This is a genomic window from Sphingobacterium sp. SGR-19 (assembly GCF_011043555.1).
GTDB lineage: Bacteria > Bacteroidota > Bacteroidia > Sphingobacteriales > Sphingobacteriaceae > Sphingobacterium.
In genome coordinates, this window is sequence record NZ_JAAKGS010000007.1 from 57,672 (window position 1) to 280,282 (window position 222,611).

At 42.0% G+C, this 222,611-nt stretch carries 175 protein-coding genes and 5 tRNA genes (1 of these 180 only partly in view); 91 read left to right on the forward strand and 89 right to left on the reverse strand.

Features of this window, described 5'->3' with window-relative positions:
- From G5B43_RS13615 to G5B43_RS13625, 3 genes are all read right to left on the reverse strand, one after another.
- Positions 1–1,332 carry the 5' portion of a glutamate synthase subunit beta gene (locus tag G5B43_RS13615; protein ID WP_165295351.1) on the reverse strand. Its footprint begins 135 nt before the window's first position, so 1,332 of the gene's 1,467 nt are visible here — the first part of the coding sequence; it begins with the start codon at positions 1,330–1,332; the stop codon falls past the left edge of the window.
- 20 nt (positions 1,333–1,352) lie between these two features.
- Positions 1,353–5,867: a glutamate synthase large subunit gene (gene gltB / locus G5B43_RS13620; protein ID WP_165295352.1), complete on the reverse strand. Its 4,515-nt coding sequence runs from the start codon at positions 5,865–5,867 to the stop codon at positions 1,353–1,355.
- Between the two features lie 110 nt (positions 5,868–5,977).
- Positions 5,978–6,301 carry a hypothetical protein gene (locus G5B43_RS13625; RefSeq protein WP_165295353.1) on the reverse strand — a complete coding sequence of 108 codons (324 nt, stop codon included), beginning with the start codon at positions 6,299–6,301 and terminating at the stop codon, positions 5,978–5,980.
- 207 nt (positions 6,302–6,508) lie between these two features.
- Between G5B43_RS13625 and G5B43_RS13630 the strand changes: the two genes are divergently transcribed.
- The 7 genes from G5B43_RS13630 to G5B43_RS13660 all read left to right on the forward strand — a co-directional run bounded on the left by G5B43_RS13630 (position 6,509) and on the right by G5B43_RS13660 (position 18,147).
- The gene (locus G5B43_RS13630; protein WP_165295354.1) at positions 6,509–7,720 is read left to right on the forward strand and encodes an FN3 domain-containing metallophosphoesterase family protein; all 1,212 of its coding nucleotides are present in this window, start codon (positions 6,509–6,511) and stop codon (positions 7,718–7,720) included.
- 33 nt (positions 7,721–7,753) lie between these two features.
- A complete protein-coding gene (locus G5B43_RS13635; protein ID WP_165295355.1) occupies positions 7,754–8,356 on the forward strand; it encodes an RNA polymerase sigma factor in 603 nt (200 codons plus the stop codon).
- Positions 8,357–8,434: 78 nt separating this feature from the next.
- Positions 8,435–9,607: a FecR family protein gene (locus G5B43_RS13640; RefSeq protein ID WP_165295356.1), complete on the forward strand. Its 1,173-nt coding sequence runs from the start codon at positions 8,435–8,437 to the stop codon at positions 9,605–9,607.
- 124 nt (positions 9,608–9,731) lie between these two features.
- Positions 9,732–13,226, forward strand: a complete 3,495-nt coding sequence (locus G5B43_RS13645; RefSeq protein ID WP_165295357.1) for a TonB-dependent receptor — start codon at positions 9,732–9,734, stop codon at positions 13,224–13,226.
- Positions 13,227–13,236: 10 nt separating this feature from the next.
- On the forward strand, positions 13,237–14,943 hold the full coding sequence (locus G5B43_RS13650; protein WP_165295358.1) for a RagB/SusD family nutrient uptake outer membrane protein: 1,707 nt from the start codon (positions 13,237–13,239) through the stop codon (positions 14,941–14,943).
- The gene (locus G5B43_RS13655; RefSeq protein ID WP_165295359.1) at positions 14,934–16,850 is read left to right on the forward strand and encodes a heparinase II/III family protein; all 1,917 of its coding nucleotides are present in this window, start codon (positions 14,934–14,936) and stop codon (positions 16,848–16,850) included. The genes G5B43_RS13650 and G5B43_RS13655 overlap by 10 nt, the downstream gene beginning before the upstream one ends.
- A 22-nt stretch (positions 16,851–16,872) precedes the next feature.
- A complete protein-coding gene (locus tag G5B43_RS13660; protein ID WP_165295360.1) occupies positions 16,873–18,147 on the forward strand; it encodes a glycoside hydrolase family 88 protein in 1,275 nt (424 codons plus the stop codon).
- Between the two features lie 7 nt (positions 18,148–18,154).
- On the opposite strand, the gene G5B43_RS13665 is transcribed toward G5B43_RS13660, so the two are convergent.
- A complete protein-coding gene (locus G5B43_RS13665) occupies positions 18,155–18,757 on the reverse strand; it encodes a DNA-binding response regulator (protein WP_165295361.1) in 603 nt (200 codons plus the stop codon).
- 8 nt (positions 18,758–18,765) lie between these two features.
- Entirely contained in the window at positions 18,766–21,780 is a 3,015-nt protein-coding gene (locus G5B43_RS13670) for a two-component regulator propeller domain-containing protein (RefSeq protein WP_165295362.1), read from the reverse strand.
- 137 nt (positions 21,781–21,917) lie between these two features.
- Here G5B43_RS13670 and G5B43_RS13675 point away from each other — a divergent pair, with 137 nt between their 5' ends.
- Complete coding sequence (locus tag G5B43_RS13675; RefSeq protein ID WP_165295363.1) at positions 21,918–23,933, forward strand: hypothetical protein; 2,016 nt, start codon at positions 21,918–21,920, stop codon at positions 23,931–23,933.
- A 29-nt stretch (positions 23,934–23,962) separates the two neighbouring features.
- On the opposite strand, the gene G5B43_RS13680 is transcribed toward G5B43_RS13675, so the two are convergent.
- The gene (locus G5B43_RS13680) at positions 23,963–24,469 is read right to left on the reverse strand and encodes a phosphoheptose isomerase (RefSeq protein ID WP_165295364.1); all 507 of its coding nucleotides are present in this window, start codon (positions 24,467–24,469) and stop codon (positions 23,963–23,965) included.
- Positions 24,470–24,647: 178 nt separating this feature from the next.
- Between G5B43_RS13680 and G5B43_RS13685 the strand changes: the two genes are divergently transcribed.
- The 12 genes from G5B43_RS13685 (at position 24,648) to G5B43_RS13740 (ending at position 36,568) form a co-directional block, all read left to right on the forward strand.
- Positions 24,648–26,876 carry a helix-turn-helix domain-containing protein gene (locus G5B43_RS13685; protein WP_165295365.1) on the forward strand — a complete coding sequence of 743 codons (2,229 nt, stop codon included), beginning with the start codon at positions 24,648–24,650 and terminating at the stop codon, positions 26,874–26,876.
- Positions 26,877–26,915: 39 nt separating this feature from the next.
- A complete protein-coding gene (locus G5B43_RS13690) occupies positions 26,916–27,110 on the forward strand; it encodes an AtpZ/AtpI family protein (protein WP_165295366.1) in 195 nt (64 codons plus the stop codon).
- 12 nt (positions 27,111–27,122) lie between these two features.
- Positions 27,123–27,521: a hypothetical protein gene (locus tag G5B43_RS13695; protein ID WP_165295367.1), complete on the forward strand. Its 399-nt coding sequence runs from the start codon at positions 27,123–27,125 to the stop codon at positions 27,519–27,521.
- A 17-nt stretch (positions 27,522–27,538) separates the two neighbouring features.
- Positions 27,539–28,702, forward strand: coding sequence for a F0F1 ATP synthase subunit A (gene atpB, locus G5B43_RS13700; RefSeq protein ID WP_165295368.1), 1,164 nt, complete (start codon positions 27,539–27,541; stop codon positions 28,700–28,702).
- A gap of 47 nt (positions 28,703–28,749) precedes the next feature.
- Positions 28,750–28,953: an ATP synthase F0 subunit C gene (gene atpE, locus G5B43_RS13705; protein WP_105727133.1), complete on the forward strand. Its 204-nt coding sequence runs from the start codon at positions 28,750–28,752 to the stop codon at positions 28,951–28,953.
- A gap of 126 nt (positions 28,954–29,079) precedes the next feature.
- Positions 29,080–29,574, forward strand: coding sequence for a F0F1 ATP synthase subunit B (locus G5B43_RS13710; protein WP_165295369.1), 495 nt, complete (start codon positions 29,080–29,082; stop codon positions 29,572–29,574).
- Between the two features lie 28 nt (positions 29,575–29,602).
- Positions 29,603–30,148 (forward strand): F0F1 ATP synthase subunit delta, encoded by a 546-nt coding sequence (locus G5B43_RS13715; protein WP_165295370.1) that lies wholly within the window; start codon positions 29,603–29,605, stop codon positions 30,146–30,148.
- Between the two features lie 51 nt (positions 30,149–30,199).
- The gene (gene atpA / locus G5B43_RS13720; RefSeq protein WP_165295371.1) at positions 30,200–31,774 is read left to right on the forward strand and encodes a F0F1 ATP synthase subunit alpha; all 1,575 of its coding nucleotides are present in this window, start codon (positions 30,200–30,202) and stop codon (positions 31,772–31,774) included.
- Between the two features lie 22 nt (positions 31,775–31,796).
- A complete protein-coding gene (atpG, locus tag G5B43_RS13725; protein ID WP_165295372.1) occupies positions 31,797–32,681 on the forward strand; it encodes an ATP synthase F1 subunit gamma in 885 nt (294 codons plus the stop codon).
- 199 nt (positions 32,682–32,880) lie between these two features.
- A complete protein-coding gene (gene der / locus G5B43_RS13730; protein ID WP_165295373.1) occupies positions 32,881–34,185 on the forward strand; it encodes a ribosome biogenesis GTPase Der in 1,305 nt (434 codons plus the stop codon).
- A gap of 16 nt (positions 34,186–34,201) precedes the next feature.
- Positions 34,202–35,674 (forward strand): cysteine--tRNA ligase, encoded by a 1,473-nt coding sequence (gene cysS, locus G5B43_RS13735; RefSeq protein ID WP_165295374.1) that lies wholly within the window; start codon positions 34,202–34,204, stop codon positions 35,672–35,674.
- 24 nt (positions 35,675–35,698) lie between these two features.
- Positions 35,699–36,568, forward strand: a complete 870-nt coding sequence (locus G5B43_RS13740) for a DUF4440 domain-containing protein (protein WP_165295375.1) — start codon at positions 35,699–35,701, stop codon at positions 36,566–36,568.
- Between the two features lie 18 nt (positions 36,569–36,586).
- Here the strand turns inward: G5B43_RS13740 and G5B43_RS13745 are convergent, their stop codons facing one another.
- The gene (locus G5B43_RS13745; RefSeq protein WP_317167527.1) at positions 36,587–37,960 is read right to left on the reverse strand and encodes a peptidylprolyl isomerase; all 1,374 of its coding nucleotides are present in this window, start codon (positions 37,958–37,960) and stop codon (positions 36,587–36,589) included.
- Between the two features lie 159 nt (positions 37,961–38,119).
- Here G5B43_RS13745 and G5B43_RS13750 point away from each other — a divergent pair, with 159 nt between their 5' ends.
- Positions 38,120–39,211 (forward strand): lactonase family protein, encoded by a 1,092-nt coding sequence (locus G5B43_RS13750; protein WP_165295376.1) that lies wholly within the window; start codon positions 38,120–38,122, stop codon positions 39,209–39,211.
- Positions 39,212–39,235: 24 nt separating this feature from the next.
- Here the strand turns inward: G5B43_RS13750 and mnhG are convergent, their stop codons facing one another.
- The 7 genes from mnhG to G5B43_RS13785 are packed head-to-tail and all read right to left on the reverse strand — an operon-like array spanning position 39,236 to position 45,002.
- Positions 39,236–39,658 (reverse strand): monovalent cation/H(+) antiporter subunit G, encoded by a 423-nt coding sequence (mnhG, locus tag G5B43_RS13755; protein WP_165295377.1) that lies wholly within the window; start codon positions 39,656–39,658, stop codon positions 39,236–39,238.
- Positions 39,651–39,926 carry a monovalent cation/H+ antiporter complex subunit F gene (locus G5B43_RS13760; RefSeq protein ID WP_165295378.1) on the reverse strand — a complete coding sequence of 92 codons (276 nt, stop codon included), beginning with the start codon at positions 39,924–39,926 and terminating at the stop codon, positions 39,651–39,653. The genes mnhG and G5B43_RS13760 overlap by 8 nt, the downstream gene beginning before the upstream one ends.
- Complete coding sequence (locus tag G5B43_RS13765) at positions 39,923–40,399, reverse strand: Na+/H+ antiporter subunit E (RefSeq protein ID WP_165295379.1); 477 nt, start codon at positions 40,397–40,399, stop codon at positions 39,923–39,925. Before G5B43_RS13765 ends, G5B43_RS13760 begins: the two co-directional genes overlap by 4 nt.
- Before the next feature lie 3 nt (positions 40,400–40,402).
- Positions 40,403–41,914 (reverse strand): proton-conducting transporter membrane subunit, encoded by a 1,512-nt coding sequence (locus tag G5B43_RS13770; RefSeq protein WP_165295380.1) that lies wholly within the window; start codon positions 41,912–41,914, stop codon positions 40,403–40,405.
- Complete coding sequence (locus tag G5B43_RS13775) at positions 41,911–42,267, reverse strand: Na+/H+ antiporter subunit C (protein ID WP_165295381.1); 357 nt, start codon at positions 42,265–42,267, stop codon at positions 41,911–41,913. Before G5B43_RS13775 ends, G5B43_RS13770 begins: the two co-directional genes overlap by 4 nt.
- Position 42,268: 1 nt before the next feature.
- Complete coding sequence (locus G5B43_RS13780; protein WP_165295382.1) at positions 42,269–42,679, reverse strand: Na+/H+ antiporter subunit B; 411 nt, start codon at positions 42,677–42,679, stop codon at positions 42,269–42,271.
- 13 nt (positions 42,680–42,692) lie between these two features.
- Complete coding sequence (locus G5B43_RS13785) at positions 42,693–45,002, reverse strand: putative monovalent cation/H+ antiporter subunit A (RefSeq protein WP_165295383.1); 2,310 nt, start codon at positions 45,000–45,002, stop codon at positions 42,693–42,695.
- Between the two features lie 97 nt (positions 45,003–45,099).
- Between G5B43_RS13785 and G5B43_RS13790 the strand changes: the two genes are divergently transcribed.
- A complete protein-coding gene (locus G5B43_RS13790; protein ID WP_165295384.1) occupies positions 45,100–46,167 on the forward strand; it encodes a metallophosphoesterase in 1,068 nt (355 codons plus the stop codon).
- A 102-nt stretch (positions 46,168–46,269) separates the two neighbouring features.
- On the opposite strand, the gene acs is transcribed toward G5B43_RS13790, so the two are convergent.
- A complete protein-coding gene (acs, locus tag G5B43_RS13795; RefSeq protein ID WP_165295385.1) occupies positions 46,270–48,189 on the reverse strand; it encodes an acetate--CoA ligase in 1,920 nt (639 codons plus the stop codon).
- A 155-nt stretch (positions 48,190–48,344) separates the two neighbouring features.
- Here acs and G5B43_RS13800 point away from each other — a divergent pair, with 155 nt between their 5' ends.
- The gene (locus G5B43_RS13800) at positions 48,345–49,205 is read left to right on the forward strand and encodes a hypothetical protein (RefSeq protein ID WP_165295386.1); all 861 of its coding nucleotides are present in this window, start codon (positions 48,345–48,347) and stop codon (positions 49,203–49,205) included.
- Here the strand turns inward: G5B43_RS13800 and G5B43_RS13805 are convergent.
- The 3 genes from G5B43_RS13805 to rsmA are packed head-to-tail and all read right to left on the reverse strand — an operon-like array spanning position 49,190 to position 52,064.
- Positions 49,190–50,119, reverse strand: coding sequence for an NAD(P)-dependent oxidoreductase (locus tag G5B43_RS13805; RefSeq protein ID WP_165295387.1), 930 nt, complete (start codon positions 50,117–50,119; stop codon positions 49,190–49,192). The genes G5B43_RS13800 and G5B43_RS13805 overlap by 16 nt on opposite strands.
- 6 nt (positions 50,120–50,125) lie before the next feature.
- Positions 50,126–51,295 (reverse strand): FAD-dependent monooxygenase, encoded by a 1,170-nt coding sequence (locus tag G5B43_RS13810; RefSeq protein ID WP_165295388.1) that lies wholly within the window; start codon positions 51,293–51,295, stop codon positions 50,126–50,128.
- On the reverse strand, positions 51,270–52,064 hold the full coding sequence (gene rsmA, locus G5B43_RS13815) for a 16S rRNA (adenine(1518)-N(6)/adenine(1519)-N(6))-dimethyltransferase RsmA (protein ID WP_165295389.1): 795 nt from the start codon (positions 52,062–52,064) through the stop codon (positions 51,270–51,272). The genes G5B43_RS13810 and rsmA overlap by 26 nt, the downstream gene beginning before the upstream one ends.
- 162 nt (positions 52,065–52,226) lie before the next feature.
- Here rsmA and pdxA point away from each other — a divergent pair, with 162 nt between their 5' ends.
- The 4 genes from pdxA (at position 52,227) to miaA (ending at position 56,339) form a co-directional block, all read left to right on the forward strand.
- The gene (gene pdxA, locus G5B43_RS13820) at positions 52,227–53,282 is read left to right on the forward strand and encodes a 4-hydroxythreonine-4-phosphate dehydrogenase PdxA (RefSeq protein ID WP_165295390.1); all 1,056 of its coding nucleotides are present in this window, start codon (positions 52,227–52,229) and stop codon (positions 53,280–53,282) included.
- A gap of 69 nt (positions 53,283–53,351) precedes the next feature.
- On the forward strand, positions 53,352–54,770 hold the full coding sequence (locus tag G5B43_RS13825) for a CCA tRNA nucleotidyltransferase (RefSeq protein ID WP_165295391.1): 1,419 nt from the start codon (positions 53,352–53,354) through the stop codon (positions 54,768–54,770).
- A 64-nt stretch (positions 54,771–54,834) separates the two neighbouring features.
- Positions 54,835–55,419 (forward strand): plasmid pRiA4b ORF-3 family protein, encoded by a 585-nt coding sequence (locus G5B43_RS13830; protein WP_165295392.1) that lies wholly within the window; start codon positions 54,835–54,837, stop codon positions 55,417–55,419.
- Positions 55,419–56,339: a tRNA (adenosine(37)-N6)-dimethylallyltransferase MiaA gene (gene miaA, locus G5B43_RS13835; RefSeq protein WP_165295393.1), complete on the forward strand. Its 921-nt coding sequence runs from the start codon at positions 55,419–55,421 to the stop codon at positions 56,337–56,339. Before G5B43_RS13830 ends, miaA begins: the two co-directional genes overlap by 1 nt.
- A 9-nt stretch (positions 56,340–56,348) precedes the next feature.
- On the opposite strand, the gene G5B43_RS13840 is transcribed toward miaA, so the two are convergent.
- The 4 genes from G5B43_RS13840 to recJ are packed head-to-tail and all read right to left on the reverse strand — an operon-like array spanning position 56,349 to position 61,469.
- The gene (locus G5B43_RS13840; RefSeq protein WP_165295394.1) at positions 56,349–57,416 is read right to left on the reverse strand and encodes a branched-chain amino acid aminotransferase; all 1,068 of its coding nucleotides are present in this window, start codon (positions 57,414–57,416) and stop codon (positions 56,349–56,351) included.
- 49 nt (positions 57,417–57,465) lie between these two features.
- The gene (locus G5B43_RS13845) at positions 57,466–58,980 is read right to left on the reverse strand and encodes a GH3 auxin-responsive promoter family protein (RefSeq protein WP_165295395.1); all 1,515 of its coding nucleotides are present in this window, start codon (positions 58,978–58,980) and stop codon (positions 57,466–57,468) included.
- 26 nt (positions 58,981–59,006) lie between these two features.
- Positions 59,007–59,741 carry an LPS export ABC transporter ATP-binding protein gene (gene lptB, locus G5B43_RS13850; RefSeq protein WP_165295396.1) on the reverse strand — a complete coding sequence of 245 codons (735 nt, stop codon included), beginning with the start codon at positions 59,739–59,741 and terminating at the stop codon, positions 59,007–59,009.
- Between the two features lie 33 nt (positions 59,742–59,774).
- The gene (gene recJ, locus G5B43_RS13855) at positions 59,775–61,469 is read right to left on the reverse strand and encodes a single-stranded-DNA-specific exonuclease RecJ (RefSeq protein ID WP_165295397.1); all 1,695 of its coding nucleotides are present in this window, start codon (positions 61,467–61,469) and stop codon (positions 59,775–59,777) included.
- 192 nt (positions 61,470–61,661) lie between these two features.
- On the opposite strand from recJ, the gene G5B43_RS13860 reads away from it, so the two are divergent.
- The gene (locus G5B43_RS13860; RefSeq protein ID WP_165295398.1) at positions 61,662–62,141 is read left to right on the forward strand and encodes a cation:proton antiporter regulatory subunit; all 480 of its coding nucleotides are present in this window, start codon (positions 61,662–61,664) and stop codon (positions 62,139–62,141) included.
- Between the two features lie 4 nt (positions 62,142–62,145).
- Positions 62,146–63,396, forward strand: a complete 1,251-nt coding sequence (locus G5B43_RS13865; RefSeq protein ID WP_165295399.1) for a cation:proton antiporter — start codon at positions 62,146–62,148, stop codon at positions 63,394–63,396.
- 42 nt (positions 63,397–63,438) lie between these two features.
- On the opposite strand, the gene G5B43_RS13870 is transcribed toward G5B43_RS13865, so the two are convergent.
- The 4 genes from G5B43_RS13870 to G5B43_RS13885 are packed head-to-tail and all read right to left on the reverse strand — an operon-like array spanning position 63,439 to position 68,208.
- Positions 63,439–64,506, reverse strand: coding sequence for a dihydrodipicolinate synthase family protein (locus tag G5B43_RS13870; protein WP_165295400.1), 1,068 nt, complete (start codon positions 64,504–64,506; stop codon positions 63,439–63,441).
- Positions 64,506–65,528, reverse strand: a complete 1,023-nt coding sequence (locus tag G5B43_RS13875) for an NAD-dependent epimerase/dehydratase family protein (RefSeq protein WP_165295401.1) — start codon at positions 65,526–65,528, stop codon at positions 64,506–64,508. The genes G5B43_RS13870 and G5B43_RS13875 overlap by 1 nt, the downstream gene beginning before the upstream one ends.
- Positions 65,529–65,538: 10 nt before the next feature.
- Positions 65,539–66,771, reverse strand: coding sequence for an Nramp family divalent metal transporter (locus tag G5B43_RS13880; protein WP_165295402.1), 1,233 nt, complete (start codon positions 66,769–66,771; stop codon positions 65,539–65,541).
- Between the two features lie 6 nt (positions 66,772–66,777).
- Positions 66,778–68,208, reverse strand: coding sequence for a PQQ-dependent sugar dehydrogenase (locus tag G5B43_RS13885; RefSeq protein ID WP_240904869.1), 1,431 nt, complete (start codon positions 68,206–68,208; stop codon positions 66,778–66,780).
- A 500-nt stretch (positions 68,209–68,708) separates the two neighbouring features.
- Here G5B43_RS13885 and G5B43_RS13890 point away from each other — a divergent pair, with 500 nt between their 5' ends.
- From G5B43_RS13890 to G5B43_RS13905, 4 genes are read left to right on the forward strand one after another with little or no spacing between them, the layout of a single operon-like run.
- On the forward strand, positions 68,709–71,828 hold the full coding sequence (locus G5B43_RS13890; protein ID WP_165295404.1) for a SusC/RagA family TonB-linked outer membrane protein: 3,120 nt from the start codon (positions 68,709–68,711) through the stop codon (positions 71,826–71,828).
- A gap of 10 nt (positions 71,829–71,838) precedes the next feature.
- The gene (locus G5B43_RS13895) at positions 71,839–73,461 is read left to right on the forward strand and encodes a RagB/SusD family nutrient uptake outer membrane protein (RefSeq protein ID WP_165295405.1); all 1,623 of its coding nucleotides are present in this window, start codon (positions 71,839–71,841) and stop codon (positions 73,459–73,461) included.
- A gap of 48 nt (positions 73,462–73,509) precedes the next feature.
- The gene (locus G5B43_RS13900; RefSeq protein WP_165295406.1) at positions 73,510–76,233 is read left to right on the forward strand and encodes a hypothetical protein; all 2,724 of its coding nucleotides are present in this window, start codon (positions 73,510–73,512) and stop codon (positions 76,231–76,233) included.
- A gap of 23 nt (positions 76,234–76,256) precedes the next feature.
- Positions 76,257–76,895 carry a GntR family transcriptional regulator gene (locus G5B43_RS13905; RefSeq protein ID WP_148919352.1) on the forward strand — a complete coding sequence of 213 codons (639 nt, stop codon included), beginning with the start codon at positions 76,257–76,259 and terminating at the stop codon, positions 76,893–76,895.
- Positions 76,896–76,931: 36 nt separating this feature from the next.
- On the opposite strand, the gene G5B43_RS13910 is transcribed toward G5B43_RS13905, so the two are convergent.
- A complete protein-coding gene (locus tag G5B43_RS13910; RefSeq protein WP_165295407.1) occupies positions 76,932–77,732 on the reverse strand; it encodes an SMP-30/gluconolactonase/LRE family protein in 801 nt (266 codons plus the stop codon).
- A 153-nt stretch (positions 77,733–77,885) separates the two neighbouring features.
- Here G5B43_RS13910 and G5B43_RS13915 point away from each other — a divergent pair, with 153 nt between their 5' ends.
- Genes G5B43_RS13915 through G5B43_RS13935 form a run of 5 tightly spaced genes read left to right on the forward strand, consistent with a single transcriptional unit; the run spans position 77,886 to position 84,118 of the window.
- A complete protein-coding gene (locus tag G5B43_RS13915; protein ID WP_240904870.1) occupies positions 77,886–79,214 on the forward strand; it encodes an aspartate aminotransferase family protein in 1,329 nt (442 codons plus the stop codon).
- 6 nt (positions 79,215–79,220) lie between these two features.
- On the forward strand, positions 79,221–80,399 hold the full coding sequence (gene dgoD, locus G5B43_RS13920) for a galactonate dehydratase (protein WP_165295408.1): 1,179 nt from the start codon (positions 79,221–79,223) through the stop codon (positions 80,397–80,399).
- Positions 80,400–80,408: 9 nt separating this feature from the next.
- The gene (locus G5B43_RS13925) at positions 80,409–81,176 is read left to right on the forward strand and encodes an SDR family NAD(P)-dependent oxidoreductase (RefSeq protein ID WP_165295409.1); all 768 of its coding nucleotides are present in this window, start codon (positions 80,409–80,411) and stop codon (positions 81,174–81,176) included.
- Between the two features lies 1 nt (position 81,177).
- On the forward strand, positions 81,178–82,572 hold the full coding sequence (locus G5B43_RS13930; protein ID WP_165295410.1) for a neutral/alkaline non-lysosomal ceramidase N-terminal domain-containing protein: 1,395 nt from the start codon (positions 81,178–81,180) through the stop codon (positions 82,570–82,572).
- Positions 82,553–84,118: an SLC5 family protein gene (locus G5B43_RS13935; protein WP_165295411.1), complete on the forward strand. Its 1,566-nt coding sequence runs from the start codon at positions 82,553–82,555 to the stop codon at positions 84,116–84,118. The genes G5B43_RS13930 and G5B43_RS13935 overlap by 20 nt, the downstream gene beginning before the upstream one ends.
- A gap of 2 nt (positions 84,119–84,120) precedes the next feature.
- Here the strand turns inward: G5B43_RS13935 and G5B43_RS13940 are convergent, their stop codons facing one another.
- From G5B43_RS13940 to G5B43_RS13980, 9 genes are all read right to left on the reverse strand, one after another.
- A complete protein-coding gene (locus tag G5B43_RS13940; RefSeq protein ID WP_165295412.1) occupies positions 84,121–86,106 on the reverse strand; it encodes a hypothetical protein in 1,986 nt (661 codons plus the stop codon).
- Positions 86,107–86,108: 2 nt separating this feature from the next.
- A complete protein-coding gene (locus G5B43_RS13945) occupies positions 86,109–87,587 on the reverse strand; it encodes a BNR-4 repeat-containing protein (protein WP_206367362.1) in 1,479 nt (492 codons plus the stop codon).
- Positions 87,580–89,043 (reverse strand): RagB/SusD family nutrient uptake outer membrane protein, encoded by a 1,464-nt coding sequence (locus tag G5B43_RS13950; RefSeq protein WP_165295413.1) that lies wholly within the window; start codon positions 89,041–89,043, stop codon positions 87,580–87,582. The genes G5B43_RS13945 and G5B43_RS13950 overlap by 8 nt, the downstream gene beginning before the upstream one ends.
- Positions 89,044–89,056: 13 nt before the next feature.
- Positions 89,057–92,527 carry a TonB-dependent receptor gene (locus G5B43_RS13955; RefSeq protein ID WP_165295414.1) on the reverse strand — a complete coding sequence of 1,157 codons (3,471 nt, stop codon included), beginning with the start codon at positions 92,525–92,527 and terminating at the stop codon, positions 89,057–89,059.
- A 202-nt stretch (positions 92,528–92,729) separates the two neighbouring features.
- Complete coding sequence (locus G5B43_RS13960) at positions 92,730–93,917, reverse strand: FecR family protein (protein WP_165295415.1); 1,188 nt, start codon at positions 93,915–93,917, stop codon at positions 92,730–92,732.
- A gap of 83 nt (positions 93,918–94,000) precedes the next feature.
- Positions 94,001–94,576, reverse strand: a complete 576-nt coding sequence (locus G5B43_RS13965; protein WP_165295416.1) for an RNA polymerase sigma factor — start codon at positions 94,574–94,576, stop codon at positions 94,001–94,003.
- Between the two features lie 35 nt (positions 94,577–94,611).
- Complete coding sequence (locus G5B43_RS13970) at positions 94,612–95,865, reverse strand: glycoside hydrolase family 88 protein (protein WP_206367363.1); 1,254 nt, start codon at positions 95,863–95,865, stop codon at positions 94,612–94,614.
- A gap of 156 nt (positions 95,866–96,021) precedes the next feature.
- Positions 96,022–96,336, reverse strand: a complete 315-nt coding sequence (locus G5B43_RS13975; RefSeq protein ID WP_165295521.1) for an iron-sulfur cluster assembly protein — start codon at positions 96,334–96,336, stop codon at positions 96,022–96,024.
- A 14-nt stretch (positions 96,337–96,350) separates the two neighbouring features.
- The gene (locus tag G5B43_RS13980; protein ID WP_165295418.1) at positions 96,351–97,577 is read right to left on the reverse strand and encodes a glycosyltransferase; all 1,227 of its coding nucleotides are present in this window, start codon (positions 97,575–97,577) and stop codon (positions 96,351–96,353) included.
- Positions 97,578–97,586: 9 nt separating this feature from the next.
- Here G5B43_RS13980 and G5B43_RS13985 point away from each other — a divergent pair, with 9 nt between their 5' ends.
- Both G5B43_RS13985 and G5B43_RS13990 read left to right on the forward strand, forming a co-directional pair.
- Positions 97,587–98,564 carry a polyprenyl synthetase family protein gene (locus G5B43_RS13985; protein WP_165295419.1) on the forward strand — a complete coding sequence of 326 codons (978 nt, stop codon included), beginning with the start codon at positions 97,587–97,589 and terminating at the stop codon, positions 98,562–98,564.
- A gap of 98 nt (positions 98,565–98,662) precedes the next feature.
- Entirely contained in the window at positions 98,663–99,445 is a 783-nt protein-coding gene (locus G5B43_RS13990; RefSeq protein ID WP_165295522.1) for an amidohydrolase, read from the forward strand.
- On the opposite strand, the gene G5B43_RS13995 is transcribed toward G5B43_RS13990, so the two are convergent.
- On the reverse strand, positions 99,439–99,834 hold the full coding sequence (locus G5B43_RS13995) for a hypothetical protein (RefSeq protein WP_165295420.1): 396 nt from the start codon (positions 99,832–99,834) through the stop codon (positions 99,439–99,441). The genes G5B43_RS13990 and G5B43_RS13995 overlap by 7 nt on opposite strands.
- A gap of 119 nt (positions 99,835–99,953) precedes the next feature.
- Here G5B43_RS13995 and G5B43_RS14000 point away from each other — a divergent pair, with 119 nt between their 5' ends.
- Positions 99,954–100,394: a MarR family winged helix-turn-helix transcriptional regulator gene (locus G5B43_RS14000; protein WP_165295421.1), complete on the forward strand. Its 441-nt coding sequence runs from the start codon at positions 99,954–99,956 to the stop codon at positions 100,392–100,394.
- A 20-nt stretch (positions 100,395–100,414) separates the two neighbouring features.
- Here the strand turns inward: G5B43_RS14000 and G5B43_RS14005 are convergent, their stop codons facing one another.
- The 4 genes from G5B43_RS14005 to G5B43_RS14020 form a co-directional block, all read right to left on the reverse strand.
- A complete protein-coding gene (locus G5B43_RS14005) occupies positions 100,415–101,965 on the reverse strand; it encodes an FMN-binding glutamate synthase family protein (RefSeq protein ID WP_165295422.1) in 1,551 nt (516 codons plus the stop codon).
- Between the two features lie 175 nt (positions 101,966–102,140).
- Positions 102,141–102,911 carry a Rossmann-like and DUF2520 domain-containing protein gene (locus tag G5B43_RS14010; RefSeq protein WP_165295423.1) on the reverse strand — a complete coding sequence of 257 codons (771 nt, stop codon included), beginning with the start codon at positions 102,909–102,911 and terminating at the stop codon, positions 102,141–102,143.
- Positions 102,911–105,388, reverse strand: coding sequence for a cytochrome c biogenesis protein CcsA (ccsA, locus tag G5B43_RS14015; RefSeq protein WP_165295424.1), 2,478 nt, complete (start codon positions 105,386–105,388; stop codon positions 102,911–102,913). Before ccsA ends, G5B43_RS14010 begins: the two co-directional genes overlap by 1 nt.
- A gap of 76 nt (positions 105,389–105,464) precedes the next feature.
- A complete protein-coding gene (locus tag G5B43_RS14020) occupies positions 105,465–105,899 on the reverse strand; it encodes a cytochrome c maturation protein CcmE (RefSeq protein WP_165295425.1) in 435 nt (144 codons plus the stop codon).
- A gap of 227 nt (positions 105,900–106,126) precedes the next feature.
- Here G5B43_RS14020 and mnmD point away from each other — a divergent pair, with 227 nt between their 5' ends.
- Positions 106,127–106,801, forward strand: coding sequence for a tRNA (5-methylaminomethyl-2-thiouridine)(34)-methyltransferase MnmD (gene mnmD / locus G5B43_RS14025; RefSeq protein WP_165295426.1), 675 nt, complete (start codon positions 106,127–106,129; stop codon positions 106,799–106,801).
- A gap of 56 nt (positions 106,802–106,857) precedes the next feature.
- Here the strand turns inward: mnmD and G5B43_RS14030 are convergent, their stop codons facing one another.
- The 6 genes from G5B43_RS14030 to bshA all read right to left on the reverse strand — a co-directional run bounded on the left by G5B43_RS14030 (position 106,858) and on the right by bshA (position 111,759).
- A complete protein-coding gene (locus G5B43_RS14030; protein WP_165295427.1) occupies positions 106,858–107,358 on the reverse strand; it encodes a peptidylprolyl isomerase in 501 nt (166 codons plus the stop codon).
- A gap of 272 nt (positions 107,359–107,630) precedes the next feature.
- On the reverse strand, positions 107,631–108,134 hold the full coding sequence (locus G5B43_RS14035) for a SixA phosphatase family protein (RefSeq protein WP_165295428.1): 504 nt from the start codon (positions 108,132–108,134) through the stop codon (positions 107,631–107,633).
- An 11-nt stretch (positions 108,135–108,145) separates the two neighbouring features.
- Positions 108,146–109,120, reverse strand: coding sequence for a sugar phosphate isomerase/epimerase family protein (locus tag G5B43_RS14040; RefSeq protein WP_165295429.1), 975 nt, complete (start codon positions 109,118–109,120; stop codon positions 108,146–108,148).
- Between the two features lie 111 nt (positions 109,121–109,231).
- Complete coding sequence (gene frr, locus G5B43_RS14045) at positions 109,232–109,795, reverse strand: ribosome recycling factor (protein ID WP_165295430.1); 564 nt, start codon at positions 109,793–109,795, stop codon at positions 109,232–109,234.
- A 27-nt stretch (positions 109,796–109,822) separates the two neighbouring features.
- A complete protein-coding gene (gene pyrH / locus G5B43_RS14050) occupies positions 109,823–110,527 on the reverse strand; it encodes a UMP kinase (RefSeq protein ID WP_165295431.1) in 705 nt (234 codons plus the stop codon).
- A 98-nt stretch (positions 110,528–110,625) separates the two neighbouring features.
- On the reverse strand, positions 110,626–111,759 hold the full coding sequence (gene bshA / locus G5B43_RS14055) for an N-acetyl-alpha-D-glucosaminyl L-malate synthase BshA (RefSeq protein ID WP_165295432.1): 1,134 nt from the start codon (positions 111,757–111,759) through the stop codon (positions 110,626–110,628).
- Positions 111,760–111,846: 87 nt separating this feature from the next.
- Here bshA and arfB point away from each other — a divergent pair, with 87 nt between their 5' ends.
- Positions 111,847–112,254 carry an alternative ribosome rescue aminoacyl-tRNA hydrolase ArfB gene (gene arfB, locus G5B43_RS14060; protein ID WP_165295433.1) on the forward strand — a complete coding sequence of 136 codons (408 nt, stop codon included), beginning with the start codon at positions 111,847–111,849 and terminating at the stop codon, positions 112,252–112,254.
- Between the two features lie 9 nt (positions 112,255–112,263).
- Here the strand turns inward: arfB and G5B43_RS14065 are convergent, their stop codons facing one another.
- The 3 genes from G5B43_RS14065 to G5B43_RS14075 all read right to left on the reverse strand — a co-directional run bounded on the left by G5B43_RS14065 (position 112,264) and on the right by G5B43_RS14075 (position 114,478).
- Positions 112,264–112,539 (reverse strand): hypothetical protein, encoded by a 276-nt coding sequence (locus tag G5B43_RS14065; protein WP_165295434.1) that lies wholly within the window; start codon positions 112,537–112,539, stop codon positions 112,264–112,266.
- 141 nt (positions 112,540–112,680) lie between these two features.
- A complete protein-coding gene (locus G5B43_RS14070) occupies positions 112,681–113,436 on the reverse strand; it encodes a LytR/AlgR family response regulator transcription factor (RefSeq protein WP_165295435.1) in 756 nt (251 codons plus the stop codon).
- Positions 113,417–114,478 carry a sensor histidine kinase gene (locus G5B43_RS14075; RefSeq protein WP_165295436.1) on the reverse strand — a complete coding sequence of 354 codons (1,062 nt, stop codon included), beginning with the start codon at positions 114,476–114,478 and terminating at the stop codon, positions 113,417–113,419. The genes G5B43_RS14070 and G5B43_RS14075 overlap by 20 nt, the downstream gene beginning before the upstream one ends.
- A gap of 200 nt (positions 114,479–114,678) precedes the next feature.
- Between G5B43_RS14075 and G5B43_RS14080 the strand changes: the two genes are divergently transcribed.
- The gene (locus tag G5B43_RS14080; RefSeq protein ID WP_165295437.1) at positions 114,679–115,050 is read left to right on the forward strand and encodes a BlaI/MecI/CopY family transcriptional regulator; all 372 of its coding nucleotides are present in this window, start codon (positions 114,679–114,681) and stop codon (positions 115,048–115,050) included.
- 11 nt (positions 115,051–115,061) lie between these two features.
- Complete coding sequence (locus G5B43_RS14085; protein WP_165295438.1) at positions 115,062–116,417, forward strand: TonB family protein; 1,356 nt, start codon at positions 115,062–115,064, stop codon at positions 116,415–116,417.
- A gap of 99 nt (positions 116,418–116,516) precedes the next feature.
- On the opposite strand, the gene G5B43_RS14090 is transcribed toward G5B43_RS14085, so the two are convergent.
- From G5B43_RS14090 to G5B43_RS14160, 15 genes are all read right to left on the reverse strand, one after another.
- Positions 116,517–117,200: a phosphoribosylaminoimidazolesuccinocarboxamide synthase gene (locus G5B43_RS14090; RefSeq protein ID WP_165295439.1), complete on the reverse strand. Its 684-nt coding sequence runs from the start codon at positions 117,198–117,200 to the stop codon at positions 116,517–116,519.
- Positions 117,201–117,253: 53 nt separating this feature from the next.
- On the reverse strand, positions 117,254–117,535 hold the full coding sequence (locus G5B43_RS14095; RefSeq protein ID WP_165295440.1) for a chaperone modulator CbpM: 282 nt from the start codon (positions 117,533–117,535) through the stop codon (positions 117,254–117,256).
- Between the two features lie 3 nt (positions 117,536–117,538).
- Positions 117,539–118,456, reverse strand: coding sequence for a DnaJ C-terminal domain-containing protein (locus G5B43_RS14100; protein WP_165295441.1), 918 nt, complete (start codon positions 118,454–118,456; stop codon positions 117,539–117,541).
- 53 nt (positions 118,457–118,509) lie between these two features.
- On the reverse strand, positions 118,510–118,728 hold the full coding sequence (locus G5B43_RS14105) for a hypothetical protein (RefSeq protein WP_165295442.1): 219 nt from the start codon (positions 118,726–118,728) through the stop codon (positions 118,510–118,512).
- Between the two features lie 135 nt (positions 118,729–118,863).
- A complete protein-coding gene (locus G5B43_RS14110) occupies positions 118,864–119,853 on the reverse strand; it encodes an aldo/keto reductase (RefSeq protein ID WP_165295443.1) in 990 nt (329 codons plus the stop codon).
- Between the two features lie 18 nt (positions 119,854–119,871).
- A complete protein-coding gene (locus G5B43_RS14115) occupies positions 119,872–121,440 on the reverse strand; it encodes a M28 family peptidase (RefSeq protein ID WP_240904872.1) in 1,569 nt (522 codons plus the stop codon).
- A gap of 80 nt (positions 121,441–121,520) precedes the next feature.
- Positions 121,521–121,958 (reverse strand): ribose 5-phosphate isomerase B, encoded by a 438-nt coding sequence (gene rpiB / locus G5B43_RS14120; RefSeq protein WP_165295444.1) that lies wholly within the window; start codon positions 121,956–121,958, stop codon positions 121,521–121,523.
- A gap of 10 nt (positions 121,959–121,968) precedes the next feature.
- A complete protein-coding gene (tatC, locus tag G5B43_RS14125) occupies positions 121,969–122,841 on the reverse strand; it encodes a twin-arginine translocase subunit TatC (protein ID WP_165295445.1) in 873 nt (290 codons plus the stop codon).
- A gap of 80 nt (positions 122,842–122,921) precedes the next feature.
- The gene (gene accC, locus G5B43_RS14130; protein ID WP_165295446.1) at positions 122,922–124,283 is read right to left on the reverse strand and encodes an acetyl-CoA carboxylase biotin carboxylase subunit; all 1,362 of its coding nucleotides are present in this window, start codon (positions 124,281–124,283) and stop codon (positions 122,922–122,924) included.
- A gap of 21 nt (positions 124,284–124,304) precedes the next feature.
- On the reverse strand, positions 124,305–124,802 hold the full coding sequence (accB, locus tag G5B43_RS14135; protein WP_165295524.1) for an acetyl-CoA carboxylase biotin carboxyl carrier protein: 498 nt from the start codon (positions 124,800–124,802) through the stop codon (positions 124,305–124,307).
- A 140-nt stretch (positions 124,803–124,942) separates the two neighbouring features.
- The gene (locus G5B43_RS14140; protein WP_165295447.1) at positions 124,943–125,941 is read right to left on the reverse strand and encodes a beta-ketoacyl-ACP synthase III; all 999 of its coding nucleotides are present in this window, start codon (positions 125,939–125,941) and stop codon (positions 124,943–124,945) included.
- Between the two features lie 6 nt (positions 125,942–125,947).
- Entirely contained in the window at positions 125,948–126,886 is a 939-nt protein-coding gene (gene plsX / locus G5B43_RS14145; RefSeq protein WP_165295448.1) for a phosphate acyltransferase PlsX, read from the reverse strand.
- A 105-nt stretch (positions 126,887–126,991) separates the two neighbouring features.
- Positions 126,992–127,183 (reverse strand): 50S ribosomal protein L32, encoded by a 192-nt coding sequence (rpmF, locus tag G5B43_RS14150; protein ID WP_071790457.1) that lies wholly within the window; start codon positions 127,181–127,183, stop codon positions 126,992–126,994.
- A 14-nt stretch (positions 127,184–127,197) separates the two neighbouring features.
- Positions 127,198–127,746 carry a YceD family protein gene (locus tag G5B43_RS14155; RefSeq protein WP_206367364.1) on the reverse strand — a complete coding sequence of 183 codons (549 nt, stop codon included), beginning with the start codon at positions 127,744–127,746 and terminating at the stop codon, positions 127,198–127,200.
- Between the two features lie 53 nt (positions 127,747–127,799).
- Positions 127,800–128,462, reverse strand: coding sequence for an epoxyqueuosine reductase QueH (locus G5B43_RS14160; RefSeq protein ID WP_165295449.1), 663 nt, complete (start codon positions 128,460–128,462; stop codon positions 127,800–127,802).
- A 137-nt stretch (positions 128,463–128,599) separates the two neighbouring features.
- Between G5B43_RS14160 and G5B43_RS14165 the strand changes: the two genes are divergently transcribed.
- Both G5B43_RS14165 and G5B43_RS14170 read left to right on the forward strand, forming a co-directional pair.
- A complete protein-coding gene (locus tag G5B43_RS14165; protein WP_165295450.1) occupies positions 128,600–129,697 on the forward strand; it encodes a hypothetical protein in 1,098 nt (365 codons plus the stop codon).
- Positions 129,698–129,739: 42 nt separating this feature from the next.
- Entirely contained in the window at positions 129,740–130,861 is a 1,122-nt protein-coding gene (locus G5B43_RS14170; RefSeq protein WP_165295451.1) for a hypothetical protein, read from the forward strand.
- Here G5B43_RS14170 and G5B43_RS14175 read toward each other — a convergent pair.
- From G5B43_RS14175 to G5B43_RS14205, 7 genes are all read right to left on the reverse strand, one after another.
- The gene (locus tag G5B43_RS14175; RefSeq protein ID WP_165295452.1) at positions 130,839–131,693 is read right to left on the reverse strand and encodes a transglutaminase-like domain-containing protein; all 855 of its coding nucleotides are present in this window, start codon (positions 131,691–131,693) and stop codon (positions 130,839–130,841) included. The genes G5B43_RS14170 and G5B43_RS14175 overlap by 23 nt on opposite strands.
- 379 nt (positions 131,694–132,072) lie before the next feature.
- Complete coding sequence (locus tag G5B43_RS14180) at positions 132,073–132,732, reverse strand: ABC transporter ATP-binding protein (RefSeq protein ID WP_165295453.1); 660 nt, start codon at positions 132,730–132,732, stop codon at positions 132,073–132,075.
- Positions 132,733–132,754: 22 nt separating this feature from the next.
- Positions 132,755–135,193, reverse strand: a complete 2,439-nt coding sequence (locus G5B43_RS14185; protein ID WP_165295454.1) for an ABC transporter permease — start codon at positions 135,191–135,193, stop codon at positions 132,755–132,757.
- A 141-nt stretch (positions 135,194–135,334) separates the two neighbouring features.
- Positions 135,335–136,498: a MalY/PatB family protein gene (locus tag G5B43_RS14190; RefSeq protein ID WP_165295455.1), complete on the reverse strand. Its 1,164-nt coding sequence runs from the start codon at positions 136,496–136,498 to the stop codon at positions 135,335–135,337.
- Positions 136,499–136,650: 152 nt separating this feature from the next.
- Positions 136,651–137,745, reverse strand: a complete 1,095-nt coding sequence (locus tag G5B43_RS14195; RefSeq protein WP_165295456.1) for a hypothetical protein — start codon at positions 137,743–137,745, stop codon at positions 136,651–136,653.
- A gap of 12 nt (positions 137,746–137,757) precedes the next feature.
- The gene (locus G5B43_RS14200; protein WP_165295457.1) at positions 137,758–138,573 is read right to left on the reverse strand and encodes an RNA polymerase sigma factor; all 816 of its coding nucleotides are present in this window, start codon (positions 138,571–138,573) and stop codon (positions 137,758–137,760) included.
- A gap of 183 nt (positions 138,574–138,756) precedes the next feature.
- Positions 138,757–138,933, reverse strand: coding sequence for a hypothetical protein (locus G5B43_RS14205; RefSeq protein WP_165295458.1), 177 nt, complete (start codon positions 138,931–138,933; stop codon positions 138,757–138,759).
- A 1,898-nt stretch (positions 138,934–140,831) separates the two neighbouring features.
- Between G5B43_RS14205 and G5B43_RS14210 the strand changes: the two genes are divergently transcribed.
- Positions 140,832–141,023, forward strand: a complete 192-nt coding sequence (locus G5B43_RS14210) for a hypothetical protein (protein WP_165295459.1) — start codon at positions 140,832–140,834, stop codon at positions 141,021–141,023.
- A gap of 97 nt (positions 141,024–141,120) precedes the next feature.
- Here the strand turns inward: G5B43_RS14210 and G5B43_RS14215 are convergent, their stop codons facing one another.
- The 3 genes from G5B43_RS14215 to G5B43_RS14225 form a co-directional block, all read right to left on the reverse strand.
- Entirely contained in the window at positions 141,121–143,529 is a 2,409-nt protein-coding gene (locus G5B43_RS14215) for an ABC transporter permease (protein WP_165295460.1), read from the reverse strand.
- Between the two features lie 34 nt (positions 143,530–143,563).
- Complete coding sequence (locus G5B43_RS14220) at positions 143,564–145,921, reverse strand: ABC transporter permease (protein ID WP_165295461.1); 2,358 nt, start codon at positions 145,919–145,921, stop codon at positions 143,564–143,566.
- A gap of 175 nt (positions 145,922–146,096) precedes the next feature.
- A complete protein-coding gene (locus G5B43_RS14225; RefSeq protein WP_165295462.1) occupies positions 146,097–147,293 on the reverse strand; it encodes an ATP-binding protein in 1,197 nt (398 codons plus the stop codon).
- A gap of 263 nt (positions 147,294–147,556) precedes the next feature.
- Here G5B43_RS14225 and G5B43_RS14230 point away from each other — a divergent pair, with 263 nt between their 5' ends.
- A complete protein-coding gene (locus G5B43_RS14230) occupies positions 147,557–148,216 on the forward strand; it encodes a hypothetical protein (protein WP_165295463.1) in 660 nt (219 codons plus the stop codon).
- A gap of 30 nt (positions 148,217–148,246) precedes the next feature.
- On the opposite strand, the gene G5B43_RS14235 is transcribed toward G5B43_RS14230, so the two are convergent.
- The 5 genes from G5B43_RS14235 to G5B43_RS14255 are packed head-to-tail and all read right to left on the reverse strand — an operon-like array spanning position 148,247 to position 157,437.
- Positions 148,247–150,652 carry an ABC transporter permease gene (locus G5B43_RS14235; protein ID WP_165295464.1) on the reverse strand — a complete coding sequence of 802 codons (2,406 nt, stop codon included), beginning with the start codon at positions 150,650–150,652 and terminating at the stop codon, positions 148,247–148,249.
- 11 nt (positions 150,653–150,663) lie between these two features.
- Positions 150,664–153,063, reverse strand: a complete 2,400-nt coding sequence (locus G5B43_RS14240) for an ABC transporter permease (RefSeq protein WP_165295465.1) — start codon at positions 153,061–153,063, stop codon at positions 150,664–150,666.
- Between the two features lie 28 nt (positions 153,064–153,091).
- Positions 153,092–155,473 (reverse strand): FtsX-like permease family protein, encoded by a 2,382-nt coding sequence (locus tag G5B43_RS14245; RefSeq protein ID WP_165295466.1) that lies wholly within the window; start codon positions 155,471–155,473, stop codon positions 153,092–153,094.
- Between the two features lie 17 nt (positions 155,474–155,490).
- Positions 155,491–156,168 carry an ABC transporter ATP-binding protein gene (locus G5B43_RS14250; RefSeq protein WP_165295467.1) on the reverse strand — a complete coding sequence of 226 codons (678 nt, stop codon included), beginning with the start codon at positions 156,166–156,168 and terminating at the stop codon, positions 155,491–155,493.
- A 12-nt stretch (positions 156,169–156,180) separates the two neighbouring features.
- Positions 156,181–157,437 carry an efflux RND transporter periplasmic adaptor subunit gene (locus G5B43_RS14255; protein ID WP_165295468.1) on the reverse strand — a complete coding sequence of 419 codons (1,257 nt, stop codon included), beginning with the start codon at positions 157,435–157,437 and terminating at the stop codon, positions 156,181–156,183.
- Between the two features lie 892 nt (positions 157,438–158,329).
- Here G5B43_RS14255 and G5B43_RS14260 point away from each other — a divergent pair.
- The 4 genes from G5B43_RS14260 to G5B43_RS14275 are packed head-to-tail and all read left to right on the forward strand — an operon-like array spanning position 158,330 to position 162,900.
- Positions 158,330–159,655, forward strand: a complete 1,326-nt coding sequence (locus G5B43_RS14260) for a TolC family protein (protein ID WP_165295469.1) — start codon at positions 158,330–158,332, stop codon at positions 159,653–159,655.
- A gap of 28 nt (positions 159,656–159,683) precedes the next feature.
- A complete protein-coding gene (locus tag G5B43_RS14265; RefSeq protein ID WP_165295470.1) occupies positions 159,684–161,051 on the forward strand; it encodes a sigma-54-dependent transcriptional regulator in 1,368 nt (455 codons plus the stop codon).
- Between the two features lie 4 nt (positions 161,052–161,055).
- Positions 161,056–162,381: a sensor histidine kinase gene (locus tag G5B43_RS14270; protein WP_165295471.1), complete on the forward strand. Its 1,326-nt coding sequence runs from the start codon at positions 161,056–161,058 to the stop codon at positions 162,379–162,381.
- 27 nt (positions 162,382–162,408) lie between these two features.
- Positions 162,409–162,900 (forward strand): hypothetical protein, encoded by a 492-nt coding sequence (locus tag G5B43_RS14275; RefSeq protein ID WP_165295472.1) that lies wholly within the window; start codon positions 162,409–162,411, stop codon positions 162,898–162,900.
- A 204-nt stretch (positions 162,901–163,104) separates the two neighbouring features.
- Here G5B43_RS14275 and G5B43_RS14280 read toward each other — a convergent pair whose 3' ends face one another.
- Positions 163,105–164,271 (reverse strand): BamA/TamA family outer membrane protein, encoded by a 1,167-nt coding sequence (locus tag G5B43_RS14280; protein ID WP_240904873.1) that lies wholly within the window; start codon positions 164,269–164,271, stop codon positions 163,105–163,107.
- A gap of 296 nt (positions 164,272–164,567) precedes the next feature.
- Here G5B43_RS14280 and G5B43_RS14285 point away from each other — a divergent pair.
- From G5B43_RS14285 to nusG, 8 genes are all read left to right on the forward strand, one after another.
- Positions 164,568–164,640 (forward strand) — tRNA-Thr (locus G5B43_RS14285).
- A 26-nt stretch (positions 164,641–164,666) separates the two neighbouring features.
- Positions 164,667–164,750: transfer RNA gene (locus G5B43_RS14290), tRNA-Tyr, on the forward strand.
- A gap of 66 nt (positions 164,751–164,816) precedes the next feature.
- A tRNA-Gly gene (locus G5B43_RS14295) sits at positions 164,817–164,889 on the forward strand.
- Between the two features lie 89 nt (positions 164,890–164,978).
- Positions 164,979–165,050, forward strand: a tRNA-Thr gene (locus tag G5B43_RS14300).
- 76 nt (positions 165,051–165,126) lie between these two features.
- Entirely contained in the window at positions 165,127–166,314 is a 1,188-nt protein-coding gene (gene tuf, locus G5B43_RS14305; protein ID WP_165295473.1) for an elongation factor Tu, read from the forward strand.
- A 160-nt stretch (positions 166,315–166,474) separates the two neighbouring features.
- Positions 166,475–166,546: transfer RNA gene (locus G5B43_RS14310), tRNA-Trp, on the forward strand.
- A gap of 25 nt (positions 166,547–166,571) precedes the next feature.
- Positions 166,572–166,766: a preprotein translocase subunit SecE gene (secE, locus tag G5B43_RS14315; protein WP_165295474.1), complete on the forward strand. Its 195-nt coding sequence runs from the start codon at positions 166,572–166,574 to the stop codon at positions 166,764–166,766.
- A gap of 20 nt (positions 166,767–166,786) precedes the next feature.
- Complete coding sequence (gene nusG, locus G5B43_RS14320) at positions 166,787–167,332, forward strand: transcription termination/antitermination protein NusG (RefSeq protein ID WP_130143186.1); 546 nt, start codon at positions 166,787–166,789, stop codon at positions 167,330–167,332.
- Positions 167,333–167,390: 58 nt separating this feature from the next.
- Here the strand turns inward: nusG and katG are convergent, their stop codons facing one another.
- Complete coding sequence (katG, locus tag G5B43_RS14325; protein WP_165295475.1) at positions 167,391–169,688, reverse strand: catalase/peroxidase HPI; 2,298 nt, start codon at positions 169,686–169,688, stop codon at positions 167,391–167,393.
- 275 nt (positions 169,689–169,963) lie between these two features.
- Between katG and rplK the strand changes: the two genes are divergently transcribed.
- From rplK to rpoC, 6 genes are all read left to right on the forward strand, one after another.
- A complete protein-coding gene (gene rplK / locus G5B43_RS14330; RefSeq protein WP_165295476.1) occupies positions 169,964–170,407 on the forward strand; it encodes a 50S ribosomal protein L11 in 444 nt (147 codons plus the stop codon).
- Between the two features lie 22 nt (positions 170,408–170,429).
- Positions 170,430–171,128 (forward strand): 50S ribosomal protein L1, encoded by a 699-nt coding sequence (gene rplA, locus G5B43_RS14335; RefSeq protein ID WP_165295477.1) that lies wholly within the window; start codon positions 170,430–170,432, stop codon positions 171,126–171,128.
- Positions 171,129–171,130: 2 nt separating this feature from the next.
- On the forward strand, positions 171,131–171,649 hold the full coding sequence (gene rplJ, locus G5B43_RS14340; protein ID WP_165295478.1) for a 50S ribosomal protein L10: 519 nt from the start codon (positions 171,131–171,133) through the stop codon (positions 171,647–171,649).
- Positions 171,650–171,725: 76 nt separating this feature from the next.
- Positions 171,726–172,103 (forward strand): 50S ribosomal protein L7/L12, encoded by a 378-nt coding sequence (gene rplL / locus G5B43_RS14345; RefSeq protein WP_148919277.1) that lies wholly within the window; start codon positions 171,726–171,728, stop codon positions 172,101–172,103.
- Positions 172,104–172,266: 163 nt separating this feature from the next.
- Complete coding sequence (rpoB, locus tag G5B43_RS14350) at positions 172,267–176,076, forward strand: DNA-directed RNA polymerase subunit beta (RefSeq protein WP_165295479.1); 3,810 nt, start codon at positions 172,267–172,269, stop codon at positions 176,074–176,076.
- Between the two features lie 66 nt (positions 176,077–176,142).
- The gene (gene rpoC, locus G5B43_RS14355; protein WP_165295480.1) at positions 176,143–180,420 is read left to right on the forward strand and encodes a DNA-directed RNA polymerase subunit beta'; all 4,278 of its coding nucleotides are present in this window, start codon (positions 176,143–176,145) and stop codon (positions 180,418–180,420) included.
- Between the two features lie 47 nt (positions 180,421–180,467).
- Here rpoC and G5B43_RS14360 read toward each other — a convergent pair whose 3' ends face one another.
- Positions 180,468–181,463 (reverse strand): sugar kinase, encoded by a 996-nt coding sequence (locus G5B43_RS14360; RefSeq protein WP_165295481.1) that lies wholly within the window; start codon positions 181,461–181,463, stop codon positions 180,468–180,470.
- Between the two features lie 216 nt (positions 181,464–181,679).
- Between G5B43_RS14360 and G5B43_RS14365 the strand changes: the two genes are divergently transcribed.
- The 8 genes from G5B43_RS14365 (at position 181,680) to uxuA (ending at position 192,948) form a co-directional block, all read left to right on the forward strand.
- Entirely contained in the window at positions 181,680–182,285 is a 606-nt protein-coding gene (locus G5B43_RS14365) for an RNA polymerase sigma factor (protein ID WP_165295482.1), read from the forward strand.
- A gap of 132 nt (positions 182,286–182,417) precedes the next feature.
- Complete coding sequence (locus G5B43_RS14370; protein ID WP_165295483.1) at positions 182,418–183,494, forward strand: FecR family protein; 1,077 nt, start codon at positions 182,418–182,420, stop codon at positions 183,492–183,494.
- A gap of 122 nt (positions 183,495–183,616) precedes the next feature.
- Entirely contained in the window at positions 183,617–186,682 is a 3,066-nt protein-coding gene (locus tag G5B43_RS14375; RefSeq protein ID WP_206367365.1) for a SusC/RagA family TonB-linked outer membrane protein, read from the forward strand.
- Positions 186,683–186,693: 11 nt separating this feature from the next.
- Complete coding sequence (locus tag G5B43_RS14380; protein WP_165295485.1) at positions 186,694–187,959, forward strand: RagB/SusD family nutrient uptake outer membrane protein; 1,266 nt, start codon at positions 186,694–186,696, stop codon at positions 187,957–187,959.
- A gap of 41 nt (positions 187,960–188,000) precedes the next feature.
- Complete coding sequence (locus G5B43_RS14385) at positions 188,001–188,939, forward strand: phosphodiester glycosidase family protein (protein ID WP_165295486.1); 939 nt, start codon at positions 188,001–188,003, stop codon at positions 188,937–188,939.
- Positions 188,940–188,960: 21 nt separating this feature from the next.
- The gene (locus tag G5B43_RS14390; protein WP_165295487.1) at positions 188,961–190,736 is read left to right on the forward strand and encodes a BACON domain-containing protein; all 1,776 of its coding nucleotides are present in this window, start codon (positions 188,961–188,963) and stop codon (positions 190,734–190,736) included.
- Between the two features lie 207 nt (positions 190,737–190,943).
- Positions 190,944–191,765 (forward strand): SDR family oxidoreductase, encoded by an 822-nt coding sequence (locus G5B43_RS14395; RefSeq protein ID WP_165295488.1) that lies wholly within the window; start codon positions 190,944–190,946, stop codon positions 191,763–191,765.
- A 10-nt stretch (positions 191,766–191,775) separates the two neighbouring features.
- Positions 191,776–192,948: a mannonate dehydratase gene (gene uxuA / locus G5B43_RS14400; RefSeq protein WP_165295489.1), complete on the forward strand. Its 1,173-nt coding sequence runs from the start codon at positions 191,776–191,778 to the stop codon at positions 192,946–192,948.
- 4 nt (positions 192,949–192,952) lie between these two features.
- On the opposite strand, the gene G5B43_RS14405 is transcribed toward uxuA, so the two are convergent.
- From G5B43_RS14405 to tyrS, 4 genes are all read right to left on the reverse strand, one after another.
- Entirely contained in the window at positions 192,953–193,978 is a 1,026-nt protein-coding gene (locus G5B43_RS14405) for a LacI family DNA-binding transcriptional regulator (protein ID WP_165295490.1), read from the reverse strand.
- Positions 193,979–193,984: 6 nt separating this feature from the next.
- Positions 193,985–194,629, reverse strand: a complete 645-nt coding sequence (locus tag G5B43_RS14410; protein WP_165295491.1) for a LolA family protein — start codon at positions 194,627–194,629, stop codon at positions 193,985–193,987.
- A 1-nt stretch (position 194,630) separates the two neighbouring features.
- Positions 194,631–197,225, reverse strand: coding sequence for an FtsK/SpoIIIE family DNA translocase (locus G5B43_RS14415; protein ID WP_165295492.1), 2,595 nt, complete (start codon positions 197,223–197,225; stop codon positions 194,631–194,633).
- Positions 197,226–197,287: 62 nt separating this feature from the next.
- Positions 197,288–198,571 (reverse strand): tyrosine--tRNA ligase, encoded by a 1,284-nt coding sequence (tyrS, locus tag G5B43_RS14420; RefSeq protein WP_165295493.1) that lies wholly within the window; start codon positions 198,569–198,571, stop codon positions 197,288–197,290.
- Between the two features lie 88 nt (positions 198,572–198,659).
- Here tyrS and G5B43_RS14425 point away from each other — a divergent pair, with 88 nt between their 5' ends.
- From G5B43_RS14425 to G5B43_RS14460, 8 genes are all read left to right on the forward strand, one after another.
- Positions 198,660–199,334, forward strand: a complete 675-nt coding sequence (locus G5B43_RS14425) for a hypothetical protein (protein WP_165295494.1) — start codon at positions 198,660–198,662, stop codon at positions 199,332–199,334.
- A gap of 72 nt (positions 199,335–199,406) precedes the next feature.
- Positions 199,407–201,089 carry an amino acid permease gene (locus tag G5B43_RS14430; protein ID WP_165295495.1) on the forward strand — a complete coding sequence of 561 codons (1,683 nt, stop codon included), beginning with the start codon at positions 199,407–199,409 and terminating at the stop codon, positions 201,087–201,089.
- A gap of 275 nt (positions 201,090–201,364) precedes the next feature.
- Positions 201,365–203,206 (forward strand): glutamine--fructose-6-phosphate transaminase (isomerizing), encoded by a 1,842-nt coding sequence (glmS, locus tag G5B43_RS14435; RefSeq protein ID WP_165295496.1) that lies wholly within the window; start codon positions 201,365–201,367, stop codon positions 203,204–203,206.
- A gap of 6 nt (positions 203,207–203,212) precedes the next feature.
- Positions 203,213–205,399, forward strand: a complete 2,187-nt coding sequence (locus tag G5B43_RS14440; protein WP_165295497.1) for a DUF4954 family protein — start codon at positions 203,213–203,215, stop codon at positions 205,397–205,399.
- 227 nt (positions 205,400–205,626) lie between these two features.
- A complete protein-coding gene (locus G5B43_RS14445; protein WP_165295498.1) occupies positions 205,627–206,985 on the forward strand; it encodes an IPT/TIG domain-containing protein in 1,359 nt (452 codons plus the stop codon).
- Between the two features lie 21 nt (positions 206,986–207,006).
- Positions 207,007–210,174, forward strand: a complete 3,168-nt coding sequence (locus G5B43_RS14450; RefSeq protein WP_165295499.1) for a SusC/RagA family TonB-linked outer membrane protein — start codon at positions 207,007–207,009, stop codon at positions 210,172–210,174.
- A gap of 18 nt (positions 210,175–210,192) precedes the next feature.
- Positions 210,193–212,229, forward strand: a complete 2,037-nt coding sequence (locus G5B43_RS14455) for a RagB/SusD family nutrient uptake outer membrane protein (protein WP_165295500.1) — start codon at positions 210,193–210,195, stop codon at positions 212,227–212,229.
- A gap of 23 nt (positions 212,230–212,252) precedes the next feature.
- On the forward strand, positions 212,253–213,149 hold the full coding sequence (locus tag G5B43_RS14460; protein ID WP_165295501.1) for a BT_3044 domain-containing protein: 897 nt from the start codon (positions 212,253–212,255) through the stop codon (positions 213,147–213,149).
- 74 nt (positions 213,150–213,223) lie between these two features.
- Here G5B43_RS14460 and G5B43_RS14465 read toward each other — a convergent pair whose 3' ends face one another.
- Positions 213,224–214,075, reverse strand: coding sequence for a DUF4886 domain-containing protein (locus tag G5B43_RS14465; protein WP_165295502.1), 852 nt, complete (start codon positions 214,073–214,075; stop codon positions 213,224–213,226).
- Positions 214,076–214,233: 158 nt separating this feature from the next.
- Between G5B43_RS14465 and G5B43_RS14470 the strand changes: the two genes are divergently transcribed.
- The 3 genes from G5B43_RS14470 to G5B43_RS14480 are packed head-to-tail and all read left to right on the forward strand — an operon-like array spanning position 214,234 to position 217,136.
- A complete protein-coding gene (locus G5B43_RS14470; protein WP_165295503.1) occupies positions 214,234–214,890 on the forward strand; it encodes a protein-L-isoaspartate(D-aspartate) O-methyltransferase in 657 nt (218 codons plus the stop codon).
- Between the two features lie 20 nt (positions 214,891–214,910).
- Positions 214,911–216,716: a MutS-related protein gene (locus tag G5B43_RS14475; protein WP_165295504.1), complete on the forward strand. Its 1,806-nt coding sequence runs from the start codon at positions 214,911–214,913 to the stop codon at positions 216,714–216,716.
- Positions 216,717–216,734: 18 nt separating this feature from the next.
- Positions 216,735–217,136: an acyl-CoA thioesterase gene (locus tag G5B43_RS14480; RefSeq protein WP_165295505.1), complete on the forward strand. Its 402-nt coding sequence runs from the start codon at positions 216,735–216,737 to the stop codon at positions 217,134–217,136.
- A 201-nt stretch (positions 217,137–217,337) separates the two neighbouring features.
- Here the strand turns inward: G5B43_RS14480 and smpB are convergent, their stop codons facing one another.
- A complete protein-coding gene (gene smpB, locus G5B43_RS14485) occupies positions 217,338–217,793 on the reverse strand; it encodes an SsrA-binding protein SmpB (protein WP_165295506.1) in 456 nt (151 codons plus the stop codon).
- Positions 217,794–218,149: 356 nt separating this feature from the next.
- On the opposite strand from smpB, the gene spt reads away from it, so the two are divergent.
- Genes spt through G5B43_RS14510 form a run of 5 tightly spaced genes read left to right on the forward strand, consistent with a single transcriptional unit; the run spans position 218,150 to position 222,579 of the window.
- Positions 218,150–219,358, forward strand: coding sequence for a serine palmitoyltransferase (spt, locus tag G5B43_RS14490; RefSeq protein ID WP_165295507.1), 1,209 nt, complete (start codon positions 218,150–218,152; stop codon positions 219,356–219,358).
- Between the two features lie 4 nt (positions 219,359–219,362).
- Positions 219,363–220,484, forward strand: a complete 1,122-nt coding sequence (locus tag G5B43_RS14495; protein ID WP_165295508.1) for a hypothetical protein — start codon at positions 219,363–219,365, stop codon at positions 220,482–220,484.
- Entirely contained in the window at positions 220,481–221,476 is a 996-nt protein-coding gene (locus G5B43_RS14500; protein WP_165295509.1) for an NAD-dependent epimerase/dehydratase family protein, read from the forward strand. Before G5B43_RS14495 ends, G5B43_RS14500 begins: the two co-directional genes overlap by 4 nt.
- 7 nt (positions 221,477–221,483) lie before the next feature.
- The gene (locus G5B43_RS14505; RefSeq protein WP_165295510.1) at positions 221,484–222,185 is read left to right on the forward strand and encodes a CDP-alcohol phosphatidyltransferase family protein; all 702 of its coding nucleotides are present in this window, start codon (positions 221,484–221,486) and stop codon (positions 222,183–222,185) included.
- A complete protein-coding gene (locus tag G5B43_RS14510; RefSeq protein WP_165295511.1) occupies positions 222,169–222,579 on the forward strand; it encodes a GtrA family protein in 411 nt (136 codons plus the stop codon). The genes G5B43_RS14505 and G5B43_RS14510 overlap by 17 nt, the downstream gene beginning before the upstream one ends.
- Positions 222,580–222,611 lie beyond the last annotated feature (32 nt).

Here is a 222,611-nt window from a genome sequence, read left to right on the forward strand (position 1 = left end):
CGCTACAAACACCTTGTCAGCAGAAGCTTTATACTCGCCTTCTCGTGCCTCGACGTTGCCTCGTCCGTCAAGTTTTACACCAAGTTGCTGTAATAAGCCTTCGTGTTGCGGATGGAGGAATCCCATTGCCAATGTAACCAATTCACAAGAGATTTCGCGCTCCGAACCTTCAACTTCCTTGAATTTGGTAGGTCTACCGAAAGCATCTGTTTCCCATTCTAAATCGACAACCAGCGCTGCGCGGACATGACCTTTGTCATCTCCCAAAAACGCTTTTGTACTTACGCTCCAATAGCGTTGACAGCCTTCCTCGTGCGATGTCGTTGTTTTCAACAACATCGGGTAAGTAGGCCAAGGCATCGCAGACGTACGCTCTTGCGGTGGTTGTGGCATCAATTCAAATTGTGTAACGCTTTTTGCACCGTGACGATTAGATGTTCCCACACAGTCGGAACCGGTATCACCGCCACCGATAACCAATACATTTTTATCGGTTGCTAAAATTTCTTCAACCTCAATAGGGGAGTTGCCCACCCGTTTGTTTTGTTGTTTTAAAAATTCCATGGCGTAATGGACGCCTTTCAGCTCACGTCCCGGGATCGGCAGATTACGTGGGATTGTTGAACCACCTGCCAATATAATCGCATCATAATCCTGCAATTCGCTAGCAGGGACATTGATACCAACTTCCGCATTTGTCTTGAATACGATACCCGACTGTTCCATAACTTCCACTCGACGGTCGATGACCGACTTATCCAATTTGAAATCGGGGATACCGTAACGAAGGAGACCACCTACTTTATCATCACGCTCGTATACGACGACATCATGACCCGCTTTGTTCAACTGCGCAGCGGCGGCAAGACCGGCAGGACCAGAGCCCACTACAGCCACGCGCTTGCCGGTCTTGATATAGCTTTTATTCGGTTGTACGTAATTTTTCTTGAAAGCAATTTCAATGATGTGCTTCTCGATCTCTTCAATAGCGACCGGTGGTTTGTTGATGCCTAGCACGCAGGCCGCTTCGCAAGGTGCCGGACAAATTCTTCCCGTAAATTCGGGAAAGTTATTGGTCGATACCAAAATATTATATGCTTCCTCCCAACGGGCGTCATATACGGCGTCGTTGAATTCTGGAATCACATTTCCTAGCGGACATCCCGAATGGCAAAAAGGAATGCCGCAATTCATACACCGTGCCGCCTGTTGATTCAGTTGGTCGTCGGTGTAGCTATGTACAAATTCTTGATAATTTTGTTTTCTGCTCTCTACAGATTCTTTCTGAGGAAGCGTTCTTTCAAATTCTAAAAATCCTGTTGGTTTTCCCATGACTACTATTCCTCCGCTAATTAAGCTTCCACTAATTTTTTACGTAACACATTTTTGTATTCACGCGGGAATACTTTGATAAATTTACTTTTTTCGCCTGCCCAGTTTTGCAAGATGAAATTGGCCCGCTCGCTGTTGGTGAGATGTATATGGCGCTTTAACAAAGCGATGATCTCGTTTTCGTCTTCTGTATCTAGCGGATCAAGGTCTACCATCTCTTGGTTACAGTTGTCGCGGAAGTTGCCTGCTATGTCGTAAATCCAAGCGATACCGCCACTCATACCAGCGGCAAAGTTACGTCCTGTTTCGCCCAGAATTAAAGCCCGTCCCCCTGTCATATACTCACAACCGTGGTCACCTATACCTTCGACAACCGCTGTAGCTCCGGAGTTTCTTACCGCAAAACGTTCTCCTGCCATACCATTGATAAAGAGATGGCCTGATGTCGCGCCATACAAGGCAACGTTACCAATGATAATGTTCTCATGTGCTACCAGTGGGCTGTCATCTGTCGGGTAGATAGCAAGCTGTGCTCCCGAAAGTCCTTTACCTACATAATCGTTGGCTTCACCTTCCAATTCAAAAGAAAGCCCTTTCACGCCGAATGCACCAAACGATTGACCGGCTGAACCTTCAAACTTGAAGTTTACGGTGTTATCCGGTAATCCATCTGCCCCGTGTACTTTTGATACTTCGTTGGACAATAGCGTGCCGATCGTACGATCGGTGTTTTTCACTTTGAATGTGCCGAATACAGGCGTCTTTGTGTCAATAGCAGGTTTAGCTTGGTTCAGTAATCCCCAGTCTAAAATCATACTCATGCCGTGATCCTGCTCCTGTGTATTGTATAAGCTTTCAGAAGGCTCATTCCGAGCAACATGCAATATTTGTGAGAAATCTATCTTCGCTGCTTTCCAGTGGTCGATATTTTCTCGTTTCTTCAAGAACTGCGCACGGCCTACCATTTCGTTTATGGTCCGGAAACCAAGCTGTGCCATTGTCTCCCGGATTTCTTCCGCAAGGAAGCGGAATAAGTTGACGATGTCTTCAGGTTTTCCGGAGAACAACTTCCGTAATTCGGGGTCTTGCGTAGCCACGCCGACAGGACAAGTGTTCAGATGGCATTTGCGCATCATAATACAACCACCTGCAATCAAGGCTGCTGTAGCGACACCCCACTCTTCTGCGCCCAATAACGTAGCGATAACGATGTCTCGTCCGGTTTTCATTTGTCCGTCAGCCTGTAAGACCACACGGCTACGCAATTTGTTCTGTACAAGCGTTTGATGTGCTTCCGCCAGTCCTAATTCCCACGGTAAGCCAGCGTGTTTAACAGAACTCAATGGCGATGCACCCGTGCCACCGTCAAATCCGGCAATCAGAATCACGTCAGCATGTGCTTTTGCCACTCCCGCAGCTATCGTGCCTACACCAGCCTTCGAAACCAATTTAACGTTGATTCTAGCGTGGCGATTCGCATTTTTCAAATCGAAGATTAATTGAGCAAGATCCTCGATAGAATAAATATCGTGATGCGGTGGAGGAGAAATCAATCCCACACCTGGGGTTGCATGGCGTAAGCGTGCGATGAATTCATCCACTTTATGTCCCGGCAACTGGCCACCTTCACCCGGTTTTGCACCTTGTGCCATCTTGATCTGGATCTCGTCTGCTTCTGTCAAGTAATGCGATGTCACACCAAAACGTGCTGATGCTACCTGTTTAATAGCAGAGCGCATCGAATCACCGTTAGGCAATTGTTTAAAGCGGACTGCATCTTCACCACCCTCACCTGTGTTGCTTTTCGCACCGATACGGTTCATCGCGATAGCAAGGGTGCTGTGTGCTTCTGTGGAAATCGAACCCATAGACATCGCTCCTGTAGCAAAACGTTTCATGATGCTTTCTGCAGGTTCCACCTCTTCCAGCGGAACAGGTGTTCTATGCTTCGCAAAATCCAACAGCCCACGCAATGTATACATGCGTTCCTTTTGGTTGTTGATCAGCGCTGCGTATTGCTTGTAGGATTCAAAATCACCTGTGCGACATGCTTTTTGTAAAAGATGCACCGTTTCGGGATTCCACAAGTGGCGTTCTCCACGACGCTTCCATTGATAAATACCACCTTCTGGCAATAGTTTCTGTTCTACACGTGTTTGCCCGAAAGCTCTCCAGTGTTTAGATAGGGCTTCTGTTGCAATATCGTCTAAACTCAATCCGCCGATCCGGGAAACCGAACCACAGAAATACTTATCTACGACAGATTTTTCAATACCTAACACTTCAAATATCTGCGCTCCATGATAAGATTGTAGCGTGGAGATACCCATTTTCGAGAATATTTTCAACAGGCCTGCACAGATGGCTTTTACATAATTTTTTCGCAGTTCTTCCCAAGTCAGTTCTGTTTCGATCTGTCCCAGTTCTTTCATGGTACGGATTGACGCCAATGCCATATAAGGGTTGATTGCTGTTGCTCCGAAAGCTAACAAACAAGCGAAATGGTGTACTTCCCAAACATCACCGGCTTCTACGACCAAACCTACTGCACCTCTATTTCCTGTCTTAATAAGGTGGTGGTGCACAGCAGATATTGCCAGGATAGATGGAATAGCGCAATGTTGCGAATCGATGGCGCGATCGGAAAGAATGATAACTTCAAAACCATCCCGGACAGCATCATCCGCATAGCGACATAGTCTTTCCAGCCCAGCTTCCAACGAACCTGGTTTACCGTCTGCTTTAAAATAAAGTTGTAAAGTTTTCGCTTGGAATATTCCAGTGTCGATAGAACGTAATTTTTCTAATTCGCTCGACGTCAGTATCGGGTGTTCTAATGTTACGCAATGGCAGAATTTTTTATCTTCTACCAGAATATTGCCTGCATTACCGATAAATGTCGCCAAACTCATCACCATACGTTCCCGAATCGGATCGATTGGCGGATTGGTAACCTGAGCAAAGAACTGCTTGAAATAACTGGACAGGTGTTGTGGTTGGTCTGATAGAATCGCCAACGGAACATCCGTTCCCATAGAACCGATTGGTTCATAACCCGTCACCGCCATCGGCGTGATGATGTTTTCTAAGTCTTCGCGAGAATAACCGAAGGCTTGCTGGTATTTGAATACAGATTCTTTTTTAAGGTAGGTATAGGTAACGCGTGGTTTTTCCAGCTCCTCCATCCGGATTTTGTAATTATCCAGCCATTCCGCGTAAGGTTGCTGGCGGATGAGTTCGCCTTTGACTTCTTCGTCGGAACGAATGCAGCCTTTTTCCATATCCACGACGAAAATTTTTCCGGGCTGCTGGCGGCCTTTTTTTATAATGAGGCTCTCCGGCACGGGGAGTGCACCAGCTTCTGAAGCCACGACGACGCGGTCATCAGATGTAACGGCAAAACGCAGTGGTCTTAGCCCGTTTCGGTCTAATGTGGCACCAATGGTATTACCGTCGGTGAAACATAATGCGGCAGGACCATCCCATGGTTCCATTAATGTCGCGTGGTATTCATAGAATGCTCTTTTCAGCGGATCCATTTGGGTGTTGCCATCCCAAGCCTCCGGTACGAGCATCAACATGACATGCGGCAAACTTCTTCCGCTATGTAAAAGTAATTCTACGACGTTATCTAAACAAGCAGAGTCGGATTGTCCGCGATCTACTACCGGAAGCAGTATTTGCATCTCTTCTTCTGTAAAATAAGGTGAAGAAAGTGCTCTAGCACCGGCGTAAAACCAGTTTAAGTTTCCGGTCAAGGTGTTGATCTCCCCATTGTGCGCAATATTGCGGAACGGTTGTGCCAACGACCAAGAAGGAAAAGTATTTGTCGAAAAACGTGAGTGTACCAAGCCAAATGCCGATACAACACGTGGATCTTTCAGATCTTCGAAGTATGTGCCAACCTGATAGGTTGTTAATTGTCCTTTATAGACGATCGTCTTACAAGATAGTGATGCAATATATAAAGGTAGAGGATATGTTTGATGTTGTTTTATTTTCTGAATAATGAGGCGTCTGAGAACGAAAAGCTTCCGTTCGAAATCCGTTGTGCTGGATACGCCATCAGGACGGGAGACAAAAAACTGAACAATCTCGGGTTCTGCACCTAATGCCGTTGGGCCGATGCCCTCACGATTGACAGGAACATCGCGGAAGCCTAAAAACTTCATGCCACGTTCTTCTGTTGCTTCTATAATAGCGTTACGGCAAATTAGGTTTAACTCTTCTTCCTTGGGAAGAAAGACCATACCCGTGCCGTAATACCCTGGCTCTTCTAACTGGATGCCGAGGTTTATACACTCTTCCCATAAAAATTCATGTGGTAATTGAATCATAATCCCAGCTCCGTCACCACTTTCTGGGTCGCAACCACATGCTCCCCGGTGTTCCATGTTTTCTAACATGGTCAACGCATCTCTGACTTGCTGATGCGACTTCTTTCCTTTGATGTGTGCAACAAAGCCTACACCACACGCATCATGCTCAAAGTCAGGATTATACAGCCCTTGTTCCGGTAATCTTTCGTTTGTCATTTCTCTCCTCAAAATATTTGGTTGCTAATATATGAATAAAAAATGTTTTTTATTGTAATTTTTATAAAAAAAATATCTTAGCGTTGATGTATTTTTAATTAAATATGTTTTTATTGCGGAAATTGTATTTGCTTATTTGGATTCAGTCTAGGGTTTATCAGCGGGCGGCAACGGATAATCCTGTTTATCAAACCAATCTTCGTTTTCATAAATATAGTCTGCCAATCGTTGCACCACTGTAGTTCCTCCACAACCAACCGGTGTAACGCGCGAAGATCTTCGTTATGGCTGTATACCGCCGTGTGGAAATCGGCGATATCAATCGAGAACCGTTCTCCCATATCAGGAAGTTCCACGTTTTCCTCTAGCTTAAAGGCCGCTTCCAGAAAAACGAGCTGCTGTTTAATCTTTTTGCGCGACTCAAAACGGTACATGCGAGCACCTTTCCATGGATTGACTTTGACTTTGATACGGGATGATCCGGTTCGGCACGTAAGTTGGTAGCCTTCGGTACTGGTCCATTGGCTGACTTGTGCGACTATTTAAGCAATCGATTGCTTTTAACTTCCTGTTGCGCCCGTCGTTTTTATTATGTAATATTGATTACATATCGTTACGAAAAACCTTGACGAACCATTGACATGAACAACAGAAGAAATTTTCTAAAACAGATGTCCTTACTTTCTGTAGGGGCTTTTACGACTAATGTAGCTGCGCCGGTTTTTGCCATTGCAAATCGTAGGCAGGAATCTTTTATGGAGGATAACCTTACCGTTCCGCCTTATTTGCAAAACCTCACGGCAACGTCTGTATATGTCATGTTTATCACCGCAGCGAAATCATACAGTTGGGTGGAATATGAGGGAGAAGACAACGCTGTACAAAAAATGCATATGGAAGACGATGGCTTGTATGATGCATACGTAAAACTGAATAAAATTTACATCCCGGATCTGCAACCGGGCAGAACCTATCGCTATAGGGTCTGTTCGAAACCCATCACGTTGTTTGAACCCTATAAGTTGGAATACGGAGAAGAGGTGCGGACAGGATGGTTTACTTTTAATACACCCGCTGCCGATGCGCAGGAAATTTCTTGCCTTGTGCTGAACGATATACACGAAAGTCCCGAAGCTTTTGGTAAATTGCTTTCTTTGGTAAAAGATAGACCCTATGAATTTGTCGCGTTGAATGGCGATACGTTTCATTATCAGACAGACGAACAGCAGATTGTAGACCATCTCTTATTGCCGTGTACCAATGTTTTCGCCAGCCAAAAACCGTTTTTGATGATACGCGGTAACCACGAGACGCGCGGTAAGTTCCGCCGTGAATTCAAAAACTATTTTGCACTTCCTAACGATAAATATCATTTTAGTTTTGAGCAAGGGCCTGTCTTTTGGATTGTATTGGATACAGGCGAAGATAAACCCGATGACCATCCGGTTTATGCTGGGATTGTTGATTTTGACGGGCTGCGCGAACGTCAAGCAAAATGGCTGACAGAAGTGGTCAAAACAAAAGCCTATAAAGAAGCAAAATATCGCGTTGTTCTGATGCATATCCCTCCTTATCACAGTGGTGACTGGCACGGGCCTATGCATTGTCAAAAGTTATTTTCACCGATTTTTGAAGCCCATAGTGTGGATTTGGTCGTGTCTGGCCATACACACCGATATGGTGTACATCCACCCGATACCGACCATAGTTATCCTATCTTAATTGGTGGTGGTTCAAAAGACGGTACCAGAACAATCATGCATATTGCAGCGAATACGCAACAACTCCATGTAGACATGATCCGAGATGATGGCGAAAAAGTAGGGGAATATACCATTAAAGCAAAATATTAACGTTATTTATATTGTATTTTGGTTCGCTACAATATGAAAGAAGAAGAATATTTTGATGAGGCGAAGCTTTTGGAGGAAATGAAGCAAGACAATATAGCGGCATTTAACCAATTGTATAATAAATATGCACCCATTCTTTACCAACGTTTGTTGCGGTTGCTCAAGAATCCCGAAAGCGTTGAGGAAATTTTACAAGATGTATTCTTGAAAATATGGAATAAACGGGAAGAGATTAAACCGGAAAAGGGCTTTAAAACGTTTATCTACCGTATGGCTGATCATATGGCCATTGATCTGTTTCGTAAGATCGGTCGTGATAAAGCAATGCAATTGGAGCTTTGGGCAGCTTCCGTTAGCTTTTATTTACATACCGAAGAGCAAGTGTTCGATAAAGAAAAGGCAGGCATTATCCAAGAAGCCATTCGGAGCCTTCCGCCAAAACGGAGAGAAATCCTAATCCAATGCAAGCTCGAAGATAAAAGTTATAAAGAAGTGGCAGAAATGATGGGAATTTCTGTCTCTACTGTCAGCAACCAGTTAGTTTCTGCTATGAAAGATATCAGAGAATATATCGTGAAAAACTACCGTGAAGATTATCTCATCAGCCTTATTTTTATCGCTATATTGTCTTTCTGAAAAAAAATCACTAGCCCAATAGTGTGTTTTGTCCCGTCGTTCGTATAGGATATAAATAAGCGATAAACCTAACGATTGATGGCTTTGGATACAGATGATAAAACCTATACGCTTTTACGCGCTTTTATAAATGACCAACTGGAAAGGTCACAGCTGGAAGAACTATTTGCTTTAATCGAGGAAGTGGATGAAGAGCAATTGCATATAGCAATCCGTCGTATTCTGGATGAAGAGCATACGCCGGAAAACCTCGATTTTATACAGGAACGTGTAGAACTCCTTCAAGAGGATATTTTGTCGAAAATCATTCCTGAACAAACACGAACGCCGCAAATAAAGCTGTTCAACATACGCCTAGCGATTGGTATAGCGGCCATGTTGGCCGTTGTGTTTACCATCACTTACCTATTCCAACGACGTGAAAAAGTATCTCCTGCAGCAGACCGCGGTATTGCTTCGACTATTATGCCGGGTGGTAACAGGGCAACAATCACGGTAAATGGACAAGATTTTGAACTGGATACTGATCAAGGGGAATTGGTACTAGGGGCGGATAGTCTTTTTTATGGCGATGGACAATTATTAACAACTACCGGTGCTCAGCAATCTGTTCAGGTCAAAACGCCTCTAGGCGGACAATACCAACTTATGTTGGCGGACGGTTCGCAAGTATGGCTGAATGCCGGAAGCGAGTTGACATATAATACCGGATTCGGAACACATAACCGTGCCTTACGTTTAGAGGGAGAAGCTTATTTCGACGTGGTCAAAAATCCCGATCTTCCCTTTACCGTGGAAATCAATGGGCAGCAAGTAGAGGTGTTGGGAACGGCTTTTAACATCAGTGCATATGCTGAAGAACCTATGGTGAAGACAACGCTCCAACGGGGATCGTTAGCGGTAGCTAATAATGATCAAAAGTTGATATTAAAACCCAATCAACAGGCCATCTTGGATAAAAATGCAAAGAAAATAGCGATGCGCGACGTCAATGCATCGAGTATCGCCGCTTGGAAAGACGGCATATTCGATTTCCACGGTATGGATGTGGAAGAATGTATGCGTGTTATCGCACGATGGTATCAGCTGGATATCGTATACGAAGAAAAGGTGCCTTCCGTTCTTTTAGGCGGTAAAATGAGTAGAGGGGTGCGGCTTTCGACTTTTCTCGAGTTTCTGGAAGCGAATTTCGATATCCATGGCGAAGTGACTACCGATCGAAAATTGATAATCACAAAAAATAATAAATAACGATTTAGCATTTAATAAAAATGATAAAGTTAATCCGGCGTCCACCTTAATCTTCATATAGGATCAAGACAAACACAACCAAAAAGATTAAATTATAATAACTATAAACCTCATTCAGTACACTATGACGAACAAACACACCAAGGATGGAGCATATGAAATTGTTCCAAACCGAAAGAGGCTTCTATTGAATATTCATCGGAAACTGCTAATTTTCTGTAAGGTTCTTCCGTTGTTCCTGATCAGCAATTTACCATTGCATGCCGAGATATTCTCGCAGACGCTCTCCTTGAAATCCAAATCGATTAAGCTGGAACAAGTTTTTAAACTGATAGAACAAAAAACCAACTACGTTGTACTCTACAACTATAATGAATTGAAAGCTATCAATCCGGTACATGTTGATGTGCACAACGCACAGCTAAACCAGTTCCTCGATGTGGTGCTAAAAGACTTACCGTTAAACTATACCATTGATGATAAAACGATTCTTATCAGCAATAAAAAAGTAAACAGATCGCATAGAGCGGTGGAATCAAACAGTCGTAGCGGGAAAGAAGCGTCCGTACAGCGCACCATTAAAGGAACCGTAATCGATGACGAAGGGTCTCCGTTATCGGGCGTTACCGTTGCAGAGATAGGTACGACGAATGCTACGTCCACAGGAGGCGAAGGGGAATTCGAATTGCAGAGTTCCGCATCACAGGTTGCGTTGAGTTTTTCGTTGGTGGGATATGAACCTCATCGGGAAACGGTAGGCAGCAGCGGTGTTGTCCGCGTGACGTTAAAAGCTTCTATGAGTGACCTCGATGAAGTAGTCGTTGTCGGTTTTGGTACGCAGCGAAAAGAAAACCTAACCGGATCTGTTGCTTCCGTAAACATGTCGGACGTGGTCGACAGCCGTCCGATTACATCGCTGTCCGCGGGATTAGCCGGACAAGCTCCCGGCTTGTATGTCAACCAGGGATCTGGTAGGCCCGGAAATGACGGCGGTACGCTGAGAGTACGCGGGCAAGGAACACTGAACAACGCCAATCCGTTGGTGGTTATCGACGGAGTAGTTGGTGACATGAATCTAATCAACCCGCAAGATGTAGAAAGTATATCTGTGTTAAAAGATGCTGCCTCGGCCTCGATCTACGGATCACGTGCGGCGAACGGGGTAATCCTGATAACGACAAAACGTGGTAAGACCGATCAGTTCCGTTTGGTATATAATAACTACTTCTCTACGCAGCAACCATCCAATACAATCAATACCGTATCCAATTACGCGAACTATATGGAATTGATAAACGAAGGTTACAAAAATGGCGACCCGAATGCTAATCCTATTTTTTCGCAGGAAATGATCGATTTGTGGCGAGCAAATGAAGGACAAGATCCATTGAAGTATCCAAATACAGACTGGGTTGACGAAGTATTTCAACGCAAACTCAGCCAAAACCATAATTTATCGTTTAGTGGTGGAAGTGAAAAGATAAAATTCTTTGGGTCGTATGGTCTGCTGGATAACCCCGGTGTCATCGAGCAAGCAACTTATAAACGTCACAGTGGACGTGTCAATTTGGAAGCGGATGTTAAACCTTGGCTAACACTTGGCGCAAACGTGAACGGTGTGGTTTCAAAAACGGACGCGGGAACCGATATCATTACACAGGTTTTTGAATTCGCAGGTGCAAGTACACCCGGTATGGTGCTACGTGCTCCTGATGGACGTTTCGGATCGGTCAATAACCCCGAAGACGATCCGCAGGCAAATAACGTGTTGCATCGTCTTTATGGTAGGAAAGGCGACATCAACAAAAACAGGTTGGTATCTCGCTTTTTTGCAAAACTCAAACCCATAGAGGGGTTGTCGATTGAGGGGTCGTATACCTATACCTATGATGACGATTTTGTTTACTGGCAACCGTTGTTTAATAATCGTTGGAACTTTTTGTCCAATACCGTGGCTTCAGCTGGAACAGGACGTACATCGGTTACCAACGAATCTGTCAAAACATACCGGTATTACATGGACGGTATTGCGCGCTATGAAAACAAAGCAATCGATAACCGCTTAAGCTACGAAGTGATGGTCGGTGCCAGCCAGGAGTATTATAAAGACGGATGGTTCAGAGCATCCAAACTCGATCTCATCGATCCAAGTCTCTCGGTATTAAATGCGGCAACTATGGATGCCGCTGCCGCCGGTAACTTGACAGACTGGGCCATGCGTTCGTTCTTCGGTCGGATAAATTTAGCATGGGATGATAAATACCTGTTGGAAGCCAATCTAAGAACAGACGGTTCGTCGCGGTTTATGACCGGCAAAAGCCGTTGGGGTACATTCCCTTCGGTATCGGCAGGATGGAAGATATCTTCGGAAGACTTCTATAATGTAAGCTGGATGCCAACTTTAAAAATCAGGGGATCATATGGTGCATTGGGTAATAATGGGACGATCGACACCCGGTTTAGATATGATGATAAAATCAATAACTATGAATACCTTACATTGTACAATGCCGCAAACTACGTACTGAACAACCAACTCTTCGTCGGGTTTGCACAGACGGGTTTGAGCAATTCACTTTTGACCTGGGAAAGTACTTATATTCTTAATGGCGGTATTGACTTTGATTTGTTCAACTATGGCCTAACAGGTTCGATCGATGTTTTTAACAAAGTGACCAATAATATTCTGATCGATCTTCCAGCACCACTGGTGGTCGGGGATGCGACGATTCCACGTACTAATGCTGCAAAAGTCAGAAATGCCGGAGTAGAACTTAACCTGAACTACCGCGGTACGATTAAAGATGACTTCCGATACAATATTGGCGGAAACTTTACCTTTATCGATAACAAAGTCTTGAAGTTCAAAGGCGAAGACAGGGCGATCGATGGCGCAAACCTTATTCAAGAAGGCTATGCCATCAATACACAATATATTCTATTGGCGGACCGTATCGTGCAAACGGAAGCGGATATGCAATTGGTACAGCAGATGATAGACAATGCACCTATTAATCCCGATACGGGTAATCCGATGAATCCCTTTGCCGCTTATGGTAGACCTGTACTAGGTGATTTGTTGTATAAGGATGTCAATGGTGATGGTGTGATTAACGACGAAGACCGGGTACCGATAGGCAATGGGACTGCACCTCGCCTCACCTTTGGTTTCAATCTCGGCTTGGATTATAAAGGGTTTGATTTTTCGATGTTGTTGCAGGGTAACGCTGGAAATAAAGTCGTATGGACTGACAATTACTTCACACCAAATGTGCGGTGGGGATATCAGATTAATCAAGATATAGCCGATGGCAGATGGGTAGAAGGTGAAACCGATGCGAAGTATCCGCGCCTGTTGCCCTATACCGATACACGGAATATCCGTAATAGTGATTTCTGGTTACAGAATAAATCATTTTTGCGTGTAAAGAATATCCAACTTGGCTATACCTTACCGAATAGCATAACCGAGCGTTTTGCTGTCCAAAATCTTCGTGTTTTCGGATCGCTAGAAAACTTCTGGACACTCACCAATTACATGGGGTTTGACCCAGAAGTTAGTGGAACGCAGTACCCAACGATGAAACAAGCGGTGTTTGGTCTAAGTCTTACTTTTTAAACGATTAGAGATGAAAAAATATGCAATATTATTATTAGGATGTTTAGCTTTTACTTCCTGTTATAAGCTGGATACCGTCCCTTATGATAGGGTCAATGCAACCACATTTTGGCAAACGGAGGAACACGCCTTGGCCGGGGTATTGGGTTGCTATAATGCGCTAAAGAAAAACAATGTGTTCGGTCTGCAGTTCGCTTATGACAACCTCACCGATGTCGGAGTGGGATATGACCCCGTAGGTTTTGGCGAGGTAATCGCAGGGACGTTTACCGATCGTTCGAGCGGAATAGTGGATCGATGGAAATCGGGATTCGATCTAATCCAGCGTTGTAACCATGCTATTGCCCAGATACAGCAAATAGAACAATTGGAAGAAGGGACGAAAAATGTGTTCATCGGAGAGGCTAAATTCCTACGGGCACTTGTATATTTTCAATTGAGTAATTTATACGGGGCATTACCGCTATATGACGAAAGTGTGGATATCAACCGCGACTATGCTGAACTAAATAATCCACGCTCGTCAGTAGCCGATGTGATGAAGTTTATCCGGGACGATCTTCAATTTGCGATTACAAATCTTCCGGTTTCTTATGATGCGGCGCATACCGGCCGGGTAACGAAAGGGGCTGCCTACGCCCTTCGTGGAAAGGTGGAACTTTATAATAAGAACTGGGGCGCGGCTATCGCTGATTTTGAAGAAATTGTACAGAACAAGAGCAACAATTATGGGTACTCTTTAGCGGATGATTATGCTTCCTTGTTCACGATGGAAGGGGATAATCAGCCCGAAATGATTTTTGGTATCCAGAATATGGGCGGAACGGGTTTTGACTACGGTATGCCGATGGCCCTATATATGGGGACACGTTCAACATTTGGCAGCTGCTGGAACAACAGTATGCCGAGTACCCGTTTTGGAGACAGTTATGAGAATAAAGATGGCTCTCCGTTCAATTGGAACGATCACTTCCCGAATTACAACGAAAACAACGAAGTGAAAAAGCAAGCGATGGTGTCTACGCTAAGTAATGGGCAACTTAACCACGTCCCAGATACGACAAAGCTATTGGATATATACCGGAATAGAGACCCGCGTATGATGCAGACGCTGATTGTGCCTTATTCATTTTATTTGGGATGGAATGCCAATGCGCCACGCCAGATGCAGCTAGTTCTGGCCACCGGCGTGAACGAAAACTTCGGGCAGATCCGTAACAATAGAGGTTGGATGACGTATTTATGGCGTAAGTTTGTTCCGGAAGGGAATATGAATGGCGCGATTACCAATAGGGAACACGTACCTATTAACTTTCCGTTGATCCGATACGCAGATGTGTTGCTGATGCTTGCCGAAGCGTATAATGAAGACAACATGCTGGCGCAGGCGATCACGGAGTTGAATAAAGTACGGGAACGTTCGGATATGCCGGGATTAAACAGCGGAAATCCGTATCTTGCAGTTGCTGATAAAGAACAAATGCGTGAACGCATCAGCCATGAACGTAAGGTAGAACTTGCCGGAGAAGGTCTTCGCTATTTCGATCTGAAACGTTGGGAACAATTGGCAGAAGTGTCCAATGCGTTCATTGAAAAAAGTATTGTGGGGGATAATTTAGTGACCCGACAGTATCAAACCAGACATAGGATATGGCCAATTCCAGGACAGGAGATCGAAATCAACCCGGCACTAGAACAAAATAACGAATGGAAATGATAAAACACGGTATTATAATCTTATTGCTTAACATCTTTGGTCTGCATTTTACGCAGGCCGGAGATGTTGACCTATTGACCAAAAACTATACGATAGATGACGTGCAGCAATACTTGGCAACGGGTAACGGCTGGGTTGCCTATCCGGACTACAGCGACCGCACGGGATGGAAACAATTGACAGCGCCGTTCTACGATCAGCTGCTGAAAGAAGGGGATAAGTATCTGGATTACACGTGGCAGGTGGTGAAAGCAACGGATTATCTGGAATACGAGCGGTCTGGCTCGCGTGTCATTATGGAAAAACCGCTCAATGAGAATATCAAAGCACTCACGGGCTTAGTAATGGCCGAACTGGCAGAAGGTAAGGGGCAATACCTGGATCAGATTATCAATGGTTCGTGGTACGTGACCGAAATCAGTACTTGGTCACTGTCAGCCCATCTCCCGGCTTTTCAATCGTCCAAACGTACACTTCCACAACAAGGTACGCATGTGTTCGATTTGATGGCAGGTGATTTAGGCTCCCTGATGTCGTGGATATACTATTTCCTGCAACCGGAGTTCGATAAGGTAAACCCAGCTATTAGTGAACGCATTAAGCTGAATGTACAAGAACGTGTCATCGAACCTTATCTATCACGCAACGATATGTGGTGGCAGGCGTTGGATGTCGACGAAGGGCAGCTCGTAAACAACTGGAATCCTTGGTGTAATTTTAATGTGTTGACTGCGCTTTTGTTAGTGGAAGACGATACCGGTAAGAAATTACAGGGTGTTTATAAAACAATGACATCGGTCGATCAGTTTATCAATTATGTAAAAGCTGATGGCGCTTGCGAAGAAGGCCCCTCTTATTGGGGACATGCAGCCGGTAAACTTTATGATTACCTCAAGTTGTTGTCGTATGCCACGAATAATAAGGTTTCCATCTTTGAGCACCCCATCGTAAAAAACATGGGAGAATATATTTCCCAGTCCTATATTGGCGGAGATCGTTGGGTAGTCAACTTCGCTGATGCTTCCGCCAAAGGCGGCGGAGATCCGTTATTGATTTTCCGATATGGCGAAGATGTGCACAGTACGGAAATGATGCAATTCGCAAAATACCTCACCGAACAAAGATCGTCTTTCAACGTGATTGAAGGAAGAGATGCTTTCCGGACGCTGGAAAACTTTTTGTGTTATCCGGCTTTCCAAAAGCAGCAGGCGCAGCTCCCCCAAAATACTTATAAGTGGTATCCCGAGACCGAGTTCCTCTATCTCAAAGATAAAAATACCTTTTTCGCGGCGAAAGGTGGATACAATAACGAGAGCCATAACCACAACGATATCGGCAGTTTTATTTTATATAAAGAAGGGAAACCATTGTTTATTGATGCGGGTGTCGGAACGTATACAAAGAAAACATTCAGCAGCGAGCGTTACGATATATGGACCATGCAAAGCGGGTATCACAATCTTCCGCAGATTAATGGTTACGATCAGCGTTTTGGCGCTTCTTATAAATCGAAAGATGTATCATTTGATCAAAAGAAACGTGTTTTCAAACTGGATATTGCAACGGCTTATCCGGTCGAAGCGCAAATAAAAAGATGGGTACGCTCCTACGAAATGAAAGAGGGTACATTGTTTATTCATGACAATTTCAATCTAAAACAGGCCGATAGTCCAAATATCGTTCATTTTATGGTCGCGGAAAAGCCTGTTATTTCAAAAGGAAGAATATCTTTAGGAAATGGAGAGCATGCATTGACATTTGATGTCAACGAATTCGAAGCTTCGATTGATAACATAGAACAAGACGATCCGCGCTTGCGTAATGTGTGGGGCCAGTACCTATATCGAATAAATCTAAAAGCAAAAAATATGCAGCGAAAAGGCAGCTATACCTTTACCATTAAATAAGAGATTATTGACATAATAAAGTATGAACAACATAAAGAAAAACTATAAAGTTGGAAACCGGCTAGTGCTGGTTTTAGGATTAGGAATATCGCTGATCAGCTGCCAGCGGGAAAAAAAACAAACAGCAGATTTTATAGATAAAAGTTTTGCTGCCGCGGAAGAACAATATAAATTGCTTAGCGCCGGGGGGGAACGTATCCAGGCTTTTCCCCGGACGTTAGATAAAGATGGAAGTATGATCGGTACAGATGAATGGGACTGGACGGGCGGCTTTTTCCCTGGCGCATTATGGTATATCTATGAACACACGCAAAATGAAGAGACAAAGACAGACGCGATCAAGTGGACGGAAGCACTCGAAGCTGCTAAAGATCTCGACGAACACCATGATATTGGTTTTGTTATGTATTGCCCGTATGGCAACGCTGTACGCTTTTTAGATGATGAACAGAAAGTACAACAGTATAAGGATATCTTAATTCACTCGTCAGAAACGGCCTTAAAACGTTATGATCCGAAAGTGGGGCTTATCAAATCATGGAACGAAAAGGCATCATGGGATGGCGAGACGCTGTGGAAATATCCGGTTATTATTGATAATATGATGAATTTGGAGATGTTATGCTACGTGTCGGATCTTACCGGAAACCCGAAATATAGGGAAGTGGCTGTCAGCCACGCTACCAAGACCATGGAAAACCATTTTCGGGATGATTATAGCACGTATCATGTCGTGGATTATGATAGCGTAGGAAATGCCATTCATCAACAAACGAATCAAGGGTACGCGGATAATTCGACATGGTCAAGAGGACAGGCGTGGGCTATTTATGGTTTTACGTTGATGTATCGTGAAACAAAAAATCCGGCATTTTTACAGACAGCGCAACGCGCCGCAGATTTTTACATCAATCATCCAAATCTTCCGGAAGATAACATTCCCTATTGGGATTTTAATGCCAGACAGGAGGGGTATAGATCTGACGTCGATTTTTCTTCCCGAGAACTAGATTACATTCCACGTGACGCTTCTGCAGCAGCGATTACAGCGTCAGCACTCCTTGAGCTTGGTCAGTTTACCGATGGTGAAGGGGGTAAAAAGTATATCGATTTCGCTAAACAGACGTTGGAAACGTTGTCAAGCCCGGCGTATTTTGCAGAAATGGGAACCAATGGTGGTTTTTTATTGCAGCATTCTGTAGGAAGTTTACCGCACAATTCGGAGGTCGATGTACCGTTGATTTACGCGGACTATTATTATCTGGAGGGATTATACAGACTGAAAAATATGTTGTAGGTGGTTTTTAAAGCCACCTTCTATCCACGGCGAGCGCAATCAACTCCACAATGTTCTTGCATCTTGTTTTTTGAGTAATTTTTTTGCGGTGGGTGGCTACTGTTTGAGGACTGATACAAAGCTTATCCGCAATCTCCATGGTTGTTTTTCCTTGGGCTATAAGCTGTACGACCTCTATCTCTCTAATGCTTAGCATAATATCCTCGTTGTTACCATTGGAAGATATAGATCGGGGAAGTACTTTTTTACGGGCATGAGCAATGGAGAGGTTGATGGTGAGTAGCAATTGTTCTTTGTGAAAAGGTTTGAGAAGATACGCATAGGGCATAACCAGCTCAGCTTTTTGTAAGGTCTGGAGGTCGGAATAAGCAGTAAGAAACACAACCGGCGTGCGTTCGGGAACGAACTGTTGCGCGAAGCTAATACCATCGATAGTGTGTCTAAGGTTAATATCGCTCAACACCAGATCGAAAGACTGTTGTTCCAGGAATTGAATAGCTTCCTCGGGGCTGGTGGCCATTTCGGCGCAATAGCCGTTTGTCTCTAAATGAAGCTTGATGCTTTTCGCAATGATGATTTCGTCCTCCAATATCAATATGTTGGTTTCCATGGTTCACGTTAATTTATAGGTAGTTTGATAGTGAATAAAGTACCGCGGTTGATTTCTAGATCAATCGTGCCCTTTAATTCCGTTATAAGCAAATGTATCAGGTTCATTCCTTGATGTCCGGCATCCCAAATCGTGTCTTTACTAAATCCAACGCCATTGTCTTGGTATGTCAATATCATCTCGCTTCCGCTGATATCAAGACGGATCGCTATCGTTTTATTCGTTTGTTGGTCTTGAAAAGCATGCTTAATGGAGTTGGTAATCATTTCATTGATGATAAGCCCTATATAGGTCAGTCTGTTTGCTGGCAGTATAACATGTGCAATGCCAGAGTGAAAGTCGATATTTTGCCCCGAAAAAATAATCAGATCTTGGGCAAGGTTCTCGATAAAAGTATCGATATATACACCTTGTTCCGAATCGCGTACGTTGAGGAGATCATGTATTTTGGATACTGTAAAAATACGCGATTGCAGGGTGAGCAATCTATTCTGGATACGTTGGTCGCTGATTTCGAAACTTTGTATATCGATAAGGCTTGTTATCAGCTGTAGATTATTCTTGACACGATGGTTAAGCTCCTGCATCAAGAAAGAAATGTTTTCTTTTTGCTGTTGGGTCAACTCTAACGACTGATGTAGTGCTTTGTTGGCTTCCGACAGTTCTTCGGTACGCTCATTAACCATGCGGAGCAATCGGCGGTTGATTAGCCGTTGTTGATAGGTTTTATATGAAAACCCACCGGCGATGAGTGCCAATACAAACAAGATCAATCCAACCCGAAAAGCAGTTGTAGCATACCAAGGTGAGCGGATAATGACTGTTATCTCGTCGATATCGCCCCATAGTAATTCGTTATTGCTGCCGCGTACTTTGAACGTATACGTTCCGGGAGCGAGGTTGGTATATGTGGTGGAGCGGTCACGTGTCACAGGACGCCATGCTTTGTCGAATCCTTCCAACATGAATTGGTATCTGTTCTTTTTGCTCCATAAATAGTTCAAGTTCACAAAATCAAAGGTGATAACATTCTGGTCGTGTGAAAATACGAGCGTGTCTATATAAAGGATATTCTCCGCAATGGGTTTCCCGAAGAGGAGTACATTTTCGATGTGGGTTTTTCCTGTATGGGTATTGATGGGAATACTGTCGGGATGAAAGATGTTGAAACCGTTCATCCCTCCGAAATAGAGATAGCCTAAGCTGTCCTGATAAGCGGCCTTGCCGTTAAACTCATTGTTTTGCAGACCATCATCTTCGGTGTAGTTTTTAAATGTTTCGGTGCGTTGATTCAGCATGGATATGCCGTAATTGGTTGATACCCAGATATTGTTTCTATTGTCCACCTGTACCCCATATATAAAGTCGTTTGGTAACCCTGTCTGTTTTGTATAATGGGTGATTTTTCCGGTTATTGGATTCAGCTTGTTCAGTCCTTTCGAGGTACCGACCCAAAGATGGTGTTGGTCCTCCGTGATAGCAAATACGCGCTCGTTGGATAAAGAGTCGTAATAAATAATCTCTTTATTTCGTCGGATCTGGTAGAGGCCATTCTCGCTCCCTATCCATATATTGCCTTTGCGGTCGACATAACCGGTTCTGGACCCTAAAATAGGTTTGTCTAAAAGATGCACGGGGTTAGCCTTTAGGTTGTTGATGTTAAGCGCATAAATGCCACTGGCCAACGTATGTACCCATATCGTATCGAGAGAAATAGGAGTTATCTGGATGACATCCCGATCTACAATGGGTAGAGGTATTCGATCGAATCTATCCGCTTTTCGGTTATAGCGCAAAAGACCTTGATCATAGCCACCAGCCCAAAGGGTGCCTTTGTTGTCCCTAGCCAGCGTGTACCCCACAAAACCTGTTCGGTGAAGTTTGTAATCATTTGTCTTCAATCGATGCTGTACAAATCCAAATTCCGTCGCAATCCATAGATCATTTGCTGTTCGCAAAAAATTGAAAATGCTGATAAAGTCCTTTTTGGGTGCATTGTTTGCCTGGATACGCTGCGGTTTGAATTTAGTTTGATAGGGATGACAATAAAATATTCCCCGTGTTTCCGTACCTAGCCATCTCCCTCCCTGTGCATCTTTTTGATAGGCTAATACAATGGCCTCCAACTCTTTTCCACTATGGTCTATGAAAGTTAAATTTCGCCATTTCCAATCTGCTGTCAGGAGAAAATTGGTGCTGGCTCCGCTCATCAATAGCTGCCCGTCGTCCCAAGGATATATACCGCGAATAACATGTTTACTTCTTTGTATTAGTTCTTTTGTGTCCTCTGCCAACACATATAGACCCCTATCTGTTCCAATGAGCAAATCGCCATTAGGTTGTTTATACAGTACGTTTATCTGCGCTCGTTGTAGTGCCTCGAGGAAGTCGACGGCATATAACGATTTTGATTTTATGTCTAAGATAAACAAGCCACTGACGTTTGTACCGATCAAGTATTTTTGTTCATCAAGCGTTTGTATGCAGGTAACAAAATCATGTTCCAATAGCTGTGGAATCTGTAGAACTTCATATGTCAATTCATGGCGATCGAAGAGTAAACAATGCCCGGCAGTTCCTACAATCAGCAAGTCGTCAGTCGCAGCATGCAGAGCTAGGCTTTGCTTTAAGGATGGTGTTTTTTCAAAATCCAACTGCTCTGAAAAGTGAATAAACCGATCTTCTGCCAATAGGTATGCACAGAGGGCGTTTGTATGGGTGGTCATCCACAGCGTGTCGTTCTCATAATGCATCGCTCGGATAAGATCGTTTGGGAAATTGTTGTTTTGTCCGTCGGCCAGCCAAACTTTCATTTGATAACCGTTGAATCGGTTCAAACCGTTTTGTGTACCCACCCATAGATAGCCTTTTTTATCAAATTGTAGCGATGTTGCTCCTAATTGGGAAAGCCCTTGTTCCTGTGCTATTTGCAGAATAGTCAGTGTATCGCTCGGTAATAGCTGTGCATTTCCCCTCAGCCATGCTGTTATCACGATAAGATACAGGAGGAATATTCTTTTCATCGTTACGAAAGGCTAATAATTCTTTCTGGTACTAGCCAAAGTTAGGGAAACCATCTCTTGTTGCCAATACCCGTTAGTGGGTATTTTTTGCATATAACAATGAAATTTTCTAAGTTTAACGAAATCTAACAGTTTTTATGGAGCAAGAATTAGAAGAAAAATATCAGATTGGGACGCCCGCGGCTTGGGCGGCTCCATTGTCTGAAGAAGAATTGTTAACCAAAATTGTCGAAAGCGACTTTTCCCAACAACAATATGATGAAGGTAAAGACTATTGCTATTTCCTTCGCAAAATTCAATATACGGACGACACGAAAAATGCAGAATACAATTGCATGGCCTATAGTGTGCAGCAACCGGGAACATTGGAGTTTGCTGCTGTTAACGAGTTTGTGTTGTATCCGTCAGAGCAAATGATATTTCACCGTATTGCGATACTTCGCGATGGTGTACTGATTGACAAGCTTCCCGATACTAAATTCAAAGTATTGGACAATGAAGGACAGAGTTTAGATGGCGTTATTAACAGCTCGAAGAAAGTAAACATCAGTATTAAAGATGTACGTCTGTACGATATTATTCTCGTCGAAGATACCCGTGTGCTGACGTATACAGACAAGGATTTTTTGCGTAAAGAGTTGACAAAGTATGTATGGTCAAGCCCGGACGTCTATTGGGCGTATGGAAGTTATACATTTGACTTTATCAATAAACGCTCCAAACCGGTTGCCTATAAAAAACAATTTTTCCGTGACGAGCAGGGTGCATTGTTGCCCGTAGAAGAGGGGGTGATAGCTTCAGGAGATACCTTTTCGTTACGCCATGAGAACTACCTTAACCCAGTGGATGTCAATCGTGAACTTTTCCCTTTTATTGACTTTGCAACACAATATACGTACGAAGAATTGCTCGGTTTGGTGATTCCTTATTATGAAGCCGCATTGACCGCTAAACCTCTTCCAGCGTATGCGCCTGATTTGGTGGCTAAACTGGATGCCCTTGGCGATAATATCGAAGCGAAGATTCAGTTGGCAATCGAATTTGTACAGAACCATGTCCGATATATTTATAATGAAGAGGAGATGCACGGACATAAGCCGCAAGATCCGTGGGTGACATATGAATTTAAACAAGGGGATTGTAAAGCGAAAACCGTGCTGCTCAAATGTGTGCTCGATTATCTGGGTGTCGATTCGTCCGTTGCCTTGGTGAATTACAATGCAGACTATTATTTGAAGTACTATTTACCGTCATTGTTCAACTTTAACCACGTCATCGTAAAAGTTCACCATAACGAAAACGATTATTTCGTGGATGCTACCTATCGCGACGAATATGGCATGCTCGAGAACCGTACATTTATCAGTTTTCTGAACTATATGGAAATCAAGCCTCATGGTGCTTTACAGCAGCGCGGATCATATAGAAGTCCCCATTTTGCTATTTCTGATGAGATTACGCTCGATGTCAACGAGGAAGTGGGAACCATCAACATAAAAACGACCTATCGCTACGGTCGCGCGAACGGTATGCGGCGCTATGTGAAAACTACCAATAAAAAAGCAGTGATAGACAATACCAATAATTTCGTTTTCAGCTGTATGGATTTTGTAGAAAGTGAAAATGGAAATGACAAACGTGAGGTATTTAAAGACGCTTCGTTGATCGTAGTAAGTGACGATAAAATGAACAATATCTTTGTAACGTTATATACAGCAACTATCGACAAGCCGTATTATGTAGGGAATGATGGTCGAAAATATCTAAAATTCTATGACGGTAACATCTTGAAAAACCACTTAAAGGACTACGTGCTGAAAGATGTCAGTTTCTGGCATTCGTATGATAGTGAACGCTATTCGATCACCATCCGCTCGGATAAACCGATAGATACGCAGGATCAGTATACGAATAGACAAATGGATGTAGACTATGAGCTGTTCAAGTATAGTTTAAAGAAAAAAGTGGACAAGTATGGTGCTACAGCAGTGATTGAATATATCCCACTCTCTAATGTGGAAGTACCGGTGGAAGATATTCCAAGCCTGCGCGACAAATATGCGGCAATAGGTAAAGAAAGTGCTTTTGGGTTAGGAGTGGCAATTGCTAAGCCAGGCTTTTTTGATTCGATTAAAGCATTGTTTGGAAGATAAATAGAGGTAGGCACTTTGCCTACCTCTATTTATCTTCCAAAATCATCCTCTACCCGCACAATGTCACCTTCATCAGATGGGTTGTTGACATCTGTATGTTGCCATATTTCGGCGACTACACCGTAAGTTTTCAACCCGATTAAGCGATGGCGTTCGCCTTGGGAAAGTCGGATAACATCGCCCTCTTTTAGCTTTTTCAGTTCGTTTTGCTGATCCGTGGGACTGGTGATGATACCAACCTCCCCTTGCGTAACACGCCAGATTTCCGCGCGACGGTGATGATACTGCCAAGATAAACGTTTTTCTGGGGCAACTACTAGGATTTTAGGACTTAATTTACCGGCTATTTTGAGGTTTTGTACATCTAATCCATCAAAATAGATGTTTGCAAACTGCTGCGCCTGTTCCTCGGCGATGACAAAGAAACCACCCCAGGGACGGGTTTGATCAATATGCTCAATAGCAAACCCTTGGCCTTTTAATTTTTCTTCGATCTGGCTAAATAATTCGCCTTTATTAACGTATTCTTCTGACATATCTTTTTTTTTGTGAGCAATTGTAAAAAATAATTAGCAGCTATGTTTAATAGCTCTGTTTTTATTTGGTGAAGTTATGAGTTTTCTTGAAATTACGCAATACATGTTTCTAACCTCCTTAACTTTTCCTACATTTGATGTTCAGTAACATGCTTAACAATCCCAAAAAAGAAAATCGATGGAAGAATTAAAATTTGATAAACAAAACGAAGCTTTTTTGCAGGCGATTTCTTTTGTAAATCAAACAAACCAGCATTTGTTCCTAACGGGTAAAGCAGGTACTGGAAAAACTACTTTCTTAAAATACATTAGGGAGAATTCGCATAAAAAGATGGCGGTTGTTGCCCCCACGGGCGTGGCAGCCATGAATGCCGGAGGAACCACACTTCATGCACTCTTTTGGTTACCGTTCGGAACATTTATCGAAGACTATCCATTGCAGTGGAATGAACAGGATAGTCATATATACAATAAGAACCGGCTTTTTTCTACCATTAAACTGACCAAACAGCGAAGAGCTATTTTACAGGAACTGGAACTGTTGGTAATTGACGAAGTTTCAATGGTGCGTGCTGACACACTGGATGCTATTGATGTTATCCTGAAATCGGTACGTCGTGATATGCGACCATTTGGTGGCGTGCAGATGCTCTTTATAGGTGACCTTTATCAGTTGCCGCCCGTTGTTCGAGAACACGAATGGCAGGTTTTACGTGGTCATTATAGCAATCCTTTCTTTTTCGATGCCAAAGTTTTGCGAGAGCATCCACCCGTTATATTGGAGCTTAGCAAAATCTATCGGCAAAACGATAGCTATTTCATCGAGCTGCTGAACAATATCCGCAATAATAAATGTTCAGCAGATGATCTAGAGAAGTTAAACGTTCATTATCAAGATGATTTTTCTCCTGCTGAAGGAGAGCAATATATTACCTTAACCTCGCACAATAAATTGGCGGACGCCATTAACCAGGAACAACTGGCAAGGTTGAAAGGAACGATGCATAATGTACGGGCTGTCGTGAAAGACGAATTTCAACAGGCTTCCTTTCCTGCGGATGAAATGCTTCCTTTAAAATTAGGTGCGCAGGTTATGTTCATTAAAAATGATAGTGGGGAAGACAGGAAGTTTTTTAATGGAAAAATAGGAACGGTTAAGGAACTCAATCTGGACCGCCATCAGGTCGTTGTGGGATTTAATGACGGTTCGGATGATGTCGTGGTACGTCGTGAAACCTGGGAGAATATCCGATATAAATATAATAAAGGTGAAGATAAGATAGAGGAAGAGGTGATGGGGACATTTTCACAATTCCCATTGCGGTTGGCATGGGCCATTACTATTCACAAAAGTCAAGGGCTTACCTTTGATAAAGCTGTGATCGACGCAGGGACTTCGTTTGCCGCAGGACAGGTGTATGTTGCGTTGAGTAGACTCACGGGGCTGGAGGGATTGGTGTTGAAATCTAAAATTCCTATGCATTCCATCCGGACAGATCCCCAAGTGGTCGATTTTATGCAGCGGATGATGCCTAACGCAGAAGTCGCAAAAATATTGGAATCATGCCAACGTAGCTATTTGGGACAGATTGTACTGCAAAGTTTTCGATGGGGAACCTTGGTCGAGAGTGTTGACGAGTTGAAAGAATCGTTAGCAAACCGAAATATTGACGGCAAAGATACCGCTTTGGCCTATCTAATGGAAATTTCTACCGTACTCAAGGAACAAGAAAAGGTGGCGAATAAGTTCGTTACCTTATTATATACCATGTTACGGGATAAGGAAGCATTGGATTATAGTAAAATCTGCGAGCGGACAAAAGCCGCGGTAGCGTGGTTCTTGCCTCGACTTGACGAAGAGATATTGCTAACGATGCAAGAGCATATCGAAGCTTGGGCAATTAAGAAGCGCACCAAAAAATATGTACAAGAATTGCGGTCGATCCTATTGGATTTTAGGCGTAAGAAGGAACAGTTGGCGCATTGCTTGACGATTGCGGATATCTTGACAAACGAAGGTGATTTGTCTCATCAAGTACAAACACTTAGCCAGTACGAAAAAACAAAGGATAGTGAAATTAAGGAAGCGGAAGAAGAAGGAGTCGAGAAAGATACCAAAACTATTTCGTTAGATTTGTTCCTCGATGGGTTAGGTGTGGATGACATTGCGCAGAAACGTGGTATGGTCGCGGGGACAATTTACGGACACCTCATTCATTTTGTAGGAAATGAAGTGGAAGCTGAAGATTTAATAGAAAGTACGAAACTGGAATTGCTATTGGATGTATTGCGTAAAAATAATGGGAAGTCTTCTTCAGAGATCAAGATCATACTCGGTGAAGATTATTCCTACCCGGATATAAAGTTGGGGCAAAAGGTGCTCGAAGTGGAGGGCTCGTCGAGATAATCACGAAAGGTGAAAATGGAAAAATCAAATCCCAGGAAGATGGCTACATGGATTGGTGTACCCTTCCAGATGTTGGCGACTATCTTTGCGGGTTATTGGCTCGGAAGCTGGCTGGATGAAAAGTATGCGGTAGAAAAAAGCTGGTGGACAATAGGGCTGACCTTATTCGCGGTATTGATTTCTTTATATCAGCTTATTGTACAGGTTCAACGTATGGGGAAGAATGGAAAATAAATTAATAACACATTGGAAATATTAAACGCCACAGGGCAGTTTGCCTGGAAGCTATTGCTGGGAAGTGTATTTGTTTTTGGCGGCGCGTATATTATGCAGCAATCACTAGATCTCCATTTTTTAGATAGCACTTTTGTGCCACTCTGTATATTGTTGTATTTGGTTACGGTATTTGCTTACGCGGTATCGTATCTTGGAATACATAGTAATCCGGAACTTGGTGTGTACGCGATTCTTGGTGGTGTCATGATAAAAATGCTGGTATCGCTTGGCATTTTTATGGTTTTTCTGTATGGTTTTAAAGTAGAAAATAAGGTGTTATTAGGCCTAAATTTTTTTTGTATATATTTATTAATGTCCTGCTTTGAAGTTATCATTTTGTTACGTAACTTGCGGCGCAAAATAAAATAGCTAAAAATATTGTATAGATGGAAATAAGCCACTTTTTAACTTCAGCCAAGATCAGAACTTTGATGATTTTGTGCGTTTTTCTAGCTTCTTTCTCTTCGTTTGCCTCCTCTTTAAATACTACATCTGCACCGGAACAGCATGCCGAAACAGCGGATGACCATGCACACGAGAAGAAGGGTTTTGACATTACAGCTTTTATTTTCCATCACATCGGCGATTCGCATGAATTTACCATTTTTGGTGGCGACCCTGAAGGTAAATCAAAATGGGTTGGTATTTACCTGCCTGTTATATTATATACGGAAAATGGTTTGGTAACTTTTTGTTCCAGTGAATTTGAGCGGAACGACGATGGTACTAAAATCGTTGAGAAAAAGGGGCAGCAGTTCATTAAATATCACGGTAAGATTTATTACGCAGCGAATCAGGCAAATGATCACGGTTCTTATATTGTATATGATGAAGAACATCATGCTACAAATAAACGTCCGTTAGATTTCTCCATTACAAAAAACGTATTCAGTATCTTTTTAGGATTCATCGTATTGGTTCTGGTATTCTTTGCAGTTGCAAGAGGGTATAAGAAAAATGCAGGGAAAGCCCCAAAAGGTATTCAATCCTTTATGGAGCCGATCATCCTTTTTGTGCGGGATGAAATTGCTATTCCAAACTTAGGACATCGATACGAACGCTTTATGCCTTATTTATTGACCGTGTTCTTTTTTATATGGTTTATGAATGTATTGGGTTTAGTGCCGTTCTTCCCAGGGTCTGCCAACGTAACAGGAAATATAGCCGTGACGATGGTATTGGCCGTCATCACGCTATTGATTATTTTATTTAACGGAAATAAGTATTACTGGGGACATATCTTTAATCCACCGGTGCCTTGGTGGTTGAAGCCGCTGATGATCCCTGTAGAGATTATTGGTGTGTTTACGAAGCCTTTCGCGTTAATGATTCGTTTATTTGCGAACATTACGGCAGGTCACATTTTAGTGTTGTCCTTGTTATGTTTGCCATTTATCTTCAACGCAAGTGCTGTAGCCGGAGGTTCGGTTATATTTACTATCTTTATCAGCTTGATCGAATTGTTAGTTGCTTTTATACAGGCGTTTATTTTTACAATTCTTTCTGCATTGTTCATCGGTATGGCTATCGAAGAACATCACGAACATTAATAATAGACTAAGGGAACAATTTTTCAACTAATATATATTTTAAAACTATGACTGGTACATTAGCCGCAATTGGAGCAGGTTTAGCTGCTATCGGAGCTGGATTAGGAATTGGTAAAATCGGTGGTTCTGCAATGGAATCGATCGCTCGCCAACCTGAAGCTGCTTCAAAAATCCAAACTGCCATGTTGATCGCTGCTGCCTTTATCGAGGCGGTTGCTCTATTCGCAGTAGTTGTTTCTTTGATCGCTTAATAATAGCTTCAAGAAACGCAAAGGACTAAAAGAACCTGTTTTGGGGTTGCCACTTCGGGTTCTTTTATTTGTCCACAATCAATAGTTAAAAAAGTAAAACTTAAACGTCATATATAGCATAATAATATGGATTTATTAATTCCCGAAATTGGTCTGATTTTCTGGCACACCGTTAGTTTCTTGATCCTGTTATTCTTGTTGGGTAAATTTGCTTGGAAGCCGGTGCTAAAAGCAATTAAAGAAAGAGAAGAAAATATCCAAAATGCGCTGGACTCAGCAGAAAAGGCAAAATTGGAAATGGCTCGTCTTACCAACGAAAATGAGCAGTTGTTAAAAGAAGCACGTGTTGAGCGGGATAATATCTTAAAAGAGGCAAAAGAACTTAAAGATAAGATCGTTGCTGATGCGAAAACGGAAGCACAAGAGTCCGGTAAAAAGATTTTAGAGCAAGCGAAAAGAGAAATTGAGGAACAGAAAAACAAAGCGTTGGCTGAAGTTAAAAATCAAGTTTCTTCTTTATCTTTGGATATTGCCCGGAAAGTATTAACAAAAGAATTTGACGACCAGTCTAAACAGGACGCTTTTGTAAGTGACTTGTTGAAAGACGTGAAGTTAAACTAACTGGCTGTTCAGATTTTAAAATAAAAATATGTCAATTTTTACAGTTGCATCCAGATACGCTAAATCTTTACTGGATCTAGCGCAGGAACAAGGACAATTAGATGCCGTGAAAGGAGATATCGATGGCGTAATTTCGGTGTTGAAGTCTAATTCTGAGCTGTTGGCTATCCTTAAGAACCCGATTATTAAAGGTGATAAGAAACGCAATATCTTAGCGGCGATTTTTGAAGGGAAGATCAATTCCGTTATCCTTTCTTTCTTTTATATTTTGGTGAACAAAGGGCGTGCAGGTATTTTATTGGATATTGCTCAGGAGTTCGTTCGTGAATATAACGAGACAAAAGGTATTGTGAAGGCATCCGTCACATCGGCTACAGCGCTTTCTGAACCAAATCTTACAGAACTTCAGAAGATCATTGCAGATGAAATTAAAGCAGACGTTATTCTGAAGAATATGGTAGATCCATCTTTAATCGGAGGTTTCGTAGTTCGGGTAGGAGATAGGCAGATGGATGCAAGTATTGCTGGCAAATTGAGTAAATTGGAAAAGCATTTTGCAGCACAAGGTATATAATCCTTGGTATTGAAGTTAAAATAGAATCAAAAACCCCTTATAATAATAACAATGATAGAGGTAAGACCAGATGAAGTTTCGGCAATTCTTAGAGAGCAATTGTCGGGCTTTAAATCAGAAGCCGAACTAGAGGAAGTGGGTACCGTACTTACCATTGGTGACGGTATTGCTCGTATATACGGCTTAACTAAAGTTCAGTCCGGTGAGTTGGTTGAATTTGATAATGGATTGGAAGGTATCGTATTAAACTTGGAAGAAGACAACGTCGGTGTCGTTCTTTTGGGTTCTTCAGATGAAATTAAAGAAGGAGATACCGTTAAGCGTACCAAACGTATCGCATCTATTAAGGTGGGTGAGGGTATGCTAGGTCGTGTTGTAAATACATTGGGGCAGCCTATGGATGGTAAAGGCCCTATAGCAGGAGAAACCTATGAGATGCCTATCGAGCGTAAAGCGCCAGGTGTTATCTACCGTCAGCCTGTGACTGAACCTTTACAAACTGGTATCAAGGCGATCGATGCGATGATTCCGGTTGGTCGTGGTCAACGGGAGTTGGTGATCGGTGATCGCCAGACAGGTAAGACTGCCGTGTGTATCGATACCATATTAAATCAAAAAGAGTTTTACGATGCAGGTGAGCCTGTATTCTGTATATATGTTGCTGTAGGACAGAAAAATTCAACGGTAGCGAATATCGTACGTGTATTGGAAGAAAACGGAGCGATGGCATATACGGTTGTTGTTGCCGCTTCGGCAGCTGATCCAGCTCCAATGCAATTTTATGCGCCAATGGCAGGTGCTGCCATCGGAGAGTTTTTCCGTGACACAGGTCGTCCGGCGTTGATCGTATACGATGATCTGTCTAAGCAAGCGGTAGCGTATCGTGAAGTATCGTTGTTATTGCGTCGTCCACCGGGTCGTGAGGCGTATCCTGGTGACGTATTCTATCTACACTCCCGCCTATTGGAGAGAGCAGCGAAAATCAATGCGTCAGACGAGATAGCCCGTAACATGAATGATTTGCCTGAATCTATCAAGCATTTGGTAAAAGGTGGTGGTTCATTGACAGCGCTTCCGATTATTGAAACACAAGCTGGTGACGTTTCGGCGTATATTCCTACAAACGTTATTTCGATCACCGACGGTCAGATTTTCTTGGAATCGAACTTGTTTAATGCAGGTATCCGTCCGGCGATTAACGTAGGTATCTCCGTTTCACGTGTAGGTGGTAACGCGCAGATTAAACCAATGAAAAAAGTATCCGGTACGTTGAAATTAGACCAGGCGCAATTCCGCGAATTGGAAGCCTTCGCTAAGTTTGGTTCCGACTTAGATGCGGCGACTAAAGCGGTATTGGATAAAGGTATCCGTAACGTGGAAATCTTGAAACAAGGCCAATATTCTCCGGTTTCTGTGGAGAAACAAGTAGCTATTATCTATGCCGGTACAAAGGGATTGCTTCGTGCTGTTCCGGTAGATAAAGTTCGTCAGTTTGAAGAAGAATTCTTGACACAGTTGGAGCAACGTCATCCAGAAGTTTTAGCAGCTTTCAAAGTCGGCAAATTTACAGATGAGTTAACAGATGTTTTGGAAAAAGTAGCTAAGGAATTAGCGTCAAAATATTAGATTCTTAGGAGCTAAAAAAAGAATGGCAAATTTAAAAGAAGTAAGAAGCCGGATTAGTTCGGTAACATCAACGCAACAGATTACCAAAGCCATGAAAATGGTGGCTGCGGCGAAATTGAAGCGTGCCACAAACGCTATCGTACAGTTACGCCCTTATGCCAACAAATTGAGGGATATTCTGGCACAAGTTTCTGCTTCTGTTGAAGGGAATGATTCACCTTATACACAAGATCGCATACCCACAAAGGTATTGGTTATCGTGTTGACTTCCAATAGAGGTTTGGCAGGAGCATTTAATGCAAACGCGATCAAAACGGCTAATAGCTTAATTTTCGGTAAATACGCTGAACAACATGCCCGGGGTAACCTGAGTATTATCGCTATTGGTAAACGAGGACATGATTTCTTTCAAAAGCGTGGCTTTAATGTTATTGGTAACTATAATGAGTTGTATAGTGATCTTAACTTTTTGAGTGTATCCCACGTAACCGAATATGCTATGCAGGAATTTAAAGCGGGAAATATCGACAGAGTAGAGGTTGTATATAACGAGTTCCGCAATGCTGCGGTTCAGATATTGACGACCGAACAGTTGTTGCCATTAGTGCCTCAGGAAAGATCAGATACTGTCGGAGTTGCGGAGACGGACTATATTATTGAGCCATCTAAAGAAAGAATCATTGAAGAGCTTATTCCGAAGGCTATCAAAACGCAATTATATAAGGCAGTTTTAGATTCCAATGCTTCTGAGCATGGCGCGCGTATGACAGCGATGGACAAAGCTACCGAAAATGCCGGCGAACTACTGAAAGCATTGAAATTGTCTTATAACCAAGCAAGGCAAGCTGCCATTACGACAGAGTTAACGGAAATCGTATCCGGTGCAGCGGCACTGTCAAATGGATAAGATAAATACCCATATTTGAAAAGGGAATCTTCAAGGATTCCCTTTTTGTTTGTATATCGTTATATATTACCCCGACATCCCGCTCAACATCATTATAATGCCATCTATTTTATGTAACTTTGTAACCTTACAAAAAGATGGAGTTTGGTGATGTTGAAGGTAATATATAGACCTTAAGCATCATTTGCATAAAATAAGTATGGCAAATATAGTGGCAATTGTTGGTCGCCCGAACGTTGGGAAATCAACATTATTTAACCGTTTAACAGAAAGTAGAAAGGCAATCGTTGACGATTTCAGTGGTGTGACGCGTGATCGCCACTATGAAATGGCGGAATGGATAGGGAAAAAATTTACGGTTATTGATACGGGCGGGTTTGTACATGGTTCTGATGATGTTTTCGAAGAAGCTATTCGCGATCAAGTCCATATTGCCATAGATGAAGCATCCGTCATCCTTTTTATGGTGGATGTGACGACCGGTATCACCGATTTGGACGATGAAATTGCCGATATACTCCGTCGAACCTCAAAGCCTGTATATGTGGTTGCTAATAAAGTAGACCACGCCAGAAGAACTCATGAATCAGCCGAATTTTATGCATTTGGGTTGGGAGAAATTTATAATGTGTCTTCGATAACCGGTTCGGGTACTGGAGAGCTGCTGGATGCCGTAGTGTCTCATTTCCCGGAAGAGAAAGAGGAAGAAGAAGTCAACTTGCCTAAGTTAGCCATTGTCGGCCGTCCGAACGTAGGGAAATCTTCGCTGACGAATGCACTATTAGGTAAGGAAAGAAATATTGTGACCGATATTGCTGGCACGACCCGAGATTCTATCCGCATTCATTATAATCAATTTGGTAACGAGTTTTTGCTGATCGATACAGCAGGGCTTCGTCGAAAGAATAAAGTGAACGAGGATATCGAATTCTATTCGGTTATGCGGACGATCAAAGCATTGGAAGATTCGGATGTCGTTATTCTAATGCTGGATGCTAATGATGGAATTGAATCACAAGATATCAACATCTTTCACTTAGCAGAAAAGAATAAGAAGGGTGTAATGATTGTGGTCAACAAATGGGATACCATTGAAAAGGATCACAAGACCACCAAAGAGTTTGAAACACGTATCCGCGAGAAAATTTCGCCGTTTACAGATGTTCCGATCATCTTTACTTCCGTAACAGAAAAACAACGTATATTTAAAGTGGTGGAAAAGGCCATGGAGGTGTATGCAAATAAAACGAAAAAAATACCGACCTCTAAGCTTAATGATGTCATGTTGGAGGTCATCCAGAACTATCCGCCGCCAGCCATGAAAGGAAAATACATCAAGGTAAAATATATTACGCAACTCGCTGGACGCTCGCCGATGTTTGCGTTTTTCTGTAATCTGCCGCAATATATCAAAGAACCATATAAGCGGTTTATTGAGAATAAATTACGCGAGCATTTTGATTTTACCGGAGTACCTATTCAAATATTTTTTAGACAAAAGTAAGCTGATCATAGATTTTATGGAACCTAATCTTGTTCTTTATAATACCCTTACCCGAAAAAAAGAAAAGTTTAATCCCCTAAATCCACCGTTTGTCGGCATGTATGTGTGTGGCCCGACGGTGTACAGTGAGGTCCATTTAGGGAACTGCCGTACGTTTGTATCTTTCGACATGATCTTTCGTTACCTGCTGCACCTGGGGTATAAGGTAAGGTATGTAAGAAATATTACCGATGCGGGGCATCTTGAAGGTGACCGGGATGAAGGAGATGATAAGTTTTCCAAAAAGGCAAAATTGGAGCAATTGGAACCTATGGAAATTGTGCAGAAATATACGCTCGGTTTCCATGAGGTTTTACGACTTTTCAATACGTTGCCGCCGAGCATCGAACCTACAGCAACGGGACATATCTCGGAACAAATTGAGATGGTACAACGCATTATCGATAATGGTTATGCTTATGAAGTCAACGGTACGGTATATTTTGATGTAGAAAAATATGTAAAGGAACACGATTATACGATTTTGACAAATCGTAAGCTAGAGGATCTTTTAAACAATACCCGAGAACTAGGCGGACAGGACGAAAAACGAGGGCGGTTGGATTTTGCCTTATGGATTAAGGCGAAGCCGGAGCATATTATGCGCTGGCCAGCTCCGTGGAGCGTAGGATTTCCTGGATGGCACATCGAATGTTCGGCGATGAGCAGTAAATATCTGGGTGCGCAGTTCGATATCCACGGTGGAGGGATGGATCTTGCAGCGACACACCATACCAATGAGATAGCTCAATCGGAAGCTTGTCATCACGTTCAGCCGGCTAAATATTGGATGCATACCAATATGCTGACCGTAAATGGCGCGCGGATGTCGAAATCTGCGGGAAACGGCTTTCTTCCACACGAATTGTTTACAGGCAATCACCCGCTGTTAGATAGAGGCTACTCGCCGATGTCGGTTCGTTTTTTTATGATGCAGGCGCATTATCGTAGCACATTGGATTTCTCGAATGACGCATTGGATGCCGCTGACAAGGGGTATAAACGCCTAATGAACGCTATCGGTTTGCTAGGCAAGATAAAACCGTCGAACGGAAGTAATGGCGACTTTGATCTTGTTGCTTTAAAGCAAAGATGTTATGGGGCTATGGACGATGATTTCAATACGCCGGTGCTTATTGCTGAATTGTTTGAAGCAGTCCGTTTTATCAATGCTGCATACGACGGTAAGATGGCGATGAATCAAACCACGAAAGACGAACTCAAATCGTTTATGCAGCTTTTTGTAGCGGATATATTAGGCCTGAGAAATGATGCTTTAGAAGGCGATGCCGATGATACTGACGCATTAATGCAGATTATTATCAATCTGCGCAATGAAGCAAAGAAAAATAAAGATTTTACGACATCAGATCGTATTCGTGAAGATCTCCAATCTATTGGTGTTCAATTAAAAGATAGCAAAGATGGGACGCTTTGGAATAAGATTTGATTGTAAGACGACAAAGTTGTGTAAATGAAGATAATAAAAATCTATTCGATAATAACCGCTATCATGCTGTACGGTGCATCCACGAATGTACATGCACAATTACCAGATAAAGTAGGGAGCTTGATTACCGCAGATCGGACGGCGTCTAACCTGGCGAAAAGAGAGAATCTACACAAAGCATTTATGTCTATCGTTGACAAAGAATCAACGCTATATGTTCCTTCTCCGGTAAACGCCATAAATTACTTGAACAATCGGCCGAATATACCGGACGTCATGTCGTGGGAGCCAAATTTTGCGTTGGTCTCCAAGAGTTTAGATTGGGGGGTGACATCAGGACCGATGGAGTTTCAGAAGGTAGGTGCGATAAAAAGATTTGGGCAGTACCTCACGGTTTGGCGTCGGGATAGAAAAGGAAACTGGAAAGTACATATACGGGCTGAGGTCGAGAATTTTGGAAAAGGTGCTAAATCGGATTTGGTGTATTATGAGCCCGACGATTCGTGGTATCTAAAGCATCGTTCGAAAGTACGTCTGCAACAGAGAGAGGAAGTGGTGACGCAAAGTGACGAACTCTTCTCGACGATCTTAAAAGCAAATAACGAAACTGCGTTCAATGAATTTCTTGCAGATGACGTACGTTATTATTACCCTTGGGAGACAGAAATAGAGGGTAAGAAAAACGTACTTGCTTTTTTAAAGAAAAAGAGAATAGAAATTACGACAGATCCATCCGGTGTTGGCCGCGCATATAGCGGAGAATATGCTTACACTTCTGGTACAGCGACTGTACGGTCTAAAGATAAAGTGGTGAAGTTTAATTATATCCGTATTTGGCAACTGAAAGACGATTATCAGTGGCGGGTTATTGTCGAGATGATGTTCGAGAGATAAATAAGAGGCGTGAGCCTCTTATTTATTTGCTAAAACTTCTTTGGTTTCATCCATCCATGGTTTCAATACATCGCATTGGAGAAAATCTTCATCGATGTCAATAAAGGTGTTTTCCTTGCGCTCCTCAAACCATTCACTAAGTTTTCTGTTAACCTTATCCTGGCTCGCTGCTTCTTGTATCTTTGCAAAGTCTTGTTCCAGATTTGCTTTATGTGGTGCTATGCGAGATTTAAGATAGACGAATTTGTATACTTGTTCACCTGTTTGATCTGCAGAGAGAAATGACTTAGAATATTGCCCAATCTCAAGCGGATCTATGGCTGTAAAAGTCTCCTTATCTAATCTGTTGATTGGAATCAAAGGAGAATGGTCTTCGGGGTTCATGATCATCCCCCCAGAATATTTTGTTTCGTTGTTGTCTGAATGTAAGGTAGCTGCTGCATGAAAATCGAGTTTTCCTTCGGACACCTTGTCGTAGATACTGTCTAATTTCGCCTTTGCGCGCTGCAAGCTAGCTGATGTAGGTTTCTTTTTTATCAGTACATGACGAACATTGACCTCCTCACCCCGCCGTTGCAGGACTTGTAAGAAATGGAAACCAAATTGGGTTTCGAATACAGGTGAAACGTCTCCCTCCTTAAGCTTAAACGCCATAGCGGAAAACTCCTTTACATAGTGATCTCGTGTCGCGAATCCTAACTCCCCTCCATACGGAGCTGATCCATCTTCTGAATATAAGCGAGCTACCGTTCCAAAATCAGAGCCGTTTAATACTTGTTGTCTATATCCTTCGGCTTTATTTCTGAACTGTTCTTTTTCTTCCTTGGTTAATTCCGGTTTGATAACGACTTCACCAATTTCTACCTCCGTATCAAAATAAGGAAGGCTATCCTGATCGAGGCTTTCAAAATATTGCTTTACTTCTGCAGGCGTGACATTGATCGTCGATACGATGGTCTGGCGCATTCTATCTGCTTTCAATTGCTCCGCCACATTGGAGCGCATCTCCTCTTTATACTGTAAGAGCGAGCGGTTTAGAAACTCTTCCAAACGTTCTTTTCCTCCGGCTTGTCTAACCATCATCTGCATCCGTCTATTCAAGTTATCATCAACCTCCGCTTCAGATACTTCAATGGAATCGATTGCCGCTTGTTGGGATAATAGCTTTTGGGTAAGAAGTTGCTGCAAGACGTAACATTTCATTTCTTCATTCGGTTTTTCACCTTGTGCTAAATACTGCGCATATTGCATTTCTACATCGGATTGCAAAATGATGCTGGAACCTACGGTGGCAACCACCCGGTCTACCAATCTCCCTTGTGCATATACGGATTGCAAACAAATGATGGCCACAATTGCCATTCCCAGTAAACTTATATATTTCTTCATCATAAAACGTTGCCTCTAAAGCACTGCAAAATTACCCACTTTCTTCTCAAAAGTACTAAAACTTTGCCCGTTAATTTGTTAAAAATGTTAAAAAATAAAAGGGAATGATTTCATATGCTAAAATGTGTAATTTAGCGTCAGTTACTTTACGTAAACAATAATATGAAAGCAACAATGATATTTGTATTAGGTTGTATAGCCCAATGGTCGACGGCGCAAGAGATTCCTATGTTTATCGGAACATATACCCATGCTGGAAGTCAAGGGATTTATTTGTATATGTTTGACAAGAATAGCGGAGATGCTACCATGTATTCATCGACTGCCAGTGAGCACCCATCTTTTTTAGCAAGATCGGCAAAGGGAGATATGTTGTATGCCGTAAATGAAACAGGAGATAGTACAGCTGCACTGTCCTCATTTACTTTTGACGGCGATGCTTTGTCTTTTGTGGATGCGATGCCTACAGAGGGCAGTTACCCATGTCATGTTGCCGTAAGTAAACATCATCCCATCGCCGTTGTTTCTAATTATGGCGGAGGATCCCTATCCGTGTATCGGCTGGAGAAAAATGGCGGTTTAGCAGAGAAAATACAACATATACAGCAAGAGGGGGCAGGGCCGAACAAAGAAAGACAGGAGGCTTCGCATGTACATTCTGCTTTCTTCAGCCCCGATGAAAAGCACGTATATGTACAAAATCTTGGTACGGATAAGGTCACTATTTATAGGATAGATAAAACGAATGATAACTATTCTTTGGTAGAAGAAAGTCGTATATCGACTCCGGCGGGAGGTGGTCCCCGCCATCTGGTATTCGATGAAAAAGGAGAAAACATATATGTGCTGTTGGAAATGACAGCTCAGATTGCACATTATGAAAAGAATGGTGAAAACTGGAAGTTAGTGGATACGGTTTCTATCAATGAAGACGGTTTTGAGGGGGAAGATGGCGCGGCAGAAATAAAGCGTTCGGCTGACGGAAAATTTATCTATGCATCCAATCGTGGTGATGCCAATACCATTGCACTATTCGCTATAGACAAATCAGGTAGGCTAGAACGTAAAAAAGTATATCCTACTGGGGGAGAAGGGCCCCGAAATTTTAATATCTCCCCAAATGGACAATTTTTGTTAGTTGCGAATCAAAATACAAATAATATTACCGTTTTTGAACGTAATCAGGAAACTGGAGAATTAACAGACATTGGTAAACAAATTGAGGTTTCGACACCGGTTTGTATCGTTTTTTAAGCGTAGACATGTCGTATTACATCCTTATTCTGTTTCTTCGTCTGTTTTGGCGATGTTAGGAGCATCGTCTTCGCGATCATCGTCCGTGTCACTTTCTTCACTTTCCAACTCATGTGTTTCGTCGTTGTACATGCCGGCAAGCTCGTCAATAATGGTGCCTTTCCAAAGTGGTGTGCCCGTGAAATATGCAGCCCTGCCAATCATGTGTGCACCGATAGGAGCAGTAATAATCAAAAAGAAAATGATAGCAATGGCTTTGGTTGTTACGGACACGTCCGGGAACATAACCGCAGCACAGATGAGTAATAGACCAACGCCTAGGGTAGAGGCTTTTACAGTTACGGATAGACGTAAATAAAAATCTGGCATTCGTAATATTCCGATCGACGCAAATAAAATGGAAAGTGCACCTACAGTGCTCAAAATGGCTAAAACTATTTCAATCATCTTTCTGTTTTTCTATATAATAAGCAAAGGCCACTGTGCCTAAGAAAGCAATCAGGGCAAGAATAATGGCGACGTCCAAAAAAACTTCTTGATTCGAACGAATGCTGTATACGGTTATAATTCCGATACCAATCGTGATGACCAGATCGAGTGCTACCACACGGTCTACTATGGCTGGACCCTTGAACAGGCGAATGAACACCAACATAACGGAGATGGATAATATCGGGAGGATAACGTAGTCGAAATATGCTTCTAGTGTAATCATCTTAAAATCGCTAATAGTCTTCTCTCCAAACCAGTTTGTGTCTGTCTGACAAACGTCTCTGGGTCTGTTAAGTACATTACGTGGATATAAATCGTTTTCTTGTCATCACTGATATCCACAATGAGTGTACCCGGCGTCAGCGAGATCATCGTCGTCAACAAGTTGATTTCAAAATCTGTTCGTGCGCTCATGGGGTACTTGACAATCCCTGGTTTGAAGAAATATTTTGGTGTAATCACATCAAACGCAACCTGTATATTAGCTTTTACGACCTCATAAAGGAAGTAGAAAATAAAGCCTATAATTTTGGGCACACGATAAAAATATCGGTGATCCGTTTCGTTGCGATTCATGATCCAGAGGATAAAGAACCCGATCATGAACCCAAACAAAAAGTTGGTGTAATAAAGAGAACCTGTAAGGGCAACCCAGATTGCTGAGAGCAATAGATTCATTAAAAAATTCTTAATCATATGTTAATCCGTTTTATTTCCCAAAACGGCATCAATATATGCCGAAGGATCCATTAACTGTGTCGATATTATGTCTGTTACTTTGATGATAGCTTCTGCGTTTAATCCTATGTATAGTGTTGCAAATGCCATTAATGCTATAGGAAGTACCATGAGTATTTTCTTATACGGAAGCATGGGGGCGAAGAGATTTTCCATCTCCCTAGAAGCAGGTGGATTTTTCCAAAACACTTCGGACCACATCTTGGCAATAACATATAGCGTTACAAAGCTACCGATAATCAAGGCAGCTATGTAGAAGTACTGATGTTGAGAAAAAGCTTCTTGAAAAAGAAAGACTTTTGGCCAAAATCCGGATAGTGGAGGTATCCCCACGAGCGAAAATAAGACAAGGGCAATGAGAAGTGATATTTTTGGATAGTCACCGTACAGGCCGCCTAGTTTGTTCATATCCATCGTTCCTCTCAACTGTCGGATAAGACCGGCAATGAGAAACATGTTGGTTTTAACCATAATGTCATGTATCAGATAAAACACAGCTCCCATAAGGGCGACCTTGCTGAACATGGCAATACCGCCCATCATAAAACCGATATGACATACGATGAGATAGGAGAATAGGCGCCGTATATTCGTTTTTATAAGCGCACCAAATGCACCGGTTAAGATGGTCAAAACAGCGATGACCATTAAAAGTGTTCGTGTGAAATCGTCTGGAATAAAAATCAAGCTGAAAATACGCAACATAGCGTAAATACCGACTTTTGTTAACAAACCTCCGAAAGTTGCGGCAACTGCCGAAGGAGGGGTATGGTAAGAGGACGGTAACCAATAATATAATGGAAATACGGCCGATTTGATCCCAAAACCAATAATAAAAAAACAAGAAGTAATGCCAATGAGTGTCTTATTTTGCACCTCTTGGATTCTAATGGACAGGTCTGCCATATTGAGTGAACCGGTAATGCCGTAGAGAATCCCAATTCCGGTCAGAAAAAACATGGAAGCCAAAATATTCATGGCCATGTATTTAACAGCACCCTCCAGCTGCGCTTTTCTTCCGCCTAGGGTCATCAGTACAAAAGAAGAGATAATAATGACCTCAAAATAAACGTACAAGTTGAAGATGTCGCCGGTTAAGAATGCACCGTGCAACCCCATAATGAGAAAGTGAAAAATCGGAAAATAGCCGTAGAGCATCCGTTGTCTGCTAAGGCCGATCGATGAAAAGATGGAAACGGCAAAACAGGCAATAGACGTGAGTAATACCAAGGTGACACTCAGGAGATCAGCAACGAAAACAATCCCAAAAGGAGCATCCCAGTTTGCGGCGTTTAACGTAAGTATGCCGCCTTCATATACCCGATTAAAGAGCCGAATAGCAACCATGAGGCCGATCAAACTCCCTCCAACGCTCAGATAACGTTGGGTGAGCGTTTTTCTCCAAAACATAAGTTGGACTATCGCGGTAAATAATTGCACAAAAATAGGTGCTAAAATATGGTTGTCTATCATATATCTTCTTCTTCAGGAGTATTTAAATCGTCTAAGTCATCCGAGTCCACCAATGCATATACTCGTTTTAATAGCACAATGGCAAAGGAAGTCAAGCCAAAACTGATAACAATAGCTGTTAAAATTAATGCTTGTGGTATAGGGTCGGCATAGATTTCTTGAAAAACTTTGTATGCTTCGTCAATAACCGGAGGACTTCCTTTCGTAATTTTCCCAAGGACGAAAATTAATATGTTCGCACCATTTCCCAATAGCATAATACCGAGTAGAAGCTTTACCATGCTCCTTCGCAGAATTAGATATACACCAGCGGCATATAATAAACCTAATATCAAAACCAATAGTAATTCCATATCAATCGTTTAGGGCTATGGTAAACAAAATAGTTAAAACAACACCAATTACAACCAGGTATACGCCTATGTCAAAAAATAATGCAGAACCAATCATGCCTATAACGGGGATAGGTTCTTCAAACCATAGTCCCGTCATGGGCGGAAGTCCGAATAATAACGGAAAAGTAACGCTTATTGTCGAGGTTGCCAGCCCAATGGGAATTAATGAGAGCGGTTTGTATCGCAGTATTTTCATCGTGCTTTCTGTACCGTTGGCAAAGCTATGGAGCACGAAAGCAATGGAAGCAACCAATCCACCAACGAAACCACCCCCGGGGAAATAATGTCCACGCAGAAGCAAGAAAAATGAAAATAATAGTAATATCGGAAGCAAATACCGGGTAGCTGTCTGTAATATAGCACTCTTCATATTTTTTATTTTTTTATTCCTTCTCTGAAGATTTCAATCGTAATTTAATTAAACTATAAACGCCTAATGCGGCTATAGCGAGTACAGCTGTTTCGAACATCGTATCCATCCCACGGAAGTCTACCAAAATCACATTGACCACATTTTTCCCTTTGGCGAGCAAATAAGCATTCTCACCGTAAAAATCACTGATAGCCGTCGAGTTTGGTTCGTAAAGCACACGTAGTGCAATAAGGGAGATAATGATACCGAATCCTAACGAAACGATAGCATCCCGAATTAAAAGTGCCCGGCTCATAAAGTTGATGAAGGGAGGAAGTTTGTATAAAACCAATACGAACAATACGGTGGTTAGCGTATCGATCGTGAATTGTGTCATGGCTAAATCCGGGGCGCTGTAAAAAACGAACATCAAACAGATACAATATCCGATTACACTGGTAGATACGACGGCGGTTAGACGCGATCTTGTGGTCACAATAATATACAACGCGCCTAACAAAATAGCTGCAATACCGAACTCATACCAAGATACCGGTGTTAAATTCGTATAATCGATACGAACGGGGCCCCCCAACCATAGTTTGTAGCCTAACAATAGTTCTGCAAAAAGAATAATCTTAATATGATAGGAGCGGAGGTATCCGTTGTGGATTGTGTTTGTATACCAGCTAGCTGCTTTTTCTATGCCCCTTCCAATCTTACGAAAAATATGCTGTGATGAAATGACATTAAACCGTTCGAGCGCAAGCAATTTTTCCTCTGTGGGGTTGTTGGCGAAATATAAAGCAATTCCGGCAGCTAATGTGGCGACACTTAATGTAAGAACAATATTAAATCCATGCCATAGTTTTAAATGCATGTCCGTGACCTCACCCGCTATAGCATTCGCCGTTTGGTGGCCGAAGTAATCGCCCACAACACCGGGAAATAGACCAAACAATATGCCCAATACCGCTAAGATCATTGGCGGAATCCACATAGATCTGTACGGGAGACGCACATGCTGGAAATCTTCTGGCAGCTTTCCGGCAAATGGCTTAATGCCGGCTCTAAAACCAGCCGTCACCAATCCTATGTTCGTCAGAACAGCAAGAGCAGTTAACCAGACCTTCCAGTTTTCTTGAAAGTTCAATGTCGCTTCATAAATCAAGTCCTTGCCAATGAAACCGAATGTAGACGGCACGCCTGCACTGGACAGTGCTGCCAATAATGACGCTATGAAAACGGGCATCATCACTTTACGTAGCCCTTTTAATTTTGTAATATCGCGAGTATGTGTTTCATGATCAATTATCCCAGTCACCATGAACAAAGTTGCTTTATATAAGGCGTGTACTACAATAAATACGCTGACCGCCACGATTGCATCCTTTGTACCAACACCTAGCAAAAAGGTTAAAATACCTAGTGCAGAAACTGTAGAATAAGCAAGAATACCCTTTAAATCGGTTCGGAAAAGGGAATGAACAGCGGCGAAAATCATCGTAAAACCGCCCACCACCATGAGAATAACACTCCACAACTCGGTATTTCCCAATATCGGTGTGAAACGCGCAAGCAAATACACACCGGCTTTTACCATGGTGGCTGAATGAAGATACGCCGATACAGGTGTTGGTGCTTTCATAGCGCCCGGTAGCCAAAAATGAAATGGGAATTGTGCAGACTTGGTGAACGCGCCAATGCATATAAGGCCCACTATTAACGGATATAATGGATGGACTATCAACTGGTCATGGTGCGCAAACAATTCGCTGATAACGAAAGTTCCTGCAATATTACCGGCCAATATCAATCCGGCTAACAGGAAGAACCCGCCCATCCCCGTAATACTCAGTGCCATTAATGCGCTGTTTCGGGACGCTTTACTATCGTTATTAAAACCAATCAGAAAAAAAGAGCTGATACTAGTCAGTTCCCAGAAAATAAATAGCGTCAGGATATTATTGGAGAGTACAACGCCTAACATGGCGCTCATAAAAAGGAGCAGGTAGGCAAAAAACCGGTCAAAGTAAACATGTCCCTTTAGATAACTGCGGCCGTAAAAAAAGATTCCTGTCCCAATTCCCGTAATCAACAGTGCAAAAAGTAGGGACAAACCATCCAGACGGAAGTCGAAGTTAATGCCCAAGCTTGGAACCCAGGCAAGGTGTTGAATGACGTTCGTTCCATTGGCGATAACAGGTACATGCCATAAATAGAACAAAAAAAGAATGACAGGAATAAATGGGAGCAAAATACTCCATTTCGTCTTAATAAACTTGCCGAAAGGAACGAGAAGGCTCGATGTTATTAGTCCTGTTAAAACAGTAAATAGCATGCAGTCTTTATGTTTAAATAATATTGGAAACGTTATAAAATTACAAAAAATCCGCAATTTGTCAGGTTGTTTTTTGAAATATTGTTATTTTTAGAGTATGAAGAGAATAAACCTATTGCTCCCTCTATTAGCTTTTTTATGCTATTTTCAGGTAGCCGCACAGTACCAAAAGCCAACACTTACTAATAATGAATCTTGGTCCTTGATTCTGATGCCGGATCCACAGACGTATACGCGTTTTCACAAAAATGTCGGAATATTGAACTTGATGACCGGTTGGATATATGAGAACGTGGATAAATTGAATACAGAGTTTGTGTTGTGTACCGGAGATTTGGTGGAACATAATGATTTGATCCATTTGAAGGGAAATGATGGTACAGCGAATAGTTTGAAGCAGTGGCAAAATGTAAGAAACGCTTTTGCGACTTTGGATAATCGTGTGCCTTATGTGCTCGCAACCGGAAACCATGATTTCGGTTATCGAAGTGCAGAATACCGTTCTACCAATTATGACAAGTATTTTAATGTGAACCAAAATGGATTTAACCAACGTGCATTGCGGGAGATCGGGCCACAGATAAATGGTCAGTCTAGCGCGGTGAATGCACTTTATGAATTTCATACTCCACACGGTAAAGATTGGCTGGTCATGGTGTTGGAATTTGCACCGCGTGATACGGTGGTTAAATGGGCGAAGCAGATACTGGAAGCAAAGCCTTATGTAGACAAAGACGTGATTCTGCTAACGCATACATATCTCAATAGCAAAAGCGAGCATATAAAAAGTGAAGGTTATAAAATGCCGGATGTAAACTACGGCGCGGCGTTATTTGAGAAATTGGTAAAACCATCGAAGAATATCCGTTTGGTCTTTTCGGGGCATATTGGTGCCCCGGATAATTTTGACGCCCATCTAGGTTTTAGACGTGACAAGAATGCCGCTGGAAAAACCGTATCGCAAATGACATTCAATGCGCAGGCGATGGGAGGGGGGTGGCATGGAAACGGTGGAGATGGCTGGTTGCGCTATCTGGAATTTATGCCAGATGGCAATACGGTAAAAGTAAAGACATTTTCACCCTTATTTGCGATTTCGCCCACTACACAAGATTTAGCCTATAAAACCGAAGAGAACCAAGAGTTTACCTTTACGTTGGATTAGTGAGGGCATTTTTCTAATTCTCAAGTTTGGATCCTTCGCTGTAGACTAAAAAAAGCCTCTCGTTTTTGCGAGAGGCTTTTTTAATGCTGTTTATTATTTTAGCTATTTCTTCATTTCTTCTGCTCCTTTGATGATCGCTTCGACGACGGTTGGATCCTGTAACGTAGAAGTATCGCCTAAATTGTTGATCTCGCCTTCTGCAATTTTGCGTAAGATACGACGCATAATTTTTCCGGAACGTGTTTTCGGCAGATCTGATACAAACTGAATAATATCCGGCTTGGCAATCGCGCCAATTAAACGTGTAATCGTTTGTAAAATATCCTGACGTGTACTTTCGGCATCGATGTGATGGCCTGCAACAATGACATACGCATAAATGCCTTGCCCTTTAACCGGATGCGGATAACCCACGATGGCAGATTCTACGACGTCGGAGTGCATGTTGATCGCATTTTCCACCTCTGCCGTACCGATTCGGTGACCGGAGACATTTAATACATCATCGACACGCCCAGTAATTTTATAATAACCTTCGGGGTTTCTGTAACAACCGTCACCCGTGAAATATTTGTTTGGATAGGTGGAGAAATACGTTTGGCGACATCGTTCGTGATCGCCCCAAGTTGTGCGCAACATGCCTGGCCATGGGAACTTAATACATAGATTTCCCGTTACATCGTTGCCTTCGATTTCTTTGCCATCTTCGTCCATTAAGCATGGTTGTACACCTGGGAGCGGTAACATCGCGTAACTCGGGACGGTTGGTGATATACCTGCCATCGGTGCAATCAATATACCGCCATTTTCGGTCTGCCACCAAGTATCGGCAATCGGTGCTTTGCCCTTTCCGATTTTTTCATTGAACCAATGCCAAGCTTCTTCATTAATAGGCTCGCCTACAGATCCTAATTTTTTGATACTGCTCAGGTCCTTACCTTCTAAATACTCGTCTCCAAAAGCCATTAGCGAGCGAATGGCCGTAGGTGCTGTATATAAGATGTTTACTTTATATTTATCAACGATATCCCAAAGACGTCCCGCATCGGGGTAGGTCGGTGTTCCTTCAAACATTAACGACGTCGCGCCCTGCGATAGCGGGCCGTATACAATGTAACTGTGGCCTGTAATCCAACCAATGTCGGCTGTACAGAAATAAACTTCGCCGGGCTGGTATTGGAATACGTTGGAAAACGTATATCCCGTATAAACCATATAGCCACCCGTGGTGTGTACGACACCTTTAGGCTTGCCAGTCGAACCCGAGGTATACAGTACAAATAAAGGATCTTCTGCATCCATTTCTTCGGCAGGACATGGAGGGTTTCCTTGGGTTTCCACCTTTTTAATTTCGTCTTCCCACCATACATCACGACCTTTTATCATCGATATCGGTGTACGCGTACGCGTTAATACAATGACACGTTCTACCGAATCACATTGCATAAGGGCGTCGTCTACAATAGACTTTAATTCCAACACTTTTCCCGCGCGGAATCCGCCATCGGAGGTGACAACCAATTTACATTCCGCATCGTTAATGCGATCGGCAATAGAACGAGCCGAGAAACCACCAAATACAACGGAATGGATTGCACCAATACGTGCGCACGCCAACACGGCGATTACTAACTCCGGTACCATAGGAAGATAGATACATACACGGTCTCCCTTAACCACGTTGTTGTTTTTTAACACGTTTGCAAAGACTTCGACTTTCTCTAAAAGTTGCTTGTAAGTGAGGATGCGGTGTGCCTCGTTTGGATCATTAGGCTCCCATATAATGGCAGGTTTATCTCCTAAATTATAAATATGGCGGTCTAAACAATTTTCGGTGATGTTAAGCTTTCCTCCTTCAAACCATTTGATGTTAGGTTCGGTAAAGTTCCAGCTTAGTACATTTGTCCACTTTCGTTTCCAAAAGAAGTTTTCAGCAATTTCTCCCCAAAATGCTTCGGGGTTTTCGACGCTGTGTTTATACGCCTCCTCGTACTCCTCAAAACTTTTAATCTGTAGGTTCATGTTTTTTTAAATACAAAATTTAAATGATTAACTTTTATCCAATGCAGACATTTATTTATTGAAAGTTGTCCGTATCGGATATACAAGCACTAATTTAGTTTTTTTTGCCATTAATGTCAATTTTTTACCTGTAAGTATTCGTATTTTTATTTGCGATGAAGATATTGAAGCGAACATATTATTTCCTCATTTATACCAATCTGTTGATTGCAGGAGCTGCAATAGCACAATGCGCATTAACGTATCTATTCTTTAATGCTGCGTTTGATTATCCCATTATAATAGTGGAGGGGGCGGCAACCTTACTTTTGTACAATTTCAGTATGCTGTTATCCAAACCCCGGGATCCACAGAAATCCGTTTATAAACGTACACGTTGGATATTTAGGAACGAATGGCTATTGTGGTTAAATAGCGCAATAGGATGTTTTGTTTTGATATATGCAATTTTCCAAATTCATTTATTTAGCTTGTTTGTTTTAACAGGAATAGGTGTCATGAGTGTAGCGTATTCTGTTCCAATAATACCCTATAAAGGGAAGTGGGTTGGATTCCGCCAGTTGCCGGGTATGAAAATTTTTCATATTGCGTTAGTTTGGACGCTAAGTTCGGTGTGCCTGCCAGTTTTTGAGATGTATTTGGATGGATTAACAGTTGATTTACATCTATTCCAAACGCTTTTCCTGCTAAAGTTTATTTTCTTGCTCATTTGTACTCTACCTTTTGACATCCGGGATATTCAACAAGACTCTTATTATCATTTAAAAACGATACCGAATATGATTGGCGCGGATAGGGCGATTTTATTGTGCTACGCTCTTATTATAGTGCATAGTGCCATCGTTCTGCTGTCGAATATTCAATTGAATGTACAGATGGGGGTATTGACAACGAACCTGTTGATTGCAGTCATACTAAAACAAGTTGTGTTCAGAAATGCAAATCGCTATCATTATGCGTTCTTATTAGACTTTGCATTGATAGCGCAGTTTTTAATAGTTTACTTGTTTTTATAAAAACCAATAATCTTATCGGCTATAATATCCGATAGTTTATAATAACTGTCGAATGTCCACCCGGCTACGTGGGGACTTAGCAATACGTTATCCCTTGAAATAAGATCGCCGTACCAGTTTGTTTCGCTGAGCGCAGGGAATTTTTCGATAGGTAATACATCAAATGCCGCACCTAAAATTTTACCGGCATCTAGGTATTTCAAAACCGATGGGATATTTGTTATAGCCCCCCTGGCGCCCATCAGAAAAAAGATGGGTTTGCGGAAGTGAAAGAGATATTCATCATCTACCATTCCTCTGGTTTCACGCGTCAACGGAATATGAAAACTTAATACGTCCGCTTGGCGGACAACTTCTTCCATCGAAACCTCTTTGGCATAGGCATCAGAAAACCCGGTCTTGTATTTGTCATACGCAATGACATTAACATCAAAACCTGAAAGTTTTTTCGCCATCGCTTGGCCATTATGTCCATACCCGATTAGCGCTACTGTTCGTCCTTTTAATTCATACCCTCGGTTTTCTTCCCTACACCATTGTCCAGTACACACTCCTCGATGCCCACGGTTTAGGTTGTTCATTAAGGATAGCAGCATCCCGATCATGTGCTCACCAACAGCGTCCTTATTACCGTCGTTCGCCGAAAAGAGGCGGATGCCTTTTGAGGTGGCGTATTCCTCGTCGATATTGTCCATCCCTGCTCCGGGACGGGCGATAAACTGCAGGTTGGTGGCGAGATTAAGAAAGGACTGGTCGACTTGAAATTTGGAACGGATAATCAGCCCCGTATATTGTTGAATAACATTTTCAGCATCCGCTCTGCTGAAGCTAGGTTGGTAATCGTACGCAATTCCGGCTTGATCCAGCTTCTCTACTAATATAGGATGTATGTCGTCTACAATAAGAATATTCATTTTTAACTAAATTTTCATAAAATCTACAGATAACAATTTGTCTAAATTCCTTTGAGCTAATTTGGCGGGCATAATTTTCAGGAGCATATTCCGCATGCTGATTAATAAACTATTGTCCCATTGCGCGATTTCTCCTATCCGTCTGGAAGTATCCATAATATATTTTGTTCGAGGCAATCTTCTTTTTTCAAACGAGGAGAACGCTTCCTTGACATCCTTTTCTAATCCTAGTTCATCCAATAGAACTGCTACATCCTCTAAAGCTTGACAAGCCCCTTGACCCATATTGGGCGTTGTAGCGTGTCCGGCATCGCCAATGAGAAGAATGTTGTCATAAGCAAGATGTTTGAGCGGTTCGATGTCCATAATGTCATTCCAAATCAGTTCGCTATCCTTGGTATACGCTAGAATAGCAGGAATAGGGTCATGGTACGATTGAAAATGTGTTAATAAATCCTTGATTTTGTAATCTCGATATACAGGATTATGGGATGTAGCGTTTATACATGCATACCAATAGATACGATTATTGATTAAGGGTGTCATCCCAAACCTTCCTAATTTTCCCCACGTTTCTGTTCCCTTATCCAATGTTATCTCCGTATTATCAATGGTCGCGCGCCAGCAAGTATATCCCGAATAACGAGGTGTGGAGGATGGTATGAGTTGTTGCCGGAGTGGAGACTTCACCCCATCGGCAATAATTAAAAAATGTGATGTATGCTGAGTGCCGTCGTCAAAAAATAGGGTAACAGTATCTCCATATTGTTCTAACCGGATAGCTTTTTTGCCTAATTGTAGTTTTTGAGTTTTGATTTTAGATAGCAGGAAAAGGTGTAAATCTGCACGATGAATGGCGAAATTTTGTTGCTGATACTTTTCACGGATCGCATGGGTATCGGGAGACACTAAAAGCCTTCCTTTATGGTCTAAAATATTGTAGCTATCCAGATAATAACCTATTTGTTCTACTTCAGTTCTCAAGTCAAGTAGATCTAAAGCACGCATCGCATTTGCTGCGAGACCAAATCCTGCACCTATTCCTTTTAACTCCTTTGCTTGCTCAAAAAGCACAAAGTCCTTGTTGATTTTTTGAAGAGCTATAGCCATGGCAAGCCCTGCTACACCGCCACCCACAATGGCAAACTCACTATCTATCGTTTTGGTGTATGGCATTGACAATTTCATTTGTTAAAGCGACAAAATCTTCGACTGACAACCGCTCTGCCCGGAGCTCGTACAATGGATTGTCGCTCATCCTATCTTTAGGAACAACAGCAGACAAGGCGTTTCGTAACGTTTTGCGCCGTTGGTTGAAAGCGGCTTTTACGACACGCCAAAATAGTTTTTCGTCACAGTCAAGTCTATCACGGTCGTTCCTGGTCATTTTAATAACACCCGAAAGTACTTTGGGAGGTGGGTTAAATGCACCGGCTTTTACCGTAAAAAGATACTGTACGTCATAATAAGCCTGCAAGAATACACTGAGAATGCCGTATTCTTTGCTGCCAGGCTTTGCTACACAGCGTTCGGCTACTTCTTTTTGGAACATCCCGACCATCTGTACCACACGCCCGCGCTCTTCCAAAATCTTAAATAGAATCTGAGAAGATATATTATAAGGGAAATTACCGATGACCGCCATCTTATCTCCCAAAAATTGACTGAAATCTAGTGTTAGAAAGTCTCCGTGAATAAGCCTGTTGTCCAACTGTGGGTATTTGTCGGCAAGAAACGTGATCGATTCATCATCCACATCAATCAGCCAGGTTTCGTAAGCGTCTTTTTGAAGTAAAAAGTCGGATAGCACGCCCATACCGGGACCGACTTCCAATACCTGTTTAAAGCCCAAAGCAGGCTCAAGGGCTTCTACAATCTTCTGTGCAGTATGTTTATCGTTTAGAAAGTGTTGTCCTAAGTGTTTCTTTGCGCGTACGGTACTCATTCGTCGTTGGGGTGTTAAAAAGCAAAATTAAACATTATTATGCAATTTTCTGTGTTGTTCAAGGTTACCTTATAGGTGGAAACGGTTTTCTTTTTTGGTCAACGACGAGAAAGCTTTTTATTTACCCTAAATTTTGTAATTTTGATTCAAAGCTTTCGGAAAATGAGTGAAAAACTAAAAATAGGTATTACCGTTGGGGATGTAAACGGCATCGGATTAGAAGTGATTATTAAATCGTTGATGGATAATCGGGTGTTAGATTACTTTACGCCAATTGTGTATGGTAATACCAAAGTTGCTTCATTCCACCGAAAAGCAATTGGTGTACAGGATTTCAGCTTCAATGTTATCCATCATCCCGACCAAGCAAATGCTAAGCGCGCCAATATGATTAACTGTTGGCAGGAAGATGTGAAGATTACCTTGGGTGAACAGAACGAAATCGGAGGGAAATATGCTTTTCTTTCTTTGGAGAGAGCTGCGGAGGATCTTCGTAATGGTAAGCTCGATGCATTGGTTACTGCGCCTATCAATAAGCACAATATACAGCAGGACGGTTTCCATTTTCCGGGACATACTGAATATCTACAATCTAAAATGGAAGCATCCGATGTTTTGATGTTTATGATTGCTGATGAGCTTCGCATAGGGGTTGTTACTGGGCATATTCCTGTCAAGGAAATTGCAGGTGCTATAGCAGCGGAGGCTATTTTACAGAAATTACGGATGATGAACGAAAGTCTTAAGAAAGACTTTTGGATTGAGAAACCTAAAATAGCTGTACTTGGATTAAATCCCCACGCGGGAGATAATGGATTAATCGGTACGGAAGATGAAGATATTATTGCTCCAGCTATCCAAAAAGCAAAAGAAGAAGGGATTTTTTGTTTCGGACCTTATCCTGCCGATGGTTTTTTTGCAAGCGATACGTATACCAAATTTGATGGCGTCTTAGCGATGTACCATGATCAGGGCTTGATTCCATTTAAACATATTGCTTCTCGTAAGGGGGTTAATTACACGGCGGGATTACCCATCGTTCGTACATCTCCGGACCATGGGACAGGCTATGACATTGCTGGAAAAAACTTGGCATCACATGAATCTTTCTTGGAAGCTATTTTTTCTGCCATTCATATTGTGAGCCGCCGCCGGGAACAAGAAGAGCTCGCTGCCAACCCGCTCCCGTTCCGACGCCTGTCAAAAGATCGAGATTAGCAAGAGGCGGTTTGTACGAAATAATCTGTATTTTTGCTGGCTGTAGGCGTTGAGCCTAGAGAAGAAGCTATGCGAGAAAATTTACAATATCCTATTTTTCAAATAATCAGAGATTTAGCAGATAAAGAGCAGATCGAATGTTACGTTGTGGGTGGATATGTTCGCGACTGTATTATGGGGCGTCCTTTTAAAAACGACGTCGATTTGGTTGTGATTGGAAGTGGGATTGATTTTGCGTCTAAGCTCGGCGAAATTTTACATACTAAAGTTGCCGTCTATAAAAATTTTGGAACAGCTATGTTGGTATATGATGGCATTAACTTGGAGTTTGTAGGCGCCCGGAGAGAATCTTACCGTTCCAATTCCAGAAAGCCCGTTGTCGAGGATGGTACGCTTGAAGATGATCAGAACCGTCGGGACTTTACGATTAATGCGATGGCGTATTGTCTAAATGCTGATCGTTTTGGTGAACTTGTAGACCCTTTTGATGGAGTGAAGGATATTCAAAACCGTATTATTCGGACACCGCTTGACCCAGCTATCACGTTTTCTGATGATCCGTTACGCATGATGCGCGCCATCCGCTTTGCTACACAACTTAACTTTAAGATTGATGTGAAAGCTGTTCAAGCTATCGCGGAAAATACGGAACGTATTAAAATTATCTCGAAGGAGCGGATTATCGATGAACTGAATAAAATCGTCATGGCAGCTAAGCCGTCCGTCGGTTTCCGCTATCTATTTGATACAGGATTACTGAAGATTATTTTTCCTGCGATGTACAATTTACATGGGGTCGATATAATAGACGGACGCGGGCATAAAGATAACTTTTACCATACATTAGAAGTTCTGGACAATGTGGCATCCCTATCAGAGGATCTATGGTTGCGGTGGGCGGCGATTATGCATGATATCGCGAAGCCCGCCACCAAAAGATATGATAAAAGAGTAGGATGGACCTTTCATGGTCATGAAGATCGCGGTGCGAGGATGGTGCCGAAGCTTTTTGCTGAACTGAAACTTCCGCTCCATGATAAAATGAAGTTCGTCCAAAAACTGGTGCAACTACACTTGCGACCTATTGTGTTGGCGCAAGATATTGTGACGGATTCGGCCGTACGCCGACTGCTGTATGAAGCAGGTGATGATATTGATGCACTAATGCTTTTGTGTCATGCCGATGTGACTACCAAGAATGAGTTTAAGAAGAAAAAATACCGTGGTAATTTTGAGCTGGTAAAACAGAAATTAAAGGACGTAGAAGAGCGGGATAAAATTCGGAACTGGCAACCTCCTGTATCGGGAGCGGATATTATGGCACTTTTTGAAATAGGGCCGGGCCGTGTGGTCGGTATAATCAAAAATGCGATGAGAGAAGCTATCCTGGAGGGAGAGATTCCTAATTCTCGTGAAGAGGCATTGTCTTTTATCCTAAAACAGGGAAAGCGGTTAGGCTTATCACCTAAAACGAATACGGCACTTTAATTTTTTAAAAATTATTGTAATTTTATCTTTTGTATAAACGATAAAACTAAACGATACATTAAGAATGGCTATTTACAGATTTCGGGTAACTTTTGAGGATTATGAGGATGTGTATCGAGAAATAGATATGCCCTCCAAAGCTACATTTTTAGAATTGCATCAGGCTATCCATAACGCTACCGGTTATACTCCAGATGTTTCTTCGTCCTTTTATGTGAGTAATGATCAGTGGAAGAAAGGAACAGAGATTGCCTTTCTGCCCACGGAAAGAAAACGGAGCAACGGCGTGTTGGAAATGGAAGGTATTCGTTTGAGTAAGTTTATCGATGATCCACACCAGAAATTCTATTACATCTATAACTTTGACCGTCCTTATGACTTTCATGTCGAGCTGATTAAGATTTTAAAAGAGGAGGATGGTAAAGAGTACCCCTTGGTATTTAAGACGGTGGGAACGGTACCCAAGCAAGTTGCAGCTGCGAATTTTCCGATATCGACAGCCGATGAAGAGGATGATGAGGACGAGGATCTGTCAACAGATGACACAGAATACGGCGTCGACGAAGATGAAGACTTCGATTTATTTGACGGCGAAGACGAGGGGGGAGAAGAAGGAGAAGGAGCTAGTGGTGCGGAAGATGAATATTGATGACAGGTGGTAAAACAAAGAGATTAATCGTAGTGGTCGGACCTACCGCCGTAGGAAAGACCACTATGGGTATTGCCCTCGCCAAACATTTTAAAACCGAAATTATTTCCGCTGATTCCAGACAGTTTTATAGGGAGATGTCCATTGGTACTGCAAAGCCGGATGCGGACGAGCTTACGGTCGTAAAGCACCACTTTATTGATTCCCATACGATTGAGGAGGAGTATTCAGCTGGTGATTTCGAAAGAGGCGCTTTATGCTTGCTGGATTCCTTGTTTGAAAAGCATGATGTGGTCGTCATGGTAGGTGGGTCGGGGCTCTTTGTACGTGCGGTATGTGAAGGTTTGGATAATCTGCCTAAGGCTCCCGTTGCTGTACGGGAACGTTTGAATGGTATATTTGAACAGGAAGGGCTAGAATCATTGCAACAGAAACTTAAACAAGTCGATCCCGATTATTATCAGCATGCGGATATACACAACCCCCAGCGTGTCATACGTGCATTGGAAGTTTATGAAGCTACAGGACAACCTTTTTCATCCTATCGTGTGCGGGAAATGGTCGAACGCCCGTTTAAGATCGTAACCATTGGGTTGAATATGGAACGGCAAGAGCTATACGATCGTATCAATTTGCGTGTGGATAGGATGATAGAAAAGGGATTGGTGAGTGAAGTACGTTCGTTATTGTCCCATCGGAACAAACCGGCGTTATTGACAGTTGGTTATGCGGAGATATTTGATTTTATCGATGGGAAAATCACACTGGAGGAAGCTATCTCCCGTATTAAGCAGAATTCTAGACGTTATGCAAAAAGGCAAATTACCTGGTTCAAAAAACATGGGAATACGGTGTGGTTTGAACCGGATGATTGCGAAGGGATTTTATCTTTTTTAAGGTCGGGTTTAACCCGACCTTAAAAAAGATAGTTACACAATAAAGTTCCATCCAAACGGGTCATTTATCTTACCGTATCGAAGTTGATTTAAATAATCCAATACTTTGTTGGAAAACTCTCTTCCTTCTACAGGGGGCAATTCATAATCTTGCCCTTCATAACCAATTCTGGAGATATGGGTTACTGTTGCAGCAGTTCCGGCAGCAAAAGCCTCTGATACGTGACCATCCTTAATGCCATCAATCAATTCTTGTACGGAGACTTTACGTTGTTCTGCTTTGTATCCCCATTTTTCGGCGAGTTCCATGATTGTACGGCGGGTAACACCATGCAAAATCGTATCGCCATGAGGTGTTATAATCGTGTCGCCGATACGGAAAATCAAGTTAGCGGTACCCGCTTCTTCTACATATTTATGCTCATTGGCATCCGTCCACATGATTTGATCATATCCCTCATCGTTTGCCAACTGCGTAGGGTATAAAGATAGCGCATAATTTCCCGCATTTTTTGAAAACCCAACCCCACCTTCTGCGGCACGCGTATAATACGTTTCTACTTTTAAGCTGATTGGTTTGCTGTAATAAGCGCCCACAGGACAAGTAATAATGGCAAATGTATACGATTTAGAGGGATGAACACCTAACGCGCCTTCGGTTGCAAACATAAACGGACGGATATACAACGATGTACCTTCTTGTGATGGCACCCAGCTGCGGTCCACATCCAATAACTTTTTCAGGCCGTCCATGAAAATTTCCTCGGGAACCTCCGGCATCTGAAGGCGTTTTGCAGACTTGTTAAAGCGCTCCCAATTTTTATCCGGACGGAATATGCTTACTGTTCCGTCGGCAAATTTATAACCTTTAATTCCTTCAAAAATAGCTTGACCATAATGCAATGCAGACATCGACGGATTGACAGTAAAGTCTCCATAAGGAACGACAGACACATCTTGCCATGCACCGTCATCATATGTGGCGACTAACATGTGGTCAGACATGATAGCACCAAACTTCAAATTGCTGAAATCTACTTGCGAGAGTCTTGATTTTTTCGTTGGCTCTACGCGAATGGAATAGGTTTTCGTATCGCTCATCACATTAAAATTTTAATGTGTGCAATTTAGGAAAAAAGTACGAATATAATTAAGCATTCATTATTTTCAACAAGGCATCAAGATAGGTTCTTTCATTTGCTAGCCGAGGAACTTTATTTTGCCCACCGAGTTTTCCACGGCTTTTCATCCATGTATAAAAAGTGTCCTTTTCTGCCTGATGAACAATAGGATAGGCTAATGCCAAATCTCTGAAGCGCTTAGCGTCGTAATCGGAATTGATTTCCCGTAAAGTATTATCTAAAGTGTCGCAGAATTTTTGAAAATCGTTGGGTTGTTTTTCGAATTCAATAATCCATTCATGCGCACCGGCCTCCCCGTCTCTGAAATAAACAGGACCAGCCGTATAATCACGGATAATAGCATCTGTTCCTCGGCAAGCTATCTGCAACGCATGTTCTGCATTATCCACAATAAGCTCTTCACCAAAGGTATTGATATAATGTTTTGTACGCCCGGATATTTGAAAACGGTAAGGGGATAAAGAAGTGAATTTGATGGTATCTCCGATTTTATAACGCCATAAACCTGCATTGGTCGATATAATTAGAGCGTAGTTCTTCCCAATTTCTACTTCATCCAATCGTAACGTTTTGGGATGTTCCTCAAGAGCATATTCCATGGGAAGAAACTCATAATAGATGCCGTAATCCAACATGAGAAGAAGATCCTCGGAGCCCGATTGATCCTGCAAGCCAAAATATCCCTCGGAAGCGTTATAGTTTTCGAGATAATACATGTCATCCGAAGGAATCAATTGTTTGAACAAATCCCGATACGGCTTGAAACTTACGCCGCCATGTCCATAAAACTCTAAGTTAGGCCATACTTCCAAAAGATTGCTCTTGCCGGTAATATCCAATACACGTTTTGCCATGACGATATTCCAGGTCGGAACACCCGCTAGGCTCGTGACATTTTCCTTAATTGTAATTTGGGCAATCTGTTCGATTTTTTCTTCAAAATTCGGGTTTAAAGTCACCTCTAGATTAGGTGTGCGCTTAAATTCCGCCCAAAAAGGAAGATTACGGATAAGGATGGAAGACAAATCGCCATAATATGAATCCGGACTGAAATTATTGATTTGGGACGATCCTCCAATGACAACTGATTTACCTGTAAAGACTTTATTTTCAGGTTTGTTATGGCAATAAATGGAGAGCATGTCTTTCCCGCCTTGATAATGGCAGTCTTCCAAAGCCTCCATGCTTACGGGAATGAACTTCGAGCGATCTGAAGTAGTGCCCGATGATTTTGCAAACCATTTGATGTCGGAAGGCCACACCAGGTTTTGCTCTCCTTTAATCATACGATCCACATACCCTTTGATATCATCGTAATCCTGGATTGGAACTCGCTCTTTATATGCTTCTGGCGTTAGAATACTGTTGTAGTCGTATTTTTTTCCCCACTCGGTAGCTTCCGCCGTCGAAATTAAACTTTGAAACCATTCTTCCTGTACATCATGAGGGTATTTCATGAAAAGCTCAATCTGATGAATGCGCTTTTTCATGATCCACGTAAAGAGAGAATTCAATAATGCCATATATAAAGGTTTCTGTTACGCTAGTTTTATAGTTTTTTCCTTCTCAATTCAAAATGGCGTCCTAGATAGAATTTACGAGCTAGTTCATTGTCAGCAATTTCTTCGGGCGTGCCGGTAAGCATTATTTTGCCCTCCGTCAGCAGGTAGGCTCTATCCGTGATAGACAATGTCTCCTGTACGTTGTGGTCGGTAATGAGGACACCGATGTTTTTCCGTTTGAGTTTAGATACAATGGTCTGTATCTCTTCCACCGCGATCGGGTCTACACCCGCAAACGGTTCATCCAATAAAATGAAATGCGGGTTCGCAGCTAAAGCCCGTGCTATCTCCGTACGACGTCTTTCTCCTCCTGATAAAAGATCCCCACGGTTTTTTCGGACCCGATGTAAACTGAATTCTGTTAACAGTTCTTCCAGTTTCGCTAAGCGCTCTTCTTTATTTTTATAGTGTATTTCTAAAACGGCGAGAATGTTATTTTCTACAGACAATTTTCGAAATACCGATGCCTCTTGTGCAAGATAACCGATTCCTTTTTGCGCACGCTGAAACATCGCGTCCTGCGTAATTTCTTGGTCGTCCAGAAAAACATGGCCATCATTTGGTTTGATCAATCCCACAATCATGTAAAAAGACGTTGTTTTTCCAGCACCGTTTGGCCCTAATAACCCCACAATCTCTCCCTGCTCAACATGAAAAGACACGTCATTAACAACTGTCCGTTGTTTATATTTTTTGATTAAATGTTCTGCCTTTAAAATCATCTACTACTTAATCGTTTTATACACAAATATATTTTAATATCGTATTGCTTTGATATTTAATTGCAAATTCTTTTTGCCCCGCCAGTTATTCTCTTCGATGGTGTAACAAATATCAAATTTATGCCCTTCGTTGATATAGTCTATATGTTCTGCCAATCCAAAACCTATACAATCGAAGGATACGGAGTCCTCTTGTTTTATTACTATTTTGATGTGATTCGTGCCTACGATATATCCTGAACCCTGTACTTTACGCGTGAGAAGAATAGGAGCCTCATTTTGTGGGCCGAAAGGTTCAAACTGTTTTAATAAACGGTAAAATTTGCTATCGATCTCTTTCAGATTTAATTCCGTTTCTATGAGTACTTCTTGCTGAAGCATTTCGGGCGTAATAGTGTTCTGTACTACTGCTTCAAATTTTTCTTGAAACGCTGGTACATTTTCCACACGCATAGTGAGGCCCGCTGCATATTTATGTCCGCCATATTGGTCTAATAAATCGGCACATTCGCTCAACGCCTCGTATAGATCAAAGCCTAATACAGAACGTGCCGAACCGGCGATATATCCATTGGTCTGTGTAAGTATAACGGTAGGCCGGTAGTATTTTTCTGTTAAACGTGAAGCAACTATACCAATTACGCCTTTGTGCCAATCGGCTTTAAAAAGCACGGTGGATTTGCGTTGTTTCAATAATTCGTCGTTGTTCAGGATGTCTAACGCTTCCTCGGTTATTTTAAGATCGAAGCCTTTGCGTACAGTATTCTGATCGTCAACGGTAGTCGAATACGCTTCGGCTTCTGCTAGTGATTTTGAAATCAATAGCTTTACAGCGTCTTTAGCGTGTTCGATGCGGCCGGCGGCATTGATACGCGGGCCAATCTGAAAGACAATATCGCCTACAGAAAAATGCCCACTCTTATTAGAAGAAAGATTGATGAGCGCCTGAAGACCACAACTTGGGTTGGTGTTTAATTTTTTGAGTCCAAAATGAGTGAGTATCCGGTTTTCTCCGGTAATAGGTACGATATCTGATGCAATACTCACCGCCACAAGATCAAGATATTGATAGGCAAGTTGCATGTCCATATCGTTTTTTTGAACAAAGGCCTGGATTAATTTAAATCCGATCCCGCATCCCGACAGTTCTTTGTAGGGGTAAGGACAATCGCTGCGTTTAGGGTCTAATACGGCTACGGCATCCGGAATAGTACTGCCCGGAAGATGATGGTCTCCAATGATAAAATCAATTCCCTTTGCTTTTGCATAGTTGACTTTCTCAATGGCTTTAATACCACAATCCAGTGCAATAATTAAAGAGAAGCCATTTTCAGCTGCATAGTCAATTCCTTTGAAAGAAATACCATAACCTTCTAGATAACGGTCGGGAATATAAAATTCCAAACCCGAATGGAAATCACGAAAAAAACTATAGACAATCGAAACGGCAGTAGTACCGTCGACATCATAATCGCCATATATAAGTATTTTCTCTTTGTTGCCGATTGCTCTTTCAATTCGAGATATCGCCTTATCCATATCTTTCATTAAAAAAGGATCGTGCAATAGATCAAAGTTAGGGCGAAAAAAATGCTTGGCTTGTTGATAGGTTTCGACACCACGATGGAGAAGCAGTTCTGCTATTACAGCGTTTATACCCAACTCACCACATAGTTTGCTGGTTTTTTGAACATTGTTTTTTTGCTTAACCACCCATCTTTTTTGCATATCGTTGCCGTTGTATAAACGTGTAAATATACATTTTGTAAACCGGTTTACCTAATGGAGGTCTCTGTTCGGAATTAAAGGGATTGTGGCTTATGGGGTTACAATGAAATAAAAAATGTGATTTTTTTTGCTAGTTTTGCTTGAGACAAGTATTCTAAGAAGAATACGAACGTTGTATTTAATTTTTTTGCTATGTCAATAGTTAGAGAAAGCGACTTGATTGGTATCGGTAAGAAGTACCAGATAGAGACGGAAGCCGGTGACCAGATGGTAGTGGTTATCCATGACGACGGTAAACGCGAACTTTATCGTTCGGAAGGGGACGATAGTGAGACACACTGTGTTATGACACTTTCTGATGAAGAGTCTCGCCAGGTAGCAGGCATTATTGGGGGATTGTCTTATAAGCCCAAGGCATTGGAAACCATGGAGTTGGCGTTGGACGATTTGCGGATTGAATGGTATAAAGTGGGGATTTCTAGTGATGGCGTCGACAAAAGTATCGGGGAATTGGGCGTTCGACAGCGTACTGGAGCGTCGATTATTGCTGCCATTAAGGAAGAAGATACGATCATTAATCCGGGGCCAGACTATGTGATTACACCGGGAACAACACTGGTGGTCGCCGGAAAGAAAACGAATATTAAACAATTAAAAGAAATCCTAATTTAATCCTATGCTATCACATACCTTGGTATTAGAAGTTGGTATTGCCGTATTGTTAGTCGCCATTGTTGGTTTGTTGGCCAATAAATTGCGTTTTTCGGTGATTCCATTTTTTATAATAATTGGTATGGTAGTTGGCGAACACGCGCCCCAAATTGGATATATCGACTTCACGTTTACAGAGAGTAAGCCGTTTATCGATTTCATGGGGCGATTGGGGGTACTTTTCCTCTTGTTTTATCTAGGATTGGAGTTTTCTGTAGGACGGTTAATGCGATCCGGAAAATCCATTGTTACGGGGGGCATAGTTTATGTTTTTCTTAATTTTATCTCGGGTGTCCTGATAGGATGGCTCATGGATATTCCTTTTAAGGAAATGATGGTGCTATGTGGCGTCATGACTAGTTCATCCACGGCAATTGTTGCTAAAGTGCTCACGGATTTAAAGCGAACGGCGAATCCTGAGACCGAGATTATTATGGGGATGATTATGTTTGACGACCTCTTCATCGCCATGCACATCTCTTTCCTGTCAGGGCTAATTCTGACCGGAGGAACTTCCTTCTGGTCCGTATTAGGAACATCCTTGTTGGCGCTCGGCTTCATTCTGACGTTTTTGATATTAGGAAGGAAGCTTATTCCTGCTATCGATCGGCTTTTGCAAGACAAATCTCCAGAATTGTTCATCCTAATCATATTCAGCCTATTGTTTATCATCGCCGGGTTTTCCGAAACGATACACGTTGCAGAAGCTATTGGGGCACTGATGGCCGGATTGGTGTTCGCCGATTCTCGCTATATTAAAAAGATTGAGGGGGTTATTGCTCCCTATCGTGATTTCTTCGGTGCGATGTTCTTTTTTAGCTTTGGGTTGTCTATTGATATGTATACTTTAGGAGGAGCTGTCGGATGGGCTACGCTGGCTGCAGCTATAACGGTAATAGGTAATGTGGCGTCGGGTTATTTCGCTGCCAGATTTTCGGGTAGAAAACCCAAAGCTTCATTTGACATAGGGTTTACACTTTCGGCAAGAGGAGAATTTTCCATTATTATGGCAAATATTGGAAAGGCGGGAGGTTTGCTCCCTATTCTTCAATCCTTCGTTGTTGTCTATGTGCTTATCTTATCTGTTGTATCGCCTTTGTTGACAAAAGAGTCACGTACGTTATGGGCTGTGCTGTTCGGAAAAGACGTTGCTCCTTTGAAACAGAAAAAGACATTAGAGCAATTGGAGGGGTCAGCTGGGAATATAGATACCTAGGCTTCTTGACTTTTGGATGCCTAGGTATAAGTATTATAGCTTTTATAAATGATGTTTTTTTTGTAGGAAATCGGCGACAAATACATCGTCGTTTAATTCAGGATAATCTCTATACACGCGATCTATTTCTTCTTTTTGTCCAGGCGAAAGTACTTCGTTCGGATTAAGACACCAGATGCCTTTCATTAACCCCTGTCGACGGAGTACCTCGTGGATGCCCGGAATACAACCATGAAAATCATGTGCTGGGTCAAAAAAAGCAGCATTACTATCTGTGATGGCGATAGCTTTACGTAATAACGAGTTTGCCGTCTGATTTTGAGGGTTCTTTTTATATTCCTTTACTTCTTCCAGCAGTGTTACCGCTTTATTTGTCCATACAGCCCAATGCCCTAATAACCCCCCTTTGAAGTCGATGGTCACGTGCTTCTCGCCTATCGGAAAGCTATAGGTTGTCATTAAGTCGTTGACAATGTTATCATCATTTCCCGTATACATGGCAATCTTGTCGTGACGACCGGAGTTGGCTAATGCACGCATGACGTCAAGTGTTTGGTAGCGGTTGAAAGAAGCGCACTTGATAGCGACCACATTTTCGATTTTTACAAATTCGCTCCAGAATGCATAACTGAAAACACGGCCGCCAACGGAGGGTTGTAGGTAAAATCCAAACACCGGAATAACGGCCGCTACCTCCCTAACCCTATCCAATATAGCCGCTTCGGTCCAGTCCTGTAGTCCTCCCATACTCAATAATCCGATGTCATACCCGTAGTGGATAGCGGTATGTGCTTCTTGAATAGCTTGCTCCGTTGAACCACAGATACCGGCAATCTTGACAAACGGTCCCTGTAAGGTTGCTTTCGCTATCTCTTCACTTGTCCATTTTAAAACCGTTTCGAATAAGTTGAACTCGGGATCTCGGATTTCAAATTGTGTGGAGTGTACCGCCACTGCGATACCACCCGCGCCACTTGCTATATAATATTGCGTTAAAAGACGTTGATGATATTCGTTTATGCTTCGATCTTCATTTAATGCCAATGGGTGGGCAGGAATGACTACGCCAGCCCATAAGTGCTTTACAAGCTCTGCTGATAGTTTTTTCATTAGAATTTCCCCTTTCTTTCTTGAAAATGTGTGTCTTTGTTCCATAAATCTCCACCTTCGAGGAACCATTTTGCGGTGATATCAATAGCTTCGCGGATTGTCGTCTTCGGATATCCAAATAAGCGGTGACATTCAGATGCGTTGTTGAGCAAAGCGGTTTCCGCTGCCTGATTTACGAATGTTGGTGTTATGTTGAAATGCTCTCCAAAACGTTCTGCAATCCAGCGAGTAGATAATATTTCCGGCCCGGTAACATTTAATATTTTGGCAGGAGATGTACAATGTAAGAGTGAGCGCAATGCGATCTCGTTGGCATCACCTTGCCAGATTACATTAACGTTTTGGCTGGTTAAATCAATCGGACGTTGTTCTTTGACAGCTTTTGCGATTTCTACTAATACGCCATAACGAAAATCAACTGCATAGTTCAACCGATAGATAAGTGTAGGTGTTCCATTCTTTTTAGAGAAATATTCAAATATACGCTCTCGCCCAAGACATGATTGTGCATATTCTCCGATGGGTTCGGGTGTTGTTTCCTCTGAAATGCCGCCATCGGTCACGGGGACAAAGGGCAATACATTTCCCGAAGAAAAAGCAACGATGTTTGATGCTTTGAAATGAGAAGCGACCATGCCTGGTAAAAAGGTATTCATGGCCCAGGTAAAGTTTTCATTGCCTGTTGTGCCAAATTTATGTCCTGCCAAATAGATGATGTTCGGTATCTGGGGAAGTTTTTGTAACTGACCTTGATCTAGCAGGTCACATGCAATTGTTTCGATTCCCAGTATATTCAAAGATTGTTCTACGTTCTTATCCGAAAATCGAGAAACACCGATAACCTTTTTTTCGATTCCGGCCGCTCGTATTGCCCGTACCGCCAATGTTGCCATACTTGGCCCCATTTTCCCTCCGATACCCAAGAACATAATATCACCCTGGATTCTTTGTATGTCAGCAATCAACGCTGCCGAGGGTGCTAAGAGGTCTTCTTCAAGTTGTTTTAAATTTCCGTAATGCATATGTCGTTGTTTAAGTTAATAGATCGTGTGCATTGCTAATGGCAAGTGTAACGAGCATAAGCAGTCCGAGCATTGCCCAGGCTTTGGTGAGCGGGTTATTCCTATGGTTACCCATAATTTTTTCGTCGTTTGCTATTAGGAACATGAGTGTTCCAATAAAAGGAACAAGAAAGATGGTAATACTTTGTGCAAAGACAATCAGTTCTAACGGAAGCTTTCCGAATACAAGGGCTATAATAGAACCAAAAATCATGACAAGTGATATGAAGAACTTCACTACGGGATGGTCAAGATTGTTGCCATAGCCGAACGTATCACCCAGTAATGATCCGCCTAATACGGCGTTTCCAATCAAAGAAGAAAAAGAAGCGCCGAATAATCCGATAAAAAAAAGATGGGAGGCATAAGTCCCCAAAAGTGGTTCTAAAGCTTTGCCCATGTCGGCCGCTGAATTTAATTGCATGCCTAGCGGGTGAAGCGTATTGGCTGCAGATATCATGACAGCTGCACTCATAACACCTAATAATAGGATACCTACGCGGCTTCCTCGTCGCTGACGTTCGGCATTCTGGAGTTCGCTAGATAATTTTCGACGGGCTTGTACGAGATAACTTTGATAGAATGCGCCTACAACAGAGAAGCACGAAGCTATAAACGCAATAATCAGACTAAGGGAAGCCGGTGGAAGGGTCGGTACAAACCCCTTTACAAACAGTATGATAGGCGTTTGTATCATGATAGCGGTAGATAAAAAAGCAAATAACATTAGGATAATAAAAGCTAGCACGAGCTTTTCCAGCATGGCGTATATCGACTTAAAAAATAATAGTAAAATTCCGATAACGTTAAAGGCCACAATCCATAACTTAGTATCCGTGCCTGTACCTTCTGCAATGGCTATGGAGACACCCGTAGCATTCCCCGATTGAAAAGATGTAGCTACCAAGAAGATTCCCAACCCGATGACAATGGAGGCTATTTTTCCAAATTTACTGCGAATTAATTTCAATAGCGTTTCGTTTTGCGCTATGCCGATTCTGGTGCCCATATCGGTAAACACCATCATGAAAAAGATAGCAATGACGACAACCCATAAAAGGGAAAGGCCATAATCTGTTCCCATTTTGGATGTGATGGTCATTTTGCTTGGGCCAAAGACAAGCGCCGCTGTAATGATGCCTGGTCCTAAGATGGAGAGCCAATTTTTAAAAAAGCATTCTTTTTTACTATTGTTGTTTTTCATGGAGAACTACCTTAAGGAGGATAATGACCTGGATTCGATTTTGCCTGCATTGTTGCCAAAGTTGGTGCGGATATAATTTGCAATCGTGATGATTTCCACGTCCGTTAAGAAAGAAAAACCCGGCATAGCCCCTTCATATTTAGTGCTTTCCATGTTTTTTTCTTGCACACCGTGCAGAATAATTTGTAAGAGTGCCTTTTCGTCGCCATTGACAGTATTGGACTTTGCTAGGGACGGAAATGTATTCGTCAATCCCTCCCCGTCACTTTTGTGGCAGGACGTGCAATACGCCTCATATAAGGAGTGTCCGTCTTTAGCCGCCGGTTGTGTATCGACGCTTTGTGGATGTAAAATAGGAGCATGGGTTTTCTCACTGACGCGCAATCGGTAAATCACATCGTCCTCTTGCTTAGGAAAACCCTTTTGTGGGTTCCAATCTCTATTGCTAGAACAAAAATAGATGTCACCATTAGGCAAGGTGATGACAGACCGTAATCGACCGAGCTGGTCTTGGAATAGAACCTGTTCGTCAATAATACGAAGACCGTCGTCCGATAGCGATAGGATGCGGAGCGACTGGTTTTTTAATGTCGTCAGTAGTAAGCTTTTTTTCCACTCTGGAATAACATCTGAACCGTAATAGGCTAATCCCGCGGGAGCGACGACCGGTGTCCAAGATTTAATCGGTTCTTCAATAACCAACGTTTTCACTTTTGCTTTTTCCTTTTCTGTATCAATCATTCCTTCGATAAGTGGCCAGCCATAATTTTTAAGTGGAAGGATGAGATTGATTTCATCTTCAATTGCATCACCATGTTCCGAGGTGTAAAGGATGCCTTCAGTGCTATACGTCAAACCTTGCATGTTTCTAAAGCCCCATGCGTATACATAGCTGTTGGCAATAGGATTGTCCTTTGGGATACTGCCATCCAGATTAAGTCGTAGTATTTTACCATTAAGAGATGTGCTATCTTGGGCATATGTATCTGTTGCTGCATCTCCGGTAGCCCAATAAACCTTTTTGTCGGGGGATATGACTATTCGGGAACCGTTATGTCCGGTATTTCCCGGAATTTGCAATAACTGTACAGGATTTGATAATCTGCCAGTCGGGTTATAGTTATAACGATAAAGATTTGAAAAAATTGAACTATCTTTTTTACTGGTATAGGAAAGGTATAGATAGGCCTGTTCGTTTTCTGGTTGATAAAGCGCCATGCCCAATAGGCCTAATGTCCGCTGCTGGTAAACATCTGGTATGCTATCTATCAATAAAACCTGTTTACTTTTTATGTCGAGTCTGCGGATAGCTCCTCCAATCTCGGAAAATAAAATGGCATCGTTAATACGGTCATATTGTAGATCCCAAGGGACGTTGAGGTTTGTTGCTTCTTTTGTTAATGATAGGATGCTATTCTCCAGTTGAATGCTGTTCATTACAGGGAGATCTTTTTCAGATCCCTGTCTGCAGGAGAAAAGAAACAAGATTATGGTAGTGAATCCAATATATATATTTTGTGGCTTCATATGTTGGTTTTAATAAGACCCCTAACAAAAAGAAAATCCCATACCTTTTATTTTTTTGTTATTGCTTTGTGTGTTGGTTTGTATGGTGTGTTTCTATTTTTATTAATTTAACCAAATCTATAATATTTAAAATTAATATACAAAAAATAATGTTTTTTGTATACAAATATTAGTTGTAATCGGTTTGACTTAATCAAAATAACGATTCCTTAACTAAGTGATGTTTATGTGGATTATAAATAAATGTATTAAAAAAAATAGAAAAATAATTTGATTGTATACATAATATTTCTATTATTGTATTCATTATGGTGCGAATTTAAAAAAATAGAAAGAAATCTATTGCAGGTTCGTTTAATTAATACCAGATGAAACTAAATAATTAACTATTCATTTAAACCTGACGATCAATGAAACTAAAGCAGTTTAAAATCAGGGATGTCGTAAACAGGAATTTTCTTTTGATAGGTATTCCTTTTATGTCATTAGGTGTTTTGGCAAATACACCATCAGCAACACTTGGTGCTTCTAAATCCTTATCGTTGCATGCCGATGCCTCTTCCGAAAATCCAATGTATTTTCAGCAACAACTGACTGGGCGGGTAACAGATGCCAGCGGTCAATCTCTTTCTGGTGTGGAAGTACGCAATTTAAATACAGATGCCTTTGCGGTGACAGATCAAGAAGGTCGATTCGAACTGAACGGTTCAGCTTCTGACAGATTGCAATTTCGATTGCTTGGATTTAATAATCAGGTGCTCAATGGCGAAGATGTGCAGATGGTTGTGCTCCAATCTTCGGAGACGGCACTGGACGAAGTCGTTGTAGTGGGATATGGAAGCCAGAAAAAAATAAATCTAACAGGTGCGGTGTCAAGTGTACGATTCGACGAAGCTACTGATAGTCGCCCAACGATGAATTTATCGTCCGCTTTGGTCGGTATGAGTTCCGGGTTAAATATCGCGCAAACGTCTGCTACTCCTGGTGCGGAAGGCTTTAATATAATGGTGAGAGGAATGGGGACAATGAATGATGCTTCGCCTTTAGTGGTTATCGATGGTGTGCCAGGAGCGCTAAACGATGTGAACCCTAATGATGTAGAAAGCGTTTCGATTCTTAAGGACGCTTCTTCGGCCGCCATTTACGGATCACGAGCGGCTAATGGGGTTATTTTGGTTACAACCAGACGCGGTAGTGAGGGGAATTTTACTGTCACTTATAACGGGTATATGGGGCAGCAGAATACTGCAAAAGATATTGCATTTATCACCGATATGGCGACACACATGGAATTGGTAAATGAATCCGAAGGGCGGGATAAATATAGTGTCGATTTAATCGATCAATGGCGAAAAGAATCGGCTGCCGGTAACCCCTTATATCCGAATACCGATTGGTACGATGAAATGCTAAATAGTTCCTTATTGACAGAACATAATGTTTCCATGCGAGGAGGCGGTCAAAGAGGAAACTTTGCGATGTCATTGGGATATCTGGATAATAAGGGGATCATCGATAACTCTGCTTATAAAAGGTATAATTTTCGTATCAACGCGGATGCTAAGGTTAAAAATTTCCTGACCTTAGGGGGGAATGTGTTTGGTACCTGGTCTGACAGAGATCCGCTTGATGTAGCCAGTTTTTTTAACAATATACGTAACACAACACCGGGCGTAATTCCTCGTTATGAAGATGGGCGCTACGGAGGTGAAATGTTCCCTGATTTGCCGCCAGGTAACAACCCCCGGGCGTATGTGGATAATATACGGGGAAATTACGAAAGACAGCGTTTAGGGATGAAATTCTTCGGTATTGTTAATTTGCTGAAGAATTTGGAATGGGAGAGTAGTTTTGGTTTTAACTATGGGAATGACCGAAACTGGGAGTACTCAAGACCATACTCCCTTTGGAATTTACAAACCGATTTTCAATATCCACTAAGGCCAGCTATTGACGGTCTGTTCAATGGTAGTCGTAGGGATTACTCTACTGTGTTGAATACTCTTTTGCGCTATACAGAATCGTTTAATGATAGCCATAACCTTTCCGTGTTGTTGGGTTTTGATCAGCAATATAATCGCATGGACCTGTTTAATGCCAGAAAGAATGATGTTTTGGGAGACGACGCCATTTATATCATGGATGCCGCAGCCAATATGGAATATATCAGAGGATCAGGAACAGACGATGCTTTGCAATCTTATTTTGGACGAGTGAATTATGATTACAAAGGTAAATATCTTTTTGAAGCCAATGCCCGTTATGATGGCTCATCCAGATTCTCGCCAGAAAATAGATGGGGATTTTTTCCATCGTTCTCTGCAGGCTGGCGAATATTGGAAGAATCCTTTGCAAGTCCCTTGAAGACCGTGTTTGACGATGTGAAAATAAGAGGTTCATGGGGTTCGCTCGGAAATAATAGAATTGGGGATTATACTTGGCAAGTGGTCTACGGATCTTATCTTTACCCGTTTGGTGGCCAACTCCCACAAGGCGTGGGCCCGGTGGAGCTGGCAAACAGCAGAATCAAATGGGAAACAACCTCCATTGCTAATATCGGATTGGATTTGACGATGTTACAAAATAGATTGACATTGACAGCGGAATACTTTGATAAGACAACTTCTGACATTCTAACCAAAATCCCTATTCCATTGATTTTGGGAAATTTTGCGCCTCCATGGCAGAACATTGCCGAAATGAAAAATAAGGGGCTGGAATTTCAAGTCGGCTATAGAGGGAATGTTGGTGCGGATCTGTCGTACAATGTAAGTGCAAATTTATCTACCAATACGAACGAAGTCACAAAATTCAATGGCGACCGATCTATCAGTGGTCCGACCATTACCCAGGAGGGAAATCCTTTCAATAGTTTCTATTTGCTGGAATTTGATAGGATATTACAGGACGAAACAGAAATTCAAGCTTTAATTGATGACGGTTACACGTTCGGCGCGTATGTAGGAGGTCGTCCGCAACCAGGAGATATGCTGTATAAAGATAAAAATGGCGATAAGAACTTCAATGAAGAAGATCGCGTCGTGAAAGATTATTCTGCACTTCCCAAGGTCACCTATGGATTAAATCTCGGTGTTGCTTATAAAGGTTTTGACTTGAATGTTGTCGGTCAGGGCATCGGCGGTGTACGGCAGTATTGGGGGAATGATGGATTTAACACATTTAATATCAATGAAGGCTTTTTGCAGTATGAAGAAATTCTAAATCGGTGGACAGCGGAAAATAAATCTACAGAATACCCGCGCCTGCGTACCTCAGGTTCAGCTTTAAATGCTGTGAATAGCGATTATTGGTTACATAGCACATCCTTTTTCAGAATTAAATCATTGCAATTCGGCTACGCATTGCCTCGGACAACGACATCCAAATTCTCGGTGGATCGGCTAAGGTTATATGCCAATCTGGAAAACTTTTTCACATTCACAAATTTTGAGGGATACAATCCAGAAAACGCGGCAATGGCTTATCCGCTCATGAAACAATGGGTAATTGGTTTAAATGTTACATTTTAAAAGAAGAATCATGATGAAAAAGATGCACAATATTATACTGGCAACAATAGCTGTTTGCATGCTGGGATCTTGTAGTGATTTTCTGGATAGAAACTCCCTGGTCGGTCTATCTGAAGGTGATTTCTGGAAATCAGAGGAAGATGCTGTTATGGGGGTAAATGCGATCTATCACGCCAATCGTGAATTTGTAAATAGCATCGTTATTTATGGCATGATGGATGATTTTACCGATATCTCCTATCAATCTTGGGCTACAGGTTTGACCACAGGCTTATTTCCAGCTGATGCAGGATTTTACTCTACTTCTTGGGGTATCTTCTATAAAGGGATTTATAGGGCAAATACAGTATTGCAGCAAGTACCATCTATCCAAATGAGCGAAACTACAAAAAATCGCGTATTGGGTGAAGCTACGTTTCTCCGCGGATATTTCTATTTTAAATTATGGGATTATTTTGGAGGTGTGCCTTTATATGATTATCCGATCAATGTCGATGAAGCTTATGAGCCACGTAATACGAATAGAGAGGTGTACGAGTTTATCGTGAAGGATATGACGCGGGCGTATGAACTATTGCCGGAGAGTTATGATCAGTCCAATAAAGGTCGGGCAACCAAATGGGCGGCATTGGCCATGCGCGGAAAAGCACATTTATGGGCTAAGGAGTATGAAAAGGCAGCAGCAGACTTCAAATACTTGATGGAAAATAGTGATAGGTCATTGCTTTCCGATTATCACACGTTATTCCGTGTAGCGGGCAACAACAATAGCGAAGTCATCTTTGATGTGCAGTATATTGCCGAGCAGGGGCATGGTATTGCTACAGATCGTAACTATGGAAACGCTATGGGACCAACAAGTGGTTCGCAACGTACACGTCCTACACCTAAATTGGTCAACTCCTATGAGATGATAGATGGGAGCCCATTTGATTTCGCGAATTTCCAAAATGCTAATGGAGATCCATTCAATCCCAATAATGCCAGTGATTGGCATAACGAAGCAGCTGTGCGGAAATTGTTTGAAAACCGTGACCCCCGTATGCATCAAGGGATCGTGGTGCCTTGGTCGACTTTTGTGGGACGAGGAGGAGTGGAATATCTTTACCGGTTTCCGGTAGATGGCAATGCTCCAAATGCTTATGTGCCGATCTGGACGAACGGAAGTTATGCCTGGCGGAAATTTGTGGAAACAGGCTCTGTTTATACTTTGCAAGATAATATGCCGCAAAACTTTCCGCTTATTCGTCTGGCAGACGTGGTACTCATGTATGCAGAGGCACAAAATGAAGCGTTAGGCTCGCCCGATCAAAGTGTATACGATGCGGTAAATGCGGTGCGTAGCCGCCCCAGTGTAGGGATGCCGAATCTTCCTACGGGTTTGTCCAAAGAGCAAATGCGGGAAAGAATACGGCATGAGCGAATGGTGGAGTTATGTGGTGAAGGTCAGCGCTATTCTGATATACGACGATGGGGTATTGCTCAAGATGTGGTAGACGGTGTGTGGATGACGGAATTCACGGGGGTGCAAATCCGACAAAGGGGATTTCCGGATCATTATTACTTATGGCCAATTCCGATTTCAGAAAGAGATCTGAACCCAAGTTTGACACAAAATCCAGGATGGGAGTAGAAAGCTACTCCCTTTTATTTAATTTTATGAATTCTTGCTGTAATAAGAATGTTTAGTAGGTTTGTTTTAATATTCCCGTTTCTGTTGTATGTACTGTTGTCTAATGGACAGGAGGAACCTGCCACTGTAATCCCCTTGTATAAGGAAAAGGTAAATAAAAAAACGGCAGTTGTTAGAAAAACAGGTAAACAACATGGTGTAACACTTCGTGCGCAGGTGGATGACGGTTATCCCAATCGACCATCGGATATAGAGGTAGGTATTATAGTGCCCGAAGCCGGTTGGTATGTATTGGAGACAGACGCCCTTCCTGAAGATATGGAGCGGTTGGAAAAAGAAGATAGCACGGGGAGATTAACACGTTATGCTTATTTTCAATTAGGTTCGGCACGGCTTACAAAACGTATTGTCTACGACAGTCATAGCGGTAGTAAACAAGAGCTGGGTAGATTTGAGATAACAAACAAAAATCAAAAATTAAAAATTTGGCTTCCGCAGAACTTGATTTTGAATGCCATCTGCATAAGACCATATACTCCGCCTAAGGCGCCTCCAGAAGCAGAGGAATATGTGCCTAAGGTATTACCTGGAAAAGAGAGACCGAGGTTGTGGGTGAACAGAGAGAGTCTGCCAATGGTACGCGGGAGATTACAATCGGCAGAACATACACAGGCTTGGGAAAAAGTAAAAGCCACGGCGTTGACGCCATATCCATTTCATGTTGATTCGGAGCGGGAGATGTTTTATGATGAAAAGCTGGAGCAGGTGATCGAAAAGAAAGCATTTTATTATTTAATGACGGAAGATGAAGCCATAGGTAAAGAAGCTGTCAATTTAGCAACGAAATATCTGTCGGTTCTAGAGTTTGGAAACGTGCGTTATGGTGACATAACGAGAGAGTTGGGCAGGGCGATTTATACCGGATCATTAGTCTATGACTGGTGCTATCCGCTTATCGCCGCCGAAACCAAATCCATTTTGAGAAAAAATTTAATGCGTCTTGTGCGGGATATGGAGATCGGTTGGCCACCTTTTTATGGATTAGAAAGTATCATCAATGGGCACGGAAATGAGGCGCAGATATGTCGGGATATGTTGTCCTGGAGTTTAGCGGTATATGATGAGGAACCGGAGCATTATAAATATGTCTCCTATACGATATTGGAGCAATTAGTACCTATGCGCAAATTCGAATACCAATCGCCGAGACATAACCAAGGAATCGATTACGGAGGTTATAGATTTGGTTGGGAGATGCATGCCGTATGGTTATATTATCGTATGTTGGGGTATTCGGTATTTGATGACAACATAAAGAAAATGTCTGACTATTGGTTATACATGCGTACGCCGGACGGTAAAATGTTGAGAGATGGTGATATGTTCAATGTCCAATATTCAGATGGAGAAGGGTTTTATTGGAAAAATCCGCAAACCATGCTGCTATGCTACGCTTTTTCTGGTGATCGTATGATAAAAGGTGAATTCTATAAACAAGGAGGTTTGCCGGACAATCCGGTGTTATTTTTGCTGTTGAACGATCCGAATCTACAGCCAGACTACGATCTGAGTCCACTTCCCTTAACAAAAGATTTTGGTAAGATATTGGGTTCCATGGTAGTGCGTACTGGCTGGAGTACTGAAAAAGAAAGTGGGGATGTCATTGCGGAGATAAAAGGAGGGGGGTATCATTTCGGGAACCATCAACATGCTGATGCGGGAGCATTACAGATATACCACCACGGTATTCAAGTGGGCGATTTAGGGCTTTACCTTTCCTATGGATCTCCCTATGACTTTAATTTCAACAAACGTTCGGTCGCGCACAGCATGATGTTGGTGCGTGACCCCAATGAACCGTTGTTGTTCCGTACGAAAACGAATGATGGCGGAACGCGTTTTAGCCAACGGTTTCCACGGACCGTAGATGAGGTCTTGAATGATTCTTGGTACCACACAGGTGAAATACGTGCGTCGGCATTCGGTCCAGATCCAATCCGTCCAAGTTATAGTTTTTTCAATGTCGATCTAACAGCCGCTTATTCAGCAAAGGTAAGAGCGTATAGTAAGAGCTTTCTATTCTTGAACCTCAATCGCAAAGATGTTCCTGCAGCCATAATTCTCTTAGATGAATTGGAAGCCAATAGTGTTGATTTTGAACCATACTGGCAAATTAATACCTTAGAGAAACCAACGATCCATCCGAAGGGATTTGTGCTAAAAAGTGAATTTCAAGGAAAATCCGGTACGACCTATGTTGATATGTTAAAGCCAAAAGCAATAGATCGCGAGACCATCGTGCATAGCGGAGATTCTGCTGCTTATGTATTTGGGGATCTTTATCAAGCAAAATCACCTTGGCCGGAAGCAAGAGGAACACGTATTATGGTACGTCCGAAAGAAAAAAATATACGGTCCAGTTATGCCACTGTATTTCAAATGACGGAAGAATCGGGTGCCAAGCTTCCCGTAGAATTTGTGGAAGCGGAAAACTATTATCTTTTTAAGCTTACTGATCGAATTGTCGTCATGGCAAAACCAGATCGATATATAGATGAAACAATTCAAATAGATGTTCCGGTAGGCCGGGAATATGAACTTATTTTCGTAGGACTAAAACATGGATTTTGGAATGCGAAAAATATAGTAAAAAATAGTAGCTTTAACCTGAATATTATGAAGGACAATCATACGGCCAGTTGGAAATCAACTGCTGGGGTTATTCAACTACAACCAGGTAGAGCGTATGGGGTCCGCGAAGGGGCGTATTAATTTTTTGAATAATTGTATACAATATGAGGGAAGATTCGCTTGCCAACAAGGTATATACGGAAGTACGTAAAAAAATCTTGTCAAGTCAATTAGCCGGAGGGGCCCGTTTAGTAGAAAGTGCCTGGGCAGAAAAATTAGCGGTAAGTAGGGTAGCTGTTCGCGAGGCATTTATGCGGTTGGCGGGAGAAAGCTTAGTGGAGTTTGGAGAAAAAGGCGGATGCTTTGTAAAAGATATGACTGCCGATGACGTAAAGGAAATCCGGGAATTGCGGGAACTGCTCGAAGTAGGGGCTTTAAAACTCTTATTCAAAAAGAAGAGTAAGCAGTTGGTGAAGGAATTAGAATTAATTTGTAATGATTTTACGGACATGGTCAATAAAGGGTATTATGGCGGAGCTTGTGAAGCCGATGTGAAGTTTCATGAAAAAATCATGGAAGGCACAGATAATTCCAGATTGATCAATATTTATAAAAACAGTAACATCCCTTTGTTCCACATGAAGTTGGGGGCCATTATGGGGCAGATGGAAGACTATAAAGATACAGATACAGAGCACAGGGCATTGGTGGAAGCTCTCAAAGCGGATGATTGGGAAAAAGCTTATAATACGCTAGTCCATCATTTGGATAGAGGTGAGCAGGCGGCGTTGGAATGGATGTAATCTGTGGAGTGAAAAGTGAACAAAAAAGGCTTGTTGTTACCATAACAAGCCTTTTTTTGTGCTTCCCCATTGCAGCAATGTGCCTTTTTCCGCCTCGGTAATGAGAAGGCCTTGTTTTCCTAGCGGATCCAAAGCGCAATTGGTGGGGTTATTGCCTTCTATATCAATTTCGTTAACAATTTCTCCACTGGGACGCAATACGATTATTTTTGCTGAGCCATATAGGGCGACATACAACAATCCATCCCTGTCTACCGCTATGCCGTCCGGTCCCACCGAGCCACCTACATAAGCGAATTTTTCGGACCGACTAATTGTATGTGTGCAGATGTCCCATGTCATTTTCCAAATCCACTTCGTACCCGTCTCTGCAACGAAGAAATGTTCATTATCTCTTCCAAAAGCCAATCCATTACAATAGAACATTCCGGTATACACTTTTTTTAAAGCGCCTTCTTTGGATAGACAGCAGATATATCCTTCTCCGTCTGTAAGATCACTTCCTGGACAAGTGAAAAGAAGGTTCCCGTTTGGATCAAAGCAAAGGTCGTTCGGCATTTTGAGAGGGATGTCTGCTATTTTATGTGCCAGCGTTATACAACCCTTGCTTAGTGGGTCATATTGACGAATGCTGTTTTGCTTTGCATCGCAAAACCATACTTTCCCCTTCGGATCGATGGCAATACCGTTGGGGTAGCCGCCAACAAAAATACGTGCGTAATGAGGATCGCGGTAATATACCAAGTTCCCTGCATTTTTTTCGACTAACCATACTCCGCCATCTGTATCAAATGCGGGTCCTTCAGGGAAATTCAAACCTTCAATTAATATCTGCATAGAATTATTTTAAAATTTATTTTAAATGTATACAAAAACATTGTAAATTAGTATACATTTAAAATAAGATTGACGTTATGTTTTCACTAACTTAAAAATGTTTATTGACATCATAATGTCCAATTGTAAAAAAATAATAATAGTAAAGGGTAAATGAGCATGCTAGAAAATGAAAAATCTTCCGCCATCCTGCGGGAAAATTCAAAATGGATACCGGGAGGGGTAGTTTCTTTAAACCGGAAATCTGATCCAAACATTTGTTTTGTAAAAGGGTCAGGGAGTAAGGTAACAGATATTGATGGTAATAGTTACATCGACTACCAAGCGGGTTTTGCAGCTTCTTTTTTAGGACATAATGATCCGGACATTAACGCGGCGGTGTTAAAAACACTGCAAGAACAACAAGTGTTAATGGGAGCTGGCCCTACGTTATTAGAAGGAGAGTTTGCAGAGCTTTTTTGTTCCTCGGTGCCAAATGCAGCGAGTATACAAATTACGACGACGGGTTCCGAAGCGACCTATCATGCTATACGAATTGCCCGGGCAGTAACAGGTAAAGACCACGTTATCGTTATGCAAGGTGGTTATAATGGATGGCACAACGATGTCGCTTGTAATGTTATCAGCCAAAAAGAGAACGTTGGTCCTATGCGTATAGGAGAGGAGTATCCTTTCGATTCATTGAGTGCCGGCATACCTAAAAATCACAGCGATTTAGTTCATGTTGTTAATTTTAACGACCTGGAGGGTATTCGGAATGTGGTTACAAAACATGAGGTTGCTTGTGTACTTCTGGAACCTATTCTCCAAAACGTCGGTATTGTAAAACCGCTGTCCGGCTATTTGGAAGGACTTCGGAAAATGGCAGACGACCTTGGGTTTTTATTGATTTTTGACGAAGTGAAAACCGGATTCAGACATGCACTTGGAGGATATCAGTCGCTATGTGGCGTAGAACCGGATCTCTCGACATTCGGAAAGGCGGTAGCCAATGGCTATCCCTTAGGTGTGATTGCCGGCAAAAAAGAATATATGGATTATTTTGTCCATCCGGATAAAGAAAAACGGGTGATGATCGCCGGTACTTTTAATGCTTTTCCCTTGACCACCGCTGCGGCGATAGCTACACTACAGAAACTCGGTAGTGCGGAACATCAGGTGTATGCACATGTGGAACGACTGGGAGAACTATTGGAAGCCGGTTATAACGAAATATTTCCTAAATTGGGCGTACCGTTTTATGTTGCCCGTCAAGGCTCTGCTTTTTGTATATACTTTATGGACCACGCGCCTGTCAATTTTCACGATATTTTGGACAACCACAACTTCGAATTGGATTTACAATACCGTAAAAAATTGATTCAAGAGGGAGTTTTTAATTTCCCTGCGGCAATTAAACAAGGGAGCATATCCTTTGCCCATACAGCAGATGATATTAACAGAACATTGGAAGCGACTGAACGCGTAATTAAAAATTTATAGCGAACGATGAAAATTACAGCAATTGAGACGCTAGTATGCCATGCCCGCATGCGAAATTGGATTTTTGTCAAGGTCATGACAGACCAACCCGGATTATGGGGGTGGGGAGAAGCTACATTAGAGTGGCATACTCAAAGTGTGGTCGGTGCAATCAAAGATCTATCACAACTATTAATCGGCGAAGACCCACGACGCATTGAGCATTTATGGCAAATGATGTACCGGCAGCATTTTTGGCATGGCAATGGGGTTGTTCGAGGAACTGCCATCAGCGGAATCGATATTGCCCTTTGGGACATCCTCGGTAAGATTCACAACGTACCTTGCCATGAACTTTGGGGTGGACGCGTACGTGATTATATAAGGCTCTATTGTCATTTGGGCGGAGGACGTATGGAAGATTTCTACGAAACTGCACCGGACGATGCGAAGCGATTTGGTGATTTAGCACTTCAAGCCGTAGACGAAGGGTTTACAGCCTTTAAATCGATGGCAGTACCTGAAACTATGCCGCTAGAAGGGCTCCGCCCGATTAAATACGCCGAAGCTTGTGTTCGGGCCATGCGAGACGCAGTGGGCGATGATATTGATATTATGGTGGATTGCCACGCCCGCCCGAGCCCACGCATGGGACTACAGTTTGCTAAAGCATTAGAGCCTTATGGTTTGTATTTCTTTGAGGAACCATGCTGGCCGGAAACGATGGAGGATATTGCACTCATACAGCGAGCGGTAAGCACGCCCATTGCCTCGGGCGAACGGTTAATAGGTGTCCACGCGTTTCGAGACATGTTGGAAAGACGTGCCGTCAGTGTCATTCAACCGGATATCACGCATTGTGGCGGACTTTCTGAAGCCCGTAAGATTAGTGCGTTGGCTGAAGCATATCGTGTTTCTATGGCACCACATAATCCGCAAGGGCCTGTTAGTACGGCAGCGTCGATAGAGTTGGGCTTTGCTACGCCTTCTTATATTATATGTGAAAGTGTACATAAGGATGTAGAGTGGCGTCAAGATGTGGTTTCCGAAGGGTTTACCGTGCAGGAAAAAGGCCGGATTGTATTACCTAACAAGAAACCGGGGCTAGGTATCGAGATCAATGAGGAAGAAGTGAAAAAACATCCTTTCCAACAAGAGATTTTACAACGTACATTTTATAAGGATGGAAGTGTAGGCGATTGGTAAACGTAAGATATGCAGGGATATAAGAATAAAGTAATCGTAATCAGTGGAGGTTTAGGTGATATCGGACAAGCGCTAGCGCTTGCGTTTTTGGATAGCGGAGCAATAGTTTGTGTTGGTGATCAATTCGATCTCTCGACGGCCTGTGAGAAATGGGCTTTGCTGGGATCTTCGACGGTCAACCTGCATTATGATCAAGTCGATGTGACGAATCCCAATCAGGTAGATGCATGGTTAACAAATTGCCGGGAAAATTACGGAGCTATATCGATCTGTATTCCGAATGCTGCACGTGTCACGCTTAAAGACTACCTAGCGTTGGGACACGAAGAATGGATAGCGGAAATGGACGTGAACCTCAACGGTTCTTTTTTTATGGCAAATACTTGTGCTAAATACTTTGTGGAAGATAACATATCGGGCAATATTGTGTTTTTGGGAAGTTGGGCGGCTCACGCGGTTCATAAAAATCTTCCTGCATATAGTGTTTCAAAAGCAGCTATTCGCATGCTGTGCCAATCCATGGCACTGGAATATGCGCCATATGGTATCCGGGTGAATGAAATTGCACCGGGTTATGTAAATGCAGGGCTAAGTAAAGTCGTTTGGGCTGAAAATCCTGATTTACAGGAAAAAGCAATGGCTACCGTTCCCTTGCGTACGATATTGGAAGCCGATGAAATTGCGCACCAAGTGTTATGGATGTGTTCGTCATATTGTAAACATTTGACAGGAGCATCCATCGTATTGGATGGTGGACTATCCTTAATCAGACCCTAACATGATAGCAAAGAAAGACAGTTTACGGGATGTTTACGCTGGCCTAGGAGCAAGATTTGGATTGGGAACGCGGAATATAACGCCTCCTCTTGGCATTTACGCTCGCAATTGGGGTGCAGCAAAATTTGATCAAGCCACCGGAATACACCAAGAGCTTTTGATGCAATGTCTGTATACCGAGTCGGCGGACGGGCAGGCAGCTGTTTTTTTGACGGCAGACCTCGGCTGGTGGAAAAATGCAAATGATGAAAAGAGAATCCGACAGGCACTACTGGCGCGTTTTAACTTGGAAGAGACGGATTTGATATTGGCACTTTCGCACACGCATGCCGGACCAAGTATTTGTTCTACGGACGAGGACCAGCCAGGAGGAGCTTTTATCGCACCTTATCTCGACTTTTTAAAAGACCAAGCGATTGCCTGCATAGAGGAAGCGAAGTCAGCGATATTTGATGGCCGACTGACTTGGGGATATGGTGTTTGTGATTTAGCGTGTAATCGTGATCTGCAGGTTGGAGGCGACTACTTGATTGGTTTCAATCCCATCGAAAAACCGGACCATACGTTGTTGGTAGGGCAATTACGTGATACATCCAACATTTTGAGAGGGGTAATCTGTAATTATGCTTGCCATCCAACAAGCTTTGCTCATGAAAATGAACTGTTATCACCGGATTTTGTGGGCGAGTTACGGGTAACAATTGAGCAGGCTCTCCATGTGTCTTGTCTATTTTTACAAGGTGCTTCCGGCGATCTCGCACCTAAAAAGCAATATGTCAAAGACCCTAAACTCGTGGAAGCTAATGGCAGGCAATTGGGATATGCGGTGCTGGCGACGTTGGCACAAATGGGAGATGGAGAACAGAATTGGGTTTATGATAAGGCACTGACTTCTGGTGCACCTTTAGCTTGTTGGAAATTAAAATACGAACAGGCATCTGTAGACTATAAGAAGGTAGTAGTACATGTGCAAGTGCCCTATAAGAAGTTGGATAGTGCAGCCTCCATTCTGGAAGAATATCAGAAATGTAACGATAGGGTATTAAAAGATAGGCTTTGGCGAAAATATAATACCCGGAAAACAATAGGCGATCAACAGGTGGCGGAGATACCCGTTTGGATCTGGAAAATGGGGAATGCCATTGTAGTGGCACAGGCAAATGAAGCCTACTCCGTTTACCAGATGCAAATAAGGAAAGCGTTTCCGAACCATTGTATTGCCTTTATTAATATTGCAAATGGTTATGTAGGTTACCTCGCGCCGAAAGAGTTGTATGAAAAAGATATTTACGCGGTATGGCAGAGTCCTTACGACCAAGGTAGTTTGGAAATATTGATAAAAGAAACAGAAAAGGCAATCTTAAAACTGCTAACGTATGAAATTAGACTGGATTGACATCACCATATTTGTTGTATATATTGTCGGTATCGTTTTGTTGGGGTTGTATGCTTCAAAACGTGCCTCCTCTTCGAAACGGGATTATTTTTTAGCAGGGGACAAGCTCTCCTGGTGGATGATCGGGGGCAGTATTATCGCAGCAAATATCAGTAGTCACCATTTGGTGGGTGCGATGGGGGCCGCTTATAGCCGTGGATTTGTTGCCATCACGTTGGAATGGGGCGCGATATTGATCGGTTTTAACGCCTTACTGTGGATATTTTTGCCTTTTTATATTCGAAATGGATTTTATACGGTCCCGGAATACCTCGAAAAGCGATATGGGAATGCAACACGTGTTTTATATGCAATTTTAATTTTATTTACATATGTATTTGTAGAGATCGGAGCGGTACTTTATTTAGGTGGGCTTTCACTACATGCCCTTTTTGGTATTCCTATTTTGCATAGTATCTTCGGAATGGCCATTTTAACGGGGTTATATACAGTATTGGGAGGCTTGCGGGCCGTGATCTGGACAGAGATGGTACAGCTCGCGATATTGGTGCTTGGTGGGATTGTGCTCACATTTGCCACGATAAATGCTGCTGGAGGATTTCAGGCGGTCGTCGATTCTACGCAAGATTGGAAGATGTTCTATCCCGCTTCCGATCCGGATTTTCCGTGGACGATGTATTTGGGAGGTTTGTTGTGTATCAGTATATTTTATTGCGCAACGAACCAATTTATTGTACAGCGCGTGTTAGCTGCAAAAAATGAATGGCACGGGAAAATGGGCGTTATTTTCGGTAATTATCTCAAATTTTTCGTGCCGTTGATTATTACCATCCCCGCTTTGGTCGCACCTAAATTTTTACCGCCATTAGATCAGCCGGACTTGCTTTTCGCTACCTTGGTGGAAACATTGCTACCAAAGGGATTGATAGGACTGGTGATGGCGGGATTGATCTCGGCAATCATGTCGCATATTTCAGGGGCTATCAATTCTTGTACAACGATATTGACGGTCGATGTCTATAGCCAATATATAAACAAGAATGCAACGGATGAAGAAGCTATTCGATTTGGCAAGCGCTCAGGTGTTGCCATTATTATATTGGGTATCCTAAGTGCCGTTGTTCTGATCGGCTATTCAGACAAACCGGTATTCCTGTATCTCATGAATCTCTATGGGCTCTTTACACCTGGTATCGCGACGATGTTTCTCATGGGGGTATTCTGGAAACGCACAACCTCCCAGGGAGCATTAGCTGCTGGGTTGTTGACGATACCTTTGTCATTGATAATGGAATTTGCATTCCCCGATATGCCTTTTTTTAATAGAACGGGTATTGTATTTTGGGCATGCATGATGACATGCGTTGTCGTTAGTTTATTTACCCCGGCCGTTTCAGGAGCACGCTTACATAACTTGGTGCTAACGAAAGGGAGCTTTCAGCTTTCCGAAGCCGAAAAAATACAGAACCGCGGACTGCGTAATCCGACACTTTGGTGGTTAATCATCACGTTATTGGTACTGTATTTTTATGTTCGATATTTTTAGACTTATGGTGTATATCTCCATAAGTCTGTATGTTTCCGAAAATACAAATGTCCGTGACGATCCATGACCAAAAGCCCGGCTCCTTCGTGTAAATAGGTAATATCCTTCGTTTGAGCATCTACCTTAAATAATTGATTATTTACTGTGCCATACACATCTCCGGATGGATGGACGACCATAAAGGCACTACGCCATATATGCGTTCCCATAGGTGCTGGTTCGTATAGATAGTGCGTATCGATAAGCTGTTTTTTTTGTTGATCGAAGATAAATAATTTACCCCCGGCAACGCCCCACAGATGACCGTCCGGTCCTTCTATCAGTCCGGTAACGGCAGGTGCTCCTGATACCGGAAAAAATTCATATACTACCTCCGCGCGATCAATATCCCAACAGAAAATAATTCCTTCTTTCGTATTCGGTTTCACACCCAATCCGCCCGAAATCGTCGTTCCTATCCACAATTTACCTTGCAAATAAACCAAACTACTAATTGCCTGGTCGGCTATAGGGATGCCATGTGAAAACAAAGTGTCCCGTGTGGCATCAAATTCCAGTAGCGCTCCGCCAAGTTTTCCGTATTCGGGTATCATGCCAAAAAACATCTTTTGGTGATCTTTGGCTTCAGCGATGGCAAAGGGACGGCTTTGTCCTTCGGCACTGCCTAACGCTACTGGATTACCTGATTCAGGATGCCAGGGATTTTCCGTATCGAAACGGTAAATACGGCCTTTTGGATAAATGCCGAAGAAAATATGGTTTCCCATGGTCGCCATACCTTCTGTCTGTTCTAATCCTCTGTATTCTGTCGTGATACCCGTGTTAGGGTCGTATGCAGCATGTCCTCCTGCTAAATAACCTCCCGTCCATATTTTACCATCAGGACCGGAATGTATCGATTGGATAGGTATCGGTTGCCTCGGAATTGAAAGCTTATCCTTTGTTGCTTTTTTGTTTAACATATTATAACTCCATAACTCTCCGTCAGCATTCAGCATATAAAGCACTTCGTCCTTTATCCAAAAGGCATTGGCACTTCCAACTTTCTTAAGCAATTGCTGTGCTTTCTCGATTGGTTGAGTTGGATCAAAGGAGCGAAGCTCGCCGTAACTCGTATAATACACGTGTTTATTGATATCGGTAGCCACGGCTTTGAGATCCATCCCCTTAATCTCCTGTTCTACGGTATGGGTACGGAGATTGTATAGCAACGTCTCGCGTCCGGATGTCAGCAACACGAGCAAACGATCTCCTCCCGCTATATCGGGGATAAGTTGTAGGCTATAAACAAACTCTTTATCCTGATAATCTGGGGGCAATAAGCTCCGGGTTTTGCTTGTGCGGGGATCCAGTTCCAAGAGGTGGGCACGAGAACCGACACCGGCATACAACTTATCGGAGCCTCTATGGTAAACTAAACTTCGGACATAATTTTCTCCAGATACAAGTTCACCCCCTCCGACATCGGAAAAGCCCATATCGGGGTGGTAACGGAAAACCCGGCATCCGGGATAGGTCGCCCCGAATACTTCATTATCCTTTCCCGCGGCGAGATTCCACACATACGTTTGGCCAGGGAGCACCTCACCTAAGTCTTCCACACGCTGGCTACCGATCTGATGTTTGAAAAGCGCCCCATTTGCCCCTGGGATGTACAACAAACCATTGTCTGTGCTTACCATATCCCAAGCTCCATCGGCATGGGGCAATGGTAAGTTGATTCGGAGTGCTTTGCTTTCTAGGTCATATCCAAGCAGGTGAGCAGGTTCTCCCCGAACAACGGTATACAGCCAGTCGTTCCCCGCACTGTCGGTAACAAACATGCTCCCTTGGATCATCGTGGCAGTCAATTGTGGACCAATACGCTCAAATTTTCCTTTTTGAGCTATTACGGGTAACACCATACAAGAGAGCGATATAAACCAGAGAGAGAGGATATAGCCCATGGCACAATACTGTTTCTTTCTATTTGTGATGATCGACTGCATAATTATCTAAGGTTTATCAATTCGGGAAATGCAACATCTTCTATCATGTCATAAGGTAAACGATATACATTGCCTTCCTTATCCGCAAAATGTAATCTGGATATCGATTTTTCCCGACCATGTCCATCAGCCCAAAAGGCATAAAAATCTGGATGTACATTTACCGGACGTCTGGCATAGGAGTGGTTATATACACTTTTTTTTGTCAGTGCTTTTTTTCGCCAACGTTTGCCTTGATTGTGACTTGTCCACATCACCATCTCTCCTCCGGTATTATAGCGTTGAGGTCCCTTGTCTGTCGGACCTACAATGTGCCAAACCCCATTCTGATCGATATATAGCGAACCCATATCGTAGTTGTTGTCAGAGGAGGTTACCGGTTGGGTGACCCAATCCTTGCCTGTAAAATGTGTGGTGTACCATTTCCGCTTTCCGCTTATCGGTCCAGAGCGATATCCTTTACTCGTGACATACAGAATAACCGGATAACCCTGCTGGTCGTAGGTCAAATCATTTATGTACACATTAAGTCCCTTTTGAGCGTAGTCTTTCACCAACGCTACATGGTCGACAGCATCAATAGGTAAAGAAACGACAGTACCATCGGCCGTTTGCCAAGTTTCTCCAAAATCCCTGGTCTCCAAATAGTACAAATTTGTTCGGTAATTTAAACCACTTTCACCGACTTTATACGGATGGTAGTTGAATGTGGTACCAATAATACGGTCGTCTGCCTGTCCACTCGTTTGATAATGTCCTTCTTCAATGAAAGCGATATCATTCCATGTACCATAAGATACCCCATCTTTACTGCGCATAAAGCTAATAGTACGGCGTATTTTATCCGGTTGATTAGGCACTACGTTTACATCGTAATGCGTAAATAGATTCAAAAATCCTTTGCCCTTTTGATACCAGCTTTGCAGATAAGAGAAATTATCGAGGGGTAGGGGTGCACTATCGACGATCTTGGTGACCTGCACCAGCTCAAACGTTGTAATATCATACGGGCGTATACTTCGATGGATAAACGAAGGCCTATTGGTACCGTTTGATGTAGAAAATAACCATATATATCCTTGGTCATCCACGTTGATAACCGGGTTGTCGTGGGCATTATCTGTTTGTTTATCCAAGACAATCGTAGGGCGGGGCACCGTGCCGGTTTCATGGTCATAATAAGAGACCATGTGCAGCAAGGTTTTCCCCTCTTTATCCGTCCCTCCGTAACAAAAGAACGTTTTGTTTACCTTTTCGACGTACACCGAGAATGGGTAGTGGTTCGCCGGATATGTTCCCAAACCTCCGCTGTATTTATATACATACTGATCTCCGGAAGGTTGATTGCTGTACCATATACCCCGATAACCATCATCGCGAATATTTAAGGTCTCTATATCTTGGGCCATTAACATCTTACACCCCCAGAACAGTGAAAAAAGCACTACAAAAATGCGCATACCCAGATATCTTTTAATCATATTGCGGATTTTGTGTCATCAAATCAGGATTAATTTCTATTTGACTGTTCGGAATCGGAAACAGCGCGTGGTAGGACTGCATACCGAGCGACTGCAATACCGGATATGCGCGGTCTGTCCGAATCAAATCAAACCAACGATGTCCTTCAAACGCTAACTCTACCCGCCGTTCTTGTTCAATAGCCAACCGAAAGGATGCCTGATCGGGAATTCGGAGTGCGGGATCTGCATGGTTACTGCTTTTCGCTAAAAGATTGGCTCGTCCTCTGATTTGGTTGAGATAATTAAATGCTTCCCCATCTGGAACATAGCTTTGTTCATTAAGTGCTTCGGCATACAGTAAAAGGACATCTGCATACCGGAGTACAATCCAATTGTTTTCACCATCCAGATAAGCGGCCGGTTCGCCGAGATATTTAGCAACGTAGTTATGTTCCACGGTATTACCATTCAGTACATAGCTTGTTCGCATCGAAACATCTTTACGGGAATCTCCGTCTTCATAGGCATTCCGCATATCGTCAGTAGGTATGTTTTGCCCAAGCGGATTTCCCATTACGGTAACAGCGGTACCCGAGCCAATCGGTGCAAATTGATTTGTAAAGGGGCTTCCTTCTCCCGAAGCACTTTTTTTGAACTGCACCTCAAATATCGATTCCGGGTTATTCTTATTATTTACATCAAATATGCTGGCATAGTCAGGTAGCAATTGATATTTGTTCAACGCTGTTTCATCAATTACCTCTTTGAGTTTCTGCGCCGCGAGGCTCCAGCGTTTTTGGGTGATGTACACTTTCCCGAGCAGGGCCATGGCAGCTCCTTTTGTGGCGCGTCCAATGTCTACATTTTCATACGCATAAGGCAAAGTTTCCTCAGCATCCTGTAGATCTGCAATGATCTGTTCGTAAACCGTTTCAGCAGGTGTTCGTCTGTAGTTGTAACCCTCTTGAGGATTTTCGATGACTTCTAACACAAGCGGTACATCGCCAAAAATACGAACCATGTTGAAGTACATTAATGCCCGAAGAAATTTCGCCTCTCCTGTATAGCGCTTTTTCAGCGTTTCATCCATTTCGACTGTGCTAATTTTTTCGATGACAACATTCGCATATTGGATACCTTGATAATGCGCACTCCAGGTGCTGCTGCTAATGGTGTTGAAGGCGTTGTTCTTGAATTCGTCCACTTCTTGTAGATTTGCACCGGCATTAGGATTGGGGATCCACGTGTTATCAGAGCGTAAATCCCCAATTACATGCATGGACGAATAGTACATTCCGCCATACTGTAGTGTTCCGTATACGGCGGTAAGTGCGTTTTTCATGTCTTCACCAGTTCTATAAAAGGTGTTGCCGTTCATCTGCGAGATAGGAGCCAGATCTAAAAAATCTTTACAGCCGCTCAGTGTGCATATTATCATCGCTCCTGCAACAAAAAAACTCTTGATACTTTTCATGTCATTCAGGTATTTAAAATCCAACATTTAAACCAAACATAAACGTCCGTGCCAGCGGATAACCGCCGGCATCGACACCGGGAACCAATGTGCTTCCACCCTGGATACTCACTTCGGGATTATACCCCTCATAATTTGTCCAGGTATACGCATTCTGCACGGTAAAACTAAGTCGTGCCTGGGATAATCCAGCTTTCTGTACCCATCCTACTGGTAGCGCGTAGCCCAAGGTGATGTTGCGCAGGCGCAAATACGAGCCGTCTTCCACAAATAGAGAAGTTACATTGTTCACCAAGTTACTTCCGGGAAATGCTCCGAAATTGCGATCAACCATCGGCGACATACCGTTGCCCGGCTCTTGTTCAGAACGCCATCCTTGAGACGCACTGCGTAATACATTATAGGAACCCGCATAATTGCCATAATACCGCCTAGCCATATTTAATACTTCAAATCCTTGAACACCTTGTAAGGTAAACGAGAAATCGACATTTTTATACGAAAATGTATTGGTCATACCATAGGTGAAATCCGGAAATGGACTCCCGAGGATCGTTCTGTCGGCACTGGTGATACGTCCATCTCCATCAATGTCGGCAAACTTGAGCCGGCCGGGTTTGGATTCCCCTTCAATCGACGGGTTGTTGGCAACGTCTGCTTCGTTTTGGTAAATACCGATTACCTCATAGCCATAAAAGCTACCCGGCTCATCCCCAAGACGTGTAATGTGGGTTGGCGCATTGGCCGAAGTCACTTGCCTGGAAATAATAGGCGACCCGTCAGGCCCTAATCGTAGCACCTCGACCTTATTGGTGGAGAGGTTAAAATCAGTCGTCCATTTAAACGCATTGACCATATTTCGGGTTAATACCGTAAATTCTAATCCTTTATTCTGTATCTCGCCAATATTTTGCAAGGCATTCCCGTAGCCTGTCAAGGTGGGAATAGGCACATTCAACAAGAGATCGGATGTTTTCTTATTATAATAATCGATGGTAAGAGATAATCTGTTACTCATTACCGATGCCTCTAACCCAACATCCAACTGATGGTTTTTCTCCCAACCCAACAAACTATTGGGGATGTTGGCTAAACGTGTACCATTTATCAACGTGCCGCTTCCGCCACCAAAGACGTAATTCTCTATCCCAGTCAGTCCGATGTGACCGTAGTTACTGATAAAATTATTTCCCGTCGCGCCATAACTTGCCCGTAAACGAAGGTCATCTAACCAATTCACATTTTGTAAGAAGGCTTCTTCGGATAGACGCCATCCCACAGAAACGGAAGGGAAGGAACCCCATTTATTGTTTGCTCCGAAACGGGAAGAACCGTCTTTTCGCATCGTGGCCGTCAATAGATACCGGTCGTTGTAACTGTAGTTAATACGGGCGAGATAGGATAGTAACGCCCATTCTTCCTGTGTCGTCACCGCATTGGTAATCAATCCCGCCGCATTGATCGTTTTGATGTGGTCATTGGCATAGTTTGTCCCAGCCATGCTGCTGTAGTCGATATACTCCTTTTGCGCAGTATACCCCAATAGGGCATCCAGGCTGTGCTTGTCAATCTTTTTAGTATAATTCAAGGTAAATTCCGCTAACCAATTTTTGGTTTCGTTTGTAATAGCTGTTGCTGTAGGCACCTTAACGGCGTTCACGCTATTGGGGTTAACGATAGACGGACTAAACTGGTTTTCTCTGAAATTTCGGAAATCTGTTCCTAATAAGGTCTTAAAGCGAAGCCCATCGACGATATCGACTTCGGCAAAAGTAGTCCCCAGCAAACGTAGTGTTCCTTGCTTATAATACGATTCTTTTGCAAGTTTTACCGGGTTATCCACTTCACTCGTACCAATGCCCAAACCGGTGATTTTGGTGTAATCACCATAGGCGTCATAAGGTGTCAAGAATGGAGCAGCTGTTATGGCCGACTGTACAATTCCGCCCACTTGCCAATTTCCCTCGGCATTGACCAAGTTATTGTAGGTATAAGAAGGTGTTAGATTTGCCCCGATTCTCACTCGGTCGTGTATTTTTGATTCGATATTGATACGGAAGGAATACCTGTCCATTCCAGAATTTAGGATAATTCCATCCTGCGATAGATAGCCGCCGGAAATGAAATATTTTGTCTTCTCGTTTCCGCCCGAGAAATTCAGCTGGTAATTGTGCATCATAGCAGAGCGAAATATTTCACGTTGCCAATCCGTCCCTTTTCCCAAAGCATCAGGATCATTCGTCATTTCCGGCAATAGATACATCACATTATTGATCCGGTCGGAATTGGGATCAGAAGCCGATCTTCCTGCTCCGGAATTTACCCAGGCATTGTTACGTGCTTCGTTGACATATCGTGCGTATTCGCTGGCGTTAAGTAAATCCAGATACCGTTCTACGTTTTGTACACCAGAGTTGAGTGAAAAATCCATTCTGGAAACGCCGGCTTTTCCCGATTTGGTGGTGATGAGTACAACACCGTTAGATCCGCGTGAACCATAAATAGCGGTCGCTGAAGCATCTTTTAAAACCTGGATGTTCTCGATGTCGGTCGGGTTGATTGTGTTTAGTGGATTGTTTGTCTGGTTATAGTCATTCGTTACCGGAAAACCATCTATCACATACAAGGGATCGTTTCCCGCACTAAGAGAACCCGCACCTCTTATACGTACGGATGAACCGCCTCCCGGAGCTCCTGTAGCCTGACTGACCTGAACGCCTGCCAGTTGACCTGCCATCGCATTATCCAGCGATACCACAACCTGTTTTTCTATTTTTTCTGCCGCTAAAGAGCTAATGGCTCCTGTGATATCTTTTCGCTGCTGTGTACCATATCCGACGACCACTACTTCATTTAAGCTTTGGTTATCCAACGAAAGTGTGGTCTGTATTTGTGTTCGTCCGGCAAGGACAATCTCTTGATTTTTATAGCCTGTATAGACAATTTCTAAAATCGCTCCTGTAGGGATATCATGTAATGTAAAGTTGCCGTCTCCATCGGAGACTGTCGCATTGTTGGTCCCTTTAATCCTAACCGTCGCACCGGCTAATGGTTGTCCCGATTCGTCAAGTACCCGGCCGCCTACAGATGATTGCTGCTGTATAGTTCGTGCTGCAGGCACTACTTTCTTATTGATGACGATGGTTTTGTTATCAACCTCGTACGCAAACGGCTGGTTTTTTAGGCATGCACGAAGGGCTTCTTCCAATGTCGCGTTGTTTAAATTGACCGTGACAGGAGGAGCTTCTTTTACGTCGTCATATTTGTAAAAGAAAAAATGCTTACTCTGTTTACCGATTGCCTTCAGAACATCTTCCAATGGCTTATTCTTGGCTTGTAAGGTGATAGTTTGCGAAAACGTATTTGCGCTGACACCGAAACAACAAACGATAATTAATAGTATGGTTAGTTTCATAACTACGAATAACTTGAGGAGGCCATATCCGAAATATTGTCGGATTTCACCAAAAACATTTAAATTCATATTTTTGTAATGTTTGGGTTAACAGATAGTTGAATACACACAGTATATCGCTCGTATGATTAGCCGAACATTTCTTCTGACCGTGGTGCGAACACGGTCAGTTTTTTATCCAGCATTCTCGTACTGCTTTCATAAATTATTGTCTGACGTTTATCTTTTCATATGTTATCAATGTTAGGTTTATATTCATTGTATAGGCTGTCTAGTTGGAAATAATCACCTTTCTTCCTTCTATGAAAGCGTTTATTTTTCCTAATCTCAATACTCGCAGCATTTCTTCAATATCTTCTGAGCGGTTTATTTCCCCCACAAACAGATCGTTGCTTACTGCACCTCGGTATTCTACCTCCACATTATACCAGCGTGCCACCTGCCGCATAATCGTTTGGATATTCGCTTTTTCAAACTTAAAATACCCCTCTTTCCACGCTATAAATTCCTCTGTGTCCACCGCTTCGACGATGATTTTATCGCCTAAAGAAGATAAAATTGCTTGCTGTCCGGGACGTAGAACTTTACTCGTATGCGACAGCTCCTGGGTCCCTTCTGCCAATTTGGTTATACGTACGGAACCCTCCACCAAGGTGGTCTTACACGTTGTCTCTTCTTTATACGTGTTGATATTAAAATGTGTACCCAAGACTTCGACAACTTGGTTATCCGATATTACCTTGAACGGTTTGTCACCCTTCATCACTTCAAAATAAGCTTCTCCGTTCAGGTGTACAGCACGTTCATGAGCGGAGAACGACGTTGGAAAACGCAGTGAACTTGCCGCATTTAGCCAAACTTTTGTTCCGTCTGCCAATACCAATCGGTATTGACCACCTTTAGGGGTGGCAATGGTATTTTCCACTGGTGCACTTCCTTCTACGGCGCGATATTGCAATTCGCCGTCTGCCGTTTTTTCAATCTGCACCCCTTTCTGCTCGGAGACCATACCCTTTTGTACATCATTTAGTACAATGGATGTTCCATCTGCTAAGACAAGTATAGCGTCGTCTTTTCCCGGCGTGATAAGCATAGATGCTGGCTCTTGGTTAACCTTTTTTTGTTCTGCGATATCATGTTCTTGTCTTCCGATGAGCCAAAACGCACCGATACCGATCACAACAGCCAATAATGCAGCTATAACTAATTTATAATTTATCTTTCGGTTGCTTCTTGTCAATATCGGGTGGGAAGGATTCTCCTTTTCTTCCAACTTTTTGTCAATGTCTAGCTTAATGGCATCGCCCAATCTCTTTTTGGCTTCGCTATCGACGCGCTTAAATACATCTTCCTTTAGCTCAAAAAGTTGATAGTAAGCACAGAGGAATTGCATTTCTTCATCGGACGCCTTTCCGTTGTTATACTTGTCTAGAATTTTCAAAAACGTTTCTTTTTCCATTTTTATTTTAATTAGAGGACAAGCCCTCTTTATCTATATAAGACCGCTGATCTTCCAAAACTCCCATGCATTTTTGATTTTTATCAAAGTTTCAGTAGCAAGAAGATCAGTACGGCATACAGCATATCACGCAACTGAGCTATGCTCTTTCCCAGTTGGTTCTGTACCGTTTTGCGTTTGATGGCCAACCGTTCTGCAATTTGGATGGTCGATAAATCTTCGTGAAATCTTAATTTAAAGATTTGTTGCTGTGCTTTTGTCAGTTTAGCAATGAGTGATTCATAATGCACGATAAATTCCTTTTTTAGGATAATCGCATCGGCTTGATTATCTGCTACCGCCAGTTGGTCTAAAAGTTCTGGTATAGGCACAAATCGCCCAGAAACAGCCATGTGCTTGAAGACCCTATTACGTACTGCGGTGTAGAGATATGCACTGAGATTACTAATAAACATTTCTTCCTTACGTAACCATAACTGCAAGAATATATCCTGGACAATATCACGGGCCACATTTTCATCGTCCGAACGCTTATACGCGGCCGTATAAATCAAGCTCCAATACTTTTGATAAATAGCATCAAAAGCCCGTGAATCGCCTCCCCGTAGCTTTTCGACGAGTATTTTATCGTTATCTTTTTCTCCTTGAGGTTTAAACATGGTCAACACTATTGTTAAATCATATGCTATCTTTTTTACTCACTATGTGTATGATCTTTTTGTTGTCTAAATCGATGCAGTGCTTCTAAAAAGTAATAATCGGCATAAATTAAGGGTACATCAACCTCGTTTTTACTAGGAAAGTTACCGGTACTGTGTTTGAGGAGATAGTAAGGGTTCGATTGTTCGGCATTCAAGTATGGTTCTGAGGCTAATGTAGATAATATTTCATGTGCGGCATTTTTATATTTATCCCGCTTTCCAGCATCGGCATATTCACATAGCTCTAACAGCGCAGAAGCTGTGATGGCCGCAGCAGAGGCATCACGTGGTACTTCCATTTCTTGGTGATAATCCCAATCCGGGTGATACCCTTCCTCTCCAACATTAAAATCCCAATAAGGAATCTTGTCATCTGGAAGATTGGGGTGGTCTAAAAAGAAATCTGCCATACCTACTGCTGTACTTAAAAACCTTTTATCCCCAGTTTCGCGGTACACCATGGTAAAACCATAAATACCCCATGCTTGTCCGCGTGCCCATGTAGAATTATCCGAAAAGCCCTGTAAAGTTTGCTTATGTAGCACTTTTCCTGTGATGGGATCGTAATTGACAACATGAAACGAACTATAGTCTGGACGGACATGATGGGCCAGCGTTTGCAACGCGTGGCTAATCGCGATGTCTCTAAAGGAGGAATCTTTCGTAACCTTGCTGGCATAGAATAATAACTCCAAATTCATCATATTGTCCATAATGACTGGAAATTCCCAAATATTGATATCTCCTTTTGATTTTCGTGTATTCCAAGATTGGATGCTACCCACCTGTTCATTGTAGCGTTGGCAGAGTGACTTGGCAGACTGTACTAAAATTTCTTTATAGCTTGGGGCATCTAGAAACCTGATGGCATTACCATAACTACAGTACATCATGAAGCCTATGTCGTGATGCGCTGTATTATATTGATTCGATGTTAGAGATTCCGTCCATCTGATGGCTTCTATTTTCCATTTTTCGTCTTCGGTATATTCATACATATACCACAAAATACCCGGCCAAAACCCGCCTGTCCATTCATCAATCTGTAGATATTTTATAGATCCGTCGGGATGGAGGGAGTGTGGATAATCTTCTAGGTTATCTGCGGTAGTTTTTAATAAATTGTCATAAAGTGGTATTGCCTTATTAAAGCTTCTTTCTATTAAGGTCCCGTTGTTTTGTCGAGAATCACAAGACATCGCTGTGATGATCAACAACAAACAACTAAGATAAAAGAATTTGTTCATAGTCTTCATATTATAAATGTGCTATGGAGTGCAATAGCTTCCATTTAATAAAGACCCTTATCAGAAAGAAAATCCCATATTTTTTTATTTTTTTCTTACTTAGGCATAATTTCCTTTTACAATCGATGTGTTTCCGCTGTTTGAATCTTCATTTAGCTATAGAAATCCTAACTCTAGTTTCGCTTCCTCAGTCATCATGTCTTTTGTCCAAGGTGGGTCGAACGTAAGTTCTACAAGGGCTTCCTTAACACCGGGAATACCAGCTACCTTTCTTCGCACTTCTTCCATAATGTCTCCTGCAACAGGACATCCCGGAGCGGTTAGTGTCATGACAATCTTCGCGATGCCATCTTCTTTCGTTATAATCTCATATACCAATCCTAAGTCGACGATATTTGCCGGTTTAAGCTCGGGGTCATATATTGTTTCCAGTTGTTCCTGTATCGCTGTCGCCAGGTTTAGCTTGTCCATAATGATAATATTGCTCATGGTTTTCCTCCTTCTTGTTGGGTTGCTTCTTTGTATATAGAAATCAATTTAGCTATATTCTTTTGGACGGTATAGTGCTTCTTGTACTCTATGATACAGTTTTCTCGAATTTGTTGTTTAGTTGTTTCATTGAGATTGATCCATTTGGTCACTATTCGCCCTATATCCTCTTTATCATAGGGATTAAAATGCATCCCCGTATACAAAGGTAGTACCATTTTGTTTAAGATGCCAATATTGCTCGCTAATACTGGAGTTCCTTGTGCGTATGCTTCAATAATAGTCAAAGGCATTCCCTCATAGCACACCGATGGAACAATCAAAGCCTCGGCGTCGTTTATAGCAGTACGTAATACTTCCGATGGTTGATGTCCGAAGTAACGGATATGTTTGAATTTATCGGCAAAGTGTTCAATAATATCCTGTTGTGGCCCCGAACCGTAGACAGCCAAGGAGAAGGGGAGGTGTTTAAATGCACTTAACAAGGGAACAATGCCTTTTTCTTCCGACAGCCTTCCAATATATACAAAGCCCTCACCGCCTATAGTTCGCTTTGGCGTCATGTCTACACTGTTTGGCCGGACAACAAATTTATCTTCTGCTACGGACAAGGTAGATTCTAGGAAAAGCGATTTTGCAAAGTCAGAAAGGACGATGAATTTTGATACCTTGTTCCACGTACCCAATTTTCGATGTACCCAATAGGTAAAAGCTGTCAAGAAAGTTTTTGCAAACGAATCGTTTAATACGCGCATACGAACGGCTGTCCAGGGAAAATTCTGCCGTATACTTTGGGTAAATATCTCCCCCTGATAAAACAAACTTGCTGAAGGACATAATAAACGAAAATTGTGCAATGTCATGACGATGGGAATCCCCAGTTTATATATACTGCGGATACACCAGGGGCCTATAGCATAATGGAGATTGTGAATATGTACAATATCTGGTTTAAAATCAACGATAGACTGCTTGATTTTTTTGCTCATACCGAGGTTAATAGGATAGCTCATAAACTGGCATATCCCTTTTATCCCTTTTTGATTTCTGCATGTAAATGTCTTTACTTTGTGTTCTGTCGAAAGGATCTCTACTTCTTTATAGAAGACAGCATCTTCGCCTCCTGCATGCTGATAAAAATTGTGTATGACGAAAATACGCATAGGCATCGGGTTTTCACAAAGATAGTATTTCCCTATTTTATCCTTATCTTCGCATATCATTTTTTAGCTATGTTCCAAGAGTTAGTACACGCAAAAGCTTTTCAGAGTTATTTAGAAAAAATAGATTTTCCTTCGGTCCCCCAATATTTATATGATCCGATTCGCTATATACTTTCGTTGTCAGGTAAGCGGATACGGCCCTTACTGGTCTTAATGGGTGCGGAGCTTTTTGATGATTCGGCTATAAAACAAGCGTTGCCTGCAAGTGCTGCCATTGAGTTTTTTCATAATTTTTCTTTAATTCACGATGATATCATGGATGTCGCTCCTTTACGGAGAGGTGAGCCTACTGTACATCAAAAATGGAACGATAATGTAGCTATACTGTCGGGTGATGCACTGTTGATTAAAGCGTACCAAGAACTAGCGAAATGTCCCATAGACAAGATCCCCGCGTTGCTGCATCTTTTCAACGCCACGTCATTAGAGGTTTGTGAAGGACAGCAGTACGATATGGATTTTGAAGAACGTGCACAAGTAAGTGAAACAGCGTATATCGAGATGATACGGCTGAAAACATCTGTATTGCTTGGTTGTGCCTTGCAAATGGGTGCTATTGTCGCGGGGGCAGATGAACGATCACAAGCACTGCTTTACGACTTTGGCGTAAACTTAGGAATTGCTTTCCAATTGCAAGACGATATATTGGATGTATATGGAGATCCCCAAAGTTTTGGTAAGCAGATAGGCGGTGATATACTTTCGAATAAAAAGACAATTCTTTTTGTAAAACTGCAAGAACTTATTTCTTCGACAGATCAAGAAGAATTGGAATATTTGCTTAGACAGAATATCGATAGCGAACCGGAAAAAGTAGAGAAAATGATGGGCTTATACGCTAAATATGATATTCAGACGTTAGCTATATATCAGAAAGAAAAATTTACGACTATTGCTTACGAAAAGCTAACGGAGATTCAAGTGGGAACAGAAAAAAAGCAAGCCCTTTTTTCCCTTGCGGATGCGCTAATGCATCGGGTGCAGTAACCTTTTGCGGTTAAAAATTGATAAAACTCTAATTTTTTAGTAAATTGTCAAAACATCAATATCATAAAATATAAAATATTAAGTTGCGCATGGCAGATATGGAACCGGTTAAAATAACGATATTTCAAGCATACTTATTCTGGGAGAACGTAGAGAAAAATTTAAATAATTTATCATTGCGTCTATCCGCATTGAAGGAAAAAACAGACCTCATTTTGTTGCCAGAAATGTTTAATACCGGTTTTACAGTTAATGTTGAAAAGTGTGCAGAGAAGATGGATGGCCCGACGATGCATTGGATGTATGACCACGCCAAAGCTTATAACTGCGTTGTTGCAGGGACGCTAATTATCGAAGAAAATGGTCATTATTATAACCGTTTTGTGTGGATGTCGCCAGATGGTAGCTTCGTACATTATGACAAACGCCATTTATTTGGAATGGCTGAAGAAAATAAAGTGTTTACTCCCGGAAACTCCCGTATTATTTTAAATCTCAAAGGTTGGCGGGTGTGTCCTATGATATGTTATGATTTGCGATTCCCCGTTTGGTCTCGGAATTTAGGGAACTCTTATGATCTGCTAGTCTACACCGCTTGCTGGCCAGATAAACGGTCTGCACATTGGCGAGCGCTTATTCCCGCTCGCGCTATTGAAAATCAGGCTTACGTAATCGGTGTAAACCGTGTAGGATATGACGGCAATGAAATCTACTATTCAGGAGGCTCGATGTGTATCTCCCCCAATGGAGATGTTGTCTACTATAAACCCGAAGACGAAGATTTATATACTTTTACTTTAAATCCCGCTGATTTGATTAAAGCCCGAGAACAGTTTCCATTCTTAGCAGATGCAGATAATTTTTCAATAGAAAACTATTGATAAGGCCTATTCAATATCGCCGATTGGATAACGGCTTCCCGTAAGTCAAAAGGTATTACATCGTCTTTTTCTTCTATTTCGGGTGCGACTTTGGGGGAGATCTTCTTCACACGAGTTACATCAATCAACCTCTCTTCCTTTATTTTCCTCACTTCTAGTGGTGTATCGCGCATCTGCTCGGTTTTTTTCGGAGCAACCGGAATAGGAATCGACATCGTCGGTTCGATAACGGTACGTTGTGGTTGCGGCTCGGATTGTATGGGATGTGTTGGCAGGGGAGGGGTCTGCGGCATACGTCGGCGTGCTTTCTCTTGCTCTTTCTGATATTCAGAATAGATCTTATAAATCACACCCCCTATAATCAACAATGCAGGCAAAAAGTTCTCCATAGGAGTAAATTTAATTAAAATTTGAAAAAAAATGATGAAATATTGGATTTTATTTGCATCGTATTTAGTTTTTTGGTTTGTTTGTATATACAATTATTCTAATCCTAATTTTATCCAATATGAATGGCAATTTTGAAGATACGGACGATTTTTTTTCTTTTCTGACAGGAAAAGCCTATGCGGCGTTGGGAAGACGGCTGCAACGAAATCTAAAAGAAGAGGGAGTAAGTATAACCTCAGAACAATGGTCTCTTCTATATTATTTATGGATTGAAGAAGGACGGACCCAACAGGAACTCGCCTGTCTGACCTTTCGTGATAAGCCGAGTGTATCCCGCTTAATTAATAATTTAGAAAAACTGAAATTAGTAATTCGTGTTAACGATAAGGATGATAAACGTACAAATCTCATTTTTTTGACAAAACAAGGCCGACAAATGAAAGAAACTTGTTTGCGCCAAGCAAAAAAAACAATCAATCAGGCTTTGGAGGGCGTAGCTAGAGAAGACATGGTAAGAGCGCGTAACACACTGGACGTTTTATATAGTAATTTGTCTTAATTCGTTATACGAAAAATAAATTATAACTCTTGAGGTTCAAAAGCACTATGACTATTGACCAGCTTACCGGTGTCTTTAAAGTAAATTTCTTGAAAACTTAAAGTGGTTACGCTATCAACTTTTCGGAAAAATTTATCTGCGGAAACGTCGTCTAATTTTTTGAATCCACAAGCTTCCATAATTTCTACCGTAGCACGCAAGGTGTTACGATGAAACTGCGCCACCCGTATATATTTATCTTCTACATCAAGTGCTTTGTATAAATGCGGACGTTGAGTAGCAACGCCGACAGGGCAAACATCTTCGTTGCATTTTAATGCCTGGATACAACCTAACGCAAACATCATTCCTCTTGCGCTATAGCAGGCATCTGCACCTAAAGCAATTACTTTCAATAGGTCAAAGCCGGTAACAATGCGGCCAGAAACGATTAATTTTATATGTTTCTTTAAACCGAATTTGATAAGGGTAGTCGTAACAAAAGACAGGGCGTCGTATAAAGGCATACCTAAATTGTCCGTAAATTCCAATGGTGCGGCTCCCGTTCCTCCCTCCGAACCATCGACAGAAATAAAGTCTGGAAATATTTGTGTAGTCAACATCGCATGACAGATGTCAATAAACTCTTGCTTGTCGCCTACGCACAATTTAAAACCTACCGGTTTGTAGCCTGATAGTTCGCGCAGTTGTTGTATGAATTGTATCATACCTTCAGGAGAGTTAAAAGCACTATGTGCTGGAGGTGACATTACATCTGTCCCAGGAATCACGTGGCGGATAGCAGCTACTTCGGGCGTGTTTTTTGCTGCGGGTAATATTCCTCCATGGCCAGGCTTTGCTCCCTGTGACAACTTTAGTTCGATCATCTTTACATATGGACGTGTTGCTTTTTCTGCGTACAACTCACGGTCGAACATACCCATTTCGTTACGGCAACCGAAATATCCAGTACCAATTTGCCAAATCAAATCTGCCCCACTAACGTGATAAGGGCTGATGCCTCCTTCTCCCGTATTATGTGCAAAATTTTGTAACGCTGCTCCTTTATTAAGAGCAGTGATCGCTGTTTTACTTAGTGCACCATAACTCATTGCGGAAATATTAAACACACTTAGGCTATAAGGGTGTTTACAGAAATGGTTGCCAACGGTTGTCCGTAAATCGTGGTTTTCGATATGACAAGGAAATACAGAATGGGCAACCCACTCATTTCCTATGGCTTGTGGATCAGATTGCATTCCGAAGGCCACTGTCTCGCGTTCATTTTTAGAACGTTGATAAACGATAGAACGTTGTCTGCGGTTAAACGGACGGCCGTCTGTATCGGATTCCCAAAAATATTGTCGCATCTCGGGGCGGATGCTTTCAAAGAAAAACCGAAAATAACCTAAAATAGGATAATTACGTAAAATTGCGTGTTTGCTTTGATAGCTATTATAAAAAGCCAGCATCATCAATGGAAAGGGAATGATGAGTAACCAAAACCAACGTGGCGTGAAAATGATGCCAAAAGAGAGAATGACGAGATTGATGACAACTATCGTTAATAGAATGAGTTTTCTAACTGCCATAACTTTATATGATATATTTTACGTTCCGTAGCTACCTTGATAAATACCTTATGACTAGCAAACTGCGAGCCATGAATTATCGTGATCTAACGGTTGCATGCAAAATTAGGAAGTTATTGGATGAAAGCGAAAAAAGAAGCAGGTTTGCGAAAGATTTACTTGTTTGGTAATATTTTTAGTGTTCGTATTTGTTTCTGGTTATTTCGTCGGTTAGTTGTTGATATATTTTAAGCCAATGCGGGGTTTTCATAAGAAATTGTAAATGCTTTTGGATCGTTTCCGTATCACCTCGTTCAGCAGGACCCGTTTGCACGTCTTTTGGAATCTGTTTTTGTACTTTTTGTGCCGTTTCCAGAATAATGGGCTTTAGTAAATCAAACGACAAATTTTGTTCTTTGAGAATATCATAGGCTATTTGGAAAAGCACATTACTGAAATTATTGGCAAATATCGCCGCTGTATGTAATGCAAGACGCTGTTTACTATCACATAAGAATGATTTCGCGGAGATATTGTGCATCAACTCAAGAAGGTGGTCTGTTGTTTTGGTATCACTGCCCTCTATTCCAAAAGGAATGTTTTCTAATAACGCGGGGACATCTTTACGGAGGCTTTGAACGGGATAAATAACACCGTGTAAAGGAAAATTCATTAAAATATTGATGTCAGTTGCTCCTGAAGCATGTACTACTACTCCTTCGAGATTTTTAGAAAGTTGGTTGACTATGCATTGTATGGCTTGATCCGCGACAGCAATAAAATATAAATCAGCCTTATCGGAGATATCTTCGATTGTATCTACCCCTTCGGCGTTTACAACAGAAGCTAATGCAATCGCATTGGCCTTATTTCTGCTATACACCTGTAAAATCTGGTGTCCAAGGGTATGAAATGCTTTTCCCATATGAGTAGCAACATTTCCGCTTCCAAGGATTACAACAGTCATTATGCAGGATTTTGTTTAGATATCTTTGCATCTTTTAGGCGACGATAGATAGCCATGATGAAACCAATGGTCATGATAATGGTACCGGCCCAAAAGAAATTGATATAAGGGAACTTAATCGCTTTAAAGACAACCCATTTTTTCTCTGGCAACGGTTTTTGATATAGCATGATTTCCAATTTATCCTCCTTTGGTAAAATATTGGTGAAACGGAAACGGAGTCCTTGTTCCGTAACATCCTTATTAAAATCGTAGCTGTGCCCATCCTTAATCAAGAAAATTGGTTCTACATTATATTCCTTTTCGTCGGATGCAACAACTTTAATCTTGAGCCCTACAATAATATCACCTTCTCCTTTAGGGATATTATTTAATGTGGCTTCTCTATTGATCCCTTCAATCACATAAAAACCATTTCTATATCGAAGCGTATCACCAATGCTAACCTGATAAGTCGCAGGTTCATCATAATCTTCATATCCCGTTTGCTCTTCCGAAGGAATATTTTCTGCTTGTACTTGTGATTCCGCAGCCGCTGCGGTGATCAAGGTGTAAATATCGTGTGTAAGGTAATGGCGGGTATCGGGCGTACCAATTAGCCCCCCCATTTCGGGGTTATGTTGTGCAAACGGGCGCAGCATAAAAGATTCTCTTATATTTCCTGTCTCTTCGTCAATACGTTCATATAATATTTTGTAATACACGTTAGGAGGGGCGACGCTGTCACCTACATAGGTGATCCGGTAGTCGCCCATTTGTTTTGGTTCACCCTCTGTTAAGAACAGATTTTCACCGGGATCTGAAAATTTGTCGCCTTCCTGACCAAAGTTCTGTACTTGGATATAACGGCTTTCGTTGATGGAGATAACTTCGTTGGTTGCCGCTGCAATGAGGGCTCCCAAAAGTAGAAGAGCGAACCCGATATGCGCAACAGCAGAACCGGCCAACCGCCATTTACCTTTCAAAGCATCGCCCAAAACACGCAAATTCGCCAGTAGGCAGAATATACAGGTCAACGTCAGCAAGATATACATTACATTGGTGTATGTCTTTGTGAAATAGACGATTATAGCACTGAGTATAGCTGCAAATAGAAAAGACGCAAAAGTAGATACCCAGAATTTTTTCGGATTGGTTTTTTTGTATTTTAAAAACTGTGTAAACGCTGTCACGAGCATGATGACCACCGCAAATGCACCCTGCCATTTATTATAGTGTGGAATCGGATCAACAGGAGGGGCGACTTTTGTACCAAACAACGTGTTAAATACGGGGATAGAAGTGGTCGCTATCATCTGTATACATGCCACAGTAAGCACTAGGCCTCCAATAAACATCCAAAATTCACGCGAGTAAATGTCTTCTTCTTGTTTAGAAGATGGCATTTCTTTGTTCCGCCAGATAAGCATCACAATCATCAATACCAAAAAAGTAAGATTGAAAATAATGAGTTGGCCAGACATCCCTAAGCTCGTAAACGAGTGGACTGAAGTTTCCCCTAATATTCCGCTTCTGGTGAGATAGGAAGCATATATGACGAGTACAAAACTGATCATCGTTAAGAACGTGGCGGTAAAGAAACCATGTCCGGAATTACGATAGGCAAGCATCACATGGACAGCGGCGATAAGTGTCAGCCAAGGAATAATCGATACATTTTCTACCGGATCCCACGCCCAAAAACCACCGAAATTCAGTGCTTCATACGCCCAGAAAGATCCCATGATAATCCCTGCGCCCAAAATCATAACAGCAAAAAGTGCCCATGGCAAACCAGGTTTCATCCAGTCTTTATAACGTTTAAGCCAAAGGCCGGACGCCGCATATGCAAAAGGAACAATCATAGAAGCAAAGCCGAGAAATAAGGTAGGAGGGTGGATTACCATCCAATAGTTTTGCAATAGTGGATTTAGTCCGCGTCCGTCTCCGATCATATTTAAGTAATCCGGCCGGCTAAAGACAGGGCCTTGCATGGCATCTCGCAGCAAGATAAATGGTGAGCTACCGATGCGAGAACCGAATACTTCAACGCCAATTAGCATAGAACCTAAGAATACTTGACACAGCATAACGAATGTCATAACCGGTGCTTCCCAGTTTTTAGCCTTAAACACGAGAATAATGCCTAATACTACTTGCCAGAACATCCAGAGCCAGAAACTTCCTTCCTGCCCTTCCCAAAAAGAAGAAATAATATAGTGTGTAGGAAGCGACTTTGAAGAATGCGCCCAAACATAATGGTATTCAAAATAATGGTTGTAGATGAGATAAAACAGAATGGTTCCGATAGCAACAACGGATATCAAATTGAGCCAAAATCCAATTCTACCAAGTGTTTTCCAAGATTTAACTTCGGGTTCACGTGTAGCAAAGAAGTAGCTGATAAGAGAAAAAAGGGCTGCACCGAAAGAAAGAATTACAAAAAACTGTCCGATTTTTCCCGGTAAAAGGTGCTCTCCAACGTAGTTAACGTCCATTATTTAAAGTAAAATAAAAATTATCTAAAAGCTGCTCCATCAACCGTTGAAGCAGTTTATAGGGCTTAACAAATAACTAATAAGGCTTTTCTATGCCTAAAAATGCCGTTACAGGCGCTACACTTGTTTCGATGACTTCTACCTCATCTTCATTATATTTTGATGGACATTTCATCAATATCTTACTGGCGTGGAACACATTGCCCTCCATCTTACCAGTCAATACGATTTGTTCCGATCGTTCGATATCTTGCGGCTTAGAACCCCTGAATACAACTTGACATTCTGTACTATCGTTGTCATACATATAGAATGAAAAATGATTGGCGTCCTTAACGGGGTCGTAATGTAAATCCTTCTCTTTATTCAGTACACCAACGACATATAGCTCTGTTTTTTTCTCTCTTGCTTCCGTAAAAGTAGAATATGTGCTCGAATCTGTATAAATAACAACAATCATCGCAATCGCTATAGCGATGATAACAATTAATATGATGGAACTTTTCTTCATATTGCGCTATCTCTAAATGAAATATCCACGATTATAAAAAATAGACACTGATGAATATTATCTGGATATTCCATATGGCCTTTGAAAATCAATTTATTTACATATGAAATACAAAATTACAAAATGCTTTTGCAAGATAGGAATTTGACAAATTTTGTAAACTATTTAGAATTGTTCTACGCAAGTATTCCGTTTTTTATAATATTTTTGCGAAAACAAACAACATCATGCAATTTGTCACAACGGGCGACGGATCGTCTACTTTATATCATCCTGAAGTCGGAGAGCATTATCACTCGAAACATGGCGCATTAAAAGAAAGTCAGCATGTTTTTTTACGGTCGGGACTTGAGTTTTTCCTACGAAAGGAGAACAAAAATGAGGTTGCCGTGTTGGAAGTGGGGTTTGGTACTGGGTTAAATTTTCTGTTGACATCCGATTATGCTGATAGTCAGGGTGTAAAATTGCGATACGTTGGTATTGAGGCGTATCCCCTTGATGAAGAGATCATATTAAAAACTGGATATGAAAATTTTGTAAAGCAAAAAATCTGGTCGAGCTTTCAACATAATTATAAAAAAGCACAGACACAAGGGGTTGCTTTAACAGACTCCGTTCACTTGTTCATCGCACATGAAAAGGCATTGGATTTCCAAACCGGGGATGCACGAAAATTTGATATTATCTATTTCGATGCTTTTGCTGCTGTACACCAACCTGAGATGTGGGCGGCGGAGACCTTAACGCACATCTGTTCCTTTTTACGACCGGGAGGAGTATTTGTCACTTACGCCATCACTGGAAATTTGAAACGCACGATGAAAGCTTTAGGATTTGCTATTGAGAAGGCGCCGGGTGCTCCCGGCAAACGAGAAATGTTGAGGGCTGTAAAAGTTTCGTAATCGTGACTCGTGATTCGTCACTAATAACAAATCACGAGTTACGAACTTCGAAGTAATTAATGGCCTGACTCGCCGTCGATGCCATGTGCGTGACCATGTGCCAATTCCTCTTCGGTAGCGGGGCGCACAGCTAAAATCTCGACATCAAAGTTCAGCGTCTTACCTGCCATAGGATGGTTCAAATCGGCTATTACCGCTTCTGGCGTAACCTCAACAACTACTGCGCGGAACTGATTGCCCTCATTATCTTGTAAAGGTAAAACCTCACCAACCGGAGGAAGACCTGTTTCTTTAAACATATCAGCAGGTAGCTGTGCTATTGCGCGGTCGTCTTTTTCACCGTATGCGTCATTTGGCTCTAAGGTAAATGAAGTCTTGTCGCCGATATTTAATTCAGCAATATTTTCTTCAAATTTGGGTAACATCATGCCTACCCCATATAGAAAGGTCAAAGGATTTTCAGTTGTGGTTTCTTCTACAAATGCTTTCTCTCCGTTTGCTTCCACGGTGTGAAGCTTGTAATTCAATGCAACGACATTGTTGTTTTCTATTGCCATTTTGTTTAATTTATTTGGGACGAATCCCTGTTATTATGTATTAATGTTAGTAATGCAGCCACCGAGTTTTGAGGCAAACTACATGTCCTATTCTTACAAAGGTAGGATTTTGATTCCATACCCGCTTTATCTTTTAACAACGGTAGTTTACTTTTTGTTCCTCCTAAGGTTATTTTATTTGGAATATAATGTTCGCGCTTCATGACATGAGTTTCTCATTGTTCGTGACCCGTGATTCGTAGGGGCGTATGGTATACACGCTCGTGTTACACCTACGAATTTTCTGTAATTATGTTTTTTAATGATGCTGTATTTGCCGACAATAACGAATAATCTATCCCTTCTTCCAGTTCCAAATAGGCTGCGTGGGCTGTTTTAAGATTCGCAAAACGGTCAGTGACGTACCCAACAAGATCGGAAACTCCGGGATTATGGCCAAAGAGTAAAACATAATTATAAGATGCCGATACATCGTTTAAAAGTTTCATTAGAAAAAGATAATGCGCTTCGTAAACTTTTGGCTCCCACACAATGCGTTCAACGGGGTAACCTAAGATATCGCAAAAAATCTTTGCCGTTTGCATTGCGCGGTTAGCAGTTGACGAAATAACCAGCGTTTTTTCATGTGTAGCTGGCAACTGGGCTTGTAGTTTCTGAGCAATAAGTGCAGCACGGTGCGTTCCTTTTGGAAGCAAATCTCTGTTGAAGTCATTTTCACCAAAAGTAGGTAGCTCAGCCTTTGCATGTCGAACGATATAAAGCGATTTCATTTCCATATTCATCCTCTTTATTTTGCTATATGCTTCTTAACATAGTCGTAGCTTTTCTTTATGCTTTCGAACTTATTTGGCATATAGATTTCATCTTGCTCCACAAATGCATATTTTAACCCTGATTTATCTGCTTCAGCGGCAATTTTAATAAAATCTATCGCACCTGTTCCGACTTCGGCAAATTTCACTTCCTTCATGATATCTGTAAAATCCGCTTTATTATACTTCTCACCTACAACAGGTTGTGTAAACTGCCTATCCATATCCTTGATGTGCCATAGTGGGAAGCGTCCAGGGTATTTTTCGAAATAAGATTGAGGGCTAAATCCTGCCTTTTCTATCCAGAAAAGATCTAGTTCAAAATCAACTAATTCCGGTTCGGTAAAAGCGATGAGTATATCCAATCCTTTTGTACCGTTGCCAAATTGCCGTAATTCCCAGAAGTGATTGTGATAACCGATTTTAATCCCTGCTTTTTTAGCCATCTCGCCCGCTTTGTTAAGCTGATCGGCCGCATATTGATAATCCTCTACTTTTAAGTTATTGAGGTCATCCATAGGTGTGACAGGAGCGATAATATAAGATTGTCCTAATTGATGAGCAATTTCTATGTATTTTTCAATATTTTCATGCGCTGTGAGTTGCCTATTGAGGTATTTGGACATGTCATAGTGACCGCTGTGCGTTTTGAGGTTATTGTCGTCCAATACCTTTTTCAATTCTGAAATAGAGATATTCCAATAGGTTTCGGTACTAGTATCTACACCAAAGGTTTCGATATGTTTATATCCTATTTTAGCAACGGTACTTATTGTTTTTATAGGATCTTCACTCACTAAATCGCGAATGGAATATAGCTGAAGGCCTAAATTATGAAAAGGACTATTTCCTGATTTATCACCTTGACATGAGAATAAGTATGGACTTAAAAAAGCGGCAGATAAACCTAAACTTGCCTGCATTAAAAATCTTCTTCTATTACTTTGCATACTTTAATTTCTTTAAAAATCGGTAATCCAAGATGAAAGTTAGGTAAAAAATACGAAAAAAGGATTCTAAAAAAATAGAATCCTTTTTGTTTTAGCTTAGAGGATATAAATCTAAACAGTCATTATATCTTTTTCTTTCAGTTCAGCAAGCTGGTCGACCTTAGCGATAAAAGAGTCTGTTAGCTTCTGTACTTCGCCTTCTCCCACTTTTATTTCATCTTCTGAAATACCTTCACCTTTTAGTTTTTTAATGGATTCATTCGCGTCTTTACGGATATTCCGTATAGCCACGCGACCTTTTTCAGCTTCCTCTTTTACTTTTTTGACCAAGTCACGACGGCGTTCTTCTGTCAACGGAGGTACCGCTAAACGGATAATAGCACCATCGTTCTGCGGATTTAATCCGATATTCGAATCTACAATAGCTTTTTCAATGGTACTGATTAAATTCTTTTCCCAAGGTTGGATTACAATAGTTCTAGCATCAGTAGTATTGATATTACTTACTTGGGAAAGAGGCGTCATACTGCCGTAATAGTCTATCGAGATTCCATCCAGCATAGCGGGAGAAGCCTTGCCCGCCCTGATTTTAGTCAGTTCAGATTCCGTATGGGATACGGCCTTGCCCATATTCTCTTTACAGTCGTCTAATTCTAAGGATATCAGTTCATTCATATCTTTATTGTGTTTCTTTTGTAATAATTAACTAACCACTGTACCAATATGGTCTCCATTGGCCAGTTTCTTTAGATTCCCGGGCTTATTCATATCGAAAACAATGATAGGAAGGTTGTTTTCTTGGCACAATGTAAATGCCGTCATATCCATTACATTTAATCCTTTCTGATAAACCTCGTGGAAAGAAATCTTGTCATAACGTTGAGCAGATGGATCTTTTTCCGGATCAGCTGTATATATACCATCTACACGCGTGCCTTTAAGCACAGCATCTGCATTGATTTCGATGGCGCGTAAAGACGCTGCCGTATCGGTCGTAAAATAGGGGTTACCTGTACCTGCACCGAAAATAACGATTCGTCCCTTTTCAAGGTGTCGCACAGCACGTCTACGAATAAAAGGTTCACAAATCTGTTCCATTTTAATTGCTGTCAGCAAACGCGTTTTTAAACCGACTTTTTCTAATGCATCTTGTAGGGCCATGCTGTTTATGACGGTTGCCAACATGCCCATATAGTCAGCCTGTACCCGATCCATTCCAGCTTTTTCTGCACTTAATCCCCGGTGGATATTACCTCCACCGATAACAATGGCAATTTCTAAGCCTTGGCTATGAATTTCTTTAATGTCGTTCGCATATTGCATCACCCGATTGATATCAATGCCATAACTTTGTTCGCCCATTAAGGCTTCTCCGCTGAGTTTGAGTAGGATACGTTTATATTTCATGATCGTTTTTTGGAATATTTCCAAAAGCCAAAGATAAAACTTTTTTTCTAGCCTACCACGATTATATTACCCTTTTTTCATTACAGTAAATCGGTCTTTTAGAGTTTCATTCCTTCCAGAACCTCGTTATAATAAGATTCGTAAAGAGGGAGGATTTTGCTTAAATCAAATTCTTTTGCTCTGGCGAAGGCAGCATCTTTGAAAACTTGTAATCGGTTACAGTCTTCCAGGATGTGGATGGCATTCTTGGCCATATCATCGATATCACCAATATTGCTTAAGAATCCGCTCACACTATGAACATTCAATTCCGGCAACCCTCCGGTGTTAGAGGAAATAACTGGCACGTGACATGCCATTGCTTCCAAAGCTGCTAGACCAAAACTTTCCGAAGAGGAGGGCATTAAGAATAAATCTGAAACAGATAATATTTCCTCAATGGCCTCTTGTTTCCCTAAAAAGCGGACATTTTGGCTAACTTCTAGCTGACGCGCTAATTCTTCCGTGTTCCGTCGTTCGGGACCATCGCCAACCATCAAAAGTTTGCTCGGTATGACATCATTAACTTTTTGGAAAATACGGATAACGTCTTGCGTATTTTTAACTTTTCGGAAGTTGGAAGTATGAATGATGATCCGCTCATTCTCGGGCGCTATAGCACGTTTAAAATGTTCCCTATTCTTGTTGTGGAAACGAGAGAAATCGATAAAGTTAGGAATCACACGTACATCTCGGGTAATCTCGAAGGATTCTAATGTTTGTTCACGCAAATTTTCCGAAACAGCTGTCACTCCATCGGAATGGTTTATTGAAAATGTAACCACGGGATTAAAACTTTTATCTTTTCCGACCAACGTAATGTCGGTTCCATGCAATGTAGTCACCACTGGAATACGAATACCATAGGTGGACAATATTTGCTTTGCCAAATAGGCAACAGATGCATGTGGAATCGCATAGTGTACATGCAATAAATCCAGTTTTTCGAATCTGACGACATCTACTAATTTACTTGCCAAAGCAGATTCATAAGGAGAAAAGTCAAATAGTGGATACTGAGCAACGGCAACTTCGTGATAGTAGAGGTTTTCGGAAAAGAAATCTAACCGAGCGGGTTGAGAGTAGGTGATAAAATGAATCTCGTGTCCGTTAGAGGCAAGAGCTTTGCCAAGTTCTGTCGCTACCACGCCGCTGCCTCCGAAGGTTGGATAACATACAATGCCTATTTTCATTAGATGATATGTAAAGATATAGCGCAAAGATAAGGATGGTTTTATAATTGCTTTGCAATAATTATCTTAAATGCTTAGATTTAAATTATGGACAACGAATCGTTAAAAAAAGAACTAGTGTATAGAACTTCCCGTTCGGGAGGGGCAGGAGGTCAGCACGTAAACAAAGTGGAATCGAAAGTAACGCTTGTTTGGAATGTTAGCGAATCGGAGATCTTAACTGAAGACGAGAAAGCACGTGTTCGTCAAAAATTAGCCAACCGATTGAATAAAGACGGTCTGTTGCAAATGGAGGCTTCGACCGAAAGAAGCCAAGTGAAGAATAAGGAGATTGTCACGGCACGTTTCTTTGATCTCCTTTATCAAGCGCTAAAAAAGGAGAAGAAACGGGTAGCGACAAAAATTCCTAAGTCTCAAATTCTGGATCGATTAGATCGAAAGAAAAAGCAATCCCAAAAGAAACAGAATCGTAGAAAGAAATTCAATTTCGATTAATAGTAACTCCTATTCCCGAAAATGGCTTACAGCCAAAGGTCGTCCTTGTTCATCTTTTTCAAAGGCGGCCAAAAACGCCACTTTATGTCCCTCTAAGTGTAGGAATCTGGAAATGAAATCTTCATTACGTTGAGTAGATTCAATGCGTAATATAAAATCCTCATCGTCCAGATCAACTGTCGCAAATTTGATGTCCTTTGATACTTGGTAAAGTTTCGCAATGAGGTGTGAACGCTCTAAAATTGTTTGAATAGAGGTTTTAAAAATCAATACATACTTGTTCATCAGTAGACTATTATTTGTTTTAGAACAAATATGCATGAAATGTAACAAGACTTTTATAAAAAATCGGTCGAAGCGGACAAAATATCGGTTGAACCGTCAATCTTTTCGGTGAAACATCTCTTTATATAGTCCCATCGTAGATTATCCCTCCAACCATTGTATAAAAGCATGATATTTTTCTTTACTTACCGAAATCTTGATAGGATGGTCTACATGTAAATTGATAGCTAGTTTACGTGATAGACCGAGATTTGCGAAAGCAATTGCGTCGCGATTTAAGATATGCTGGCGGTTTACCCGGAAAAAACCGTCGCCCAGTAAATATTCCATCTCTTCTAAAGACTTATTGATCAGGTACTCCTTGCCACCATGTGTTTTGACGAAAACATTGTCGAATTCAATATAACAAAGGGCAATATCGGATATTTGAACGGGAATGATTTTATCGCCATGGATTACAATCAGGGACTTCTTGGTCCTGTCGGCTATTTTGCCTTCGTTTACCGAGTGTACCATGTCAAGCGTAGTCTTATTAAACGCTTGCCGTAAGAGACGGTATTTTTCTAAAGTTTTATGAATGCTTTCGTCAGAAAACGGCTTTAAAATGTAATCTAATCCAAAATGTTGGAAAGCTTCCATCATATATTGGTTATAAGCTGTGCAAAACACAATAGGAGCCTTCGGTGGAATTGTCTTGAAAATGTCGAAAGACTCGCCATCTCCAAGTTGGATGTCGCTGAAAATGAGATCAACTGGCGGATCGGTTTTAAAATAGGTTATCGCCTCCCGTACACTTGTCAAACGGGCACAGAGTTGCGTATTCGGTTCTAAACGTTTTAACGTCGAACACAAATCTTCAGCTGTCAAGTCCTCGTCTTCAATGATGATGGTTCTCATGTTGAATAAGTTTAAGCCGAACTTCAAATGTACTTTCGTTTTCGTGAATAATTACACTGTCCTGAAGATAATAACTGAATCGTTCTCTGAGGTTATTCAGGCCATAATTATTATTGTCTCCCATCGAGGGTTTTCGTAGGCATACATTGTTGCTTACGACTATCCATCCTGCTTGTTCACGAATAGTAATAGATAATGGATGCTCGATTGTATAAAAATTATGTTTCAAGGCGTTATCAACCAACGGTTGTAAGGAAAAAATAGGAAGTAAATCGTGTTGGACATTTTCTGATACCTGAATATCAAACTGTATCGCTTCGTTAAACCGAAGCTTCTGCATGGAAAGATAATCTTCGCAAAGTTTGAGTTCCTGCTGGACAGTTGCTAAACCATCCTCTGAGGTCATGAAGCTTCCACGTAAATAATCCGAAAGCTGTAATAAATAAGATTCTGCTTTAGCACTATCCTTTTTGATGAGCGATTTCAAACTAGAAAGCGCATTAAACAAAAAATGAGGTTGAACTTGTTGGCGTAACATTTGATTAACAGCGCGTTCTTTTAGTTTATCTAATTTTGATCTTTCTAGTTCCAGCTGGTTTTTAAAGTAATCCGTCATCAAAAAATATAGCCAGAGCAAGACGATGAAATTCAAGATAGCGGCTCTGAAGCCTGCGAGAAGAAAGAGGTTAAAGACAGAGCCCGTGATGATTTTTCGTTCTTGGGGTGTCAACATGTCCAAGTGAAAGAAAAAGACCACTAACGCTAATGATATAACAAAGGTGAGAGCAAAACTTAGGATTTTTACCTTAAACGGGGACTTAATGGGGTCTTTGACATCAAAATGTACGTTCAGTGCGAGATTGCTCACTATAATCCCAAAAAAAGCTCCAAATCCTGCGCACGTGTTCAACCAAAAATGGGCCTGATCCTGATATAGCATCGAGTCGATAATCGATATTGATACGATACAAAGCGAAAATACCACGCTACGTTGGATCCAGCACTTTAGCGGATAACGATGCCGGTTACGTATGAAACCCATGAATAATACTTTTACAGATGACAAAGATAATGGAATATTTTTATTGCAGCTGATGTCACAACGAGATGATTAGCTGAATACAGAAGGTTATACCGCTATTTCTATAAAACTAAAGAATTAGTTGTATAACTAAAAAATTAGTTTTATATTTGTTTTTACAATCGATTGCAGGCAATATTGTCTTTTTAATAAATAGAGTTATGGACGAAATAAAAGAACTTACAAAGGCGGAGGAACAGATCATGCAGGAACTATGGAACATGGGAGGAGGATTCGTGAAAGAAATCATAGCCCGATTGCCAGATCCGAAGCCGGCTTATAATACAGTATCTACTATTATTCGTATTCTGGAAACCAAGGGTTTCGTAGAACATGAGTCTTTTGGCAAAAGCCACCGCTACTTGCCTAAGATTAGCAAAGAAGAATATAAGAAGTTAATTACCGGAAAACTCTTGCAGAATTATTTTGATAATTCCACAACGAGTATGCTATCTTTTTTCTTGGAAGAGAAGAAAGTGGATGTAAAGGAATTGGATGAGATCATGCAAATCATCCAACGGAACAAAAAATAAAAATGTAAGCTATGACTTATCTGATTTTAGCAAACCTATCCTTGATACTGTTCTTTGGAATATATGTACTCGTGTTAAAACACCTTACATTTTTTCAGTGGAACAGGATCTATTTACTGAGTGCAATAGCTGTTTCATTCGTGATACCGCTGTTACAATTTGTAGACTTGAGCCACCACAGGGAAGTATATCGACCATTGGCAATGATCGATTTTGCAGAAATGGAGGCTGTGGGGGTAACGGATACCCTGGCACATAACAATTCTTGGTCTACTATGGATTGGGTTCGATTTGTTTATATCGCAGGTGCAGGACTGATGTTACTTTGGTTAGGTATTCGGCTGTATCGTGTGTTTAGAGCTTTTGGAGGTAACGCTCTTGAAGGACGGAGTTTTTCTTTTTTCAATCGAGTGTTCATTCCCGAACAAGCGCAACATAGCGATGTAATTGCTGTGCATGAGGAGATTCATATAAAACAGCGTCATAGTTATGATATCCTATTTATAGAAGCTGTACGGGTGTTCAATTGGTTCAACCCCATCTTTTATTTTTATTTAAAAGAGCTTAAATTTCAGCATGAATGTATTGCTGATAAGGCATGCTCAGGAGATAAGGTGCAATATGCAGAGTTGTTAGTCTCGAATGCAATGCATGTTTCTCCGAGTGTATTAATACATGAGTTTTCCAATCAATCATTTTTAAAACGACGTATTATGATGTTATTCAAAAATAAATCGAAGAAAATAAACCTAATTAGTTACGTGATGATCCTGCCTGCCTTGTTATTGATATCCGGAATGGCACTTGCATTCAACGGATCTATAAGAGATGTTGTAGTGTCTATAACAGCTGTTGATGCGGAAAACATCGCACAGCAGGACACAACGAAGCGTAAGGCAGAGGAAGCTAAGGAAGAAACAATGCCCAAACGGGAAGAAGAAGCAATACCGATACGAAAAGTAACACCAAAAGGGGAGCCCCGTCAAGAAGAAAATCAAAATGCAGTTACGGAGGTCATAATAGCTCCCCAGGAGCAGGAGAATACTGATAGAGTATTTACGGCTGTCGAAGTTAATCCAGAACCAAAGGGAGGCCTAAAAGCCTTTCGTGAATGGGTAGGCGAAAATTATAATTATCCTCAAGTCGCAATTGATGCAGGTGTAAAAGGGCGGGTTGTCATTTCTTTTATTGTGGAAGCCGATGGCCAGCTAAGTGATTTTAAAATTGTAGAGGATCTTGGTTATGGGACGGGCGAGGAGGCAATCAAGATTCTTAAGAAAGCTGAGGCTTGGCGGCCAGGAATACAAAATGGTCGAAAAGTGCGTGTCGGTTATACTTTACCTATAAACATGAATCTTCAACAATAGTATATTGGACTTACATCGTCAAGAAATGTGGGGGAAGATATTGAGGGTTGATAAGGGCGAAAAATTAAGGTAGGATTTCTGATATCCTACCTTAATGTCTTAACTTAAAAATGCTTTTTCCAGTTCTAGAGGAACGATATAGGTGCCATTTTTATAAACACGCATATTACCTCCGGAAATTTCATCAATCAAAATAAGCTGGTTATTGGAGACATCGTGACCAAATTCCAATTTGATATCATACAACTCCAATCCTTTTTTTGCAAGTTCTGCTTTCACGATATCGCAGATCTTTCTAGTTAGGTCGGCAAGTTCATCATATTGCTCTTTACGAAGTATTCCTAACATAGCTAAAGCATCTTGGGAGATAACCGGATCGCCTCGCTCATCATCTTTAATCGTTACTTCTACAAATCGATCGAGATCTTGTCCTTCTTGGCAATATGCGGCATACCGCCGATAGAAACTTCCGACTGCTTTATAACGGCAAATTACTTCAAGCCCTTTGCCTAACACCTGCGCATTTTTTACCACCATAGATACGTCATCTATATCAGCGGAGACGTAATGTGTCGGAATTTGTAGGCTGTTCAACAGTTCAAAGAAATATTTTGTCATTTTCAAGCCCGATTTCCCCGCACCGTCGATAGTTAATCCTACGGTATTGGCTCCTGGATCGAAAACTCCGTTTTCACCCGTTACATCATCTTTAAATTTTAGTAGGATACGATTGTTGTCCAGTTGATAGACATCTTTTGTTTTACCTTGATATATAAGTTGCATGGTGTTGATTTTATGATGCGCAAAATACAAAAAATCCATCAATTGATCGGGGCTTATGGTCGCATTTCAAAGCGTAACAATCTAATTTCTTCTTGCAGCTGTTCTATTTTGTGTAAAAGGTGCTGTGCAACCTCGATACCTTGTAAGTTTATTTCCAGATCATAATGCCAAGTAGCAAATTGCTCCAAGGCTTTCAGTTCTTCCTCTTTAACGAACTCTTCCTCGTCTTGCATCACCACTTCAATTAAACCATTACGGGAAAGATTTCGAATAAATTGTAGTTCTATTTTGTGGGATTGGCAGATGTCTATTATCCTTATTAAAGTCCTTTCCATAGCTTATTTCTTTAGATTAACCAATTGTTGAAACAGTTCTTTTTCTTTATCGCTAAGGTTCGTAGGGAGTTTCACATGCAACGTTACATATAAATCCCCAAACTGTCCATCTTTCTTGTATACAGGAAAACCTTTTCCTTTTAGACGAATTTTAGTTTCATTTTGCGTTTCCGGTTTAATCTTGACTTTGATTTTTCCCGCAAATGTATCAACGACGGTCTCTCCGCCTAAGAGCGCGGTGTATAGATCGATCTCCTGTACCTTATAGAGGTCATTTCCTTTACGTTGAAAATAAGCGTCTGGTAAGATGTTGAATTCGATGTATAGGTCGCCGTTCGGCCCACCGTTAACCCCTTCGCCGCCTTGTCCACCCAGTTTGATTTTTTGACCGTTTTCTACGCCCGCTGGAATCGTAATGCGAATATTCCGGCCATTTACGGAAAAAGTTTGTTGATGTGTGGTATAGGCTTGTTGTAACGTCAGTTCCAGCACGGAATGATAGTCATTTCCCCTAAACTTGGTTTGTCTGCCACCGCCGCGTCGGCTACCAAACATTTGCTCAAAAAAATCTGAAAACTCACCGGTATCATAATTTCCCGAATAGTCAAAATCAAAACCTTCAAATGGATTTCCTGTGCCTCCTCCGCTAGCACCGCGACTACGTTGCTGTTGGCGTGCCTGTTGATAAGCTTCTCCGTGCTTCCAATGCTCGCCGTATTGATCATATTTTTTCCGCTTTTCCGGATCGGTTAAGACCTCATTTGCCTCGTTGATTTCTTGAAATCTCTTTTTAGCATCCTCATCATTAGGATTCAGATCGGGGTGATATTTTCGGGCGAGCTTTCTATACGCTTTCTTAATATCATCTTGGGAGGCATTTCGCTCCATCCCCAATACTTTATAATAATCTACAAAAGCCATACATTTATTATGTTGTAATTACCATAACAAGATAGCGTTCTTTTTGTTTAATGCTATGGTTGGACGATGACATCTACGCCTTTCCCTGCGAATTCTTTTTTGAAGTATTGTTTGTCGCCAGAAATGACGAGATTATTGATTTGATTGATCACATCTCGATTTTGAGAAGCTACTGTACTTCTTTCTTTTAAAGTTACCAATAAAGAGTCTGCTTCCACATTGGCATTATAGTTTAATACGGCATTTTCCAAGTTAACTGTTGCATTCTTCATTGTTAATTTTTCAAGATGGACGTTGGAGCGATTTGTTGCATATAAATTAAGATGCGTGATACTATCGGATTCTTTGCGGTTATACCAACTTCTGCCCAGAATTGAAATTACAAGAAATAATAAAGAAAAGACTATTTAAAAACTGTCCACTAATTGATTTATCGTTTCAATTTCTTCTGCTGCCAACTGAATGTCTATACTCTTCGCATTTTGAATCGCCTGTTGCGCATTCCGAGCGCCTGCTAATGCTATGGTGATACCTGCCCGTTCAATTGTCCATCGTAATATTAACTGACTTAAAAAAGCATTTTTGCTATCGGCAATAGGTTTTATCTTATCTAAGAGCAAATTTGTTTTCTTGATGAAATCCGGTCGGAAATATGGTAAAGAAGCCCGGTGATCGCCTTCTTGGAAGGTATAATCCGGATGGATTTTACCTGTCAATAGTCCGCGTTGAAGCGGGCTATACGCTAAAATGGATTTGTTGTGTTCTATACAATATGGGACTGTCTCCACTTCAATACCGCGGTTAACCATACTAAAGGGAACTTGATTGGAAACGAGATTTACTATTTGCTGTGCTTCTGCCATTTGTGTACCGGAATAATTGCATACACCAGCATAACGAACCTTTCCCTGTTCTATTAACCGAGAGACAGCTTCGAAAGTTTCCGAAATAGGCGTAGTCGAATCCGGCCAGTGGATTTGATACAGATCGATATAGTCTGTTCCCAAACGTTTCAGGCTTTGCTCACATTCATATATTACACTCTCCTTTCCGGCATATCGGTAAACGTCCAATGCTTTTCCGTTATTGTCTTTTGTATGCATAGCGAAATCACCTTTTGCGGAATCTAAATCCCAACGCATACCAAATTTGGTCAAGAGTTGTACCTTATCCCGCGAAATACCCCGTATGGCTTCACCGACGATTTCCTCGCTCGTCCCCTGACCATATATCGGAGCCGTGTCAATAGAAGTTACGCCGAGATCATAGGAAGCCTGAATAGCCTCTACGGCCTCTTTTCGATCAGTTGAGCCCCACATCCATCCTCCGGCGGCCCAAGCACCGAAGGTAATGGCGGATACTTTCAATTCACTATTACCTAATTTTCTATATTCCATGTCTGTCTGATTTCTCTTTTACTCTTTATTTGAATCAACCGGCAACCGTTTGTCACGATTGGCAATTTCCCATGCAACATGGAAGACCAATTTCGCCCGTTTCACCATCATCGGGAAGTCGATTTTGTCAACCGTATCTTCCGGTGTGTGGTAGTGTGGGTGTAACCCTGAGAAAAAGAATGCAGACGGGATACCTTTTTCGGCAAAGTTGTAATGATCTGAGCGATAATATAAACGCATCGGGTCTTTGGGGTCATCATACATATAATCCAATTCCATTTGCGTATATGTACGGTTTGCAGATTCTGTGATCTCCTTTAATTCAGAGCTCAATTTATCCAGTCCGATGGCGTGGATATAATTGTGGTTTCCGTTCAAGTGTTTGTCGTCTATACGCCCAATCATATCCATGTTGATACAGGCAACGGTGTTTTCAAGCGGGAAGATTGGATTTTCAACATAAAATTTTGAGCCCAGTAATCCCTTTTCTTCGGCAGCAAGGCCGATAAATAACAAACTTCTGCGAGGACCTTTGCCGTCTTCTTTTGCTTTAGCAAAGGCACGGGCAAGCTCCATAACGCCTACTGTACCCGAACCATTATCATCCGCTCCGGGGAAAAATGTGCCGTCAGGTAATATGCCATCATGGTCATAGTGCCCTACAACGACAATGATCTCATCTTTTAGGTCTGAACCTTCCAATAGACCAAGCACATTGGGATCTGCGAATTTCTCTTTCGTGATTCCCATTTCGGCATCAACTTTTGTAGGAATGCTGAAAGTAGATGGGTTATTTTTTTGTTGTTCAAGGCTTGTCTGATGTGTTGCTAACAGCTCATTCGCCAGCCTTGAGGAAATATTAACCACGGGCGCTTGGGCAGTGCCCGATATGGCATTATTTCCATCATCCAAAGAGAATCGGCCGCCAACTAAACGTTTTCCGAATCGAGCCATATTTTCGTCAACATAATCCCCCGTCGCCAAAATCATTTTTGGATTTCTTTTAAGAAGTTCCTGCACGCGTTTAAACCGACTACTGGCCCATTCCGACATTTTCTTGCTACCTGTAACAATAGAATTGCCGTTCGCATCTTTTGGTTCTCCCTCGTTGATGACTAAAACCACTTTGTCTTGGATATCGATACCGGTTAAGTCATTATGTTTTTTGTCTTGGATGCCATATCCAACAAACACGATATCATCGGCTTCATAAGTGGTTTGTTTATTATCGCCTTGTATGAAGAAATCCGTGCCGTTTTCATAAGTAGTTCCATTCACAACAAAGCGTTGCACTTGATAGGAAACCTTTACTAAGTTTACCGGTTGAAAATAGGCGCCATTTACCGGTGCTTTCAAACCGTAGGATTTAAATTGCTCCGCAAGATAATGCGCTGTTTTTTTACCACCTTTTTGACCCGTACCTCGTCCTTCAAATTCTGGTGACGCTAGTAGCGTCAAATGCTCTTTTGCGGTTTCCTCTGTCATAAGATCCGCATATTTCAGCTGTACCGGATCTTGATGTTGTGCTATCACACAACTGTGAAACACAGGCACGAGTACAAGTGCAGTAATCCAATTCTTCATCATAATCACACTTTTAAAAGATCAAGATCTATCTAAAAATATCAACTTAAGATCTCCTATCTCATAACATATTATATATCCAATTATGTACACGCAATTTTATTTACACGCGTACCGTGTCTGCCTCCTTCAAAATCAGTGGTCAGAAATGTTTTAACAATTTTTTTTGCCAGCTCGAGGTCGATAAAGCGAGCAGGAATACATATGACATTCGCATCGTTATGTTGTCGTGCTAAAGCTGATATTTCGTTTTGCCAAGCTATGGCCGCTCGAATACCTTGGTGTTTATTGGCCGTGATCGCCACGCCATTGGCGCTGCCACAGATCAATATACCCAATTCGTTTTGTCCGTTTTCGATACTAGTAGCTACCGGGTGCGCAAAATCAGGATAATCTACAGAATCCGCAGTTGCAGCACCAAAATCTTCGACAATGTAACCCTCATCTTTAAGAAACGCTAGTACAGCCGTTTTATATTCAAAACCAGCGTGGTCACTTCCTATTGCAATTTTTTTCGACATGATCGTTATTTTATTTTTGATTATAAAATTCTTTCTCTTTTTCTAGTTTTCTCTTGTGCACATTGGCGGAAACCATGATGCTCAGCTCGTAAAGCATAAACATAGGGGCGCTAACGGTCAATAACGTAATTATATCTGCCGTTGGCGTGATGATGGCAGCGATGATTAATATAATAACAACGGCATACCTTCTGCTTGCTCGCATAAAAGCAGGTGTCATAAGGCCCAGTCTGGACAATATAAAAATGACGATAGGCAAAAGGAAAATTACACCACATCCTAGTGTCAAAGTAGCAATAAGTGATAAATAAGAATCAATCGTAATTTGGTTAGTAATTTCTGCACTTAGAGACACGTTAGTCAAGAAATTCACCGAGAGCGGAACGACAATATAATAGCCAAATAACGCGCCGATGACGAATAGCACGGTGGCATAAAAAACAAATCCACGTGCAGAATTTTTTTCTACGTCCGTTAGTGCAGGCTTTATGAAAAGCCAGATTTCGAATAGTAAATAAGGGAATCCCAATGCGACTGCCATCAATAAACAAGAGTTGATCTGAAGCATAAATTGCCCCGCCATTTCGGTGTTAATGATATTAAAGGGGATGCGTTCTACGCAAAACCCATCCAAACTGAGCAAATCACCCACTTTGCACATCATCCGATACGTCCAAAAGTCGAGACTTTTAGGACCCATGATAATCTTGTTAAATACGAAGTCATAAAATGTGAACGAAAGAACAGCAAATACCACGATCGCGATAACGGAACGAATAATATGCCATCTAAGCACTTCCAAGTGCTCAAAGAACGACATTTCTCCTTCGAGATTCTTTCCTTTCTGTTTTATAGCGTTGATTAACTCTTTTGATTTTGACATGCTAAATGTTGTTTCTAAAACAAACAAAAATACCATTCTTATTTAGAAGAATGGTATTTTAAACGTATGTAAAGGAAATTTTATTCAACCTCTTCGTCTGGATATTCCGTAAGGTCGAATGTTTCCATGAATTTCGTCGTAAAATTACCTGCTCTAAAGTTTGGATCCCGCATTAAACGTATGTGTAAAGGAATGGTTGTTTTTATGCCCTCTATCACAAATTCGCTCAGTGCTCTTTCCATGGTGTTGATCGCTTCTTCACGTGTTTGTGCGATGCAGATCAATTTTGCAATCATGGAATCGTAGTTTGGAGGGATCGTATAGCCTGCGTATACGTGTGTATCTACTCGAACACCATGACCACCCGGTGAATGAAAATTTGTAATTCTACCGGGCGATGGACGAAAGTTATTGAACGGATCTTCCGCGTTAATACGGCATTCAATGGCATGCATGGTCGGCTCATAGCTTTTTCCAGAAATCGGAATTCCTGCGGCTACCTTAATCTGTTCTTTGATGAGATCGAAATTGATAACCTCTTCTGTAACAGGATGCTCGACTTGGATCCGGGTGTTCATTTCCATAAAATAGAAATTACGGTGTTTATCGACCAAAAACTCGATCGTACCCGCACCTTCATAATTTACGGCTTGCGCGCCTTTAATCGCCGCTTCCCCCATTTTTTCGCGAAGTTCCGGTGTAATAAATGGGGAAGGTGCTTCCTCAACTAACTTTTGGTGGCGTCGCTGTATAGAACAATCACGTTCCGATAAGTGACACACTTTTCCATATTGATCTCCGATAACTTGTATCTCGATATGGCGGGGATCTTCTACGAACTTTTCTAGATAGATACCATTGTTGCCAAATGCTGCTCCAGCTTCCTGACGGGCTGAATCCCATGCAGGTTCAAACTCTCCGTCATTCCATACAATACGCATCCCACGTCCACCACCGCCGGCGGTAGCTTTCAAGATAACCGGATAGCCGATTTCGTTGGCAAGTTTTATACCTGTTTTTACGTCAGGAACTAAACCATCAGAACCCGGTACAGTCGGTACACCCGCCTGTTTCATAGTTTCTTTTGCCGATGCTTTATCGCCCATTTTCTCTATCTGTTCCGCCGTAGCACCAATGAATTTGATACCATATTCGGCACAGATGGCGGAGAATTTAGCATTTTCCGATAAAAAACCGTATCCGGGGTGAATGGCGTCCGCATTCGTCAATTCGGCTGCCGAAATGATATTAGGAATGCTTAAATAAGAATCTTTGCTTGCTGGGGGACCGATACAAACAGCCTCGTCAGCGAAGCGTACATGTAGGCTATCGCGATCTGCCGTAGAATAGACGGCGACACTTTTAATACCCATTTCACGACAGGTACGAATGATGCGAAGCGCGATTTCCCCTCTATTTGCTATTAGTATTTTTTTGAACATCTTTTATATCTCACATCTAAACTATGCTGGATCAACTAAGAATAACGGTTGATCAAACTCTACAGGTTCTGCATCATTTACCAAGATTTTCACGATCTTGCCTGATACTTCCGATTCAATTTCGTTGAAAAGCTTCATAGCTTCTACAATACACAGCACTTTGCCCGGAGCAATTTCATCGCCTACATTGACGAATAATGGCTTATCCGGACCAGCGGCACGGTAAAAAGTCCCGATCATGGGCGATTTAATGGTGATGAGGTTTGACGACTCAGCTACTGGTGTGCCGGACGCTGGAGCTACCGGCGTAGTATTGGCCGGAGTAGCCACGGGCGCTGCAGGTGTAACCTGCTGCGGGAGCGGCGCCACTGGATTCGGAACAGTCGCCGTAACATAGGTAGGCTCCTGATTCGTTTTTATGGTAATTTTAAAGTCTTTCTCTTCGATCGCGACTTCGTTCACACCTGATTTAGCGACAAATTTAATCAAGTCTTGAATCTGTTTAATATCCATACTCATATTTCTAGTAGGTTTCATGTGTAAATAATGTGTCTTTTAATGATCACATAGAATATCCAGTTCCGGGCGTGTTTACATGTTGAAATCGTGGATATTTAGTGTGTCAATTTCGTATAACGGGGTAAAGTTAAATAATATTTTTATGCTTTCGTATAAGCCCATTTGAGATAAACAGCTCCCCAAGTGAAACCGCCACCAAAAGCTGCTAATATTAAGTTGTCTCCTTTTTTTAATTGGTTCTCCCATTCCCATAAACAAAGTGGAATGGTACCACTGGTTGTATTCCCGTATTTATGGATATTGACCATAACCTTATCATCAGAAAGACCAGCACGTTCCGCAGTAGCATCAATTATCCGTTTATTCGCTTGATGCGGCACAAGCCAATCCACATCTTCTGATGTCAGGTTATTTCTTTCCATCACCTCGACAGCTACTTCGGCCATGTTGGTAACGGCGAATTTAAATACTGTACGTCCTTCTTGATAGGCATAATGAAGACCAGCTTCTACAGTTTGATGAGTGGCCGGATTTAGCGACCCGCCCCCTTTTATGTTCAAGTAAGGGCCTCCAGAACCATCTGTTTTCAAAACGGCATCAATAATCCCATTGCCTTCTTCGTTTGGTTCTAGTAACACGCATCCACAGCCGTCACCGAATAAGATGCAGGTATTACGGTCTTCGTAATTAACCACGGACGACATCTTGTCTGCACCAACAACGAGAACTTTTTTGTGTTTGCCCGATTCTATAAATTGCACTGCCGTCGTTAAACCGAATAAAAAACCGGAACAAGCTGCTTGCAGGTCGTATCCCCAAGCTTTCTTTGCACCAATCTTATCCGCCAAAATGTTGGCCGTCGCAGGAAACAGCATATCCGGCGTACTGGTACAAAAAATAATCAATTCAATTTCGTCGGCAGAAATGCCTCGTTTTTCCAATAACCCTTTAACGGCAGGAACGGCTAAGTCCGATGTGGCCTTACCTTCTCCTTTAAGAATTCTCCTCTCTTTGATTCCTGTCCGTGTCACAATCCACTCATCGTTGGTGTCAACCATTGTTTCCAACTCTTGGTTAGTTAGGACATAGTCAGGAACATACCCGTTTACAGCAGTAATTGCAGCATGTATTTTTGACATATATAATTAATTGAAAGCAGACCTGATTTTATCGATGATTTTTGACTCAATCATGTCTCTTGATAGTAAAACCATGTTTTTGATAGCTTCCGGAGTCGAGATGCCATGCCCTATGATAACTGGTGCATTTACACCCAAAATAGGACTGCCACCATAACGCTCGTAATTGAATCTATCAAAAAAATCGTCCTTAAGCCCCTTTTTTAACGTGACGACATAAAAAGATTCGGCAAGTTTCAAGACCACATTACCCGTAAACCCGTCGCATACATATACGTCAGCAGCGTCCGTGAAAAGATCTCGACCTTCGGTATTACCAATAAAATTTATCTTTTTGTTTTCTTTGAGTAGGGGATAGGTTGATATTGTTAAATTGTTTCCTTTTTCTTCTTCTTCGCCGATATTTAGTAAGCCGACTTTCGGATTTTCTAAGCCATAAATATATTCCATATATAAGCTTCCCAACGTTGCAAATTGCGATAGCATCTCAGGCTTACAGTCTGCGTTTGCACCTACATCCAACAAAATGCCGTAACCGCTTTTAATTTTGGGAACATTCGTTGCGATCGCTGGACGAAGAACACCGGGAATTGCCTTTACACTAAATACGGCTCCGACAAGCATAGCTCCTGTATTACCGGCAGACGCAAAAGAGTTGAGTTCGCCGTTCTTTAACAATTCAAATCCTTTAGCAATACTGGAATTAGGCTTTTGGGTAATAGCCTTGGTAGGATGCTCATGCATGCTTATGTTTTCGGGCGCATGTATGTAATCAAATCTGTCGGGATCTGCCCCAGCTTGCTTTAACCGTTCGATGGTATCGGGCTGATCGCCGATAAGGACAAGACGTTGTCCCTCCTGTAGTACTTTTTGGGCTTCAATAGCCCCATTTATTGTGGAGTCGGGGGCATAATCCCCGCCTAAAACGTCTAAACCAATCTTCATTCGTTATTATTTTATCATCAATAATACGCAAAAACATCCCAAATTAAAGTATAAAAATTAAATTTTACACCTATTTGGGATGTTTCATTTCGTTGAATGACGTCGTTAGACAGCAGCGGTGTTTTCAATAATCAATTTTCCGTTGTAATACAGATTACCATCTACTGTGTATGCACGGTGAGGTGTATGTACTGCACCTGTTTCTTTGCATACAGTTAACGTAGGTCTTTCAGCCTTATAATGTGTTCTTCTTTTGTCCCTTCTTGATTTAGAAGTCTTACGTTTTGGATGTGCCATCTCGTATCTTTGTTTTAGTTATTTTTAATTTTCTTTAATATATCCCAACGTGGGTCTGTTTTTTCTTCTGTTTCCGTGTCCGTATCCAAGTCCGGTGAATCACTCAGTTTCGCTAGCATTTCCGGATCGCAACTTGCATTTTTGCCCTGTTCCGAACACTTACTGTAATAAGGAACACGAACGTTAATGTATTCGTAGAGCAATCCAGCGATATCCAATTCGTAATCTGTCTTGGACAATACCATCACTTCCTCTGTTTCTTGATTCCAGTCGTCATCAGTAAACTTGACAAGTACTCTTTCATGGAAGTCTTGTGGCGCATCAAATTCAACTAAACATACATCACATGTCAATCGGATCGTGCCATATACATGGAAATTAACAATCAGCATGTTTTCCTGCTTCTGTAACTCCACATCAGCTTTAAGCTGACCTTTCTTTACAAGCGAGTGTTCATAACAATCAAAGAACTTATCACCGACTTCAAACTCGAAATTGTGCTTTCCAGTAGTTAATCCTGAAAACGGGATCCTGTAATATTTTAGATGTTTCACAATCTGCATTCGAGCGTGCAAAATTAATTATTATTTCAGTAAAAAGGAAACTTTTTGCAAAATTATTGCTCATCGTCCCCATAGTAATATTTGCCTAGTTCTATTTTTTCCCGACCGTTAGCCATTCGCCAACGATTGGTGTCGCGCAGCGAGTAGGCGCAACCGCAGTATTCCTGCATGTAGAATTTTTCGCGTTTGCTGATTTCAAGCATGCGTGCCGAACCGCCTTTCTTCCGCCAATTGAGTGTCCAGTATTCCATATCGGTGTGGCGGGAAGCCGCCCGTAGACCGCAATCATTGATTTGTTCCATGTTTTTCCAGCGGGAAATGCCTAATGAACTTGATATTACGTCAAACCCATGTTCTGCTGCATATTCGGCCGTTTTTTCAAACCGCATATCGAAGCACATCGTACAGCGGATACCACGTTCGGGTTCATTTTCCATACCTTTTGCTAACTCAAACCAATGGTCTACATCGTAGTCGGCATCGACAAAAGGAATGCCGTGCTTTTCTGCAAAACGGATGTTTTCTTCTTTCCGTAAATCATATTCTTTGCGCGGATGGATATTAGGGTTATAAAAATAAATCGTGAAGTCAATATCTGAATCAATCAATGCCTCCATAACCTCACCTGAACAGGGAGCACAGCACGAGTGCAACAGTAATTTCTTACCGTCATTTGGAAGATTTAGCTTCTCTCGTTTAAATTCCTTGTTGTCCATGATACTACCGCGTTTTAAAATATGATGCAATTTTACGGAAAACTGCTAGATTTTACAAAAGTTAGCTAACGGTTGTCGCAGGTTTACCGATATACACGTTTATTTTTTACTTTTGTAACACATGATCGATAATCTCTATGTCTAAAATCTCACCCATATATTATGTGTTCGCCACGCTGGCGGTTGTCCTTGGATTTTATGCCTGTGAACGGAATGATGCAGAGCCGAATTTGGAGATGAGGAAGTTTACCCGCTTATATGTTTCATTTGAGGAGTATACACCTGGTAAAAACCCGCCGGATACCAACATCAGAATCATTTATCCGGCTGATTCCTCTGTTTTTGCGTTCAATGGTCGACATGTATCGCAGGTGTGGGGAGGGGGGGCAATCTATTATGAATCGCAGCTGAATACGATATTTCAAGCCAGTGTCAACCGCGCTGGTACGAATGACACCTCTATTGCTGTGCTCAGTATGGGGTCATCCGGCTCGCTGACCAATGCGGGATGGCCGAAAAGCCGCTATTACAATAATGTGCGCGGCATGGCCTATCATTCGCGGACAAATTCTCTTTTTATTGTGAACGGCGGTGGACCGGATGCCGGTGTGTACATGATGGAAGGGCCACGGTATGCAACTAGAGAAAAGCAGCCTGTTAAGAAGTTAAGAAATAATAGTTTAACCATGTGGGGGGCGGCGTATCAAAACGAAAAGCTTTTTACGACCAAGACAACTGCAACAGTGGGATCACCGGCGGGGATCTATGTTTTTGAAGGCATTGCTAATACACCAGTAAGAGAGGTCGATTCCATAGGTACGCTGACACCGACTCGTACATTGGAGATTGAAGATGCTACCAACCTGCGTGGGTTATTCTACGATACGGTTAAAAATGTGATGGCGGTGGCACAAATTGGGGATGGGACGGCAGGAAGTGGCCGCATTCTTATTTTTGAGAACTTTTCCAGTATGGTAGGTGGCGACAAGATTACCCCAACCCGTGTGATCACCGGCGTCAAGACGGGCTTGAAATCGCCTGTCGATGTAGTTATCGATACCCGGGAGACGGGTATCTATTTATATGTTGCCGACCGCGCTGAGAAAAAGATATCTCGTTTCCGCTATACCGATGACGGTGATGTGGAGCCCGACAAGGTTATTGATACATCCACGTTTAAAGACGGGAGCACGCCGGTTAGTATTACATTGGACACTCGGGAAAGTGAACTGTAGTGATTTGTAGATATTTAAATTGTTGTACCCTATATACTTGTTATGTCTAAAACCACCATTATATATTATGTGTTCGGCATGTTCGCTCTTGTCCTCGGGTTCTATGCCTGTGAAGATGATAGTGTGGGGCCGGAATTTGAAATTAGGCAGATTTCACGTCTTTATGTCTCCTTTGAAGAATACGGTACAACCGATGAACGAGCAGATACAACAATCCGCGTTATTTATCCTGCTGACTCTTCCGTTTTTGCCTTTAGTGAAAGCCACGTATCCCAGGTAGAAGGCGGAGGTCCTATTTATTTTAATCCGTACGTAAAAACCATTTTTCAGGCCAGTGTAAATAGTGAAGCAAGTGGGGGAGTTGATACCGTCATTTCAACTGTTGGGGTGTCACAGACCGGATTACTGAATAATTCCGGAAATGGACTTAGAAGTAGATACTACAATAACGTAAAAGGTTTTGTATACCACGCTGCTACGCGATCTCTTCTGGTCGTTAACGGTGCCGGCCCTCAGGCAGGGATATACGTAGTAGACAACCCTGGAAGTGCTGGAAATCAAAAGCAGCCCTATAAAAAACTAATAAATCAAGATTTAGACATGTGGGGGGCTACCTATAAAAGCGACAGGTTTTTTACCTCCAAAATAAATGCGCCGGCAGGTATTCATATGTTCCAAAATTTGACGACGATGTCGGTAAGAGCGAGCGATTCTGTTGCTACGCTTAATCCTGTCCGTACGTTACGGATTGAAGATGCGACGACCAATCTGCGTGGATTGTTCTATGATACCGTTAAAAATGTCATGGCGATTGCCGAAATGGGTGATGGGACAACGGTGGGAAGCGGCCGAATTCTCCTATTTGATAACTTTTCGAGTCTGATAAGCGGCAGCTCGGATGTCATCCGGCCGTCACGCGTGATTACGGGTGCTAATACGGGGTTAATCTCACCTGTTGATGTGGTCATTGATACGCGGGCAAGCGGTGTGTATCTATATGTAGCGGATCGAGCGGCAAAGAAGGTATCGCGATTCAGATATACAGACGACGGTAATGTTGAACCAGACCAGGTGATCGAAACGTCCGGATTGCGATTTGGTGTGACACCTGTGGGGCTAACGTTAGATGCCCGTGATGACTCTAATCGGCCGCAGGTTCAATAAGATTCATTAATAACTGAACCTCTTCACGTTTTTCGATATTATCCACATATTCATACGCTGCAATGAGATTGCGCAAAATACGTTTAATAATTTCTAAGTTATTGCATGGTTTAATATATTCATCTGTTGGTGGTAAGTTTAATTGTTGGAGAAAGGCTACAATATCCACCTCCCGCATGATCTGTCCCCGGTTAAACACATTGATGTAAAAGAGAACCTCGTCGGGCTTTTCCTCGTTCATATAGGCGAGTACAAAATGTTTCGGTAGATTAACGCCATAAATCGGAATGTCCAATCGCTGGGCAACGATGCTGTAAATACAGGCAAGCGAAATAGGATTTCCCTTTTTGGATTCCAGTACTTTGTTGATGAAAGAGTTTTGAGGGGCATGGAAGTCGGATGTGTTTCCCGATAAGCCAAATTCACGAAACAGGATATTGTTCAGTAGCTTCACTTTTTCGATCGGGCTCATATCATACATCAAATGATACCAAGCATTGCGACGGAGTTCGGCGAGTTTCCCATATACTTCTTCCTCGCCTAGATTGGGATATTGATAACGGTTGATGATAAGGAGTCCTTCCAGCAGATCCTCTTCGTTACTTAGTTTCCACAGCTGCAAGTCGTTCTTGACCTGGTTGAACTGTATTTTATGGATAATCTGTTCCACCCGCTCCTGTAACAGCAAATCAAAAGACTGTTCCCAAGATTCCTCCAACAAGGGGATCACCTCTGGACCACACGTAATCAGCTTATCTTCCAAAGTCTGATAAATTTCCGCATCTGGATCATCCAAGAGCGAAATCAATGCTTTTAACTCCTGCTCATTCATCCATACTAATATACGGGTTTTATGTTCTTTTTTTCCTCAAAAAAGAACCAAAAAAGTCGTCGCGTCGGATCTTTGGCATAAGGGGTAGTACTAAGGATGAGTTTCTACAGTCGCCAAAGTTCCGGAGGCGACATTATAAGTTAAGGATGGGATGGTGCAAATGCGTAAATGGACGCGATTAGTATTTAATGGCGGTTAACTGGGGTGAAACGGCATAGCATTGTTCCGCGGGCAGCTTTACGTAGACTATTCCGGTAAAAACAGAAAGATGTCCGAGAGAAGCGAGTTTCTTTCTGTTTAGGAATAGACAAGTAAAGGTAGCGGAACCATGCAAGCCTTGACTTTTTTGTTTCTTTTTTTGTTAAGAAAAAAAGAAAAATCAACGCACTTGCCCATCAAGCAAATCAATAACCCGTTTTCCGTACTCCGCATTTTTTTCGGAATGTGTGACCTGTATAATAGTCATACCCTCGTCGTTGAGTTGTTTGAATAGTTCCATAATTTCCTCGCCCTGTTTGGAATTGAGATTACCCGTTGGTTCATCTGCCAACAATAATTTAGGCGAAGCAGCCAATGCCCGGGCAATACCTACGATCTGTTGCTGCCCGCCGGATAACTGCGCCGGAAATAAATCTTTCTTCCCCACAATACCAAAACGATCCAGCATATCGCCAACAATAGCTTTTCTTTCCTTACCGGATAGGTTCTTATAAATTAATGGTGTTTCAATATTTTCATATACCGTTAGCTCGTCTATCAGATGATAAGACTGGAAAACATAACCCATGTGCGATTGGAATAGCGCTGTTCGCTTCTTGGGTTTTAGAGCCAATACATCCTCGCCCATAAAATAATAATGCCCCTCGTTCGGCTCATCGAGTAAACCGATAACATTCAGAAGCGTAGACTTTCCCGAGCCCGATGGTCCCATAATGGAAATAAAATCGCCCTGTTCGATTTCCAAATTGATATCCTTTAGTACAAATGAGCGCGTCCCACCTATATTATACCACTTAAAAATATGTTCTAGTCTTATCATCTTTGTCGTTTATTCATTATTGTTATTCATTTCTTAAACTATTCACTGGATTCGTGCGAGCTGCTCGAATGGCTTGTGTACTCACCGTGAGCAGTGCGATGAGAATGGAAATTATGCCGGTTAACGCAAATATCCACCAAGATACCTCTATTCGGTAGGTGAAGTCCTCCAACCACTTGCTCATGCCCCACCACGCAATAGGAACAGCAATCAAAAGGGCAATGAGAACCAATTTTATAAAATCCGTGCAAAGCATAATGACTATTCCTATCACAGACGAACCTAGTACCTTCCGGACACCGATTTCCTTGCTACGCTGTTCTGCCATAAATGCGGCGAGCCCAAATAACCCTAGACAAGCAATACCAGTTGCCAACACAGCAAACGCTAAACTTAACCTACTCATACGACGCTCCGCCCTATACATAGCATCAAATGCTTCGTCCATAAATCGATAGGAGAAAGCGTATCCGGGCGCTAATGTATTCCAGGAGTTCTCTATCCGAGTAAGTAGAGCCGGAAGGTCAGCAGCTTCAATTTTGAAAGCCGCTTCTACAGGATGATTACCTAAAAAGAAGCCGAGTGGGGTTACGGGATCGCGGAGCGAATCAAAGTTAAAATCCTTGACCACACCAATAACGTCGAACGATCTCATGTTACTGCCTAATTGAAAATGTATTTTCTTGCCGATAGCCTCTTTTTCCGAACCAAAATCAAAGTGATTTACAGCAGTCTGATTCAAGATGACGGCGGTCGAATCTGCTATACGGGCGGAAGAAAAGTTACGACCAGCTGTCAATTCTAGTTCAAACGTTGGTAAATATTGCTCATCGACGTGCCAGGTCTGCATGGATACCGAATTGTGGGCAGACATCACCGTTTCTTTTGAGTAAGGATTATCGTTTCTACTGGAGCTGGATACTGGTAGATAACCACTCACCGTACCCATCTTAATGCCGGGTATACTTAAAACCTCGTCACGAAAAGTCTTCGCTTGATTGCCTAAAGCGTGGTAATCGCTTATCAGCAGGATGTTTTCCCGTTCATAGCCGAGTTTTTTATGTTGAATGTACTGCAGCTGGGTCGTGATAATGAATGTGCCAACAATCAACGTGATGGATATGGCAAATTGAAAAACCACCAAACTGCTTCGGAAGAAACTTTTCCCCGAAGCAATGACGGAACGCGATTTTATAACTTGTAGCGGGCTAAATGCAGACAGATAAGCAGCCGGATAATAACCCGCTACCAATCCGACGAAGAGTGTCAGAAATCCAATCAATGGCAATGACCGGACGTTTATTAAATCATATGCCTTGAATGCTTTACCCGATAACTCGTTAAACAGCGGCAGCGCCAATAGGACAATGCCTATCGCTACCATGACGCCTCCAAAAGATAGTAGGAGTGATTCTGTCAAAAATTGACCGGCGACACCACCTCTCGATGAACCTAATAGTTTGTGCACGCCGACGTCCTTCGCCCGGCTTGCTGATCGTGCCGTCGATAAGTTTACAAAATTGACACAAGCGATGAGTAATATAAACAATGAGATGGCACCGAAAATATAAACATACTGTAAACTGCCATTGGGCTGAAGTTCGCCCATTAAATTGGAACGTAAATGAATATCCTTGATCGGTGTAACATCGTAATAGAATACGTTCCCCTGTGTTCTAAATTCCTCCATACTCGCAATATCCATGAACTGTTTGGCTGCGGGAAGGCAATGCTTGTGCACATATTCCTCCAGATGGTTTTCCAACAGTGATCGGTCTGTTGCATTTCTCAGCAGTATATAAGTCGTGAAGTTATGGGAAAGCAGCGAGCCCCAGCTTTCATACGATGCATTTTCCATAGCGAACAGGAAATCGTAGTTGAAATGGCCGTTTCGCGGCATATCATCGATTACTGCTGTGATCTGATAAATCGTGTTGCCGGCATCATTGGTCTCTAATGTTTTGCCTACCACATCCGTTGTGTTGAAGTAGCGTTCGGCCGCCGAGCGGGTTAATACAACGGTATTCGGTGCCGTAAGTGCCCGACGAAGATCGCCGTGAAGTGCTTGGTAGGTGAAAAGATCGAAAAAAGAGGAGTCGGTATGCGCCACGCGAACCTCTTTAATCCAACGATCGCCGTTTTTTATAAGCTTAGCACCGGCAGAGGTATATAATCGGACGAAGTCTTCCACGTCTGTATATTCGTCGCGAAGTATCGGTCCCATCATATCGCTTGTTCGGGCCATGTCCAGCTTGCTTTCGCCCATATGGATATGCGCATTCAGACGAACGATACGTTCCGCTTTGGTATGAAAACGGTCATAACTGAGCTCGTCAAATACATAAGTAGCAATAAACATAAATCCAGCAAGCCCGAATGAAAGTCCAATAATATTGAGCATCGAGAACATTCGGTTCTTTGCCAGATTACGGAAAGCAATTTTAAAATAATTTTTGATCATCTTTGATTCTCCATGTCTGTGCTTTATCAAAACAATTGCTGAACCATAAAATCAATATATTGATTTTCAAAAGTTTATGGTGATGGTCAGCTGTTCGATATCGGACAGTGTTGTTCGATGTCGGACAGCTAGAAAAGACGATTATATGTTCAATATCCGCCTGTATTCTTGTGCTAGCCGATTCAAACCCTCTTCTAATAGCGTTCGCGGGCAGGCAATATTGATGCGGACGAAATGGTCTCCCGCTTGGCCGTATTTTATTCCCGCCTGGAGCCATAGGTGTTCCTGCTCAAGCAGCCTATCCGTGATCTCGGATGAAGGTAGGCCCAAGGCAGCACAGTCAAGCCAAACCAAATAGGTTGACTGTAGCGGAATGACACAGAGTTGGGGAAGGTGTGTTCGGCAGAAGTCCCTTAGATATTGATAGTTTTCATATACATATTCTTTTAAACTCGCTAGCCAGTTTTCTCCCTTTTCATAAGCCACGATAAGGCTGTCGATGGCAAATATGTTTAACATCGTCATTTCCCATTTCGTTAATACATTCTTTACCATCTTACGGAAAGATTCATTTTCGGTAAAGAAATAAGCGACTTGTAAGCCCGCTAAGTTAAACGTTTTGGTAGGGGAGGAGAACGTCATGGAGTTTCTGGCGTAAGCTTCTCCTAAAGAAGCAAACGGGATATGTTTGAAATCTTCATATACCAAATCCGAATGGATTTCGTCTGAAAGCACGACTACATGATGGCGAATGCATATTTCACCAAGTTTTAAAAGCTCCTCATGAGTCCATACGCGGCCCACAGGATTATGGGGGTTACAAAATAAAAGCAACTTTACAGCCGGATCGGCAGCTTTTTGTTCGAGATCTTCAAAATCAATTTTGTAATTTCCGTTTTCGTAGAGCAGGTCGTTCTCTACGAGTTCACAGTGGCTTTGTTTAACGGTTATAAAGAAGTGATTGTATACCGGAGGCTGTACGATGATTTTGTCTCCTTTAGAAGTTAATGCTTCCACGGCTGCGGCGAGCGCCGGCATGACTCCCAGTGTGGCCACGATCGATTCATTTTCCAACTGCAACCCATGTCTTTTCTTCCACCAACTCGTAATTGCATCATAAAAAGCGGCAGGTGTTTCGGAGTAGCCAAACACGCCGTGCGAAGCACGGTCTACTAAGGCTTGAGTTACTTCAGGAGCCGTCTTAAAGTCCATGTCGGCAATCCACATCGGTAGTACGTCAGGTTTAAACCATTTCACACTACCCGTGTTTGTTCTGTCGATGATTTCGTCAAAGTTATATTTCATAGTAATACCCTTTTCGTTGTTGTTATACAAACTTAAAGAAAAGGAAGGTTTTTCTTCTTCATTTTTGCACTATCCCTACCTAACACATCTCTTATCTCAAATATCCGAAGCCACGAGGTTTTGGTTCTTTTTACGGGAAAAAGAACAACAAACTATTCTATGATCAAATTAATCCCTGCCATTTCGGCTTTATACCTGATTTTTTCAACTAAACCATAATAGCTCCAGTTCCGCAGCAAGAATTCATCCTCCTTCGCGACTTCTTCTTTGTTGGTTTGGTTTACCAAGAGCAAGGTACCAGCCTGTGATTTTACACAGATGTCGATAAGACGTCGGCTGTAGAGATGTAAGCGACTATCTACGTAGCTGATTTCTTTTTTATTGAATTGTTCGAGGCTTTTTAGTTTTTTCTTTCGTCCTTTTCCACCCTTATTGAATGCCGCCGCTTTTTGGATGCGATGCCGTGCTGATTGGATAGCCATACGTCGGTAAAGGAACTCTTCTTTGTTACCGATTTGAAATTGATCCTTGTTGATCTGCACCGTAATGGGGTGCTCTACCGAGAGAGACGCCTCCGCGATGACGTGTTCCTTGAGCTCGTGGTTTTTCTTGGATTGTTCAAGCGCAAGTAACAAGAATAATTTGCCTTTCACTATTTGTAGCGAGCTGGCACAGATCTTTATCTGACCAACAAGTGCACGTTGCAATAATACGCGTTTGTCTGATCGGTCTTTGCCGAGGTAAGTACGAAATGGAATTTTGAACAATGAGAACGTAAAATCTTTACCTTTTTCGTCATTACTCAATTTGATCTGTTTGCCGGAGAAGGGGATGGGCATGGTCTTTTTGAAGTTACGCAACGACTTTTCTCCTTTCCAATAGGCCGAGCGGTCCGTATTGAAGGTTTTGATGAGCGACATATTGATGTTCGAAAGGATATCGGAAGGTACTTCGCCTTTAAAGTACCGGGATAGGATCTTGTATGTGGTGTTCATACGGGATGTATTCAATATCCCTTCAGGATCTTTATTGTTATCGGCCAGTTTAACTTTGATATCTTCCTTTAAATAGATGAAATCTTTGATGTTTTCCTGTATGTATTGGTGCGTCAATACTAAGTTGGAACCGCGGTACACCAGATCTTGCCAGGTAAACAATTTCTTAAAATAGGCCGCTCGTTTCTCTTTATCGTCGCAGTCGACAAAAACCTGTATTTTTCGGGTTAAGATGATGGTATCTGTAGCCATATGGGTGTGTGTTTATGCTGTCTTTTTGGTTTGCTTTATTTTTGCGTGTGCTTCTATAAAGAGCTTTTTTACAACAGCGGGATTTAAATTCAAGGTTTCTGCTATTTGGTCGAACGAAAATTGTAGATCGTAGCGCATGCGGAATATTTCTTCTTGCTGTTCATTGATCTCTCCCTGTATCACATATTTGGAAGAGCTGTTTAGTTTTTCCATTTTTTCAGCGCTTTGAAAAATCTGGCGTAGTGTTTCGATAGTTTTCTCCACTTGGAGGCTCACCTCGTAATCGGATATGCCACCGAGGTAATATGCGATACGCTCATAATTAAAGCTGTATTTCAGGCAGAGCTGCAGAAAGAGCTGTTGTTCTTTCCTTAGGTGGGGTAGGAGTTTTTCGATCTTTTGTAGTTTCTCCTTCTTTTCTTCTTCTAGCTGTTCGAGGTAGAGGAGATCTTGTTCTTCGTCATCGTCCTCTAGCTCGTAGCCTAATAAGAATTCTTGATAATCTTCGATACCGTCAAGCCGTAGGAGGCTGCGGTGGAACCGATTTCTGGTTTTGTTATAGAAAGCATTGATGGCGGCTTTCACCTGTGTTTTCAGAAACTGAAAAAGCTCTTCTTCGGATTGTAAATTTTCCCGAAACAGCCATAGCCGAAGGAATGCTTCCTGCGCGATGCTTTCTGCGGCACATTCATCTTGTGTTGCTTTTTCGGTGCGGAAAGCGAGATAGCCGTAATATCTTTTGTAAAAGAAATCCAGCCCTTTCTCTTGGCCATTTTGTAATAAAGCCAGATGTATGGCTGTGCTGTTTAATTTGTTTGGTTTATGCATCGTTCTGTTGTTGATTAGTAATCTATCTTAATGACAGCTTTCCGCAGTCCCGGTGGTCTTTGCTAGTCGTTTTCAGACGGGACTGCGTAGGCTGTTTTTATGTGTTCGGTGCGTATTGGTGTTTTTCTATTCGGGACTGTCTTATGTTGTTGTGTATGTCTCTTTACATGTGCGTGGCAAGACTTATTCTTGAGCAGCGATTACGTTCTGTTGTGTATACTTTTTTAAAGTGTGGTCAGTAACACCGGTGATGGCGAGCGGCCAGTGGTAGGAGCTGTTGTGTATACCTTTCAAAATGTGGTCAGTAACACCTCGATTACTATGTAGAATATGGTAAAGCTGGTTGTGTATACCTTTCAAAATGTGGTCAGTAACACCCCTGGTGAAATTTTAACGAATCAGTATTACTAGTTGTGTATATCTTTCATAATATCGTGAGTAACATCGACTAGGCGCTTAACCACTACGCGAACAGGTTGTGTATGCCTTTCAAAATATGATTAGTGACTCACGCCGACCTCTTGCAGAATATTGAGATACAAGGAGTGCATAGTTCCACAAAGACTGACAATTGCGCGTACCTTCGATAATTTCTAGTATATGCATATTTTAGCTGTTACAAGTCACGAAAAGAAAAGGCATTTAGTGAGTGGAAAATTGCCCTCACCTCACGGCGCCACAAGGAGCCTCTTTATTGTTTAATAGTTACGCGATACGCCTAGCTTGTATGTTATTCGCTTCATGCTCGGAAGTTTGTCTTTATAGTTTCCTGGACCCTAACTCCTAATCCCTAGACAGCCGTTCAAAATGTGGTTATTAACACCCTTTTTGGCTTTCTTTGGTTACTCACGCCAGTTGTGTATACCTTTCAAAATGTGATCTATAACACCTAGTAAAAATTTTGAAAAGTGATTGCGGACGTTGTGTATACCTTTCAAAATGTGATCTATAACACCATTGACCAATTCAAACGTTTGTTCTTATATGTTGTGTATACCTTTCAAATCTGGTCAGTAACACCATATTTTTAGAACATAGTAAAAGATTTGTAGTTGTGCATACCTTTCAAAATGTGGTCAGTAACACCCTTCTGAACGACAGGGGGCTGTACCGAACGGTTGTGCATACCTTTCAAAATGTGGTCAGTAACACCTAGAATGCGAGGAGACGGTTTCATAATTATGTTGTGTATATCTTTCAAAATGTGGTCAGTAACACCGTTCGACAGCCGTACACAGAGCAAGCAGGGGTTGTGTACACCTTTCAAAGTGTGGTCGTAGTGAGCTTAAAAGAACCGTCGCGGAGAGCGAAGGTATTTGCAAAATCAAAATAACAACCGATCTGATTGGGACTCACTGCATGTCACCTTGTTTTAAAAAGTATTTAGTGAGTGGCGAATTGCCCTCACCTTACGGCGCCACAAGGAGCCTCGTTGTTGTTTAATAGCTATGCGATATGCCTAGCTTATATGTTATTCGCTTTATGCTCGAAAGTTTGTCTTTATAGCTTCCTGATCCCTAACTCTGAACAGCCTTCCAAAATGCGATTTGTAAGATTTACGGCCTCGCACTCTGAACCCTAGGGGAGCGTTGTGTATACCTTTCATATTGTGATCTGTAACAGCTATAAATGGTTATAATATGACATCAGGAACGTTGTGTATACCTTTCATATAGTGATCTGTAACAGCGGGTGCGAATCAGAAAATAACGACCGACTAGTTGGGCATATCCCTCATATTGCGATCAGCAATACAAAAGATTAGTAATATCTTTAGACGTGGATGCTGCACATACCTTTAAGATATTGCATCAAATAGCAATCTAATAATAAACACCAATACGTCAAAGAACAAAGCGATTCCCGGTATAGCTATTGCCATAATAAAAAGGCAAACCAATACCACGTCACCTTATGTGACACGAATCGAAATAAATATATTGTGGAATCCTATATGTTTCTAATTGGTTTTCTACTTATGCACATACGCTTTGCATGCATATAGGGCAAAAAATGCTGAAACCGGCTGTTGCTTATTAAACCGGAGACTTGATAATATTTCTGTAACTAAACTTGGTTGTCATACAATAAAGTTAGTTGGATCATGTTCAAATATACAACAGTTTTTGTTTTTAAGCAAATAAAATATGAATATTTTTATAATTATTGTTTGCGCAAATGTCTTGTTATTTATTATTTGCTATTGTCAATAAAGATTTTGATTTGGATAAAAGTAGTCTCCAACTTACGTTGGACACATGTCAGCAGAGCTATTCGATAATACGGGTATATTGCCTTACTCATACTCCGCTAATGCTTCGTCTATAATAGGAGGTGCATGGGTAATGTTGGAGAAATCGGTCTACCTTGTTACTGTGCTATACTCGGACTCAACACGGACTCAATACGGAGAGAACACGGATTTACCTGCTCTGATTATCGAAGCGTAAGTGAATCATCTGTGAGTAGTTGCCGTTGTACAGGCGCATCGTCTTCGACAGTTGTCAAATACAAAAACGGATTAATAATCTTTTTGTTATAACAGCATTACTCATCCCTTAAACTATCCACTGGATTAGCACGTGCAGCTTGTATGGTTTTGAAGCTAATGGTGAGCAGTGCTGTGACAATAGTCGCTAAGCCAGCCAACGCCAACATCCACCATTGCAAATCGATATGATAGGCGAAATTCTGGAGCCAACCTTTCATTATCCACCAGGAGAGTGGGGCAGCCAGCACGAAAGCCAGCATCACCAATTTTACGAAGTCTTTTGAAAGCAACAATACAATACTCGAAACTGAAGAGCCCAATACCTTACGGATTCCAATTTCTTTTATCCGTTTATTTATAGTCAGTAATGCCAATGCAAAAAGACCCAAGCAAGATATGGCAATCGCAATAAGCGCCGCGCTGATAACGATACGGGAGAAGCGTTGTTCGTTTCGGTAAAGGTTTTGCGTATTCTCATCCAGATAAGAGGGAGATACATTTGCTTTGGGCTTTATCTTTTTCCAGCTTCGTTCTACCTGTTGAATGGTTGCAGCAAGGTTATCCGTGTTTACCCGCACAAAAATATAGGCTATGGAAAATATATTGGGGTTCATAGAGAGTGTTAAGGGGTTAACTTTATTTCGGAGATCTTGAAAGTTGAAATCATCAACGACGCCTATTACCTGCGGGTTTCCATCTATCTCGATATTTTTTCCCAAGGAATTTGCTACGCCACCTAATTGTTCAGCCATCTGCTTATTGATTAATACGGCAGCTGTATCTGTTGAAAAAGCACGGTCGAAGTCCCGCCCTGCTATTAGTTTGATACCTAGCGTTTTCAAATAATCGTAATCAACACGCATAAAATTGGTATAGATCTGCCTTCCTTCGTAGTCAAAACCAAACCGGCTTGTTACGACATTCCCATCGCGTCCACGACCAATATTGATGTCTGATGCGCTTACGCCACTTACCCACGGCTGCGCTGCTAATTCGATACGCATCTGTGAGAGTGCGCGTTCTGCATCTATACCGTTGCCGATAGGAATACTAATAACTTCCGATTTATTGAAACCTAGCGGACGGTTACTTAGAAAATTTAATTGAGAACTCACTACGATAGTGGCCACGATCAGCACGATGGCAATGGAAAACTGTAAGATGCTTAGGCCATTACGCATTAGTCCGCTTTTGATGCCGGCGGTACCCTTCAATGTCTGTATAATGTTTATGCGCGCGATGCGCCAGGCCGGATACCCGCCTGCAATAAGTGTAACCACGCAAAAAACCGGTAAAAAGACGGAAAGATTGGTTGACGTAAACAATTGTAGTATCGTCAGTTGGTAATTCATGTGGGCATTGTATTCTTTGAGAATTACCCACGCGAAACCTAAGCCGATAGCCAAGGCTATAAGACAGAGTAAAAAGGATTCTGTCCACAACTGGCTAACGAGTTGCCATGTCGAACCGCCTAATGTTTTGCGGGTACCGATTTCTTTGTTACGTGCGAGCGAATTCGCTAAAGAAAGGTTGATAAAGTTAGAACAGGCGATAAATAGTATAAGCCCTGCAATAAGAAGTAGTATCCATGGAAACAATGGTGAGCTACCATTGCCCAGCCCTAGGTTATTGAGATGATAACGATCCAGTGGCAACAAATGTAACGAGATATAATCTCCGTTTTTATCCGCCAGGCCACCGTCTCGCTTCAACATATCATTACTATTCTTGTAGTGTAGTTGCATAAAAGGACGGGCAGCGGCGGTAAAAGCATCGTCATCTATTTTAGAGGAGGTTAATTTAACGAATACGGCATGATCTTCGTGTTCCCAGTCGTTAATTTGGGCTATATAGTTCGGTTTTTGTTCGAACCGCAACAAGGTATTGAACGTAAGGCTAGAGTTAGACGGAGGTGTCTCTACCACTGCAGAGACTGTTTTGGATTCCCACTCACCGTTGACGTATACCTCTACATCTTTCCCGATCACATCGGTATTGTTGAACAGATTGTTTGCCATAACCTCATCAAGCACGATGTTATCCAAACTTTCTAAAGCTTGCTGGTCGCCGGCTAGCATCTGAAAACTGAAGATGGATAGAAAGTCTGCATCGACAAATTTGTTATTGGCCTCAAATAGCTTGTCGCCCTGACGCAAGATAATGCCTGCATTATAATAACGGCTAATCCGCTCTATATCGGGCAGCGCTGTTTTTAGCATCGGAGCGAACGGGGTAGATACTGTCGAACTATACCGCAGACCATTTTCGGGTTGTGTTTTAAAATAAACTAGACCGATCCGCTCCTTTCCTTCATGAAAATCATCGAACGAAAGCTCGAACATGGCTGTGAGGTAGAGCAAGGTAGCCGTAGAGATGGCAAGAGACAACCCAAAAATATGGATTCCGTTTAAGAGTTTGCTTTTTCTGATATTCCGCCAAGCGATTTTTATATAATTTCGTATCATCTTTTTAATCTTAATGATGCATCGTCATATTATTTTACTCATCCCGCAAACTATCCACTGGATTAGCACGCGCGGCTTTGATGGCTTGCGTACTGACGGTAAACAGTGCGATAGCAATAGCTGCTGCTCCTGCGGCGACAAACACCCACCATGAAATAGCTATTCGGTACGAAAAATCTTCCAACCATTTATTCATCACCCACCAAGCAATAGGCGATGCCAGCAGGATTGCCAAAATCATTAGTTTTACAAAATCTTTGGAGAGCATGCCGCTTATTCCCCAAACAGATGCACCGAGTACTTTTCGGATACCGATTTCTTTCGTACGTGTTTCAGCGATGTACGAAGCAAGCCCAAATAATCCTAAACAAGAAATCGCAATAGCCAACATGGAAAATATAAACGACAACGATGCCATTTGTCGCTGATCATGAAACTTTTTGGCGTATTCCTCATCCACGAAACTGTAACTAAATGGATAAGCGGGATTGAATTTCTTGATAATGGTTTCCATAGTTTGTAAATTCTTTTGCATGGAATAACGCTCGCTTGTACGTATAACCATATTCAACATCCAATTTTTTGAAGGAAAGATTGCCATGGGGGCGATATCCTCATAAGGAGAGTCATTGATATAGTTTTTGAATACACCTACAATGGTATAGGTGTTACCACCACGTTTGAAATACTTTCCTACGGGGTTTTCCAATCCCATGGTCTTGATGGCCGCTTCATTTAATAAAACAGAAGCACTATCGGCCGGCAGCCTGGCGTAATCCAGATCGCGGCCGTCGACAAGGGTCAAACCTACCGTTTTAATAAAATCGCTTTCTGCACGTCCCAATACAAAGCTGGTATTTTGCGTTTGTTCGGGTGTCGCCCCTTCCCATGAGAAATTTCCATTGGATACCGATGCATTTTTTGTAATAGACCATCCGGTGCGTGTTACGTCCTTCACGGCTCCACTGTTCAACAATTCCGCTTTGATAGCTTCGTAGTTTTTGTTCATATCACCTTCTACCGGTATTTCGATGAGTTGTGACGGATTATAGCCGGCGTTTCTTTCGCTTGCGTAGTTGATCTGCATGCGGACAATCAATGTGGCGATGATAAGCACGATAGCGATACCGAATTGCAAGACGACCAATACTTCCCGTAGACTGAAACTATTTTTATTTTTCTTCGTCAAGCCTTTAATGGTTTTAACAGGTTGGAAAGCCGAGAGTACAAATGCTGGATAGATTCCTGCCAACAAGCCGGTGCACAGCATAAAGATAAACATACCACCAAAAATCAACGGAGTGACCATATCAAAGGATAGCGGTTTATCTAATACCTGGTTGAATAGCGGCAACGCAATGCAGGATAATCCGATCGCAGTTATACCGGCGATCACCGAAAGTAGGACAGATTCCGTTAGGAACTGACTGATCAGATTGCTTTTTCGGGCGCCAACAACCTTGCGTACGCCGACTTCTTTAGCTCTTTTTTGGCTTCTTGCTGTGCTGAGATTAATAAAATTGATACAGGCAATACAGAGAATAAGTAAACCTATCCCCGCGACTAAACGAACTTGCTCAATCTTTCCACCCACAGGCACGCCGTTTTCAAAGCGGGAATACAGATGCATCTTGGATATGGGGTAGAGAAATACCGAATTGAATTTTAAATCGGAAGCATTGTTGCGAACGATAGGTTCTATTTTCTTATTAAAAGAGTTGATATCTGTGCCGGGGCGTAGCCCTATATAGGTATAATAGGTGTTTGTATTCCAATTCGTGCCGTATGCCTTATCTTGCAATGGAACCAAATAACTGAAATCAAAATCGGTATAGCTGGGTAGATCCGCCAGAACGGCCGCAACCCTGTAAGACTCGTCATTATCCAGAATTACCGTTTTCTCCAGCGGATCTTCATCTTCAAATAAGCTCTTTGCAAGTTGCACCGTTAACACAATATTTTTTTGCCCTGCTAGTGCATGTCTAATATCGCCGCTGGCAACCGGAAAATCAAAAATTTGCAAAAAGTCTGCATCTACTTCATTTCCTCGTGTTTTGAGACTTTTTTCGCCATAAGTTAGCAGGCTGTTAGACGACCAGTACATACGTGCGGCATATTCTACCTCTGGATATATTTCTTTTATTGTATTGGCAGCAGCCCCCGCAGTAATGTCATGAACATTGGTTTGTCCGTCTTTGCTATAATGATTCCATAGTTTATAAATATCTTTTTTGTTGTTATAGAAGTTATCATACAGAAACTGGTTCTGCACCCATAAGGCGATCAGCAACACGGCTGCCATACCGATAGCCAGTCCGATGATGTTAATGGCGGAAAACCCTTTGTTCTTCAATAGGTTGCGCCAAGCGATTTTTATATGGTTCTTGATCATTTTAGTCACGCATATTCGATATGTATTTATGGATGCAATCGGTTTGCCATTGTTTTAATTTGTTGTAAATGATTGGTTTGTGTTTTTATTTACTGTCCGTTTTTGGACAGTCACTGTCCGCGATCGAACAGGAGATTGCTGCGGCCCTGCAGCGTTTTATATATTTACTTCCTATTTAGTATAAAAAGCCGAATAGCCAAAGGGGAATTTTCTGATCGATACCTATCTCAAGGTTATCTGCGGCAATGAAAGCATTTTCAACTCCTGCGATTTGCTTTCGACTTTTGCCTTTGCCCCCGACTTCGATCGTCACCTTGCGATCCACCAAAAAATCACCAGCAGAAGGTAGTGAAACTTCATGCTTGGCATTGCGGAGTTGGTTGAGCAGAAACGACTCTCTGCGGCTACCTTGATTGGCTTCGGATGAAGCGATAGCACGGTGGAGATTTGGGTTTTCCAAATACACCTTTTCGGGTTTTTGTAAGGTGCTTATACTGGCACCTGCGGGATTTAACATATTAATCAGCCGTGCTTTTTCCAGATAGTGGAGGTATTGGGTCACCGTTTGACGGCTGATGCCTATCTTATCGCTTAATTTGCTGATGTTGGGTTTGAAAGGAACGTTCTCGGCCAAGATGGCAAGTAATTGCATCACTTTATTAGTGTTGTTGATATCAAAACCATCAACAAAGCGTAGTTCGGTCTCGACAATCAGTCGGATAACCTGCTCGATACGTAAAAAATAGGTGCGAAGATTTTCCTTAAAAAATGGATAATAACCATGGTCGAGATAAGCCTCAAAATGTGGTATCGGTTTGAAGTCTTTGCTTAATTTTAAAGCGATTTGCGTGTGATGACTTAACACATCCGGTAAACCTATCGCTTCCGCTGAATAAATATCTGCAAAACGTAAATATTCCCGAAAGGAAAGCCCAGCCAGCTCATAGAATACTGCCCGTCGGCTAAGGTCGGCTTCTTGTTGGTAAATGTCAATGACAGAAGAGCCCGTGAATACAATGTAAAGATCCTTATAGGTATCATAGATGTTCTTGATTTCCCTTGCCCAACCGCTGTATTTATGTACCTCGTCTACGAATAATATTTTACCCCCTCGTACTCTAAAGGTCTCTGCTAGCTCAATAAGGCTATTGCTTGCGAAATAGATGTCGTCCAAAGAAATGTATAGCGCGGCGTCATCGCTTTGGAAGTGCAACCTCATACGTTGAAGTAAAAGTGTGGTTTTCCCCGTTCCCCTTGCGCCTAGTATCCCAATCAGTCGGTCGGACCAATCAATTTGGTAGTAAAGATGGCGGATGTGTACGGTTTCAACCTCTTCGCGAAGGAAAATCGATTTAATTTTAATTCTTTCCATTTTGCAAACTCTTGTTTGCAAAAATAGATATAAAATGTTAACTATACTTATCAAAAAACATAAATATTGGTTAGCTTAGTCTTGTTTTACGTGCTTATCGACTTTTTTCCAGTATTCTCTAATCCCTGTCTTTTTTAGTTTATCTTTCATTTTGTATAGATAAACATGTTAAATGTATATGTTAACATGCTTTATGTTTTGATTTTTTATTGTTTTTATGTTCTTTTGTATAGATAAGCTATACAAACGTAAATTTATATTTTATGAAAAAAAAGAATAATGAACCGAAAGTGAAGATTTATTCACGTAAGTGCAGTCCTCTTGATATCGCAGCTTATTATCGTATGTTGTTGCATAGAATTTCTCAGAATTTATCAGCAAAAGAAATATCCTTTTTGATGGGAAAGCGCTTAGATTTTATGGATAAAATGGAGCGATTTAAGTTAATCAAGTGGCGTGTTGTCGATTTTTTTATGGCAAAAATTGCATTTGGAATAGAAAATGTGAGTTTTCTGTTTCCCCAGGTGAAAATTGATATCGATAAGTCGTTCCTTTATCAAGTTTCTATCAAGATTTTTGAGGATTGGGTGGTCTACGATATGAAAAGATGGGATTCGGAGGTAAGTATGTTTATCGACGAATTCCAGCTGATAGACAAAAGGCACGACATAGACCTATATAAAGAATCTACGGAGTCAGAACAGCAGGAAATGAGAGAATGGTTAGAAAAGTTGATCGACGAATCATACTTTGCAGAAAATAGAAACCCATATGAAATTTATGAAAAGTGTTGTGCCGACCTAGATCAATATATAGAACCTAAAAATCTTTTAACAGTACTACACGAGAAGGTACATGCAGTAGATTATCCCATAATTAAGAGAATAGAACATAAGCACGGGGCATACTATATAGGGATATAGCTGCTGTTGTTAACGCCATACTCAATGCCGTTATTCATCTCTTAAACTATCCACCGGATTGGATTTTATCGCGTTTAATATAATGCCACCAGTAATGAAAAATAAGAGCAGAATCAGCCCTATTAGCGGAAATATAAACACGCCCATGGTCAATTCTATTCGTGAGGCATAGTTTGCCAGCCATTTATTCATGAGGGCGGAAACCAAGGGACAACCGACCAGCACAGCTAGGAAGAACGTTATGTAAAATTCTTTGCTGAATAGCATGACGATTTGTCGGAAAGAAGCGCCTAACACCTTTCGGATACCGACTTCTTTTAAGCGTAGATTAATCGCTAAGGCAGTTAACCCGATCAGACCCAAAGCGATGATGACGATAGAGATAACAGTAGCCAGCTGCGATGCACGCTGTAACTGTAGTTCGATTGTATACATATTCTTGATCGTGTCATCCATAAATCGAAATTCAAAAGGGGCGTCGGGCATAAGCTGTTTCCATTTTTTTTCAATCGTGGTCATCGCATCAAGCGTGGAACCTGCTTTAAGCCGGATGGATAAAAATCGATACTGATTATTATTGTTGATGGAGAACCAGATCACCGGAGGTGATGCGCTATGCATAGAATTGGCATAAAAATCGTCTGTTACACCGGTAATAGTTCCTGTAAATCGATTGTTAAATAAGCTAACTTGTTGTCCGATGGCTTCTTCTGGCGTATGGTATCCTAGGGCTTTTGCCGTTTTATTGTTGATGACCAGTTTCGAATTATCCATCGTAGTCTCTTCTGGGGAACAAAAAAACTGACCGGCCAATAGCGGAATGCTGTAAGTATCTGAAAAGTACGGATCGGATGCGATCATCAACGCGTCCACCTCGTCTTCACTTCCTACTTTTTGTACCTGTTGTATACCGTCAGCAAATGATCCCGGCACGCCATACGAAAGACTGATATTGTTGACATAAGGCAAAGCGCGTAATTGTTCGCGTACCAACTCCATCTTATGCAAGCCTGCTTCTGACCAATCGCGTGGCGCTTGCACGGTAATGAGATAGTCTTTGTCATAACCTAAATCGCCTTTCATGAAGATCTCGACTTGCCGGGAAATGACAACGGCAGCAATCAGAACAACGATAGTAACCGTGAACTGCGTGAATAACAATATGCGGCGGATAAGATGCTTTTGCTGTATGTTAGCGAGCTGATTCTTCAGAGATTCCAATAGGCGATTTTGGGACAATTTAAAGGCCGGATACAGACCGGAGAGCACACCTAAAAATAATACCGCAAATATAAAATAGATGAAGAAGAATACTGGAAGTTTTAAGATACTCGGTAATGTGGTCAGCATGATCGACTCAAACAAGGGTGCAAACACTGGATATAACCCCAAGGCGACTAAACCGGCAATCCATACCAACATGGTGTATTCCGTCGTCAATTGCAGTATCAGCTGGATATTACTGCTTCCCATCATTTTTCGAACGCCGATTTCCTTTAGGCGTGTGAAGCTTTGACTCACCGTAAAATTGATAAAGTTGACTACAGCCATGAGGAGAAGAAAGGCAGCAATAAGTACCAATACGTTCGTTAGTTTTCTTACAGCACCTTTATTATCATCCAGATAGTAAGAAGAAAGTGGTTTGAGTTGCGGAATAAGGTTGGCAGCAACTTGCTCGTCGGCGTGTTGCTTTAATAAATTTTGTATTGGAATAGCTAATTGTTCCGGTTGCACGTTTTCCTGTAGCTCGATAAAACCGGCAATCCATAGATTATTCCAGTTGTCGACGTTTCTGCCAAAATACTGTTCGCTCGCAATGGGTAGGAATATGGAGCTGCTCAAGGCGGCATTCAGTTCCATAACGGAATTTTGTGCAGTTGGCTTCAGCACGCCCGTTACAGCGAAATCATGTTTTTCACCTGCGAAATTGCGAATAGTCAGACTTTCTCCTAGAACTTCTTTTTTGCCAAAATACTTCATCGCTGCTGATTCTGTGATGACAACCGAAAATGGAGAGGTAAGCGCTGTACTTGCGTTTCCTTCGAAAAGTTCAAAGCCAAACATATCGAGCAACGTGGAATCTCCTAGAGAAACAGACTCCTCGTAAACAGCTGTTCCATTGGATATGATGCAAGTTAAACCATCGATGCGGTAATAATTTGCGACAAGGTGGGGGTATTCTTCCCGTAATGCTTTCGGGAGGGCACCAACGGTCGTAAGTTCCAAACCAATCCCTGTTTTTTTGTATTCACTTTGCAATACATACTGTCGATCTTGATGACGCAGGGTGCTATTTACTTGATGCGTCTGCCATACGTAGGCGGCGATCAATAATACGAAAGCCATGCTCGATACTAGCCCAACAATATTAATGATGGTATGAAACTTCCTTTTCCAGATATTCCGCCACGCGATTTTCATATGGTTTTTTATCATGATTCTAGCTGTTATTCGTCTCTTAAATTTTCCGCGATATTTGTTCGGGATACTTTTAGGATGTTGATACATATCGTGCATGTAGCGACGACAAGTACACTGCCTGCCGCTACCGCAAACAGCCATCCGCTTAGCGAAATACGGTAGGCAAAGTTCTGTAACCACACGTCAGCGACCCACCAGCCCAATGGAATAGCGACCACGACAGCAACGGCAATGAGCCGCATAAAATCTTTCCCTAATAAAAAGCCGAGATCAGTCGCGTTAGCACCTAATATTTTGCGGATGCTGATTTCTTTCGTACGTCGGCCAATCAGAAACGCAGTTAGGGCAAATAATCCGATAACAGCGATAGCGATTGCCGTAAATCCGAAAAAAGCGACGATACGTTGCAAACGAATATGGCTGCTAAAGAGTTGCTGGAAATTTTCGTCTAAAAAGGAAAACCGGATATCGAATCCCGGCTCGATATTTTTCCAAAGCTGCTCGATCGCTGTCACCTGTTTTCCGATATCACGGCCCTCCAATTTGACTAGTATCGCTCCGCCCGACTGAAATATACAAGCGTCATTTCCGATCGTAAAAACGGCTGGTTGTATCTGCTGTTCCAGCCCAAGTACGTTAAAATCTTTCACGACGCCTACAACTTCCATCGGAATGCTGTCACAATCGGGATAGGTAATATAGGTGCCACCGGCTTGTTGAAGCCCGAGCTTCATCGCGGCCGTTTCGTTGATAATGGCCGAGCGCGTATGTTGATCGTTGTAGCTATCCGTGAACAGTCTGCCGTCGATAAGCTTGATGTCCAATGTCTCAAAATAATCTTTACTTACTTTGACTGATCCAAGACGGTGTAACTCGCCCCTATATTTAAAATTCATCGTTGATGTGTCGGAGAATTGGTCGCCGGGAACCTTGGTAGTCTTTGCTACGGTTTGTACACCAGGTATACTTAGAAGGCTGTTCTTGACTTGCTCGAAATTATCTTCTCTCGTCTTCATCATTAGCGCCTGTATGCGTAATACCTGTTCACCGGAAAACCCCTTGTCAAATCGCTGCATGTAATTTAGTTGACGATCGACTATAACAATCCCAATGATAAAAAAAGCAGCGACGGCAAATTGTATTATAATCAATCCGTTGCGGAGGGCAGCTCCCTTCTTTCCACTAGAATAATCTCCTTTCAGCACTTTGGTCGTATTGTAACGAGAAAGGAAGACGGCGGGATATAAACCAGAAAGTAAAATGACGACAATCAAGCATAATATAACCTGTGTAACGATATCCCATGAAAATTGGGCATCGAAAAGACGTAAGGAGATCTGGAATTCCCGGTTGAAATAGGGTAAGGCGATATGTAAAAGCAGGATAGCAATTCCTAATGCAATAAGACACTGAATAGCGATTTCGCCCATGAACTGCCAGAATAATCTTGCTTGGCTAGAACCCAATACCTTCTTCACACCCACTTCTTTAGCCCGTTTTAAGGAAGAAGCAATGGACAGATTACTGAAATTAACGGCTCCTGCAAATAGGAGCAATATTGCCAATACCAGCAAAATGGAAATATGAGCGATATTGCTGTTTCCATATTTTGGAAAATTGTGGATATCATGTACTGCGTCGACAAACAGACCTTCCTGACCTCTCGATTTATGGAACGCTTCATAGGTCATATTTTTGTCTTTCATCAGTCTATCGGTATAGTAAATCCGATCGATTGCAGATTCCACCTCCTCGCCCGATATAAGACTTTTGGTTTTGACATACGTGTAATAGGACCAGTTTCCCCAGTGGTAATTGTCGGTTTCATATGGCGAACGATATACCATTTGAATATTCAGATGTGTAGGTCCTTGGGGAGGTTCCATGACAGCGGTTACCTCGCGTTCGAAAGAGTTGAATACTTTAATCGTTTTTCCGATAGGATTTTCCTGTCCAAACAGTTTCCTTGCGATAGCTGCACTGATGACCATGGCATTCGGTTTGTGCAGCGGGGTAAGCGGATCACCATCGATGATTTTATAGGGGAATACTTGAAAAAATAACGAGTCGGCAGATATCGTCCCACTTTGCGATATTACTTTATCTTCCACAGATAAAGGTATTTCAAATGTTACATCGGTAGAAATTTTTGTAGCACTCTCGATCTGGGAGGCGTTGTCTCGTAATAAAGCTGCTAAAGGCGCCTGTGTATTCGGGGAAATATCGTCGTCGGAATCACGAATGGAAACCTTAAACACTTTTTCAAGTTCCGGATCCCAACGGTCATAGCTTAGTTCATAATTGAGGTAGAGTAAAATCACCAGAAAGCTCGTTAGCCCGACTGATAAACCTAAGATATTAATGGCTGCGTAGCCCTTGTTTTTCCAGAGGGTACGGAAAGTGTATTTTATATAGTTCTTTAGCATGGTTTATACTTTAGATCATCCTTCTTACTTACTCATCTCTTAAACTATCCACCGGGTTCGCCCGCGCTGCCTTAATGGCTAATGTACTGACCGTAAACAGAGCAATTAAAATAGCGAGAAGACCCGCGATGAAAAATGTCCACCACTGTATGTTTATCCTATAGACAAAATCCTGTAACCATTGATGCATAATCCACCAGGCAATCGGAGAGGCGACGACGATGGCCAAGATGACCAATTTTAAAAAATCTTTCGACAGCATCGTGGCAATTGTGGCAGCCGAAGCACCCAATACTTTTCGAATACCAATTTCTTTTTGTCTTTGTATTGTGGCAAAAGAAACTAACCCGAACAATCCTAAACAAGCGATGAAAATAGCCAATCCGGAAAATAAAGCCGTTAATGTTGCGGCGCGCTTTTGTTGGACAAATTTTAACGCATACGCTTCATCCGCAAAACGAATGTCTACTGGATAATCCGGATTGTATTTTTTTAGTGTAGCTTGAAGTCTATCCATATTGGAGAGTAGGCTGTTCGAGGTATTCAATCGGATATGTATATAGCTAAAATAGCTGGCGGGGCCTTTCACCATCATAGGCTCGATGTCCTGATAAGGTGATTCCAATATAAAATCCGCTATGATACCTACCACGTTCCATGTTGTCTCGTATATCGTTCCTTTGCCCTCTATAATAGCGGTGCCTAGCGGATTTGTGAGCCGCATGCGCTTAACAGCGGTTTCATTTAATAATACGGCATTGGAGTCGGAGGGGTGGGTGTAAATATCAATGTCTCTTCCAGCTAGCAATTTTATCCCTATCGTTTGTGTGAAACTGGCATCCGTACTCATGGTGTTAAAGGTTACGTCAAAGTCTTCCGGTTGCGCATTGGGCCAGGAATAACCCCAGCTATTACTACTGTAAGATGTGATACGTCCCGCCGATTTAACGACACCACTGGCTATTCCCTGCTGTATCAGTTCATTGCGTATTACTTCGTAGTTTTTTCGTAGGCCGCCTTCCAAGGCAATGTAAACCAAATTGTTTCGGTCATAACCGCTATCACGATCCTTCCCGTGGCGTATCTGCTGGCTGATGATAATCGTGCAGATGCCGAGACAGATGGAGATGGTAAACTGGAGTGTTACTAATACCTTCCGGGGTTTGAAATTTCCCTTGGCTGACACGAGATTACCTTTCAGGGTCCTGATTGGCTCAAAAGCGGACAATACGAACGCGGGGTATATACCTGCACCAAGCGTAGTAGTACCGATTACAGCCGCAAAAAGCATCCAAAATACAATGGGCTGGTCGTATAGGCTGATGTCGCTGTTGATAAGACTGTTTAAGAATGGGAGCCCTACGGCGGTAAGTAATAAGGCTACGATGCCTGCCAAGAGTGTTATTATAAATGACTCCAATAAAAACTGCTGAACAAGTGTCTTCTTCGAGGCGCCGACGACTTTGCGGACACCAACTTCTTTAGCTCTTCTCTCCGCCCCAGCGGTGCTGAGGTTGACGAAGTTAATACAGGCAATGATCAGAATGAATATTCCGATTAAAGCAAATATACGTAAGTTGATAATATGACCAGCTACCATCTTTCCGTTCTCCGATTTATTATACAGATGCCAACGGTCTGCTGGATAGAGATAAATACTCGCTTTTACCTGATCGTTGGTATGGTTCTTCACCAGATCGGCAATATTTCGATTGGTTGAAGACAGGGAAACGCCCTCTTTTAGCAAGGCGTATGTTTGGTGATTATAGCTTGTCCAAGAATCATTGAATGTCCAGCCGGCGGTGGTTAGAAAACCCCACGAACAGAAGAAATCGTTTCCATGAAATGTGGAATTACTTGGGATATCTTCGATAACACCATGCACAGTCATAGGAGCTATTGTATCTATTTTTACTATTTCTCCTATCACCTGCGTATGCCCAAACATTTTTCTCGCTAAAGATTCTGTCAGCACAATAGCGTCGGGCCTTGTGAGGGAAGTCTCTGGATTCCCTACTAAAAACAGAAAATCAAATAATTTGAAAAATCCAGAATCGCATGCCATACCGGAAGCTTTAAAACGTTTTTCGCCGTCATGGAGAAGGTGATTGAGGGTAGCGGTCCTAACGACTTCTTCGAGCTCCGGATGCTCCTGTTTTAGGATGGGGCCAAGTACGGCGGGCGTAGCACCCCATGTGTGGGCTTTACCCTCAAATGTGTCGAGCGTATACACTTGAGATAGGCGATCGGTTTTCGAGTAAAAGCGATCGTATTGTACTTCAGCGTTTACCCACAACCCGATGATGAGCGATATGCTTATACCCAACGCTAAACCAAGGATATTGATGATGGATTTCCCTTTGTTTTTCAAAAGGTTTCTCCAAGCTATTTTGAAATGGTTCTTTATCATGATGACGAAGTAAGGCATTACACATGCGCTGTTTCCATAATGACCTGCCCGTCCAACATACGAATGACGCGGTCGGCGAATTTGGCATCATGCTCACTGTGTGTTACCATCACGATGGTTGTGCCGGCTTCGTTCAATTCGGTTAATAACTGCATGACCTCGTTACCATTGTTTGAATCCAGATTACCGGTTGGCTCATCGGCTAAGATAAGCTTTGGATTGTTCACAACTGCCCGAGCAACGGCTACACGTTGCTGTTGGCCTCCTGATAGCTGTTGTGGAAAGTGATTGCGCCGATGCATAATCTGCACTTTTTCCAATACCTCTTCTACACGACGTTTGCGTTCCGCAGCGGGTACTTTCGTGTAAACTAATGGAAGTTCGACATTTTCGAACACGGTCAGTTCATCAATGAGGTTAAAACTTTGAAAGACGAAACCAATATTGTGTTTGCGCAGATTGGAACGATTGCTCTCCTTGAATTTAGCCACTTCCGTGCCGTTGAATAGATAGCTCCCTTCATCCAAATCATCTAATAGTCCGACGATATTTAACAGGGTTGACTTGCCACAACCGGAAGGTCCCATGACAGCCACAAATTCACCTTCTTTTACGTGGATGCTCACATTGTTCAATGCGACTGTTTCTACCTCTTCGGTGCGGTAATATTTCTGTAGGTTGGTTATTTTTATCATGCTTTGTAATAACTAGTTCGATCTAACATTCAATTCCTGTATCTTGTCGTACGTTTCATAACTTGAAACGATAACTTTATCGCCGGGTTGTAAACCTCCAATTACTTCGTAATATTCTGGATTCTGACGTCCGAGTTGTATATCTGCCCGGTAGGCGGTATTTCCGTTCTTATCCAATTTGAAAATCCAATTTCCGCCTGTCTGTTGGTAGAAGCCTCCTTTTGCCAGTAGCAATGCTTTTGTTTCGTCGCTCAATGCCAAACGGATTTGCAAAGTCTGCCCGCGACGTACACTGGTAGGTGTTTCCCCAACAAAATCCATATCCACTTGAAAGCGTCCGTTCGTCACTTGTGTGTATACTTTTTTAATTTTCAGTTTATAGACCTTTCCACTCAGGGTGAATTCGCCAATCTGTTCCGTAAAGATACGATTGATGTAGTGTTCATCAATGTCAGCGCGTACTTTAAAACCCGTCAGAACGTCAATTTGGCCGAGCCGTTCTCCAGCGTTTTTGTTTTGACCGATTTCTGCATCAAAAGATGTCAGCTGTCCGTCAACGGGCGCGCGAACAATAAGATCGTCTACTTTCTTCCGCATGAGGTCTAATGCGCTTTGCGTACGTTCGTATGTCTTTTGGTCCTGAAGGGCTTTCTGGTTATTGGAAATGGAGTCCTGGCGGAGGATTTGTTTTGTCAAAGTTACACGTTGCTTTTGATAGTTGTATTCGTTTACTGATTTTTCGTATTCCTGCGATCCGATAGCTTTTTCCTTGTATAATTTTTGGTTTAAATTATACACGCGCTCCGCTTCTCGGAATGCTTGTTGCACATCCGCCATTTGATTACGGTTGTTGATCGTCATTTGCTCCGCATTCGTACGGGCAATCTGTGCTTGTGTCAAGAGATTGAGCACTTGGGTTTCTTGCTGGACGAGACTCAGTTCTTGGTCTGTATTTGCCAGCCGCATAATCGGGTCGCCCTTTTTTAAGGTCGCACCATCTTCGACATATTTTTCTTCTACACGTCCACCCACAGAAGCATCTAGATAGATACTGCTAATGGGAAGTACCATTCCGTTAATCGGAATAAATTCTTGAAAGGTACCTTCTTTTACCTCGGCAATACTGATGCGGTCGGTATCAACGTTCAAACGGCTGTTTCCACTCGTAAAATAGTAGCTTGCACCGATTAAGATGATGATCCCAGCAATACCGGCTCCCGTTAAGATCCTCTTGCTGTTCCATTTCTTCTGCTGTATTGGTCTGTCCATTAAAAAAATAAAAATTTATGCCCTACACTTTTGTCCATACAATGTTATGCCAATATCTTAAGTTGTTTATTTATAAGTGTTTATTTTGTATAGATCCATAAAGGTGTTCGTATTCGGACAGTATGTTGTTCGGTGGTGAACAGGAATAAGGAATAGGGACAAAAGGAATTTCTAAGGCTTCCAAGCCCATTGAGGAGAGCAAGGAAGCCAATAGAAATAGAGAGAGAAATAGAAAAGTATATTTTTACAATGATTATTTAGAATCATTTTAAACTGCTGTAAAGATGATGGTTATTTAGAAGTATTCCAAATAAAATGTGACGTATAAGGAAATTGTTGTTTAAGAATTGGAAATAATACTTGTATGTTCTTTTTTTCCGCAAAAAAGAACCAAAAATCTCGTCGCTTCGAATTTTTGAGTAGAGGGAGAGTGCAAAGAATGAGTTTCTACAAACCTCAAAATTCGGATGCGACATAATCGGTTAATTTTGGGATAGTACATTTCATGATGAGTTATAACTTGTGAGCTATAGCGTAAATGAACCTGGTCAAAGATTGGATGTGGTGAAGCGGGGTAAAATGACCTAGCATTGTTCCGGGGCTAGCTTTACGCAGGCTATTCCGTTAAAAACAGAATGTGTTTGACCGAAGGGAGTTCCATTCTGTTTAGGAATAGACCAGTAAAGGTAGCGGAACCTTGCAAGTCTTGACTTTTTTTTGCTTCGTTTTTTTGTGTCAAGACAAAAAAATGAAGGACTCGGTTCATGTTCGTTGATGAACAAAAACTGTTCGATAGCGGACACGTCGCCCCATTTATGTTTTCTATTATATTCTATTATAGTCTTTTATATTTTTGGCACGTGCTATGGAAACGATAGTAAAAACATGGTGCATGAAGAATCTTTTTATTGTTACTGTTGTGTTTATAATTAGTTATAGCAGCGCTATTTCGGTGGTGGGACAAACGCATACAAGTTTGTCCTTAACCGAATGCGTACAATTGGCGATTGAGCATAATCCAACATTGAAGCAAACGGAATTGAATTTATATCGAAATGAGGTAAATTATAAGCAAGCACGTTATAATCGATTACCATCTTTGGAAGGAAATATAGACCATGGTTACAACGAAGGACGCAGTGTTAATGCCACAACTAATCAATTTGTGAATACGAGCTACTTTTCTGGGGGGCAATCGCTTTATCTTAGTGCACCGATATTCAATGGATTCCAAATTTTACATGACATCCGGCGAAGGGCGAGTGCCCGGGAAGCCGGAAAATTTGAATTCGAGGGTGTTGTGAATGAATTGAAACTGGATGTAATAGAAGCGTATGTATTGGTATTAACGGCACAGGATATGTTGCAGCAAACAGAGGGACAATTGACCGTAACACAGGAAACGGTAGATCGTATGGAGATCATGCAGCGGGAAGGAGCGGCTGATCCCGGAGACTTCTATGATTTAAAAGGGCAATTGCGTACCGATCAAAATCTGTTGGAAACAAACAGACAAGCGCTGTACAACAGACGATTACGTTTAGCGGCTTTATTGAACATGGCTATCGATGAACTGCCCGAACTTGAACCGTTACTATTCTCTATTGATCAGAAGCCTTATTCCGGTGTTGAACTATATCATACAGCCAAGGGTGTCTTACCGCAATTCAAGGCTTTGGATTGGCGTGTCAAGGAAGCCCAACAACAAGTAAAAGTGATGAAATCAGATTATTATCCATCTCTATCATTGTCTGCTGGCATACAGTCTCGTTTTTCAAGCATCGATGACTCCGGTTTTAATTATTGGCAACAGTTTAGAAACTATCCCTCAAAAGGTATTTCATTTAATCTACGTATTCCGATTTTTAACAAAATGAAGGTAAGGACACAGGTGACGCTGGCAAACCTAGATCTGGACGAGGTAAAATGGGAACGGCAGATTCAAGAAAATCAGTTGCGGGAAGAAACCGCAAAAGCCGTGTTTAGTATGAAAACGCTTCGGGAGAACGTCCATAACCTACGGGAGCAAGAACAAAGCTATCAAGAAGCTTTTCGTATTGCGCAAGTGCATTTTGATGCTGGAAATAGCAACTCGGTAATATTTTTAACCGCAAAAAACAAACTGGACCATACCAGAAATGCATTGGTCATTAAACAGTACGAGTGGATAATGCAAAAATATATCAATGATTATTACGCGGGAACGTTAGATTTGTAATACGAAAAAAAGTTACCTTAGTTCTGTAATGAAGAAAGCCTCTATTTTAGTAGTTGATGATGACCAGGATTTGCTAACAGCCGTCCGTATTTTATTAAGACCGAAAGTACAGCAAGTCATCGTTGAACCCAATCCCGAAAATATCCTTCGTACACTGGAACGGAATGCTATTGATATCGTGTTGTTGGATATGAATTTTAAGAGTGTTATCAATACCGGCAATGAGGGATTATTTTGGCTGGGAAAGATCAAAAGCCAATATCCGCATATTAAGGTGGTCATGATTACGGCGTACGGTGCGGTTGATCTCGCGGTGCGGTCACTCAAACAGGGAGCGTCTGATTTTATTGTAAAGCCGTGGCAAAATGAACATCTGCTGCAAACATTGGAAACTGTTTTCGAGGAAACCAAACAAACAAAAGGGCAAGATAAAACGAGTTCACCAGCACTTCGTCAAGACAATGATTTGATAGGTCGTTCGGCGATTATGGAAGATCTACAGTATAAAATGGATAAAGTAGCACCTACAGAAGCCAATATTTTGATACTGGGAGAGAACGGAACAGGAAAAGACTTGATTGCGCAGGCCTTGCACCGACGTTCGTTGCGAGCAAAGCAGGCCTATATTAAAGTAGATGTGGGGGCATTGACCGAAACACTTTTTGAGAGCGAGCTGTTTGGATACAAGAAAGGTGCTTTCACGGATGCGAGAGAGGACAGGCAAGGGCGTTTTGAGGCGGCAAACAGAGGTACATTGTTTTTAGACGAGATCGGCAATATAAGCTTGCAGCAACAGGCAAAGCTATTGAGTGCGCTGCAAAATCGACAAGTCGTACCGTTGGGTTCTTACCAACCTGTTCCGGTGGATATCCGATTGTTGAGTGCAACCAATGTACCGTTAAAAGCTTTGGCTGACGAAAGCAGATTTCGTAAGGATTTGATATACCGCATTAACACAGTGGAGATACAGGTGCCACCGTTACGGGAGCGGGGAGAGGATATCGTGTTGTTGGCTAACCATTTTCTAGATTTTTACAGCCGGAAGTATCATAAAAATATGGAGGGATTTGAGGGTGATGCGGTTCAGAAGTTAAAAACCTATCATTTCCCGGGTAATGTTCGCGAACTTCAATACAGTATAGAACGTGCGGTTATTATGGCGGAGCAACAAAGTATACGGGATAGCGACATTTTATTTTCTCCGATTGAGCAAGCGATCCAAGAGAGTAGTAAATTGAGTGAACCAACTTATGCTAATCAGAGCTTAGAAGAGATGGAGCGTCATGCCATTCAGTCTGCAATCGAACGCTACAATGGCAATATCAGTAAGGCAGCGCGGGAATTAGGATTAACAAGGGCAGCATTGTATAGACGGATGGAGAAATATAATATTTGACAGCATGGGGCGGTTGAGGGATTTTTTCTTCTGGAAGATATTGTTCTTGCTATTCATAGCGGTGGGGGTAGCCTATTTATCCTTTCAAAAATGGTATTTACCTGCAACAATAAGCTTTATCGTGCTTTTTATACTTGCCTTTCAATGGTTGGGTAAGCAACGGAAATTAGTTGAGGAAGTACTGGATTTCTCCGAAGCAGTCCGTTATCGTGATTTTACCCGACGGTTTGTCATCAGACATCCTAAATCCACCGAGGGGAAATTGTTCGCTGCGTTTAATGATATTAACGATGTGTATAGGCGGATCAGTATGGATAAGGAAATCCAACATCAATACCTGAATAAGGTACTCAACATGTTGGATTCCGCTATCATTTTTTACCAAGAGGATACCGGGAAGGTGATGTGGATTAATGATGCGTTTAAACAACTCTTTCGAACGCCGCATATTGGAAATATCCATGGACTGATGAAACGTCACCCAGAATTGTATGAAAAAACAATTCACATGAAACTTGGAAAGCAGCAAGTAGAATCAGTGAGCTTGGCGATGGGAAAAATTAAAATACTCATGCATGGTTCCACGTTTTCAACGGAAGAAGGAACTTTTCGGATTGTCGTTTACCAAAATATAAGCGAGGCGATAGACGAAACGGAAACCAGGGCATGGCATAAATTACTACGGGTATTGACGCATGAGATTATGAATTCCATTGCGCCGATCAGCTCATTGGCGGAGACGCTACACGCCCGTTTAGAACACGGATATGGTGAGGAGGATATAGACGACCTTAAGCTTGGTATCTATACGATAAAGCGACGTAGCGAGGGACTTTTACAGTTCGCCAAGAGTTATCGGTTGATTAATAAAGTAGACCAACCTAACTTTGTAGATATACAATTAAAAGTACTTTTCGAAAGTATTTATCAGTTGCTCGAACCTACGTTACTGCAGAAAAGCATCGATTTGGATATCATTTTAAAAGATACGCGCCTAGCTCTTCGTGCGGACGTTAACTTAGTAGAGCAGGCTTTAATTAATCTGCTGCTCAATGCCATGGAAGCGGTTAAAGATTGTGCTGAGCCTTATATCAGTATAACGGGGCTGAAAAGAGACGACCACCTGTTTATCAAAATCCAAGATAATGGACGAGGGATGTCTCCCGATATTCAGGAGCAGATATTTACGCCGTTTTTTACGACCAAGAAATCGGGCAGTGGGGTAGGGTTGACGCTCAGTAAGCAAATTATGCTCCTGCACAAAGGAAACCTTTTTGTAGAAAGTGAAGAAGGGAAAGGGAGCACATTTTCGTTGCAGTTTATGTCGTAACTTCATCCTAAATATTACCTTTGTAACATGCGCTACTACTGGGATTTGATACGACATTTTTTTGTTTCCAATAGCCGGCACGGTACGCATTCGCCTTTTGTATACGGTTTGGCCTCGAGCGCTATTTATCACGTTTCAAGTGTGCAGCCGCGTATGATGAAAGTTCCATTGGATTTTAATCCCAAATATCGAACCTTACTTTTAGATATATTGATTTATATGAATGTAGAGGAGCTGGGATATCTGGCGCAGTCCAATCAGGCTGAGGCACTGTTTACGAATTTAAAGAACGATGTTGCTGACGAGATAACAGACGCGGTTCGTGCAGGAAAGGTGGTTGTCGTACACGAGCCTTTTCAGACCATCAAAACAAAACGACTATGGCAGCAACTGGTGCAAAGCACGGACGTCGTAGTATCTATCAACCTATTCCACTTTGGTCTGTTAATGTATCGTAAAGAACAGCGAAAAGAAAATTTTCGGTTACGCTATCCGTTTTGGAGTAGGTGGTGGGCATAGCTAATATATCTTCGCCTTTTCTTCGGACAGTGTTCGCCCCTGCTTCGGACAATTACCGTGTTTTTTATTGACATTTTACTGTGCATTTACCGTGTAGACCTCAGTAAATGCACGGTAAATACACGGTAAATTCTCGGTTAATGGGCGAAGAGGGTCCGAAGCATGTTCGATAAAGTAGGGAAAACGTCCGAAGAAAAGCTTGATCTAAAAAGCCTCGCTGATGCTTAAATAAAATCCTGTCTGTCTCTTTTCGCCTGGTCTTTTTTCGCCAAAAGCGTAGTCAAACCGAACAGTACTGTTATGTTCTAAACTAAAGAAATAACGGATGCCGCCGCCAAAGCTTGGCACAAAGCGTAAACCATGTTGTTGGGAGAAGGTGCTACCTGTCCCGCCAAATCCGACAATACCAAGTCGAGGTATAAACCGATATCTTAATTCCAGTTGGGCGGTGGCGTAGTTCTTATCTTTATATCGTCCCAGATAATAGCCACGCATGGTCATGTCTCCTCCCAAATCACGATAGGCGTAAAAGGGAACATTTTCTCCAAAAGTACCACGGTATATCGCTTGTCCAGCGAGCGTTATTTTTGATGAAAGAGCATGAAACCCTCTGATATCAGCTTCCACTTGGCTTCCTACAAAGTTGTCGTCGCCCCAAAAGTGCGGGGCATAAGCATATTTTATGCGAGAATAGAATCCGTTGGTCGTATAGGTGGTGTTGTTTCGTGTGTCGTACAAAGATGATACGCCGAAGGCTAAATACTGGCCGCCCTTTTTTCCTAACACTTCGGGTTGTTCAAAAACACCGCCGGGTTCACGGTCGTTAAACTTAAAATTTTCATATTCCACATTTACACCTGCATACCATTTGGAGACAATTTTTTTTTCTACATCGATCTTTGCCCGCGTGAGTTGATGTTCCAAAAAATCCTCATCGGCCAACCAAGTATCTGATCCAAGGCCATAGAAATTAAAGGGCCAATCCCGATACCGTAGTTCGGATAAAATATGATAATCATTATTTTTGGTCCATATATCGGTAAGCAGTTTGATATTTTTCTGTTTTTTAGTCGTAAGCGTTCCCATAAGTGTTATATTAGACGTTCGGCTGTGTGGGTCGGCTTTATCTAAGTAGAAATTATATGTTCCAGCAATACCGTACTCCACACCGGTTTCCTGAGCATATCCCAAGGCAGGCAAAACGATCAAACTTGCACCACGTGTAGAGTCACTTTCTGCAGAGAGGAATTTTTTTACCATCTTCTTGATAAGCGTCTGTTCTTGTGCATAAGTTGTTGACGATATTAATGTCATTAGCAATGCAGTCAGCAGTAAGGTATTTCCGAAACGTCGTTCTCGTTTTATCAACATAAGTAACTCTCTTGAAAAATGCGGTGCAAGATGTAAATTATTTCCTTGCGTATCAAGTATATGGTGTAAACGGTGGTTTTTTTTTGTAAAATATTTTTGTAGTTTGGTTTGAGTCGCTATCTTTGCCTCATCAAAATCAAATGATTAAAGGTTATTTGAGGCTGGTGGTTAGCGTTCTTTAACACGATAAAAAAGTTTTTAAAAAAACTTGCAAATATCAAAATTAAGTTGGATTTTTGCACTCGCTATCTGGAAAGGTAGGTGTTCTTTGGAGAGTTTTTTAAAATTAAAATATTGCCTCTTTAGCTCAGCTGGTAGAGCAACTGACTTGTAATCAGTAGGTCATTGGTTCGATCCCGATAAGAGGCTCTAAATGCAATTCATTTTGCAGGTTTGGAGGGGTTCCAGAGCGGTCAAATGGGACGGACTGTAAATCCGTTGCTTCGGCTTCGAAGGTTCGAATCCTTCTCCCTCCACCACCCGATTTTAGTGCGTATGTGACGATTTGTGTTTTAGTTACAAGTCGATCAGTCTAAAATCAATCAGCGGAAGTAGCTCAATTGGTAGAGCGATAGCCTTCCAAGCTATAGGTTGCGGGTTCGAGGCCCGTCTTCCGCTCATTTTTAAAGTTTGATTTAAAGTCTCTGTCTTTTTGATGAATTGTCCAAATAGGTAGAGGCTATCATCTGTAGATAGGCTTTTGATAAGCCGAAGTAGCTCAGGGGTAGAGCACTTCCTTGGTAAGGAAGAGGTCGTGGGTTCAAATCCCATCTTTGGCTCAAAAAATATGGAAGTTTATTACTTTTGTAAAGGATTTAATTAAGAAACATTTTATAATTACTAATTCGCATAAACATGGCAAAAGAGAAATTTGACCGGAGTAAACCGCACTTAAATATCGGTACAATCGGTCACGTTGACCACGGTAAAACAACGACTACAGCTGCTATCACTAAAGTATTGGCTGATAAAGGTTTTTCAGAAGCGCGTTCATTTGATTCAATTGACTCTGCTCCTGAAGAAAAAGAGCGTGGTATCACAATCAATACGGCACACGTAGAATACCAAACAGCGAACCGTCACTATGCGCACGTTGACTGTCCTGGTCACGCTGACTATGTGAAAAACATGGTTACTGGTGCTGCACAGATGGACGGAGCTATCATCGTAGTTGCTGCGACTGATGGTCCTATGCCTCAAACTCGTGAGCACATCTTGTTGGCTCGCCAGGTAGGTGTTCCTGCGTTAGTAGTGTTCTTGAACAAAGTTGACTTGGTTGACGACGAAGAGTTGTTAGAGCTTGTTGAAATGGAAGTTCGTGAACTATTATCTTTCTACGAATTCCCAGGTGATGATATCCCTGTAATCAAAGGATCTGCGCTAGGTGCATTGAACGGTGAGCCTGAGTGGGTTGATAAAATCATGGAATTAATGGATGCTGTAGATAACTACATTCCAATTCCTCCACGTTTGACTGATCTTCCTTTCTTGATGCCAATCGAAGACGTATTTTCTATCACAGGTCGTGGTACAGTTGCTACTGGTCGTATCGAAAGAGGTGTAATCAACTCTGGTGACCCAGTTGATATCTTGGGTATGGGTGCTGAGAACTTGAAATCTACTGTAACAGGGGTAGAGATGTTCCGTAAGATTTTGGATTACGGTGAAGCTGGTGACAACGTAGGTTTGTTGTTACGTGGTATTGAGAAAACCGATATCCGTCGTGGTATGGTAATCTGTAAGCCAGGTACAGTAACTCCTCACACAGATTTCAAAGCTGAGGTTTACGTATTGTCGAAAGCTGAAGGTGGTCGTCACACGCCGTTCTTCAATAAATACCGTCCTCAATTCTATTTCCGTACAACTGACGTAACAGGAGAAATCGCGTTGCCAGAAGGTACTGAAATGGTTATGCCTGGTGATAACGTAACAATTACTGTTAAATTGATCAACGCTATCGCTATGGAAAAAGGTCTACGTTTCGCTATCCGTGAAGGTGGTCGTACCGTAGGTGCTGGTCAGGTAACTGAAATCTTGGCGTAATCTTTTAAGATTATCCTAGCATAATAAAAACAAGCTAATTGGCTGAGGCTGGTTAGCTTGTTTTTTTCTACTTGATTAATGTCAGTAAAGTATAAAAAAAGGTAAATAATATTTGCGCTAATAGCGTCGAAACGCTATATTTGCGTCATCAAAAAAACCAAGGGGTATAGTATAATGGTTAGTATAGCGGTCTCCAAAACCGTTGGTCTGGGTTCGAATCCTGGTACCCCTGCTAAAATAATTTAGGTAAACTAAAAATGGCTAAAGTACTTGATTTTATAAAAAGCTCCTATGTCGAGGTTACAGAGAAAGTAACTTGGCCTACTTGGGCGCAATTGCAAAGCTCGGCTGTAGTGGTACTTGTAGCGTCTGTCATTATTGCGTTGTTGATATTTGTGATGGATAAAGCTTCAAGTAATCTATTGGAGTTGTTGTACGGAATTACTTCCTAAATTTATCAGTAAAAAATTTTATGGCAGATCAATCGTTAAAATGGTATGTAGTTCGTGCCGTTAGTGGAAAAGAGAAGAAGGTGAAGCAATATGTAGAGGCTGAGGTAAACCGTTTAGGTATTCAACACTTAGTGCCTCAGGTATTGATCCCAATGGAGAAATACTACCAGATGCGTGACGGAAAGAAGGTTGCGAAAGAGCGTAATTACTACCCTGGATATGTGTTGATCGAAGCGGCGTTGGACGGTGAGATTGAACATGCAATTAAAAACTTGAATAGCGTTATTGGATTCCTAGGTGATAAAGCCGGCAATGCAATCCCTTTACGCCCCGCTGAAGTAAACCGGATTTTAGGTAAAGTAGACGAAATGGCGGAACAAGGCGAAAGCATGAATGTTCCGTATTATGTTGGTGAAACAGTGAAGGTAAACGATGGGCCATTTAATGGTTTTACAGGCGAAATCGAAGAGGTTCATGAAGACAAGAAGAAATTGACAGTGATGGTGAAGGTATTCGGTCGGAAGACACCGCTGGAATTGAACTATATGCAGGTTGAAAAAGAGTAATAGAAATTTTACTACAATATAAAAGGGGTTAATCAATAGCGATTAACCCCTTTATTTTTCATCTTAAATCAAATCGATCCAAATGCATGACCTTGCTCCATGATGCCGCGAAGTCATGAACAAACTTATGCTGTGCATCATCGCTCGCGTAGACTTCGGCAACTGCCCGTAGCTCAGCATTAGAACCGAATACTAAATCGGCACGGGTAGCTGTCCATTTTAGGTCGTTGTTGCTCCGGTCATAACCCTCATATATTTCTCTTTCTTCAGATTGTGCCTTCCATTGCGTACCCATATCCAGCAGGTTAACGAAGAAATCGTTGGTCAATACTCCTGGGCGTGTAGTGAATACTCCGTGTTTTGAGCCATCGTAGTTGGCGTCTAATACACGCAGTCCACCTATAAGGACAGTTAATTCTGGCGCAGTCAACGTTAGCAACTGTGCTCTGTCGATGAGAAAAGCTTCCGTAGGAGTCGCATACCTGGTTTTTATGTAGTTACGGAAACCATCTGCTTTAGGTTCAAGGTGTGTGAAGGATTCTACGTCTGTCTGTTCCTGTGTGGCATCGGTTCTGCCTGGCGAAAATGGGACGGTTATGTGAACACCAGTTGCCTCAGCCGCTTTTTCAACAGCAGCATTTCCTGCCAAGATGATCAAATCGGCAAGCGACACTTTTTTGCTGCTACGTTGAGTATTGTTGAATTCTGTCTGGATATTCTCTAATACATCTAATACCTTGGCTAGTTGTGCGGGGTTGTTTACTTCCCAGTCTTTTTGTGGGATCAGTCGAATGCGGGCGCCGTTGGCGCCTCCACGCTTGTCGCCACCACGGAATGTAGAAGCGGAAGCCCATGCGGTCGATACGAGTTCGGAAACGGTAAGACCGGAGTTCAGAATTTTGGATTTAAGCGTTGCAATATCATCTTCATTAACGAGTTCGTGGTCAGCTTCGGGGACAGGGTCTTGCCAAATAAGGATTTCTTCCGGTATTTCGGGTCCTAGATAACGGGATCGTGGCCCGAGATCACGGTGTGTCAATTTAAACCACGCACGTGCAAAAGCATCTGCAAACTGATCTGGATTTTCTAAAAACCGTCTGGCGATTTTCTCGTATTCGGGATCAAAACGCAAAGCGAGGTCTGTCGTCAGCATTGCGGGCGCATGTTTTTTATCGGGATTATGTGCATCCGGTACGGTGTTAGCACCCATGCCATGTTTAGGCGTCCACTGATGAGCTCCTGCGGGGCTTTTTGTCAACTCCCATTCGTATCCAAATAGATTCCATAAAAAGTTGTTCGTCCATGTTGTCGGTGCGGAAGTCCAGGTCACTTCTAGGCCGCTGGTAATAGTGTCGCTGCCTTTACCTGTACCATAGCTGTTATGCCAACCGAGTCCCTGCGATTCTAGGTCGGCCGCTTCTGGTTCCGGTCCTACGTGATCTGCAGAAGCAGCGCCATGCGTTTTGCCGAACGTATGTCCGCCAGCGATCAGTGCAACTGTTTCTTCGTCATTCATCGCCATTCGACTAAAGGTATCCCGAACGTCAAAGGCTGCCGCGATGGGATCTGGATTGCCGTCTGGCCCTTCGGGATTTACGTAGATAAGTCCCATCTGCACGGCTGCCAGTGGGTTTTCCAAATCACGACTATGTATTTTCCCATCCGCATCGTCATCGGACACTAATACACCATGGTTTTCCTCTACACCTTCAGAACCACGCGCATAACGCTCATCACCACCTAGCCAAGTCGTTTCCTTACCCCAATAGACATCCTCATCCACTTCCCAGACGTCCTCACGTCCTCCTGCGAACCCAAATGTTTTGAAACCCATCGACTCTAAAGCGACGTTGCCGGTCAGAATTAACAGGTCTGCCCAAGAAATTTTATTGCCATATTTTTTCTTAATAGGCCAAAGTAATCTACGTGCTTTATCTAGGCTCACGTTGTCCGGCCAACTGTTTAACGGGGCAAAACGTTGTTGTCCTCGACCGCCACCACCGCGACCGTCTTGTATACGGTAGGTTCCGGCACTGTGCCAGGCCATACGGATGAACAATGGGCCGTAATGGCCAAAATCTGCTGGCCACCAGTCCTGGGAATCTGTCATAAGGGTTTGGAGATCTTTTTTCAGGCCTTCATAATCGAGGCTTTTGAATGCCTCTGCATAATCAAAGTCTTTGTCCATCGGATTTGTCAGCGATGAATGCTGACGCAAAAGGTTGAGCTTAAGTCTGTTTGGCCACCAATCATTGTTTCGTGTCCCGTCACCTCCGATAGGAGCAACTTTCTTTTCCTTGTGTTGCCCTCCACCGTGAAAAGGGCATTTGCTGAGGTCATTTGTGTGGTTATCCATATTATTTTTTATTTGTTTGTTCGGGAGTTGCATATAACACCTACTGGTTATACTCAAATATACGCTTAAAAGAAATTGGATGTTTATTTATAATTTCGATGCCGTATCGGTTTTATTTATATTTTCGTTTTTACTTTTTTTATTTCAAAACTTCTTATTATCTTTGCACCTCGTTTGGTTATATAGTTTTTTATATAGCTTTCGAAAAGAATAAATGTTACGTTATAATGCTTCCAACTTACTAACAAACATTTAACAATTAAATTCAAAACAAAATGGCAAAAGAAGTCAGTGCGTTAGTAAAATTACAAGTAAAGGGCGGTGCTGCGAATCCATCTCCTCCTGTAGGGCCTGCATTAGGTGCTAAGGGGGTGAATATCATGGACTTCTGTAAGCAATTCAACGCTCGTACGCAAGACAAACCAGGGCAAGTACTGCCTGTTGTCATTACAGTTTACAGCGACAAATCATTTGATTTTATCATCAAGACTCCTCCAGTAGCTGTTCAGTTAAAAGATGCAGCGAAACTGAAAAGTGGGTCGGGTGAGCCTAACCGTAAAAAAGTAGCTTCCATTACGTGGGAGCATGTTGAGGCTATCGCCAAAGATAAAATGCCTGATTTGAATGCATTTACTGTAGAGTCTGCTATGAAAATGGTAGCTGGAACAGCACGTAGTATGGGCATTACCGTTTCTGGTAGCGCGCCTTGGAACAATTAATTAACGAAATCAGTTTAAGAAAGTGGCTAGATTAACAAAAAATCAAAAAGCGGCACTATCCAAAATTGAAGCTGGTAAAGCGTACTCTTTAAAAGAAGCAGCAGCTTTGGTTAAAGAGATTACTGCGACGAAATTTGATGCTTCTGTGGATATCGACGTTCGTTTAGGCGTGGATCCCCGTAAAGCAAACCAAATGGTTCGTGGTATCGCTACATTACCTCACGGAACTGGTAAGACCGTACGTGTTTTAGTATTGTGTACTCCTGATAAGGAAGAAGAAGCTAAGGCAGCAGGTGCGGATTACGTAGGTCTTGATGATTATATCAGCAAAATCGAAGGTGGTTGGACTGACGTTGATATCATTATTACTATGCCTAGCGTTATGGCTAAAGTGGGTAAATTAGGACGTATTCTAGGTCCTAGAAACTTAATGCCTAACCCTAAAACTGGAACAGTGACTACGGAAGTAGGTAAAGCTGTAACGGAAGTTAAAGGTGGTAAAATTGATTTCAAAGTCGACAAGACAGGTATCATCCATACTTCAGTGGGTAAAGCGTCGTTCGAGGCAGATAAGATTTATGACAACGCATTAGAGGTACTACAGACTATTGCGCGTCTTAAACCTTCCGCCGCTAAAGGAACATACTTTAGGAGTATTCACATCTCTTCAACCATGAGTCCTAGTATTCATGTGGAGACTAAATCAGTAGCAGGAATTTAATCATGAGAAAAGAAGAAAAACAAGCAATTGTTCAAGCTTTGGCCGAGCAGATTAAATCTTACGGTAATTTCTATATTACGGATACTGCTGATTTATCTGTTGAAAAAGTAAATAACATCCGCCGTAAATGCTTCGAGCAAGGCATTACGATTCAGGTAGCGAAAAACTCCTTGATCGAGAAAGCCCTTATGGAAGCAGGAATCGATTCAGAAGAATTGCGTGGTGTGCTTAAAGGCGCTTCTACAATGATGTTCTCTGAAACGGGAAATGGTCCGGCGAAATTGATCAAACAGTTACGTAAAGAAGGTGATAAGCCTGTTTTAAAAGCAGCTTATATCGAGGAAACTGCGTTCGTAGGAGATAATCAACTAGATGCTCTAGTTAACCTTAAATCCAAAAACGAGCTTATTGCAGACGTTATTGCTTTGCTTCAATCTCCTGCGAAGAATGTTATTTCCGCACTTCAATCAGGTGGAAATACAATTTCAGGTTTGGTAAAAGCTTTAGAAGAAAGAGGTTAACGAACACCTCCAACAGAATGTTCGTGTATTTTTAATTAACAATTTTTATTAAGTACATTCAAAAATTCAAAATAAAATGGCAGATTTAAAACAACTTGCTGAACAGTTGGTTAACTTAACAGTAAAAGAAGTTAAAGAGTTAGCTGATATCCTAAAAGACGAGTATGGTATCGAGCCTGCTGCTGCAGCTGTTGCAGTTGCTGGTCCTGCTGCTGGTGGCGACGCTCCTGCTGCTGAAGAGAAAACTTCATTTGACGTGATCTTGAAAGAAGCTGGTGGCCAAAAATTAGCAGTAGTTAAATTGGTTAAAGACTTAGCTGGTTTAGGGTTGAAAGAAGCTAAAGATTTAGTGGATGGTGCACCTAAGGAATTGAAAACTGGTGTTTCAAAAGACGAAGCTGAAGCTTTGAAAAAACAATTGGAAGAAGCTGGAGCTGTTGTTGAGATCAAATAATCTCACCATAGAAAAGCACCTTAACGGTTTAGACTCTGTCAATATATTGCCAGAGTCTATTCCTGTTTATATTATTACATGTATCAGATGGATGCTGACATCTGATAAAAACATGATTACAGCATAGTTGGCTCAGTTTTTTTAAACTAAAATACTTATTCCCTTGGCAAACAATAATATTCAAAACGAAAGAGTAAATTTTGCTACAAGTAAGAAGGTTATCGATTATCCCGACTTCTTGGATGTGCAATTGCAATCTTTCAAGGAGTTTTTTCAACTAGAAACTACTTCTGACAACCGCCATCAGGAAGGGCTGTTCAAGGTTTTCTCGGAAAACTTCCCTATTTCTGATTCAAGAAACATCTTTGTGCTCGAGTTTTTGGATTATTTCATCGATCCGCCTCGCTACGATATACAAGAGTGTATTGAGCGTGGATTGACCTATAGCGTCCCGCTCAAGGCAAAGTTAAAGTTATCTTGTAACGATGAAGAACATGAGGATTTCGAAACCATTGTACAGGATGTATATTTGGGAACGATTCCTTACATGACGCCAAAAGGTACCTTCGTGATCAATGGTGCTGAACGTGTCATCGTATCCCAGTTACACCGTTCTCCTGGTGTGTTCTTTGGTCAGAGTAGACACACAAATGGTACGAAACTTTATTCTGCAAGGGTAATTCCTTTTAAAGGATCTTGGATCGAATTCGCGACAGACGTAAATAACGTGATGTATGCTTATATCGACCGGAAAAAGAAATTCCCAGTTACTACTTTGTTACGCGCGATCGGTTACGATTCAGACAAGGATATCCTTGAACTATTCGATCTTGCAGATGAGGTTAAAGTTAGTAAATCTGGCCTTAAAAAATATGTTGGTCGTCGTTTAGCGGCCAGGGTATTGAAAAAATGGATCGAGGACTTTGTAGATGAGGATACAGGTGAAGTGGTGTCTATCGACCGTAATGAGATTATCTTAGAACGTGAAACTGTTTTAGAGGAAGACCACATTGAAATGATCATCGATGCAGGAGTAAAATCTATTATCCTGGCTAAAGAAGATGGTGCGAACAATGCGGACTACTCCATTATATATAATACTTTACAGAAAGATACTTCAAACTCTGAAAAAGAAGCTGTAGAACACATTTATCGTCAGTTGCGTAACGCGGAACCACCAGACGAGGAAACAGCACGTGGTATCATCGACCGTTTGTTCTTCTCGGATAAACGATATGATTTAGGTGATGTAGGACGTTACCGCATTAACCGTAAACTAGGATTGGATACGGCTGACGATACGAAAGTATTGACACGCGAGGACATTATTGCCATCGTGAAGTATCTAATCAATTTGATTAACTCCAAAGCGGAAGTGGATGATATTGACCACTTATCCAATCGTCGTGTACGTACGGTAGGTGAGCAGTTATACGCACAATTTGGAGTCGGTCTTTCCCGTATGGCGCGTACGATTCGCGAGCGGATGAATATTCGTGACAACGAGGTGTTCACACCAACAGATTTGATTAACGCTCGTACGTTGTCGTCCGTTATCAACTCATTCTTCGGAACGAATCAGCTGTCACAATTTATGGATCAAACCAACCCATTGGCGGAAATTACGCATAAGCGTCGTTTATCAGCCTTGGGACCAGGTGGTCTTTCTCGAGAGCGCGCAGGTTTCGAAGTACGTGACGTTCATTATACGCACTACGGTCGTTTATGTACAATCGAAACTCCAGAAGGACCAAACATTGGTTTGATTTCGTCTTTGGCCGTACATGCGAAAATCAACAACCTAGGTTTTATCGAAACCCCTTACCGCCAAGTTCGAGATGGTAAAGTCGTTGTCGATGAGCCGGTGGTGTATTTATCTGCGGAAGATGAAGACGATAAAACGATTGCGCAAGCAAACGCGCAATATGACGATAAAGGTAACTTCGAAGATCCGAAGGTAAAGGCGAGATATGAAGGTGACTTCCCGATTATTGAGCCGGAAAAATTGGATTACATGGACGTTGCTCCTAACCAGATTACCTCTATTGCCGCTTCGCTGATTCCGTTCCTAGAGCATGATGATGCGAACCGTGCGTTGATGGGATCGAACATGCAACGTCAAGCTGTTCCTTTATTGAAACCTCAAGCACCTATTGTGGGTACAGGCTTGGAGGCTCGTGTGGCATCCGATTCTCGTACATTGATCAATGCAGAAGGTGAAGGTGTGGTTGAATATGTGGATGCAAACGAGATTAAAATCCGCTACGAGCGTACAGATAACGACCGTTTGGTATCGTTTGATAATGATGTAAAAACATATACACTCACGAAATTTAAGAAGACCAACCAGAATACTTGTATCAACTTGAAGCCAATCGTTACGAAGGGCCAGAAAGTAACGAAAGGACAGGTGTTGTGTGAAGGTTATGCAACAGAAAACGGTGAGTTGGCACTTGGTCGTAACTTGAAAGTAGCATTCATGCCTTGGCAAGGGTATAACTTTGAGGATGCGATCGTGATCTCTGAGCGTGTTGTATCGCAAGACTTATTTACTTCCTTGCATATTGAGGAGTTTGAATTGGAGGTTCGTGATACCAAACGTGGTGAAGAGGAATTGACATCCGATATCCCTAACGTTTCAGAAGAAGCAACGAAAGATTTAGACGAGAACGGTATTATCCGTGTTGGTGCTGAGGTTAATGGTGGTGATATCTTAATTGGTAAAATTACGCCTAAAGGCGAATCTGATCCGTCACCGGAAGAGAAGTTATTACGTGCTATCTTTGGTGACAAAGCTGGCGACGTAAAAGATGCGTCATTGAAAGCTTCTCCTTCCTTGAAAGGCGTGGTTATCGATACGAAATTGTTCTCCCGTGCGAAGAAAATGTCTAAAGAAGCAGAGAGAAAAGCTTTAGACAAATTAGAAGTTGCACACGATAAAGCAGTAAAAATACTGAAAGATCGCTTGGTGGAGAAATTGTTCACGGTTGTGAATGGCAAAACCAGCCAAGGAGTATATAATGTGTATAAAGAATTATTGGTGCCGAAAGGTGCTAAATTCACCCAGAAAATCTTAATGGATCTGGATTATGCTCATATCAACCCTACTGGATGGACTACCGATGAAGATAAGAATGAATTGATCAAGTTAGCTCTTCATTTTTATAATATTAAAATCAACGAAGAGTTGGGTGCATTCAAAAGAGAGAAATTTGCTATTTCTGTCGGAGATGAGCTCCCATCGGGTATCGTCCAAATGGCGAAAGTTTACGTGGCTAAGAAACGTAAGCTGAAAGTTGGGGATAAGATGGCAGGACGCCACGGTAACAAAGGTATCGTTGCTCGTATCGTTCGTGATGAGGATATGCCGTTCTTGGAAGATGGTACACCGGTAGATATCGTGTTGAATCCACTAGGGGTACCTTCGCGGATGAACCTTGGACAGATCTACGAAACTGTTCTAGGATGGGCAGGTCAGAAACTCGGAACCAAATTTGCAACACCAATTTTTGATGGTGCTGAAATGGATGAGGTGGAAGACTGGATTGCGAAAGCCGGTTTACCAATGTCTGGTAGAACATACCTATATAATGGTTTAACGGGTGAGCGTTTTGACCAGCCGACCACAGTTGGGGTTATCTACATGCTGAAACTAGGTCACATGGTAGATGACAAAATGCACGCACGTTCTATCGGTCCATACTCGTTGATTACACAACAACCATTAGGTGGTAAAGCACAATTCGGTGGTCAGCGTTTTGGTGAGATGGAGGTATGGGCATTGGAGGCGTTTGGTGCGTCAAATATCCTACAAGAGATCTTAACCGTGAAATCAGATGATGTTGTTGGTCGTGCAAAAACTTACGAAGCTATCGTGAAGGGTAACAACCTTCCGACACCATCCGTACCGGAATCGTTCAACGTATTGGTACACGAGTTGCGTGGTTTAGGATTAGATATCACATTGGATTAATAAAATTTAGACCTATCTGTTTTTTAACATGATAGGTCTTACATACATCTTTAAGTTATACAACGTATGTCTTATAAAAAAGATAATAAAATTAAAAGTAACTTCACATCGATTACCATCAGCTTGGCTTCTCCGGAAACGATTCTGGAGCGCTCTAGCGGTGAGGTTACAAAGCCAGAGACGATCAACTATCGTACCTACAAACCTGAGCGCGATGGTTTATTCTGTGAGCGTATTTTTGGTCCAGTAAAGGACTATGAATGTCACTGTGGTAAATACAAACGTATTCGTTATAAGGGTATCGTGTGTGACCGTTGTGGTGTCGAAGTAACCGAGAAGAAGGTACGTCGTGAGCGTATGGGACATATTAACTTGGTTGTCCCTGTTGCACACATCTGGTATTTCCGTTCTCTTCCTAACAAAATTGGTTATTTATTAGGACTTCCGACCAAGAAATTGGATATGATTATCTACTACGAAAGATATGTGGTTATTCAACCAGGTATCAAAGAAGAAGATGGCATTTCCTATATGGATTTCTTGACAGAGGAAGAATATCTGGATATATTAGATACCTTACCAAAAGAGAACCAATATTTGGATGATACCGATCCTCAGAAATTCATTGCGAAAATGGGTGCGGAGGCGATGGAAGAACTTTTGAAACGTATTGACTTAGATCAATTATCATACGATTTACGCCACCAAGCAGCTAACGAAACTTCGCAGCAACGTAAAAATGAAGCGTTGAAACGTCTTCATGTTGTAGAAGCTTTCCGTGGTGCGAACACGCGGATTGAAAACCGTCCGGAGTGGATGATTGTGAAAATCGTTCCTATTATTCCACCCGAATTACGCCCATTGGTGCCATTGGACGGTGGTCGTTTTGCAACGTCTGATTTGAATGACTTGTATCGTCGTGTAATCATTCGTAACAATCGTTTAAAGCGTTTGATTGAAATCAAAGCACCGGAAGTAATTTTACGTAATGAAAAACGTATGCTTCAAGAAGCAGTGGACTCTTTATTCGATAACTCGCGTAAAGTAAATGCTGTGAAAACGGAAGGTAACCGTGCGTTGAAATCGTTGTCCGATATTTTGAAAGGCAAGCAAGGGCGTTTCCGTCAAAACTTATTGGGTAAGCGTGTGGATTACTCCGCTCGTTCGGTTATTGTCGTTGGCCCGCACTTGAAATTACACGAGTGTGGTCTTCCTAAAGATATGGCTGCGGAGCTTTACAAACCGTTCATCATTCGTAAGATGATCGAAAGAGGTATTGTAAAAACGGTTAAATCAGCTAAAAAAATTGTGGATCGCAAGGATCCGGTAGTATGGGATATTCTAGAAAATGTATTAAAAGGGCATCCTGTATTGCTTAACCGTGCGCCTACGCTTCACCGTTTGGGTATTCAAGCTTTCCAACCTACGTTGGTAGAGGGTAAAGCCATCCAATTACACCCGTTGGTGTGTACAGCGTTCAACGCCGATTTTGACGGTGACCAGATGGCCGTTCACTTACCTTTGGGTAATGCAGCTATTTTGGAAGCCCAAATATTGATGTTGGCTTCGCATAACATTCTTAACCCAGCAAATGGTTCTCCTGTAACGGTACCATCTCAAGACATGGTATTGGGACTTTACTATATTACAAAAGGACGTAAGTCTACGGAAGATCATAAAGTAAGGGGAGAAGGAATGACATTTTATTCTCCGGAAGAGGTTATTATTGCCTTGAATGAGAACAAAATTGATTTGCATGCTTTTATTAAGGTAAAAACGAAAAATAGAAATAAAGAAGGACAAATCTCAGAGGGTGTCATTGAAACCACGGTTGGTCGGGTTATCTTTAACCAGATCGTGCCTGATGAGATGGGGTATGTCAACGAACTCTTAACAAAAAAATCCTTGCGTAATATCATTGGAGATATTGTAAAAAGTACGGGTATGGCTCGTGCAGCACAGTTCTTGGATGATATGAAAGAGTTAGGTTTCCAAACAGCTTTCAAGGGAGGTTTATCGTTCAATTTGCAAGATTTGAATATCCCTGCTGCGAAAGCTGATTTGATTGAACAGGCGACTAATGAAGTTGAAGAAGTAATGAATAACTATAACATGGGTTTCATTACCAACAACGAGCGCTACAATCAGATTATCGATATCTGGACACGTATTAATAATAGATTGACGGCATACGTAATGGATATCCTTTCGAACGACAACCAAGGATTCAACTCTGTTTATATGATGTTGGATTCAGGTGCTCGTGGTTCGAAGGAGCAGATCCGTCAGTTGTGTGGTATGCGTGGGCTAATGGCGAAACCACAGAAGTCCGGTACATCGGGGGGCGAGATTATCGAAAACCCGATTCTATCAAACTTCAAAGAGGGTCTATCGGTATTGGAGTACTTTATCTCTACCCACGGTGCGCGTAAAGGTCTTGCCGATACGGCATTGAAAACAGCCGATGCGGGATATTTAACCCGTCGTCTGCACGACGTTGCGCAAGATATGATCGTGGTGGAAGAAGATTGTAATACCTTGCGTGGCCTATACAAAACAGCACTTAAAGAAAACGATGATATTGTAGAACCATTGTACGATCGTATCCTAGGCCGTACACCGTTGAATGACGTGTATCATCCGGAAACGGGAGAATTGATCGTTGCAGCAAACGAAGATATTACTGAAGAGATAGCAACGGCAATCGAGGAAGCTGGGATCGAAGGCATCGAAATTCGTTCGGTATTAACTTGTGAGGCAAAACGTGGTGTTTGTGCTGCTTGTTATGGACGAAATCTTGCCTCCGGTAAGCGCGTCCAAATGGGTGAAGCTGTTGGGGTTATCGCTGCGCAGTCGGTAGGTGAGCCTGGTACACAGTTGACACTACGTACCTTCCACGTGGGTGGTACCGCGTCAAATATTGCCGCAGAATCTAGTATTGTTGCAAAATACGATGGTAAGATAGAGTTTGAAAATGTTCGTTCTGTTGCCAAAGAAGGTGAGGAAGGACCGTATCAAATAGCTATCGGTCGATCTGGAGAACTTCGTATCGTCAGCGATGATCGAAAAGTATTATATACCCAGATCATTCCTTACGGTGCTAATGTATATGTGAACGAGGGCGATAAGGTAGAAAAAGGCAAAGTGTTAGCAGACTGGGATCCATATAACGCAGTAATTATCTCTGAATTCCCAGGTAAGATTGAGTTCGAAGCTATTATTGAAGGGGTCACTTTCCGTGATGAGTCGGATGAACAAACCGGGCACAAAGAGAAAGTTATTATAGAGACACGTGATAAGACGAAAAACCCGACGATTAAAATCGCAGACTTGGCAGGTGACACCCTGCGCTCATACAACATTCCAGTAGGAGCACACGTCTCTGTTCAAGATGGACAAAAAATCAAAGAAGGTACTATCTTAGCGAAAATCCCTCGCGCGACAGGTAAGACACGCGATATCACAGGAGGTCTTCCTCGTGTAACCGAATTATTCGAGGCACGTAACCCTTCTAACCCAGCTGTTGTGACAGAAATTGATGGCGTTGTTACGCTGGGAGGTGTGAAACGTGGTAACCGGGAGATTTCGATTGAATCCAGAGATGGACAAATCAAGAAATACTTGGTGCCGCTTTCTAAACACATCTTAGTACAGGATAACGACTTTGTGAAAGCAGGTATGCCGTTGTCAGACGGTTCTATCTCCCCAGCGGATATTCTTTCTATCAAAGGGCCTGCGGCAGTTCAGGAGTATATCGTAAATGGTATTCAAGAGGTATACCGTCTGCAAGGGGTGAAAATCAACGATAAACACTTCGAGACGATCGTTCACCAGATGATGCAGAAAGTGAATATCGAGGATCCAGGCGATACACGCTTCTTAGAAAAAGAAGCTGCTAATAAATGGGACTTCATGGAAGAAAACGATTCTTTGTTTGATAAGAAGGTTGTCGTTGAAGCAGGAGATTCGAAGGAGTTAAAAGCTGGACAGATTGTGACCATGCGTAAACTTCGTGAAGAAAATTCCAGTTTACGTCGTCAGGATTTGAAAACAGTTGAGGTTCGTGATGCTATTCCGGCAACTTCAAGTCCATTATTACAAGGTATTACCCGTGCATCATTGGGTACGAAATCATTTATTTCGGCTGCGTCTTTCCAAGAAACGACAAAAGTCTTGAACGAAGCTGCTATCGCAGGTAAACGTGACGACTTGTTAGGCTTGAAAGAAAATGTAATCGTGGGTCACTTGATTCCGTCAGGTACGGGATTACGTGAGTACAGCAATATCATTGTCGGTTCTCGTGAAGAGTACGACCAACTGTTGGCTTCGAAAGAAGAGGACTAGTTGTATTAGATAAAGCAATAAAAAAGGCAGCAATTTTGCTGCCTTTTTTATTGCTTTATTTTTCCATCTCCAAAATCACCCTTCACAAATAGCTTATGATAACCAGCGCCTGTCGCGGTATCGATCACCTCTTGTGGTGTCATGTTATTAACTAAAGCATGTATATATCCTGCCATAAATGCATCTCCACTTCCGATGCGATCTATGACTTTGAAAGTTTCCATAACGTCAGAACTAACGTGTTCTGTAGGCGTATGGTATGTCCCATAAAATAAGTTATGATTCGGGCTATCCATGAAGCGAAAAGTATAGGCTATATGTTTGCACTTCGGATATTTCTGAAAAATTTCATTAGCGGATTCTTCTGCGGCGGTGAGATATGTTTCGCGTGGTGTATTTCTGTCAAACGATTCATCAACAGCTGTACCTAGCATTTTATTTGCCGCCCAGATATTACCCATAATGACATCGCAGTGAGCAGCCAGTTGCGGCATAATAGCTATGGGTTCTTTATCATATTGCCACAAGCGGTTCCTGTAATTCAAGTCTACCGAAATGGTAATGTTTCTATCAGAAGCTTCCTGAAGTAAATCCGCTGTGAGGTCGGCCATCTCTTGATTAAGTGCAGGTGTAAGGGCTGTCCAATGAAGCCAGGAAATGCCTTCAAACAACTTGTCTATATCAATATCTTCGATGGTTAACTGACTAAAGCTGGAATACTTTCGGTCATAAATAACTTCACCTTTAGAAAGACCGTTCGCGGACATCAAGATATATGTGCCGAGACGATCGCCTGTGTGAAGCACTTTATCGGTATGCACTCCCAAATCATTGAGAATCTCTAAAATTTCATCTGATAAAGAATTTTGTGGTAACGCACTACAATAGGCTACTTTATCTCCCATTTGTGCCAGCGATGCTGCTACATTGGCTTCTGAGCCTCCGGGAAAAATCTCTAACCGATTGTTGGTTTTGTCGAAGAACGTATTTCCGAGACTTTGCTGTCGAATCAATATCTCGCCAAAGGATAATATAAGGTTCATGAATAATTTATTTTGGAGGTTAAATTAGCGTTATTTTTTTAAACTTTATAGTATTGTCTACGAAATCGTTGCCATTTCGTACCTTATCCAATCGCTATATACCAGTCAAAATTCATAATTTCATAACATAGTTTATGGCTGAAGCTCAAAGGCTTTTAAATACTTTTGTGGCTATTGTTGGATTTTGTACATTTGTTCGGTACACCTAATAATTTTATGATGTGTTCAAAACTGTCTGATGAGAAACTAGCCAGAGCCCTAACCGACGGATCTGTGGACGCTTTTCGTTTGTTATATGATCGATACAACAGATCGGTCTATGCCAATATTCAGAAGATAGTAAGACAGTCTGAGTACGCCGAAGATATTCTGCAGGAGGTGTTTGTTGCTTTGTGGGAACATCGATCCAAAATTAAATATAATCAATCAGTAGGTGGCTGGTTATTTGTCGTGAGCTTTAACAAAGCCACGACTTTCTTGAAAAAGAAGCTGAAGGAATCGCTTGATTATATAGAAGAGTATACTGATTATGAACATATCTTACCTGAAGAGACCATCAATGAAGATGAATACCTTTCTCAGTGGATGATTGTTGAGGAAGCAGTTAATGCACTTCCCGCCCGAAAAAAGGAGGTGTTCAAACTTTGTCGTTTTGAAGGAAAGGCAAAAGAGGAAGTTGCATCTATGATGGGAATATCTACTCTCTCTGTGAAAGATTATCTCAAACAATCGAACCGTGCCATTAAAGATTATATCACACTCAAATACCCACATCTTTATACAGTGATTGTCATTACAGACGCTTTTTCAGATAATTTTTAATTTTCTTCCTGAAAAACCATCCCCTTTTTTTTGAATTGGAGTATTTATTAATAGAGAGCCGAATGTACCTCGCTCCTTAATGCCGAAATACATCCCGTAAACCGGAAAATGTGTATTTAAAAATAGTTATCCATGGATAGAATAACATATTTGATCGAGAAATTCTGGCAGGGAAAAGCCACCCTCAAGGAGAGGCGGGAGATCCTTCGGTATCTCGAACAGCATAATCCGGAATGGAAACGCCGTATGGAGCAAGCATTTATGGCGGAGGAGCCATTTGAGAATGGCTTGGAACCTGAACGTGCAGCGCAGATTTTCACCCAAATACAATCAGTTGCGGGTATAGATGAGAAGACATCACTTTCGGTTATACAGCGTATCCGACCTCTTATCCAGATTTTAGCGGCAGCAGTAGTATTACTGATATTTAGTTGGGGTGTATTCATTTATCTAAAGAATAAAGAAACTGCATATAATGTAGTCTCTACGCCTGTTCCAGTACAAGATACGATTGTACATAAAAACTTAAACCAAGAAGATCTTATTGTGCTTTTGGAAGATGGTTCCAAAGTATCGCTAACATCGGGAAGTTCTATCACTTATATATCTTATTTTGATGTAGATAAACGTGAAATCTTTTTGGCGGGGAAAGCTACGTTTGACGTCGTGAGAGATACATTGAGACCATTTACAGTCTGGGCGAAGGGTTATTCAACGACGGCCTTGGGGACCACTTTTTCTGTTAGTGCTTATGATACAGATGTGTTTAAGGTGAACCTGATTTCGGGTAAAGTGGTCGTACGTTCTTCGCCAAAAAGCTCGGTGTCTCTTTCGGACGTTTATCTCGAACCGGGCGAGGAACTTCGTGTTAATTCGTCTAACGGACTTTGGGCAGTTTCTGAAGCGTTACCACCGATACCGGTTGTTAAAAAGAGCGTACGGCCGGTACAGAAAGAGAAGGTAGAGGAAGATGTTAAAAATGATCTGCTAGTGTTTGATAAGACTTCTCTGGATGAAGTATTTCGTCGTATTGCGCGAAAATATGATGTGCATATAGACCTATCCCGTGTTGAGGTAAGTCAGTTATCATTTACAGGGAATTTTCAGCCTACAGATTCCCTAAATCTTGTGATAGGTGTTATATGCAATATGAACGATTTAATTTATCATGAAGAAGGAGATAAGATTCGGATAGAGAGAAATAACTAACAAATGACGATATGAATAAAAAATGTGAATCGGCTCTAAAGGGTCGGAAGGAACCGTTTTGTCCAATTTTTAATGTTTAAAATGAAATAGGTGTTATGAAGCAAAAGAACAAATTATTATGTATGATGACACAATACTTAATCATACTATTATTAATGGTGCCTTTAATCTCTTCCGCTCAAGAGTCTGCTGTAATTCGAGGTACGGTAATGGACAGTAGTGGACAGCCCTTGGCGGGCGTTACAGTAGAAGCAGTGGATGGCGTTCAGAACCGACGGTTTCAGGCTTCAACGAACGATAAGGGTTTTTTTTCCTTGACGGGCCTAACTGCTGGGAAATCCTATGACGTGACGTTTAATAGGCTTGGATATGAACGATATGTGGAACGTAGTTTTTTGGTTCGAGGGGGCGATAATAATTCCTTGCTTGTTCGGATGTCAGAAGCCATTGAGAAAGTAGATGAGGTTGTTGTTGTAGGGTATGGAACCCAGCGAAGAGCACTTGTAACCAGTGCAATCAGTAAAATGAATGTTGACGAATCGACCTTACGTCCGGTGAGTAGTCCAGCTCAATTGTTGGATGGACGAATCGCCGGGGTTTCTACGGCAACAGGATCGGGAAACTTGGGAAGCGGAGAGCGCGTCAGTATACGGGGAATATCCTCGCTGAGTGCAAGTAATGAACCGCTATATGTCATTGATGGAGTGCCGATTACCAATACGAATAGTAATCTGTATGATTTTGGTGAATCTATGAGCTCGTTGGCTACGTTGAATATAGCCGATATTGAGTCGATTGAGATATTGAAGGATGCTGCTTCGGCCGCCATCTATGGCTCCAGGGCGACAAACGGGGTTGTGGTGATTACGACCCGTTCAGGAAAGGAGGGACGTGCGGATATACGTCTTAATGTGAATGGCGGTATGACACAATTCCCCTATTTGAATAAGATTAAAATGGCGGATTCCGAACTGTACGTCAAAAGTATGAATGAAGGGATTGCGAATTACAATGAACAGTATGGATTGCAAATAGGAGACTCCGGATACAAATTACCTATTTCTAATCCCTTTGGTAACCTACCTGACACGGATTGGATGGATGTCATTACGCAAACGGGTTCTTTTTTTACAGTAGATGCAGCTGTTTCGGGCGGAACACAGAAGATGAAAAACTACTTCGCCGCAGCTTATACGACACAGGAGGGAGTCATCAAGACCAACTCCATGGATAAAATCAACCTGCGAGGGAAGATGAGTTATGAAGTAGCACCTTGGTTGGAAATTGGAACGAACAATTCAGCGAATTATGTACGGAATAATCAAATTCCCGGAGCTTCTCTTGGAACTACTATTATAGGTCGATCTATACAGCAACGTCCGTTTGATAGACCTTATAAGCCAAATGGCGATTATTACGTTGGCGGTACAAATGAACTGGTGTATCACAATCCGATGCAGATCCTCAATGAGCAAACGGTGTATATAGAAGATTTACGCTATTTAGGAAATTTCTATACTACATTGAAATGGAAAGATAAGCTATCTTGGAAATCATCGTTTAATGCGGATGTTACGCAGACCTACGACCATACGTATTATAATGAAAACCATCCGTATGGTGTAGGCGTGGGAAGATTGTTGGACCGTAACAGATTGATTCGAAACTATTTGTTTGAGAATGTATTGACTTACAATGATAAGTTTGGCGATTTTTCGCTGAATGCTATTGCCGGGCATTCTTTCCAAAAGATTGATACCCGCACCACCTATATTGATGCTAGAGGATTTCCTTCTCCGTCTTTCGTCGTAGCGAGTGCCGCTGCAGAGACGATATCTTCTTCCGGACGTGGTATTTATACCCTGGAATCCTATTTTGGTCGAGCGACGCTTTCGTACTTAGATCGTTATATCTTGACAGGTACCCTGCGAACCGACGGGTCTTCTCGCTTTCATCGGGACAATCGCTGGGGTTGGTTTCCGTCGATATCTGCGGGATGGAATATTTCGGAAGAGGATTTTATGCAGGGAAGTGGTACAGATCTTAAATTTAGGATGAGTTATGGTCGTACCGGCAATCAAGACGGCTTAGGTAGTTATGTTTACCAAGCGTTGATGCAAGGTGGATATAACTATCTTGGCAATAGCGGTATTGCCGTTAATACTTTTGGAAACGAAACATTGACATGGGAGAAGGCCGGGCAATACGATGTCGGGTTTGATCTCGGACTGTTGAACGGGAAAGTGAACGTTATGGTCGATTGGTATCAAAAGAATACCACCGATTTGATCTATTCTATGCCGGTGCATGCAACGACAGGTGTCACTTCTATTACCTCTAATATTGGTTCGATGCGAAATCGCGGTGCTGAGTTCACACTTAATACGCATTTTAATTTCGGACAGTTCCAATGGTTGTCCCAATTTAATATTGCGACGAACAAGAATAAAATTACCTCCCTTATTGGCGATGATGCACCGATCAGTATTGGTGGAAACAGAGCGTTGCAAGTTGGTCAGGAAATTGGTGCGTATTACCTGTTCAAAATGGAAGGAATCTATCAATATGATGGAGAGGTTCCAAAGTCACAATACGATATTGGCATACGTGCCGGCGATGTCAAGTGGCAGGATTTGGATGGCAATGGTATTATCAATGACAACGACCGGGTGGTCATGGGTTCGTCTAATCCAGATTTCTCTGGTGGATGGAATAATACCTTCCGGTATAAAGGATTTTCCTTAGATGTCTTCTTGTCGTATGTCTATGGGAACGATGTCTTTGCACAATGGCAGGGCGAAGTAGCACGATTAGGGCATAATAGTGCAATTACGGCGGAACATGCTGAAAACCGATGGACTGGTCCGGGTTCCACGAACAAATATCCACGCGCGTTGAATGGCGACATTAATAATACACGTAACTCCGACCGTTGGTTGGAAGATGGGTCTTTTATACGGTTGAGAACGCTTATGTTAAGCTATAATTTTCCAACACCTACATTGAACAAATATCACATCAAAGGCTTGCGGACTTTCCTCCAAGCAGACAATCTGTTCCTGATTAGCAATTATCCGGGATGGGATCCACAGGTTAGCAACAATATGGATCCACGTTTCTTTAGTGTAGATACGTTTAATGTACCCCAACCTCGAACATTTACGGTGGGACTCAATGCAAACTTTTAAAGATGAAAGTGATGAAGAAATATATCATAGCCATGATGGCAATAGTACTATTTGGATCTTGTGCTGATCAATTAGAGCAGTTTTCGTTCTCGGCGATTTCGCCGGATGCGATAGATATACGGGATGTCCCGGCTGTACGGAATGGTATGTACAATAGTGTGCAAAATGACCCGACCGTTCGCTCATTTATCCTGTTTGATATGCTGGGTGGAACGATACAGACCAATTCGGGTACTTCAAGAGATTTGATCAACGCTACATTGAGTCCTTTGAACGCTACTGTGGGGGCAAGCTGGAACGGTTACTTTAGCGCGCTGTATCAAGTGAATAATATGCTTGCAGTGGCAGAGCGTTTTCCAGAAGCGGAATTGGCATCCTTATCTAAAGGAGAGGCTCATTATTTTCGAGCATATATTTATTTTTGCTTGGCAACCCGGTGGGGTGATGTACCGATCTTACGCAACAATACGATGGAGCGCGTACACCGGGATCCTATAGCGGACGTCTGGGCGTTTATCGAAGAAGAATTAGATGCATCGGCGGCGTTGTTGGGCAACGCTTCAAGTTACTACTATGTCTCCCGTGGCGCCGCAATTGCCCTAAAAGCACGGGTCATGCTTAGCCAAGGGAAAATGGCCCAAGCGGCTAGCTTGGCTGAAAGCTTAATTACAGGTGGAGCCTACCGGTTGGATACCTTTGAGCGGATTTTCCGCGACGCGAGCGATACGGAAACGATTTTTGCGTTCGCGAATCGTACAGAAGAATCAAGCATCAATATTAGTGATCTATTTTATACCTACGGACACCCGAATAGAGGACAGGGGGCTTATAAACCCACACCGGAAACTATCGCCTTGTTTGCTGATGAAGATAAGAGAAAAGCGATTTCATTGATCAATATAGCCGGGACGGAATGCATTAATAAATACCCCAGTGGACAAACTGGTCGTGACCCTTTTATTGTTTCCCGGATAGCCGAGATGTACCTCATTAGTGCAGAAGCACAAGGAAGATCGTTAGGAGTTGAACGGCTGAATGAGCTGCGTCGATTCAGAGGTTTAGCGGATATCTTTCCAGCTAATGATGCCGACTACCTGACGGCGATATTAAGCGAGAGAAAACGTGAGTTGTTGGGGGAAAACTTTATGTATCACGATCTGGTAAGAACAGAACGGGCGAAGGAGGAATTGCAGTTACTCGATCATCAGCACGTGTTGCCTATTCCCGGTAGAGAGTTACAGCTCAACCCTAATCTTGTGCCGAATCCAGGTTATTAATATGTATAATTTTGATTGGAAAGCCAATAAAATATAAGCAAATGAATAAGTTAAAAAATATATGCTGGATGATGATAGCGTTGTCGTTTGTCGTCTTCCAATATGGTTGTGATAAGAAAGAATATCATTTCGAATACAAGGCAGAACCTAAAACGGAAATCGGTAGAAAACTGGTGGAAGGAACGGACCTTTTTGCCCAGATATTTGCAGATACCTTGTATACGGTAACGGACGGTGTTATCGCAAGCGAAATAGAATATCTATCGCAGAAAGGATTGGCCATGAAGATGTTTATTTTTGAAGTTGATCTTAGCCATCCGGATATCGAAATCGTTGCTTCTTCCCCAAATGATGCGAATACTTTTGGAATGCAACGCATGACAGTACAGGCAACGCATGCAGACTCCGAAGCTAAACGGGTATGGGCAGGGATTAATGGAGATTTTTACAATATGGATAACGGTACACCACGGGGGGTATTTTATAAACAGGGTGTTGCGCTCCGGACAACGTTCGATAATGGAGATAGAAGCTTTTTTGCTATTGATCAGAATGGACAGGCATTTGTGGCTACCCGAGATGAATACCCTGACATCGCCGCCACTGGGATAATCAAAGAGGCTGTGGGCGGTAGTGTAACGCTGGTGCGCGATGGCGCTGTGCTCACGCATACAGATAGTACGGTGGAGCCGCGTACTTGTATCGGCGTTTCAGCGGATGGCAAACGCGTGTTCATCATGGCGGTTGATGGTAGGAACTTTTGGTATTCCAATGGAATGTTGTTTGAAGAGTTGGGGCATTGTCTGAAAGCACTGGGAGCGGAAAACGGTATTAATCTTGATGGGGGAGGTTCTACCACATTCTTCGTCCGCAATACCCCCGATTTTTCGGTAGATCGTTTTGAAATACGCAACTGGCCGACAGATAATGGTGGTCAGGAGCGTTCAGTTGCGAACGGGTTATTGATTATTTCTGAGTAAGGAAATTTTAAAGAAAATGATATGAACAGATATATAAATTATAAGATAGGTGTACTCCTAATATTGCTACTGAGTGTTTGCTTCTCCTGTTCCAAAATCGACGACTTAGGCAATTTTGAGCCGCAGGATCCCAACCTTTCTTTGGAAACAGATGTTATCGAAGTCAGTAAGGAAGGTGGCGAGTTTACAATTGACGTAGAGTCCAACCTCCCGTGGCGCGCAAAAAGTAATGCGGACTGGATAACTTTTTCGGCTGAAAACGCATTGGGTAGTGGGAAGATCGCGTTTAGCATTACGCGGAACAGGAGTACTGACCAAAGAACCGCAGAAGTTACGGTGTGGATTACCAAAGACTACGAAAAGAAAATGCGGGTTATTCAGGCGCCGGCGGAGCTCAGCGATCTGGTCACCCACTTTTATGTGAAGATCTCAGGAACACCGGAAAATACAGGGCTTTCCTGGGATGAGGCCACGACATTGGACAACGCTCTGGAGGAAGCCGTTCCGGGCGATGTCATTCACATTGCTGCGGGCACGTATACCCCTACAAAAACAATTACGGGTGGCAGTGCAAGTAATGCAGCAGATAGGACCTTCGAGATACATAGTAACATCAGCCTGATCGGTGGGTATTCGGCGGATGCGACGGAGGGTGCTGTGTCTGATCCGACCATGTACGAAACGGTTCTGAGTGGAAATACCGCTTCTGGAAAGGTGTATCATACCGTAGCCATAACGGCTCCGGTTCAGGCAGAACAAAAGGTTGTCTTGCAGGGGCTTTCTATCAAATATGGACAGGCAGCTGCCAGCGGAACGGGACACGTTACCCTTAATGGTGCCCAGTATTACCGTTTCTATGGCGGCGGGCTGATCGTGGCCCGGTCGATTGTCGATCTCATAGATTGTGAAATATCGGAAAATACGACAGGTTTTCACGCCGCAGGTGTGTTTGTCTTTTCTGAAGCAACTGTCCGGTTTGAACGTTGCGCGATTAAAAAGAATAACGGTTCCCACAATGGCGGCAATGGTGGTGGTATTTTTAACGAGGCTGCGACGGTATTCTTTAATAACTGTGAAATATCCAGTAATACCATTAGCGGTGTAGGTGCGGGGATTTATGCGTTTAGCAGCACCCAGCCCACATATACGTATATTTACAACAGTACTGTTGCTCACAACAATAACGACGCGGCGGGCCTTAGTCAAACGCGTCGGGGAGGAGGTTTCTATGGACGTGAGCGCTCGGTGACTGTTATTGTTAATTCTACTTTTTATGGAAATACAGGGGGCCATGGAGCGGGCGTTAGTTTGTATGGGACAGCTGCAGCTCCCTCACGGTTAGATCTTATCAATACGACCATAACGGGAAATAAAGGTCTTAATAATGGAGGAGGTATTGAACTGACATCCAATACGACACTGCATATATTCAATTCCATTTTATCTGGAAATACGGCTCTTAATGGTGCTGATATCTTCGCCGGTTCTGGCGCTAACCCGTCATTTTCCAAAAGTGTTCGTGGTAACCAATTGTTGGATGTAAATGGCGCCGTCATCGCTGGTCAATCATTTGATTTTGAAACGATGTTGGGTAATTTTACGAACAATGGAGGGTATGCTGAGACGGTACCGCTATCCTCAAATTCGCCTGCTGCAGCATTGGGAATGTCCGCAGCTCAACTTGAAAATTTAGGCAACACGTTTAATCCTGTTATACCACCTGAAGCGACTACGTATGACCAAAACGGTAGGTCACGTAGTAGTAGCTCAGTTATGGGAGCGGCTATCCCGCAATAATCTATTTTAGGCAAACGTATGCGTTTGGTCCAATTGAGGTTCAAATCTCCCCTGCGAAAAACGCGCAGGGGGGATTTTGTTGTTGAGAGCAAATGATCCCGGATGTTTGTCCAACGAAATCGTTATCGTGAATATTATGGTGTAAACCGTTGAGAATGATTAAAAAAATAATTAAAATTGAAGGTTATAAACTTACGACTATATAACATGAATATTTTAGAGAGATTCTCATTAAAAGGGAAAGTTATCGTGGTAACCGGTGGTACGGGGATTTTAGGGAAAGCTTTTGTTAAAGCTTTAGCGGAAGCAGGAGCTAAGATCTGTATTATCGGAAGAAGCCAAGAGAAGGCGAATGAGCGGGTGAAAATGGTGCAAACGTTAGGTGCTGAAGCCATTGCGATTGTTGCAGATGTAATGGATGAAGACTCTGTCCGCAACGCTAAAGAGCAGATTTTGAACAAATGGGATACCATAGACGGATTGGTAAATGCGGCGGGAGGGAATATTCCGGGTGCTACTATTGGGCCGGATGACGACTTATTTGGTAACAAAATAGGGGATACTATTAAGGCGATTGAATTGAATCTCTATGGTACTATTATTCCGACACTTATCTTTGGAGAGGTTATAGCAAAACAAGGAAAAGGTTCTATTATCAATATATCGTCCTTAGCCGCGAGTTTACCTATCACACGTGTTTTAGGCTATACAGTGGCGAAGCATGGCGTGGACGGTTTTACCAAGTGGATGGCGACAGAATTAGCTTTGCGATATGGTGATAAGATACGTGTGAATGCTATTGCACCAGGTGTATTTCTTACTGAACAAAATCGTACATTACTGACTAACGCCGATGGGAGTTATACGGAGCGGGCAGGTAAATTTGTACAGGGAACACCCTTCTCCCGTTTGGGAGATCCATCCGAATTGGAGGGTACATTGGTGTATTTGCTAAGTGATGCTTCAGCATTTGTTTCAGGTGAAACCATCTTTGTAGATGGAGGTTTTAATAGCTGGTGTGGAGTTTAGTTTTTACAATATGAATAAAAGATTCTTAGAACAGACGTGGCGTTGGTATGGGCCAAATGACCCCGTATCCTTACAGGATGTGAAACAGGCTGGAGCTACAGGCATTGTATCGGCATTACATCATATTCCTCATGGTGATGTATGGCCCAAAGAGGAGATATTGGAACGTAAAAGAATAATAGAAGAAGCAGGATTGGTATGGTCTGTAGTGGAAAGTGTCACGGTACATGAAGCCATAAAGACACGCTCGGAGCAGGTTGATTTTTATTTGGATAACTATCGTCAAACACTGACTAATTTAGCTGAGTGTGGAATTAAAACGGTATGTTATAATTTTATGCCGGTGCTGGATTGGACACGGACGCAACTGGACAAAGTGATGCATGATGGATCCAAAGCACTTTATTTCGATTGGATTGATCTAGCTATTTTTGATATCTTCATTTTGGATCGGCCTAATGCTAGGGCATCGTATTCTACGGAAATTGTGGAGCAAGCCGAGAGCCGTTATGCTACTTTTGATGAAGAAGGTAAGAAGTTTTTGCTTTCCAATGTATTAATGGGTATTCCGGGCGAGAAGGATCCGTCGCTGGAAGATTTACAGCGCAGTATTGATATTTATGCGAAGATTGGCTTCGAGGGGCTGCGGGAAAACTTGACTTATTTCCTTTCTTCCATTGCAGACGTTTGTGAGAAGCATGGGATAAAGATGACCATCCATCCAGACGATCCTCCATATCCTATCTTGGGACTTCCAAGAATTGCAGGTAGTTTGGCAGATTTTGAGTATATTATCCAAACAGTAGATAAACCATTTAATGGTATTTGTTTTTGTACAGGCTCATTGGGTGCTGGACCCCATAACGATTTGGTGCAGATATTTAAGCACATACAGCATCGGGTGAATTTTGTGCATTTACGTAATGTTAAGAGAGATGCGATAGGAAGTTTCTATGAAGCAGATCATTTGGATGGTGATGTAGACATGTATGCCGTTATGAAAGAGCTGGTGGATGAAAACCAAAAGCGGGAAAACCCCATTCCATTTCGACCAGATCATGGACATCAAATGTTGGACGATTTGAATAAAGTTACTAACCCAGGATATTCGGCGATTGGTCGCTTACGAGGATTAGCAGAGTTGCGTGGATTAGAATTGGGGATAATAGGCGGTAATAGGTAGACTATTACCCAATAGTAGAGCGTCGAAGCTGAATTGACGTGGGTAGTTTAATATCTTCCCACTCGATTTGGCTTCGATTCTTTTTTTGCATGGTTTCAACCAATTTGGTTACCGAAATTTCTCCTATCTCTGTCGTTGGTTGCCGAATCGTACTTAATGAAGGGTTAAGAGAAAGTGCCAAATCCGTATTGGCAAAGCCGATAACTGCAAGGGTTTCCGGTACTTTTATTTCTAATTTAGCTAAAATGCCCAATAAATGAGTAGTAATGGTATCGGCGACACCGATAATAGCATTGGGTGGGTTTGGTAACCGTAACAAGGCTTTCACGTGATTTTCCATGTCAACTTGTAAATCCAATAAGCTTTTTACATTACAATGCACGATATATTCCGGTGTGACGGGTATCTGAAAATCATTATGGGCTTCGATATATCCCGATAGTCTTTTAGTCGTGATACCTTGACGCGCACCACAGAATATGGCTATCTGCCTTCGGCCAATATCTAAAAGGTGCTTACATGCATTATATGTTCCTTCGATATTCAATACACCTACTTTATGCGTCTCTAGGGGGTAGTGTGTCCTGTCAAAGATAACAACCGGCGTTGTTTTAAGGATTTGTTTGGCGAGAACTATATTCGATTCTTCGTGAATGGGACATAAGAGAATCCCATCTACCGATTTGTCTAACATGGATTGGAGAGCTAGTCTTTCAAGCTCTTCGTTTTCCATGGTATTCATGATGATGATTCTGTAATGATGGTTAGCAGCAGTTTTTTGCATTCCGGCGATAATCTGTGCTTCAAAAGGTCCAGTCATCTTGGGAAGAACAACACCAATTGTATTCGTTTTTCCTGTTTTAAGAAACTTGGCGAGAACATTAGGTTGATAGTTATGCTTTTTTGCAAACTCCTGTACCGTTCTCTTGGTCACCTCGCTAATTTCGTGACTATCATTTAATGCCTTTGATACGGTGGAAACAGACATATTTAATGCCTGGGCTAAACTTTTGAGCGTTGTCTTCGCCATCTTATCTTATCTAAGGTCAACTATCTCATGATTGGGATAATCTGATGCATTGAATATAAACTTTGTCGCTGGGATTCGATGATTTACATATAATGTGTTAATCGTATAGATATATCGTGCTCCCGATTTATCGACTACAGTCACATCATGGATATGTTTGTTCTTATTTATTCGCAGCTTGATTTTCGCGTAATTCGTCTTTGTTTCGGTAGGTGTCAATTCGATGACGTTCAATACATCCTTGCCTAGCGTTTCATCTTTCGCACCCTTATACGTAAAGCCTTTTTTGTAGAATGTAAAAAGATTATTAGGACCAATGCTTTCGGTATTATTGTCTGTCTCACTGACTTGTATCTCTTGGTCTTCTTTGAGAACAGACCATGTACTTTTACCATCACTTATAATATCCTGCTCATTCAACTCAATACGGAACTGGCTCTTCGGTTTGTTCAAGAACAAAATTCCCTTATCCATATGGCTTCCTCCTTGGGCTTGATGCATCGAAAAACTAAAGTCAGACTGTATAGTTCGGTACGCATCGTATTTTGCAGATACGTCATCTAGTAGTCTCTTTGCTTTTGTGTCTGTTTGTGCAAAAACAATTAGAGACGTACAAATGAATGCCACCATTACCAATATTTTGTTTTTCATCTTATTCTTTATTTCTTAACGTGTCCAAATACTGTTCCAGCGAATACTCGTCGGGATAAAGTACTTCACGTGCCTTACTCCCCTCAAATGGACCTACAATCCCTGCAGCCTCCAGTTGGTCGATTATTCTCCCGGCTCTATTGTAGCCTAGTTTTAGTTTACGTTGAATCAACGATGTTGAGCCTTGCTGGTGCATCACGATCAGTCGTGCAGCTTCTTCGAAGAGTTGGTCGCGTTCACTGGAATCAAACTCTATACCGCTACTTCCTTCTCCGTTTTCGTCTACATATTCCGGTAACATGAAAGCAGATGGATATCCACGCTGACTTCCAATAAACTCCGATATTTGCTCTACTTCCGGTGTATCTACAAAGGCACATTGGATACGTGTCAAATCACTTCCTGTTGCCAAAAGCATATCCCCACGACCGATAAGCTGGTCGGCACCTCCGGCGTCTAAAATTGTACGGGAATCGACCTTAGACAAAACCCTAAATGCAAGACGTGCGGGGAAGTTCGCTTTGATAGTACCTGTAATGATATTTACCGACGGCCTTTGTGTAGCAATGACCAAATGTATTCCCACTGCACGTGCCAATTGCGCAAGTCTTGCAATAGGTGTTTCCACTTCTTTGCCCGCAGTCATCATTAAATCCGCAAACTCATCAACTACCAGAACGATATAAGGTAAGAATCGGTGACCCTCTTCAGGGTTTAATCGACGATTAACAAATTTTGCATTATACTCTTTCAAGTTACGTACCGCTGCATTCTTTAGCAGGTCATAACGTTGGTCCATTTCAATACAAAGGGAATTGAGCGTATTAATAACCTTTTTTGTATCGGTAATGATCGCCTCGTCTTCATTCGGTAATTTCGCCAAGAAATGACGCTCTATTGTTTTAAAAAGAGAGAGTTCTACCTTCTTGGGATCAACCATTACAAATTTCAATTCGGCGGGATGTTTCTTATATAATAAAGAAGTCAGAATCGCATTGATACCGACAGATTTACCTTGTCCCGTGGCACCGGCTACCAACAAGTGAGGCATTTTGGCCAAATCCGCTATATAGACCTCATTTGATATCGTTTTACCCAGCGCAATAGGTAAATCCATGTCTGTTTTCTGGAACTTCTCCGTCGCCAGAACCGAGCGCATTGATACCATTTCCGGCGAACTATTAGGCACTTCGATACCAATAGTTCCTTTACCAGGCATCGGCGCGATGATACGTATACCAAGTGCTGCAAGGCTCAGAGCGATGTCATCTTCCAGATTCTTGATTCTAGAAATACGTACACCCGGTTTCGGAATGATTTCATATAGCGTTACCGTCGGGCCGATCGTTGCTTTGATATGCTCAATCTCAATACTGTAGTTGCGCAACGTTTCTACAATGCGGTTTTTATTGGCCTCCAACTCCTGTTGATTGATGGTGATTTTACCGCTTCCGTATTCTTTTAGTAAGTCTAACGCTGGATATTGATAGCCCGAAAGATCCAGTTTGGGGTCATATTCTCCAAATTCAGCAACAAGACCGTTGGCTGTAATTGCTTTTTCTTCCACGACTTTTTCTACACTAAGTGCAGGACCATCAGTAGTAGGCTTTGGTTCGTTACGTGCCGAGTCCTCGATGGGCTCCGGTGGATCTACCGTAAAAGTAATTTCATGTTCATTGAACTTTTTGTTTGCGTTTTCTGCCGGAAGGGTTGTGGGTGGTGTATAAGAAAGATGATCCTCTTGTACGGTATTTTCCCCTTCTTCCTCAGCTAATGTCTCCTCATGAAGGATATTTCGCGAAGTATTGGAAGGTGGGTTTAACTTATTGGCAAACGTTTCAAAATTATCTTCTTCGTCTTCGTCTTCTATGTCTTCCTCTGTCTTTTTTGATGACCATGTCCATTTCAAGTCCAGATTGTAAATAAGGATAAGTACGGCTAAATAGGCAAAAGCTAAGAGAGCGGCAATACCAGTACTACCTATCTGGACTTTCAGCAGTTGATTCGTCCAATAACCAAATTTTCCCTCCAATATATGAGGCGAATCTGTCAGGAAATCTTGAAAGAACGCTAACGTTACCGAGAGATAGATGATCGCCGTCGACGAATAGATAATTGTTTTCCATACAGGTAATAGAGATTTACGGTATAGAAATTTATATCCAACTATAAAGAGGATAAACGTAAAGAGAAAGGAGGCGACACCAAACCATTCGTAAATGAATTGATTGGCGAGTAAGGCCCCCAGTTTTCCTAGTTTGTTTTCGACAACAGGAAGTTCGACAGCTTCGTCCGCTATTTCATCTGCACTACGGAATAGAGTAGACCATCCGCCGTTTGTTTCCGTTATATAACTTTGGTCTTGTTGCCAGGTAAAGAGATACGAAACAAAAGAAACAGCCATAATGAACGAAACAAAAAGCAGGAAGATACCAAATATCTTCAGAGCTTTGCGTTGCCCTTCCGAAAAACTGATGCTTTCAAACGAATTAAACCGCTTTTTCCTACTATATGATTCATTCCCTGTGGTACGTGAAGCACGTTTAATGTTACTTCCGTTACCGGAATTCTTAAATGTATTTCCTTTGTTTGACATGAAAATTAGATAACTTTCTTAATTACAAACTTAGGAAAAATAAAGGAAATGCGATCTGTCTCTTACTTCACAATAACCAAAAAGTAATTTTTCTTTCCACGTTGCGCCACGATGTATCGTTCGCTAATTAAGTGTTTGGTACCGATCGTTAATTCGATGTCACTGACTTTTTCTTTATTGATAGCGATGCCTCCCCCCTGCAGCATTTTTCGTGCTTCACCTTTTGACGGGAAAATTTGCGTATGAACCGCCAGAAAATCCAATACATTGATGCCTTCTGCCAGCTGGTTGGCAGTAACTTCAAACTGTGGAACTCCATCGAAAACCTCTAATACACCTTTGTGGTTCAATTCTGCTAAAAAATCCAATGAACCGTTTCCGAATAGAAATTCTGAGGTCTTAACCGCTGTTTCGTAATCTTTTTCCGAATGCGTGCGCATCGTAATATCCTTTGCCAATGCTTTTTGCACAGCTCGCGTATGCGGAGCTGCATCGTGTTCTGCTATGATGCTATCAATTTCTCCTTTTGTCTTCAGTGTAAAGATCTTAATCCAGTTTTTGGCATCATCATCTGTTGTGTTCAACCAAAACTGATAAAATTTGTATGGTGATGTTTTCTTCGGATCTAACCAGACTGCTCCCGACTCCGTTTTGCCAAACTTCTGTCCATCTGCTTTTTTTATCAATTGGGTCGTAATAGCGTAAGCCGTCCCTTGGTCCTGACGTCGAATGAGCTCGCTTCCGGTTACGATATTCCCCCATTGGTCAGATCCGCCCATCTGTACTTTACAATCGTGATGTTTCCACAAATAATAAAAATCGTAACCTTGTATCAGTTGATAGGTAAATTCAGTAAAGGAAAGACCACTGTCGCCCTCTAAGCGTTTTTTTACGGAGTCTTTTGCCATCATATAATTTACCGTAATTAGCTTGCCTATATCGCGGATAAAGTCCAAAAATTTAAAATCCTTGAACCAATCGTAGTTATTAACCATCTTCGCGTCGTTGGTACCATCCCCAAAATGTAGGAATTTGGCAAGCTGCATCTTTAGACTAGTGACATTGTGCTGTAATGTGGCCTCATCTAACAGATTGCGCTCGGCAGACTTAAAAGACGGATCCCCGATCATCCCTGTAGCTCCGCCTACCAATGCAACAGGTTTGTGTCCGGCATTTTGAAAGTGGATGAGGGTCATAATCTGCGTTAAATGTCCCACATGCAACGAATCTCCTGTTGGGTCGAAGCCGATATAGCCGGAAACTTTTTCTTTATTCAGTAATTCTTCAGTTCCGGGCATGATATCTTGTAACATCCCTCTCCAACGTAGTTCTTCTACAAAGCTCATCTTTTTGTGGTTAAATTTTTTTAATTAAGATTGCAAAGATACGAGATTAAGCCGTATCTTACGATAAATAAATAAGAAGTTTGAGCTCGTGAATTTTTTGTCGCATTACTATTTTGAGCGCTATAGCTCACATTCCGAAAGGATATTAGGTGCGTTGCTTCCGGATTTACTGAAGAACGTGGATAAGCGGTACAATTTTCATCCTCAGCGATTTGAAGAGACGCTTTTTGCCCATCCTAAAACGATGTGGATATCAGAAGGTTGGTATAGGCATGTAGAAGTCGACCGCCTTTTTCATGCATCTGGTTTCTTCCTTGACCATACACACGCATTACGAAGAAAACTGGATCCAGTAGTAACCCATCTCCCTATCCGAGCATCTTTTTTAGCTCATGTTGCACTCGAGCTTTTGCTGGACCATCTCTTAATAGACCATACTCTTGTCAATCCCAATAGATTATACGAGCATTTAGAGCACGTTCAGAAAGCGACCATAGAAAGGTATATACGGACTATAGGGGAAGTGGATGTCGAGCGTTTTTTGATTTTTTATCAGCGTTTTGTGACTTCTCGGTATATATTGGGCTATGCTGATATAAACAATCTTTCTTATGCACTTTTCAATATATGTAGACGGGTTTGGACATTTGAAAGTACTGCAGAAGATCGAGACAGACTAACAGCGTGCCTGCAATTGTATAGAGAGCAGCATCTGTTGAACTATATGGATATCTTCCATGAGATACAAGATAAAATGGTCTAGTTTGGGTTATTTTTATCATTTTTGCCGGATGATAAAGTTAACATTCGTACCCTTCTACCTAGAGAAAAATATATGATGAACAAACTTTTCCGCAAGAAGAGTGTCGATCAGATAATCGCAGATGCTCAACAAGGAACGGGACTTGCCAAAGTGTTGGGCGTTCGTGATTTAGTTTCACTTGGGATTGCGGCTATAGTAGGCGCGGGGATATTTAGTACTATTGGACTAGCCAGTTACGAGGGAGGTCCTGCGATTTCTTTGCTCTTTGTTTTTGTAGCCTTTGCTTGTGTATTTACGGCACTGGCATACGCACAATTTGCTAGTACTGTTCCCGTATCGGGAAGTGCGTATACCTATGCTTATGTAACTTTTGGAGAACTCTTTGCCTGGATTATTGGGTGGGCTTTAGTTTTAGAGTACGCGGTGTCCAATACAGTAGTTGCCATTTCTTGGTCTCAATATTTCGTTTCGATGCTGGAGGGTTTCGGCGTACATATTCCGAAGTGGCTGGTGATGGCTCCTGGGTACGCCATCGATGCCCATGAAAAGTTTCTTTCGGAAGGAATGAACGCCCTAAGTGCCGGGGATAAGGTGGGGTTGTACGCTTATCAGTCCGCTCCTCGAGTGGGTGAAGTGCCGATTATTTTTGATTTACCCGCAGGTTTAATTACAGTGTTGGTAACTTGGTTGGTATATATCGGTATTAAAGAATCGCAGCGGGCAAGTAATATTATGGTCGCTGTTAAAGTGGGGATTATTTTGTTGGTAATTGCCGGAGGAATTTTCTTTATTACGCCTGAGAACTGGACACCTTTTATGCCCAATGGCATTCCGGGTGTAATGGGGTCGGTAGCGGCCGTGTTCTTCGCATTTATCGGATTTGATTCGATATCTACAACAGCGGAAGAGTGTAAGAATCCGCAACGTGATCTGCCACGGGCAATGATTCTATGTTTGGTAATATGTACGATATTGTATGTAGCCATTACCTTGGTTTTGACAGGGATGGTAAACTATACAGAGCTGAACGTGAAAGATCCCTTGGCATTTGTATTTAAGTATGTGGGTTTTGACCACATGGCGGGCATTGTATCGGTTACTTCGGTTGTGGCCATTACTAGTGCATTAGTGGTGTATCAATTGGCGCAGCCGAGAATATGGATGACGATGAGCCGAGATGGTTTGCTATGGAAAAAGTTTGCGCGTGTGCATCCGAAGTACCGCACTCCTTCTTTTGCAACTATCGTTACGGGAGTTGTGGTAGCGATACCGTCATTATTTTTTAAAATGGACTTTTTCGTTGATTTGACCAGTGTGGGAACATTCTTCGCATTTATCCTGGTATGTGGTGGTGTGCTGTATATGGATTATACTGGATTGTCTGCAAAATCTAAATTCAAAGTGCCTTACATCAACGGGAAATATTTGATCGGGCTGGGTTTTGTTGTTGCTTGGATCATCATCTATCGTTATGGACAAGGTGCACTACAAGAGTGGAAAAAAATGCCTTGGTTGGAAATTGTAGAGCATAAATCTTTGTTGGTGATTTTCTGGTTAGTCTGGTTGATATTGGCCATCATGGGATTTAAGTATAGGTTTTCCTTGTTACCTGTTATAGGAATTTTGATCAATCTTTACCTAATGAGTCAGCTCGGTGCGAGTAATTGGATTATATTTTTAATTTGGTTGGCAGTAGGACTGGTACTGTATTTTGTATATGGTTATAAACACTCGAGGTTAAATAAGGGTGAGTAACAACTGGAACGAATACTCGCTCGGGCCATGGAGGATTCTCTCGAGATCCACTTGAGCAACCTAGGGACGTGAGCGAAGCGAGCGTTCCAGTTGCGACGCGTCCTAGAGGCAAATTAAAAACGTACGAAATCTTTTAAAAGCTAAAGCCCCGGCTGATATCGCTAGCTATAGAAAACTAGCTGTAGTTTTTCTGTTAAAAAATCGTTAATCAATCGATTGCATTGGTAAATTTTTTATATTTACCCCCCTATTTAAAATAAAACTATTGAAAAATTATGTGTGGAATCGTTGGTTACGTAGGTAGCAACCTAGCATATCCGGTACTTATTGACGGATTAAAAAAATTGGAATACAGAGGCTACGATAGTGCAGGTGTGGCCCTACATACCGGAAATTCAATTGAAGTTTATAAAAAAGAAGGAAAGGTATCTGCTTTGGAAGAATCCGTTTATGGAAAAAATATCCAAGCAACAATAGGGATTGGGCATACACGTTGGGCAACACATGGGGAACCGTCTGACAGAAATGCCCATCCCCATTCGTCCAATTCAGGCAATATCGCCATGATACATAACGGTATCATAGAAAACTACGCACAGCTAAAAAGCGAGCTTCTTCAAAAAGGCTATACATTCAAAAGCGATACCGATTCTGAAGTCCTGGTGAATTTTATCGAAGATATCAAAATAAATAACGAATGTTCGCTAGAGGAAGCGGTGAGAATCGCATTGAAAAGAGTTGTAGGGGCTTATGTGATCCTACTCTTAGATAAGGATTTGCCAGATACCATTATTGCGGCGCGAAAGGGAAGCCCATTAGTTATAGGGATAGGAGTGAATGCGCACTATTTAGGGTCCGACGCTTCGCCTATGTTGGCTTATACAAAAGAGGTTGTCTATATTAATGATTACGAGTTAGCCATTGTACGTCCGGATGAGTTGATTCTAAAAAATCTCGGAAACGAACGTATTACGCCATTTGTACAGAAACTTGATTTGGAACTGGCTGCGATCGAAAAAGGCGGCTTCGATCATTTTATGCTAAAAGAAATTTTCGAACAACCGCAAACGATTTTTGATTCTTTGCGTGGCCGTATGGATGCTGAGCAAGCTTCCGTGACACTAAGCGGTATCGATAAGATTGCAGATAAAATCCAGCAAGCAAACCGGATTATTATCGTCGCTTGTGGCACCAGCTGGCATGCCGGATTGCTGGCGGAATACGTGATCGAAGAGCTCTGCCGTGTCAACGTGGAGGTAGAGTACGCATCGGAATTCCGTTATCGAAACCCGATTATCACTGATCAGGATGTGATCATTGCGATTTCACAAAGCGGCGAGACCGCCGACACGTTGGTGGCGCTGGAAAATGCCAAAAAGCAGGGCGCTACTATCTTCGGACTGGTCAACGTGGTGGGTTCTTCCATTGCACGTATGGCGGATGCGGGGGCTTACACTCATGCCGGACCGGAAATTGGTGTCGCCAGCACCAAAGCCTTCACGGCACAATTGGCGGTACTCTACCTCATGGCCCTGAAAATTGCTCAACTCAAGGGAACGATAGAGGCCACACTATTCTATAAACTGCTGACGGATTTGGCCAAAGTGCCGGAATATGTGAAGGAGATTCTTGCCGACCAAGATGCGAAGATTCGCGCGATTGCAGATAAGTACGCTTCCGCGCGCGATTTCCTGTACCTCGGTCGTGGGTATAACTTTCCGATAGCCTTAGAGGGCGCCTTGAAACTGAAAGAAATATCCTATATACATGCCGAAGGTTATCCGGCGGCTGAGATGAAACATGGTCCGATTGCCTTGGTAGACGAAGAACTGCCGGTGGTGTTCGTTGCCACGAAAGATCCTTATCACGAGAAGATTGTGAGTAATATCCAAGAGATAAAAGCCCGTAAAGGAAAGGTGATCGCGGTGATATCGCATGGTGATGAGGTCGTTCCTGAATTGGCAGATGACGTGATGGAGGTGCCGCAGGTGCATGAAATCATTGCACCTATCTTGTCGGTGATTCCCCTTCAACTCTTGTCTTATTACATCGGGGTGAACAGAGGGCTGGATGTGGATAAACCTAGAAATCTGGCAAAATCGGTAACTGTTGAATAAGGAGGCATGTCAAAAATAATAAAAGAAAAACTTAATGATTTAGGATACCATTTTATTCCCGAGGCCTACTTGCAACATGGTGACGAGTATTATTTTCGTAATCAACAGTTCTCTGACAATGGGAGGTTCCGAAATCTGACACAAGAAGAGATTAAAATTCTAGTCAGAAATGATAACTATTCCAATAATTGGGATCACGTTTTGGTCACTGATAAGTTTATCCCTGAACAAATCCAACATTCTAAATTTTATGGTTTGGTACGCATCGGCGATATGGATGATGTGTATCTGAACTTTCGCGACCTCCGCTTGCCTTGTGGAATATACAACTCCACGGTTGTCAGCTGTGATTTTGGTGCCACGGTTGCGGTACACAATGTACGTTATATGGCACATTATATTATCGGCGAGGAAGTGATGCTGGCGAATATTTCTGAAATGGAAACTAGCAGCGGAGCGAAATTCGGGAATGGTATTCTGAAAACAGATGATGTCGAAGAACGTCGGATTCGCCTAGAGCTTTGTAATGAAAATGGAGGTCGTTCTGTATTGCCTTTTGATGGTATGCAGGCAGGTGACGTTTATCTGTGGTCCCGATACAGAAATGATCGAGAATTGCAACGTCGTTTTCAAGAAATGATGGAAGCGCAATTCTCGCCCCATCATGGTTTTTATAGTGAGATCGGTCATCATTCCGTGGTCAAGAATACGCATACCATTAAAGATATAAAAATGGGTTCACATGCTTATGTAAAAGGGGTAAATAAACTGAAGAACCTTACTATTAATTCGTCTGCAGAATCTTATACACAAATAGGAGAGGGCTGTGAACTGGTAAATGGTATTATTGGGTATGGATGTCGTATCTTCTACGGAGTTAAGGCTGTTCGTTTTATCTTGTCTTCTAATTCCCAATTGAAATATGGTGCCCGGTTGATTAACTCTTTTTTAGGAGACAATTCCACGATTTCCTGTTGTGAGGTTTTAAATTCATTGATTTTTCCGGCACACGAACAGCATCACAACAATTCATTTCTTTGCGCAGCACTAGTGAAAGGGCAGAGTAATATGGCGGCAGGTGCTACGGTAGGATCCAACCACAATTCGAGAGCAGCGGATGGTGAAATCATTGCTGGACGTGGGTTTTGGCCAGGTTTATGCGTAAGTCTCAAGCACAATTCCCGTTTCGCATCATATACGCTTATTGTGAAAGGAGACTTCTTGCATGAATTGAATATACGGTTTCCGTTCTGTTTGGTGAGCAATGAGGTCGATACCAATCGTTTGATTGTCTTGCCTGCATATTGGTTTCTATATAATATGTACGCTATGATGCGTAATACATCAAAGTTTCAATCCCGCGACAAACGGAAATTCAAAAATCAATATATCGAGTATGACGTATTGGCACCAGACACCGTGAATGAAATGTTTGATGCGCTAACAGAAATTGAAAGGGCCGTTGGCAACGCATACAGCAACGAAAGTACGGAATCAGACATACAAGATTTGGGCAAACGTATCTTATTGTCTAATGAACAACTCGCAGGAAAAGATATTTTATTAGACAACGTAGAGTTTTCCAGAAGAAAGGTTGTATTGGCAAAACCCAAAGAAGCGTATGTGACATATCAGCGAATGATTCGCTATTACGCTGCGACGCAAATAATTGCCTTTTTGGAAAAATCCTCATTTGCCAATTTGCAGACACGTATCTCTTCTATTCCGACGGCACGCAGTTTATTTGAGAATATTGGTGGGCAGCTGGTGCCAAAAACAAAATTAGAAACTTTATTAAAAGATATTCGCAACAACAAGATTTCGTCGTGGAAGGACGCACACGCCTGTTATCATACCTGGAGTGACGTATATATCGAAGATAAGTTTGAACATGCCATTGCTTCGTTGGCAGAGGTGACAAGTAAAAGCCCGTCATTTTGGGATGATCAATTTATGAGGGAGCTAATGGAACAAGCACTGGAGACCCGCCGCTGGATTTTTGCCGAGATTGAGGGTTCGCGTTCTAAGGACTATCAAAACCCATTTAAACAGATGGTTTATGATTCCTATGAAGAAATGGAAGAAGTCATTGGTCATCTGAAAGATAACGACTTTATCAATAAGGAACGCAACGGACTCCTTAATTTCGAACAATCTGTGAAAAAGATATTGGCGAAGTTGCCAATTGATTGATTCCTTTTATTATTTGATAAATCGATATTTACCTGCTAATTAGCAGGTTTTTTTTGCTCTTTTTTTGAAGAAAGTTATTGTCTTCTATAGGTTTGTTCTTTTCGAAGCAAGAAGGGAAAAGGCAATCGATTCTTTATGTATAGTTAATATATAGTTAATAATGTAAGGCTAGTTTTGCGGTCATACAAAGAATGGTGTTTACACCTACTAATAACTCAATATTAATTATGAAGTATAGATTGTTTTTTTGTCGATCCCAAATTATTTTCTCGTGTTGGTCAACGGCATTGATTTTGTTTTTTATTTCGTGCAAAGATGGTGATGAGTATACTGCTAACAAAGCGTACGATTCCTCAAAACCAGTTGTACTGACATCTTTTTATCCTACAGAAGGTGGAGCTCGTGACAAAATTCTTTTGGATGGAGCGAACTTCGGAACGGATTCGAAGGCTATTAAAGTTTATTTTAATAGGGCAAAAGCATCAGTTATTTCTTCCAGTGGCGAGCGTATCTACGCTATTGTTCCACGTCTTCCTGGTGAAACCCCCCGTATTTCAGTGGTTGTGGGAGACGATTCAGTGGTCTACGAGAACGCTTTTGTTTACCGTACCCAAGCACAAGTAACGACCGTCACAGGTAATGGAGAACAAGCCTTTTTGCCTGGTCCACTTTCTGCAGCACAGGTATATGGTAAGTACTTAGAGCTAGATGCGGAAGGCAATATATTTATGTCTTGGCGAGATGGAGGGAGTTGGGGAGTAGCCCGCATTAATGAGCAGCAAAATATCGTGACGTCACTTATTGAAGCGAAAACAACTGCTGAAAGAGTATTGTACGCTAATGGATTGACGGTGGATCGTGCAACTGGTATGTTGACGGCTGCCCACGAATCTGTAAAGGAAGTGATGTTTACTTTTGATCCACGAGAGGCTTGGTACCCACGCCAAAAGAACATGAAATTTTCTAGGTCAGATCTGAATTCCATCGTGGATGCTGACCGCTATAATAATTTTATCACATTTTCATCATGGGATGGCAACCTTTATACGCGTTTTCGTGATGGAAAAGTGGCTAGGATAAATCCCGAAACATTAGAAGCGACCATTGTTCACCAAGGACCTACGGGATCACAATACGGACAGGCGATTAATCCGGCTAAACCTTGGTTGTTGTATATGACGTTACATTCCAATGCCAATCCGACGGACTATAGGCAGGGGATATCGGTTTTGGACCTTCGTCCGGAATACATTGATCAAGGGTTTAAACGCCTAAACGCCCCTGGCGGAAGTGCGTTCCGCGATGGTCCACTGGAAGAGGCGCTCTTCAATTACCCGAAGGACATCAAGTTTGATAATGATGGAAATATGTTTGTCGCGGACTATGGCAATCATTGTATCCGGATGGTATCCGCGGATAATATCGTCACTACAGTCGCAGGCCAACCGGGTACCCCGGGCTATAAAGACGGTGGTCCCATAGAGTCCTTGTTTAATCAGCCGTGGGGTGTGGCTGTTAATGAACAAGGGGATATATATATCGCCGACTGGACTAATGCACGAATCCGTAAACTAGTTATCGAATAACCAACTGCTATAATAAGAATAATGAAAATAAGATTTATACAGATTTTTTGCCTGTTTCCCCTGTTCTTTTGGTCGCAGGCAGCGTCTGCACAACAAACTGAAGAGTTAACGGTCGCCGGAATAGTAATGGACGCCTCAGGCCAACCTTTGTCAAATGTTTCGATATATATCAAAGATCGTCCGGCTGGTAGCGCATCAACAGATAACACGGGACGATACACCTTGAAAGCCTTATATGGAGATAAATTAGTGTTCACGTATGTAGGTTATGAGACCTCTGAGCATGTAGTGATTGGTACGGATTTGGATTTAACGGTCACGCTTGTCGAAGCCAGTGAGGATATCGAAGAAGTGATGGTGGTTGGCTTGCAAAATGTGCAGCGAAAGATCAGTTCAGTCGGAGCGATTACGACGGTAGATGTGAAGGACTTGCAGTCACCAGCCCCTTCGTTAACCAATCTGTTGGGAGGAAGGGCGCCGGGGGTCATTTCCCTCCAAACGAGTGGGGAGCCAGGAGCGAATATTGCCGACTTCTGGATTCGGGGAATCGGCACTTTTGGAGCAAATGCGAGCGCCCTCGTTTTAATCGATGGTTTGGAAGGAGACTTGAATACCATTGATCCTGCAGATATCGAAAGTTTTTCCATTTTAAAGGATGCCGCGGCTACAGCTGTGTACGGCGTGCGGGGTGCAAATGGTGTGGTGATGGTGACGACGAAGCGGGGTCTGGTGGATCGTATTCAGATTACAGCACGCGCAAACGCTACCTTATCAAGTCTCCACCGTTTGCCAGAATATTTGCGAGCCTACGACTACGCCCAGTTGGCGAATGAGGCGAGCGTTATCCGTGGTGGTGTACCTTTATATAATCAAACAGAGATGGGCATTATCCGCGATGGGTTGGATTTGGATATGTATCCAGATGTCAGCTGGCAAGATGAAATCCTAAACAAAGATTTTTGGAGACAGAGTTATTACGTAAGTGGTCGTGGAGGTTCTGAAGTAGCACGATACTTCTTGAGTTTAGGTGGAAGAAATGAGACCGCCGCCTATAAGGTCGATGAAAATAGTGTATATAGCTCCAATGTGGGGTTCAGTACCTATAATTATCGGATAAACTTAAATATGAATCTAACCCCAACAACGGAGGTGTTTCTTGGTTCTGATGGCTTTCTTTCTGTACTAAAGCAACCAGGTGTGGCCAATACTGACTATATCTGGGGGGCACAATCCAGACTCACCCCATTAGCAATCCCCACACAGTATTCCAATGGACTCTTGCCTGGACTGGGTGGGGAAGATTTATCCTCGCCGTATGTCATGATTAATCGGACAGGGCAAGCTTCCGAACAAACCTACAAAGGAAAAGCTACTCTTGCCTTAAATCAGGATCTATCCTTTGTGTTAGATGGGCTGAAGTTTCGCGCGCAAGGCGCTTACGATATACATAGCTTCTTTAAGGAAAGAAGGTATATACAACCCGCTCTATTTAGGGCACAAGGAAGAGATTATAACGGAGCACTTATTATGCAGGAAACTGTTCAGGAACAAGCTGCCCGATATAGCGACCCTATGGTACGTCAATATCGTAAATACCATCTTGAATCAGTACTGAATTACGAAAGAGTATTCAATGAGGATCACCGGACGTCTGCTTTAGTTTATTATTATGTCAGTGACGCAAAAGATACGAAGGATGCCAAAAGCAGTCTGGAGGCTATTCCGTTACGCTATCAAGGGGTGTCCAGTCGTTTTACCTATGGCTATAAAGATATTTACTTACTGGATATGAATTTTGGATATACCGGATCGGAGAATTTCCAACCAGGTAGACAGTATGGTTTTTTTCCCTCGGTTGCGTTGGGGTGGGTGCCTACCGGATACCAATACGTACAAGAGAATATGCCTTGGTTGAATTATTTTAAAATTAGAGGATCCTACGGTTCGGTTGGGAACGATCGGATAACGGACATCCGTTTTCCTTATTTGACAAAGGTTAATCAAGGTACTGGAAACGTTTGGGGAATAGATGATATCGAAACTATCACCGAGACTCGTATAGGAGCAGATAACTTGGCATGGGAAAGAGCTATCAAATCAAATGTCGGAATAGAGGGCAAATTCTTGAACAATAAAGTAGAATTCGTAGTGGATTTCTTCGAGGACCAGCGTAACGGAATTTTCCAGCAGAGGGTTCAGGTTCCAGAATATGTGGGTGTTATTTCAAACCCATTTGCAAACGTCGGGCGTATGAAAAGTTCGGGTGCAGATGGTAGTGTTAGTTACTCGGCCGATCTTTCACCAAATCTCGGGTTTACCGTGCGAGGTAACTTTACCTACTCGAAAAATGTAGTGCAAAATTGGGAAGAAGCCTACTTGGAGTACCCTTATCTGGAACGGAACGGCTTTCCGCATAATTCGCTTCGTGGTTATCAGGCCATCGGATTGTTTAAAGATGAGTCTGATATTAAATATAGTCCGAAGCAAGCTTGGGGAGAGGTGCTACCAGGAGATATTAAATATAAGGATGTAAATGGGGATGGGATCATCGATGAATTAGACAAAGTGCCATTAACGCACAGCAACTACCCTTTGACAATGTACGGATTTGGTGGAGAAATTCGATATAAAAATCTAACGCTCGGTGTATTGTTCAAAGGAACCGGTAAAACATCCTTCTTTTACGTCGGTCAATCATTGAGAGAAAAAGGACCAGCATCATGGGACAAATGGGAAGGAGAATATAGAAATGTTACAAACGGAATGGGGTATTTGCCTTTCTTTCAGGGGAATACAGGTAATGTTTTGGCTTTGGCAGCCGACCCAGCTAACCGTTGGATACCGAAAGAATATGCTTTGGAGCATGGGATAGACCCCTCATTGGCCGAAAATCCAGATGCCCGTTTTCCGAGGTTGCAGTATGGAAACAACGCCAATAACAGTCAGCTGTCGACTTTTTGGGAAGGCGATGCCCGTTATCTTCGATTGCAGGAAGTTACATTGAACTACCGTGTCAGCCCTGATTTTTTAAAGCGTATAGGTATATCTTCGATGGATCTCCAATTTGTAGGGAACAATCTCTATATATGGGATAAAGTGAAGATTTTTGATCCAGAGCAAGCGGCATGGAATGGTCGTAAGTATCCAATTCCAACAACCTACTCTTTGCAAACTTATATCAATTTTTAATATAGAAAAAGATAGTATATGAAAACTTCAATTATAAAAAGCATAGTCCGGGTGACGCTCATCATACAGACTATCGTGCTAGTGAGTTCTTGTAAGGATTACTTGAATATAGACAACTATTTTGACGATGAGTTCAATATAGACTCTGTCTTTTCAAATGCGCGGAATATGGAAGCTTATATGTGGGGAGCTGCCGCGATGTTCCCGGACGAATCCAACACAGTTCGTTTTGGGTATACGCCGGGACCGATGGCAACAGACGAAGGTTTTAATGGTCTGACCGGTAGCGGATCTAATAACGTGTACTATGGGATGGATTATGTGACGGGAAACATTACGCCTGATTTTTTTGGAGCAGGAGCGAGTGGCAGCAATTATAATCTTGATCAATGGGGTAGGTATTATAAGATAATCCGTAAATGCAATGCCATCCTACAAAATTTGGATACACCTAAAGACCTAACCAATGCGGACAGACTCCGGCTCGAGGGGTATACACGCTTTATTCGTGCTTATGCTTACTATAATATCATAGTAGATTATGGTCCAGCAATTTTACTCGGTGATGAGGTCATCAATACAAACGAACCACTCGAATATTATGACCGGCCAAGAGCAACGTATGACGAGACGATGGATTATACCTGTGAGGAATTCGAACAAGCCGCTCGTCTGCTTCCGCAAGAAGGAAACGTCTTAGACTTTGGACGACCGACAAAGGGCGCTGCATTTGCACTCGTGGCACGTTTACGTTTGATACATGCCAGTCCACTATTTAATGGAGGGCCGGTTGCAGCATCCTATTACGGCAACTGGACTCGGAAGACAGATGGTGCGCACTATGTGTCTCAACAATATGATGAAAGTCGTTGGGCAGTAGCAGCCGCGGCAGCTAAACGTGTGATGGATATGGGGCAATACAGACTGTATACGGTGCCAGCCTATGATGAGACGGCATCCCTCCCTACTGGTGTGGTTTCGGATCCAAATTTTTATAATACCTATCCAAACGGAGCTGGTGGTATTGACGCTTTTCATTCCTATTCGGATATTTTTACGGGAGAGGCTGTGGCACGTATCAATCCAGAGATTATCTGGGGCAGAAGTACCGGTTATATTAATGAATTTATTAGTAAAGGCTCTTTTCCACCATCACTTGGCGGTTGGGGACGATTTTGTGTAACGCAGAAAGTGGTGGATGCTTATTTAATGGATGACGGCAGGACGAAGGAGGAGGCAACCCCGGATGGTTATTATTCGGAAACAGGTTTTACGACAGAACCGCGAAATTTTTCAGGTTATCCGATGAATTCTGGTGTCTACAATATGTATGCGAATCGAGAAATGCGGTTCTATGCTTCAATAGGTTTCAACGAAGCAATTTGGCAAGCATTGTCTAGTAGCAATTTAAACAATCATACGGCCAAATACTACTACCAGGATGTTGATGGTCGTGGCGGTGTGACAGCTACTTCGCCAAACTACCCAATTACAGGTTACGTCATTAAAAAGTTTAACCATCCAATGGATGCCTTTAACGGAACAGGAGCGCGGCATATGGAAAAAGCCTATGCTATTATCCGGTACGCGGAGATACTACTTTCTTATGCAGAGGCGTTAAACAACCTGACGGGTAGCCACACGGTTCAACTGGATAATGAACCGTACAGCTTATCTCGGAATATTGACGAGATCAAAAATGCCTTCAATCGGGTGAGGTATCGTGCCGGGCTACCAGGGCTTACCGAAGCACAGCTAGCTAATCCTTCAGCAGTTCAATCGCAAATCGAACGCGAACGTATGGTAGAGTTTTTATGGGAGAACAGACGTTACTACGACGTACGCCGTTGGGGCATCTATGAAGAAACCGAGCGGGAACCTATCCGTGGGATGAATCCGGATGGTGCTACGAAGGAGTCCTATTATCAGCGCGTTATTCCTGGTACCTCTTCTTTTTTGACGAGAGTGGTGAATAAACGTGCCGTCTGGGTTCCTATCCCACGTGCAGAAATGAGACGGTTGCCTTCTCTTGATCAGAATCCAGGATACAATTAGATAAAAGTGTAAAGAAAAACGAAATGAAAAAATATCATATTATCACGCTAGTCATTGTTTTGCTTTTTTCATCGTGCAAGGACAATGCTTTGTTTGAACAAGAAATGTATAAAAATGTCGTTGCGCTAATCAGTAGTGACTACCATAATACTTTTGAAGAAGTGGTTCCCTTGACAGGAGACGAAGTAATCGGGTACATCGCAGCTTCCGTAGGAGGAACAGATGCGACGATGCAAGATATTGTGATTAGCTTGGAAGAAAACTCTGAACCGCTCCAAGTGTATAATAGATCGTTGTATGATGAAGAGGAACGTTTATATGCTAAGCTTTTGCCGAGCGACAAATATACAATTGACGACTACCAGATTCAGATTAACGCCGGGGAGCGAACTGGTAGGACGATGGTTCGCTTACGTCCGGATGGTTTATCGCCAGATTCTACTTATTTTATATCGTTAAAGGCTGTAGATATCGCTGGAGTGGAAATTAATGCGAAAAAAAATACTATACTTTATCAAGTGATCATAGCGAATGAATATGCCTCCCAAACTAATGGTGATCAGTACAGTATGAGCGGAATGATCGATGGTATTGTGACGGCTGGGAATAAAACCTTATTTCCACTTACAAAAAACAGCGTACGGGTAGTTGCTGGGTCAGAAGCTTTTGAGTCGACCGTTGCAGATATCAATAGAACCGCCATCGTGCTTATTGTTAATGAAGATAATACCGTGCGGATTGAGCCTTATGGAGATATAGAAGTGAATCAATTGGATAATGATCCTAGCTATCCGAATAGATTTCATAAGGAAACGGTTTTTGGACGAACCTATAATTCCTTTTTGCTATCTTATGCATATACCCTAGACGGTAGAACAAGGGTGATGAAGGAAGAGTTAAGAGTGGAAGTTGGCGATTAAGTTGCTGACGGAAGCATGTCATAGACGAGGTGATAGCTTGTTTCGGATGCGAGACCATCCGAAACAAGTTATTCCTATTTATTTATTTTGGATATACGATACGGTTTCTTAATCGCCTTATGGGCGGCTTCTTTCGCTATTTTCGCTTGTAATTCCGTTACGTTCTCTGGCTTGTAAGAGTTTTTACGAACATCTTCACCGAAGATTTTTTCATACCATGTACATGCGGCGGTAAAACGACCGTAATCTAATTGCAGGTGATAACCATCACGGGTAAAGGTATCACCCATAGAGCTTGTTCGTGCATTCTGGATCGCCGTACCGGCAGGAATAATATATTTAAAATCGCCTAGTTTAGATACTTTCTTAGAGACATCAGCAATCGCCTTATACATTGTCAACTGGTCACGATCATAGTTTGCGAAACCTTTATGGTCCGAATCATGTTGATAAGCCCAAGTCTGATGATAAACAAATTGTGTTTCGGGACTTACTTTTGCTCTCACATAACGGACAAGTTCGGGTAGGCTTTCCATAATCACATCATACTTACCGGAAAGTGGGCTAGCCTGTTGGAAACTTACATAATCCCAGTTTTCATCACTTATTGCTTGTGCTATACTGACATCCTTTGTTGTCATCTTTTTACCGTCAAGCTCAGTTTTGCGGAATTGGTATTTCGCCGCGTTTTCATTAGCGTTCTTTACGTGCAAGGATAAGGGTGCACCACCAATATAAAGATTACCGATGACCATCTTTTTTCCAGTGCTTGATCCTAGATCATGCAAGTAATTCTCAATGCCATCTTCTGAGAAGCTATTGCCTATTGCTAAAATTTTGATAACATCATCGTCTTTGGGTGACACTTGTGCAATGGCGATTAATTGTATGAAAATGGTGAATAATAAAAGAATGGATTTCCTCATGGGTTTTAATTTGATATGTTTTGTCTCAAGATATCTAAATATTTAGAGACGGTTATGTTGCAAATATAGCGAAAGTATATTTTTTTATCGTATTGAACTTAAACATTTTGCACTTTAATAGATGAAATGTCTATTAACAATGGTATTTTTGGGATATAATGGCTTATAAGTTTGTAGACAACTACCGCGAAAGAGGCGCTAGAAAGCAACTCGTAAAACAGTTAGAAAAACGAGGAATAGAGGATAAGCGTGTATTGCAGGCTATCGGAAAAGTGCCTCGTCATTTTTTCTTTGATGAAACCTTCTGGAATCAAGCCTATCGAGATATTGCGTTTCCTATAGGTGACGGTCAAACCATCTCGCAACCGTATACGGTTGCTTATCAATCCGAATTGCTCCATGTCAAAAAAGGAGATAAAATATTGGAAATTGGGACAGGATCGGGATATCAAAGTTGTATTTTGATGGAATTAGGAGCGGATGTATACACCATTGAGCGCCAAGAAAATTTATACCGTCGAACCATTCAGGTGTTGCCTTACATGGGATATAATCCTCATTTTTTTTTAGGAGATGGCTCGCGAGGTGTTCCAGAACATGCTCCGTATGATAAAATTATTGTAACCGCTGGAGCTCCTTTTGTACCCGAAGTGATGCTGAAGCAATTAAAATACGGGGGGCTGTTAGTTATTCCGGTAGGAGATGAGAAATCCCAGAAAATGGTGACCATTTTGCGTATAGGAGAAAACGATTTTGAACGTATAGAATTAGACACCTTCCGTTTCGTACCATTGGTAGGAGACCAAGCCTGGTAAGGGTAAGAATATTTATAAGAATGATCTACAAAAAATATCAAGAACGTATTCAAAGGACGGAAGAAGAAATTCAGCGTCTCCATAAATCGATAAATCAAAATAGTTTTGCTCGTTTATTTGTCATAATTGGCGGCGGTGCTTTATTATTTTATCTGGTTCAGCAGGAAAATCTATTGTTGTTATTATTAGCCGTTCTAACCATTGTATTCGTGTTTGCGTTCCTAATAAGACGGCAGAGTAAGTTGGAAAAACAACATGCCGAGGCAGAGGCTTTTTTAAAGGTTAATGAAAATGAAATAACGTTGCGGGATACCCGTCAGACACTTTATAGCGATGGTGCAAATTTTGAAGATGGTCGCCATCCCTATACATCAGATTTGGATATTTTCGGCCAATTCTCTTTGTTTTCATTGGTCAATCGGTGTGCGACGGCTTTAGGCATAGTTAAATTAGCCAATTGGTTAAAACATGCGTCTACGAAGCAGGAAATAGAAGACAGGCAAAGAGCAATAGCGGAGATAGCCGAAGATTTAGACTGGAGTCAAAACTTCCAGTCGAGGCTCTTGTTCAATGTCCATCAGAAAATAGAAGTCAAAACCTTTTTGTTGCGTTATTTTGAGGGATCTAGTTTAGCATTTGGTAATGCATTTATGCGCTTGTACGTACCTGCCGCTCCTTTTATCTTACTAGCGGGTGTGTTATTTTCGCTGTTTGTGACGCCTATATGGACGGGATTGTTGTTATTGGGATTAATACATTTGTTTTGGACATTAGGATTGGCGGGCAAAGTAGGTTTGTTTTCCAGCAGGATAGATAAAGTGGGGCAAATTTTGGCAGCCTATGCGGAAGGATTGACCTTGATAGAAACGAAGGTATTTGTGGCGACAGAAAACCAACGGCTGCAACAACAATTAGGCGTTGAAGGGATGCCACTATCTGGTGCCTTTCGGGAACTATCAAAACTTATCAACAATCTAGATGCACGAAATAATATGCTCATGGGCGCAATCCTCAATATTATTTTGCTGTGGGATTTTAAATACGTGATGAAGATTGTGCAGTGGAAATCGAAGTACGAAGCAGATATTCTGGAAGCATTTGATGCTATTGCGGAATTTGAAGCGCTAAACTCATTGGCAATATTAAAGCGCAACCATCCTTCTTGGACAACTCCCGAATTATTAAGCAGTACGGCGGACGACAAAATTTTGGCAGTGGAAATTGCGCATCCGTTGATTCCAGCATCGCAATCTGTAGCAAATGATTACAGTAACGAGCACCATCGTATTGCCTTGATTACCGGATCGAATATGGCTGGCAAAAGTACGTTTCTTCGTACCATTGGTATTAACGCGGTTTTGGCTTATGCAGGAGCAGTAACATGTGCGGCTACATTTAAATTGCCTATATATAATATTATTTCCTATATGCGGATACGAGATTCTCTAAATGAAAGTACCTCTACCTTTAAAGCAGAACTGGATAGGATGAAGTTTATATTGGATACTGTGAAACAGGATAGAGACAGTTTTTTTCTTATTGATGAAATGTTGCGCGGGACCAACTCGGTGGATAAATATCTAGGATCTCGAGCTATTATCCGGAAGTTGAATGCTATGGAGGGTAAGGGAATGGTGGCAACCCATGATTTGCAACTGGCGTCACTTGAAGAGGAAAATGTAGGTGACGTGCAAAACTACCATTTTGATATTCGCGTAGAAGAAGGGGAAATGCTTTTTGATTATAAATTGAAACATGGACGCTGTACGATTTTCAATGCATCGTTATTGTTGAAAGGTATTGGAATTGATGTGGAATCTACTTGATACAGTGATCTTGATAAAATGACATTAGAAGAAAGAATAGAAGAATCAGAAACACGGGTCTGTACGACCGTGTTCCCTTTTTTGACAAACCATCACGATACGTTATTTGGTGGGAAGGCCATGGCGATTATGGACGAGGTATCGTTTATGGCGGCAACGCGGTTTTGTCGTAAGCGTCTGGTAACAGTTTCAACGGATCGGATTGATTTCGAGAAAGCTATACCGAATGGAAGTATTATCGAGGCTATTGCACGTGTACATAGCGTGGGGAGAACGAGCGTAAAAGTAAAAGTAGCTATTTTTTTGGAGAAGATGTATGAGGAGGGGAGAGAACTGGCTATTCAAGGTATGTTTACTTTTGTCGCGTTGGATGAAGACAAGAAGCCCATTCCTGTTTTGCAGGGATTAGATTTGGAATAACTCCTGTTGTTGACGCTGGATCCCCCCCCCCCGACTATCTTATCTATTGCATACGCTAAAAAGGTATTGAAACAATCCGGTAGTGTTAAAGAAGCTTGTTTTTCTTCGGGTTTTTCCGATGTAAATTATTTCGTTCGTCTGTTTAGACAGCGTGGGGGGATCACCTCAGGAAAATACGCAATCATATAAAAAAGGGACCCGCTACCTTTTCATCGCGCGGTCGAGTTCCCTTTTGCTTTCCCGTTCTTTGATAGTCTCTCGTTTATCGAAATCTTTTTTCCCTTGTGCTAAGGCTACTTCTACTTTAGCGTAGCCCCTTTCATTGATAAAAATTCGTAGCGGAACAATGGTGAAACCCTTTTCCTCGCCTTTTTCCTTTAACTTTTTCAGTTCCTTTTTGGTCAACAAAAGCTGACGGTCTCTTTTCGCCTCATGGTTGTAGAAAGAGCCAAATGAATATTCTGCAATATGCATATTGCGAATGTATAAGCCATCTTCAAAAAAAGCACAGAAGCTATCGTTTATATTCGCTTTTCCTTGTCGGATAGACTTGATTTCGGTTCCTAACAAACAGATCCCTGCTATATATTTATCCAACAGATGATATTCAAAAGATGCGCGTTTGTTCTTGATATTTATATTTGCCGATATCGCCATTTCAAATTGATTTAAACGCAAAAATAAAGATTTTATAGGTTTATAGAACTTTTCGTGATAAACTGTTGGTAATATCTTAACAATAATTTAATTTTATGATATTTATATGGTTTTTAAATACTATTCAATCGGGAGAATTTTGTATGTTTGCTCCGGTTTTTTTGGACTGCAAATATGCAAGCGGAGTCCTATGGAGTCGTCAATTAATAACATTAATATGGTTAGCGGCTTGATTGGGAAGGGAATTGTGTATTTTTGTTTTTTAATTTATTTTTGACGATTAATTAAAAAAAGTCAAAAGTTAAATTAACTTGCGTTATAGAAATTATGTCACATAGAATACAAACACCTACAGTATGAGTAAGGGAAAGTTAAGTGAAAGAACATCTAAGTTCCTAAAGAGTGAACTAGAGCCAATTAAGTCTAATAATCTTTACGCTTATTTTAGACCTATTCAATCTAAACAGGATACGGAGGTTTTGATTGATGGCAGACGTGTGTTGATGTTCGGCTCAAACTCTTATTTAGGTTTGACAACAGATACGAGAATCATACAGGCTTCGCAGGATGCGTTGGAGAAATATGGTACCGGGTGTGCGGGGTCTCGTTTTCTAAATGGAACATTAGATATCCATGTAGAATTGGAAGAAAAATTAGCAAGTTATGTAGGTAAAGAGGCTGCGATATTATTCAGTACAGGTTTTCAATCTAATTTGGGACCGTTATCGTGCCTAACTGGGCGTAATGATTATATATTATTAGACGAAAGAGATCATGCTTCCATTATCGACGGAAGTAGATTGTCGTTTTCCAAAGTCATCAAATACGCGCATAACGATATGGATGATTTACGCTCTAAGATTGCTAGACTTCCTGAAGATAGCTTTAAGCTAATTGCGACAGATGGTATTTTCAGTATGGAAGGCGATATCGTAAAGCTTCCTGAACTAGTCGCCGTAGCTGATGAATACGATGCGGCAATTTTGTGTGATGATGCTCATAGTTTAGGGGTGATAGGCGATAAAGGAGCCGGTACAGCTTCTCACTTCGGATTGACTGATAAAGTCGATTTGATTATGGGTACGTTCAGTAAGTCGTTGGCGTCGTTGGGTGGTTTTGTAGCGGCAGATGCGGATACCATTGAATATCTAAAACATCGTGCACGTTCGTTGATGTTCAGCGCCAGTATGACACCAGCTTCAGTAGCTTCAACGTTAAAGGCACTTGAAATTATTCAGACCGAGCCGGAGCATATAGAAAAATTGTGGGCAAATACGAATTATGCCAAAGGGCTTTTGCTTGAACAAGGTTTCGATTTAGGATTTACCGAAAGTCCAATCTTGCCGATTTTTATCCGTAATAACGACAAAACATATTATGTTACGAAAATGCTTCAAGACAATGGTGTTTTCGTTAATCCTGTTGTTGCTCCGGCAGTGCCTGCGGAGGAGTCTCTTATACGCTTTTCATTGATGGCAACGCATACTTTTGAACAAATAGACGAAGCCGTAGACAAAATGTCGAAAGTGTTCAAGACATTGGAAGTCGAGTCTTTCATAAGTTAAGGAAATGATAGAGATAATTCCTGTTCAAACAGAGAAGCAAATCGCTCAATTTATCGATTTGCCACACGATTTGTATGCCAAAGATCCAAATTATGTGCCCGAATTGTTTTTAGGGCAACAGGACTTACTCTCTCCCCGTAAACACCCATTCTATAAACACTCGTCAGCGCAACCTTTTCTTGCTTATAAAGACGGGAACATCGTAGGACGTGTTTTGGCGATATGGAATACCAATCACAATGCTTTTAATAAAGTATCCGAAGGACAATTCGGTTTCTTTGAATCCATTAATGACCAGGCCGTAGCGAATAAATTACTCGATACAGCTGCAGAATGGGTAAAGTCCAAAGGAGGTACTTGTATCGTTGGGCCTATTAACCTCACAACAAATGACACTTGTGGACTTCTGGTAGACGGCTTTGATAGACCGCCCATGGTGATGATGCCTTATAATCCTCGTTATTATCTAGATCTGATTGAGCATGCTGGTTACGGCAAAAAGGTAGATTTACGTGCCTATCTTGTCACAACGGAAACAGCCAATCGGCGTTCAGTGCTTCTGTTAGAGAGATTAGAGGAAAGATTGCGGAGGTCGGGTATCATCCTACGTCAGATCAATTTAAAAGATTTTGCGAACGAAGCGAAGAAAATAAAAGCGGTGTATAATAAAGCTTGGGATAAAAACTTAGGTTTTGTTCCGATGACGGATGAAGAATTTGATTATACCGCTAAAGAGTTAAAGATGATTGTAGACCCCAAGTACTGTATTGTGGCGGAGCGGGGCGACGAGATTGTCGGTTTTGCGTTAGGGATTCCGAATATTAATGAAATTTTGATCCGTTTAAAGAGAGGTAGGCTATTACCATTCGGCATATTCAAATTGCTTTTTGGCCTGAAAAAGATCAAAATGATTCGAGTTTTGATGTTAGGGGTATTAGAGGGATATCGAAAATTGGGTATAGAGGCTTGCCTGTATGGCCGTATTATAAAAAACGCAATTCCATCTGGGATTGAGGGCGCAGAATGTTCTTGGATGTTGGACGACAACTATATGATGAACCACGCCATTGAACAGATTAACGCCGAATTCTATAAGCGCTATCGTCTGTACGAGAAAGCGATATGAAGAGAAAGATTCTAATAACTGGTGCGAGTGGTTTTGTAGGCTTTCATTTAGTTTCTGCGGCATTTGAAGCCGGTTACGTAGTACATGCCGCTGTACGCCGGTCCAGTCAAGTTGCCGATATCGAACCATTTATCGAAAAATTTGTTTATCCGGATTTTAATGAGTCAAGCTCATTAGCAGCATTATTCTCTTCCGAAAAGTATGATTATGTTATACACGCCGCAGCGATGACAAAAGCGAAATCGGAAGCGGAAATGATAGCGGTGAATGTAGGAGTGACCGAGCGACTGTTGGACGCTGTTTTTCACGCATCGCAACAGCCTGTGCGCTTTATATTTGTAAGCAGCTTGGCAGCTGTTGGACCGGTGGGTTATCTTGATGAGTTGATAACGGAAGATACACCTTATAATCCCGTGACTATGTATGGACGTAGTAAACGGGAAGCTGAAAAGATGATTCGTGCTAAATTTGCTGAGAAGCCTGTTACGATCATCAGGCCTACAGCGGTGTACGGGCCGCGTGAGAAAGACCTTTTTATTCTGTTTAACACTATGAATAAAGGACTTGATGCTTATGTTGGGAAAGCGCCTCAAAAGCTTTCCTTTGTATATGTAAAGGATTTAGTGGATGTTTTACTTAGGGCTTGTGTGTCTTCACAAGAGGGATTAACTGTCTTTAATATATCGGACGGTCATGTTTATTCGCGATATGAAATGGCGGAAATTTTTAAAAAAACATTCCGTAGAAAGCTTGTTCGTGTTCATGTGCCCTATAGGATAGTTAAAACAGTAGCGCAGATTTCACAATGGTTATATCGTAATTCTTCCAAAACCCCCGTTATTTATCCTGAACGGTTAGGAGAGTTAACTGCAGAGAATTGGGGATGTGATATTAGGCTTGCTGAGAAAAGGCTAGGATACCATCCGCAATATGATTTAAGTAGTGGATTGGCAGATAGCTTGCGTTGGTACAAAAAAAACAATTGGTTTTAAAGACCGTATGATGAGTCAAAAAATAAATAAAAAACTCTTCCAAGACCGGAAGAGAACAAATGTGTTAAGTTCTGGAGAACAAAAGTTAATTTCTTATTTGGTGCCACGCATTCCTAGTTGGATTTCGTCTGATGGTTTGACAGCTATCGGATTGTTTGGTTCATTTATGATTCTGGGAAGCTTTCTTTTAGCGGAATATGTAGCGCGTCCTTGGTTGCTGTTAGGAATTGTGGGATTTTTTGTGCAGTGGTTTGGTGATTCATTAGATGGGCGTATTGCTTATTATCGTAACAAATCGCGTAAATGGTATGGCTTTGCATTGGATATCGTCATGGACTGGATCAGTACCGTGATGATAGGATTGGGGTACGTGTTTTATGCGACTGGTGATTTTAAATATTCAGGTTTTGCTTTAGTCGCGTTGTATGGTTGGGCGATGATTATTTCGCAATTACGCTACCGAATTACGGATAAATATACAATTGATGCGGGTTTGCTGGGGCCTACGGAGATTCGGGTGATTATATGCGCAGTCCTTTTATGTGAAGTCATTTTCGTCGGAAGTATTAATTATCTTGTGATTATTATTTGTATTTCTTTGTTCATTATCAATTGCATAGATACCAAAAAATTATTGGATATGGGGGATGAGCGAGACTGGGAGGAAAAGAAAAACAAAGGGATTGCGACAAATGAAAGAGAAGCGTAAAGCAAAAATACGTGATTTTTTTCTTTCCTTTGGGAAAGCGCAGGTGTCTGCTTTTCTAGGTGGACTATTTGATTTTGCTATCTATACCATTGGCATACAGATCTTCGGATTTACGGCTTACATATCAAACATCATCAGTGGCTCATTAGGAGCTGTTGTTAATTTTACGATAAATCGATATTGGACGTTTGATAGCACGAGCGCCCCTGTTGGTCCGCAATTGGGGAAATTTGTTGTGGTTGTTATAGGCAGCATATTTTTAAAATCAACAGGTATATTCTTTTTAGTCGATCATCTTTCAGTGAACCCGTATTATTCGAAAATTATAGTCGAAATTCTTGTTTCACTTGGTTTTAATTTTTTAATGCAGAAATACTGGGTGTTTAAAAAATAGGTTATCAATCTTCCAAAGGTTTAAAGAAGGTG

Excerpts from the sequence above, each read along its gene's own strand:
- rpiB (WP_165295444.1), bottom strand. The coding sequence starts at position 121,958 with ATGTCGAAAAAAATTGCAATAGGAAGTGACCACGCTGGTTTTGAATAT.
- G5B43_RS13950 (WP_165295413.1), bottom strand. The coding sequence starts at position 89,043 with ATGAAAAGTATCAAGAGTTTTTTTGTTGCAGGAGCGATGATAATATGC.
- G5B43_RS14180 (WP_165295453.1), bottom strand. The coding sequence starts at position 132,732 with ATGATAAGACTAGAACATATTTTTAAGTGGTATAATATAGGTGGGACG.
- G5B43_RS14430 (WP_165295495.1), top strand. The coding sequence starts at position 199,407 with ATGATGAACAAACTTTTCCGCAAGAAGAGTGTCGATCAGATAATCGCA.
- G5B43_RS14100 (WP_165295441.1), bottom strand. The coding sequence starts at position 118,456 with ATGGCTTTTGTAGATTATTATAAAGTATTGGGGATGGAGCGAAATGCC.
- G5B43_RS14405 (WP_165295490.1), bottom strand. The coding sequence starts at position 193,978 with ATGGCGAAGACAACGCTCAAAAGTTTAGCCCAGGCATTAAATATGTCT.
- rsmA (WP_165295389.1), bottom strand. The coding sequence starts at position 52,064 with ATGAGTACCGTACGCGCAAAGAAACACTTAGGACAACACTTTCTAAAC.
- G5B43_RS14470 (WP_165295503.1), top strand. The coding sequence starts at position 214,234 with ATGGCTTATAAGTTTGTAGACAACTACCGCGAAAGAGGCGCTAGAAAG.
- G5B43_RS13675 (WP_165295363.1), top strand. The coding sequence starts at position 21,918 with ATGGAGCAAGAATTAGAAGAAAAATATCAGATTGGGACGCCCGCGGCT.
- G5B43_RS13930 (WP_165295410.1), top strand. The coding sequence starts at position 81,178 with ATGATAGCAAAGAAAGACAGTTTACGGGATGTTTACGCTGGCCTAGGA.
- G5B43_RS14265 (WP_165295470.1), top strand. The coding sequence starts at position 159,684 with ATGAAGAAAGCCTCTATTTTAGTAGTTGATGATGACCAGGATTTGCTA.
- G5B43_RS14505 (WP_165295510.1), top strand. The coding sequence starts at position 221,484 with ATGATGAGTCAAAAAATAAATAAAAAACTCTTCCAAGACCGGAAGAGA.
- G5B43_RS14225 (WP_165295462.1), bottom strand. The coding sequence starts at position 147,293 with ATGGAAAGAATTAAAATTAAATCGATTTTCCTTCGCGAAGAGGTTGAA.
- arfB (WP_165295433.1), top strand. The coding sequence starts at position 111,847 with ATGGACAACGAATCGTTAAAAAAAGAACTAGTGTATAGAACTTCCCGT.
- G5B43_RS14065 (WP_165295434.1), bottom strand. The coding sequence starts at position 112,539 with ATGAACAAGTATGTATTGATTTTTAAAACCTCTATTCAAACAATTTTA.
- glmS (WP_165295496.1), top strand. The coding sequence starts at position 201,365 with ATGTGTGGAATCGTTGGTTACGTAGGTAGCAACCTAGCATATCCGGTA.
- G5B43_RS13935 (WP_165295411.1), top strand. The coding sequence starts at position 82,553 with ATGAAATTAGACTGGATTGACATCACCATATTTGTTGTATATATTGTC.
- acs (WP_165295385.1), bottom strand. The coding sequence starts at position 48,189 with ATGAACCTACAGATTAAAAGTTTTGAGGAGTACGAGGAGGCGTATAAA.
- G5B43_RS13970 (WP_206367363.1), bottom strand. The coding sequence starts at position 95,865 with ATGAACAAATTCTTTTATCTTAGTTGTTTGTTGTTGATCATCACAGCG.
- G5B43_RS14210 (WP_165295459.1), top strand. The coding sequence starts at position 140,832 with ATGTCAGCAGAGCTATTCGATAATACGGGTATATTGCCTTACTCATAC.
- G5B43_RS14390 (WP_165295487.1), top strand. The coding sequence starts at position 188,961 with ATGAACAGATATATAAATTATAAGATAGGTGTACTCCTAATATTGCTA.
- G5B43_RS14085 (WP_165295438.1), top strand. The coding sequence starts at position 115,062 with ATGACTTATCTGATTTTAGCAAACCTATCCTTGATACTGTTCTTTGGA.
- G5B43_RS14375 (WP_206367365.1), top strand. The coding sequence starts at position 183,617 with ATGATGACACAATACTTAATCATACTATTATTAATGGTGCCTTTAATC.
- G5B43_RS13875 (WP_165295401.1), bottom strand. The coding sequence starts at position 65,528 with ATGCATTACGGAAATTTAAAACAACTTGAAGAAGACCTCTTAGCACCC.
- G5B43_RS13905 (WP_148919352.1), top strand. The coding sequence starts at position 76,257 with ATGAGGGAAGATTCGCTTGCCAACAAGGTATATACGGAAGTACGTAAA.
- G5B43_RS13890 (WP_165295404.1), top strand. The coding sequence starts at position 68,709 with ATGAAACTAAAGCAGTTTAAAATCAGGGATGTCGTAAACAGGAATTTT.
- G5B43_RS13715 (WP_165295370.1), top strand. The coding sequence starts at position 29,603 with ATGTCAATTTTTACAGTTGCATCCAGATACGCTAAATCTTTACTGGAT.
- G5B43_RS14155 (WP_206367364.1), bottom strand. The coding sequence starts at position 127,746 with ATGCAGATTGTGAAACATCTAAAATATTACAGGATCCCGTTTTCAGGA.
- G5B43_RS14110 (WP_165295443.1), bottom strand. The coding sequence starts at position 119,853 with ATGGAATATAGAAAATTAGGTAATAGTGAATTGAAAGTATCCGCCATT.
- G5B43_RS14075 (WP_165295436.1), bottom strand. The coding sequence starts at position 114,478 with ATGGGTTTCATACGTAACCGGCATCGTTATCCGCTAAAGTGCTGGATC.
- G5B43_RS14455 (WP_165295500.1), top strand. The coding sequence starts at position 210,193 with ATGAAAACTTCAATTATAAAAAGCATAGTCCGGGTGACGCTCATCATA.
- accB (WP_165295524.1), bottom strand. The coding sequence starts at position 124,802 with ATGAGTATGGATATTAAACAGATTCAAGACTTGATTAAATTTGTCGCT.
- G5B43_RS13690 (WP_165295366.1), top strand. The coding sequence starts at position 26,916 with ATGGCTACATGGATTGGTGTACCCTTCCAGATGTTGGCGACTATCTTT.
- G5B43_RS13955 (WP_165295414.1), bottom strand. The coding sequence starts at position 92,527 with ATGAATTTAAATGTTTTTGGTGAAATCCGACAATATTTCGGATATGGC.
- G5B43_RS14090 (WP_165295439.1), bottom strand. The coding sequence starts at position 117,200 with ATGCAACTTATATATCAAGGTAAAACAAAAGATGTCTATCAACTGGAC.
- G5B43_RS14510 (WP_165295511.1), top strand. The coding sequence starts at position 222,169 with ATGAAAGAGAAGCGTAAAGCAAAAATACGTGATTTTTTTCTTTCCTTT.
- G5B43_RS13945 (WP_206367362.1), bottom strand. The coding sequence starts at position 87,587 with ATGATTAAAAGATATCTGGGTATGCGCATTTTTGTAGTGCTTTTTTCA.
- G5B43_RS14040 (WP_165295429.1), bottom strand. The coding sequence starts at position 109,120 with ATGCAAAGTAATAGAAGAAGATTTTTAATGCAGGCAAGTTTAGGTTTA.
- frr (WP_165295430.1), bottom strand. The coding sequence starts at position 109,795 with ATGAATGAACTGATATCCTTAGAATTAGACGACTGTAAAGAGAATATG.
- G5B43_RS13990 (WP_165295522.1), top strand. The coding sequence starts at position 98,663 with ATGGAACCGGTTAAAATAACGATATTTCAAGCATACTTATTCTGGGAG.
- G5B43_RS13680 (WP_165295364.1), bottom strand. The coding sequence starts at position 24,469 with ATGTCAGAAGAATACGTTAATAAAGGCGAATTATTTAGCCAGATCGAA.
- nusG (WP_130143186.1), top strand. The coding sequence starts at position 166,787 with ATGGCAGATCAATCGTTAAAATGGTATGTAGTTCGTGCCGTTAGTGGA.
- G5B43_RS13940 (WP_165295412.1), bottom strand. The coding sequence starts at position 86,106 with ATGCAGTCGATCATCACAAATAGAAAGAAACAGTATTGTGCCATGGGC.
- G5B43_RS13760 (WP_165295378.1), bottom strand. The coding sequence starts at position 39,926 with ATGATTACACTAGAAGCATATTTCGACTACGTTATCCTCCCGATATTA.
- G5B43_RS13800 (WP_165295386.1), top strand. The coding sequence starts at position 48,345 with ATGAAGATATTGAAGCGAACATATTATTTCCTCATTTATACCAATCTG.
- G5B43_RS14360 (WP_165295481.1), bottom strand. The coding sequence starts at position 181,463 with ATGAACCTTATATTATCCTTTGGCGAGATATTGATTCGACAGCAAAGT.
- G5B43_RS13625 (WP_165295353.1), bottom strand. The coding sequence starts at position 6,301 with ATGTACCGTTTTGAGTCGCGCAAAAAGATTAAACAGCAGCTCGTTTTT.
- G5B43_RS14220 (WP_165295461.1), bottom strand. The coding sequence starts at position 145,921 with ATGATCAAGAACCATATAAAAATCGCTTGGCGCAACCTATTGAAGAAC.
- G5B43_RS13670 (WP_165295362.1), bottom strand. The coding sequence starts at position 21,780 with ATGAAAAGAATATTCCTCCTGTATCTTATCGTGATAACAGCATGGCTG.
- G5B43_RS13650 (WP_165295358.1), top strand. The coding sequence starts at position 13,237 with ATGAAAAAATATGCAATATTATTATTAGGATGTTTAGCTTTTACTTCC.
- G5B43_RS13685 (WP_165295365.1), top strand. The coding sequence starts at position 24,648 with ATGGAAGAATTAAAATTTGATAAACAAAACGAAGCTTTTTTGCAGGCG.
- G5B43_RS14030 (WP_165295427.1), bottom strand. The coding sequence starts at position 107,358 with ATGGCAATAGAAAACAACAATGTCGTTGCATTGAATTACAAGCTTCAC.
- atpE (WP_105727133.1), top strand. The coding sequence starts at position 28,750 with ATGACTGGTACATTAGCCGCAATTGGAGCAGGTTTAGCTGCTATCGGA.
- G5B43_RS14475 (WP_165295504.1), top strand. The coding sequence starts at position 214,911 with ATGATCTACAAAAAATATCAAGAACGTATTCAAAGGACGGAAGAAGAA.
- rpoC (WP_165295480.1), top strand. The coding sequence starts at position 176,143 with ATGTCTTATAAAAAAGATAATAAAATTAAAAGTAACTTCACATCGATT.
- G5B43_RS13805 (WP_165295387.1), bottom strand. The coding sequence starts at position 50,119 with ATGAATATTCTTATTGTAGACGACATACATCCTATATTAGTAGAGAAG.
- rplL (WP_148919277.1), top strand. The coding sequence starts at position 171,726 with ATGGCAGATTTAAAACAACTTGCTGAACAGTTGGTTAACTTAACAGTA.
- G5B43_RS13845 (WP_165295395.1), bottom strand. The coding sequence starts at position 58,980 with ATGGCATTATTGAATTCTCTCTTTACGTGGATCATGAAAAAGCGCATT.
- G5B43_RS13810 (WP_165295388.1), bottom strand. The coding sequence starts at position 51,295 with ATGCCATACACCAAAACGATAGATAGTGAGTTTGCCATTGTGGGTGGC.
- spt (WP_165295507.1), top strand. The coding sequence starts at position 218,150 with ATGAGTAAGGGAAAGTTAAGTGAAAGAACATCTAAGTTCCTAAAGAGT.
- G5B43_RS14070 (WP_165295435.1), bottom strand. The coding sequence starts at position 113,436 with ATGAGAACCATCATCATTGAAGACGAGGACTTGACAGCTGAAGATTTG.
- G5B43_RS14445 (WP_165295498.1), top strand. The coding sequence starts at position 205,627 with ATGAAGTATAGATTGTTTTTTTGTCGATCCCAAATTATTTTCTCGTGT.
- G5B43_RS14200 (WP_165295457.1), bottom strand. The coding sequence starts at position 138,573 with ATGCATAAACCAAACAAATTAAACAGCACAGCCATACATCTGGCTTTA.
- cysS (WP_165295374.1), top strand. The coding sequence starts at position 34,202 with ATGGAACCTAATCTTGTTCTTTATAATACCCTTACCCGAAAAAAAGAA.
- G5B43_RS13660 (WP_165295360.1), top strand. The coding sequence starts at position 16,873 with ATGAACAACATAAAGAAAAACTATAAAGTTGGAAACCGGCTAGTGCTG.
- G5B43_RS14000 (WP_165295421.1), top strand. The coding sequence starts at position 99,954 with ATGAATGGCAATTTTGAAGATACGGACGATTTTTTTTCTTTTCTGACA.
- secE (WP_165295474.1), top strand. The coding sequence starts at position 166,572 with ATGGCTAAAGTACTTGATTTTATAAAAAGCTCCTATGTCGAGGTTACA.
- G5B43_RS14215 (WP_165295460.1), bottom strand. The coding sequence starts at position 143,529 with ATGATACGAAATTATATAAAAATCGCTTGGCGGAATATCAGAAAAAGC.
- plsX (WP_165295448.1), bottom strand. The coding sequence starts at position 126,886 with ATGAAGATTGGTTTAGACGTTTTAGGCGGGGATTATGCCCCCGACTCC.
- G5B43_RS14480 (WP_165295505.1), top strand. The coding sequence starts at position 216,735 with ATGACATTAGAAGAAAGAATAGAAGAATCAGAAACACGGGTCTGTACG.
- mnhG (WP_165295377.1), bottom strand. The coding sequence starts at position 39,658 with ATGATTGAAATAGTTTTAGCCATTTTGAGCACTGTAGGTGCACTTTCC.
- gltB (WP_165295352.1), bottom strand. The coding sequence starts at position 5,867 with ATGACAAACGAAAGATTACCGGAACAAGGGCTGTATAATCCTGACTTT.
- tyrS (WP_165295493.1), bottom strand. The coding sequence starts at position 198,571 with ATGAGCTTTGTAGAAGAACTACGTTGGAGAGGGATGTTACAAGATATC.
- G5B43_RS14035 (WP_165295428.1), bottom strand. The coding sequence starts at position 108,134 with ATGGAAATGAAATCGCTTTATATCGTTCGACATGCAAAGGCTGAGCTA.
- G5B43_RS14080 (WP_165295437.1), top strand. The coding sequence starts at position 114,679 with ATGGACGAAATAAAAGAACTTACAAAGGCGGAGGAACAGATCATGCAG.
- G5B43_RS13910 (WP_165295407.1), bottom strand. The coding sequence starts at position 77,732 with ATGCAGATATTAATTGAAGGTTTGAATTTCCCTGAAGGACCCGCATTT.
- G5B43_RS13775 (WP_165295381.1), bottom strand. The coding sequence starts at position 42,267 with ATGGAATTACTATTGGTTTTGATATTAGGTTTATTATATGCCGCTGGT.
- G5B43_RS14460 (WP_165295501.1), top strand. The coding sequence starts at position 212,253 with ATGAAAAAATATCATATTATCACGCTAGTCATTGTTTTGCTTTTTTCA.
- atpA (WP_165295371.1), top strand. The coding sequence starts at position 30,200 with ATGATAGAGGTAAGACCAGATGAAGTTTCGGCAATTCTTAGAGAGCAA.
- G5B43_RS14020 (WP_165295425.1), bottom strand. The coding sequence starts at position 105,899 with ATGAAGAAAAGTTCCATCATATTAATTGTTATCATCGCTATAGCGATT.
- G5B43_RS14395 (WP_165295488.1), top strand. The coding sequence starts at position 190,944 with ATGAATATTTTAGAGAGATTCTCATTAAAAGGGAAAGTTATCGTGGTA.
- G5B43_RS14235 (WP_165295464.1), bottom strand. The coding sequence starts at position 150,652 with ATGATAAAAAACCATATGAAAATCGCGTGGCGGAATATCTGGAAAAGG.
- rpmF (WP_071790457.1), bottom strand. The coding sequence starts at position 127,183 with ATGGCACATCCAAAACGTAAGACTTCTAAATCAAGAAGGGACAAAAGA.
- G5B43_RS14495 (WP_165295508.1), top strand. The coding sequence starts at position 219,363 with ATGATAGAGATAATTCCTGTTCAAACAGAGAAGCAAATCGCTCAATTT.
- G5B43_RS14010 (WP_165295423.1), bottom strand. The coding sequence starts at position 102,911 with ATGACTGTTGTAATCCTTGGAAGCGGAAATGTTGCTACTCATATGGGA.
- bshA (WP_165295432.1), bottom strand. The coding sequence starts at position 111,759 with ATGAAAATAGGCATTGTATGTTATCCAACCTTCGGAGGCAGCGGCGTG.
- pdxA (WP_165295390.1), top strand. The coding sequence starts at position 52,227 with ATGAGTGAAAAACTAAAAATAGGTATTACCGTTGGGGATGTAAACGGC.
- G5B43_RS13665 (WP_165295361.1), bottom strand. The coding sequence starts at position 18,757 with ATGGAAACCAACATATTGATATTGGAGGACGAAATCATCATTGCGAAA.
- G5B43_RS14255 (WP_165295468.1), bottom strand. The coding sequence starts at position 157,437 with ATGGACAGACCAATACAGCAGAAGAAATGGAACAGCAAGAGGATCTTA.
- G5B43_RS13645 (WP_165295357.1), top strand. The coding sequence starts at position 9,732 with ATGACGAACAAACACACCAAGGATGGAGCATATGAAATTGTTCCAAAC.
- G5B43_RS14380 (WP_165295485.1), top strand. The coding sequence starts at position 186,694 with ATGAAGAAATATATCATAGCCATGATGGCAATAGTACTATTTGGATCT.
- atpB (WP_165295368.1), top strand. The coding sequence starts at position 27,539 with ATGGAAATAAGCCACTTTTTAACTTCAGCCAAGATCAGAACTTTGATG.
- recJ (WP_165295397.1), bottom strand. The coding sequence starts at position 61,469 with ATGCAAAAAAGATGGGTGGTTAAGCAAAAAAACAATGTTCAAAAAACC.
- G5B43_RS14115 (WP_240904872.1), bottom strand. The coding sequence starts at position 121,440 with ATGATGAAGAATTGGATTACTGCACTTGTACTCGTGCCTGTGTTTCAC.
- miaA (WP_165295393.1), top strand. The coding sequence starts at position 55,419 with ATGACAGGTGGTAAAACAAAGAGATTAATCGTAGTGGTCGGACCTACC.
- G5B43_RS13840 (WP_165295394.1), bottom strand. The coding sequence starts at position 57,416 with ATGAGCGATACGAAAACCTATTCCATTCGCGTAGAGCCAACGAAAAAA.
- G5B43_RS13865 (WP_165295399.1), top strand. The coding sequence starts at position 62,146 with ATGCTATCACATACCTTGGTATTAGAAGTTGGTATTGCCGTATTGTTA.
- lptB (WP_165295396.1), bottom strand. The coding sequence starts at position 59,741 with ATGATTTTAAAGGCAGAACATTTAATCAAAAAATATAAACAACGGACA.
- G5B43_RS13830 (WP_165295392.1), top strand. The coding sequence starts at position 54,835 with ATGGCTATTTACAGATTTCGGGTAACTTTTGAGGATTATGAGGATGTG.
- G5B43_RS14005 (WP_165295422.1), bottom strand. The coding sequence starts at position 101,965 with ATGGCAGTTAGAAAACTCATTCTATTAACGATAGTTGTCATCAATCTC.
- G5B43_RS14385 (WP_165295486.1), top strand. The coding sequence starts at position 188,001 with ATGAATAAGTTAAAAAATATATGCTGGATGATGATAGCGTTGTCGTTT.
- G5B43_RS14440 (WP_165295497.1), top strand. The coding sequence starts at position 203,213 with ATGTCAAAAATAATAAAAGAAAAACTTAATGATTTAGGATACCATTTT.
- G5B43_RS14500 (WP_165295509.1), top strand. The coding sequence starts at position 220,481 with ATGAAGAGAAAGATTCTAATAACTGGTGCGAGTGGTTTTGTAGGCTTT.
- G5B43_RS14140 (WP_165295447.1), bottom strand. The coding sequence starts at position 125,941 with ATGTCAAAAATACATGCTGCAATTACTGCTGTAAACGGGTATGTTCCT.
- G5B43_RS14230 (WP_165295463.1), top strand. The coding sequence starts at position 147,557 with ATGAAAAAAAAGAATAATGAACCGAAAGTGAAGATTTATTCACGTAAG.
- G5B43_RS13885 (WP_240904869.1), bottom strand. The coding sequence starts at position 68,208 with ATGAACAGCATTCAACTGGAGAATAGCATCCTATCATTAACAAAAGAA.
- G5B43_RS13995 (WP_165295420.1), bottom strand. The coding sequence starts at position 99,834 with ATGGAGAACTTTTTGCCTGCATTGTTGATTATAGGGGGTGTGATTTAT.
- G5B43_RS13880 (WP_165295402.1), bottom strand. The coding sequence starts at position 66,771 with ATGAAAAACAACAATAGTAAAAAAGAATGCTTTTTTAAAAATTGGCTC.
- rplK (WP_165295476.1), top strand. The coding sequence starts at position 169,964 with ATGGCAAAAGAAGTCAGTGCGTTAGTAAAATTACAAGTAAAGGGCGGT.
- G5B43_RS13750 (WP_165295376.1), top strand. The coding sequence starts at position 38,120 with ATGAAAGCAACAATGATATTTGTATTAGGTTGTATAGCCCAATGGTCG.
- G5B43_RS14095 (WP_165295440.1), bottom strand. The coding sequence starts at position 117,535 with ATGGAAAGGACTTTAATAAGGATAATAGACATCTGCCAATCCCACAAA.
- G5B43_RS14465 (WP_165295502.1), bottom strand. The coding sequence starts at position 214,075 with ATGAGGAAATCCATTCTTTTATTATTCACCATTTTCATACAATTAATC.
- ccsA (WP_165295424.1), bottom strand. The coding sequence starts at position 105,388 with ATGGACGTTAACTACGTTGGAGAGCACCTTTTACCGGGAAAAATCGGA.
- G5B43_RS13745 (WP_317167527.1), bottom strand. The coding sequence starts at position 37,960 with ATGATGAAGAAATATATAAGTTTACTGGGAATGGCAATTGTGGCCATC.
- G5B43_RS14185 (WP_165295454.1), bottom strand. The coding sequence starts at position 135,193 with ATGATCAAAAATTATTTTAAAATTGCTTTCCGTAATCTGGCAAAGAAC.
- smpB (WP_165295506.1), bottom strand. The coding sequence starts at position 217,793 with ATGGCGATATCGGCAAATATAAATATCAAGAACAAACGCGCATCTTTT.
- G5B43_RS14275 (WP_165295472.1), top strand. The coding sequence starts at position 162,409 with ATGCGCTACTACTGGGATTTGATACGACATTTTTTTGTTTCCAATAGC.
- G5B43_RS14250 (WP_165295467.1), bottom strand. The coding sequence starts at position 156,168 with ATGATAAAAATAACCAACCTACAGAAATATTACCGCACCGAAGAGGTA.
- G5B43_RS14415 (WP_165295492.1), bottom strand. The coding sequence starts at position 197,225 with ATGTCAAACAAAGGAAATACATTTAAGAATTCCGGTAACGGAAGTAAC.
- der (WP_165295373.1), top strand. The coding sequence starts at position 32,881 with ATGGCAAATATAGTGGCAATTGTTGGTCGCCCGAACGTTGGGAAATCA.
- G5B43_RS13630 (WP_165295354.1), top strand. The coding sequence starts at position 6,509 with ATGAACAACAGAAGAAATTTTCTAAAACAGATGTCCTTACTTTCTGTA.
- G5B43_RS13960 (WP_165295415.1), bottom strand. The coding sequence starts at position 93,917 with ATGGAAAAAGAAACGTTTTTGAAAATTCTAGACAAGTATAACAACGGA.
- rplJ (WP_165295478.1), top strand. The coding sequence starts at position 171,131 with ATGAGAAAAGAAGAAAAACAAGCAATTGTTCAAGCTTTGGCCGAGCAG.
- G5B43_RS13985 (WP_165295419.1), top strand. The coding sequence starts at position 97,587 with ATGTTCCAAGAGTTAGTACACGCAAAAGCTTTTCAGAGTTATTTAGAA.
- katG (WP_165295475.1), bottom strand. The coding sequence starts at position 169,688 with ATGGATAACCACACAAATGACCTCAGCAAATGCCCTTTTCACGGTGGA.
- dgoD (WP_165295408.1), top strand. The coding sequence starts at position 79,221 with ATGAAAATTACAGCAATTGAGACGCTAGTATGCCATGCCCGCATGCGA.
- G5B43_RS14190 (WP_165295455.1), bottom strand. The coding sequence starts at position 136,498 with ATGAAATATAACTTTGACGAAATCATCGACAGAACAAACACGGGTAGT.
- G5B43_RS14365 (WP_165295482.1), top strand. The coding sequence starts at position 181,680 with ATGATGTGTTCAAAACTGTCTGATGAGAAACTAGCCAGAGCCCTAACC.
- G5B43_RS13785 (WP_165295383.1), bottom strand. The coding sequence starts at position 45,002 with ATGCTATTTACTGTTTTAACAGGACTAATAACATCGAGCCTTCTCGTT.
- G5B43_RS14410 (WP_165295491.1), bottom strand. The coding sequence starts at position 194,629 with ATGAAAAACAAAATATTGGTAATGGTGGCATTCATTTGTACGTCTCTA.
- G5B43_RS14450 (WP_165295499.1), top strand. The coding sequence starts at position 207,007 with ATGAAAATAAGATTTATACAGATTTTTTGCCTGTTTCCCCTGTTCTTT.
- tuf (WP_165295473.1), top strand. The coding sequence starts at position 165,127 with ATGGCAAAAGAGAAATTTGACCGGAGTAAACCGCACTTAAATATCGGT.
- uxuA (WP_165295489.1), top strand. The coding sequence starts at position 191,776 with ATGAATAAAAGATTCTTAGAACAGACGTGGCGTTGGTATGGGCCAAAT.
- accC (WP_165295446.1), bottom strand. The coding sequence starts at position 124,283 with ATGTTCAAAAAAATACTAATAGCAAATAGAGGGGAAATCGCGCTTCGC.
- G5B43_RS13895 (WP_165295405.1), top strand. The coding sequence starts at position 71,839 with ATGATGAAAAAGATGCACAATATTATACTGGCAACAATAGCTGTTTGC.
- G5B43_RS14270 (WP_165295471.1), top strand. The coding sequence starts at position 161,056 with ATGGGGCGGTTGAGGGATTTTTTCTTCTGGAAGATATTGTTCTTGCTA.
- G5B43_RS13655 (WP_165295359.1), top strand. The coding sequence starts at position 14,934 with ATGGAAATGATAAAACACGGTATTATAATCTTATTGCTTAACATCTTT.
- G5B43_RS13640 (WP_165295356.1), top strand. The coding sequence starts at position 8,435 with ATGGCTTTGGATACAGATGATAAAACCTATACGCTTTTACGCGCTTTT.
- G5B43_RS14105 (WP_165295442.1), bottom strand. The coding sequence starts at position 118,728 with ATGAAGAATGCAACAGTTAACTTGGAAAATGCCGTATTAAACTATAAT.
- G5B43_RS14160 (WP_165295449.1), bottom strand. The coding sequence starts at position 128,462 with ATGGACAACAAGGAATTTAAACGAGAGAAGCTAAATCTTCCAAATGAC.
- G5B43_RS13965 (WP_165295416.1), bottom strand. The coding sequence starts at position 94,576 with ATGTTTAAACCTCAAGGAGAAAAAGATAACGATAAAATACTCGTCGAA.
- G5B43_RS14195 (WP_165295456.1), bottom strand. The coding sequence starts at position 137,745 with ATGGCTACAGATACCATCATCTTAACCCGAAAAATACAGGTTTTTGTC.
- G5B43_RS13765 (WP_165295379.1), bottom strand. The coding sequence starts at position 40,399 with ATGATTAAGAATTTTTTAATGAATCTATTGCTCTCAGCAATCTGGGTT.
- mnmD (WP_165295426.1), top strand. The coding sequence starts at position 106,127 with ATGCAATTTGTCACAACGGGCGACGGATCGTCTACTTTATATCATCCT.
- G5B43_RS13915 (WP_240904870.1), top strand. The coding sequence starts at position 77,886 with ATGAGCATGCTAGAAAATGAAAAATCTTCCGCCATCCTGCGGGAAAAT.
- atpG (WP_165295372.1), top strand. The coding sequence starts at position 31,797 with ATGGCAAATTTAAAAGAAGTAAGAAGCCGGATTAGTTCGGTAACATCA.
- pyrH (WP_165295431.1), bottom strand. The coding sequence starts at position 110,527 with ATGAAATATAAACGTATCCTACTCAAACTCAGCGGAGAAGCCTTAATG.
- G5B43_RS13825 (WP_165295391.1), top strand. The coding sequence starts at position 53,352 with ATGCGAGAAAATTTACAATATCCTATTTTTCAAATAATCAGAGATTTA.
- G5B43_RS13925 (WP_165295409.1), top strand. The coding sequence starts at position 80,409 with ATGCAGGGATATAAGAATAAAGTAATCGTAATCAGTGGAGGTTTAGGT.
- G5B43_RS14370 (WP_165295483.1), top strand. The coding sequence starts at position 182,418 with ATGGATAGAATAACATATTTGATCGAGAAATTCTGGCAGGGAAAAGCC.
- G5B43_RS13710 (WP_165295369.1), top strand. The coding sequence starts at position 29,080 with ATGGATTTATTAATTCCCGAAATTGGTCTGATTTTCTGGCACACCGTT.
- G5B43_RS13635 (WP_165295355.1), top strand. The coding sequence starts at position 7,754 with ATGAAAGAAGAAGAATATTTTGATGAGGCGAAGCTTTTGGAGGAAATG.
- G5B43_RS14165 (WP_165295450.1), top strand. The coding sequence starts at position 128,600 with ATGTCTAAAATCTCACCCATATATTATGTGTTCGCCACGCTGGCGGTT.
- G5B43_RS14175 (WP_165295452.1), bottom strand. The coding sequence starts at position 131,693 with ATGAATGAGCAGGAGTTAAAAGCATTGATTTCGCTCTTGGATGATCCA.
- G5B43_RS14245 (WP_165295466.1), bottom strand. The coding sequence starts at position 155,473 with ATGATAAAGAACCATTTCAAAATAGCTTGGAGAAACCTTTTGAAAAAC.
- G5B43_RS13780 (WP_165295382.1), bottom strand. The coding sequence starts at position 42,679 with ATGAAGAGTGCTATATTACAGACAGCTACCCGGTATTTGCTTCCGATA.
- G5B43_RS13740 (WP_165295375.1), top strand. The coding sequence starts at position 35,699 with ATGAAGATAATAAAAATCTATTCGATAATAACCGCTATCATGCTGTAC.
- G5B43_RS14170 (WP_165295451.1), top strand. The coding sequence starts at position 129,740 with ATGTCTAAAACCACCATTATATATTATGTGTTCGGCATGTTCGCTCTT.
- G5B43_RS14240 (WP_165295465.1), bottom strand. The coding sequence starts at position 153,063 with ATGCTAAAGAACTATATAAAATACACTTTCCGTACCCTCTGGAAAAAC.
- G5B43_RS13900 (WP_165295406.1), top strand. The coding sequence starts at position 73,510 with ATGTTTAGTAGGTTTGTTTTAATATTCCCGTTTCTGTTGTATGTACTG.
- G5B43_RS13870 (WP_165295400.1), bottom strand. The coding sequence starts at position 64,506 with ATGAAAAAACTATCAGCAGAGCTTGTAAAGCACTTATGGGCTGGCGTA.
- tatC (WP_165295445.1), bottom strand. The coding sequence starts at position 122,841 with ATGTCAAAATCAAAAGAGTTAATCAACGCTATAAAACAGAAAGGAAAG.
- G5B43_RS13770 (WP_165295380.1), bottom strand. The coding sequence starts at position 41,914 with ATGATAGACAACCATATTTTAGCACCTATTTTTGTGCAATTATTTACC.
- G5B43_RS14260 (WP_165295469.1), top strand. The coding sequence starts at position 158,330 with ATGAAGAATCTTTTTATTGTTACTGTTGTGTTTATAATTAGTTATAGC.
- G5B43_RS13790 (WP_165295384.1), top strand. The coding sequence starts at position 45,100 with ATGAAGAGAATAAACCTATTGCTCCCTCTATTAGCTTTTTTATGCTAT.
- G5B43_RS13975 (WP_165295521.1), bottom strand. The coding sequence starts at position 96,336 with ATGGACAAGCTAAACCTGGCGACAGCGATACAGGAACAACTGGAAACA.
- G5B43_RS14280 (WP_240904873.1), bottom strand. The coding sequence starts at position 164,271 with ATGTTGATAAAACGAGAACGACGTTTCGGAAATACCTTACTGCTGACT.
- G5B43_RS13980 (WP_165295418.1), bottom strand. The coding sequence starts at position 97,577 with ATGATATGCGAAGATAAGGATAAAATAGGGAAATACTATCTTTGTGAA.
- G5B43_RS13860 (WP_165295398.1), top strand. The coding sequence starts at position 61,662 with ATGTCAATAGTTAGAGAAAGCGACTTGATTGGTATCGGTAAGAAGTAC.